This window comes from Eubacterium barkeri, from assembly GCF_900107125.1.
GTDB classification, from domain to species: domain Bacteria; phylum Bacillota; class Clostridia; order Eubacteriales; family Eubacteriaceae; genus Eubacterium_O; species Eubacterium_O barkeri.
The window spans coordinates 1-230,686 of the sequence record NZ_FNOU01000002.1; the positions used below are offsets into that span (position 1 = coordinate 1).

At 46.1% G+C, this 230,686-nt stretch carries 238 protein-coding genes, 6 tRNA genes, 1 other RNA gene, 2 pseudogenes, 2 riboswitches and 1 other annotated feature (1 of these 250 cut by a window edge); of the genes and pseudogenes, 184 read left to right on the forward strand and 63 right to left on the reverse strand.

Annotation, left to right across the window (positions count from 1 at the left end; all coding sequences use genetic code 11):
• The first annotated feature begins 459 nt into the window (after positions 1–459).
• Complete coding sequence (pckA, locus tag BLU30_RS01165) at positions 460–2,025, forward strand: phosphoenolpyruvate carboxykinase (ATP) (RefSeq protein ID WP_090242637.1); 1,566 nt, start codon at positions 460–462, stop codon at positions 2,023–2,025.
• Positions 2,026–2,105: 80 nt separating this feature from the next.
• On the opposite strand, the gene BLU30_RS01170 is transcribed toward pckA, so the two are convergent.
• Genes BLU30_RS01170 through BLU30_RS01185 form a run of 4 tightly spaced genes read right to left on the reverse strand, consistent with a single transcriptional unit; the run spans position 2,106 to position 5,469 of the window.
• Positions 2,106–3,326, reverse strand: coding sequence for a phosphotransferase (locus BLU30_RS01170; protein WP_090242640.1), 1,221 nt, complete (start codon positions 3,324–3,326; stop codon positions 2,106–2,108).
• Between the two features lie 4 nt (positions 3,327–3,330).
• Positions 3,331–4,620 carry a phosphotransferase gene (locus BLU30_RS01175; protein WP_090242642.1) on the reverse strand — a complete coding sequence of 430 codons (1,290 nt, stop codon included), beginning with the start codon at positions 4,618–4,620 and terminating at the stop codon, positions 3,331–3,333.
• 21 nt (positions 4,621–4,641) lie between these two features.
• Positions 4,642–5,106 (reverse strand): EutP/PduV family microcompartment system protein, encoded by a 465-nt coding sequence (locus BLU30_RS01180; RefSeq protein WP_090242646.1) that lies wholly within the window; start codon positions 5,104–5,106, stop codon positions 4,642–4,644.
• Positions 5,107–5,109: 3 nt separating this feature from the next.
• Positions 5,110–5,469, reverse strand: coding sequence for a BMC domain-containing protein (locus tag BLU30_RS01185; protein ID WP_090242649.1), 360 nt, complete (start codon positions 5,467–5,469; stop codon positions 5,110–5,112).
• Positions 5,470–5,665: 196 nt separating this feature from the next.
• Between BLU30_RS01185 and prmA the strand changes: the two genes are divergently transcribed.
• From prmA to BLU30_RS01215, 6 genes are all read left to right on the forward strand, one after another.
• Entirely contained in the window at positions 5,666–6,616 is a 951-nt protein-coding gene (gene prmA, locus BLU30_RS01190; RefSeq protein ID WP_090242651.1) for a 50S ribosomal protein L11 methyltransferase, read from the forward strand.
• On the forward strand, positions 6,616–7,377 hold the full coding sequence (locus tag BLU30_RS01195) for an RsmE family RNA methyltransferase (protein WP_090242653.1): 762 nt from the start codon (positions 6,616–6,618) through the stop codon (positions 7,375–7,377). Before prmA ends, BLU30_RS01195 begins: the two co-directional genes overlap by 1 nt.
• On the forward strand, positions 7,359–8,666 hold the full coding sequence (mtaB, locus tag BLU30_RS01200) for a tRNA (N(6)-L-threonylcarbamoyladenosine(37)-C(2))-methylthiotransferase MtaB (RefSeq protein WP_090242655.1): 1,308 nt from the start codon (positions 7,359–7,361) through the stop codon (positions 8,664–8,666). Before BLU30_RS01195 ends, mtaB begins: the two co-directional genes overlap by 19 nt.
• A 19-nt stretch (positions 8,667–8,685) precedes the next feature.
• On the forward strand, positions 8,686–9,030 hold the full coding sequence (locus BLU30_RS01205; RefSeq protein ID WP_090242658.1) for a histidine triad nucleotide-binding protein: 345 nt from the start codon (positions 8,686–8,688) through the stop codon (positions 9,028–9,030).
• A 158-nt stretch (positions 9,031–9,188) separates the two neighbouring features.
• A complete protein-coding gene (rpsU, locus tag BLU30_RS01210; RefSeq protein ID WP_090242660.1) occupies positions 9,189–9,371 on the forward strand; it encodes a 30S ribosomal protein S21 in 183 nt (60 codons plus the stop codon).
• Positions 9,372–9,384: 13 nt separating this feature from the next.
• On the forward strand, positions 9,385–9,831 hold the full coding sequence (locus tag BLU30_RS01215) for a GatB/YqeY domain-containing protein (protein ID WP_090242662.1): 447 nt from the start codon (positions 9,385–9,387) through the stop codon (positions 9,829–9,831).
• Positions 9,832–10,107: 276 nt separating this feature from the next.
• On the opposite strand, the gene BLU30_RS01220 is transcribed toward BLU30_RS01215, so the two are convergent.
• Together BLU30_RS01220 and BLU30_RS01225 are read right to left on the reverse strand one after the other, a co-directional pair.
• The gene (locus BLU30_RS01220) at positions 10,108–10,695 is read right to left on the reverse strand and encodes an SOS response-associated peptidase (protein WP_090242664.1); all 588 of its coding nucleotides are present in this window, start codon (positions 10,693–10,695) and stop codon (positions 10,108–10,110) included.
• 75 nt (positions 10,696–10,770) lie between these two features.
• Positions 10,771–10,855, reverse strand: a tRNA-Leu gene (locus BLU30_RS01225).
• A gap of 797 nt (positions 10,856–11,652) precedes the next feature.
• Here BLU30_RS01225 and groES point away from each other — a divergent pair.
• From groES to BLU30_RS01315, 18 genes are all read left to right on the forward strand, one after another.
• Positions 11,653–11,937 carry a co-chaperone GroES gene (gene groES / locus BLU30_RS01230; RefSeq protein ID WP_090242666.1) on the forward strand — a complete coding sequence of 95 codons (285 nt, stop codon included), beginning with the start codon at positions 11,653–11,655 and terminating at the stop codon, positions 11,935–11,937.
• A gap of 33 nt (positions 11,938–11,970) precedes the next feature.
• Positions 11,971–13,599 carry a chaperonin GroEL gene (gene groL / locus BLU30_RS01235; protein WP_090242668.1) on the forward strand — a complete coding sequence of 543 codons (1,629 nt, stop codon included), beginning with the start codon at positions 11,971–11,973 and terminating at the stop codon, positions 13,597–13,599.
• Positions 13,600–13,912: 313 nt separating this feature from the next.
• Complete coding sequence (locus BLU30_RS01240) at positions 13,913–16,150, forward strand: hypothetical protein (protein WP_090242670.1); 2,238 nt, start codon at positions 13,913–13,915, stop codon at positions 16,148–16,150.
• A complete protein-coding gene (locus BLU30_RS01245; RefSeq protein ID WP_090242672.1) occupies positions 16,150–16,836 on the forward strand; it encodes a response regulator transcription factor in 687 nt (228 codons plus the stop codon). Before BLU30_RS01240 ends, BLU30_RS01245 begins: the two co-directional genes overlap by 1 nt.
• Complete coding sequence (locus BLU30_RS01250) at positions 16,820–18,166, forward strand: sensor histidine kinase (RefSeq protein ID WP_090242674.1); 1,347 nt, start codon at positions 16,820–16,822, stop codon at positions 18,164–18,166. Before BLU30_RS01245 ends, BLU30_RS01250 begins: the two co-directional genes overlap by 17 nt.
• Complete coding sequence (locus tag BLU30_RS01255; protein ID WP_090242677.1) at positions 18,147–19,295, forward strand: iron-containing alcohol dehydrogenase; 1,149 nt, start codon at positions 18,147–18,149, stop codon at positions 19,293–19,295. Before BLU30_RS01250 ends, BLU30_RS01255 begins: the two co-directional genes overlap by 20 nt.
• Positions 19,292–21,499, forward strand: a complete 2,208-nt coding sequence (gene pcrA / locus BLU30_RS01260; protein ID WP_090242679.1) for a DNA helicase PcrA — start codon at positions 19,292–19,294, stop codon at positions 21,497–21,499. The genes BLU30_RS01255 and pcrA overlap by 4 nt, the downstream gene beginning before the upstream one ends.
• 1 nt (position 21,500) lies before the next feature.
• Complete coding sequence (gene ligA / locus BLU30_RS01265; RefSeq protein WP_090242681.1) at positions 21,501–23,498, forward strand: NAD-dependent DNA ligase LigA; 1,998 nt, start codon at positions 21,501–21,503, stop codon at positions 23,496–23,498.
• A gap of 41 nt (positions 23,499–23,539) precedes the next feature.
• Positions 23,540–25,225, forward strand: coding sequence for an adenine deaminase (gene ade, locus BLU30_RS01270; protein ID WP_090242683.1), 1,686 nt, complete (start codon positions 23,540–23,542; stop codon positions 25,223–25,225).
• Between the two features lie 115 nt (positions 25,226–25,340).
• A complete protein-coding gene (gene gatC, locus BLU30_RS01275) occupies positions 25,341–25,628 on the forward strand; it encodes an Asp-tRNA(Asn)/Glu-tRNA(Gln) amidotransferase subunit GatC (RefSeq protein ID WP_090242685.1) in 288 nt (95 codons plus the stop codon).
• Positions 25,629–25,637: 9 nt separating this feature from the next.
• A complete protein-coding gene (gene gatA / locus BLU30_RS01280; protein ID WP_090242687.1) occupies positions 25,638–27,086 on the forward strand; it encodes an Asp-tRNA(Asn)/Glu-tRNA(Gln) amidotransferase subunit GatA in 1,449 nt (482 codons plus the stop codon).
• Between the two features lie 11 nt (positions 27,087–27,097).
• On the forward strand, positions 27,098–28,537 hold the full coding sequence (gene gatB / locus BLU30_RS01285; protein WP_090242689.1) for an Asp-tRNA(Asn)/Glu-tRNA(Gln) amidotransferase subunit GatB: 1,440 nt from the start codon (positions 27,098–27,100) through the stop codon (positions 28,535–28,537).
• Entirely contained in the window at positions 28,530–29,270 is a 741-nt protein-coding gene (rph, locus tag BLU30_RS01290) for a ribonuclease PH (protein ID WP_090242690.1), read from the forward strand. Before gatB ends, rph begins: the two co-directional genes overlap by 8 nt.
• Positions 29,267–29,863: an RdgB/HAM1 family non-canonical purine NTP pyrophosphatase gene (rdgB, locus tag BLU30_RS01295; protein WP_090242692.1), complete on the forward strand. Its 597-nt coding sequence runs from the start codon at positions 29,267–29,269 to the stop codon at positions 29,861–29,863. The genes rph and rdgB overlap by 4 nt, the downstream gene beginning before the upstream one ends.
• A gap of 9 nt (positions 29,864–29,872) precedes the next feature.
• On the forward strand, positions 29,873–30,352 hold the full coding sequence (locus BLU30_RS01300; RefSeq protein WP_090242694.1) for a metallophosphoesterase family protein: 480 nt from the start codon (positions 29,873–29,875) through the stop codon (positions 30,350–30,352).
• Between the two features lie 231 nt (positions 30,353–30,583).
• Positions 30,584–31,516 carry a magnesium transporter CorA family protein gene (locus BLU30_RS01305; protein WP_090242696.1) on the forward strand — a complete coding sequence of 311 codons (933 nt, stop codon included), beginning with the start codon at positions 30,584–30,586 and terminating at the stop codon, positions 31,514–31,516.
• Between the two features lie 111 nt (positions 31,517–31,627).
• A complete protein-coding gene (gene lepA, locus BLU30_RS01310; protein WP_090242698.1) occupies positions 31,628–33,436 on the forward strand; it encodes a translation elongation factor 4 in 1,809 nt (602 codons plus the stop codon).
• Between the two features lie 95 nt (positions 33,437–33,531).
• Positions 33,532–34,134, forward strand: coding sequence for a helix-turn-helix domain-containing protein (locus BLU30_RS01315; RefSeq protein ID WP_090242700.1), 603 nt, complete (start codon positions 33,532–33,534; stop codon positions 34,132–34,134).
• A 99-nt stretch (positions 34,135–34,233) separates the two neighbouring features.
• Here BLU30_RS01315 and malQ read toward each other — a convergent pair whose 3' ends face one another.
• The 3 genes from malQ to BLU30_RS01330 form a co-directional block, all read right to left on the reverse strand.
• Complete coding sequence (gene malQ / locus BLU30_RS01320) at positions 34,234–35,784, reverse strand: 4-alpha-glucanotransferase (RefSeq protein ID WP_090242702.1); 1,551 nt, start codon at positions 35,782–35,784, stop codon at positions 34,234–34,236.
• 31 nt (positions 35,785–35,815) lie between these two features.
• Complete coding sequence (locus BLU30_RS01325; RefSeq protein WP_090242704.1) at positions 35,816–36,478, reverse strand: HAD family hydrolase; 663 nt, start codon at positions 36,476–36,478, stop codon at positions 35,816–35,818.
• Positions 36,479–36,606: 128 nt separating this feature from the next.
• Positions 36,607–36,864 (reverse strand): hypothetical protein, encoded by a 258-nt coding sequence (locus BLU30_RS01330; protein WP_090242706.1) that lies wholly within the window; start codon positions 36,862–36,864, stop codon positions 36,607–36,609.
• A gap of 123 nt (positions 36,865–36,987) precedes the next feature.
• Here BLU30_RS01330 and uvrC point away from each other — a divergent pair, with 123 nt between their 5' ends.
• Genes uvrC through prfA form a run of 5 tightly spaced genes read left to right on the forward strand, consistent with a single transcriptional unit; the run spans position 36,988 to position 42,684 of the window.
• Positions 36,988–38,871, forward strand: a complete 1,884-nt coding sequence (gene uvrC, locus BLU30_RS01335) for an excinuclease ABC subunit UvrC (RefSeq protein WP_090242708.1) — start codon at positions 36,988–36,990, stop codon at positions 38,869–38,871.
• Entirely contained in the window at positions 38,864–39,898 is a 1,035-nt protein-coding gene (hprK, locus tag BLU30_RS01340) for an HPr(Ser) kinase/phosphatase (RefSeq protein ID WP_090242710.1), read from the forward strand. Before uvrC ends, hprK begins: the two co-directional genes overlap by 8 nt.
• Entirely contained in the window at positions 39,891–40,664 is a 774-nt protein-coding gene (locus BLU30_RS01345) for a phosphatase (RefSeq protein ID WP_090242712.1), read from the forward strand. Before hprK ends, BLU30_RS01345 begins: the two co-directional genes overlap by 8 nt.
• A 58-nt stretch (positions 40,665–40,722) precedes the next feature.
• Positions 40,723–41,598: a DegV family protein gene (locus BLU30_RS01350; RefSeq protein ID WP_090242716.1), complete on the forward strand. Its 876-nt coding sequence runs from the start codon at positions 40,723–40,725 to the stop codon at positions 41,596–41,598.
• Between the two features lie 15 nt (positions 41,599–41,613).
• Positions 41,614–42,684, forward strand: coding sequence for a peptide chain release factor 1 (gene prfA, locus BLU30_RS01355; RefSeq protein WP_090242718.1), 1,071 nt, complete (start codon positions 41,614–41,616; stop codon positions 42,682–42,684).
• On the opposite strand, the gene BLU30_RS01360 is transcribed toward prfA, so the two are convergent.
• A complete protein-coding gene (locus BLU30_RS01360) occupies positions 42,681–43,259 on the reverse strand; it encodes a CDP-alcohol phosphatidyltransferase family protein (RefSeq protein WP_090242720.1) in 579 nt (192 codons plus the stop codon). The genes prfA and BLU30_RS01360 overlap by 4 nt on opposite strands.
• A gap of 123 nt (positions 43,260–43,382) precedes the next feature.
• Between BLU30_RS01360 and BLU30_RS01365 the strand changes: the two genes are divergently transcribed.
• From BLU30_RS01365 to BLU30_RS01375, 3 genes are all read left to right on the forward strand, one after another.
• Positions 43,383–44,018 carry a lysozyme family protein gene (locus BLU30_RS01365; RefSeq protein WP_090242722.1) on the forward strand — a complete coding sequence of 212 codons (636 nt, stop codon included), beginning with the start codon at positions 43,383–43,385 and terminating at the stop codon, positions 44,016–44,018.
• Positions 44,019–44,182: 164 nt separating this feature from the next.
• Positions 44,183–45,301 (forward strand): aldo/keto reductase, encoded by a 1,119-nt coding sequence (locus tag BLU30_RS01370; protein WP_090243162.1) that lies wholly within the window; start codon positions 44,183–44,185, stop codon positions 45,299–45,301.
• 20 nt (positions 45,302–45,321) lie between these two features.
• Positions 45,322–45,696 (forward strand): MerR family transcriptional regulator, encoded by a 375-nt coding sequence (locus BLU30_RS01375; protein ID WP_090242724.1) that lies wholly within the window; start codon positions 45,322–45,324, stop codon positions 45,694–45,696.
• A 110-nt stretch (positions 45,697–45,806) separates the two neighbouring features.
• On the opposite strand, the gene BLU30_RS01380 is transcribed toward BLU30_RS01375, so the two are convergent.
• From BLU30_RS01380 to pyrE, 6 genes are all read right to left on the reverse strand, one after another.
• Positions 45,807–45,882 (reverse strand) — tRNA-Lys (locus BLU30_RS01380).
• 26 nt (positions 45,883–45,908) lie between these two features.
• Positions 45,909–45,984: transfer RNA gene (locus BLU30_RS01385), tRNA-Gln, on the reverse strand.
• Positions 45,985–45,995: 11 nt separating this feature from the next.
• Positions 45,996–46,071: transfer RNA gene (locus tag BLU30_RS01390), tRNA-His, on the reverse strand.
• A 16-nt stretch (positions 46,072–46,087) separates the two neighbouring features.
• A tRNA-Arg gene (locus tag BLU30_RS01395) sits at positions 46,088–46,164 on the reverse strand.
• A gap of 7 nt (positions 46,165–46,171) precedes the next feature.
• A tRNA-Gly gene (locus BLU30_RS01400) sits at positions 46,172–46,245 on the reverse strand.
• Between the two features lie 110 nt (positions 46,246–46,355).
• Positions 46,356–47,024 carry an orotate phosphoribosyltransferase gene (gene pyrE, locus BLU30_RS01405; RefSeq protein ID WP_340148115.1) on the reverse strand — a complete coding sequence of 223 codons (669 nt, stop codon included), beginning with the start codon at positions 47,022–47,024 and terminating at the stop codon, positions 46,356–46,358.
• A 194-nt stretch (positions 47,025–47,218) separates the two neighbouring features.
• On the opposite strand from pyrE, the gene BLU30_RS01410 reads away from it, so the two are divergent.
• From BLU30_RS01410 to lgt, 10 genes are all read left to right on the forward strand, one after another.
• On the forward strand, positions 47,219–48,244 hold the full coding sequence (locus BLU30_RS01410) for a methionine ABC transporter ATP-binding protein (RefSeq protein WP_176770787.1): 1,026 nt from the start codon (positions 47,219–47,221) through the stop codon (positions 48,242–48,244).
• Positions 48,234–48,896: a methionine ABC transporter permease gene (locus BLU30_RS01415; protein ID WP_090242728.1), complete on the forward strand. Its 663-nt coding sequence runs from the start codon at positions 48,234–48,236 to the stop codon at positions 48,894–48,896. Before BLU30_RS01410 ends, BLU30_RS01415 begins: the two co-directional genes overlap by 11 nt.
• 20 nt (positions 48,897–48,916) lie before the next feature.
• Positions 48,917–49,744 (forward strand): MetQ/NlpA family ABC transporter substrate-binding protein, encoded by an 828-nt coding sequence (locus tag BLU30_RS01420; protein WP_090242730.1) that lies wholly within the window; start codon positions 48,917–48,919, stop codon positions 49,742–49,744.
• Positions 49,745–50,506: 762 nt separating this feature from the next.
• Positions 50,507–51,118 carry a hypothetical protein gene (locus BLU30_RS01425; protein ID WP_090242732.1) on the forward strand — a complete coding sequence of 204 codons (612 nt, stop codon included), beginning with the start codon at positions 50,507–50,509 and terminating at the stop codon, positions 51,116–51,118.
• A gap of 34 nt (positions 51,119–51,152) precedes the next feature.
• Positions 51,153–51,995 (forward strand): TlyA family RNA methyltransferase, encoded by an 843-nt coding sequence (locus BLU30_RS01430; protein WP_090242734.1) that lies wholly within the window; start codon positions 51,153–51,155, stop codon positions 51,993–51,995.
• Entirely contained in the window at positions 51,979–52,866 is an 888-nt protein-coding gene (locus tag BLU30_RS01435) for an NAD(+)/NADH kinase (protein ID WP_242873473.1), read from the forward strand. Before BLU30_RS01430 ends, BLU30_RS01435 begins: the two co-directional genes overlap by 17 nt.
• Complete coding sequence (argR, locus tag BLU30_RS01440) at positions 52,863–53,324, forward strand: arginine repressor (RefSeq protein WP_090242738.1); 462 nt, start codon at positions 52,863–52,865, stop codon at positions 53,322–53,324. The genes BLU30_RS01435 and argR overlap by 4 nt, the downstream gene beginning before the upstream one ends.
• A 15-nt stretch (positions 53,325–53,339) precedes the next feature.
• Positions 53,340–55,040, forward strand: a complete 1,701-nt coding sequence (gene recN / locus BLU30_RS01445; RefSeq protein WP_090242740.1) for a DNA repair protein RecN — start codon at positions 53,340–53,342, stop codon at positions 55,038–55,040.
• A gap of 111 nt (positions 55,041–55,151) precedes the next feature.
• Positions 55,152–55,781, forward strand: a complete 630-nt coding sequence (gene pduL / locus BLU30_RS01450) for a phosphate propanoyltransferase (protein ID WP_090242742.1) — start codon at positions 55,152–55,154, stop codon at positions 55,779–55,781.
• A gap of 21 nt (positions 55,782–55,802) precedes the next feature.
• On the forward strand, positions 55,803–56,567 hold the full coding sequence (gene lgt / locus BLU30_RS01455) for a prolipoprotein diacylglyceryl transferase (RefSeq protein WP_090242744.1): 765 nt from the start codon (positions 55,803–55,805) through the stop codon (positions 56,565–56,567).
• A gap of 54 nt (positions 56,568–56,621) precedes the next feature.
• Here the strand turns inward: lgt and BLU30_RS01460 are convergent, their stop codons facing one another.
• The gene (locus BLU30_RS01460) at positions 56,622–56,936 is read right to left on the reverse strand and encodes a helix-turn-helix domain-containing protein (RefSeq protein WP_090242746.1); all 315 of its coding nucleotides are present in this window, start codon (positions 56,934–56,936) and stop codon (positions 56,622–56,624) included.
• A 224-nt stretch (positions 56,937–57,160) separates the two neighbouring features.
• Here BLU30_RS01460 and BLU30_RS01465 point away from each other — a divergent pair, with 224 nt between their 5' ends.
• Positions 57,161–57,343 (forward strand): hypothetical protein, encoded by a 183-nt coding sequence (locus BLU30_RS01465; RefSeq protein ID WP_090242748.1) that lies wholly within the window; start codon positions 57,161–57,163, stop codon positions 57,341–57,343.
• A 93-nt stretch (positions 57,344–57,436) separates the two neighbouring features.
• Here BLU30_RS01465 and BLU30_RS01470 read toward each other — a convergent pair whose 3' ends face one another.
• Positions 57,437–58,978: a recombinase family protein gene (locus tag BLU30_RS01470; protein WP_090242750.1), complete on the reverse strand. Its 1,542-nt coding sequence runs from the start codon at positions 58,976–58,978 to the stop codon at positions 57,437–57,439.
• A gap of 68 nt (positions 58,979–59,046) precedes the next feature.
• Here BLU30_RS01470 and BLU30_RS14160 point away from each other — a divergent pair, with 68 nt between their 5' ends.
• Complete coding sequence (locus BLU30_RS14160; RefSeq protein WP_176770788.1) at positions 59,047–59,187, forward strand: hypothetical protein; 141 nt, start codon at positions 59,047–59,049, stop codon at positions 59,185–59,187.
• Here BLU30_RS14160 and BLU30_RS01475 read toward each other — a convergent pair.
• The 4 genes from BLU30_RS01475 to BLU30_RS01490 all read right to left on the reverse strand — a co-directional run bounded on the left by BLU30_RS01475 (position 59,184) and on the right by BLU30_RS01490 (position 62,593).
• On the reverse strand, positions 59,184–60,281 hold the full coding sequence (locus BLU30_RS01475; protein WP_090242752.1) for a HigA family addiction module antitoxin: 1,098 nt from the start codon (positions 60,279–60,281) through the stop codon (positions 59,184–59,186). The two genes, BLU30_RS14160 and BLU30_RS01475, sit on opposite strands and share 4 nt — an antisense overlap.
• Positions 60,274–60,627 carry a type II toxin-antitoxin system RelE/ParE family toxin gene (locus BLU30_RS01480; RefSeq protein ID WP_090242754.1) on the reverse strand — a complete coding sequence of 118 codons (354 nt, stop codon included), beginning with the start codon at positions 60,625–60,627 and terminating at the stop codon, positions 60,274–60,276. The genes BLU30_RS01475 and BLU30_RS01480 overlap by 8 nt, the downstream gene beginning before the upstream one ends.
• Before the next feature lie 222 nt (positions 60,628–60,849).
• Entirely contained in the window at positions 60,850–61,998 is a 1,149-nt protein-coding gene (locus BLU30_RS01485; RefSeq protein ID WP_143024186.1) for a hypothetical protein, read from the reverse strand.
• A gap of 106 nt (positions 61,999–62,104) precedes the next feature.
• Complete coding sequence (locus tag BLU30_RS01490) at positions 62,105–62,593, reverse strand: helix-turn-helix domain-containing protein (protein WP_176770789.1); 489 nt, start codon at positions 62,591–62,593, stop codon at positions 62,105–62,107.
• A 131-nt stretch (positions 62,594–62,724) separates the two neighbouring features.
• Here BLU30_RS01490 and BLU30_RS01495 point away from each other — a divergent pair, with 131 nt between their 5' ends.
• Positions 62,725–62,925 (forward strand): hypothetical protein, encoded by a 201-nt coding sequence (locus tag BLU30_RS01495; protein WP_090242760.1) that lies wholly within the window; start codon positions 62,725–62,727, stop codon positions 62,923–62,925.
• On the opposite strand, the gene BLU30_RS01500 is transcribed toward BLU30_RS01495, so the two are convergent.
• A complete protein-coding gene (locus BLU30_RS01500) occupies positions 62,882–63,556 on the reverse strand; it encodes a DUF4145 domain-containing protein (protein ID WP_090242761.1) in 675 nt (224 codons plus the stop codon). The genes BLU30_RS01495 and BLU30_RS01500 overlap by 44 nt on opposite strands.
• 325 nt (positions 63,557–63,881) lie before the next feature.
• Here BLU30_RS01500 and BLU30_RS01510 point away from each other — a divergent pair, with 325 nt between their 5' ends.
• From BLU30_RS01510 to BLU30_RS14165, 3 genes are all read left to right on the forward strand, one after another.
• Positions 63,882–64,091 carry a hypothetical protein gene (locus BLU30_RS01510; protein WP_090242765.1) on the forward strand — a complete coding sequence of 70 codons (210 nt, stop codon included), beginning with the start codon at positions 63,882–63,884 and terminating at the stop codon, positions 64,089–64,091.
• Positions 64,092–64,097: 6 nt separating this feature from the next.
• Positions 64,098–64,361: a hypothetical protein gene (locus tag BLU30_RS01515; RefSeq protein WP_090242767.1), complete on the forward strand. Its 264-nt coding sequence runs from the start codon at positions 64,098–64,100 to the stop codon at positions 64,359–64,361.
• Positions 64,362–64,510: 149 nt separating this feature from the next.
• Entirely contained in the window at positions 64,511–64,651 is a 141-nt protein-coding gene (locus tag BLU30_RS14165; protein WP_176770790.1) for a hypothetical protein, read from the forward strand.
• On the opposite strand, the gene BLU30_RS14170 is transcribed toward BLU30_RS14165, so the two are convergent.
• Complete coding sequence (locus tag BLU30_RS14170; RefSeq protein ID WP_176770791.1) at positions 64,628–64,792, reverse strand: hypothetical protein; 165 nt, start codon at positions 64,790–64,792, stop codon at positions 64,628–64,630. The genes BLU30_RS14165 and BLU30_RS14170 overlap by 24 nt on opposite strands.
• Before the next feature lie 115 nt (positions 64,793–64,907).
• On the opposite strand from BLU30_RS14170, the gene BLU30_RS01520 reads away from it, so the two are divergent.
• From BLU30_RS01520 to BLU30_RS01750, 47 genes are all read left to right on the forward strand, one after another.
• Positions 64,908–65,099 carry a hypothetical protein gene (locus BLU30_RS01520; RefSeq protein ID WP_090242769.1) on the forward strand — a complete coding sequence of 64 codons (192 nt, stop codon included), beginning with the start codon at positions 64,908–64,910 and terminating at the stop codon, positions 65,097–65,099.
• A gap of 38 nt (positions 65,100–65,137) precedes the next feature.
• On the forward strand, positions 65,138–65,329 hold the full coding sequence (locus BLU30_RS01525) for a hypothetical protein (RefSeq protein ID WP_090242771.1): 192 nt from the start codon (positions 65,138–65,140) through the stop codon (positions 65,327–65,329).
• Between the two features lie 45 nt (positions 65,330–65,374).
• Positions 65,375–65,569, forward strand: coding sequence for a hypothetical protein (locus BLU30_RS01530; protein ID WP_090242773.1), 195 nt, complete (start codon positions 65,375–65,377; stop codon positions 65,567–65,569).
• Positions 65,570–65,610: 41 nt separating this feature from the next.
• Entirely contained in the window at positions 65,611–65,808 is a 198-nt protein-coding gene (locus tag BLU30_RS01535; protein ID WP_090242775.1) for a hypothetical protein, read from the forward strand.
• Positions 65,809–65,863: 55 nt separating this feature from the next.
• Positions 65,864–66,493, forward strand: a complete 630-nt coding sequence (locus BLU30_RS01540; protein WP_090242777.1) for a hypothetical protein — start codon at positions 65,864–65,866, stop codon at positions 66,491–66,493.
• Positions 66,494–66,505: 12 nt separating this feature from the next.
• Complete coding sequence (locus BLU30_RS01545; protein ID WP_090242779.1) at positions 66,506–66,826, forward strand: hypothetical protein; 321 nt, start codon at positions 66,506–66,508, stop codon at positions 66,824–66,826.
• On the forward strand, positions 66,819–67,115 hold the full coding sequence (locus tag BLU30_RS01550) for a hypothetical protein (RefSeq protein ID WP_090242781.1): 297 nt from the start codon (positions 66,819–66,821) through the stop codon (positions 67,113–67,115). Before BLU30_RS01545 ends, BLU30_RS01550 begins: the two co-directional genes overlap by 8 nt.
• Before the next feature lie 190 nt (positions 67,116–67,305).
• A complete protein-coding gene (locus BLU30_RS01555) occupies positions 67,306–68,025 on the forward strand; it encodes a rolling circle replication-associated protein (RefSeq protein ID WP_090242783.1) in 720 nt (239 codons plus the stop codon).
• A gap of 8 nt (positions 68,026–68,033) precedes the next feature.
• The gene (locus BLU30_RS01560) at positions 68,034–70,565 is read left to right on the forward strand and encodes a DNA methyltransferase (RefSeq protein WP_090242785.1); all 2,532 of its coding nucleotides are present in this window, start codon (positions 68,034–68,036) and stop codon (positions 70,563–70,565) included.
• The gene (locus tag BLU30_RS01565; protein WP_090242787.1) at positions 70,562–71,566 is read left to right on the forward strand and encodes a hypothetical protein; all 1,005 of its coding nucleotides are present in this window, start codon (positions 70,562–70,564) and stop codon (positions 71,564–71,566) included. The genes BLU30_RS01560 and BLU30_RS01565 overlap by 4 nt, the downstream gene beginning before the upstream one ends.
• Complete coding sequence (locus tag BLU30_RS01570; RefSeq protein ID WP_090242788.1) at positions 71,567–71,785, forward strand: hypothetical protein; 219 nt, start codon at positions 71,567–71,569, stop codon at positions 71,783–71,785.
• A gap of 49 nt (positions 71,786–71,834) precedes the next feature.
• Positions 71,835–72,341 (forward strand): hypothetical protein, encoded by a 507-nt coding sequence (locus BLU30_RS01575; protein WP_090242790.1) that lies wholly within the window; start codon positions 71,835–71,837, stop codon positions 72,339–72,341.
• Positions 72,342–72,385: 44 nt separating this feature from the next.
• Positions 72,386–72,625 carry a hypothetical protein gene (locus BLU30_RS01580; protein WP_090242792.1) on the forward strand — a complete coding sequence of 80 codons (240 nt, stop codon included), beginning with the start codon at positions 72,386–72,388 and terminating at the stop codon, positions 72,623–72,625.
• Positions 72,606–72,863 (forward strand): hypothetical protein, encoded by a 258-nt coding sequence (locus tag BLU30_RS01585; RefSeq protein ID WP_090242794.1) that lies wholly within the window; start codon positions 72,606–72,608, stop codon positions 72,861–72,863. Before BLU30_RS01580 ends, BLU30_RS01585 begins: the two co-directional genes overlap by 20 nt.
• Position 72,864: 1 nt before the next feature.
• Positions 72,865–73,290 carry a nucleoside triphosphate pyrophosphohydrolase family protein gene (locus BLU30_RS01590; RefSeq protein ID WP_090242796.1) on the forward strand — a complete coding sequence of 142 codons (426 nt, stop codon included), beginning with the start codon at positions 72,865–72,867 and terminating at the stop codon, positions 73,288–73,290.
• A gap of 71 nt (positions 73,291–73,361) precedes the next feature.
• Entirely contained in the window at positions 73,362–73,676 is a 315-nt protein-coding gene (locus BLU30_RS14070) for a hypothetical protein (protein WP_143024187.1), read from the forward strand.
• A 216-nt stretch (positions 73,677–73,892) separates the two neighbouring features.
• Positions 73,893–74,300, forward strand: coding sequence for a hypothetical protein (locus tag BLU30_RS01610; protein ID WP_090242804.1), 408 nt, complete (start codon positions 73,893–73,895; stop codon positions 74,298–74,300).
• Between the two features lie 149 nt (positions 74,301–74,449).
• Positions 74,450–74,860 (forward strand): HNH endonuclease, encoded by a 411-nt coding sequence (locus BLU30_RS01615; protein WP_176770792.1) that lies wholly within the window; start codon positions 74,450–74,452, stop codon positions 74,858–74,860.
• An 80-nt stretch (positions 74,861–74,940) separates the two neighbouring features.
• Positions 74,941–75,426, forward strand: a complete 486-nt coding sequence (locus BLU30_RS01620; RefSeq protein ID WP_176770793.1) for a phage terminase small subunit P27 family — start codon at positions 74,941–74,943, stop codon at positions 75,424–75,426.
• The gene (locus tag BLU30_RS01625; protein WP_090242810.1) at positions 75,395–77,104 is read left to right on the forward strand and encodes a terminase large subunit; all 1,710 of its coding nucleotides are present in this window, start codon (positions 75,395–75,397) and stop codon (positions 77,102–77,104) included. Before BLU30_RS01620 ends, BLU30_RS01625 begins: the two co-directional genes overlap by 32 nt.
• Positions 77,104–77,253, forward strand: coding sequence for a hypothetical protein (locus BLU30_RS14175; protein ID WP_176770794.1), 150 nt, complete (start codon positions 77,104–77,106; stop codon positions 77,251–77,253). Before BLU30_RS01625 ends, BLU30_RS14175 begins: the two co-directional genes overlap by 1 nt.
• Positions 77,254–78,504, forward strand: a complete 1,251-nt coding sequence (locus BLU30_RS01630; protein WP_090242811.1) for a phage portal protein — start codon at positions 77,254–77,256, stop codon at positions 78,502–78,504.
• Positions 78,473–79,153, forward strand: coding sequence for a head maturation protease, ClpP-related (locus BLU30_RS01635; RefSeq protein ID WP_090242813.1), 681 nt, complete (start codon positions 78,473–78,475; stop codon positions 79,151–79,153). The genes BLU30_RS01630 and BLU30_RS01635 overlap by 32 nt, the downstream gene beginning before the upstream one ends.
• Complete coding sequence (locus BLU30_RS01640; protein ID WP_090242815.1) at positions 79,150–80,340, forward strand: phage major capsid protein; 1,191 nt, start codon at positions 79,150–79,152, stop codon at positions 80,338–80,340. The genes BLU30_RS01635 and BLU30_RS01640 overlap by 4 nt, the downstream gene beginning before the upstream one ends.
• Positions 80,340–80,600, forward strand: coding sequence for a head-tail connector protein (locus BLU30_RS01645; protein WP_090242816.1), 261 nt, complete (start codon positions 80,340–80,342; stop codon positions 80,598–80,600). Before BLU30_RS01640 ends, BLU30_RS01645 begins: the two co-directional genes overlap by 1 nt.
• Before the next feature lie 6 nt (positions 80,601–80,606).
• On the forward strand, positions 80,607–80,927 hold the full coding sequence (locus BLU30_RS01650) for a phage head closure protein (protein WP_090242818.1): 321 nt from the start codon (positions 80,607–80,609) through the stop codon (positions 80,925–80,927).
• Complete coding sequence (locus tag BLU30_RS01655; RefSeq protein ID WP_090242820.1) at positions 80,927–81,379, forward strand: hypothetical protein; 453 nt, start codon at positions 80,927–80,929, stop codon at positions 81,377–81,379. Before BLU30_RS01650 ends, BLU30_RS01655 begins: the two co-directional genes overlap by 1 nt.
• Positions 81,376–81,720, forward strand: coding sequence for a gp17 family tail completion protein (locus BLU30_RS01660; RefSeq protein WP_090242822.1), 345 nt, complete (start codon positions 81,376–81,378; stop codon positions 81,718–81,720). Before BLU30_RS01655 ends, BLU30_RS01660 begins: the two co-directional genes overlap by 4 nt.
• Positions 81,713–82,351, forward strand: coding sequence for a major tail protein (locus BLU30_RS01665; RefSeq protein WP_090242824.1), 639 nt, complete (start codon positions 81,713–81,715; stop codon positions 82,349–82,351). The genes BLU30_RS01660 and BLU30_RS01665 overlap by 8 nt, the downstream gene beginning before the upstream one ends.
• Before the next feature lie 9 nt (positions 82,352–82,360).
• A complete protein-coding gene (locus BLU30_RS01670; RefSeq protein WP_090242826.1) occupies positions 82,361–82,705 on the forward strand; it encodes a hypothetical protein in 345 nt (114 codons plus the stop codon).
• 35 nt (positions 82,706–82,740) lie between these two features.
• Positions 82,741–83,106, forward strand: coding sequence for a hypothetical protein (locus BLU30_RS01675; protein WP_090242828.1), 366 nt, complete (start codon positions 82,741–82,743; stop codon positions 83,104–83,106).
• A 1-nt stretch (position 83,107) separates the two neighbouring features.
• Complete coding sequence (locus tag BLU30_RS01680) at positions 83,108–87,472, forward strand: phage tail tape measure protein (RefSeq protein ID WP_090242830.1); 4,365 nt, start codon at positions 83,108–83,110, stop codon at positions 87,470–87,472.
• Between the two features lie 11 nt (positions 87,473–87,483).
• Positions 87,484–88,362, forward strand: a complete 879-nt coding sequence (locus BLU30_RS01685; protein ID WP_090242831.1) for a phage distal tail protein — start codon at positions 87,484–87,486, stop codon at positions 88,360–88,362.
• Positions 88,359–89,459 carry a siphovirus ReqiPepy6 Gp37-like family protein gene (locus BLU30_RS01690; RefSeq protein ID WP_090242834.1) on the forward strand — a complete coding sequence of 367 codons (1,101 nt, stop codon included), beginning with the start codon at positions 88,359–88,361 and terminating at the stop codon, positions 89,457–89,459. Before BLU30_RS01685 ends, BLU30_RS01690 begins: the two co-directional genes overlap by 4 nt.
• Positions 89,460–89,462: 3 nt before the next feature.
• Positions 89,463–90,650, forward strand: coding sequence for a hypothetical protein (locus tag BLU30_RS01695; RefSeq protein ID WP_090242837.1), 1,188 nt, complete (start codon positions 89,463–89,465; stop codon positions 90,648–90,650).
• Between the two features lie 13 nt (positions 90,651–90,663).
• Positions 90,664–91,608, forward strand: a complete 945-nt coding sequence (locus BLU30_RS01700; RefSeq protein ID WP_090242839.1) for a hypothetical protein — start codon at positions 90,664–90,666, stop codon at positions 91,606–91,608.
• A gap of 1 nt (position 91,609) precedes the next feature.
• The gene (locus BLU30_RS01705) at positions 91,610–91,927 is read left to right on the forward strand and encodes a hypothetical protein (RefSeq protein WP_090242841.1); all 318 of its coding nucleotides are present in this window, start codon (positions 91,610–91,612) and stop codon (positions 91,925–91,927) included.
• Positions 91,928–91,942: 15 nt separating this feature from the next.
• The gene (locus tag BLU30_RS01710) at positions 91,943–92,356 is read left to right on the forward strand and encodes a hypothetical protein (protein ID WP_090242843.1); all 414 of its coding nucleotides are present in this window, start codon (positions 91,943–91,945) and stop codon (positions 92,354–92,356) included.
• A gap of 2 nt (positions 92,357–92,358) precedes the next feature.
• On the forward strand, positions 92,359–92,526 hold the full coding sequence (locus tag BLU30_RS14180; protein WP_176770795.1) for a hypothetical protein: 168 nt from the start codon (positions 92,359–92,361) through the stop codon (positions 92,524–92,526).
• An 8-nt stretch (positions 92,527–92,534) separates the two neighbouring features.
• A complete protein-coding gene (locus BLU30_RS01715; RefSeq protein WP_143024189.1) occupies positions 92,535–92,855 on the forward strand; it encodes a hypothetical protein in 321 nt (106 codons plus the stop codon).
• Positions 92,855–93,991: a hypothetical protein gene (locus tag BLU30_RS01720; RefSeq protein ID WP_090242847.1), complete on the forward strand. Its 1,137-nt coding sequence runs from the start codon at positions 92,855–92,857 to the stop codon at positions 93,989–93,991. The genes BLU30_RS01715 and BLU30_RS01720 overlap by 1 nt, the downstream gene beginning before the upstream one ends.
• A 64-nt stretch (positions 93,992–94,055) precedes the next feature.
• On the forward strand, positions 94,056–94,403 hold the full coding sequence (locus BLU30_RS01725; RefSeq protein ID WP_090242850.1) for a four helix bundle protein: 348 nt from the start codon (positions 94,056–94,058) through the stop codon (positions 94,401–94,403).
• Positions 94,404–94,691: 288 nt separating this feature from the next.
• Positions 94,692–95,855: a reverse transcriptase domain-containing protein gene (locus BLU30_RS01730; protein ID WP_090242852.1), complete on the forward strand. Its 1,164-nt coding sequence runs from the start codon at positions 94,692–94,694 to the stop codon at positions 95,853–95,855.
• Between the two features lie 19 nt (positions 95,856–95,874).
• On the forward strand, positions 95,875–96,225 hold the full coding sequence (locus BLU30_RS01735) for a hypothetical protein (protein WP_090242853.1): 351 nt from the start codon (positions 95,875–95,877) through the stop codon (positions 96,223–96,225).
• A complete protein-coding gene (locus tag BLU30_RS01740) occupies positions 96,218–96,679 on the forward strand; it encodes a hypothetical protein (protein WP_090242855.1) in 462 nt (153 codons plus the stop codon). Before BLU30_RS01735 ends, BLU30_RS01740 begins: the two co-directional genes overlap by 8 nt.
• Before the next feature lie 12 nt (positions 96,680–96,691).
• The gene (locus tag BLU30_RS01745; protein WP_090242857.1) at positions 96,692–97,057 is read left to right on the forward strand and encodes a hypothetical protein; all 366 of its coding nucleotides are present in this window, start codon (positions 96,692–96,694) and stop codon (positions 97,055–97,057) included.
• On the forward strand, positions 97,050–97,889 hold the full coding sequence (locus BLU30_RS01750; protein ID WP_176770796.1) for a YcbK family protein: 840 nt from the start codon (positions 97,050–97,052) through the stop codon (positions 97,887–97,889). Before BLU30_RS01745 ends, BLU30_RS01750 begins: the two co-directional genes overlap by 8 nt.
• A 128-nt stretch (positions 97,890–98,017) precedes the next feature.
• On the opposite strand, the gene ssrA is transcribed toward BLU30_RS01750, so the two are convergent.
• Positions 98,018–98,412: a transfer-messenger RNA gene (ssrA, locus tag BLU30_RS01755) on the reverse strand.
• A 17-nt stretch (positions 98,413–98,429) separates the two neighbouring features.
• On the reverse strand, positions 98,430–98,888 hold the full coding sequence (gene smpB / locus BLU30_RS01760) for an SsrA-binding protein SmpB (RefSeq protein ID WP_090242862.1): 459 nt from the start codon (positions 98,886–98,888) through the stop codon (positions 98,430–98,432).
• A 187-nt stretch (positions 98,889–99,075) separates the two neighbouring features.
• On the opposite strand from smpB, the gene BLU30_RS01765 reads away from it, so the two are divergent.
• Positions 99,076–99,558 (forward strand): homing endonuclease associated repeat-containing protein, encoded by a 483-nt coding sequence (locus BLU30_RS01765; RefSeq protein WP_090242864.1) that lies wholly within the window; start codon positions 99,076–99,078, stop codon positions 99,556–99,558.
• Positions 99,548–99,853 carry an arsenic metallochaperone ArsD family protein gene (locus BLU30_RS01770; protein WP_090242866.1) on the forward strand — a complete coding sequence of 102 codons (306 nt, stop codon included), beginning with the start codon at positions 99,548–99,550 and terminating at the stop codon, positions 99,851–99,853. The genes BLU30_RS01765 and BLU30_RS01770 overlap by 11 nt, the downstream gene beginning before the upstream one ends.
• Before the next feature lie 72 nt (positions 99,854–99,925).
• Here BLU30_RS01770 and BLU30_RS01775 read toward each other — a convergent pair whose 3' ends face one another.
• Positions 99,926–100,162 carry a hypothetical protein gene (locus BLU30_RS01775; RefSeq protein ID WP_090242868.1) on the reverse strand — a complete coding sequence of 79 codons (237 nt, stop codon included), beginning with the start codon at positions 100,160–100,162 and terminating at the stop codon, positions 99,926–99,928.
• A gap of 54 nt (positions 100,163–100,216) precedes the next feature.
• Positions 100,217–102,145 (reverse strand): ribosomal protection-like ABC-F family protein, encoded by a 1,929-nt coding sequence (gene abc-f / locus BLU30_RS01780; RefSeq protein ID WP_090242869.1) that lies wholly within the window; start codon positions 102,143–102,145, stop codon positions 100,217–100,219.
• A gap of 125 nt (positions 102,146–102,270) precedes the next feature.
• Here abc-f and BLU30_RS01785 point away from each other — a divergent pair, with 125 nt between their 5' ends.
• The gene (locus BLU30_RS01785; protein ID WP_090242871.1) at positions 102,271–102,900 is read left to right on the forward strand and encodes a redox-sensing transcriptional repressor Rex; all 630 of its coding nucleotides are present in this window, start codon (positions 102,271–102,273) and stop codon (positions 102,898–102,900) included.
• 45 nt (positions 102,901–102,945) lie between these two features.
• Here the strand turns inward: BLU30_RS01785 and BLU30_RS01790 are convergent, their stop codons facing one another.
• Positions 102,946–104,100 carry an MGDG synthase family glycosyltransferase gene (locus BLU30_RS01790; RefSeq protein WP_090242872.1) on the reverse strand — a complete coding sequence of 385 codons (1,155 nt, stop codon included), beginning with the start codon at positions 104,098–104,100 and terminating at the stop codon, positions 102,946–102,948.
• Positions 104,101–104,303: 203 nt separating this feature from the next.
• On the opposite strand from BLU30_RS01790, the gene BLU30_RS01795 reads away from it, so the two are divergent.
• The 11 genes from BLU30_RS01795 to hcp all read left to right on the forward strand — a co-directional run bounded on the left by BLU30_RS01795 (position 104,304) and on the right by hcp (position 117,700).
• Positions 104,304–104,717 (forward strand): hypothetical protein, encoded by a 414-nt coding sequence (locus tag BLU30_RS01795; RefSeq protein WP_090242873.1) that lies wholly within the window; start codon positions 104,304–104,306, stop codon positions 104,715–104,717.
• A gap of 72 nt (positions 104,718–104,789) precedes the next feature.
• Positions 104,790–105,761 carry a tRNA modification radical SAM protein MnmL/YtqA gene (mnmL, locus tag BLU30_RS01800; protein WP_242873475.1) on the forward strand — a complete coding sequence of 324 codons (972 nt, stop codon included), beginning with the start codon at positions 104,790–104,792 and terminating at the stop codon, positions 105,759–105,761.
• 19 nt (positions 105,762–105,780) lie between these two features.
• Complete coding sequence (locus BLU30_RS01805; RefSeq protein ID WP_090242875.1) at positions 105,781–106,623, forward strand: GTP pyrophosphokinase; 843 nt, start codon at positions 105,781–105,783, stop codon at positions 106,621–106,623.
• A 14-nt stretch (positions 106,624–106,637) separates the two neighbouring features.
• Positions 106,638–107,171 (forward strand): Uma2 family endonuclease, encoded by a 534-nt coding sequence (locus BLU30_RS01810; RefSeq protein ID WP_090242877.1) that lies wholly within the window; start codon positions 106,638–106,640, stop codon positions 107,169–107,171.
• A 171-nt stretch (positions 107,172–107,342) separates the two neighbouring features.
• On the forward strand, positions 107,343–108,545 hold the full coding sequence (locus tag BLU30_RS01815; RefSeq protein ID WP_090242878.1) for a S41 family peptidase: 1,203 nt from the start codon (positions 107,343–107,345) through the stop codon (positions 108,543–108,545).
• 29 nt (positions 108,546–108,574) lie between these two features.
• Positions 108,575–110,542, forward strand: a complete 1,968-nt coding sequence (gene uvrB, locus BLU30_RS01820) for an excinuclease ABC subunit UvrB (RefSeq protein ID WP_090243168.1) — start codon at positions 108,575–108,577, stop codon at positions 110,540–110,542.
• Between the two features lie 40 nt (positions 110,543–110,582).
• Complete coding sequence (gene uvrA, locus BLU30_RS01825) at positions 110,583–113,387, forward strand: excinuclease ABC subunit UvrA (protein ID WP_090242880.1); 2,805 nt, start codon at positions 110,583–110,585, stop codon at positions 113,385–113,387.
• 116 nt (positions 113,388–113,503) lie between these two features.
• Positions 113,504–113,728 (forward strand): FeoA family protein, encoded by a 225-nt coding sequence (locus BLU30_RS01830; protein ID WP_090242882.1) that lies wholly within the window; start codon positions 113,504–113,506, stop codon positions 113,726–113,728.
• Positions 113,729–113,737: 9 nt separating this feature from the next.
• Complete coding sequence (gene feoB / locus BLU30_RS01835) at positions 113,738–115,762, forward strand: ferrous iron transport protein B (RefSeq protein ID WP_090242884.1); 2,025 nt, start codon at positions 113,738–113,740, stop codon at positions 115,760–115,762.
• Between the two features lie 176 nt (positions 115,763–115,938).
• Complete coding sequence (locus BLU30_RS01840) at positions 115,939–116,130, forward strand: ferredoxin (protein WP_090242886.1); 192 nt, start codon at positions 115,939–115,941, stop codon at positions 116,128–116,130.
• Positions 116,131–116,134: 4 nt separating this feature from the next.
• The gene (gene hcp, locus BLU30_RS01845; RefSeq protein WP_242873476.1) at positions 116,135–117,700 is read left to right on the forward strand and encodes a hydroxylamine reductase; all 1,566 of its coding nucleotides are present in this window, start codon (positions 116,135–116,137) and stop codon (positions 117,698–117,700) included.
• Between the two features lie 10 nt (positions 117,701–117,710).
• Here the strand turns inward: hcp and BLU30_RS01850 are convergent, their stop codons facing one another.
• The 4 genes from BLU30_RS01850 to BLU30_RS01865 all read right to left on the reverse strand — a co-directional run bounded on the left by BLU30_RS01850 (position 117,711) and on the right by BLU30_RS01865 (position 120,800).
• Entirely contained in the window at positions 117,711–118,559 is an 849-nt protein-coding gene (locus tag BLU30_RS01850) for a DUF6179 domain-containing protein (RefSeq protein ID WP_090242888.1), read from the reverse strand.
• Between the two features lie 12 nt (positions 118,560–118,571).
• A complete protein-coding gene (locus BLU30_RS01855) occupies positions 118,572–119,009 on the reverse strand; it encodes a DUF6323 family protein (RefSeq protein ID WP_090242891.1) in 438 nt (145 codons plus the stop codon).
• A gap of 151 nt (positions 119,010–119,160) precedes the next feature.
• Positions 119,161–119,724, reverse strand: a complete 564-nt coding sequence (locus BLU30_RS01860) for a GNAT family N-acetyltransferase (protein WP_090242893.1) — start codon at positions 119,722–119,724, stop codon at positions 119,161–119,163.
• The gene (locus BLU30_RS01865) at positions 119,721–120,800 is read right to left on the reverse strand and encodes an alanine/ornithine racemase family PLP-dependent enzyme (protein ID WP_090242895.1); all 1,080 of its coding nucleotides are present in this window, start codon (positions 120,798–120,800) and stop codon (positions 119,721–119,723) included. Before BLU30_RS01865 ends, BLU30_RS01860 begins: the two co-directional genes overlap by 4 nt.
• Positions 120,801–120,984: 184 nt before the next feature.
• Between BLU30_RS01865 and leuS the strand changes: the two genes are divergently transcribed.
• The 3 genes from leuS (at position 120,985) to gdhA (ending at position 125,399) form a co-directional block, all read left to right on the forward strand.
• The gene (gene leuS, locus BLU30_RS01870) at positions 120,985–123,396 is read left to right on the forward strand and encodes a leucine--tRNA ligase (RefSeq protein WP_090242897.1); all 2,412 of its coding nucleotides are present in this window, start codon (positions 120,985–120,987) and stop codon (positions 123,394–123,396) included.
• A 23-nt stretch (positions 123,397–123,419) separates the two neighbouring features.
• Positions 123,420–123,902, forward strand: coding sequence for a ribonuclease H family protein (locus tag BLU30_RS01875; protein WP_090242899.1), 483 nt, complete (start codon positions 123,420–123,422; stop codon positions 123,900–123,902).
• A gap of 162 nt (positions 123,903–124,064) precedes the next feature.
• Positions 124,065–125,399, forward strand: coding sequence for an NADP-specific glutamate dehydrogenase (gdhA, locus tag BLU30_RS01880; protein WP_090242903.1), 1,335 nt, complete (start codon positions 124,065–124,067; stop codon positions 125,397–125,399).
• 69 nt (positions 125,400–125,468) lie between these two features.
• Here the strand turns inward: gdhA and BLU30_RS01885 are convergent, their stop codons facing one another.
• Positions 125,469–126,824 carry a M20/M25/M40 family metallo-hydrolase gene (locus tag BLU30_RS01885; RefSeq protein ID WP_090242905.1) on the reverse strand — a complete coding sequence of 452 codons (1,356 nt, stop codon included), beginning with the start codon at positions 126,822–126,824 and terminating at the stop codon, positions 125,469–125,471.
• Positions 126,825–126,934: 110 nt separating this feature from the next.
• On the opposite strand from BLU30_RS01885, the gene BLU30_RS01890 reads away from it, so the two are divergent.
• On the forward strand, positions 126,935–129,319 hold the full coding sequence (locus tag BLU30_RS01890; protein WP_090243172.1) for an ATP-dependent DNA helicase: 2,385 nt from the start codon (positions 126,935–126,937) through the stop codon (positions 129,317–129,319).
• Positions 129,320–129,338: 19 nt separating this feature from the next.
• Positions 129,339–129,444: riboswitch (TPP riboswitch) on the forward strand.
• A 54-nt stretch (positions 129,445–129,498) separates the two neighbouring features.
• The gene (thiC, locus tag BLU30_RS01895) at positions 129,499–130,806 is read left to right on the forward strand and encodes a phosphomethylpyrimidine synthase ThiC (protein ID WP_090242907.1); all 1,308 of its coding nucleotides are present in this window, start codon (positions 129,499–129,501) and stop codon (positions 130,804–130,806) included.
• 118 nt (positions 130,807–130,924) lie between these two features.
• Here thiC and BLU30_RS01900 read toward each other — a convergent pair whose 3' ends face one another.
• Together BLU30_RS01900 and BLU30_RS01905 are read right to left on the reverse strand one after the other, a co-directional pair.
• Complete coding sequence (locus tag BLU30_RS01900) at positions 130,925–131,683, reverse strand: peptidylprolyl isomerase (protein ID WP_242873477.1); 759 nt, start codon at positions 131,681–131,683, stop codon at positions 130,925–130,927.
• An 83-nt stretch (positions 131,684–131,766) separates the two neighbouring features.
• Positions 131,767–132,708: a sugar-binding transcriptional regulator gene (locus BLU30_RS01905; RefSeq protein WP_090243176.1), complete on the reverse strand. Its 942-nt coding sequence runs from the start codon at positions 132,706–132,708 to the stop codon at positions 131,767–131,769.
• 259 nt (positions 132,709–132,967) lie between these two features.
• Between BLU30_RS01905 and BLU30_RS01910 the strand changes: the two genes are divergently transcribed.
• From BLU30_RS01910 to BLU30_RS01935, 6 genes are all read left to right on the forward strand, one after another.
• A complete protein-coding gene (locus BLU30_RS01910; protein ID WP_090242909.1) occupies positions 132,968–134,011 on the forward strand; it encodes a glycerol-3-phosphate dehydrogenase in 1,044 nt (347 codons plus the stop codon).
• Positions 134,012–134,119: 108 nt separating this feature from the next.
• The gene (locus tag BLU30_RS01915) at positions 134,120–134,767 is read left to right on the forward strand and encodes an HAD family hydrolase (RefSeq protein ID WP_090242911.1); all 648 of its coding nucleotides are present in this window, start codon (positions 134,120–134,122) and stop codon (positions 134,765–134,767) included.
• 143 nt (positions 134,768–134,910) lie between these two features.
• A complete protein-coding gene (locus tag BLU30_RS01920; RefSeq protein WP_090242913.1) occupies positions 134,911–137,856 on the forward strand; it encodes a vitamin B12-dependent ribonucleotide reductase in 2,946 nt (981 codons plus the stop codon).
• Positions 137,857–138,138: 282 nt separating this feature from the next.
• Positions 138,139–139,575 (forward strand): MocR-like pyridoxine biosynthesis transcription factor PdxR, encoded by a 1,437-nt coding sequence (gene pdxR / locus BLU30_RS01925; protein WP_090242915.1) that lies wholly within the window; start codon positions 138,139–138,141, stop codon positions 139,573–139,575.
• A gap of 65 nt (positions 139,576–139,640) precedes the next feature.
• Positions 139,641–140,015 carry a DUF134 domain-containing protein gene (locus tag BLU30_RS01930; protein WP_090242916.1) on the forward strand — a complete coding sequence of 125 codons (375 nt, stop codon included), beginning with the start codon at positions 139,641–139,643 and terminating at the stop codon, positions 140,013–140,015.
• Positions 140,015–140,410, forward strand: a complete 396-nt coding sequence (locus BLU30_RS01935) for a NifB/NifX family molybdenum-iron cluster-binding protein (RefSeq protein WP_090242918.1) — start codon at positions 140,015–140,017, stop codon at positions 140,408–140,410. Before BLU30_RS01930 ends, BLU30_RS01935 begins: the two co-directional genes overlap by 1 nt.
• A gap of 353 nt (positions 140,411–140,763) precedes the next feature.
• Here the strand turns inward: BLU30_RS01935 and BLU30_RS01940 are convergent, their stop codons facing one another.
• A complete protein-coding gene (locus BLU30_RS01940; RefSeq protein ID WP_090242921.1) occupies positions 140,764–141,549 on the reverse strand; it encodes a DeoR/GlpR family DNA-binding transcription regulator in 786 nt (261 codons plus the stop codon).
• A 231-nt stretch (positions 141,550–141,780) separates the two neighbouring features.
• On the opposite strand from BLU30_RS01940, the gene BLU30_RS01945 reads away from it, so the two are divergent.
• Both BLU30_RS01945 and BLU30_RS01950 read left to right on the forward strand, forming a co-directional pair.
• Complete coding sequence (locus tag BLU30_RS01945) at positions 141,781–143,454, forward strand: ribulokinase (protein WP_090242923.1); 1,674 nt, start codon at positions 141,781–141,783, stop codon at positions 143,452–143,454.
• A 33-nt stretch (positions 143,455–143,487) separates the two neighbouring features.
• A complete protein-coding gene (locus BLU30_RS01950) occupies positions 143,488–144,873 on the forward strand; it encodes a sn-glycerol-1-phosphate dehydrogenase (protein WP_090242925.1) in 1,386 nt (461 codons plus the stop codon).
• Positions 144,874–144,967: 94 nt separating this feature from the next.
• Here the strand turns inward: BLU30_RS01950 and BLU30_RS01955 are convergent, their stop codons facing one another.
• Positions 144,968–146,101 (reverse strand): aminotransferase class III-fold pyridoxal phosphate-dependent enzyme, encoded by a 1,134-nt coding sequence (locus BLU30_RS01955; RefSeq protein WP_090242927.1) that lies wholly within the window; start codon positions 146,099–146,101, stop codon positions 144,968–144,970.
• A gap of 83 nt (positions 146,102–146,184) precedes the next feature.
• Positions 146,185–146,397, reverse strand: coding sequence for a DUF1858 domain-containing protein (locus BLU30_RS01960; protein ID WP_090242929.1), 213 nt, complete (start codon positions 146,395–146,397; stop codon positions 146,185–146,187).
• Between the two features lie 154 nt (positions 146,398–146,551).
• Between BLU30_RS01960 and BLU30_RS01965 the strand changes: the two genes are divergently transcribed.
• The 8 genes and pseudogenes from BLU30_RS01965 to BLU30_RS02000 all read left to right on the forward strand — a co-directional run bounded on the left by BLU30_RS01965 (position 146,552) and on the right by BLU30_RS02000 (position 153,409).
• Complete coding sequence (locus tag BLU30_RS01965) at positions 146,552–146,824, forward strand: HPr family phosphocarrier protein (RefSeq protein WP_090242931.1); 273 nt, start codon at positions 146,552–146,554, stop codon at positions 146,822–146,824.
• Between the two features lie 115 nt (positions 146,825–146,939).
• The gene (gene cobS, locus BLU30_RS01970) at positions 146,940–147,707 is read left to right on the forward strand and encodes an adenosylcobinamide-GDP ribazoletransferase (protein ID WP_090242933.1); all 768 of its coding nucleotides are present in this window, start codon (positions 146,940–146,942) and stop codon (positions 147,705–147,707) included.
• On the forward strand, positions 147,704–149,548 hold the full coding sequence (locus BLU30_RS01975) for a YgiQ family radical SAM protein (protein WP_242873478.1): 1,845 nt from the start codon (positions 147,704–147,706) through the stop codon (positions 149,546–149,548). Before cobS ends, BLU30_RS01975 begins: the two co-directional genes overlap by 4 nt.
• A gap of 4 nt (positions 149,549–149,552) precedes the next feature.
• A complete protein-coding gene (locus BLU30_RS01980; protein ID WP_090242937.1) occupies positions 149,553–149,930 on the forward strand; it encodes a metal-dependent transcriptional regulator in 378 nt (125 codons plus the stop codon).
• A complete protein-coding gene (gene rlmD, locus BLU30_RS01985; protein ID WP_242873479.1) occupies positions 149,920–151,284 on the forward strand; it encodes a 23S rRNA (uracil(1939)-C(5))-methyltransferase RlmD in 1,365 nt (454 codons plus the stop codon). The genes BLU30_RS01980 and rlmD overlap by 11 nt, the downstream gene beginning before the upstream one ends.
• Positions 151,285–151,605: 321 nt before the next feature.
• Positions 151,606–152,220, forward strand: a pseudogene (locus tag BLU30_RS01990) (recombinase family protein).
• 125 nt (positions 152,221–152,345) lie between these two features.
• A complete protein-coding gene (locus BLU30_RS01995) occupies positions 152,346–152,981 on the forward strand; it encodes a hypothetical protein (protein WP_090242940.1) in 636 nt (211 codons plus the stop codon).
• Between the two features lie 5 nt (positions 152,982–152,986).
• On the forward strand, positions 152,987–153,409 hold the full coding sequence (locus BLU30_RS02000; RefSeq protein WP_143024191.1) for a hypothetical protein: 423 nt from the start codon (positions 152,987–152,989) through the stop codon (positions 153,407–153,409).
• Positions 153,410–153,807: 398 nt separating this feature from the next.
• Here the strand turns inward: BLU30_RS02000 and BLU30_RS02005 are convergent, their stop codons facing one another.
• Positions 153,808–154,686, reverse strand: coding sequence for a LysR family transcriptional regulator (locus BLU30_RS02005; RefSeq protein WP_090242943.1), 879 nt, complete (start codon positions 154,684–154,686; stop codon positions 153,808–153,810).
• A gap of 145 nt (positions 154,687–154,831) precedes the next feature.
• Between BLU30_RS02005 and BLU30_RS02010 the strand changes: the two genes are divergently transcribed.
• The 30 genes and pseudogenes from BLU30_RS02010 to BLU30_RS02160 all read left to right on the forward strand — a co-directional run bounded on the left by BLU30_RS02010 (position 154,832) and on the right by BLU30_RS02160 (position 179,812).
• Positions 154,832–155,602: an SDR family NAD(P)-dependent oxidoreductase gene (locus BLU30_RS02010; RefSeq protein ID WP_090242945.1), complete on the forward strand. Its 771-nt coding sequence runs from the start codon at positions 154,832–154,834 to the stop codon at positions 155,600–155,602.
• Between the two features lie 222 nt (positions 155,603–155,824).
• Positions 155,825–156,319 carry a cyclophilin-like fold protein gene (locus BLU30_RS02020; RefSeq protein ID WP_207647981.1) on the forward strand — a complete coding sequence of 165 codons (495 nt, stop codon included), beginning with the start codon at positions 155,825–155,827 and terminating at the stop codon, positions 156,317–156,319.
• Between the two features lie 28 nt (positions 156,320–156,347).
• Positions 156,348–157,340 carry an alpha/beta hydrolase gene (locus BLU30_RS02025; protein ID WP_340148116.1) on the forward strand — a complete coding sequence of 331 codons (993 nt, stop codon included), beginning with the start codon at positions 156,348–156,350 and terminating at the stop codon, positions 157,338–157,340.
• Between the two features lie 20 nt (positions 157,341–157,360).
• Positions 157,361–157,906, forward strand: coding sequence for a flavodoxin family protein (locus tag BLU30_RS02030; RefSeq protein ID WP_340148114.1), 546 nt, complete (start codon positions 157,361–157,363; stop codon positions 157,904–157,906).
• A 190-nt stretch (positions 157,907–158,096) separates the two neighbouring features.
• Positions 158,097–158,774, forward strand: a complete 678-nt coding sequence (locus BLU30_RS02035; protein WP_090242950.1) for a helix-turn-helix domain-containing protein — start codon at positions 158,097–158,099, stop codon at positions 158,772–158,774.
• Positions 158,775–158,895: 121 nt separating this feature from the next.
• The gene (locus tag BLU30_RS02040; protein WP_090242952.1) at positions 158,896–159,540 is read left to right on the forward strand and encodes an IS3 family transposase; all 645 of its coding nucleotides are present in this window, start codon (positions 158,896–158,898) and stop codon (positions 159,538–159,540) included.
• Positions 159,541–159,754: 214 nt separating this feature from the next.
• A pseudogene (locus tag BLU30_RS02045) lies at positions 159,755–160,627 on the forward strand (AraC family transcriptional regulator).
• A 113-nt stretch (positions 160,628–160,740) separates the two neighbouring features.
• The gene (locus tag BLU30_RS02050; RefSeq protein ID WP_090242954.1) at positions 160,741–161,502 is read left to right on the forward strand and encodes an EFR1 family ferrodoxin; all 762 of its coding nucleotides are present in this window, start codon (positions 160,741–160,743) and stop codon (positions 161,500–161,502) included.
• Positions 161,503–161,618: 116 nt separating this feature from the next.
• The gene (locus tag BLU30_RS02055; RefSeq protein ID WP_090242956.1) at positions 161,619–162,035 is read left to right on the forward strand and encodes a DUF3788 domain-containing protein; all 417 of its coding nucleotides are present in this window, start codon (positions 161,619–161,621) and stop codon (positions 162,033–162,035) included.
• Between the two features lie 145 nt (positions 162,036–162,180).
• Positions 162,181–162,651, forward strand: a complete 471-nt coding sequence (locus BLU30_RS02060) for a GNAT family N-acetyltransferase (RefSeq protein WP_242873480.1) — start codon at positions 162,181–162,183, stop codon at positions 162,649–162,651.
• Between the two features lie 226 nt (positions 162,652–162,877).
• On the forward strand, positions 162,878–163,987 hold the full coding sequence (locus BLU30_RS02065; RefSeq protein ID WP_090242960.1) for a C45 family autoproteolytic acyltransferase/hydrolase: 1,110 nt from the start codon (positions 162,878–162,880) through the stop codon (positions 163,985–163,987).
• An 11-nt stretch (positions 163,988–163,998) separates the two neighbouring features.
• Positions 163,999–164,862, forward strand: coding sequence for an AraC family transcriptional regulator (locus tag BLU30_RS02070; protein WP_090242962.1), 864 nt, complete (start codon positions 163,999–164,001; stop codon positions 164,860–164,862).
• A 304-nt stretch (positions 164,863–165,166) separates the two neighbouring features.
• A complete protein-coding gene (locus BLU30_RS02075; protein ID WP_090242964.1) occupies positions 165,167–166,054 on the forward strand; it encodes a DegV family protein in 888 nt (295 codons plus the stop codon).
• Positions 166,055–166,244: 190 nt separating this feature from the next.
• Positions 166,245–167,540, forward strand: a complete 1,296-nt coding sequence (gene eno / locus BLU30_RS02080) for a phosphopyruvate hydratase (RefSeq protein ID WP_090242966.1) — start codon at positions 166,245–166,247, stop codon at positions 167,538–167,540.
• A gap of 149 nt (positions 167,541–167,689) precedes the next feature.
• Entirely contained in the window at positions 167,690–167,887 is a 198-nt protein-coding gene (thiS, locus tag BLU30_RS02085) for a sulfur carrier protein ThiS (RefSeq protein WP_090242968.1), read from the forward strand.
• A 13-nt stretch (positions 167,888–167,900) separates the two neighbouring features.
• Positions 167,901–168,530, forward strand: coding sequence for a sulfur carrier protein ThiS adenylyltransferase ThiF (gene thiF / locus BLU30_RS02090; protein WP_242873481.1), 630 nt, complete (start codon positions 167,901–167,903; stop codon positions 168,528–168,530).
• A gap of 16 nt (positions 168,531–168,546) precedes the next feature.
• A complete protein-coding gene (locus BLU30_RS02095; protein WP_090242972.1) occupies positions 168,547–169,338 on the forward strand; it encodes a thiazole synthase in 792 nt (263 codons plus the stop codon).
• 73 nt (positions 169,339–169,411) lie between these two features.
• Positions 169,412–170,548: a 2-iminoacetate synthase ThiH gene (gene thiH, locus BLU30_RS02100; RefSeq protein ID WP_340148117.1), complete on the forward strand. Its 1,137-nt coding sequence runs from the start codon at positions 169,412–169,414 to the stop codon at positions 170,546–170,548.
• Positions 170,541–171,131: a thiamine phosphate synthase gene (locus BLU30_RS02105; protein ID WP_176770797.1), complete on the forward strand. Its 591-nt coding sequence runs from the start codon at positions 170,541–170,543 to the stop codon at positions 171,129–171,131. Before thiH ends, BLU30_RS02105 begins: the two co-directional genes overlap by 8 nt.
• Positions 171,132–171,259: 128 nt before the next feature.
• Positions 171,260–172,642 (forward strand): alanine/glycine:cation symporter family protein, encoded by a 1,383-nt coding sequence (locus BLU30_RS02110; protein ID WP_176770798.1) that lies wholly within the window; start codon positions 171,260–171,262, stop codon positions 172,640–172,642.
• A gap of 141 nt (positions 172,643–172,783) precedes the next feature.
• Positions 172,784–173,092 (forward strand): 50S ribosomal protein L21, encoded by a 309-nt coding sequence (gene rplU, locus BLU30_RS02115; RefSeq protein ID WP_090242978.1) that lies wholly within the window; start codon positions 172,784–172,786, stop codon positions 173,090–173,092.
• A complete protein-coding gene (locus tag BLU30_RS02120; protein ID WP_090242980.1) occupies positions 173,092–173,442 on the forward strand; it encodes a ribosomal-processing cysteine protease Prp in 351 nt (116 codons plus the stop codon). The genes rplU and BLU30_RS02120 overlap by 1 nt, the downstream gene beginning before the upstream one ends.
• Entirely contained in the window at positions 173,435–173,722 is a 288-nt protein-coding gene (gene rpmA, locus BLU30_RS02125) for a 50S ribosomal protein L27 (RefSeq protein WP_090242982.1), read from the forward strand. Before BLU30_RS02120 ends, rpmA begins: the two co-directional genes overlap by 8 nt.
• 76 nt (positions 173,723–173,798) lie before the next feature.
• Positions 173,799–175,082, forward strand: coding sequence for a GTPase ObgE (gene obgE, locus BLU30_RS02130; protein ID WP_090242984.1), 1,284 nt, complete (start codon positions 173,799–173,801; stop codon positions 175,080–175,082).
• Between the two features lie 20 nt (positions 175,083–175,102).
• Positions 175,103–175,417: a YhbY family RNA-binding protein gene (locus BLU30_RS02135; RefSeq protein ID WP_090242986.1), complete on the forward strand. Its 315-nt coding sequence runs from the start codon at positions 175,103–175,105 to the stop codon at positions 175,415–175,417.
• A gap of 16 nt (positions 175,418–175,433) precedes the next feature.
• Positions 175,434–176,054, forward strand: a complete 621-nt coding sequence (gene nadD / locus BLU30_RS02140; RefSeq protein ID WP_090242988.1) for a nicotinate-nucleotide adenylyltransferase — start codon at positions 175,434–175,436, stop codon at positions 176,052–176,054.
• Positions 176,047–176,628, forward strand: a complete 582-nt coding sequence (yqeK, locus tag BLU30_RS02145; RefSeq protein WP_090242990.1) for a bis(5'-nucleosyl)-tetraphosphatase (symmetrical) YqeK — start codon at positions 176,047–176,049, stop codon at positions 176,626–176,628. Before nadD ends, yqeK begins: the two co-directional genes overlap by 8 nt.
• A gap of 13 nt (positions 176,629–176,641) precedes the next feature.
• Positions 176,642–176,989, forward strand: a complete 348-nt coding sequence (gene rsfS / locus BLU30_RS02150; protein ID WP_090242992.1) for a ribosome silencing factor — start codon at positions 176,642–176,644, stop codon at positions 176,987–176,989.
• Positions 176,990–177,001: 12 nt separating this feature from the next.
• Positions 177,002–178,081, forward strand: a complete 1,080-nt coding sequence (gene ychF, locus BLU30_RS02155) for a redox-regulated ATPase YchF (protein ID WP_090242994.1) — start codon at positions 177,002–177,004, stop codon at positions 178,079–178,081.
• 60 nt (positions 178,082–178,141) lie between these two features.
• Positions 178,142–179,812: a B12-binding domain-containing radical SAM protein gene (locus BLU30_RS02160; protein ID WP_090242997.1), complete on the forward strand. Its 1,671-nt coding sequence runs from the start codon at positions 178,142–178,144 to the stop codon at positions 179,810–179,812.
• Here BLU30_RS02160 and BLU30_RS02165 read toward each other — a convergent pair.
• Both BLU30_RS02165 and BLU30_RS02170 read right to left on the reverse strand, forming a co-directional pair.
• Complete coding sequence (locus BLU30_RS02165; RefSeq protein ID WP_090242999.1) at positions 179,809–181,281, reverse strand: HAMP domain-containing sensor histidine kinase; 1,473 nt, start codon at positions 181,279–181,281, stop codon at positions 179,809–179,811. The two genes, BLU30_RS02160 and BLU30_RS02165, sit on opposite strands and share 4 nt — an antisense overlap.
• On the reverse strand, positions 181,268–181,945 hold the full coding sequence (locus BLU30_RS02170) for a response regulator transcription factor (RefSeq protein WP_090243001.1): 678 nt from the start codon (positions 181,943–181,945) through the stop codon (positions 181,268–181,270). Before BLU30_RS02170 ends, BLU30_RS02165 begins: the two co-directional genes overlap by 14 nt.
• Positions 181,946–182,101: 156 nt before the next feature.
• Here BLU30_RS02170 and BLU30_RS02175 point away from each other — a divergent pair, with 156 nt between their 5' ends.
• The 15 genes from BLU30_RS02175 (at position 182,102) to ppdK (ending at position 197,499) form a co-directional block, all read left to right on the forward strand.
• Positions 182,102–182,770 (forward strand): response regulator transcription factor, encoded by a 669-nt coding sequence (locus BLU30_RS02175; protein ID WP_090243003.1) that lies wholly within the window; start codon positions 182,102–182,104, stop codon positions 182,768–182,770.
• 1 nt (position 182,771) lies between these two features.
• Positions 182,772–184,028, forward strand: a complete 1,257-nt coding sequence (locus tag BLU30_RS02180) for a sensor histidine kinase (RefSeq protein ID WP_090243006.1) — start codon at positions 182,772–182,774, stop codon at positions 184,026–184,028.
• Positions 184,029–184,127: 99 nt separating this feature from the next.
• Positions 184,128–184,595 (forward strand): tRNA (uridine(34)/cytosine(34)/5-carboxymethylaminomethyluridine(34)-2'-O)-methyltransferase TrmL, encoded by a 468-nt coding sequence (gene trmL / locus BLU30_RS02185; protein ID WP_207647982.1) that lies wholly within the window; start codon positions 184,128–184,130, stop codon positions 184,593–184,595.
• 130 nt (positions 184,596–184,725) lie between these two features.
• Positions 184,726–185,835 carry a lysylphosphatidylglycerol synthase transmembrane domain-containing protein gene (locus BLU30_RS02190; RefSeq protein ID WP_090243010.1) on the forward strand — a complete coding sequence of 370 codons (1,110 nt, stop codon included), beginning with the start codon at positions 184,726–184,728 and terminating at the stop codon, positions 185,833–185,835.
• Complete coding sequence (locus BLU30_RS02195) at positions 185,804–186,646, forward strand: fumarate hydratase (protein WP_090243011.1); 843 nt, start codon at positions 185,804–185,806, stop codon at positions 186,644–186,646. Before BLU30_RS02190 ends, BLU30_RS02195 begins: the two co-directional genes overlap by 32 nt.
• Positions 186,647–186,655: 9 nt before the next feature.
• The gene (locus tag BLU30_RS02200) at positions 186,656–187,216 is read left to right on the forward strand and encodes a Fe-S-containing hydro-lyase (RefSeq protein WP_422717888.1); all 561 of its coding nucleotides are present in this window, start codon (positions 186,656–186,658) and stop codon (positions 187,214–187,216) included.
• Positions 187,217–187,228: 12 nt separating this feature from the next.
• Positions 187,229–188,479, forward strand: coding sequence for a pyridoxal phosphate-dependent aminotransferase (locus tag BLU30_RS02205; protein WP_090243015.1), 1,251 nt, complete (start codon positions 187,229–187,231; stop codon positions 188,477–188,479).
• Between the two features lie 20 nt (positions 188,480–188,499).
• Positions 188,500–189,507: a LacI family DNA-binding transcriptional regulator gene (locus BLU30_RS02210; RefSeq protein ID WP_090243018.1), complete on the forward strand. Its 1,008-nt coding sequence runs from the start codon at positions 188,500–188,502 to the stop codon at positions 189,505–189,507.
• A gap of 5 nt (positions 189,508–189,512) precedes the next feature.
• Positions 189,513–190,688: a TraB/GumN family protein gene (locus BLU30_RS02215; protein ID WP_090243020.1), complete on the forward strand. Its 1,176-nt coding sequence runs from the start codon at positions 189,513–189,515 to the stop codon at positions 190,686–190,688.
• Between the two features lie 94 nt (positions 190,689–190,782).
• Positions 190,783–191,610 carry a substrate-binding periplasmic protein gene (locus tag BLU30_RS02220; protein WP_090243022.1) on the forward strand — a complete coding sequence of 276 codons (828 nt, stop codon included), beginning with the start codon at positions 190,783–190,785 and terminating at the stop codon, positions 191,608–191,610.
• Positions 191,611–191,679: 69 nt separating this feature from the next.
• On the forward strand, positions 191,680–192,345 hold the full coding sequence (locus BLU30_RS02225; RefSeq protein ID WP_090243024.1) for an amino acid ABC transporter permease: 666 nt from the start codon (positions 191,680–191,682) through the stop codon (positions 192,343–192,345).
• A gap of 9 nt (positions 192,346–192,354) precedes the next feature.
• Positions 192,355–193,113 carry an amino acid ABC transporter ATP-binding protein gene (locus BLU30_RS02230; protein WP_090243187.1) on the forward strand — a complete coding sequence of 253 codons (759 nt, stop codon included), beginning with the start codon at positions 192,355–192,357 and terminating at the stop codon, positions 193,111–193,113.
• A gap of 123 nt (positions 193,114–193,236) precedes the next feature.
• The gene (locus tag BLU30_RS02235) at positions 193,237–194,085 is read left to right on the forward strand and encodes a histidinol-phosphatase (RefSeq protein ID WP_090243026.1); all 849 of its coding nucleotides are present in this window, start codon (positions 193,237–193,239) and stop codon (positions 194,083–194,085) included.
• A gap of 81 nt (positions 194,086–194,166) precedes the next feature.
• Positions 194,167–194,805, forward strand: a complete 639-nt coding sequence (locus BLU30_RS02240; RefSeq protein WP_090243027.1) for a helix-turn-helix transcriptional regulator — start codon at positions 194,167–194,169, stop codon at positions 194,803–194,805.
• Positions 194,806–194,874: 69 nt separating this feature from the next.
• A complete protein-coding gene (gene ppdK / locus BLU30_RS02245; RefSeq protein ID WP_479691027.1) occupies positions 194,875–197,499 on the forward strand; it encodes a pyruvate, phosphate dikinase in 2,625 nt (874 codons plus the stop codon).
• A gap of 82 nt (positions 197,500–197,581) precedes the next feature.
• Here the strand turns inward: ppdK and BLU30_RS02250 are convergent, their stop codons facing one another.
• The 3 genes from BLU30_RS02250 to BLU30_RS02260 are packed head-to-tail and all read right to left on the reverse strand — an operon-like array spanning position 197,582 to position 201,030.
• On the reverse strand, positions 197,582–198,010 hold the full coding sequence (locus BLU30_RS02250; protein WP_090243030.1) for an ACT domain-containing protein: 429 nt from the start codon (positions 198,008–198,010) through the stop codon (positions 197,582–197,584).
• A gap of 14 nt (positions 198,011–198,024) precedes the next feature.
• Entirely contained in the window at positions 198,025–199,323 is a 1,299-nt protein-coding gene (locus BLU30_RS02255) for a phenylacetate--CoA ligase family protein (RefSeq protein WP_090243031.1), read from the reverse strand.
• 33 nt (positions 199,324–199,356) lie between these two features.
• Positions 199,357–201,030, reverse strand: a complete 1,674-nt coding sequence (locus BLU30_RS02260; RefSeq protein ID WP_090243032.1) for a glutamine--tRNA ligase/YqeY domain fusion protein — start codon at positions 201,028–201,030, stop codon at positions 199,357–199,359.
• A gap of 196 nt (positions 201,031–201,226) precedes the next feature.
• Here BLU30_RS02260 and BLU30_RS02265 point away from each other — a divergent pair, with 196 nt between their 5' ends.
• The 6 genes from BLU30_RS02265 (at position 201,227) to BLU30_RS02290 (ending at position 208,601) form a co-directional block, all read left to right on the forward strand.
• Positions 201,227–202,579, forward strand: coding sequence for a MurT ligase domain-containing protein (locus tag BLU30_RS02265; protein ID WP_090243034.1), 1,353 nt, complete (start codon positions 201,227–201,229; stop codon positions 202,577–202,579).
• Positions 202,579–203,382, forward strand: coding sequence for a type 1 glutamine amidotransferase (locus BLU30_RS02270; RefSeq protein WP_090243037.1), 804 nt, complete (start codon positions 202,579–202,581; stop codon positions 203,380–203,382). The genes BLU30_RS02265 and BLU30_RS02270 overlap by 1 nt, the downstream gene beginning before the upstream one ends.
• A gap of 3 nt (positions 203,383–203,385) precedes the next feature.
• Positions 203,386–204,723, forward strand: a complete 1,338-nt coding sequence (gene glmM / locus BLU30_RS02275) for a phosphoglucosamine mutase (RefSeq protein ID WP_090243039.1) — start codon at positions 203,386–203,388, stop codon at positions 204,721–204,723.
• A gap of 298 nt (positions 204,724–205,021) precedes the next feature.
• Entirely contained in the window at positions 205,022–206,848 is a 1,827-nt protein-coding gene (glmS, locus tag BLU30_RS02280; RefSeq protein WP_090243041.1) for a glutamine--fructose-6-phosphate transaminase (isomerizing), read from the forward strand.
• A 50-nt stretch (positions 206,849–206,898) separates the two neighbouring features.
• A riboswitch (PreQ1 riboswitch) is annotated at positions 206,899–206,943 on the forward strand.
• 98 nt (positions 206,944–207,041) lie between these two features.
• Positions 207,042–208,013 carry a nucleoside hydrolase gene (locus BLU30_RS02285; protein ID WP_090243043.1) on the forward strand — a complete coding sequence of 324 codons (972 nt, stop codon included), beginning with the start codon at positions 207,042–207,044 and terminating at the stop codon, positions 208,011–208,013.
• Positions 208,014–208,028: 15 nt separating this feature from the next.
• On the forward strand, positions 208,029–208,601 hold the full coding sequence (locus BLU30_RS02290) for an ECF transporter S component (protein ID WP_090243045.1): 573 nt from the start codon (positions 208,029–208,031) through the stop codon (positions 208,599–208,601).
• A gap of 46 nt (positions 208,602–208,647) precedes the next feature.
• Here the strand turns inward: BLU30_RS02290 and BLU30_RS02295 are convergent, their stop codons facing one another.
• The 12 genes from BLU30_RS02295 to thrS form a co-directional block, all read right to left on the reverse strand.
• Positions 208,648–209,649: a tyrosine-type recombinase/integrase gene (locus tag BLU30_RS02295; protein WP_090243046.1), complete on the reverse strand. Its 1,002-nt coding sequence runs from the start codon at positions 209,647–209,649 to the stop codon at positions 208,648–208,650.
• Positions 209,650–209,756: 107 nt separating this feature from the next.
• Positions 209,757–210,269, reverse strand: a complete 513-nt coding sequence (locus BLU30_RS02300; RefSeq protein WP_090243048.1) for a cell division protein ZapA — start codon at positions 210,267–210,269, stop codon at positions 209,757–209,759.
• Positions 210,270–210,348: 79 nt separating this feature from the next.
• Positions 210,349–211,233, reverse strand: coding sequence for a DNA-processing protein DprA (locus BLU30_RS02305; protein ID WP_090243050.1), 885 nt, complete (start codon positions 211,231–211,233; stop codon positions 210,349–210,351).
• A gap of 42 nt (positions 211,234–211,275) precedes the next feature.
• Positions 211,276–213,666: a phenylalanine--tRNA ligase subunit beta gene (gene pheT, locus BLU30_RS02310; RefSeq protein WP_090243051.1), complete on the reverse strand. Its 2,391-nt coding sequence runs from the start codon at positions 213,664–213,666 to the stop codon at positions 211,276–211,278.
• A 12-nt stretch (positions 213,667–213,678) separates the two neighbouring features.
• Positions 213,679–214,701 (reverse strand): phenylalanine--tRNA ligase subunit alpha, encoded by a 1,023-nt coding sequence (gene pheS, locus BLU30_RS02315; RefSeq protein WP_090243053.1) that lies wholly within the window; start codon positions 214,699–214,701, stop codon positions 213,679–213,681.
• Positions 214,702–214,738: 37 nt separating this feature from the next.
• Positions 214,739–214,963 (reverse strand) — a binding site (T-box leader).
• Positions 214,954–215,748 carry a TrmH family RNA methyltransferase gene (locus tag BLU30_RS02320; RefSeq protein ID WP_090243057.1) on the reverse strand — a complete coding sequence of 265 codons (795 nt, stop codon included), beginning with the start codon at positions 215,746–215,748 and terminating at the stop codon, positions 214,954–214,956. (Overlaps the previous feature by 10 nt.)
• Positions 215,748–216,416 carry a potassium channel family protein gene (locus BLU30_RS02325; protein WP_090243059.1) on the reverse strand — a complete coding sequence of 223 codons (669 nt, stop codon included), beginning with the start codon at positions 216,414–216,416 and terminating at the stop codon, positions 215,748–215,750. Before BLU30_RS02325 ends, BLU30_RS02320 begins: the two co-directional genes overlap by 1 nt.
• Before the next feature lie 7 nt (positions 216,417–216,423).
• The gene (locus BLU30_RS02330) at positions 216,424–217,806 is read right to left on the reverse strand and encodes a TrkH family potassium uptake protein (protein ID WP_090243061.1); all 1,383 of its coding nucleotides are present in this window, start codon (positions 217,804–217,806) and stop codon (positions 216,424–216,426) included.
• Positions 217,807–217,951: 145 nt separating this feature from the next.
• Positions 217,952–218,308 carry a 50S ribosomal protein L20 gene (gene rplT, locus BLU30_RS02335; protein ID WP_090243063.1) on the reverse strand — a complete coding sequence of 119 codons (357 nt, stop codon included), beginning with the start codon at positions 218,306–218,308 and terminating at the stop codon, positions 217,952–217,954.
• A gap of 24 nt (positions 218,309–218,332) precedes the next feature.
• Positions 218,333–218,527: a 50S ribosomal protein L35 gene (rpmI, locus tag BLU30_RS02340; RefSeq protein WP_090243065.1), complete on the reverse strand. Its 195-nt coding sequence runs from the start codon at positions 218,525–218,527 to the stop codon at positions 218,333–218,335.
• A gap of 82 nt (positions 218,528–218,609) precedes the next feature.
• Positions 218,610–219,194 carry a translation initiation factor IF-3 gene (gene infC / locus BLU30_RS02345; protein ID WP_090243067.1) on the reverse strand — a complete coding sequence of 195 codons (585 nt, stop codon included), beginning with the start codon at positions 219,192–219,194 and terminating at the stop codon, positions 218,610–218,612.
• 108 nt (positions 219,195–219,302) lie between these two features.
• Positions 219,303–221,216 (reverse strand): threonine--tRNA ligase, encoded by a 1,914-nt coding sequence (gene thrS, locus BLU30_RS02350; RefSeq protein WP_090243069.1) that lies wholly within the window; start codon positions 221,214–221,216, stop codon positions 219,303–219,305.
• 357 nt (positions 221,217–221,573) lie between these two features.
• Between thrS and BLU30_RS02355 the strand changes: the two genes are divergently transcribed.
• Together BLU30_RS02355 and BLU30_RS02360 are read left to right on the forward strand one after the other, a co-directional pair.
• Positions 221,574–222,476 (forward strand): DUF445 domain-containing protein, encoded by a 903-nt coding sequence (locus BLU30_RS02355; RefSeq protein ID WP_176770799.1) that lies wholly within the window; start codon positions 221,574–221,576, stop codon positions 222,474–222,476.
• Between the two features lie 65 nt (positions 222,477–222,541).
• Positions 222,542–222,853, forward strand: a complete 312-nt coding sequence (locus tag BLU30_RS02360; protein ID WP_090243072.1) for a hypothetical protein — start codon at positions 222,542–222,544, stop codon at positions 222,851–222,853.
• Between the two features lie 60 nt (positions 222,854–222,913).
• Here BLU30_RS02360 and BLU30_RS02365 read toward each other — a convergent pair whose 3' ends face one another.
• The 6 genes from BLU30_RS02365 to BLU30_RS02390 all read right to left on the reverse strand — a co-directional run.
• Positions 222,914–224,149 carry a murein hydrolase activator EnvC family protein gene (locus BLU30_RS02365; protein ID WP_176770800.1) on the reverse strand — a complete coding sequence of 412 codons (1,236 nt, stop codon included), beginning with the start codon at positions 224,147–224,149 and terminating at the stop codon, positions 222,914–222,916.
• Positions 224,150–224,194: 45 nt separating this feature from the next.
• The gene (locus BLU30_RS02370) at positions 224,195–225,202 is read right to left on the reverse strand and encodes a coiled-coil domain-containing protein (RefSeq protein WP_090243081.1); all 1,008 of its coding nucleotides are present in this window, start codon (positions 225,200–225,202) and stop codon (positions 224,195–224,197) included.
• Positions 225,203–225,366: 164 nt separating this feature from the next.
• Positions 225,367–226,770: a G5 domain-containing protein gene (locus tag BLU30_RS02375; RefSeq protein ID WP_090243084.1), complete on the reverse strand. Its 1,404-nt coding sequence runs from the start codon at positions 226,768–226,770 to the stop codon at positions 225,367–225,369.
• Positions 226,771–226,932: 162 nt separating this feature from the next.
• Complete coding sequence (locus BLU30_RS02380; RefSeq protein ID WP_090243086.1) at positions 226,933–227,559, reverse strand: V-type ATP synthase subunit D; 627 nt, start codon at positions 227,557–227,559, stop codon at positions 226,933–226,935.
• A gap of 13 nt (positions 227,560–227,572) precedes the next feature.
• Positions 227,573–228,973: a V-type ATP synthase subunit B gene (locus BLU30_RS02385; RefSeq protein WP_090243088.1), complete on the reverse strand. Its 1,401-nt coding sequence runs from the start codon at positions 228,971–228,973 to the stop codon at positions 227,573–227,575.
• A 14-nt stretch (positions 228,974–228,987) separates the two neighbouring features.
• Positions 228,988–230,686, reverse strand: the 3' portion of a protein-coding gene (locus BLU30_RS02390; RefSeq protein ID WP_090243091.1) for a V-type ATP synthase subunit A. The gene runs 74 nt beyond the window's last position; the window shows 1,699 of its 1,773 coding nt (coding positions 75–1,773); its start codon lies off the right edge, out of view — the gene reads right to left on this strand; it ends in the stop codon at positions 228,988–228,990.

Genomic DNA, 230,686 nt, shown 5'->3' on the forward strand with positions numbered 1-230,686 from the left:
CCCAGCAGTCGCTTGTTGCCAATCGCCTTTGGCTCTTGGACAAGCGTTGCATGGGTGCTATATCCCAAATCAAAGATTTGGATAGCACCGCAAGGCGCTGACGAACAAAGGGAAAGTTCTCAGTCGTCAGTGCGCAAAACCTTCGGTTTTGATCGGGTTTAAGGCAGGTTAACTTTCTTAATTTGATGAAAGCCCAAAACGCCAGCCCGCAGGGGCGCCAGGGTTCTCGTATTTTTATCATCACCCTGACCTGGGTTTGTCGACAGTCTGAGCCCTTGTGAGGGCTTTTTTTATGTGGATTTGAGAGAGATTATTTTTTGATATACCCTTTTCATTTAAATTATGGTATAATTAAATTGCTTTTGTAAAGGTGGGACAAAATAACACTGTAATGTATAAAAGCAACATGGAGAGATTATAGAGAAAGGGGTTGTATGATTGCATCATACAGATTTTAGAATGAAAAAAGTCGACTTAAACTATTTAGGAATTAAGAGTGAAGGCCTGTTGAATTTGGGAAAAGCAGAGCTGATTACACGGGCAGTAGAAAAAGAGGAAGGGCAGCTGGTTAACTCAGGGGCATTAGCCACCTACACGGGGAAATACACCGGCCGTTCTCCTGACGACCGCTTTGTGGTGGATGATGAAGTCAGTCACCATACCGTTGAGTGGGGAAAGACCAATGTACCATTTTCAGAAGAAAAATTTGAAGCATTATATGAAAAATTAACGGCCTATGCCTCGAACGCCAATGAGCTCCTGGTTTTTGATGGCTTTGCCGGTGCCGATATGGATTATCGACTCCCTATCCGTGTGGTGGATGAATATGCCAGTCACAGCCTGTTCGCGCGAAATTTATTTATTAATGCGGCAGAAGGGGAAGTCGTTACACCCGAATTCACGGTGATTTCCATGCCCGGATTCCTTTGTGATCCGGAGATTGACGGGACCCATAGTGAAGCGGCCATTATTTTGAGCTTTAAGAAAAAGGTCGTCCTCATTGCGGGGACAAAATATTGTGGGGAAACCAAGAAATCTATTTTCTCGGTGATGAATTATCTCTTACCCCAGAGAAATGTGTTCCCCATGCACTGCTCAGCAAATATGGGGAAGGATGGGGATACCGCCTTATTCTTTGGTCTTTCCGGGACAGGGAAAACAACCCTTTCCGCTGACCCTGAACGCTTCCTCATTGGAGATGATGAACATGGCTGGAGCAACAATGGCATCTTCAATTTTGAAGGAGGCTGTTACGCCAAATGTATCGATTTGACGGAGGAACGGGAACCAGAAATTTTCAGAGCCATCCGCTTTGGATCTGTGGTTGAGAATGTGGTTTACGATGAAAATGGCGATCCGGATTTTACGGATAAAAAATACACCGAAAATACCCGGGTGGGGTATCCACTGGAATACATTCCCAATTGCGTGATCCCCAGTGTGGGCAGCCACCCCAAGACGGTAATTTTCCTGGCTGCCGATGCCTTCGGAACCCTGCCACCAGTGGCAAAGCTTAATCGGAGTCAGGCCATGTATCACTTTGTCAGTGGCTATACGAGTAAGCTTGCCGGGACAGAACGGGGGATTACAGAGCCTCAAACAACCTTCAGCACCTGTTTTGGTGCACCCTTTTTACCCTTACCGGCAGCGCGTTATGCAGAGCTTTTAGGGGAACGGATTGATGCCTATGACTGTAATGTCTACCTGGTTAATACGGGGTGGTCTGGTGGGGCCTATGGCGTGGGTGAACGGATGAAGCTATCCTATACCCGGGCCATTATTACCGCAGCCATTAATGGAGATTTAGCCAAGGCGGATTACATCCACGATGATATTTTCAACATGGAAGTTCCCACCAGCTGTCCAGGGGTGCCTGGGGATGTTTTAATTGCCAGAAATACCTGGGAAGATAAAGCTGCCTACGATCAAACAGCCAGACATTTAGCCGAGCAATTTGAAAAGAATTTTGCAAAATATGAGAACATGCCCCAAGAAGTGGTGGACGCTGGTCCAAAGGCAAAATAGTTAATGGAAAAAAGATATTAAAAAGGAGGTCTTCGCCGCTGGGGCGAAGGCCTCCTTTTTATCGGTCATTATAAATGGCTTTATTGTACCGCGATATCACAGCAGCAGCGCAGAAAATCACAATAATCCTCAATCTCATGGAATTGGTCCTGATGCAGTAAGGTATATTCGGCCACTTCCAGAACCCGCCTTTGGATGTGGGCTAAATCCTCACGCTTTTTAATGCGCTTGATTTCACAGCTTTGGGCAAAATCCGAGGTGATTCGAATGGTGGCACTGACAGTGGCGTAGTTCAGGGCATCCCGGAGGATGGCATCCACGGTGGCTGTACAATTGCCAGCTAGACGGTGCTTCCACCAAAGCTTTTCAAACATCCGGTTAAAGGCGTGGTATAAATCAGCAATGACCCTCAGGTTATAGGCCTGCATCCGGGTACGGGTCGCCATGGGAATTTCCGGGGTGCCCAGCCAGGAGACGTAGTTTAAAATGAAGCTGCTGGTCAGACGGCCCATATCCATAAAGCCGGCAGAAAAGCCGGAAAACTCCGTATCCAAAATCTTAAGCTCCGAGGCGTTTAACATGATGTTAGAGGTATGGAGGTCGTTGTGGCTTAAGCATTGATGGGAATGCTCGAAGCGTTCAGACAAATGGGCAACCACCCTCAGAATATCTGGATTATTGGCAATACGCTCCCGCAGGGGGCCGTTTTCCGGCTCCATGGGCTTTGCCAGATTAATCAGGGGACAATCTGTGGTGAGAAAGGTGTTCAGCCGATTGCTCTCTTCACTTTGGAAGTAGGCTTCCATTTTCTTTTGAGCCGAGGGACTTAAATAATCGGGGGAGGTGTAAAAACACAGTCCGGCTAAAAAGGCCCCCATGCGTTTACCAAAATCCGGATATTCCACTCCCGCAGTAATTTGGAAGCGCATCAAATCCAGATGGCTTAAATCTTCCATAACAAAAATACCGGCTTGATAATCCGCCAGATAAACATCCGGAACGATGCCCGCACACAGCTTGTTCAAAAAAGCCAGAGTCCGAATTTCAGTCCGCATACGGTCCATGGAAAAGGGGTGCTCCTCACCCGTGGCCTTGACCATAGCCAGCATATAAGGCATCACCTGCTTGACCACCACGGATTTTTGGGTGACCAGGTCCTTCACCTGGAAGATATGATTGACGTATCCCTCTGCAGTGTCGGTTTCCTCTAAAATATCAACGGTATGGAAATGAACCTCCGGGGTAAAAACTCCTTTTTCAACCAGGTAGTTTTGGACATCTGCCTTGGTCATTGGCTTCATAATGTCATCCTTTCGTCAGAAATTCAGAATTCCGGGGGTATTGCTCCGGTAACTTACGCAGTAATGCGGTTAGCTCGGTAATGTGGCCAAAACGTCCATCACTGGTGAGCAGTGTCTGGCAGAGGATGAGAATCAGCTGCTGGGGATAGATGCGTTCTGTCTCCGGTAAACGGGCCAAATCATAGCATAATCCCCGGTCGGCGATACGGGAGCCGGCGTTGAGGGCCGTGTAGCTCAGGGCATCGACAAAATGACTTCGGAGATACCCTTCCACATCTAAACTTTTAAGAACATAACTATCTGCCTGGTTTTCCTGGCAGAGGGACTGGAAGGTGGATTCAAACCGGGTATACATGGTCTCTAAAATATCCAGGACGCTTTCCTGGTAGGCCAGACGGGCCTCTGGGGTATAGCTGCCATCATCCCCAAGCCAGGACAAATAATTGAGACAAAAGCTGGCGGTTAGGCGCCCAAAATCCTGGGCGATGGGACCAAAGCCGGCGAATTCTGTATCAATGATTTTAACGGTGCCTTCATCCACCATGATATTGGAGGAATGGAGATCGGTGTGGATCAGGCATTCTCTGGAAGTATTGAAGAGCTGGCGCAGCCGTTTAATTTCAGTTTGGCAGGCTGAATTGGTTAGAATGCTTTGACGCAGTGGCCAGGTCCCTTCAGGCATGACGCGGTGATCTGAAACAATGGCACAATCCTCAAAGAGAAAGGGCTCCAGGGCCGTATATTCGGGATTTTCAAAGAAATCTTGCATGGTTTTGCGCCGAAAGCGCGTCATGTGAAGGTCTGAGGAATAAAAGAGGTTATGGGCGAAAAAATCCCCCAGCCGCTCCCCTAAAAGGGGGAAGGGCTTCATTCTGGAAAATTCATAACGCAGCAGACTGAGGTGGGATAAATCCTCCATAACGATAATGCCCCGGGGCTCGTCAAAAAGATAGATTTCAGGGCAGATGCCAGGGAGTACAGAATTCCAAAAAATCAATACGGAAATTTCGTTACGCAGGCGCCCTGGGTCCAGGGTCCAGTCCTGAAGGTGAGCATCAGGCTGGCCGTCTCCCTGTTCCTCCGCCCGACTGATGGGCAGGGCGGCCACTTGTTTCATAACGGCGGAGTGGCCATTATCACCACGAATTCGGTAGATGGTGTTGACAAAGCCCTCCACGCTTTCCTTAATGGCCCGAAGGTCTTCAACAATAAGGACGGTGTCCTGGGGGAAAATCCCTTTATCTTTTAAATATGCTTCTACTTGGGCATTGGTTGATAGGATGGTTTCGGGCATGCTGTCTCCTTTTCTGTAATACTACTTTTTCTTTAATTCCACATAATGATGGATAACTTCGGTTAACGCTTCAATGCCTTCGCCAGTGATGGTACTGACATCATAAATTTTATTTTTATGGATTCCGGCAAAATTGAGGAATCGATGGCTTCGTTCGATATTGGCCTTGGGGGAGTCGATTTTAGTCACCACCCCAATGGCGGGAATATTAAAGGTATGAACGAAGTTAGGGGATACCTTGTTTTGTGAATCAATGGCCGAATTTAATAGAATGAGCAACCCAGCATCGCAGGAAACGTTGATGGCCTGGCGACAAAAGATGGGTAATTCAATAAATTCACCAGGGGTATCGATGAAATTATCCATATAAGTAACTGTTTGGGTTTTTGAATAGTGGATTTCCATATCCGTCAGGCGCTGTACGAGGGTCGTTTTACCGCACCCAATCTTTCCGATGAGGGCGACACGGTTTCGGTTACTGGCCATTGATTAGGAATGGGTGATACGGTCTGGAATGTCAAAGCCAAGGGTGTTTTTAAGGAAGTTGATGATTTCCTTGATGGATGAGTTGACATCGCTCACCCGACCTGTGATAATAAGGGAACCGCTGAAACGGTCTAAAAATCCGATTTCTACCGGGGCGGCTTTTGTTCCGACATCCGCAGAAATAATGGCAGCCTCACTGGGGGTAATGGTTAGGATGCCAATGGCATCGTTGTTTTCTTCATCCAGTCCCAGCTTGATGTAGACATCCTGCTTTGGATTGGCAATGACATGGGCCAGGGTGACCTGTTTCCCAGGGACGTATTCCTGTATGGAACGGGTTAGTTCTTTACGATCGTCAGACATGTCGTTTAACTCCTTTTTGCGCATAATGATTAAATATATTGTAACATAAATCTGAATACCGTTTCACGCCCGGCGAAAATTTGCTGGAATAGGGCAAAAAAATTGTGGGGTGAATTTGTTTGCATTCATTTTATAGGTGGTAATACTCGGAAAGGCGTATTATAATAAGGATTAGTATAGGGACGGAGGTATTTTCATGATATGGTATGAAGTTCAAATTAAGACGACTCTGGAAGCGGAAGAAGCTATTGCAGAGCTGTTTTATGAAGCGGGGGCAAAGGGTGTCGTCATCGAGTCTGCGGAGAACCTGCTGCTGGTGCAGGAGGACCCTACGGTGAATTATATTGACGAACGGCTCCTCACCATGGATCCGGATACCTCGATTATCAGCGGATATTTTAGCGAGGAGCTCAATTTAGATGAATGTACCCATCAGCTGTTTACAGGGATTAAGAAACTGCCGGAGTACGGATTAGATCCTGGGGCCTGTGAGGTATCCATTACAGAGCTTTTGGAGGAAGATTGGGCCAATTCCTGGAAGAAATACTACAAGCCCACCAAGGTGGGAAAAAATATCGTGATTAAGCCCACCTGGGAACCCTACGAGCCCGGCGAGGATGATATTGTGGTCAATATGGACCCTGGCATGGCCTTTGGCACCGGAACCCATGAGACTACCCAACTCTGTGTGGCAGCCATGGAACAGGTTATAAAACCGGAGAATATCGTCTTTGATATTGGCTGTGGTACTGGGATTTTGTCCATCGTCGCGGCAGAGCTGGGCTGTAAACATATCATCGGGATCGACTTAGATCCGGTGGCAGTAAAGGTCGCCCGGGAAAACCTCGCCTTAAATAAGGTGGACGATGCCATTGAAATCCGTGAAGGAAATCTGGTGGAGGTCCTGGAGCCTGATGAAAGGGCTGATGTCATTGTGGCAAATATTTTGGCAGAGGCCATCGTTGAGCTGTCCGCCGCTATTACCCCCTTTCTCAAGCCCGGGGGAGCCTTCGTTTCCTCTGGTATCATTGCTGATCGTCTGGAAATGGTACTGGAGGCCCTAAAGGATAACGCCTTCGAGGTAGAATCCATCGATACCATGGGTGAGTGGAATAGTATCATTGCCAGGAAACAGGTGGTGCAGTAATGCACCGCTTTTTCGTGGCACCAGAAAGCGTGGGGGAAGGTACCCTGCGCATTGCAGGCGAGGATTATAGGCACCTATCCAAGGTGCTGCGTATTGGTCCGGGTGAAGCCTTTGAGGTTTGTGATGGCCAGGGAACCGAGCATATCTGTACCATTGACCAGGACGATGGTGGCGGGGTGAATTGCCGGATTATTGAAACGAAACCCTGTTCCAGTGAAAATACCCTCCGGATCACCCTCTTTCAGGGGCTGCCAAAAGGGCAGAAGATGGATGAAATCATCCAGAAATCTGTGGAGCTGGGGGTGGATGGGGTAATCCCTTTTTCATCAAAACGAACGGTGGTGGATCTCCGGGATAAGGGGAAGAAAAAGGCCGAACGCTGGAACAAAATAGCCTATGCTGCGGCCAAGCAATCCAAACGGGGAATCATTCCGGCGGTCCATGAACCCCTAACGATGGGGGCCGTTTTAGAACAAATATCCAGGTATGATTTATTCCTGGTGGCCTATGAGGATGAACGGGGCCAGGGCCTGGCCCAGGTGCTTACCTCCGGTGAAAAAAAGCCCATGACCATGGGTATCCTCGTCGGACCTGAGGGTGGCTTGGCCGAGGAAGAGGTCGCTGCCATGACCGCTTCAGGGGCCAATTCCATTTCCCTGGGAAGACGTATTTTAAGGACCGAAACGGCTGGCCCCGCAGTCCTGGCCAGCTTGAATTTATTTTATGAATTAGTGGAGTTTGGATGTATAAAGGAACAGTAGCATTTTACACCTTGGGGTGCAAGGTCAATAGCTTTGATACCGAGGCAATGGCAGAGCTTTTTGAAAAGGCAGGATATGACGTCGTCTCCTTTGACGGGGTCGCGGACGTTTATGTGGTGAATACCTGTACCGTCACCCATTTAGGGGATCGAAAATCCCGGAATATGCTCAGGCGTGCCAGGCGCCACAACCCAGGGGCGACCATTGTAGCAGCGGGCTGTTACGCCCAGGTGGCACCGGAGGAGGTGGCGGCCATACCCGAGGTCGATCTGATTATTGGAACCCAGGATCGCCTGGGCATTGTAGAGATGGTGGAGGGCTTTTGCCGGGAAGAGGGTCAGTATAGTGCTGTCCACGATAATAGCCGAAATCGGAATTTTGAAGAACTTACCGTATCGGAAAACCGTTCCCATACCCGGGCCTTCTTAAAGGTTCAGGAAGGCTGCGACCAGTTTTGTACTTATTGTATTGTGCCCTATGCCAGGGGACGGGTACGCAGCAGAAGTCTGGATTCCGTTGTAGCGGAAGTTTCCCGGCTGGTAGAAGCCGGATTTTTGGAAATGGTGCTGACAGGCATTCACATTGCCTCCTACGGGAAGGATATGGATGGAGATATGGATCTGCTTAAGCTCATTCAGGCCGTAGCAACAGTGCCGGGGGTGCGCCGGATTCGCTTGGGTTCCCTGGAGCCCCTGATTTTAAGTGAGAACTTTGTACAGGAGCTTTCAAAAATTGAGTCCTTTTGTCCCCATTTTCACCTATCCCTCCAAAGTGGAAGCGATACCGTCCTTGGTCGGATGCATCGGCGTTACACCACCACGGAGTACAAAGAAATTGTGGAACGGATTCGCCGGTTTTTTGATTACCCGGCCATTACCACGGATATTATGGTGGGCTTTCCCGGAGAAACTGAGGCTGAGTTTGAGGAAACTTTGACCTTTGTGAAAGCCATTGAGTTTTATCAGGTCCATGTCTTTAAATATTCCAGGCGCCAGGGGACCCCGGCGGCGGATATGACGGATCAGATCCCTGAGGATGTAAAAACAAGGCGTAGCCAGGGTCTGATTGCTCTCGCTAAGGTCCTGGAGGACGACTTTTTAAAGGCCAATCACGGCCGACAGTTAGAGGTGCTCTTTGAACGTCTGACGGAGGATGGCGTAATGGAAGGACATACCGACAACTATCTTCCAGTTAAAATGATGGGTTCCCAAAATAATTGTGGAAAAATTGTGCCAGTTGAAGTATCATATACAGATAAAGTGCTGTTTATGGGTGCAAACCCAGTTTAAAAATTGAGAGGTGAATGAAGTGGCAGAGGATTGTTTGTTCTGCAAAATCGCAACCGGTGAAATTCCAGCGACAGTGGTCTACGAGGATAATGCGGTTTTGGCTTTTAAGGATATCGCACCACAGGCTCCGGTCCATGTTGTCATCATCCCAAAAGAGCATTATGATTCCATTCTTTCGGTTCCGGCAGGGGATGATATTATTAGTCATATTCATACGGTAGCCAATCGCATCGTGTTAAAGCTTGGAATTGCTGACGATGGTTTTCGGCTGGTGAATAATTGTGGTGAAGCAGGAGGTCAGACTGTGCCCCATCTCCATTATCATCTCCTTGGTGGACGAAAGATGGAATGGCCTCCCGGTTGATTGACTCATCAGTAAAGGATATCTGTATTTTTTACATATATCCGGGCTATCTGGAATATTTTATTGACTTTTAATAGAAAATAAAATATAATGATTGTTGCTCAAACTAGATATGCAGGTTTCCAAACTAAGTTTTGCATAAGAGAGGGGGGTTGAAGATGTCTGAAGTAAGAATTAAAGAAAATGAAACACTTGAAAGCGCATTGCGTCGTTTTAAAAGAAAAACTGCCATGGCAGGGGTTATGTCTGAAATTCGCAAAAGAGAGCACTACGAAAAGCCGAGTGTGAAGCGTAAGAAAAAATCAGAAGCTGCCAGAAAAAGAAAAATGAAAAAAAGATAGGAAGTGTCAGTAGTTGACATTAAAGGAACAATTACAAGCTGATTTAAAAACAGCGATGAAGGAAAAGGATAAGGTGCGTAAAGCAACCATTACCATGATCCGTGCCGCTATTTTACAAGTGGAAAAGGATCAAAAGGTTGTCCTGGATGATTCCGCAGTTCTGGATATCATTAGCAAGCAGCGCAAACAACGCAGAGATGCTTTGGAGGATTTTGAAAAGGCCGAAAGAGACGACCTGATTGAGCAGACAAAAGCAGAGATGGCAGTCATCGATGCTTACCTTCCTAAACAATTGTCCCGGGAAGAAATCGAGGCAATCGTGGACGAAACCATTACGGAAACCGGAGTCCAAAGCGCGAAAGATATGGGAAAAATCATGGGTGCACTGATGCCCAAGGTTAAAGGTTTGGCAGACGGCAAGCTCGTCAACCAAATCGTGCGGGAAAAACTACAAGCCTAATCATACATGAGCACCATCCTGAGGGATGGTGCTTTTTTGTGCTCTGCAGTCGCTTGTTGCCAATTGCCTTTGGCTCTTGGACAAGCGTTGCATGGGTGCTATGTCCCAAATCAAAGATTTGGATAGCACCGCAAGGCGCTGATGAACAAAGGGACAACCCTCAGTCGTCAGTGCGCAAAACTTTCGGTTTTGATAAGGTTTAGTGCGGTTTTCCTTTCTTAATTTGATGAAAGCTCAAAATGCCAGCCCGCAGGGGCGCCGGGGATTCCAATTGCGTTAAGATAAAAAATCGAGTTGTTCGTGTTTTTCAAGGCATTTTTTTTCCAAAAGATATGGTTCCCCATACAGTAATTTATGAGCAACGTTAAGATTAGAGAGCCATTGATCAGTCTGTGCATTAGAAAGGATAATGGGCATACGATGATGAACTGAAGCTGGTGTTCCTGCTGCAGGTCGGGTTAAAACGACAAAATGAAAAAAGTCATTATCTGCAGGATGGAAAATGCCACAAAGATAGGCATCAGCAACTTTGGGTGAAAATAAATAAAGATTTTTCTTGAAATCCCACTCATAAAAGCCAGCCATCGGTAGAAGACATCGTCGATATTTAAAATCTGATGAAAAAATTGGCTTATTTTGGATTGTCTCGCTTCTTGCATTAATGATTAATCCAGAGTGTGTGGTTGATGGATATCCCCAGCGCATTAGGACGGTTTTTTTGACACCCCCTTGTAGAATCAAACCCAGAGTAAGGTCATTGGGATGAATATCTCCTTCATGGATTGGGATATTGTGCCGCTGTGCATCATCGAAAAGGGTCTTTAATTCAGGAATTGTCGCTCTGAAGGTATATCGGCTACACATATTGACATCCTTTCTGTATAAAAATATCCATGTAAAAAAGCCTCTACCATGTGGTAGAGGCCCATATGTTCAAAATGGTGCGGATGAAGGGATTCGAACCCCCACATCGAAAGATACTAGATCCTAAATCTAGCGCGTCTGCCAGTTCCGCCACATCCGCAGGTGAGTGTCTGAAAATCACTGTATTAAGGCGTTTCAGAGTAAAGATCAAAAAAGAAAATACTCGATAATTCCAAATCAAAATACTGGATTCTTGTTTTTTTTCTTAATAGTGTCTATTGTATAGTGGGTTAAAAAAAAAGTCAAGAAAAAAATAAACACTTTTTTACGAATGTTTTCATGCTTTTCTATTATCCTTAGCCTGGGCACCGTGACCGTGGCCAGCAGTGCACCTGTTTGTACATTTATTATAGCACGGCTTGGTTTACAGGTCAAATTACAAAGTGTTCTGGTAACCATTGGCTAAAGCCCAGGCAATGAATACATTTGAATTTCTGAAAAAAGAAAAAAGCCTGATTTTCTATAGGTCAAGTTTGAAACTGTAATCAACTTAAAATTATTTAGGAAATGAAAAAACAGTGAGTGGTTTAAGATTTAATGGGCATTATATGAAAAATAGAGAAAGTTGATTTAAATGGTGCCCTTGAATAAGCGTTGCATAGTTACAATGACCCAAATCAGAGATTTGGATCGCAACAGAAGGTGCTAATGAACAAAGGAAACCGCTTAGTGGTCAGTGCGCAAAACCTTCGATTGTGTTTTTATCCGTTCCCTTTCCTGGTTTTGTCAACGGTCTAAAATGTAGATCGTGTATATTTAAAACTTAAAAAAAAATAAAATAGTTCTTAAAAATATATAAAAACACTTGCAAAAATGATGGGTATCAGCTAATATTATGTTAGCACTCGGAGATAATGAGTGCTAATAATAACTCAAAATATAATGGAGGCGTTGATAATGAGTCTTAAACCATTGGGAGACAAAGTTGTTATTAAAGTGAAAGAAGAAGAAGTGACAACCGCCAGCGGTATTGTGCTGCCGGGTACAGCAAAGGAAAAACCCCAGCAGGGAACTGTTGTGGCTGTTGGCTCTGGTGAAGTTGTGGATGGCAAAAAAATTCCTCTGGATGTTGCCGTTGGGGATGAAGTTATCTACTCAAAATACTCGGGTTCTGAAGTCAAAGTTGGCGAAGAAGAGTTTTTGATCATCAAACAGAATGATATTCTGGCAATTGTAGAATAATAAAAAAGATCGCGTTACAAGGAGGCAATAAGAATGGCAAAAGATATCAAATTCCACATGGAAGCCCGCGAATCATTAATCGCTGGTGTTGATCAATTGGCAGATGCAGTAAAAGTGACCCTTGGACCTAAGGGGAGAAATGTTATTTTAGCAAAAAGCTATGGGGCACCCACCATCACCAATGATGGTGTAACCATTGCGAAAGAAATTGAATTAGAAGATGCTTTTGAAAATATGGGCGCTCAGCTGGTAAAAGAAGTTGCAACGAAAACCAACGATGTCGCTGGTGATGGAACAACCACTGCAACCCTGTTGGCCCAGGCTATCGTTCGTGAAGGAAACCGCAATGTTGTTGCTGGTGCCAATCCCATGGTGTTGAAAAAAGGAATCGAAAAAGCAGTCGATGTTGTTGTTGAAGGCCTGAAGGAACTGAGCCAGCCGGTTGAATCTGCAGAATCAAAGGCACAGGTTGCTTCAATTTCTGCTGCCGATGCTGAAATCGGACAACTTATTGCAGAAGCCATGACAAAGGTTGGAGACGACGGTGTCATCACTGTTGAAGAAGGCAAGGGCATGGGCACCGAGCTGGAATTTACAGAAGGGATGCAGTTTGACAGAGGATACCTCTCAGGTTACATGGTAACGGATACTGAAAAAATGGTTGCTGAAATGGATAGCCCATACATCCTGATCACTGATAAAAAAATTAGTAATATTCAGGAAATCCTGCCCGTACTGGAACAAATTGTACAGCAGGGTGCGAAGCTCTTAATCATTGCCGAAGATGTTGAAGGGGAAGCCTTAACGACTTTGGTACTCAATAAATTAAGAGGAACCTTTAACTGTGTTGCTGTTAAGGCACCTGGTTTTGGTGATCGCCGTAAAGAAATGCTCCAGGATATCGCAATCCTGACTGGTGGTCAGGTAATCTCTGAAGAAGTTGGTTTGGAACTTAAAGAAGCCACCATTGATCAGTTAGGCCGTGCCCGTCAGGTCAAGGTTGACAAGGAAAACACCATCATCGTCGATGGACAGGGAGATCGAGCTGCTGTAGAAGAACGGATTGGACAAATCAAAGCTCAGATTCCTGAAACCTCTTCGGATTATGATAAAGAAAAATTACAGGAACGTTTAGCAAAACTTTCCGGTGGTGTCGCTGTTATCCAGGTTGGTGCTGCGACTGAAGTTGAGCTGAAGGAACGGAAATACCGGATCGAAGATGCTTTAAATGCCACTCGTGCCGCCGTTGAAGAAGGCGTTGTCCCTGGTGGTGGAACCGCATTAATTAACACCTTAGACAAAGTGGAAGCCTTAGTCGACACCTTAGATGGCGATGAAAAAATCGGTGCATCCATCATCCGCCGTGCTATCGAAGATCCAGTGCGTCAGATTGCTGAAAATGCAGGTTATGAAGGATCGGTCATTGTTAGCGAACTCCGCAAAAAAGACAAAGGCATCGGCTTCAATGTTCTCACTGGCGACTATGTTAATATGGTGGATTCTGGAATCATTGATCCTACCAAAGTTACCCGTACAGCCATTCAGAATGCAGCCAGCATTACCGCAATGCTTTTAACCACAGAAGTAGCTGTTGCAGATCAGCCTGAAGAAAACGCTCCCGCTATGCCCGCCGGCATGGGTGGCGGAATGCCGATGATGTAACGTATACTAAAGACGTGCAAAGCTAAAAAACATGCAGTTCTGACAGAAAGTTCGCTTTCTGTCAGGGCTGTATTTTTTTTGCTTTATAAGGCGTGGCCCGATATGAGCGTAGGGCGCAAAGCAAAAAAAGGCAGCGAGGACCAGGTGCAACACACCGAGGTCCAGCATACCTCCCCCTCATCCCGCACAATTTCCCAACCGCCAAAAGAAAACACTAAACTCTTAAAGGACTTTGTGTTAAAATAAACCATGAATAACTAAAGATAACCGAATTAATTAATTTCCATAAGCATATAAAGGAAAGGAGCATCTGATGAAGAAGAATTGTTGTGAAAAATGTGGTAAAGAATTGGGGTTTTTAGGGCGAAAACACACCATCAATAATGACCGCATCGAGATTCATTACGATTCCCTTTGCAGTGATTGTTATCAGGTCATCAAAGGTGGCATCAATCAAATTGAGACGATGTACCAACGCATGATTCAGAAGCTGAAGAAGGATTATGGCTTTGATAACATGGCATCGGTGGATATTGATACCTTGATCTTTTTGGCCGTTGAAGCTGTGATGGCGGTTGAGCCAAATTACGATGATGTGGGGACGCATTTAAATCAGACCATCATCAATCGGACCAGTCGGTCCGCCAACCCCATGGAAGATATGGCAAAGATTGTGGAACGCATTATTGATTATGGCTTTTCCCTTAACAAGAAAAATGCTCAGGTTGTCGATTTTCATGGCTATTTCATGCGGACGACCACCTATTTAGAGCAAATCGGGATGAACAGCAGTGATGATATTCCAAGATCCTATCATTACCTTTTTTTAAGTTGTCGGGGAATGATCGCAAAAAATATGGAAACCGGGCGGGTTTTACCTATTCCTGTCGAAGAGGACATGGAAGTGGAATACACCTTGCGTCAAGAAAATGGGGTATTAGAAATCTTCCTGCGCAATGTCTTTTACACGGAGGATGCCAATAAAAATCTGGTGCTTTCAGCAGTGGATGAGGAACAGGTTAAAACGATCCGGCGCATTTTAGATCAGTTTAATGAAGTGGCCAACCGACGGAAGGATCGGCGGAAGCGGGACACCATGACCATTATTAAGCGTAATGTTTTCCGGGATTTAAGCAAGGTTCAGCCAGAAACTAAAACCGAGGATATTGCCCTCGATTGTATTCTGCTTTGCATCGTCAAAAATCTGATGAACGATCCAGAAGGACGTAAGTCGGAACTCTACGACAGTCAGGGCCTGGCGATTGAATTGCTGGAAGAAAACTTTGAAATCAATCTTAAGCTTTTGGGTCTGAACACCCGTGAGGATATCCTGGATTTCCTCACAAAAAATACCCTGTTAGCTGAGGGCTTTAATGTCCGATATGAGGATGCCAATGAAAAGGCCTGGGCTTTTTTCACGACAAAGGGTTATATCCTGTGTTTCACAAAGACACGAAAATTTATTTATATCTTTGAGGATCAATTTCCCAACGATATTTACTATCCCTGTAATGATCTCATTTATAAGGGGTACCGTTTCCTTCAGTTGGCGGAAAACCAGGAATCTGCTGAAGGCTCCGGTGATTACCGGACCTTTGACGGTATGATTTTCTACAGTGAAAATATCGAGTTGATGGGAAAAATGAATCGCTTCTTCAGCTTGAACAATATCTTTTATGTGATGGACAAATACATTGAAGCGGAAACCCAGGTTTATCGGGATCGGGATAGCCTCATGGAAGTCAAGCGGGTGACGGACCGCCTCTTTGGTGATTTCAGTTATCTGCCCTTCTGCCAATACGATGAATGGGCAGCCATCCGTGAGAAAATGAAAGAGGATGATTTCCTCCTGTCCCAGCTCATTGATGAAAAAACAGGCGGAAGGGATCGTCACCCTACGGGGGATACCACCTATACCATCCGGATTATGGATGCCTTTAACCGAGGGGCCCGGGAACTTAACAACGCCTTGAAATTTGGGGACTTAAGTGTGGCCAAGGGAATCCTTTGGGGATATTTCAATGAATCCCTGGTTGACACCCTATCAAGAGAATGGGTCCGTGTGGCAGGGGATATTGTCAGAGAAGGGGACTCCTTGGAGGATGCCTTTTCAAAGTACTTTAACATGGCCGACATTGAGTCAGACAAGGCCTACTATTTGGGATTATTCATTTATTACCTGATGGATAAGATGGTCTTACCAGCAGATGATTTCCTGGAAAATTACGAACGCTGTGTTCCGGTTTATAAGAATTTAGGCAAACGCATTCTGGAGGAGGAAGAAGAATCAGCACCAGATTTGGAGTTTATCAAAAAAGAGGATCAAGCTCTTGGAACAGCCTCAGAGGGTCCGAAGGAAGTGGTGACACAGGAAGCATCCTCTGATATGGGTGAGGATAAAACAGCCTCGGACATCGCTTTGGAAGAAGATGAGGGGTTGAAGGACCCTGCTGAAATTCTGGCTGAAAAAGCAGCGGCCGAGGCCCGGGTAGAAAAGCCCATCCGGCGTGTCATTGATGACGCCGCATCCCAGGAAAGTGAAGAATCCTGATGCGGGTACTATTGGTAGAAGATGAAGTATCCCTGGCCTCAGCCATTGGAAAAATCTTTGAAAAAAATAAGATCCTTGTGGATGTGGTTAATGATGGCATTGAGGGCAAGCTCTTGTCTGATAATGACGTCTATGATGTAATTATTTTAGATATCATGCTCCCGGGGATGAGTGGATTAGAAATCTTGAAGCATATTCGTTCCCAAGGGAAAAATGTCCCTGTTTTGCTGTTAACCGCAAAGGATAGTACGGCGGATAAGGTGGCTGGCCTTAATATGGGGGCAGACGATTATCTGGTAAAGCCCTTTGTGACCGAGGAGCTCATTGCCAGGGTACGCGCCCTGGGACGACGGCCCTGGGATGTTTACTCAGACAGTGTGCTGACCTATGCGGATCTGGCCTTGAATATCAACAATGGGGAGCTGACCATTGGGACCAAGCCAGTGCGTCTGACCTCCAAGGAGGCCCAGCTGATGGAGATGTTCATCCGAAATCCAGGTATAACGATTTCCAAGGAACAAATCCTCGACCGGATATGGGGGATTGAAAGCAATGCCATGGATAATTCTGTGGAAATCTATGTCCATTATCTGCGAAAGAAAATTAAGGATTCCCGGACCATCATCAAAACCATCCGAGGTTTGGGATACGTATTAAAGGAACCGGACAATGACCGGCCTCAATAAACTGCGCATGAATCTGACGGTGATGAATACCATAGTCCTATTGGGATTATCGGTGTTCATCGCTGTCGTGCTTTATGCCACCATCAGCCTGAATCGGGATTCGGATATCAATAACAGTTTGGAAATTTACTGTGCCCAGCTGGCTGGAAACCTCGATTATTTAGAATCGGAGGATCCGGAGTCACCAGAGCTGGAAGAGGATCGGGTGAACTTTCAGGCCTTTTTAGAAGGCTTGAATAAAAATAACGTCACCTACATGGTCTGGAATGAGAATTTTGAGGCAGTTTCAGCATCGACTAATTTGAACATTGATTCCCAGGAGCTTAAAAATTTGATACTCCGGTACGTGGCGGAGAAGCAAAGCAAATATTGGGTAGTAAATTACCGTACGGATACCCAAAATCTAAAGGTCTGTACCTATACCATTATTGGCAAAGACGGTGGTTTAAAAACCTTTCAGGTGATTAAAGATATGTCCAGTGAATCCAGCGTGCTGGCCAATGCCGTCAATATCATGTCTATTGTGGTCATCATTGGAGCGGTGGCCTCCGGGTTGTGTGGCTATTTCTTGTCGGGACGATCCCTTGTCCCCATTAAAAAAGGGATGGAGCACCAGCAAGAGTTCCTGGCGGATGCCTCCCATGAGCTGAGAACCCCCATCGCCGTCATCCAAACGAATTTAGAGGTTGTACGGGGGGACGGTGAGGAAAGCGTTAATAGCCAGATGGAATGGCTGAATAATGCCTACAACGAGACTAAACGAATGCACCGTATCGTAGAGGATTTGATGTTTTTGGCACGGGCAGATGCAGGGGAGGTCCATATTGAGGATTCAGAGGTTGATCTTGGATTTTTGTGCTGTGAGGTCGCAGAACGAATGCTGACGGTAGCCGCAGGAAAGCAGATCAATCTTTTAGTGGACGTGCCCGATACCCCATTAATAGTCTTTGGTGACGAAAGCCAGCTCACCCAGCTGTTAGTTATTTTAATGGATAATGCCATCAAATATAGCGAATCTGGTACGTATATTACAGTGAGTGCTGAAAAAGCTGGAACCATGGTGGTGATGAAGGTGGCGGATCAGGGAATTGGTATTCCAGAAGCCGATTTGAAAAAGGTATTCCAACGGTTTTACCGTGTGGATAAAGCCCGTTCCCGGGAAGAAGGTGGAACGGGACTGGGCTTGTCTATCGCCCAATGGATTGTAGAGCGACATCGGGGTGTCATTGATGCCAATAGTGAAGATGGTCGGGGAACGACGATGGTGGTGAAGTTTACCGCTTATTCTTCAACAGATAAGGAGGCTAGTTGTGAAAGAACTGAAGTTTAATGGAAATAAAATGATTGTTGGACCAGGATCAATCCAGGCCATTGAAGGTATTAAAGGACAGCGCTTTTCTATTATTACCGGAAAGAGAGCCATGTTCGACAACGGAACCATTGACGGAATTGTAGGGATTTTAAAGGCCCAGGGTAAGGCCTACGATGTTTATTCGGGCATTGGGGCAAACCCCACGGTGGCCGAGGTCGAAGAGGGAGCAAAGCGTCTGAAAGCCTTTGATCCGGATGTGGTGCTGGCAGTAGGTGGTGGCTCAGCCATTGATGCTGCCAAGGTGATGACCCTTCTGTGTGAGTATAAAACATTAACTATTGAGGAAATTCGAAATGGCCAGGCCCCAGAGACCCGCCAAAAGATAACGCTCGTGGCTGCACCCTCAACATCGGGGACAGCCAGCGAGGTAACCCGGGCGGCAGTTGTGACCTTTGAAGATGAAAACATTAAGGTGGGATTAAAAACCCTGGCTTTCATTCCGGATATTGCCATCCTGGATGGCAATCTGACACTATCCATGCCGGGGAGCGTCGTTGCAGAAACGGGGATGGATGCCCTGACCCACGCGCTGGAAAGCTACATTAACCCCAACGCCGATGATTTTTGCAAGCCCATTAGCCGGGCGGCAGCAGAAGGCTTGTTTGTGTGGCTGCCCCGTTCCTTCAAGAATGGGGATATTGAAAGCCGTCAAAAGGTCCACGATTTCCAAAGTCTGGCGGGAATGTCCTTTCAAAATGCTGGCCTGGGGATGAGCCATGGGATTGCCCATGCCTTTGGAGGAACCTTTGGTACCGGGCATGGTTTGCTGAATGCCATTGCTTTACCTATCGTCTTAGCCTATAACGCCCAGGACCCCCAGGTCAAAGCGGATCTTGATGCATTGGGACAAATCATTGGTGGGGATGTGATCCAGGAGATCCATCGCTTAAACACCATTTTTGAAATACCCCAAACTTTTAAGGAAGCGGGAATCACAGAAGAAGAATTTCTTAAACATTATGACGGCTTGCTGGCGGGGTCCCTTAAGGGCTCCACGGCCAGAAATCCCATTTCTATGGATGAAAAGTCTATGGATGGTGTGTTAAAACAATTGTATTACGGAACAGAAAGAACAGAGGCAGAATGAGTTTATTAGACGGACTGAATGAGAAGCAACGGGAGGCTGCAGCGACCACAGAAGGCCCATTACTGATTTTAGCAGGGGCAGGATCGGGGAAAACCCGAACCATCATTCATCGCATTGCCCATATTATCGAAGAGGGGATGGCCTGGCCATCCCAAATCCTCGCCATTACCTTCACCAATAAGGCAGCCGGTGAAATGCGGGAACGGATTGCGGCCATGAATATTGAAGAGAGTAATCGTATCTGGATTCATACCTTCCATGCCATGTGTGCCCGGATTATGCGGCAGCACAGTGCCTGGTTGGGATACAGCGATAATTTTGTTATCTATGATACGGACGATCAGAAACGGCTGTATAAAACCCTGGCTAAAGAGATGGACCTCAATGATAAAATGTATCCTTTCAATTATATGGCTGGGGAAATTTCCAATGCTAAAAACGCCTTCCAGTCACCCAAGCAGTACGCCAAGGAAGTTCAGGGTGATTTTAGGAAGGAAAAGGTCGCTGAATATTATAATCTTTACGAAGCACGGATGAAGAGTAATAACGCCATGGATTTTGACGATCTGATTTTCAATACCCTGGTGCTCTTTGAGGGCTATCCTGAGATTTTAGAACAGTATCAAAAACGGTTTAAGTATATTTTGGTGGATGAATATCAGGATACCAACCACAGCCAGTATCAATTGGTTAATTTATTGGCAGCAGGACATCACAACCTGTGTGTCTGCGGGGATGATGACCAGAGTATCTATATGTGGCGTGGTGCGGATATCAGCAATATTTTGGATTTTGAGAAGGATTATCCCGATGCTAAGGTCGTTAAGCTGGAGCAAAATTATCGCTCCACCAGCGTCATTTTAGATGCAGCCAACGGCGTTATTGCCCATAATATCGGCCGCAAGGAAAAAAATCTATGGACGGATAATCCGGGGGAGGACAAACTGGTGTTATCCTCCTATGACCAGGGCTACGATGAGGCCCGTTCCGTGGCAGATACCATTTCGAAGCTGCGTCGGGAGAAGCATTATAAATTTGGGGATTTTGCGGTCTTATACCGGACCAATGCCCAGTCCAGGCTTTTTGAAGAGGCCTTGCTGCGCAGTGGCATGCCCTATCAGCTCATCGGCGGTACGGGATTCTACTCCCGGTTGGAAATCAAGGATATCATTACCTATCTTCATGTGTTGGTGAATCCAGCGGATGATTTGGGCTGTGTACGGATTATTAATACTCCCAAGAGGGGAATCGGTGGGGTTACCATTGAAAAGGTCATGGAGTTTGCCCAGTTTAAGGGATGGAGCCTCATGGAAACCATCTACCATTATCGTGAAATTCCAACCCTTGGGGCTGGTGTTTTAAATAAGATCAAAGATTTTGCAGAAACCATGACCGAACTCAAGGAATGGGCGGAAACCGAAGGGGTTGCAGACCTCATCCAGCGTGTTATCGACCGCACCGGTTATATGGAAATGCTGAAACTGGGTAAAATGGAAAACTCAGAAAGCCGCATTGAGAATTTGGAGGAATTGGTTTCCTCGGCGGTGGAATTTGAACGGACCAGTGATGACCAGAGTGTAACAGCCTTCCTGGAAACCGTAGCCTTAGCCTCGGAGACGGACAAATACGATGGGGATGAAGGAAAGGTTTTGCTGATGACCCTTCACAACGCCAAGGGTCTGGAATTCCCCGTGGTATTCCTTCCCGGGATGGAGGATGGCATCTTCCCTCATATGCGCTCCCTGAATTCTGGGGACGATGAGCAGCTTGAGGAAGAACGACGCATCTGTTACGTGGGGATTACCCGTGCCAAGGAACGGTTATATTTATCCTGGGCAGGGGAACGAACGGTGTTCGGCCAACGGCGGCCCCAAATCCAGTCCCGGTTTTTAAAGGAAATCCCCAGGGACTGCCTGGAAGTCAATGAGGCCCAGACCCGAAGTACCACCGTGCGTGACGCCGGAGTAAAGGAAAAACAGCGTCAAAGCTTTGAACAGAATGTCAACCTCGGGAAGAAGGCCTATCAATCAGCCATCCCGGTGCGACCGGCCAGTGCGGCTGGCTTTGCCCCGTCGGATAAGGTCAAGCATAAAAAATTTGGGATTGGGACCATCGTTGAAGTCAAGACGAACCAGCTCTCCATCGCTTTTCCAGGGGTAGGGATTAAAAAATTGGACCCGGGATTCGTAACGAAGGTAGATTAAAATGGATACACCAAAGCAGGCAAAACAGCGTATTGCAGAATTAACAAAATACCTGGAAACCCAGAATCGTCATTATTACGAGGAGGATGCCCCCCAGGTGTCGGATTTTGATTATGATCAGGCCATGGGGGAGCTTCTTTCTTTGGAAGCAGCCTATCCAGAGTGGGCGGCAGTGGATTCCCCCACAAAGCGTGTGGGGGGGCGCCCTCTGGAAGCCTTTCAAAAGGTGGTGTACACGACCCCGAAGCTCAGTCTGTCCAATGCCTTTAACGCCGGGGAGCTCATTGAGTTTGATCAACGGGTCCGAAAAATCTGCCCGGATGTGGTGTATTGCCTCGAACAGAAATTTGATGGCCTGACCGTTGTTTTAAATTATGAAGAAGGGCTTTTCGTTCGGGGTTCCACCCGGGGAGACGGTCAGATTGGAGAGGACGTCACCGAAAACTTGCGGACGATTCCTTCCATTCCATTAAGGCTGACAGAGCCCGTTACCCTGGAGGTTCGGGGAGAAGTGTTAATGGATAAGGCTGGCTTTGAAAAGCTTAATGAAGCCCGTGCCCTGGCCGATGAGCCCCTTTTTGCAAATCCACGAAACGCCGCAGCTGGATCGATTCGTCAGCTGGATTCGAAGCTGGCCGCTTCCCGTCCCCTAAGAATCTTTGTTTTTAATTTGGAGCGGATTGAAAACCGACAGTTTGAAACCCATGAAGAGGCTTTTTCCTTTTTAAGTCATTGGGGCTTTCACACCAGTCCCATTACACTATGCAGTACCATGGATGCGGTGATTACACACATCGAAGAAATGGAAGCCGGGGGACGCAATGCCCTTCCCTATGAAATTGACGGAATGGTGATTAAAGTGGATGACCTTCGGGATCGGGAAGAATTGGGAGATACCTCAAAAAGCCCAAGATGGGCCATTGCCTATAAGTTTCCACCGGAGCAGACGGCGACAAAGCTGCGGGATATTACGGTTCAGGTTGGACGCACCGGGGCATTAACCCCAGTGGCGGAGCTCACCCCGGTTCCTTTAGCGGGGTCTGTTATTGCAAGGGCGACACTGCATAATGCGGATTACATCACTGAAAAGGATATTCGAATCGGAGATGAGGTCATCATTCAAAAGGCTGGAGACGTCATTCCAGAGGTGGTGCGCTCCGTTGCCGGCAAACGCAATGGAACAGAGAAAATTTTTGAGATGCCGGCTCATTGTCCGGTTTGTGGATCCCCCACCTTTCGGTTACCCGAAGAGGCCGTGACCAAATGTGTGAATTTTGATTGTCCGGCCCAGGTGTTTCGGCGGATGACACATTTTGTATCCCGGGATGCCATGAATATTGACGGTATGGGGCCGGCCATCATCCGTCAAATGATGGATGCAGAACTTTTAACCAATGTAGTGGATATTTATCATTTGAAAGAGCATCAGACAGAGCTGGTAGCATTGGAAAAAATGGGTGAAAAATCCGTTGATAACCTTTTGGAAGCTATCGAAGCTTCCAAGGACCAGCCCCTTTCTAAATTAATTTTCGCCCTGGGGATTCCCCTGGTGGGAGCCAATGGTGCCAAGCTTTTGGCCCGGGCCTTTGGCAGTATGGAGGCCTTTATGGCAGCAGACGAAGAAGCCCTGCTTTCAGTGGAGGATGTTGGGACGAAGATGGCGGCCGAGATTCAGGATTTTTTTGCAACGGAAGCCAACCGGGAAATGATTTTGGCATTAAAAGCGGCCAGGGTCAATATGACAGAAAAAAGTGAAAGCAGCTCCAGTATTTTGGAGGGCCGGACCTTCGTTCTGACAGGCACACTGCCGACCATGGGACGGCGGGAGGCAAAGGCCTTGTTGGAGGCCAATGGCGCCAAGGTTTCGGGCTCAGTTTCGAAGAAAACGGATTTTGTGCTGGCGGGCGGTAAACCAGGTTCAAAGGAGGCGAAAGCCCAGGAACTTGGTATTCCAATTATTGATGAGGAAGCATTGCTGGCGATGCTTGCACAGCCTTAAGCCCAGGGCCTTGACCTGGGCTGAGAGAGGAGGATGACAGGATGAACAGAACACGAATGATTCGTGGGGCAAAACATGAGATACCCGCAGATTTAGTTATTAAAAATGGCCGAATTGTCAATGTGTTTACCAAAGAAATTCTAGAGGGTGATGTGGCCATTGTGGATGGGAGCATCGTCGGTATTGGAGCCTATGAAGGCCTTGAAACCATTGATGCCGTGGGACAATACCTGATTCCAGGGTTGATCAATGCCCATGTCCATATCGAATCGAGCATGATGACCCCCTCGGGTTATGCGGGCTTGATTGCACCCCGGGGAACAACAACCATCATTGCAGATCCCCATGAAATTGTCAATGTTGCAGGGGCAACCGGGCTGTCTTTTATGTTGGAGGACAGTGCAGATTTAGCGGTGGATATGTTTTTCATGATCCCCTCCTCGGTACCGGCTACGGCCCAGGAAACCAACGGTGCTGGTGAATTTTTGTCCAAGGATATGGCACCTTTTTTAGGCCATTCCCGGATTCTTGGCCTTGGCGAGGTGATGTGCATCGATGATGTTCTCCAGGCAAGGGCCCATATTCTCGATAAAATTCAAAGCTGTGAGGGGCGGGTAATCGACGGTCATGCCCCGGGTTTATCCGGCGCTTCCCTCCAGGCTTATCGGGCTGCTGGGATTGAAACGGACCACGAAGCAGTCAGTGGCGAGGAAGCTGTGGAACGCCTGCGGGCAGGCTTTTATCTACAGGTTCGGGAGGGATCAGCGGCCCATGATTTGGTCCCAATCCTAAAAGCCGTGAAAGGTCAAAATCTTCCCACCGAGCGCATCCTTCTGTGTACTGACGACCGCCACAGCAGTGATATTCGAACCCAGGGCGATATTGATCATTGCGTCCGTTTGGCCATGGCAGTGGGCTACGATGCCATCACGGCAATCCAGATGGCCACCATCAATACTGCCCAGGCCTATGGATTAAGGCAGTATGGCGCCATTGCACCCGGCTATCAGGCCGATATTCTTTTTTGTGACAACCTAGAGTCCTTCCACATCACGGCGGTGTACAAAAAAGGAAAAAACATTCAGCCCCTCTTATCGGATACCAAGGCTCTGGCGACTTGTCCGACTTTGTTAAATAGTGTTGTGCTGGATGGGATTAAGCCTTCTGACTTTGCCTTTCCTTTGGAAGCTGGAAAAAAGAGTGCTGGCATTGAAATCATTCCGGGAGATATTCGGACCCTTGCCTTTGAAGCCGAGTTACCAGAAGAGGGCGGCTTTTTCAAAGCCTCTAAGCTTTATTCCAAGCTGGCGGTTGTCGAGCGTTATGGCAAAAATGGCAATCGGGCGGTTGCCCCCATTAGAGGGTATGGTATCGAGGGGGGCGCTGTGGCCATGACCATTGCCCACGATTCCCACAATATCATTGTCTGTGGCGATAACGACGGGGATATGGCTGTGGCCGTGGAAAAGATCCATGAGATACAAGGCGGAATTGTGGTGGTATCACAAGGATCTGTTTTGGGCAGCTTGGCCCTTCCCGTAGGGGGGCTGATGTCCACTGCCTCCTGGCCAGAGATGGAGAGAGGGCTGACAAAGCTCCTGACATTGGCCCATGGTCTGGGGGTATCGGAGACCATTGATCCTTTCATCACCCTGAGCTTTATGGCGTTGCCGGTTATTCCGGAAATCCGGCTGACAGATCGGGGATTGGTGCGGGTCCAGGCATAAATAGTCGCCTGAATTGCCGGATTGTAATTTACATTACAATCCCTTTCCATTATAATAAAAGAATCAACGATAAAATCATAACATGAATGTAATTTTTCAGGATTGGAGATAGAGCATGAGTATTTCGAGAGAAGAAGTCACCTATGTGGCTGACCTCGCGCGGATTGAGTTTGATGGAGCGGAAACTGATCGCCTGGCCGATGAGCTGGGTGCCATCCTCAATTATATGGAAACATTAGATCAATTGGATACATCCGGAGTAAAACCCACGGAGCATATCCTCCCGGTACAGAATGTATTTCGCAAGGATGAGGTTAAACCCTCCCTTCCAATTGAAGAGGTCCTTGCCAATGCACCAGTGGTTGAAGCGGGATGCTTCAAGGTTCCCCGGGTTGTGGAATAGGAGGGGATTATGGAATTGACACATTTAACGATACATGAAACAAAGGATGCCATTGCAAAAGGGGACACCACCGCCTTTGAGGTGACCAAAGCTTATGCAGAACGGATCAATTCGGTGGAAAAGAAAGTAGATGCCTTCCTCCAGATCAATACGGAAGCAGCATTAGAACAGGCGAAAGCCATGGATTCTACTGCTGGCCCTCTGGCTGGAATCCCATATGCCCTGAAGGATAATCTCTGTACACGGGGGATCCGCACGACCTGTGCGTCTAAGATTCTCGATAATTTTGTACCACCTTACAATGCCGATGTGTACGATCGGCTCCAGGCCCAGGGCGGTATTTTGTTGGGTAAGGTCAATATGGATGAATTCGCCATGGGTTCCTCCACGGAGAATTCAGCCTATCAGCAGACGAAGAATCCCTGGGACTTAAACAAGGTCCCCGGTGGCTCCAGTGGTGGCTCTGCAGTTGCAGTGGCCGCTGATATGGCATGCTACGCTCTGGGATCGGATACGGGCGGTTCTATCCGTCAGCCAGCCTCCCACTGCGGGGTGGTTGGGATGAAGCCCACCTACGGACTGGTTTCCCGTTACGGCCTGGTGGCCTATGCCTCCTCCCTGGATCAGATTGGTCCGGTAACGAAGGATGTGGAGGATGCTGCCATTGTCTTAAACGCTATCGCTGGCCATGACGCCAAGGATAGCACCTCCCTTACTGTTCCCCAGGTGGATTACACCCGTGGCTTGAAGGATGGCATAAAGGGCATGAAAATTGGTGTAGCACCTGCTTTTGCCGGTGAAGGAATCCAACCTGAGGTTCAGGCTGCCATGGACGATGCCCTCAAAGCCTTGAAGGACGCCGGTGCTGAAATTGTCAATGTCGAGTTTTCCCTGTTGGATTATGCTTTAGCCGCTTACTATGTTATTGCCTCTGCAGAAGCCAGCTCAAACCTGGCCCGTTACGACGGCATCCGTTATGGTATTCGAGCGGAAGAATACGAAGGCTTAGTGGATATGTACCGGAAAACCCGGACCCAGGGATTTGGGGACGAAGTCAAACGGCGTATTATGCTGGGAACCTATGCCCTAAGCTCTGGATATTACGATGCTTATTACAAGAAAGCCATGCAGGTACGGACCTTGGTCATGGAAGAATACGCCACGGTGTTTAAATCCTGCGATGTCATGCTGACACCCACCAGTGCGAGCACAGCCTTTGGCCTGGGTGAAAAAATAGGAAATCCCCTGGATATGTATTTGTCCGATTTATTTACAGTTCCTGTGAATATTGCAGGGATTCCCGGAATCTCGGTTCCCGTAGCCCTGGACCAGAGTGGTATGCCCATTGGAGCACAGCTGATTGGCCCGGTACTCAGTGAAAGCCGGCTGCTTCAGGCTGCCTATGCTTTAGAGCAGCAGGTTAGCTTCAGAAGTCAGCACGCACCACAATTCAAATAGGAGGAGGAAGAATGGAATACGATATCGTCATCGGGATGGAAATCCATGCCGAGCTTGCTACAAAATCTAAAATTTTCTGCTCCTGTTCCACAGAATTTGGAGCGGATGAAAATACCCATGCCTGTCCGGTGTGCTTAGGGATGCCAGGTGTTCTGCCCGTCCTGAATGAGCGGGTGGTGGAATTTGCTACAAAGGCAGGGTTAGCCTTGAATTGTCATATTGCAAATTTCAGCAAAATGGATCGTAAGAATTATTTTTACCCTGACCTACCCAAGGCCTACCAGACCTCCCAATTCGACTTGCCCATCTGTACCGGTGGGACGGTGGAAATCGAGGTTAATGGGGAAACTAAGCCCATCGGCATTACACGAATCCATATTGAAGAGGACGCTGGAAAGCTACTCCACGAATCTGCCGATGGCACTTTGGTGGATGTCAATCGATGTGGCGTACCTCTTATCGAAATTGTCACGGAGCCAGATATTCGTGGGGCAGAAGAGGCCCGGGTCTTTGCGGAGAAGGTTCGAAATATCCTGGAATATGTTGGGGTTTCTGACTGTAAGATGCAGGAAGGCTCCATCCGTTTCGACGTCAATCTTTCCATTAAGGAAAAGGGGGCCGAGGTACTGGGCACCCGGACAGAGATGAAAAACCTCAACTCCTTCCGGGCATTGCAGCGGGCGGTACAATATGAAAGCAAGCGGCAGATTATCGAGCTCAAGAAGGGACATCGCATCATCCAGGAAACCCGTAAATGGGATGATGCCAAAGGCGCGAGTGCCTCCATGCGTTCCAAGGAAGAAGCCCAGGATTATCGCTATTTCCCAGAGCCGGATCTGGTTCCCATTGTCATTTCGGACGAACAGATCAAACGGACAAAATCGGAGCTGCCGGAGCTGCCGGAAGCTAAGCGTAACCGTTATGTGTCGGAGTTTGGCCTGCCGGAATACGATGCCGCTGTTTTGACGACCTCTAAATTTACCTCTAAATATTTTGAAGATACTGTTGCCCTCTTTAATGAGCCGAAGTTAATTTCCAATTGGCTGATGGTGGATATTCCAGCCCTTTTGAAGGAAAATGAATTAACCATGGAAACCATCTCCTTTGGACCTGAAAAATTAGCCGAGCTATTGACCCTGATCAAAGAGGGGACCATTAGCGGTAAAATTGGTAAAAGTGTCCTGGAAGAAATGTTTAAAACCACTGCATCACCCAAAGAGATTGTTGAAAAGAACAACTGGGGACAGATGAGCGATACCAGTGAGCTCCAAGGGATTATTGAGAAAATCGTTGAAGAAAATCCCAAATCCCTGGAGGATATTGCCGCTGGGAATAAAAAGGCCTATGGTTTCTTAACCGGACAGGTCATGAAAGCCACCAAGGGACAAGCCAATCCCCAGGTTGCCAACGGCATTATCCGTCAGGTGGTCGAAGGGAAGCTCAATGGATAAGCCTGGTATTGAACGCATTGATGGGCGGCTTTATAATGAAGGCCGCCCTGTAACGGTCACCCGGCATTTCACCAAGCACGCCCAGGGCTCTGTTTTAATGGAGGTGGGTGAGACCAAGGTGATCTGTACAGCGATGGTCGAGGAAAAGGTTCCCTCCTTCATGCGGGGAGAGGGCCGGGGCTGGGTCACAGCAGAATATGAGATGCTGCCAAGCTCCACGGGCTCCCGGAAAAGTCGGGACCGGAACCGGGGGAAGGTGGATGGCCGAACGGTGGAAATCCAGCGTTTAATCGGCCGAAGCCTGCGGTCAATTGTCGACCTTAAGGCTTTAGGGGAACGGACCCTATGGATTGACTGTGATGTTATCCAGGCCGATGGTGGGACACGAACCACTTCAATCACCGGGGCTTTTATCGCACTATATGATGCGCTACTTGACCTCAAGGACCAGGAAATGATTACCACCATGCCCCTTACCGGCTTTGTCGCGGCAACCAGTGTCGGTATTTGGCAGGACCATCCGATACTTGATTTATGCTATCATGAGGATTCAGCGGCCGCAGTAGATATGAACGTCGTTATGACCAGCTCTGGTGAAATCATTGAAATCCAGGGGACTGGTGAGGATCGGCCCTTTACACGCAGTGAATTTAATGATCTGATGGCCCTGGGAGAACAGGGAATCCAGGATCTCATCCGTATCCAAAAGAAAGCATTGGGGATAGAAGTATGAAAACCATCATATTGGCCACGGGAAATCCCAATAAAGCCATTGAATTGAAAGAAATGCTGGATAACGCCTATGAGGTTAAAACCATGGGTGAGGTGGGCATTCATATTGATATTATTGAAGATGGGGAAACCTTTGAAGATAACGCCCTCATTAAAGTGCGGGCTATTGCGCCCTATGTCAGTGATCAGGACATTATTATGGCCGATGACTCTGGACTGTCGGTGGATGCTTTAAAGGGTGCACCGGGTGTTTATTCTGCCCGTTATGCCGGTGAACATGTCACCTATGCCGATAATAATGCCAAACTGTTGAAGGAAATGGCCGCTGTACCGGACGGTGAACGAGGGGCAGAATTTATTTGCTGTGTTGCACTTATTCTCCCGGGTGGAGAGGAATGGACCGGCCGGGGAACCGTTCGTGGAACCATTGCCCATGGACTTCGCGGTGTTGAGGGCTTTGGTTATGACCCCTTATTCATTGAAGAAACCACCGGCCAAAGCTATGCTGAAATGGGTGATGCGGCAAAAAATAAAATCAGCCATCGCGGCCAGGCCATCGCCCTGGCCAAAGCAAAGCTGGATAGCTTAGTTTAGGAGGTGCTCATGCGTATAGGCGTTGTAAGTGATAGTCATGGCAATAGCCGGACCTTAAAGCAAGCCATTGATGCCATGGGGGCGGTGGCGGTTATTTTCCATCTGGGTGATTATGTATCGGATGGTGAATCCATCAAAAAGATGGTGGATATCCCGGTTATTACCCTGAGGGGAAATATGGATATTGGCTACGAAGAAGGGGAGGATTTTGTAAAAACCCAATTTGAGGGGAAGACAATCATCGCCTGTCATGGCCATGAATTTGGAGTAAAAGGGTCGTTAAACACCCTTTTTTATAAGGCAAAAAGTGAAGGGGCGGATATTGTCCTCTACGGACACACCCATATGCCCTTGGTTGAAAAAGAAGAGGGCATCCTGTTTATGAACCCAGGAGCCCTAACCTATAGCCATCCTGGCGTCGATAAATCCTATGGAATCATTACCATCATAGATGATATGGTGAATGGCGAGATTCATTCCGTTAGATAGGAAAACCATAATTGAGGGTTTCAGTGTTAATTCGTGATAAAACAATTGACAAAGCCCATGAAAAAAGGCTATAGTAAGACTATAAGATTAAAAATTGCCAAATTGTAGATTTGGACGAGGAGGTTGGATTAATGGACGCGGACCCTGGAGAGAAAAGCATAAAAATGAACACAAAATATAAATTCAGGCGGTCATAGTTCAATCTCTGGCCGCCTTTTAGAGGAGGTCAGAATGCTAAATATCTACAAAAATATCGACGGACTGATTACAGAGGTGGATACCATTGAAAAGGACACCTGGATCAGTTTGGTGGCACCCACAGAGGAAGAATTACAAATTGTTGGAGAAACCCTCCACGTTGACGATGATTTTCTGAAAGCAGCATTGGATGAAGAAGAAGTATCCCGTGTGGAGCTGGATGATGAAACCGGCCAATCCCTGATAACGGTGGATGTTCCCCTGGTTGACAAACATGAAGACTTGCTGCTGTACAGCACCCTTCCTGTGGGGATTATTGAAACCCAGGATAATATCATCACTGTTTGTTTGCAAAATAATACCGTACTGGATGATTTCGCCAGGGGACGGGTCAAGCATGTCTTTGTCAATTTAAAAAGTCGATTCATCTTCCAGTTTTTATACCTGGTGGCCAGCCGCTTCCTAATCTATTTGCGGCATATTAATCGCATCAGTAATCGGATTGAAAAAGAATTACATCGGTCCATGAAGAATAAAGAGCTGTTTCAATTACTGGATTTGGAAAAGAGCTTGGTATACTTTTCCACTTCCCTTAAGTCCAATCAGCTGGTGGTGGAAAAGCTCCAGCGTGGTCGGGTGGTTCAGCTTTATGAGGATGATCGGGATCTTCTGGACGATGTCCTCATCGAAATGGAACAGGCCATTGAGATGTCCAATATTTATGGCAATATCTTAAGTGGAACCATGGATGCCTTTGCGTCGATTATCTCCAATAATCTGAATATCGTAATGAAGATTTTAACGGCGATTACGATTTTAATGGCCATCCCCACAATGATTTCAAGTTTTTATGGTATGAATGTTACAGGGCTGCCCATGGCGAGCTTCACCCCCGTCATTATCATGATTTTAGGGGCGACTGCTGTTTGCGCCTTCGTCCTGTACAAATTTAATATGTTTAATTAATAAAAAGGATAGAAAGCGGACCGATGGAAGTGCCGAGACCTTTTCAAAGGGACTCAGTACTTCCATCGGTTCGCTTCATAATCGTTATAATTTTGCTTTGGAGGTAAGAATTTGGCATTAACTAAACAAGAACGCACACGGAATTTTTCCATTATTGCGCATATCGACCATGGCAAATCAACTCTGGCAGACCGTCTCATTGAAAAAACAGGACTACTGAGCAAGCGGGATATGTCAGAGCAGATTTTGGATAATATGGATATCGAACGGGAACGGGGAATCACCATCAAGCTCCAGGCGGTACGTCTGTTGTATAAAGCCCAGGACGGCGAAGAGTATATTTTAAACCTCATCGATACACCGGGCCACGTGGACTTTACCTACGAGGTGTCCAGGAGTCTGGCCGCCTGTGAAGGGGCTATTTTAGTGGTGGATGGTTCCCAGGGGATTGAAGCCCAAACCATTGCCAATGTTTATTTGGCCCTGGACAACGATTTAGAGGTTTTACCGGTTATCAATAAAATCGATCTGGCCAGTGCCCGTCCTGATCTGGTTAAGGAAGAGATTGAAAATATCATCGGACTGGATGCAGAGAATGCTCCTTTAATCTCAGCAAAGGCGGGCATTGGCATTGAGGATGTGTTAGAGGATATTGTAAGGCATGTACCAGCACCAAAGGGAGACACGGAGGCGCCTCTTCAGGCTTTAATCTTTGACTCCTACTACGACCAATACCGGGGTGTCATCGCCTCGGTCCGTGTGGTACAGGGGACCATTCGGGCGGGAATGAAAATTCACCTAATGGCAGTTGGCAAGGATTTTGAAGTGGACGAAGTGGGCTTTTTTGAAAATGCCTTAATCCCTGGGAAAGAGCTGACGGCTGGAGATGTTGGCTATGTGAGTGCTGGGGTTAAAAACGTTCGGGACACACGGGTGGGGGATACCATAACCGGAGTGGAAAATCCGGCGGCCTCGCCCTTACCAGGGTATAAGAAGGTTACCTCCATGGTATTCTGTGGGATTTACCCCGCAGATGGCGCACGATACGAGGATTTAAAGGAAGCTTTGGCCAAGCTGCAGCTCAACGATGCTTCCTTGCTTTATGAGCCGGAAACCTCTGTAGCCTTAGGCTTTGGCTTCCGATGCGGATTTTTGGGACTTCTTCATATGGAAATCATCCAGGAGCGGCTGGAACGGGAATTCAATCTCGATTTAGTCACGACAGCTCCCAGTGTTATTTATAAGGTTATAAAAAACGATGGAACGGAAATGTGGGTTGATAACCCGACGAATCTGCCGGATCCTACGGAAATCGATGTGATGGAGGAGCCCATCGTCGATGCAAATATTATGGTGCCTTCTGAATATTTGGGCTCGGTTATGGAGCTTTGCCAGGAGCGGCGGGGTATTTACATGAACATGGATTATATTGAGGAGAATCGGGTCAATCTTCATTATGAGCTGCCCCTCAATGAGATTATCTATGATTTCTTCGATGCCTTAAAATCCCGAACCCGGGGCTACGCATCTTTGGATTATGAAATTAAAGAATATCGCCCCTCGGATTTGGTGAAAATGGATATTCTTTTAAATAGTGAGATGGTGGATGCCCTTTCCTTTATCCTTCATCGGGATAAGGCCGCCGCCAGAGGGCGGGCTATTGCGAAAAAGCTAAAGGAAAGCATCCCCAGACAGATGTTTGAAATTCCAATCCAGGCCGCCATCGGTTCAAAAATCATTGCCAGACAAACCTTATCCGCCCTTAGAAAGGACGTTTTAGCCAAGTGCTATGGAGGGGATATCTCCCGGAAGCGTAAACTCCTTGAAAAGCAAAAGGAAGGGAAGAAACGGATGCGCCAGGTCGGTAATGTGGAAGTGCCCCAAGAGGCCTTTATGGCAGTGCTTAAGCTGGATAGCTAACCTGCGGACTCTACGCTGGGTGGGTTGCAGGATGAAAGGTCTCAGGTTATCCTTTTAGTATCAAAAGAAATTTGAAAAATGAAGGGAGATAACCAATGAGAGAGTATGTCACTGGAAAGACAATACGGCAGTTAAGGGAGGACAAGCACCTTACCCAAAAGGAATTGGCAGACCAAATTGCTGTCAGCGATAAAGCAGTGTCCAAATGGGAGACCGGGAGGGGATTGCCGGATATTACCCTCCTTGAACCCTTGGCTTCAGCCCTGGAGATCTCTGTGGCGGAGCTACTATCCGGAGAGTGTATGGTGAATCGTAATAAGCACTCCAATATACGCCATAGCGGCTTTTATGTTTGTCCGGTTTGTGGCAATATCATCCATGCCATGGGTGAAGGGGCTTATTCCTGCTGTGGCATCAGTCTGCCGAAGCTTGAAGCTGAGGTGGCAGATGATTGCCATGAAATCCAGGTGAAGGCCATGGACGGTGATTGGGTGATTACCATGGAGCATCCCATGAAAAAGGATCATTATATTTCCTTTTTTGCCCTGCTGACCACCGATGGTCTCCAGATGGTTAAGCTTTACCCGGAACAGGAATCCCAGATTCGTTTCTCAGACACACGTCCTGGGACGGTCTATGCGTATTGTAATCGCCATGGATTATTTAAATGGGATTTAAAGCGACAGAAAAGCCTTTAAATAGGAAAAGAAAATAGAAAAATTGCCGTGATGGAGGAGGTAAACGCCCCATCACGGCAATTTTTTTACAGATTATAGATGCATCGACAAATCTGTTTTTTAACGCTTATACAATTGATTTAAGGTTTTGATAAAGGGTACATCAATGCCCTTAAGGGCGTCCGCAGCGATTCGGAAGGCCCAATTGCCATCGGCCTGTCCTGGCTTGTTCATCTTGGTGTCGCCACCGAAGCCACAGAGGTCCTGGATGGGGACGATGGCGATACTGGCACCGCTTTGCCACAGGGCTCGGATGAAAGCCTGGCAGGATCGGCTTTGGGGTCCTCCCACTTGCCAATCATCCCCCTGGCCAATGTAGCCCACATAAGCCAGGGCGTTTTCCCGTTGATGGGGGAGAAGCTCCCACAGCCAGCCCAGAAGTGTATTATTGTCATGGGTGCCGGTGTAAGCAACGGTCTTTTTATCATAATTATGGGGAAGGTGCTGATTATCTCCATCCTCAATAAAGCCAAACTGAAGAACTCCCATACCGGGCAGCCCGGATTCTGATAATAGGGAGATGACACCCTCATCCATGACGCCTAAATCCTCGGCAATAATCCGGGGGGCTGAAAAGTCAATGGCATCGGCAAGGGCGTCAAAAAGCTTCATGCCTGGCCCAGGCAGCCATTTTCCCTCTCGGGCGGTTCGTGCATCCCCAGGGACAGCCCAATAGGCAGAAAAGGCCCGGAAGTGGTCAATTCGAACCGCATCAAAAAGGGTTAAAGTATGTTCAAGTCGCTGAATCCACCAGGCATAGCCTTCTTTTTCCATGTTTGGCCAACGGTACAGGGGGTTCCCCCAGAGCTGTCCATCCTCACAAAAATAATCCGGAGGAACCCCCGCAACGCTGATGGGATGGCCCTCTGCATCGATTTCGAAAAGCTGGGGATGGACCCAGACATCTGCGCTCTCAATATCCACGTAGATGGGCATGTCCCCCATGATTTGGATACCCTTTTCCTTGGCGTATTCCTTGACGGATTGCCACTGGTCAAAGAAAGTATATTGGAGAAAATATTGAAAATGTATCTCGTCCTCCAGGCGTTTTGCGGCCGCGTCCAGGGCCTTGGGATTACGATGCTTTAAAAAATCATCGGTCCACTTCGTCCAGGGGCGTCCGCTTTGTTCCTGTTGGATGGCCTGATAAAGGGCATAATCGGTTAGCCAGTGGTCATTGGCCTGGACAAAATGGGCAATTGTCTCTTTAAGTTCTCCAGTCAGGCGGGTGTAGGCCAACCGAAAAAGGGATAGCCGGGTTTCTTTGACGGCGGTGTAGTCGGCAATGTAAGGATTGCGATTGATTTTGGCCCCTTCAATTTCTGTGGCAGTGAGTAAACCGGCCTTTCCCAGTTCCTCGGGGTCGATAAAATAAATGTTTCCGGCGAAGGCAGACAGACTTTTATAGGGAGAGTTAAAGACGTCTATGGGTCCAAAGGGGAGGACCTGCCACCAGGTACAGCCCATTTCAGACAATTGATCGACAAATGCCCGGGCTTCCTTGCCAAAGGTGCCGATTCCAAAGTCTCCAGGGAGGGAAGAGACATGGAGGAGAACACCTGAGGATCTGGGAAATAATGTTGTTTTTAAAGATTCCTGTTTTCTTTTCATCCTTTCAAATCCTTTCCGTAGTTATGGGTTTTTATTCGTTGTCAGCAGCAAAGAAGGTCAGCAGATCATGGATGTCACCAGCGGTAAAGAGGGGATGATAGGCCTTGGTATCCTCAGGGGTTTTAAAACCGTATCCGTAGGTGACGGCGATAAAGGGGATACCAGCGGACCAGGCGCCCTGGGCATCGTACTCGCTGTCTCCAATTAAAACAGCATCCCAGGGGGTGCGGCCTAAAGTGGTGAGGGCATCGGAGATGATATCGGCCTTTGTTTTCGATTCAGCCTGATCGATACCGCAGATGGTGTCGAAATAATGGGCGATACCGGCGGCTTCAAGGGTTCGAATGGCAATATCCTCCCGCTTCAAGGTAGCCACTGCCAGCTGGTGTCCAGTTGACTTAAGGTATTTTAATAAATCCACTAACTGTATATAGGCCACAGCCTCTTTAAAGCCATATTCATTCTGGTACCAGCGATGGTGAACGACGCAGGCCCTGGCAGCTTCTTCATCAAGGCCGTAATGGGTTTTATAAGATTTTAGGCTGGGGGGACCACAGAAGGCCGCCAGGGTGGAATCTGGCAATTGGGGCAGCCCCATGGTATCGGCGGTATAGCGAACAGCACTGATAATGCCTGGGGCTGTATCCAATAGGGTGCCGTCTAAATCAAAAATAATGACACGGTATTTATTCATCCTTCACTCCATCTCATAAAAAAAGGAAAATCCCAAATGGGTATTCCCAGGATTTTCCATTTTGGCCGTATTGGTGTTTGTGCGACTATGTGCTATAATGTAAACTGTCATTCATTATGAAAATTACATTATGCCTGCGATAGGGTAAAATGTCCAAGATCCACAGATTCATAGATTTGTTTCAATAGCTTCTTTGCTTCCTTGAGGATCTCACTTTCAGATAATGGCAACCGGATGTCGCGAACTTCGACGATTTCAAGGGGCTTGTCCTTGACAACCTTCGTCAGGGTGTAGCCATCATCGTATATTTTAGGAATAATCCGGACTTCAAAGGTTCCATTGCTTATGATGGTATCATTGCCGTTCTGAGACAGTGTTTCAAACATCGAATCACATCCTTTCTGTAGTACTTTCGTTATCTGATAGTATTATAGCAAATGTGAGGAGAATGAAAAAGGTTAAAGCGGTTAAAAAAACGAATTCATATAGAAATATTTCAGGAAAGCACTATGTTTGATCGAGATTCTTTAAAAAACATTCCCCATCAGCCGGGGATTTATATGTACCATAACCACGCCGGGGATATTATCTACGTGGGAAAAGCCAAGGATTTAAATAATCGGGTACGTCAGTATTTTCAAAACTCCAAAAATCTTACACCTAAGACTGTAACTCTGGTTTCCCACATTGAATGGGTTGAGACCATTGTGGTGGACAGTGAGATGGAGGCTTTGATCCTTGAGTGCAACCTGATTAAGGAGCACCACCCAAAGTATAATATTATGCTGAAGGATGATAAAAGCTATCCATATATCAAGGTGACCCTTCAGGATGAGTATCCCCGGATTCTCATGACCCGTAAGCATAAAAAGGATGGGGCCCGTTATTTTGGCCCCTTTACCAGCAGCATGGCGGTGAAGCAGACCATTGAAGCCATTGGCAGGGTATACCCCCTGAGACGCTGTAATCGCCACGTGGCCTTTGGAAAACGCATTGGCCGTCCGTGTCTGAATTACCATATTGGGCAGTGCTGTGCACCCTGTACCGGGAAGGTGCCAATACAGGAGTATATGGAGAGTATCCATGCTGTGCTGGATTTGCTCAATGGGAAGGATAAGGAAATGATTGGCCGTCTGACCCAGGAAATGGCGGCAGCGGCAGAGAATCTGGACTTTGAAACAGCGGCAAAAAAGCGGGATCAAATCCAGGGGATTCACCATATTGTGGAGCGTCAGAAAATCATTACAAATAATGCCCAGGATCAGGATATTATCGCCCTGGCACGGGAGGAGGATCTGGCCTGTGTTCAGGTTTTCAATGTGCGGGATGGGAAGATGCTGGGCAGAGACCATGTTTTTATGGAGGGTATTTCCGAATCTTCAGAGGAAGAGATTCTCACCCAATTTGTTAAGCAGTATTATTCCGGCAGGCCATTTATACCCAGGGAGATTATTTTAAGTGCCCCCTTACTGGCAGAGGAATCCGAGACCATCACCGCCTGGCTATCGGATATCCGTGGGGCGAAGGTACACATTTTACTGCCCCAGAAGGGGCAGAAGTCTAAAATGGCCAAAATGGTTGAGGAAAACGCCCGGCTGACCTTAGGCCAATACTTATTGGAACAGCGCCATAAGCAGGAGAAGAAAAAGAGCCGCCTGGACTCCCTTCGGGATTTGCTCCACATGGATGATCTGCCTAAACGGATTGAGGCTTATGATATATCCAATATCAGCGGAACGGATAATGTGGGCGGAATGGTCGTTTTTTCAGATGGACGCCCTGATCGAAAGGCCTATCGGCGTTTTAAGATTAAATCCGTTGAGGGCCAGAATGATTATGGCAGCATGCAGGAGGTGTTATTCCGGCGCATTGAGCGGGGATTAAAGGAGCAGGCTGAGGGGGTTGAACCTGGGAAAAGCAGCTTTTTACCCTTTCCTGAGATATTTTGTATCGATGGTGGGAAAACCCACGTTGATGCCGTGGGGAGTATTCTTGGGATGTACCCGGAGCTGGATATTGCGGTTACAGGGTTGGTCAAGGATGACCACCATCACCTGAGGGGGCTCATTTATAAGAATGAGGAATATCCCCTTCAGCATGGGACTCCCCTGTGTACCTTCCTTAGTGAAATATCCGAAGAGGTTCACCGTTATGCCCTGGGGTATCACCATCAATTGCGCAAGAAGGGGATGATGGCTTCGGAGCTGGAGGGAATCCCCGGTATTGGGAAAAAACGTCGGGAGGCCTTGATGCGGCATTTTGGACGGATTGAAAATATAAAAACTGCGACGGCAGAGGAGCTTTTAGCTATCCCGGGAATGGATGCACGGGCGGCGAAGGCAGTGGTGGCATGGTCTACAGAAAACAACCAGACAGGAGAAAATCATGAATAGTAGAGAGAATCGGACAGAGCCCTTGTGTGTGATTAACATTAAAGACTTTTGTAAAGAAATGGATTTGGAAATCGTCCATTGTGAGTTTGAAACCTTCGAGCTTTACGATGGTGGGATTAACCGCCCAGGCCTCCAGCTCCATGGTTATTACGAGTATTTTGATGCCAGCCGAATCCAAATTATCGGTAAGGTGGAAATGTCCTATTTGATGAGTCTGGATGAGCGCCTACGGGAAAAACGGATCAACGACTTCTTCTCCTATAATTTCCCCTGTTTTATTGTGTGCTGGGATTTGCCCCAGGTGCAGCTTTTTGAAGAAGCAGCAGAGAAGCACAACCGCATCCTGTTAAAGAGCAAGGAAAAAACCACCTCCCTGACTTACCGTCTGGTGGATTATGTGGATACCCTGACTGCACCTAGAACCGGCATCCATGGCGTATTGGTCGAGGTCCATGGGGTTGGGGTTGTCATTACCGGAGCCAGTGGAATTGGGAAGAGCGAAACCGCTCTGGAGCTTATTAAACGCGGGAATAGCTTTATTGCAGATGATGTGGTGGAGATTACCTGCCATCACAGCCATACCCTCATGGGGGAGGCCCCTGAGATGCTGCGGTATTACATGGAGGTTCGGGGAATCGGCATTATCGATGTACGAATGCTCTACGGGGCAAAGTCTGTTAAACGATCTGTGGAAATCGACATGGTTATTCGTCTGGAAAATTGGAATGACCGGTCGCCCTATGACCGATTGGGATTGGATGAAGAAACCACGGATATCCTTGGTGTCGAGGTTCCCCTGGTTACTATTCCCGTTTCTGGCGGGCGTAATTTGGCAGCGATTATTGAGACGGCGGCCATCAATAACCGGATGAAAGCAGCGGGCTTCCGCTCCGCCCAGATTTTTTGTGATAATATTGCACGACATAATGAGGAGGTTGCAGAGGAACGGCGTCGCAAGCAAGGGGACAAAAGTGAAACTGAAGTCCCGGATGCATTACAAGAAGAGAAAGAGGACAAAAATGCGTGATTATTTAATGGATGGCCACGCTCACACCGTGGTCAGTGGCCATGCCTATAATACGGTACAAGAGCTGGTGGATGTGGCCAATATCCGTGGTCTGGAGCTGATTTGTTTAACCGAGCACGGACCAGAGCTGCCAGGGGCACCTCATCCCATTTATTTTGCCAATTACCGGATTATTCCATCGGTTATTGACAATGTGCGGGTTTTAAAGGGAATCGAGGCAAACATCATGGATTTTGAGGGAACCCTGGATATTCCCGAAAGGTGCGTGCCCAATTTGGAGGTCATTTCAGCATCCCTTCACGATATTTGCCTGACACCTGGCAGCCAGTCAGAAAACACCTCAGCAGTGCTGGGAGCCATCGAAAACCCCTTGGTGGACTTTCTATGCCATTTAGGAAACCCCACCTTCCCCCTGGATTACGAGGCGATTTTACAAAGTGCGAAAAAGCACGATAAAATGATTGAAATTAACAATGGGTCCTTCTTCATACGCAAGGGCTGTGCGCCCAATTGCGTGGCTATAGCAAAACGTTGTGCGGAACTGGATATCCCCATCGTGGTGGGAAGTGATACCCATTACCGGTGTGATTTAGGACATTTCCCATATGCCGATCGGGCCTTGGAGCTGGCTGGGGTCCCAGATGAATTAATTGTTAATCTGGAGCCGTGGAAATTTATGGATATTTTAAAGCATCATGGAAAAGTGATTGGAAGGGAGGCCCGGATACCCCTGGAGGACGTGTTCAATTTTAATTGCGAAAGCTGAGATGCTTATGATATGATATAAATTCAAAGATAAATTGCTAGGATTGGAGAATAGTTCCATGACAATAAAGATTATAACAGATTCTGCCTGTGATATGCCAAAGGCACTAATAGAGGAGTATGGTGTTGAAATCATGCCGCTCTACATCATGCAGGGGAACACGTCCTTTAGGGACGGAATTGATATAACACCAGATCGGCTATATTCTGAAATGCGGAAGGGGGAGCACTTCAGCACTTCCCAGATTCCATATTCCGATTTTGTTTCGACCTTTACGAGACACGCTGAGGCAGGTGAAGCTTTTATTAATCTGAGCTTTTCCAGTGGATTATCAGGCACATATCAAACGGCGATGCTTGCTTTACGGGATGTGAAGGAAAAATATCCAGAGGTTCCTATGGCGGTTCTGGATACCAAGGCCGTTACTGGTGGCCTTGGTATGATTGTTACGAAGGTGGCAGAAGCTGCGTCCAAAGGGGCGGATTTTGAGTCCCTGGTGGCCTATAGTGAGAAATTATCCACCCAGATCCGTCATGTTTTTACAGTGACCAACTTGGAGTATTTGTATCGCGGCGGGCGGTTAAATAAGGGCACGGCCATGGTCGGAAATTTACTGAATATTTACCCTTTGTTGGAGGTGGATGAAAGCGGTGAGCTTCAGAACATCGATAAGGCCAGGGGCGAAAAGAAACTGATTAAAAAAATGGTGGATTATGTGGCTAAAAATATGCAAAATCCTGAAAAGCAGGAGATGTATATTGCCCACGCGGATAATATGGCCTTAGTGGAAATGTTTATCAAAATTGCCCATAAGCACCATATCGATCCTAAGATGATTGAAATTATGACATTAGCTCCCATTATTGGGACCCACACAGGGCCAGGGAGTTTGACGGTATTCTTTTTTGAAAATGAAATTATAGAGATGAGTTAAGAGGTTAGAAACAGGATGTTAGAAAAACTGGATTTTTTATCAGAAAAATACGATGATTTAAATCAGAAGATTTCCGATCCGGAAGTCATTGCAGACCAGGCGAAGTGGCAGAAGCTTATGAAAGAGCATGCCCATTTGGAGCCGATCATTGCCCATTATATGGCCTATAAAAAAGCCTCGGAGGGCATTGAAGAGAGCAAGGAAATGCTGTTGGATAAAGCATTGGACAAAGAGTTTAAAGAGCTTTGTGAAATGGAATTATCGGAGTTGACAGAAGAAAAGGAACGCTTAGAGGAAGAACTGAAGGTCCTTCTGCTTCCCAAGGACCCCAACGATGACAAAAACGTCATTGTGGAAATTCGGGCTGGTGCCGGTGGTAGTGAAGCCGCTCTTTTTGCAGGGGATTTATTCCGGATGTTTACCCGTTATGCTGAGCGTCATCGCTGGAAAAGTGAAATTATGAATTCCAATATTCCGGATATTGGTGGGATTAAGGAAATCACCTTTGCCATTGAAGGGCAGGGTGCCTATAGTCGGTTAAAATATGAAAGTGGCGTCCATCGTGTTCAGCGGATTCCGTCAACGGAGTCTGGCGGCCGGATCCATACATCCACAGCAACGGTTGCTGTATTGCCAGAGGTAGATGATGTTGAGGTTGAAATTAATCCCAACGATATCCGGGTGGATGTCTATCGTTCCTCTGGGAATGGGGGACAGTGCGTTAACACCACCGACTCGGCAGTTCGTTTAACCCATGAGCCCACGGGACTAGTGGTAACTTGCCAGGATGAAAAATCCCAGCTTAAAAACAAAGAAAAGGCCATGAAGGTTTTAAAAGCCCGGTTGTATGAAATCGAAATGCAGAAACAGCAGAGTGAAATCGCCAAGGATCGGAAAAGTCAGGTTGGGACAGGGGATCGAAGCGAACGGATTCGGACCTATAATTTCCCCCAGGGCCGGGTAACCGATCACCGCATCGGGATGACCGTCCATCAGCTGGATGCCTTTTTAGATGGAGAAATTGACGAAATGGTGGATGCGCTCATCACCTCAGACCAGGCGGAGAAAATGAAAGCGGGGCTTTAAGACCGGCTTTCCTCCCGGAGCTCTGCGTACATTTGCTTAAAGGCCTGACTGTACTGATAAAAGGAAATACTGAGCATAACGCCGGTAATAATCATCAGCAGGTTGGCATAAAGTGCTCCCATTTGTGGGAAGGAAACCAATAAAAAAGCCGTGATAAAAAATGTAGCAGTGGAGACCTTACCGGCCCAAAGGGATCCACTAAAGCGTTTTCCTTTTTTGAGGAGTTTAATGTCGTTAACCAGCATATAAATCTCCTTTACCATAAATAGGGCAACCAGCCACAGGATGCCAGGGAAACGCAGAATCAGCATCAGTATGACGGCAAATTGTGTCAGTTTATCTGCCACAGGGTCTAAGATAATCCCTAACTCTGTTATCATATTAAAGCGTCGGGCGATAAATCCATCCAATAAATCGGTGAGTCCAGAGCCCAGAATAATCAGACCAACGGTTAAAAAATCCATGGGTGATTTAGCTTTAAGGTAAAGATAGAGAAACACAGGAATTAAAAGTAAACGGATAATACTCAGGATATTGGGAATGCTCAAAATTTGCTTCGCTTCAATTTTCTTCATGATGCTTCCTTTCATATTGCAGATCAATACGATTGTAATTCTAAACATTCACTTAAACAATGTCAATTGATAAAATCGGATGAGATTAAGCTGGTCTAAAGGCTGTCGGGTTAGGATGAATCAATGAGTAAAAAAAGAAAAAAAAGACATCGTATAAAAACCCTGGGTTGTTTGTCCATTTTAGCTGTTTTAGCCATTATCATTCTCATTGCATCAGGATGCCGTTATCTGACCTCTTATGCCCAAACATTATGGGAAAGCAATGTGTCTGGCGTGCTCACTTCAGCTGTGATGGATTATGAGCCGACAGTAAGGCAATACGCCAGAGAAAATGATATTGAGCCCTATACGGACATTCTTCTGGCTATGATGATGCAGGAATCTAAGGGTATTGGCAGTGACCCTATGCAAAGCAGTGAAAGTACCCACAACACGGTATATGAAAAGGAGCCAGGAGCCATCGAGGATCCAGACTATTCCATTATGGTGGGAGTTCGCTATTTTAGCGATGCTTTAGACTTAGCCGAGTGTAAGGGTCCTGAGGATTTAAGTCGCCTGGAATTGGCCATTCAGGGCTATAATTTCGGTAATGGCTACATTAGCTGGGCCAGGGAACGGAATGAGGGGTATACCGAAGAAAATGCGCGAATTTTCAGCAATGCTATGAAGGCAGAACTGGGATGGGATGTTTATGGGGATCCCGAATATGCCAATAAGGTGATGCGTTATTATGAACAGATTCAGAGCAATGAGGATTAAGATCAATAAATGTAGTCAGGATGGAAATTCTGGCTATTTTTATTGGTTGAAAAAATAAGAAAATTCACTTGACTTGGAGTTGACTCCAAGTGTTATGCTAGAAGAAAGTCATCCAGTCAATGGAAAAGGATTGGGTAACGGATTATAAAAAACAGGAGATTGTAATGACACAGAAAAAATTAGGTTTTGGTTTTATGCGTCTGCCTTTAATGCGTTTGGAAGATCCGGCCAGTGTCAATATCCCAGTATTGGAAAAAATGGTGGATACTTTTTTAGCCCGGGGATTTACATATTTTGATACGGCCTATATGTATCATGATTTTAAAAGTGAAATGTTTTTGCGGGAGGTTCTGGTGAAACGCCATTCCAGAGATACCTTTACAGTGGCAAGTAAAATGCCCACCATGCTTCTGAAATCACAGAATCAGGTGGCTGAGATTTTCGATGAGCAGCTTGAAAAGTGCGGGGTGGATTATTTCGATTATTACCTACTGCACAATCTTGGTGTCAATAATTATGCCGCGGCAGAAAAATATGGGTGCTTTGGATTTATACAGGAAAAGAAGGCGGCTGGGAAAATTAAGCATATTGGTTTTTCATACCACGATTCTGCGGATCTATTAGAAGAAATTTTATCGGCTCATCCGGAAGTCGAATTTGTGCAGCTCCAGCTCAATTATCTGGATTGGGAAAGTGAGAGTATTCAATCCCGTCGGTGCTATGAGGTTGCCACAAATCATGGCGTCCCGGTCATTGTAATGGAGCCAATCAAGGGTGGAACCCTCGCGGAGGTACCAAAGGCGGCTGAATTATTGCTGAAAGCCCAAAATCCCAATGGATCAATGGCATCCTGGGCCCTTCGATTTGCGGCCAGCCTTGATAATGTCATGATGGTCCTCAGTGGAATGTCTGATATGGATCAGCTCCTGGATAATATCAGCGCCATGGAAAATTTTATACCTCTATCCGCGGAAGAAGGGGCTACTCTCTGGGAGGCCATTGATATGATCAATGCATCAATCGCCATCCCCTGTACGGCCTGTGGCTATTGTGTGGAAGGTTGTCCCCAAAAGATTGCCATTCCTAAACATTTTAGTCTGTACAATGCTGAAATCCAGTCTGACAATAAGGGCTTTTCGACCCATAGCGTTTATTTTAACAATTTGATTATGGGCTCTGGAAAACCTTCGGATTGTATTGAATGTGGGCAGTGTGAAAAAGCTTGTCCCCAGCATCTCTCCATTATGGAGGCGTTAAAACAAGTGGCCGAAACCTTTGAGTGAGGCACAATAGGGAGGGCATCATGACGATTACTGAGGTTTCTGAAAGATACGGGCTTTCAGCCGACACCATAAGGTATTATGAGCGCATCGGTTTAATTCCACCCATTCATCGTAGGAATAATGGGATCCGGGATTTTACCGAGGAGGATTGTAATTGGGTCAGTTTTGCCAAATGTATGCGCAGTGCAGGCCTGTCCATTGAGACGTTGATTGAATACGTCGGGATGTTTAGGCAGGGTGATGCGACCACTGGCGCCCGAAAGGATTTGCTCATTGAACAGCGTGTCCAGCTGGCCCATCGGATTCAGGAAATGCAGGAAACGCTTCAGCGCCTTGATTATAAAATTGAGCGGTACGAAGAAATTATCCTTGGATTTGAGGAAAAGATGCGATAATAAAAAGAGTGATTTGAAAAGTGGCCCATACAGGCTATTTTTCATGGATAGGGGATGTGAAAAGGTGAAAAGCATAAAAAAAAGCCTTTCGGCTTTCATTAATGTTTAGATGGTGACCCATGGGCGACTTGAACGCCCGACACCCTGATTAAAAGTCAGATGCTCTACCAACTGAGCTAATGGGTCATAATATAATAGGACAATAATAAAAATGGCAGGGGTAGCAGGACTCGAACCTACGCATGCCAGAGTCAAAGTCTGGTGCCTTACCGACTTGGCTATACCCCTAAATAAAAAAATGGGGTGGACGAAGGGACTCGAACCCTCGACAACCAGAACCACAATCTGGCGCTCTACCAACTGAACTACGTCCACCACAAATTATAAATAATGGCGCGCCAACAGGGATTCGAACCCCGGGCACACGGCTTAGAAGGCCGTTGCTCTATCCGACTGAGCTATTGGCGCGTATTGATGGAGCGGGTGAAGGGAATCGGACCCTCGCGACTGGCTTGGAAGGCCAGGGCTCTACCACTGAGCTACACCCGCAACCTCGCTCCCAACGACTCGGTCGAGAACGAGATTTAGTATACTTGAAATCTGGGGTGTTGTCAACAATAATTTCATAAAAAACATAAAAAACTTAGATTTCTATGAAATTAAACACCAAATTGATCCAAATGGGCCTCCATTCGGTCCTTCATTGCATCATCGATGATGATTTTCCCATCGACCTCATGGTTATGGAGATGGGCGATGATTTCCCGGACCGTCACAATGGGATAGGTCGTGATGCCAAATTCTTCAGCTACCTCTTGAATGGCGGTCTTGCCGCCAGTTCCCTTTTCCATTCGGTCCACAGAAATAATGAGGGAATTCACTTTAACATCGGCGATGCCCTTGAGCAGGGGAACACTTTCACGAACCGATGAACCGGCCGTGATGACATCCTCTATAATCATGGCGATATCGCCGACCTGGGGCTTATAGCCGATAATGTTCCCCCCTTCACCATGATCCTTGGCCTCTTTGCGGTTGAAGCAATAGGGGATGTTGCACTGATGCTCATTATAAAGGGCGACCGAAGCGGTAATCACCAGGGGGATACCTTTATAAGCGGGGCCGTATAGAAAATTGGTATTCCCAAGGTTTTCAGCGATGCAGGCGGCATAATAGCTTCCCAGCTTTGCGATTTGTTCGGATGTTCGATAATTACCAGTGTTGACAAAATAAGGGGTTTTTCGGCCACTCTTAGTCACGAAATCACCAAAGGTGAGAACGCCAGAGCGAACCATAAAATCGATGAATTCTTCTTTATAACCCATGATATTCTCCAATTCTTTTTTCTTTAATTATACAATAGGGCCTTTGGGAGTCAAGTGAAAATGAATATGAAAGGGAAGGATTATTCCGATTATCTGAGCTCCTCCTTGACAAAGGAAATTCGGCTGAATTATAATAAAATGAATATAACCATGTAAACTTGGACATTTAGTCTGAAGGAGGATAACGGTACTATAGAATGGAATCCATAAAAGAACAACCCATTGTTGAGATCCAGGGCTTAGGGAAGACCTTTCACACCAAGTCTGGGGATGTCCGGGCACTGGATGATATCAACATCACCATTAATCGGGGTGATATTTTTGGCATCATTGGCATGAGCGGGGCGGGGAAGAGTACCCTGGTTCGCTGTATGAATTTATTGGAAAAACCCACGGAAGGTCGGGTTTTAGTGGACGGGCAGGATATTGCAAGCCTGCCCGAAAAAGAGCTGCGCCGGGTGCGCTATTCCATGGGAATGATTTTTCAGCAGTTTAATCTTTTGGAGCAGCGTACAGCCGAAAAGAATATCCTGTTCGCCTTGGAAATAGCTGGTTTTGATAAAGATCGGGCAAAGGATCGGGCAGCAGAATTATTGGAGCTGGTAGGGCTTTCTGATCGTGCACAGTCTTACCCATCCCAGCTTTCTGGTGGTCAGAAGCAGCGGGTTGCCATTGCCCGGGCATTGGCAAACGAACCAAAGGTGCTTTTATGTGATGAGGCAACCTCAGCACTGGACCCTTCAACCACGCGGTCGATTTTAAATCTTCTCAAAGATATTAACCAAAAGCTGGGAATTACCATTATTATCATTACCCATGAGATGAGCGTGGTGGAGGAGATTTGCAGCCACGTGGCCATTATTGATAAGAGCCAGATTGCAGAGCAGGGAAGTGTTGAAAGCATTTTTACAAATCCTAAGACGGCCATTGCTAAAAAGATGATTTTTCCTGAGGGTGAAAGCCTGATGACCAAGGTTGGTCAGAAATGCTGCCGAATTGTTTTTGACGGAAGCTCGTCCTACGATCCTGTCATTTCAAAGATGATTTTGGAATGTAAGGCCCTGGTGAATATCATGTTTGCAGATATGAAGAATATCGATGGGACTGCCCGGGGACAGATGGTCATTCAGCTGCCAGAGGATTCAACCTCGGCGACGAAGGTCCTGAGTTATCTGCGCTCCAATGGACTGAGTGTTGAGGAGGTGGCCGATTATGTGGGATAGTACAATGATCAGTATGATTTGGTGGGGGCTCCTTCAGACCCTGTATATGACCCTGGCCTCCACAATCATCGCCTACGCTCTGGGGATTCCCATGGGGGTCATCCTGGTGGTGTGCGATAAAAATGGCATTAAACCCCTTCCTGGCCTCCACAAGGTACTGGATGTTTTTGTGAATATTACACGGTCCATTCCTTTTTTAATCCTGTTGATTGCTGTTATTCCCCTGACACGCCTTATTACCGGGACGACCATTGGCTCCAATGCCACCATTGTTCCTTTGGTTATTGCGGCGGCACCCTTTGTGGCCCGGATGGTGGAATCGTCTCTCAGAGAGGTGGATCAGGGCATTATTGAGGCCTCCCTTTCCATGGGTGCAAGCCCAATGCAAATTATTGTGAAGGTGCTATTGCCAGAGGCAAAGCCTTCACTCATCGTGGGGGCGGCCATTGCAACCACGACGATTTTGGGATATTCTGCCATGGCTGGTATTGTTGGCGGCGGTGGTTTAGGGGATATTGCCATTCGCTACGGCTATTATCGTTATGAAAATGGTGTGATGATTGTGACGGTTGTCTTGCTGGTGCTCGTTGTGCAGATTTTCCAGGAAGTGGGAATGAAGCTGGCCCAGAAGCAGGATAAGCGGAAGTCATAAAAAGTTAAGAGGAGGAAATTATGAAGCGTTTTACAAAAGTGTGTGCAGTTGTCCTTGCGGCAGGGTTGCTCATGACATCCCTGGCCGGGTGTGGGGGAGGCTCATCCAGTTCGACAGACGATAAAACCATTGTGGTGGGAGCATCACCTACCCCCCATTCTGAAATTCTCAAAGCGGCGGAAGACGCTTTGAAGGAAAAGGGATATACCCTTGAAATCAAAGAATTTACCGATTATGTCCAGCCCAACCAGGCATTGTCCAACGGTGAGCTGGATGCTAATTATTTTCAGCATGCCCCCTATTTAACCGATTATAACGAAAAAAATGGAACGGACCTGGTGTCTGCAGCTTCAATCCATTATGAACCATTGGGTCTTTATGCGGGAAAAACAAAGGCTGTGGCTGAACTTTCAGATGGTGCGACCATCGCTGTTCCCAACGATACCACCAATGAAGCCCGGGCACTGTTGTTATTGGAAAACCAGGGCCTGATCAAATTAAAAGAAGGGGTCGGATTGGCGGCAACACCAAAGGATATTGCTGAAAATCCTAAGAATTTAAAGATCCAGGAATTGGAAGCAGCTCAGCTTGCCAGATCCCTGGGGGACGTGGACATGGCTGTCATCAATGGGAACTATGCCCTGGATGCCGATTTAAAGGTGAGTGATGCCCTGGCGAAGGAAGAAAAGGATTCTGAAGCAGCTAAAACCTATGCGAACATTATAGCGGTTCGAAAGGGTGAAGAAAATTCCGATAAGACGAAAGCCTTAATCGATGCCCTAAAAAGCGAATCGGTTCAGAATTATATTTTAAATACCTATGGCGGCGCAGTGGTCCCCATGGATTAACCCAATGAGCTGGAGTTTTAACTCCGGCTTTTTTCGTTTTTGATTGTTTAACTCTTTATTAAACCCGCTGCTAAATCCACTTGTGAATCCTTGATGGCAATGATATAATACAAACAAAGGTGGTGCAGTATTCTAGTCGGCACTATCGATCACCAGGGCGGGCCTAAAAATCCGTCGAAGGGCATATCGATGAAGTCCCTTGTTCCTGCTTTCGACGCCCAGTCGAGGGTTCTTTCAGGGGGTTAAGGAGGATGGGGCGATCTGCAATGGCATGCAGGCGTAGACCCTGCCTCCGTGGAGACCGGCTTTTGCCGGGAAAACCTGCCAACGTGCCCCAGGCTGTAGTGGCCTGAAGGTTCTGACGCAGTGTAGCCTGCCTTGAGTGGCTTGGGTGGATGGTCTGACAGTTTCATACGGTTCAGGGCCCGAACGTTATGAAATAATGCGGCCGAAACCCAATCTGCAAAAGAGGCTAAGGGTCGATGGGTGCCGCCGGGGAAAACCCCTAGGCTGCTCAATCGTGTCATTCGTATAAGAGGCACAGTGGGGATTATAGTGCACACTTAGTGGTAATTCAGTCCCACGCTTGGTGACAACGTGGACTACATGTAAAGGGAAACCGCTGGAATGGCGACGTTCCAGTCATGTTTTGGGAAATCCTACTGAACCTATGTTGCAAAGTTTACTCATTGTGCTACCACCTGTTTTGAGGAATTATGCCCTGCATAGTTCCTTTCTTTTTGATTATAGGAAAGTGAAAAAATGGGAGAAAATAGTAAAGATTGCGCTTCGAGTAAAGAAGCAAAAAAAAAGAAATCAAAAAAAGAAATTAAAGAGCATAAGCAAAGAATGTGGGTTTTCTGGGTTTCATTGGGAACCTTTATTTCTACGATGATTATTAGCTATATTTCGGATGTACTCTTGTCCAATACCGCACTCGCTGTATCTTTCATCATTCTTCTGGTGATTGTTTTAATTGGTATTTTAGCGGATGTTTTGGGAATTGCGGTGGCATCTGTTAATCTGGACCCCTTTAATGCCATGGCGGCAAAAAAAATAAAAGGGGCAAAGACTTGTGTAAACATGGTGAAGAATGCACCCCAGGTCTCCAATGTGTGCAATGATGTCATCGGTGATATTTGTGGGATTGTCAGTGGGGCGACCAGTGTGAGCATTGTTGCTCAGTTATTAAACTACTTCCCCGTGCTCAATGCTACGGTGGTGGGATTATTAGCCAGTGCTGCAGTTGCTTGCATCACCGTGGGCGGAAAAGCCGTTGGCAAAGGGATTGCTATGAAAAATGGAACAGCGATTATTCATGGAATCGCAGTTCCCATCGCCAGTGTTAAAATATTAGTTAAGGGTCACGAATAATCTAGAGGACAGGCAGAAGAGAAGAAGGCAGAGCATGAAAAAAATACGTTTAGATAAATGTCTTTGGGATTTGGGTTTATTTGATTCCAGAGAACAAGCTAAAAAAGCCATTATGGCTGGATTAGTGGCAATTGATGGACAAGTCCATACCAAGGCCGGGGATCAGGTTCCTGAGGATATTACCATGGATCAGGTGGTTATTAAAGGAAATCTCTTTCCTTATGTTAGCCGTGGCGGATTGAAACTCGAAAAGGGGATTGCTATATTTCCTTTTCCGATCCAAGGGCGGGTTTTTCTGGATATTGGGTCCTCCACCGGGGGCTTTACCGATTGTCTCCTTCAGAATGGAGCACAGCGGGTTTATGCCATTGATGTGGGATATGGTCAGCTGGATTGGAAGCTACGAAATGATGACCGCGTGGTCTGTATGGAACGAACGAATTTCAGATATCTAACACCAGAGGATATTGGGGAAATAGCCGATGCGACGGTAATGGATGTTTCCTTTATTTCCATCCTAAAGCTTATTCCGGCCATTGCGGGGCTGACGAAGGAAGGCAGCCTGGGAATTTGGCTGATCAAGCCCCAGTTTGAAGTCGGTAAGGAAAAAATTGGAAAGAATGGTGTTGTGCGGGAGGTAAAGCTTCATGAGGAGGTTTTGCAGACGACATTGTCTGGGATTATGAATGCGGGGTATACCATCAGGGGATTGGACTTTTCTCCCATTCGTGGACCCAAGGGGAATATTGAATTCTTATGCTTTACCCAGAAGGGGATGGCTGAAGATGGCATTTTGAATTGGGATGAGGTCATTAAAACCGTTGTTGCAGATGCCCATGCAGCAGGAAGGGAGACGGATCATGGCAGTCATGAATGAAATTGGCATTTATCTCAACTGTGATAAACGCAATAGCATCGAAATGGCCACTCGGTGCGCGGCGTACTTGAGCGCACAGAATGTAAAAGTCGTGATGCTTAGTAAACAGCTGCAAGAAACGGAAATCCCTGGGGTTACGGGGTATTTAAAAGATGAATTTTTTAGCAAGCCCCAGTGTATCGTCACCCTTGGCGGTGATGGAACCCTTTTGGGAGCTGCCCGTCATGCCAGCACCAATGGTGTTCCTCTTTGCGGGATTAATCTGGGAAAGCTTGGATTTTTGACAGAGGGAGAAGCGGCTGATTTAGAGCCCGTGTTAGAACGTCTATGTGCAGGGCAGTTTACCCTGGAGCCGCGGATGATGCTTCAATGTCGGATTACTTTTGAGAACGGTCTGGTGGAAGAGCATGTAGCACTAAATGATGTCTTAGTTAAAAATGCAGGATTTCGGATGATGGAGCTTCGGGCCTTTATTGATGATGAAGAAGTGGATGCCTTTCGGGCAGATGGTCTGATTATTGCCAGCCCCACAGGGTCCACGGCTTACTCCTTGGCAGCAGGTGGACCTGTGGTAGTTCCGGGAACTCAGGTCATGCTTTTAAACCCCATATGCCCCCATCGTCTTCATGACCGGGCCTATGTGGTTTCCCATAAAAGTATCATTCGTTTGGAGTTTAATCAAAGTGCCCGGGATCTGGTGGTCTGTGCAGATGGACAGATCAGTGTTCCCATTGGTGGGCGGGATCGGGTAGAGGTCACCACGGCAAAGCGATCAGCTAATTTAATTCGGATCAGTGATATTGGATTTTTTGACCGTCTTCGACGAAAGCTTTCAAATGATTCACAGGTATTTACAGGAGCAAAGAGATGAAGGTATCACGACAGGCAAGAATATTAGAAATTATTGAAAATAAAAATATTGAGACCCAGGAAGAACTTTTAAGGGAGTTAAATGCAGCGGGTTATAAGGTGACACAGGCAACGGTTTCCCGGGATATTAAGGAGTTAAAGCTCATTAAGGTAACGGGAAAGGGGGGACGACAATCCTATGCGACCATGAAAAACATCGGGACTATTTTTGACGAGCGGGTAGCTACCGTTTTTCGGGAATCTGTACTGACTGTAGATACCACCGCATTTTTGATCGTCCTAAGGACCTTGCCGGCTATGGCTCAGGCAGCAGCTTTAGCCATCGATGCTATGGAATGGACAGAAATTGTGGGGACCATTGCTGGGGATGATACGATTTTTGTCGCTGTGCGGGAAGAGAAAGATGTCACCATCATTGCCAATAAATTTAGGCGCTTGATGAAAGAAAACCAGTCTTAAAATGGGGGAAGGCCAATGCTGCAACGTATTAATATCAAAAACTATGCTCTGATTGAAAATCTTGATATCGAATTTGATGAAGGGCTGAATGTCATCACAGGCGAAACCGGTGCAGGAAAATCCATTATTATTGACGCCATTACGCTTTTATTGGGGCAGCGTGGCAATCGGGATAACATTCGAAAAGGTGCGAGAAAGATGGTGGTCCAGGGCGTGTTTGATGTTTTGGGCAATGATCCGATGTTAAAGCACCTGGAGGAGCTGGAAATTGAAATTGAAAACGGAGAGTTACTTTTATCCCGCTCCATTGATGAACGGGGAAAGAATATTTGTCGGGCAAACGGGGTGCTGGTGACCGTTACTCAGCTAAAAAGCATTGGAGAGAACCTCATTGATATTCATAGTCAGCATGAGCATAACAGCCTTTTTAGGACAGAAAGTCATCGCATTTTATTGGATACCTTTGGAGGAGCGCCCATTGCAAAGCTCTTAGAAAAAACAACCCAAATGGCTGGAGAATTGAAGATGCTCCGGACAAACATTCTGGAAACAGAACGGGATCAGCGGGAGATTGAACGTCAAAAGGAAAATTATCAATTTGAGCTTAAAGAAATCAGTGAAGCCCATTTAGAGCCAGGAGAAGATGAGTATCTGATCCAGGAAAAAAACATTCTTGAAAATAGCGAAAAGCTCTTCACTAATGCCAATGAGGCCTACCAAATCCTCAATGGAGGAGAGGAGATGGATGCCACCACCATTCTTTCAGAGCTTTCGCGGATGGGGGAATACCTCGCTGTACTGAGCACCATCGATCCTATTTTTAAAAGTTTTGAAAAGACAGTCGAGGAAGCCTACAGTGATCTGGAAAATCTTTCAGGTGAGCTGTACACCTATATCGATCATATTGATTTTGATATGGACACTTTAGATGAGGTTGAAAAACGTCTGATCGTTATTGCTGGATTAAAGCGTAAGTATGGTGAAACAGTCGATGAAATCATTGCCTATGGCGAAGAGGCTGCCCGGGCCCTTTCCCAAATCACCAATCAGGATGAGTATAAAGATCAACTCAAGCAAAAATATCTGGAAGTTTGGGATGCTTATAAAATGGTTGCCATGGAGTTGAATATACAGCGTCATGCCATTGCAGAACAGCTGGCCGATATCATGGTTCAGGAGCTTAGGGACCTGGCAATGGAAAAGGCAGTCATCAAGGTTGATATTCAACAGGATGATAAACGTATTTCCCCTACAGGGCAGGACCATGTGGAGTTTTTAATTTCAGTGAATCCCGGGATTGCGCCCAAGCCCATTCGCAAGGTGGCATCTGGGGGAGAAATCTCTCGAATAATGTTAGCGCTCAAGGGCGTCTTTGGTGGGATGGATACCATTATTACCATGATTTTTGATGAAATTGATACCGGCATCAGTGGCCGGACTGCCCAAGCCGTTGCGGAGAAAATACTAAAGCTGAGCCGAAATCGGCAGATTATCTGTATCACCCATTTACCCCAAATTGCAGCAATGGCCGATCGACATTTTCGGGTGGAAAAGGATTTGGATGAGAATTCTGTGGAGGTCCATTTTGAGGAACTGACCGATAAAGAACGAACAGAAGAATTAGCCCGGATGCTGAGTGGTGCTGAAATCACACAAAGGACTTATGACCATGCCAAGGAAATGCTTGAAATGACAAAAAATCTTAAGCATTCATAAAAATATTCAATGTTCACCTCGAATTAAATATGATACCATAGCCCTACTGTTTGAAACAGTTTGAATTTACAACTGAATAACTCAGGAGAATTGGAGATCAGAGGAGGAATTATGAACAAAAAAACAGTTAAATTGGGATTATCCAGCAAGCATATTCATATTACCAAAGAAGATTGTGATACTTTATTTGGTGTGGGGTATGAGTTGAACCGTTTTAAATGGATGGGGCAGCCCGGACAATTTGCGACTGTGGAAAAGGTGGATATCATCGGACCCAAGGGAGCCTTAAAGGGCGTCCGTATCATCGGACCAGTACGTCCAGAATGTCAATTGGAGATTAGCATTTCGGATACCTATAAATTGGGTATTGATGCCGTCGTTAAAGACTCTGGTGATATTGACGGGACACCAGGCTTTACCATTGTGGGCCCAAAGGGTGAGGTGGTTAAAGAAAAGGGGGCCATTGTCGCAGCGCGTCATGTCCATCTATCGACTGAAGAAGGTAGGGAATATGGCCTTTCAGATGGAGAGATCGTGTCCGTTTTAATTCCAGGAAAGCGCAGCATCATTCTTAATAATTGTACAGTTCGTGTCGGGGATTCCCATAAAAAAGAAATGCACATTGATGTTGAAGAAGGCAACGCAGCAGGTGCAAAGAATGACCAGCTCGGCATTATTCTTTCCCAGGAAGATGTGATGAACGGCGATATGGTTGAGGTATTCTTTAAATCCTTCGAATAAAATGTAGAACAGGAGATTTTTATGCAGGCACCGGACCCCATTGCCTTTACCCTCTTTGGTTTAGAGGTGCGTTGGTATGGTATTTTGATCGCGGCAGCACTGGTTATTGCTCTTTTAATGGCGCTGCGACGGAGCAAACGCTACGCCATTAACCAGGACGATATCCTTGATTTTTTTCTATTTCTGACACCGGCCATCATTATTGGTGCCCGGGCCTATTATGTTCTCTTTGAATGGCGTTATTACGCTGTTCACCCGGATCAAATCTTTGCCATTTGGAATGGTGGCCTGGCGATTCATGGTGGGATCATAGCAGGTCTTATTGTCGGGGCTATATTGTGCCGTATCAAGAAGATTCAGTTTTTTACATTGGCGGACACGGTGATCCCGGGCTTACCCCTGGGGCAGGCTATCGGCCGTTGGGGAAACTTTTTTAATCAGGAGGCCTATGGGACCCAGACGAATTTACCTTGGGCGATCACGGTGCGTGACCCGCAGATGGGGTATATTAAAGTGCACCCGACGTTTTTATATGAATCCATCTGGGATTTATGTATTTTCGTATTTCTTTTAATCTATGAGCGTCGCTGGAAGAAGAATAATGGAGAGCTTTTGTTCCTTTATTTCATGCTCTATTCTGTGGGACGCTTCTTTATCGAAGGGCTGCGGACAGACAGTCTGATGTTCCTGGGGCTGCGAACTGCTCAAATTGTCAGCCTTATTTCCATTCTTATTGGAGGGCTGGGGCTGTGGTGGCTAAGACATCGTAAAGTTAACGTATCATAACAAATACCGATTGAAGCTATTTTCACTTCAATCGGTATTTTTTTATAAGTAAAATTAATAATCCTGTTTTAAACGATCAATGAGTCCAATAAGCATCAGTAAATCTTTATCCGATAGTTTAAGCATGCCATCCAGGGCTTTCTGAACAAGAATCGGTTCTTGGGTTGAGTCATCAAAAAAAGCGGAAGGTGTAATATTAAAATAATCGCATATGTAGAGAAATTCAGTGAGGGAGGGAAGCGCCCGACCAGATGAAATGCTTTGAATATAGCTGCGGCTATGGCCGAGATCTAAGCTCATTTTATATTCTGATATCCCATGTTTAATGCGTAAATCGGTGATACGTTTTCGAATAAATTCAATATCCATAAAACCACCTTTCCATCGATATCATAATTGTAAATCGTTCATATCGAAAATATTAACGATTAAAACGGGATTTTATATTGAATTAGCATATATATAACGGTATAATGCTTATATGTTAGGCGATTATGCTAAAGTACCTTCTTTCCGGAGCAAAGCGATGAGGTTTGATACAATAATAGAATGGTCTGGATAAAATTGGCTTAAGAAACGGATGTGATTAAAATATGGATAAGAAATCAGAATATTTAAAGGAAATTTCCAAGCGCGGGGATCATTATGGCTATCAAGGTGGTATTTATGATTTATTGACCTGGTGTGAAAAAATGTCTGTCCTGGAAGTGACGGAAGAGGAAGCCCGGAGATTTCTGGAAAATCCCAACGCCCCCTATCATTCTAAAGGAATATAGACCTCTTAAAGATGAAAATAAAAGAAGCTCTGCAAAGTTTGCAAGGCTTCTTATTTTTAATTGTACCCCATAAGTCCGCTGAAAATTGTATAGTCATCTTTTTGTTAATGCAGCGGCAGGTGGTGTGGATGAGGTTGGTGGAGCCGGTCCATCACAAGCTAGACGAACAAAGTCGAACTCAAAGGACACAAAGTCCCTAAATACGGTCACTTCAGGCACACAGCGCTGTATGATTTCGAACTGTCGCTGCCGTGGATAATTGCAAATATCCCGCCGAGTCTTTAAATATTCAACGATATTTTGACGATTAAAATCAGATGGTACGTCCTTTTCCTGGGTGGCGAGCTCAGCGGAAAGGGCGTTTTTTTCATTTTCAAGCTGTTCGAGTTTTTCACCAAGCATGGACGAATAAGCCCCTTCAGTAATAGCTGAAACTATATTTTCAATTTTCGTATCAATGCCAAGGAGTTTCTTTTTGATGGTGCCGGCCTGGGCACCACGTCCACCTAGGTATTGCCCAATGGAATCCATAACGATATCTGCGATGGAGTCGATAGCATCAGAAGCATAGACGATGTCATATATTTTATTGAGAATGATGGGTTCCAGGAAATCCGCATTGATACGAGGGGATTCACAGGATTTGTTATAACGGCGGTTGTTACAGCCATAGTAATAATATTTCGTTTTATTTCGTCCACCGGTGCTGGAAGCCCCGGACATGGTACCGCCACAGTATCCACACTTTACCAAGCCGCTGAGCAGGTAGAGGCGTTTGGCGTTTATACGGCCGCCTTTGTGCTTATTTTTCTGCATACGCTCTTTGACCAAAAGGAAAGTCGCTTCATCCACAATGGCTGGGCATCCCCCGGGGATGCGGACCACCTCATCATCTGGCTTATTAAGCCTGGAATTTCGTTTTCCGGCGATTTTACGCTGGGTGCGGTTATACACATAGGTGCCCATGTATTTTTCGTTATGGAGCATATCGTGGATTGTGATTTTTGAGAAGCACCGGCCAGATCTGGCACGATGCCCTCGAATGGACAGCTCATCGATAATTTGGCCATAGCCGCAGCCATTGGCGTGCATGGTGAACATGATGCGCACGGCTTCAGCTTCGGTTTCATCAATGATGAGGTGCCGTTCGGCATCCAGCTTAAAGCCGTAGGGGGTTGGGCCGCCGGTGTGTTTGCACTGATAGGCGGTTTCCAAGGCGCCTTTCATGACCTCCCGGGCCAGGTTCTTACTGTAGTATTCGGCCATGCCCTCCAGGACGCTTTCTAATATGACGGATTCCGGGGAATCGTCCAGGGGCTCAAGAACGGATACCAGGCGGACGCCGTTCATTTTAAGCTGTCTTTTATAGTAGGCGGAATCGTACCGGTCCCGGCTGAAACGGTCGAGCTTATGGACCAGGACGACGCTAAAGGTGCCGCTGGCAGAATCACTGATCATCTGCTGGAAGCCGGGGCGTTTATCCGTGGTGGCAGAACGGGCTTCATCGGAATAGACGTTGATGGGGAGGTATCCATGGTGTGTGGCGTACTCTTTACAGGCACGTACCTGGGCATCGATACTTTCATCCCGCTGGTTGTCCGAGCTGAAGCGGGCATAAATCACACAGTTAATCATATTTTTATCTCTCCTTATGAATTTTGGGTATAAAAATACCCGGGAACCATTGCGAAAACCCAGGGAGGATGGTACAATTATGCTTGGATAAGCGGTACTGCATCGCCCCGGGTTGTAACCGGATTCGCTATGCGTGCCCGTCCTCAGGCACTACCAATGCCGAAGGGGACACCGCCATTCATGTGGGTAGCATGGGTGGCGTTTTTTAATGCATGGAAATTTGATATCGAACTCTTAAATTATTAAACTCGTTATAATCTATTTCTTTATCGTGTTGAAGCCTACCAACGACAATGCCTGGATGCACGTTGATTGATTGCGCAAAAGCAATAATGCTGGTGTCGGTATAATCCTTATTCGCAATGAAAGCAGTGTAGTCTTGAAGCGGGATAATGCGTTCTCTGGCGGAATCATCCGCATCACGTTCCAGGATTTGGTTGATATCTGTTTGTTCATGTGAGTCATAACTTAAAAAAGTATCTTTCGTTTTGTGTTGGAGCACATGCTGAAGTTCATGGAATAATGCAAACCAAAAGATATCAGCATAGGCACCTCTTGTGTTGATTGCAAGCACTGCTTTGTGCGGAGATAGCCATTTAACCGCACCGTTTATTTTAGAATTTTTGAGGTGCGGCAGTACGACTAGGGCGATACCGGAATCGGATAGCATCGTTTTTATTTTTGGGATTGATTCATTAGGCTCATCACAGGTCATATTTCGGATGGTAACCAGATGCTTCTTAAATAATGCTTCATTGTAAGGATCCGTTGGAATGTCCTTTCCCATGTTGATTGCAGTTTGCATCCAAGTATTTACACAAATAATTTCTTTTTTTGTAAAGTCTGTATATGTGGCGTTTTTACAGTTTAACAATATATCTGTGCCTGTGAAAACTTGGAGCGATGCGACATTAAGATATTGTCGCAAAGCTTTTACTTTATCTTCTTTTTTTCTTGCGGAAGGCAAAATATTGTGCTTTGCAAAAAATCCATTGTAATCAATATTGTCGAGTACGTCGAAATCTTCCTCAAGGTTTGCTTCAAGTGATTCTTTAACGCAGTACTCATCGTAACTTGATTGCAGATTGAGCCAGACTCCAATGGATGTCCCAGTCATTGCGGACAACTTTCCCGCAATTTCTTTTGAAAGTGTGGCCTGCCCATTGAGCAGCTTACTTAATGTTTTTCCGGTGATGCCTAATCGATTTGAGAACTCGGTTTGGTTTATTTCCATTTCAACCATAAGGTCGCGAATATACACGCCTGGATGGAAAACGATGGATGGTTTAAATTGGTTATTCATAGTGATTTGTTACCTCCAATAGGATAATGGTAGACGTGGATTTGTAGATAATATCCAACTGGCTAAGATCTGTCCATTTGTTATTATTTTCGTCCACAGGGATTAAAATGAGACGATATCCCAATCGTCTTCCAAGATCCATGGCAAAGTGTCCACCTCGGTCACCGATTAAAGGGTGAAGATGATATGTCGGCATCTGAGCAATATCATTAAGATTTTCAGCATTTGCCATAAAATTCAATGCCATGTGAAGTTTTTCTGCAACACGCTCACCAAGCTGTTTCTTTGACTTTTTATAATCATTGCAGAGTTTTTCAATTTTCTTATCATGGTATTGTATATCCATTATATATGAATACCTCCGTCATGTCCTTAATTTTTTTACCTAAAAGGTAAAAAAATATTTTTGTTTTCTGCTTTTCAGAATGCGTAATACATCAATATGTTCTTTTAAATCGTCTTTTTTCTGTAAATAAACCATATGGAATATGAAGTGAAGACTGTATCATCTGGCCAGGTATATGAGCCGTCTCAGCGTTGATAGCACTGAGGCGGTTTTTTTATTTACTTAAAATTTTTCGTATTTTGTACTTTGACTATTTTCAGATTCGCCCCCGGTAAAAAAGCTTTGGAGGACGCTATCTTTAAAGAAGAAGCCCATATATTCTTTGTCATTATAATAGACATTATAACCATTTGGAGCTTTTTTATAGGGCAACTCGAATTCAGATTGTTTTCCTTGTTCTTCAACCGTCATAGTCACTTTTCCATCCGATTTAAAATCAAATGTCATACTGCTGAAGCCCTCCGCGCCGGTTCCTGGTGATGTCATTTTCCATTTTCCGATAATTGCATCTGTTGAATTGACAGATGATGTTTGCTCTGGGGTAGGTGTTGGCTGAACATTTGCCGTTGTGGGTGTATTGCTTGAAATTGATTCTGAAACAATTTCGCGGTTCGCCTTTACGAAAGAGTCATTATCAAACACAGAAAGGTACATACCGGCCTTGACGTCAATCGTCTTGACGGTTGATAAATTATCACTTTCGAGTACGAGTGTTTGTAAGTCATTCCTTGATTTGCTATTTGGCGAAATGGCATTCGGTCTATTTAATGTGGTTGCCGCTCCGATCATCTTATTGTCGGAGTCAAGCAATCCTGCAATGACTGAATAGTCTGCATCGACATTTAAAGTAGTATCATTTGAGACAGTTGTTTGTATGACGCTTTTATTGACATCCCCAAAAGAGTTATCTTGAACAATTTGAGTATCCGTACAGGATAACAATTTATCAGTTACGCTTGCTTTATATGTATTGATTTTAAAGTCAATACGGGATAATTCTTCTGCTGAATTTACTTTTATTCCATATGCATCATAACGAATTCCATAACCTACTTCATCGGGTTGTAAAATATAACTAGAGAAATTTACAGATCCGTCTCCCAGCGAAATATTACTTTTATCGTAGCCAATTACATTAATACCCGTGATGTAAATTGGATCTTTACTTGTATTTTTATATTCGCAGTAGACATTAACATAATATGATTTAGGAGATACTTCTTCAACATAAAATCCAGATTGTGAAATTGAAACTGGATTTTCATTTTTTGTATTGCCAGCAGATGATTGGCATCCTGAGACTGTTAAAGATAGCACTAAAAATAAAAATAATGACAAGCCAACATAATTTCCTTTCCATTTTCCTTCCATTTTCACATATTCCCTTCTTTTTACGTCGCATGGACATTATTTATTAAACCTGGAAATCTTCCAGTTTTAATCAAATTTTGATGCATCCAATTGAAAAGACAGTGTTTTAACTACTTTTTTCTTTCAAGTTTCCATCGGTGAAAGCTTCGGACATTTGACCAACTTTTTCGGCGTCCAACTCTGCGTCCAGGGCTTTGTGCAGGGCAGCCCGATCATCAGTGGAAGTGGCATCCAAAGGGGTGCTGGCCACGCTGTGGATGTAATCTTTGATGACAGCCCGGGCATCGGCGGGAAGCTCCAGGTAAGCGGTCAGCATCCGGCGGTCCATGTCGTCAAGGTGGTAGCGGCTAGCGATTTCTGCCAGATCATAGGCCTGGGTCTTGATGAACATTTCACCTTCACCGGTGCGCAGCCAGGTTTCGTTGACGTTGAAAGCTGCGACTAAAAGCTTAATGTGTTTTTCGGTAACCGAACGTTGGTTGCTTTCGATGCTAGAAATTCCAGAATTTGATAATCCGATAGCATCTCCAATTTCTCTTTGACTTTTCCCGAGGGAAAGCCTCAACTCTTTAAAACGATCATTTCGATCACTCATGTCATACCTCCTATGCATCAATAATAGCACCATAATCTCTGTTTGTAAAGATTAAAAGAAAAAATGTGTTGCATAATCTCTGTTTGAGTAGTATTATAAACACAAACAGAGATGAAAAGGAGGTGAGGAAGATGGAAGAGAGAAGTTTGGATATCGGCGGATTGAGTGTGGAAATCAAAGCGGTTGGAATTGAAACGATGATGAACGATTTAGAAGCTTTGACCACTAAATTAAAAGAAGCATCCGAGTTGATTGATGAGATATCAAACAAACGGATGCAACTACAGGTTAAGAATTTGTTTGCTGACGTACGGGAACAATCGGATGTCTGATGAGATATTCGTTTTCGATTGATTGAATAAAGATTTTGAGGTAACGCTTTAAAACATCAAAATCAATTGATTCATAGTGTCGTTCGTAATGGGTATGGTCATTACCAAGAACCCGGACGACATCAGCAGACGTGGATAATGTGATATTGGGGAGGTATTGGGAAATGGAGCGGTTTAAATTCTGGTTTACGACATCGCTTTCGTCTTTACCCAATTCCTTTATTGCGAAATCCTTTATCAATACTTCAAGTGCATTTCGGTAACCAGAACCAGCAAGGTCAAGATGGCCAAGTTCTTCGGCGTGGGCACTTTGCTTGTATAATTCACAAAACCTTGGGGAGAGCTCAGCAATGCTATCTGGGAGCTGGATGCCTTTAAATGTTGGCCAGACGTAAAGTAATTGGCCGGCTTCACCTTTTTTAACAGAATGCGTCATTAAAAAAGGTTTGTCACAGCATCGACCGGAAGCAATACTTGCATAAAAAGAAGGAGTAATACCTGTCTTTATTGGGACACAATTAATAAGATCTGCGGTAATGACAGTGCCACAATGTGGGCAGATGTTTGGGATTGGTCCTTTAAAGTATTCCGTATTTCCAGAGATAAACGAAATGGTTCTTGTCTTATTCATGACTATATTCCTTTGCTTAGATTTTGTTTATTTATCAAAACAATTATAGCACGATTACAGGGAATGGGGAAGGTCATTGGAAGTTGATGGGGGTATTTGATGGAAGGGGGTGAGATGTGTGTTTATACCAAGATGGTTGCTTATAAGTTTAATGGAGTCAAAGAGAGATTTAGAAAAGAGAGTGAAAAAGATCGAGAAACAGTTAAAGCAATATGAAAAAATGCGGACCATCAATGAAATTAGGATAAGAAATGGCTTAATGCCTATCGATGATCCGATGGCTGACTGCTATTTTAAGGAGTCCAAAGAATAATGCGGTGAGGAAATGGGAGAAATCGAAAAAACAATTGAAACATTTTTAGAACGCGATCGAGCAGAAAAAGTAGAAGCTTTAAAAAGTGAGAAAAAAGCGGTTCCGGTAAAGGTTGATTGCAAGGTAGCAAAGGAAATCTTTTACCAGACCGCTGTTCTTAAAAACATTCAAAACGAATTAAATGAGATTAAAGAATTACTCGGTAGCAGGAAAATGAGGTGAAAAGAAATGTGGATAAAGAAAAGTGTAATTGAAGAATATCAGAAAAGAATTGAAATATGCGATATGAAAATAGAGAGCTTGGAAAGAGAAGTCCTGGAATTGGATTCAAGGATGAGCAGGAAGGTAAAAGTAAAAAAGTTCCCTTGCGATACTGCAAAAGAACTTCTTTGCGGGGGGTGCAACCAAAAGCGGACCTGCTCAATGTATGGAGAGCCAAAGGATTTGTCACCGCAGGAGTTTATTGAATACATTATTGGGATAGATACTTAGTCCGGGAAGGATTCGATTATGTCTTCTGGTGTCGGGAAAATATCTAAAATTGAAAATTGCAATTTTGAGCATGCGCTTCCAAATTCGTTCCGGTCAAATTCAATGGGTTGAAAATTTGGATCTTTCAAAAGAGAAAGGAGGTGAGGAGGATGGAAGAAAAAAGAAAGTTAGCGAATATTCTAATGAATGAAATAGAAGAATTAGAGAATGAGCCAATTCAGGATAGATGTGACAAAATCGCTCAATTGGCTCATGAGCTAATTGAATTATGGCGTACATTCAGTATTTAGTTCTTTTAGCTTATCGTAGATGACTTGCATAAAATCCGATACGTTTTTGCCGTAATCTTTGCCGATCGGCGGTTTAGAATCAGAGATTGATGCGGCTGTTATTTCAACTACATGTTCGATTAATTTACTGTTTGAAGACATCAGCAATTCCCTCCTTTCCCGATATTTCGCCACTGTGGAATGGCGATGAAATCATTATATCACGATGGGGAGGGACGGTAAAGAAAACAACAAAATCAGAAAGGAGGTAAACAGAATGGAAGCAAGACAGGAAGCTGAAGCACTGGCTATGGATATGGTGAAGCTGAGTGACGACGAGAAGAAGATCGCCATGGGTTTTATCCTCGGGATGCAGGCGGCTATTGACTTGAATGAAGCACGGGTAAAAGAAAAAATCCGCCAACAATTTGAAAAACGGGAAGCGGAGAAATATGGACCGGTGGCGTAGGTCATCCGGATTGATTGAGGACGGAAGGAGGTGAGCGAATGAATAATCTCTACAACATCGAATTTGACGATGAATTTATTTTGATTTCAGAGAGAGTGATTGAAGTTGAGGATGCCATTATTGGCGCAATAAAAAGAACGCTTCCCTTGGAAGAGCAAAGAGTGGATGTTATCAAATATTTACTTAATGATGTGGTTAATAAAATCGATTCTGCCAATGTCGTTTTATAAATGACGTTGTAGGGCCTAATCGATTCATGGAAGGAGGCGAGGAGGATGGAAGAGAGACAACGGACAACACACGAAGTGCGAACTGAAAAAAAGAAAGCCGTTGCTAAACAATTTTTAGAAGTCGGTATTAACAACGGCTTGACCGTTGGAGAGTATGTTTGTGCATTGGAATATGCAAGAAGAGAAATATATCAGTCGTTAGACATATCTTCTTTAGCCCGGTTCGATGCGAATTCATAATCATCCATTATGAGGGGCGTGGAAGTTGATGGTGGAATTTGATGGAACAAAGAGAGAAGGTGAAGCTGATGGCAACCATTAGTATTGACAGGTCTACCGGGGAAGCCACCCCGGTGGAGATTGATTTATCGGTTAAGGATGCCAGAACGGTAATGTGCATGGTGTTAACGGGAATGACACCGGATGAACTGGCAAAGGAGATGGCCACAGGACAGTGGGAATCATGCAAGGAAGCATAGGAAAAAACGGAAGATGGCATGAAACAGTAGAGGACTACGGTGAGCGAGGATTGGAATGACGGAAAATAACGAGAATAGCACGGTAGAGGTGTTATTGCGGCGAATTGAAGAAAATGGAGCGGAAAAGGCTGAATTGCAGAATCAAATCCAAACGTTAATGGGGATCAACATGGAGCTCAACAGAGAATTAGAAAAAGAAAAGGGAATTAAAAAGCGTGAGATCCCAACAACTATTGATGAAAGAAAATGGAAAGAACAGGCAGAAGCATTGATGATTGAATTAACGCAAAAGGATGTGGAGTGCAACGATTTAAAAGCAGTCGTTGAAAAGCAGAAACGGACAATGGAAAGCTGGAAATCAATGGATATGCTTCAAGAGGGTGTAAAGCGAAAACCACCCGATGATTTAGCGAGTGAGCCGCCAAAGGTGACGGTGTTGCCAGATGCCAAGATTAAGGAGGCACCCATTGAGCGGGACCGGTTTGCCAAGGAGACGGAGTTCCTTAAGAAAAAGAAGTATAAGCCGGAGCTTCAGACCCAGAAGCAAATGCGCTATGTTAAAAATGGCTGTACGCCGATTATTTGCCATAAGGAGTCCATTAAATCAATTCCGACATGGTTAGTCCATGGATCACGGGTAGGATCGATTGAAAGTGCTTTGGAAATAAGCAGAACGATTGAATAAAGGAGTAAAAAAATGACTGAGGAACAACAGACGTTGCTTAAAGAAATGGTAGATTGCGCAAAAAAAGTTGTAGAACTAACCGAAACAAACGGAAAAGCAAATGAAGCTCTGGGAGTTTGGTGTGCACGGATAGATTATGAATATGAAACGGATTCGACAAAGCGCATCCCAAAGGTGCGTGTTTACAGAGGAATTAGGAAATTAGCTGAGATGACGGGAACGGCATTGAAAAAAACAATAAATACCATAGGAAAAGAAGAATTAGCGATGGAGATTGATGGTGTTGAGTTTTCTCAGAGAGGAATATTTAAAGAGGGATGGATATATGAATAGTCAGATTAACATCGATTATTACGATGCAGCTATGGCGGTAAAGGAGATTGGGTTTAAATTGGCCGGCTTGGCCAATACTCCGGGTGTTCCAATGGAAATACTGGGAATAAATATTAGAGACAAAAGAGCGGTTGTTGATATCGGAGATGGATTTTATGATTTTGCGGATGCACTGGGGGCGAAAGTGTACCGGGTGAAGCGGACGCTATGCAATGTAGAAGAGTTTCCCTTTTCCTATCAGATTGGAATTGGCGGCGTGGTACTGCAAACACTACTGCCGAGAGAATGACAAAAATAAAAAAGAGCCCGCCGGAATGTGGCCTGGAAGCCCCGGCGGGTTACTGCTAGCACGACTAAATGCTTATTTATATTATAGCAAAGTTGAGCATGCGATGCAAGTAAAATGGCTTAAAATCGGGCTTTTTAGACTTGATTAAGGGATTAACTTTAGGTGTGTTTTGCATAAAGGAGAGAGCAACATGGCATACGTTCAGGAGATTTGCATCGCGGGGAAGGTCATCGAAGTCAGAAAATTCAACGACTGGGGGCACGGGCGCCGGCACCGGGGGCCGAGGGCAGCGAAGAAGAAACGGTCAAGCGAAAAACAGAAGAACGCCAATGAGGTAAAGGCAGAGCGTGATTTGACCCGGATACTTAATGCCGGGCTGAAGGGCGGGGACTACTACTTGACGCTGACATATAACGAAGATGAGCCAAGCCAGGACAAAGCAAAGAAAGAAATCAAGAACTGCATCAATAGGTGGAAGAATCTCTACAAGAAACATGGATTTGATTTGATGTGGCTGGCAGTGACAGAGTACGAGGACAAACGGATCCACCACCACATCGTCATGAATGCCGGGCCGGATATATTGGCGGTCATGGGGAAGTGGAAGCGTGGATTTGTAAAAGCGAGGATCGTTGACGACAGTGGACAATATTGCAAATTGGCACACTACCTTATCAAAGCGACAAGAAAGACATTTGCAAAAGAAGAATCACTCAACAAGAAACGGTGGAGCAGAAGCAGAGGAAATTGGCCGAAGCCAATCATCACAAAGACGGTGATAAAGCGGGAGCGGTGGGCGAAAGAGCCACGACCGCGAAAAGGTTATATCATCGAAAAGAAAAAAACAGTGCATGGCTATGACGATTTGGGATATCCCTATCAATTTTACAGCATGGTCAGACTGAAATAGGAGGATGCATGGATTATCTGGAATTTTTGAAATCTAAGATTGAGCTGGCAACGGATAGTGGGTTTGAGGTGGATCGGGACAAGATCAACCGAATGCTTAAGCCGCACCAGCGGGACGCGGTGGCTTGGGCATTAAAGGGCGGCCGGCGGGCGCTGTTTGAAAGCTTTGGCCTGGGGAAAACTATTCAGGAATTGGAATTCTGCCGACTGGCTGTGGATGAATTTGGAGGAAAAGCGTTAATCGTGCTGCCCCTGGGGGTGAAGCAGGAATTTACAACCGATGCGGTTGAGCTGCTGAGAATGGAGAAACCAGAGTATGTGCGGACCATGGAGGAGGTACATGGTGCATCCGGGAAAATACTATTAACGAATTATGAGCGGGTACGGGATGGTGACATTGATCCGAAGTACTTCACGGCAACATCGCTGGATGAAGCCTCAGTGCTGCGTGGGTTTGGGACAAAGACCTATCAAACATTTTTAGATAAATTTAAGGGGGTGCCCTACAAGCTGGTGGCTACGGCGACGCCAAGTCCGAATAAATATAAAGAGCTGATTCATTATGCCGGGTACCTGGAAATTATGGATACGGGCCAGGCATTAACCCGGTTCTTCCAGAGGGACAGTACGAAGGCAAATAACCTGACGCTGTACCCTAACCAAGAGGATGAGTTTTGGTTGTGGGTATCCAGCTGGGCGCTGTTTATTACAAGACCTTCGGATTTGAATCCAGGTTATTCAGATGTGGGGTATGACCTTCCACCACTGAAGGTCAATTTCCATGAGCTGCCCATTGATTACGGTGGCGTATTCCAGAAGGATGGTCAGTCGGTCATGTTCCGGGATGCCACAGCAGGACTGAGTGATGCGGCGAAAGTAAAACGGGACAGTGTAGATGTCCGAGTAGCGAAGATGAAAGAAATCGTAGAGGAAGAACCAGAAAGTCACTTTATCTTATGGCATGACCTGGAACGGGAGAGAAAGGCCATTGTGGCCGCATTGCCGGAGGCGGTGGATATCTATGGCCAACAGGATTATGACATAAGGGAACAGCGGGTGATTGATTTCTCACAGGGTAGGAACCGGCTGTTTGCAACAAAGAAAGAACTGTCAGGATCAGGATGTAATTTCCAACGGCATTGCCACCGGGCCATCTTCGTGGGGATTGATTATCAGTTTAATGATTTTATCCAGGCAGTGCACCGAATCTATCGATTCTTGCAATCCGAAGAAGTGGTGATTGACATCATCTACATGGAAAATGAGCGGGCCATCAAAGACGCCCTCATGGAAAAGTGGGAAAACCACAACTACATGGTGGATAAAATGATTGCCATCGTGAAGAAATATGGACTGAGCAGCGCGGGTAAAACAGAACGACTAAAACGAAAGATGGGAGTAGAGGAAGTGAAGGTAGAAGGCAAGCGGTATACCGCAGTTTATAACGATTGTGTCGAAGAGGTGCGGAAAATGAAGCGGGACAGCGTGGACTTGATCCACACATCCATTCCATTCTCGAACCACTATGAGTACACGCCAAATTATTCGGATTTTGGACATAATGAGGATACGGTGGCATTTTTTGAGCAGATGGACTATTTAACGCCAAATCTGCTAAAGGTGCTTAAACCGGGACGTGTGGCGGCCATCCATGTAAAAGACCGGGTGTTATTTGGAAACACCACTGGAACGGGGATGCCGACAATGGAGCCGTTCCACGTTTATACCATTAATCATTTTATAAAGCATGGATTTGCTTATTTCGGCATGATTACCGTGGTAACGGATGTGGTACGGGAGAATAACCAAACTTACCGACTGGGGTGGACGGAGCAGTGTAAGGACGGTACGAAGATGGGGGTAGGGTGCCCGGAATACATCCTGCTCTTTAGAAAACTGCCAAGCGATAAATCCACGGCCTACGCCGATGATCCGGTGAGTAAATCGAAGGACGAATATACCAGGGCACAATGGCAGATTGATGCCCATGGATACTGGAGAAGCTCCGGAGACCGACTTTTAACGAAAGATGAAGTTATGGCCATGAGCGTCAAAAACCTGCAGGCAACCTATCGCAAGTATAGTCGGGATACGGTTTACAATTATTGGGACCATGTGGGAATGGCTACCAAGCTGGATGAAAAGGGAAAGCTGCCAGCATCCTTTATGGTGGTAGCCCCGGGGAGCTGGACGGATGAGGTGTGGGATGACATCAACCGGATGCGGACGCTTAACACAACACAAAGCCGGAGAAACCAGCAGATGCATGTTTGCCCGCTTCAATTGGATATTGTGGAGCGGATTATTAACCGATATTCCAACATCGGGGACCTAGTAATGGATCCTTTTGGGGGACTGATGACCGTGCCGATGATGGCGGTAAAGATGGACCGGAGAGGATATGGAATCGAGCTAAACAAAGGGTATTTCAGGGATGGGATTGGCTATCTACAGGAAGCTGAAAATGAGAAGGAAGCACCGACATTGTTTGATTTTTTGGAACCGGACGAACAGCCAGAAGAAATGAAGAAAGCAGAATGATGGAAAGTTATGAATTTAGGCAGAAACAAAGCCTGCCATACAAGGCGAAATTGAGACATGCTGAGGTGAAGGCGTGGGAGTTTTACGACAGGGTGGAAAATTGCCATGTGAGTGTTGGGGGGCTTGACAGTATCACGCTGATTCTGTGGCTTCGTTCCATTGGCATTAATGTGCCGGCCATTAGTGTGAGTCAATTAGAGGACAAGAGTATTCAGAAGATTCATAAAAAATTAGATGTAATTCCACTTAAACCAGCAAAAAATAAGGCGAAGGTTATTGCAGAGGAAGGATTTCCGGTGATTTCAAAGCAGATTGCCGGAAAAATAAGGCTGCTACAAAATCCAACACCAGATAATAAGACTGTAAGAAATGCCATTATGACGGGGGACTGCGGGAAGCAAGGCGGGTATCGAAAAGGAACTCGGATGCGGCTGCCGCAGAAGTGGCTGGATTTATTTGCCGGGATGGAAAATGAGAAGTATGGGACGAATTACAAGGAAGCTCCATTTAAAGTATCAAATACTTGTTGCTATTGGCTGAAAGAGAAACCTTGCAATGACTATGCCAGAAAAAATAGAAGTTATCCATACCTTGGGCTTATGGCATCTGAAGGCGGGCAGCGTGAGATGGCTCTGGTAAAGCATGGGTGCAACTACTACGGGAAAACGGTAACCCGGTCGGCTCCATTCGCAATTTTTAACCGACAGGATATTCTACAGCTGGCCATTGATTTAGAGGTGCCAGTGCCGGAGATTTATGGTGAGATTGTCCGGGAACCCGATGGGACGCTCAGAACGACACGGGCGCAGCGGACAGGATGCAGCATGTGCGGATTCGGAATCCACTTAGAGAAAAGACCACACCGATTCGACATGTTACGTGAGGATAATCCAAAGGAGTGGCATTATTGGATGTACGACGTCGGGTGGGGTGAGGTGTTAGATTACATCGGAGTCGGATGGGAAGATATCCCGCCGGTTCAGCAGAGGATGGTGTTTTAAATGAAAAGATATAGAGTTATAAGAGGATTTAAATTTAGCGCAATTTATGCAGAAATTGAATTTAAAGAAGGACAAATTTGGGAATATACCACTAAATCATTTGGAAAGAATTTGTTGAGGAAAGATTTTGTAATTGCCGAGATTAACGATTTTTTATTAAATAATAATTTTGAGGAGGCGAAGGTGAAACGACTAAATCCGACGAATGGAAAGAGGTGACTAAACTAGACAGTGAAATTGAAAACCTACCACAGGAGAAGATTGGTAAATGAAAAAAAATCGAAAAGATATAACAGCGGGATTGTCTCAACTTTTGGAGCGGAGATTGAGTGGAGAGAGCGTTCGGTTCTGCCGAGAGGTTGAGTTTTTCGAACCGCATTGTCGTGTAGATTTTGTCGGTTTTAAATACATGGTAAATGGTACCGGATCAGTAGGTGGGGCAGAATGCGGTACAGCGTCATTCTATGAGGTAAAGAGCTGCATGAGCGACTTTAAAAGCGGAAACGGATTAACTTTCGACGGTGATGAGAATTGGATTGTTTGTCCTCTTGATTTAGGGATTGAGATCGTACAGACAAAGCCATTTGCGGTTGGAATCTACGTGCCAACACCTGAAGGATGCACGGTAAAACAATTTTTTGAAAGTAAAAATGAGTATCTTGGGGAAGTGGATGGATGGAGTTTGAAAATATATCAACGTGCGATGAAAAGACCTCGAAAACGATCGGTCACTGAAATTCTGGCCCAGATGGTTTACGCCGGATTATGTAATTGACAGAGATATTATGTGAAATATGATTCTGAGAATTGGAGACGAAATTGAAAAAGTATATTGAGATTAGAGGAATAATTGGAATGCCGGAAGGAAAAGACCAAGATGTCTTTGTAGAAGAGTTAGTGGGGTTCTTGAAGAACAAACGCTGTAAAATGGGTGGATACCTTAAAGATATCAGCGATGTTGATGGAAGACATAACGATATTATGTGTAATGATGAGTTTATTACAAAGATGCTGGCGCATTACAGATTTGGAGGGAGAAATGCCAAGAATTACAAGTAAGTGCAAAAATAAAGAATGTGGAAATTATATCAATGATATACCAAACGGATGTAGGGCGTTACGGTCGCTGCCAAAATGTGAATGTAAGTTTGCGGGGACACATCACGATGCTGTGGATGCGGATAAGAAATCATATTTAGAGGATCGAACAAAAAATATGTTGAGTCCGGAAGCATACATTAGATCAAAACAATGGGTCGTAGCAACAGCAGAAGAACTATATGAGGCTTTGAAATAAAATGAACAAAGAAAAAGAGTTAACAATAATCGTAAAATCAGAAAACACCAATATTTCTATTGAAGAGATGGCATCATCGCTAGAACAATGCTGTAAAGAAATAGGGATGAGCTGCCAAGTGATTGAAGAAAGATGCCAGGAAAATAACACTGTTAAAATATTTGGGAATGCCATTGAAAAATATGGAATAGAGGCTCAAAGCGATGTTGCAATAGAAGAGATGGCGGAATTGATTCAAGCCATTGTTAAATTTAGGAGATATGGTAAATCAGAAAATGCAACAGAATATCTGGATGAAGTCATTGAGGAAAAAGAGGATGTTAAGATAATGATGGATCAGCTGGATTTGATCTATGGCGATAGTAGAGAAATGCGAGATTGGAAGGTAAATCGATTGTCACGAAGATTAGAGGACCAGAGTGAATAGGAAAAAGAGGTGGGCCGTTATTATGGTCGCATTGGTACTTATGATGTTGGCATTGGGGGCAATAATAGAGTTTGAATACCAAAGACCAACAATTGAAACAAAGCGGCGGGTTTATGTGGTTCCGTGGCCATGGAAGCTTGAGTGGGATGGGAATGGATTTATCATGCGTTTGGAAGTTAAGGAGTAGAGGAAAAATGAAATATGTGGCATATTTTAATCCAAATGGATTTATGAATATCGAATCGGGCAGTAGCAAAGCAGCGGCAGAGATAGCCTACAAGGAAGCATATAAAGAAGGGAAAAGTATCAAAAGTATTTATCGGGTAATGAATGATGGAAAAGCTATTGCTCAAATAGATTTCTCGGCATTGGAAATTGGAAGCTGACTGGTGGAGAAAAATGAACCCAGTATTTAAACCAATCAAAATAACAGACTTAGAGGAATACAAAATAGCTGAGGGAATAACACACATGGATAAGATCTGCGGAACGTGCCACTATTATAAGAACGGGCACTGCACACGGATGAGGTATGAGTACTATATGAAAGAGGGTTTTGTGGTTTTGCCTGAAAATGAGGCATGTACATCATGGAGACATCGATGACAAAAAAAGAGTTATCTCAACTTTATTGGCTCAACAAAGAAATTAAACAGTACAAAAAAAAGCTGAAGGAACTCGAAGATTCAGCGACTAATGACACGAGCGGAGAAATAACAGGGATGCCGAATGGGCATAGGTGCACAGATAAGATAGGGAATTGCGCGGCTGAGATTGGAGATCTGAAAGCATTAATTAAATTAAGCATGCACAAAAGATTATATGAACTCAATCGGCTAAATCGCTTTATCAATTTGGTTGAGGATTCCGAAATGAGGACTATACTTAATCTCTATTATGTTGACGGAATGAATTGGAGAGAAATAGCGATGGATTTAGGATATGCGGACGAAAGTGTGCCAAGGAAGAGACATGATCGTTTCTTGAAAATGACCGAAAAATCCGGATGAAATTGTGATAATATATAACATGAGAAAAGCGTAAATTGTCATACTCTCCTTCGGGCACTCTGCTGCAACAGAGTGTCCTTTTTTATACAACATCGTAACAGATTCACTACCATCGGTTATGCCGATGTTTTTTTATGGAGAAAATAATAATGATCAGAAGAACATGTCCAAGATGTGGGAATAAAGTGGAGGTTGGAAAGGAGTGCAAGTGCAATGACAGCGCAAGGAAGAAAAGAGATAGAGAATATTATAAACAACGAAAGGATGTAGAGGAACAGAGGATATACACATCATCCAGGTGGAAGAAGGTAAGAGACAAAGCAATGGAGCGTGACGTTGGCATGTGCCGATGCTGCTTTAAAAAAGGGGAAATAAGAGCAGCAGAGGTAATACACCACATAGAACCAATCAAAGAAGGCGGAAGTATTTACGACTTAAACAACCTGATAGCGATGTGTGCAAAATGTCACAATAAAACACATAAAACTTACGAAAGTAACGAAAGAATGGAAGAAATAAAGAGATTGGCGGGGATACCCCCGGTGTCTAAAAACTTTTAAGTGGGTTTAAAAAGTCGCACTCCCAACTTTCCGCACACGATTTTCCCAAAATGAACCAAACTGTCGAAAGGAGGGAGAAAATGGCAAGAAGTCGAAAACCAGCCGAACTAAAATCAAAGCATTTAACCGAAGAAGAACGGCTAAATGACGGGCTTATTCAATCAGAAGATAAGAAAGTATTAAGGGAAAAGTTCAGAAATCCACCAACATGGATGAACAAAGAATCCAAGGCAGAATATCGACGGATCATTAAAGTTCTTGACGGTTTGGATTATATTTCGGATGCGGATATTAATAATTTGGCGGGGTATTGCAATGCATTTGTGGCGTATCGGCGGGTAACAAAAGAACTTGACGATGAGGATTTAACAATTTTACAGATCAATGCAAGAGGGGATGAAAAAGAAGTTAAAAACCCGAAGATATCGATACAAGCGGCATATGCGGAAGAAATGCGAAAGTTCGCCGCCCTTTTGGGATTGACCATCGACTCAAGATTAAAGATAGCATCAATGAAGGTCAAGGAGAAGAAGGATGAAGTTGAAGAGCTCTTTGGAGACATCTAGATACCCAATCCTAAATGAAATTACAAAATACGCAAAAGATTGTATTGAAAGAAAAATACCGTCTGGGCTGTCGCATAAATGGGCATGTCAACGACTGTTGAGGGATATTAAATCCGATAAGTGGGATTGGAGCGAACTGGAAGCTAAGCGCATTGTAGAATGGTTTGCGCTACTTAGGCACAGCAAGGGTGTTTTAGCTGGAATGCCAATCATATTAACAGATTGGCAGAAATTCAGGATTTGCCAGCTGTATGGATGGCGGCGTAAAGATAATGGATTAAGGCGATTTACGAGGTCTTACACACAGGTTGGAAGAAAGAACGCAAAGTCCCAGGAAGAAGCAGGAATCGCACTGTATGAAATATCCTATGGGGCCACTAAAAATAAGGAACATTATGAGTGCTACACTGTTGGCGTCAAGCGGGATCAATCAAAACTGGTGTTTGAAGAAGCGATATTGATGCTGCGGGGGTCAATCCTTCAGAGCAAATTTATCTGCACCAGGGATAAGATTACCCATAAAAAAACGGGAAGCTTTATAAAACCGCTTAGTAAAGAAGATCGAAAATCGGGAGATGGGACAAACCCGGCAGTTTATATTGTCGATGAATACCACCAACACCCAACGGATGAGTTTTATCAGGTTGGTGCCCAGGGCATGAATACGAAAGAAGGGCTGTTGATGATTATCACAACAGCTGGAATTGATTTGACGTATCCGTGCTATGTGCAGGAATACAAATACTGCAAACGCATTTTGAATCCAGATTTGGAGGATGAGAATGAACAATACTTCGTGGATATTTGTGAGATGGATGAAGGGGACGACATCAGTGACAAAAAGAACTGGTTTAAAGCAAATCCGATTCGCATGAGCTACCCAAAAGGGGTAGAGCTCATTGAACAAAATTATAAAGAAGCCTGTGGGATGCCTGAGAAGATGCCGCTTTTTTTAACAAAATCGCTCAATAAATGGGTGATGGCCAAAGAATCGGGATATATGGACCTGAAAAAATGGAATGAATGCATTGTTGATACTATTCAGATTCCATTAACGGGAAGGAAAGTATATGTGGGCGTCGATATGTCTTCCAAAATCGACATGACATCAGTGGCCTTCATCTTCCCAATAGATCTAGATGGCGTCAGGAAATATGCCGTGAAAGTACACAGTTTTGCACCCAATGAAGAGAAGATATTAGAGCGGCAGATAAAAGATCGAAAGCCTTATATCAGTTGGTTTAAAAGAGGGTTCATTACATCGACAGAATCACCGGTTGTTGACCAGCGGGTGGTGATTGATTATGTGATCAATGCGTGTAAAAGCAATAACTGGGAGATTGAATGTTTTGCGGTTGACCCGAATAATGCAACGATGTTTGAGACGACGGTTTCGGATATGGGGTATGAGGTAGAGGAAGTCTATCAATCCCATAAAAGCTTAAATGATTCTACGAAGGGATTTAGAGATGAAGTATACCAGGGGAATGTCATTGTGGAGGATAACCCGGTCCTTAATTTTTCAATAAGCAATGCCGTGATCAGAGTTTCTAATGGGTTTATAAAGATTGATAAAGACGCAACAGAAAAAAAGATCGACCCGGTAGATGCCATATTGTGTGGTTTTAAACTGGCAATGAGTTATAAAGAATACGATTGGAATGATTGGACGATGTGATGAATGATGTATTAATTATTATTGGGTTCGTGCTGCTGGTTGTTGGACTTTACTTGTTTGTATCGGTAGCGGCGGCGGTATTTGGTTTATCGGTAATATGCATAGCGGCAGGGGTGATCCTGTCTTATATCAAGGGAAGGGGGAATTAGGTGTTTGAAAAGTTATTTCTAAAGAATAGCGCACCGGTTGAACAGGTTCTATCAAGACTGGAAACACCGGAACAGTGGCTTATTGAAGCAATTGGGCGGCCAAAGGCAGCAGATAATTTGGCGTCGAATATTTCAGCGGTGCAGCGTTGCCTGGCGGTGCGGGCCAATACGGTCTCCAAACTGCCGATTCAGGTGTTTAGAAGGGCCGGTGGTGGAAGGGAGAGGATACGGGATCCGTCCGTTGTTGATTTGCTGGAGAAAAGGCCAAATAAAACAACGACACCATCCCAACTTAAGAAAATGATTTCGGTGGATATTGATACTTGGGGGAATGCCTACGTCCTTATCGAAGGAAACAGAGAGGCCCTTAGGCGGCTTGAACCGTGGCTTGTCGATGTGACGTTGATGGACGACCGCTCATTGACCTACACCTACGCTGATCCAGTATCGGGAGGAAGAGTAACCTACACTTATTTGCAGATCATGCATTTTAAGGAGCTGGGGAATAACTCGTACAAGGGCAGGTCCAAGATTGAAAATGCAAGATTGACGATCAGTAATGATTATAATGCCAATGCTTTGCTTGAAAAGTACTACGAACGCGGAACACTGAGCAATGCCATTTTAATGAGTCCGAATGATTTAAATGGAGAAGTGAAAAATAAAATCCGTGAAGAGTGGATAAAGCATAACAGCGGTGTACAAAAAGCATTCGACATTCCAGTGCTGGACAGAAGTCTGGAATACAAAGAAATATCAATGAGCTTTGCGGATGCCCAGTTCCTGGCTATGCGGAAGTTTTCGGTGGAGGAAATCGGACGCTTTTTCAACATCCCACCACATAAGCTTGGGATTATGGATGGTGCAAAATTTAATAATGTCCAGTCTCAAAACGAAGATTTCATTGGGAATGAGATTCAACCACTGCTGACTGATATTGAAGAAGAAATGGATTTTAAATATTTCTATATCCGAGAGAAGCGGGAGGGTCTATTCACAAGGTTTAATATGGAGGCGGCCTTAAGGGCTGCACCAGAAGCTAGATCGAACTACTATGAAAAAATGCGGAACCTCGGAGCTATCAATGTCAATGAAATCAGAGGGAAAGAGGATATGGATGGAATCGGAGAGGATGGTGATATTTATTGGGGGAATTTGAACTTCGTTCCTATGGATATTATCAGAGAATATCAGCTTAAAAATAAAAGAGGTGAACAGAATGGAAAGAATGCTGAACCTGAAGATGAATAATGAAACCGGAGAGGCATCGATTTATCTTTACGGGGAGATCCTCGGGAATCGGAAAGATTGGAAGTGGTGCGAAGATGACATGGCACCAAAAGAGATTATTGACGCATTGCGGCCAATTGATGATGCGTCCGCTGTTGACATTTATTTTAATTCACCCGGTGGAGATTGCTGGGGCGGAATGGCCATCGCCAATGAGCTTGAACGGAAAAAGTGCAAGAAAACAGCCCATATTGATGGAGTGTGTGCTTCCATTGCATCGGTGATTGCCATGTATTGCGATGAAATCATTATGCCGAAGAATGCGCAGCTTATGATTCATAAGCCGACGGTGAGCGGATGGTTAAATGCGAATGCGGATGGACTTAGAAAAATGGCAGACCGGATGGATGCGACGCAGAATCAGATTGTTGATGCGTACATGCGAAAAGCCATTAAGGGTAAAGATGAGATTGAAAAACTGGTTAATGAGGAAACGTGGTTTTATGGGTCCGAGGCGGCAGATGTCTTTAATGTGACGGTAGTGGATGAGGTCAATATCCAAAATTGTTATTCGCCATTGTTTGATAGCTATAAGCGACGTCCAGAAGAAATCGCGATAGAGCACGAACGAGCAAAATTAAATTTATTAAAGGAGATTTATCAAAAATGACAAAATTACAAGAATTAGAAAATGAACGCCAGGGGCTGCTAAATAAGGTTGATGTCGTTACTCAATCCGGGTCAGTCAAAGACATGCAAGAGTTGACGGCCGAACTGGAACGGGTCAACGCTCAGATTGAATTGGAAAGAATTACCCCAGCGGCAAAGCCAGTAGATCCGATTGCTGAACCAATGGAGGATACCGTTGAACTGTTTATGGGGGCTATTCGGGGAACCATTGATTTAAATCCGAAAACAAATCCACAAATTAAAAATGTCATGGTCGAGGGGACCGATAGTGCCGGGGGATATACAGTGCCGGAAGATGTTCAAACAAGAATCATCGAATTCCAGCGGAAAAAGTTTGATATCCGTCCATACCTCAACATTGAGACGGTGAGTACGGAAAGCGGAAAACGAACCGTAAGGACGAATAAACCACAAGCCTCTGGGTTTGCGTCTGTGGCTGAAAATGCGCAAATTCAGGCACACCACGAACCGACATTTGGACAGATAAGTTACAAAATTCAAAAATATGCGGGGTATATTCCGGTGACCAACGAGCTTATTGACGATTCCACGGAAAACTTTGTGTCTTACCTATCCAAATGGATGGGCGAAGGTGAAGTCAATACATACAACTACAGGGTTTTTAATGGGACGGGAAGCAATGATGCTGAAGGTATCTTAACCGAAATGACGACAACTGGGAAATTAAAAGATGTTTTCGAAAAGAAAACAGATGCCCCAACCATTGAAGACTTCAAGAAGGTTTTCAATACAAAGCTTAACACGATCGTTGAGGATGATCTGAAGATTTTCACAACGCCTACTGGATATAACTTCCTGGATAATTTGAAGAACGACGGGAAGCCAGCGTTACAACCAGATCCAACAAAGAAATCGGGATACGTGTTTTTAGGATATGAAATTGTTTGTGTGCCGGGTGAGTTTCTGAAGGAAGTAGAAGTAACAGCATCATCAACAACGACAAAATACACACCATTTATTATGGGGGATTTAAGCCAACTTTACACGTTGTTTGACCGGAAAATGATGTCCGTTGAAACGACGCGGATCGGTGGGGATGCGTGGCGGAAAGACCTTACAGAAATTAAGGGCGTTTTCCGGTTTGATGGAAAGCTGATCGACTGTGAATCCGTTTATGCGCTGCTGGTTGATACCACGAAACTCTAATGAATCGGGAAGATGTAAAAAAATATCTCCGGGTTGACTATAACGATGATGATGAACTGATTGAGAAGTTTATGAATGCGGCTAATGAGGAATTGGCCGCATCAATTGATGGATATGACAAAAACGTACGGTCAGCTTCCCAGGAAATTATTATTTGCGCCATGGTGATGGAGATGTATGACAACAGAGGACTAAATGGATCCAACAAAGGATATTCGAGGATGGTTCGGTCGATGATTGACCATGAAAAATATAAGTAGGTGCCTATGGATGCCGTTATCAAAATCATAAAAGAGCCGGAGGTAATCCGTGTGAACGGGAAACCGGTTGAACAAGACCCAATAAAAGTGCGGGAATGTTGGGCGGCAATCAATACCCTTAAAAAAAATGAGCTCTATAATGCCATGCAGCTGCAAATGAACACGGCCATGACCTTTGACATTCGATATTGTAAAGCAATGGATGAGGTGTTTTCCGGAAAAGGATATGAGGTCATCTGGAACGGCCGACGGTTTAAGATCTATGACATTGATTTTCTGGACAAGCAAAAGCGAACACTCCGAATCCGGGCTGAGGCGGTGTCTTAATGCAGATTACGATTAATAGTAATGAATTTGAAAAACTACAGAACCGACTCATCACAATCGGGTCTGAAACGCTGGTTGGAAAGATCAATCGAAGGATTGTTTTATCTGGGCAGGAGTATGGTGCAAAGCTGACAGAGAAAAAAGCCCCACGTTCAAAGGACCATAGTAAATCGGGGCCGCAGCGTGGTAGTGGACGGCAAACGCCACCGGGCCATGCGGCGGACAATGTGGCGATTGGGAAGGTATCAAAGAAGGGGTACCGGTACAGCGGAAATATTGGGTGGGAACCAGAGGATGACAGCCCGCATTTTTATGAAAGATTTCCGATTTATGGGGCGGAAAACTTACGGGAGCAGAAAACATTTGAACCCATTAAAGCGGATGTTGAGCAATATATCAAACGAATGACAGAAGCTGAATATGAGGCGGCAATAAAGGAGGCGATTGGGTGACGCTGAGTGATTTGATTTACAAATTAACGGAGGATATCCCGAACATCTTTGAAAGTTGGTACAGGCAGGAACTGGATAAAACCCATGGAGTGTTCCAGCAGATCAGCGAGGAGCCACAGGTATATGCCGATGGGTATTATGATTCCGTGGAGCACACATACCGGTTCGACGTGTTTTCATCGTCCATCGATGAGGCGGACGCTGTTATGAAAAAAATAAGGGCAGCTCTTGAATCTGGGGGATTTATCTGGCAGGGGACGCAATTTGAGTATTTAAGTGAGATTGACTATTACCATAATAGTCAGAAATTTTTAATTTTAACGGAGGAAAACAATGGCTGAGGTAAAAATAATCACAAAATCAAGAACCAGAAACTTATATGGGTTGCAATATGCAAAGGTAACAGCAGATACAGAGGATACATATACTGCCGGAGATAAGATTGATCTGAAAGGGGCAATTAAAGCGAAGCTTTCAGATAAGTATGAGAGCGAAATGGTTTATTCTGACGGAACGGTTGAAGAAGTTTTAGGGGAATTCACTGAAGGTGATATCGAGCTTGAAATCAGCCGGTTGATTCCACAGGAAAGAGAAGCTCTTCTGAATCAGCTGTACAAAGAAGGATTCTTAATCAAATCAGAAGACGATAACCCTGGAAAGGTTGCGATATCCTTTATTTCTGAGATGAAGGATGGAAAGCAGGAATTTACTCAACTGTATTGTGTGACTTTTAACCAGGGCGATGAGGTCGAATATAACACAAAAGAGGATAAAATCCAGACAAAAACAAACACATTAAAAGGGAAATACTATGCTAGAAAGAAACCTATTGTGATTGATGGCGAAAGTCGGAATCCTTACGCTGTTGTTTTGGATGAAGAACAAATGGAGGCGACGTATACTAATGCGGCAGATGCTATTACAGCGTGGAGGACGAAAGTTGTTGAGCCTAAATTTGGAGCAACGGTATAGGAGGCAATGATGAAATTAGAAATCTGCAAAAAAGAATATGAGTCGGTTGGGTTGAGCACTCAAAAGTACAAAAAACTAATATCGGCCATGGAAGAAATTGGAAATAAAAATTTTTTTGAAAGCCCTTTTGAAGAAAAAGAATTAAGAAAAATGGCGGAAATTATATCGGATGCTACAGATGGGAAAGCCGATGTGGAAAAAATCATGGATGAAGGGGATGTTGTAGAGATTGTAATTGCTTTTAATAGGATTCAAGCCGATGTAAATATCCGTTGGGGAAAAGCCATTGAAGCGATGAAATCTGATTTTTTTACTGGAGCCGAAGGGCAGGAATCGTCAGCGCAAACAAGCTAAGACAATATTTCAAATCGGATGGCAGAGAAGATTTGATGATTTTCTTTGGAGAAATGCCAGAAGATCTTTATACATACTTCTGTGAGAAACTATTTATCCAGGAAATATTAAAACAAATTTATGCATTGAACTATGAGTATTCTTTGATATTTGAAGAAAAAGTAGAAAAGAAAGAAAGTAAGTTTAAAAAGATTCTACAGGATATGGGGATTTACCCAGAAAAACAGGAAGAAGAGCCGAAAAATATACAGGTTAGCAATATCGACGCTTTTGTCTCGCTATCAATCCGGTTACTAAATAATAGCTACGCGGATGCGATGCGGTGTGATTATCTGAATATGGTTGAAGCCGTCATTTTTGACGCAAAACAACGGAAAAATAACGAATGGGGAGGTGATTGATTTGGCCAGTGCTGTTTTGAAAATTGGAATGGACATTAAGGATTATAATCAGGCAGCGAAAGAATTGCTGGCCGAACAACGCCTCATCAATTCGGAACTAAAAGCCAGTGAGACAGTGGCAAAGGCCAGCGGGAACGCCTTTGATTCCTTAAAGGCAAAACAAGATGCCCTAACCAAGAAGGTACAGGTTGGGAACCAGCAGGTCACAAATCAAAAGAATTTGATGGCCACGCTAAACCAGACGCTGGAAAAGCAAAAACAAAGGCAAACGGATCTTGCTCAGTCGGTACAAGCGGCGACGATGGCCCACACGGCGGCGGTGAATGCCTATGGTGCGGACAGCAAAGCGGCAAAAGAGCTGGAAGAGAATCTGATAAAGCTTGAAAAGCAGCAAAAGTCCAATGCAAATGCCATTGAAACAACCAATAATAAGCTGACAACGGCCACAACGAATCTAAACAAGTATACGGCTGAGGTAACCGAAAACGAAACGGCCCTGAAGAATTTCAAGGTTGATGCCATGGCAAATGGATTAGATACCATTGGACAGAAGGCACAGAGTGTTGGAAATACGCTGACAACGCATTTAACGGTTCCGATTGTAGCTGCCGGGGCGGCGGCTGGGAAAGCAGCCATTGATTATGAGGATGCCTTCGCCGGGGTGCGAAAGACGGTAGGTGGCACAGAAGAGCAGCTTAAGAAGCTTTCTGATGGAATTCTGGCACTGTCGGAGCGGATGCCAGAGTCTGCAACTGAAATAGCGGGTGTTGCTGAGGCTGCCGGACAGCTCGGAATTAAGACAGAAAGTATCCTCAGTTTTACCGAAACAATGGTGAAGCTTGGAGATACAACGAATCTAACCAGCGAAGAAGCAGCAACGGCCCTCGCCAGGGTAGCAAATGTCACGCAAATGAGCCAGGATAATTTTGACAGACTTGGATCATCTGTCGTTGCCTTGGGGAATAATTACGCAACGACAGAAGCTGAGATTGTCAATATGGGTCAAAATCTGGCGGCTGCAGGATACCAGGTGGGAATGTCGGAGGCTGATATCATGGCCCTGGCGGCAGCCATGTCCAGTGTTGGGATTGAGGCTGAAGCCGGCGGAACGGCCATGTCTAAGTTGATGATCGAGATTCAGCTGGCAACAGAACAGGGCGGAGAAAGCCTGAATCAGTTTGCAACGGTAGCTGGCATGAGTGCCGATGATTTTAGCACAGCATTTAAAGATAATGCGGCAAAGGCAATCACGGCATTTGTCACCGGACTGAACGATACAGAGCGCACCGGGAAATCTGCCATTGCTACACTAGATGAGATGGGAATCAGCGAAGTACGGATGCGCAATGCTATTTTGAGTCTTTCAAGCAGTGGCGATTTGCTAAACAATACGCTGGCAACATCTGAAGGTGCCTGGGAAAGCAATACGGCCCTACAAGACGAAGCAGCGAAACGATACGAAACGACAGCGTCTAAACTAAAGATACTTTGGAATCAAGCAGTGGAGGTTGCCATTAAATTGGGCGATGAAATGCTGCCAGTTTTCGAAGATGCTATCGATGCGGCTGAGGGTATTATTGAATGGTTCGGAAGCCTGACCGATGAGCAAAAGAAGGCGGTTGTCCAATTTGGAGCTACCGCTGCCGCAGCTGGGCCTGTGATTTCTGCATTTGGGAAGATGTCATCTGGGATCGGTGGGATTGTAAAGCAATTTGGTAGTGGTGGGATTGTTACTAAGATTGGTAGCTTTACAACAAAATTAACAGGAATGGGAACAGCCGCGACTGGAAGCGGAACCGCTTTGGCGTCCACGTCGGCAGGATTAGCTGGAATGGCCGCAGCCGCAATACCAGTAACAATCGGAGTGGGAACGCTTATAGCCTTATTTGCTACACAAAAACAAATCAACGATGAAGCGACGCAAGCGGTAAAAGCAACAACTGACAAAATAACAGAATTAAAAAAAGCAAATGATGATGTTTCTTCGGCGATAACAAATTCAAACACCGCGGCATCAACACAGGTTTCGAGCATCGCGGGGAGCGCACAAGCCGCAAGAGATATGGTTGGAGAATTATCCAATCTAATAACAGCAGAAGGTGAAACTGAGACGGGCAAAGGGAAAATTCTTGCGCTTGTTGAAAAATTAAATGAGACAATACCAGGACTAAATCTAAATTATGATAACACAACGAATTCCCTGAGTAATACCAATGATGAGATATTGGAAAACATCGGTAATCTCACTAAACAAGCAACAACGGCAGCTTATACGAAAATGCTCAATGAGGCATATTCTGGTCAAGCTGACGTTATCCGACAATTAAGCGAAACAGGAACAGAACTAACAAGTGTTCAAGGTCAAATCACGCAGAAACAGAAAGAGTTAACGGAATATGGTGTCAATGAAGGGCATCAATACATGGTAACTAAAGGCGAGATTGACAAATTAAAAGAAAAAGAAAAAGAGCTTGCTGGTTCAAAGGATGAGCTAAAACAAAAGTATGAAGAATCCAATAAATCCATTGAATATGCACAAGGCGTAATCGACGGAACAATCGATCCGTTAAAAGAGCTTGAACAAGCAAACAAAAATGCTGCAGATGCTGTTGATGCAACTGGAACGGCGACCGATTCTGCGGCTCAGAAGCTTGAAACAAACGGAAAGAATGGGGCAGATGCCTATAAAGCGCCGTTCTTAGACACACAGTCATTCTTGACAGCAGGAACTGGAGCTGCTTTAGCAACAATTGATGGTGTATCGACAAAATCCGAGGAATACAACACTTCCGGTGTAAAGCATGCCGGTGAGTACATAAGCGGGTTTTTTAAAAATCTTTTCCCCGCGTTTGAAAGCGGATCTAAAATAGCTGGAATGGGAAATGCTGGAATTCAAAGTCAGAGTGGAGAATTTGAAAAAAGTGGAGCGAGTGAGGGTGTATCATACTCAATGTCACTTGGGAATCAATCCGGAACAGCTGGTGCGGCCGGCCAATCAATTGGCGGAGCAGCAAACAACGGGTTACTTGCATGGATGCAATCTTTTGGAAACGTTGGGAATCAATCCGCGAGTGGTTATGTTGGTGGTGTAGCAAATCAAGGAAGCAACGCAAATGTAGCGGGTAATCAAATTGGGTCACGAGCAACAAGCGGGGCTGCATCATGGCAGGGTTCGTTGCTTAATGCCGGAACAACTGGTGGCATTAAATTCGCAGATGGCATTGGAGGAACAGCCGGGGAAAGTCAAAGACAGGCAAGCTATGCGGCGAGCATGGGAAACCAGGGATTTATTGATGGAATTGGCGCATGGACAATTGTTGATAACATCAAAGCGGCAGCAGAAGCAATCTGGAAAGGATTTTGCGAAAAACTCGGGATCAATTCGCCGTCAACACTATTTTATGACGCCGCTGGATATTGTTTACAAGGTTTTGCCAATAATTTTACAGCAGATAACTGGATGTCTATTGCAAAAGCGGGTGCCCAAGCTGTCTATAATGCGTTTTCTGGTGGCGGATTGTCCGTCCAGGGGCTCTTCGAGGCTCTTGGGAGCAACATGGCTGGGGTCGGTGCATTTGGAGATTTTCTGAGAGATAAACTGGGGTTAGACCCATCAGGACTGATGGGGACAATCAATCAAATCCTGTTCCCGTCGAGCGGTTCATCCGGATCTGGGACCTATATTGGGTCCGGAGGATTGCAATGGCCATCCGACACATCCGCAATTACGGATTACTTCGGAGGTCGTGAATCACCTGGAGGAATCGGCAGTACTTGGCATGAGGGCGTGGATATCGGAGCACCATACGGTAGCCCGATTTATGCCGCCGGATCTGGAGGCGTGACAACGGCCGGATGGTATGGTGGATACGGAAATGCCGTTAAGATTGACCACGGAAATGGACTGGCCACGCTATATGGCCATATGTCTGAGGTGTTGACATCTGTTGGATCTACCGTAAGAACAGGTGAAACTGTAGGGCTTGTGGGGAGCACAGGAAACAGTACCGGGCCACATATCCATTTTTCAGTTTTGGTCAACGGTGATCAGGTCGATCCGATGAGTTACTTTGGGTTTGCTGTTGGCACACGATCTCTTCCTTACACTATGCCAATTCTGGCACACCAGAATGAGCTGATTGTGCCAGCATATGAAAACCCATACAGAAACTCAGGTGGGTCTATTATTGAGCCTATCCGGGAACGGATGGAGGCTGAGGTTATGCAGATTGTGGCTAATGCACTTGGTGGTGCAGGGAATGGAAAGTATGAAATCCATAATCATTTTGGAGCGAACATGAACGAGTATGAAACAACGAGACAGCAAGAAAACATGCTGAGAAGGTTGTGGAATCAAAGAAGTTAAAGGAGGTGCTCATGCAAAAGGTTATGTTTAAAAATACAAAAGGGCATAGCGTTATATTTGATCGAACGCCGCCTTTCAAATTTGGATATATAAACGGTATTGCACGAACAGGAGCAACGGCAGTAACATCCAGTGTCTATGATGGGGATGGAGAAGAGTATGACCATTCTGAGCTTGAAAAGAAGCAGATCGAGCTTGGGGTTATTATTTCAACGGAAACCATGGAACAGCTACTCCGAGCGAGAGAAGAGTTGATTGAACTAATCAATCCATCAAATGGTGAAGGGGAATTGACCTATTGGTTAGATGGTGAATGGGTGAAAGCCAGGGTGGTTGCCGATGGGATACCCGACATGCCAGTTAAACGGAAACGAACCGTTTATGAAGCGGAAATTATATTTCTCATGCATGACCCTAAGTTTTACAAGGAATCACAAAGCAAGGGATTCTCGACAACGCAGGGAGGTCTGCACTTTCCACTTGTGATTCCGTCGGAAGTAGGTGTTGATTTGGGATATCGCGTTATCAATGTAGTGCAGACAATAAACAATGAAGGTCATAAACCGTGCGGAATCCAAATAAAAATAAAAGCAGCTGGAATCGTGATTAATCCGACAATCACCAATATAACGAACAACCAAGTGTTCCGTTTTTCCTCTTATACGATGTCGGCCGGAGAGACAATCATCATCAATAATACAACAGAGATGGATTGTAGGATAAATTCTATAAAGGGGGATGTGGAAGAAGATATCATTAACGATTTTGATATCACATCTAAATTTATAAAACTGGATGTCGGAGAAAACACTTTAAAATATAGTGCAGATGTAGGGGAGGAACAAATGGAGGTATCGATTGATTTTACACCGAGGTATTTAGGAATATGATGCTTACAATTTTCAACGAAGAAATGCAGATAATCGGGATGATTGGCCAATTTAAATCATTGACACGGACAAAACGTTTCTATGCTCCAGGAGACATTAAACTTTATGTACAGGCAACAAAAAAAAACAGTGATCTACTTAAATCAAAGAAAAGGATCCATGTAGAGGGTACGAACGAGATTTACATCATAGAAACAGCCAGAATGGAAAAGCAAGAGAAGGGATTGGAATATATCCAGGTCAATGGCCGAAGCGCGGAATGCTTAATTGAGCGAAGAATTTGCTGGGAACGAATCAAAGAAACAAAAATCACCTATGAAGATTTAATGCGAAAAATCGTTAACGATAATTGCGTTAATCCGGCAGACAGCAAAAGAAAGATACCCGGATTATACATGGGAGAACGAAAGGGGTATTCAGAAATACTGGATATCCAGAAAAGCTTTGGTAATGCCTTGAATGCCATTATGGAAAATGCAGAAGAAGGAGAACTAGGATTTCGGTGTCGATTTGATCCGAAAACAAGAATGCTTTATTTTGAAGTGTTAAGGGGTATTGACCGAACAGATTCACAGAGCACTAATAAAAAAGCGGTTTTTTCCAGAGACTTGATGAATGTCGTTGAGCAAAATTATACAGATACAATCAGAGATTATGCAAACTGTGCGTTAATCGGTGGTCAAGGCCAGGACGATGAAAGAATTATGACAGAAATAGGAACAGAACTCAGCGGATTACAACGGTTTGAAATATTCGTAGATGCCAACGACATATCCAAGAAAAAAGATGATAATACCGAAATGAGCGATGCAGACTATAAGAAATTATTAAAACAGCGGGGAATGGCAAAGTTATCAGAAAAAAAACGGGTACAAACTTTGGATGGAACATATCGGGTAAACGGTAAAGTTTACGATGTGGATTGCGGAGACATTGTGACAGTATACGATGAGAAATGGTCGGTGTATATGGACACGCAAATAACAGAGATTGCAACGACATGTGAAAAAGGAGCACCGATTAAGAAAAGTATCACATTCGGAAAAAAGGCAGCACAGCCACTGGATGAACTGGAAAAACTGAAGAAAGGACGGTAATAAATGGCTGAGAACAGTTTTATATTTACGAGCAATGCAATACAGAAAGATGACGGTACAATCCAATATGACCGAGCTGTTAATGCTGAAGAAATCAGGATGATGGTTGGGAGTATTATAGGAAATGGCGTTCTGGCATCGTCTAGTAGCAATCTCAAGGTGCACAAATCCAATGGTTCGAATATGAAGGTGGCGGTAAAACCTGGATTGGCCTGGATTAATGGTGCGTTTTATTATAATGAAGCATCGAAGGAATTTACACTGGATACCGGAGATGGTGTTAACCCAAGGATTGATACTGTGGTGCTGAGATTATCTCTCACAAACAGAGCTATTAATGTGTTGATAACAAAAGGAACACCGTCGGAATCTCCGAGCGCGGAAACACCGACGCGAAATACAGATACGCATGATTTGGTATTGGCACAGATCTATATACCAAAAGGCGCAACAAGTATATCTGAATCAAATATTACAGATATGCGATTTGACAAGAATCAATGTGGAATTGTGACGGGCGCTATTGATCAAATCGATACCACTGATTTATTTACACAATTCAATGCAGCATTCAATGTATGGTTCAACCAAGCCAAAGGAACACTAACGGAAGACGCCGCAGGAAATCTTCTGAATTTATACAATGCATTAAAAGAAAGTACGGATAACATCATTGCGGAACTGGACCAAAAAATCGACTTACACGTCCAATCTGTTGTCAACGAAAAGGATATGCTTAAACAAATCATCCGCGTGCGAATGTCCGGAGATATTGTCAGGGGATGGAACAAAGACGGAATTATTGATAGCATTCCATTCAGGGATACACATCGCGGAGGCATGAAAAAAACAGATTGGGGTGAACTGCTGAGCGATGGGAAGGTGAGAATCGATAAAGATGGTGAATATTTTGTTGGATTGATCGCCCATATATCCGATTGTCCAGGATCCCAAGGGACCTTCCACGTGGGTGTGACGGAGACAAAATCAAGCCTGATCGTTGCTGAGAATTATGTTCATACCTCAACGTATAATTCCATGCATATTTGTAGCGGTACCCCGTCAAATCGGTTCAGGTTCTATGCTGGAGATGTTATTAAAGCATTTATCGTTCCACCAAATGGTAGTGGGGGATATCGACTAGATAAAAAACAAACAACGTTAACGGTTGAACCGCTTTGGTTCGACTAGAAAGGAGGTACCCATGGAACTCATTGACAGCGGCCCATACATCAACGTCAGAAAGCGCACCATTTGCGGATTGTCCGAAATGCGGGAAATCGTGGTTGAGGGGGATAACCTGTCCCAGATGATCACCTTTACCATGCCGGATGATTTTGACGGAGAGGACGTTTTACAGAAAAATGTCTGGGTTAAATATATTAATGCGGACAACTTTGGGGACAAGGTAGCTGCGGAAGAAAAAAGGCGGGATACCGTGACAGAAGAAATTATAGGAGAGGATGGCGAAGTCCTCTTTCGTCCAGGGGATAAGGTTGTCCGCTTCGGCTGGGTGGTGGATAGCCAAGTAACGCAAAAGGCTGGGAAAGTCCAAATTGCCGTGGAGATAACGGGACTAAACTATAAATGGTCCACCATGCCAGCGACGCTAACGGTAGAGGAAACAGTAGATATTTCAGACACCATCATGGTTCCGGAAATTAAATGGCTTGAAGCCTACGAAAAGCAGCTGGAATACTTGGTGGATGTTTATCGGCAGCAACTCCGGTTGGATTATCTGGGGTACATCGCTGCTATTGGCGAAAAATGTGCCGGATGCCGTATCACAGAAGATGGCATTGTCACCGGATCATTCCCGGCGGCGGCCACTGCGGCGATGCCGATGATGGCCACCTTCAGCCTGTCAGCTGATGGCGATGGCGAAAGCATGGAAGCGGATGCCACTGGTACATTGCCGGATATTGCAACTATTGTAGGAACCGGGGCATCCTCCATGGTTAACCGGAACGAAGCCTACGTGGCAGCTATGGAAGGTATCTTGACGGCTGAAAACCAAATGACGGGAACCTACCCCGATGCCGCCACGGTCAGCGCAGCAGTAGAAGCCGCCCTGGTAAGCAGTGGAACCGCAAAAACAGAAGCCGCAACAGCGGACCCGACATCTGAAGAAAACCCAACGGAGGAATAGAATGGCAGATTTTACAATGACCCTGGCTGATGCTGGGAAAACATCCTTGGCCGCCTATCTGGCGAAGAAAATAAAGAAGGTGGAGTATCAGGCCGGCGGAACGTGGAGAACGGCGCAAAAGCCGGAAATCACCGTATCCGGGTCGACGGTGATGGTGAAGTGTGACACGGATATCACCGGTGCCTATCCGTCGGGGACGACGGTTACAGCGGTTCGTTTATCGGACAAATCCGGGAACATATTCGTGACCGGAACGGGAAGCGTGGTGGTGGACAAGGCCAGGACCAATCTGTACCTGTCCGTTACCATGCAGTGGTAGGAAAAGGAGGTTAATATGGATTTAAATTATCTTATTTTTAAGAATCAAATTAAAGATTCCGGCGGGGTGATTGTCGAAGCGGGTACGCCGCAAAATGCCCAGAATTTTAATCATGGACGCCAGGAAACCCTGGCGGCGGCCATCCTTGCGGCCAGCAATGCCGTGTATGCGCATTGGCGGCAGCAGGACGCGGAAAACAGCGAGGTGGTGGAGTGCACATCCAGCACCGCCTTAACGGCCGGGACGGCAGCAACCATCGCCATCCCGAAGGTGCGTAACCACACCGGATATCTGCCAGTCATCGCCATCACGACGGCATCCGCGGCCGTCGCCATCAAAATAAGCGATAAGCAGCTCAACGGATTTAAATTAACAGCTGTTGGTGGTGATGCTACGGTATCCGTTGGCGTGCGCGGAGGGATGTGGTAGCCATGGCCAACGTGATTATAAAATCAGAGGACCGGAAGGCCAGAGAATCCGCAACGCTCAGCCAGTTCGGAGTCAACCCTGGACGGGCCACAGCCCAGCAGCGGGAATGGGCTGACAGCATCAATGGGCGCACGGCAGAATTTGAGCGCAAGATAAAAGCGCAGAAATAGGGGGAATAATGATGATTGTAAATGAAAAAAATACCGGAACCAAGATTGATTATGCAACTAACGGGAATTACCTGGTATTGGGTGCGGACGATGACCTGATGCTGAATCTATCGAAGTATGAGCGGGAGACGGAAAAGCAGATTGACATCACCCGGGATATGGATGGAATGCTGCTCATCGGTACCGGGCAGACCAGCTACTTTGTGGCCCAGGTCACCATCCCAGCAAAGGACGGGACCTTTAATATCGACCGCTGCACCCTGGACCTGTGGAGTATCGAGGTTCCCATCAATGAGGAACAAGCCGCGCCTGAAAATGAGGTGGCCTAATGGGCGCTTTTGACGAACTAAGCATTGCGGTAGACAGCCTGTCTAAAGGCAGGAATAAGGTTATCCTGGTGGATGATGCCATGGGCATCCAATACCCGTCCATCTTTGTCCGGTTCGACAAGGGGAAAATCAAAGACGTGGTCAATGGCAGCACTAACGAAGCCATCCACCCCGCCTTTTTAGTGGGAAGTGCCGAAAAAGACGCCTTTTGGATGGGGAAATACCTTGGGAAGGTAGTCAATGGCCATATGCTGTCCCTGCCACTCCAGGATCCATCTACCGGACAAAATGTATCTGGCGGGTTGAACTTTAATCAAGCGTTGCAATACTGTGTTAACAACGGCGATGGCCATCACCTGGCCACACAGGCCGAATATGCCTGGATGGCCTTGCAGTGCCGCGAAAGCGGATTTATGCCCCGGGGGAATAACTCCTACGGAAAAGACTATTCGAAGCAATATGAAAAAGGCGCGGTAACGTATAAATACACGTCTGGAGAAACACTCTATGATGGCCGAACCGCTACCGGATCCGGGCCAATCAGCTGGAACCACGACAACACCGAAGCTGGCGTGTGTGATCTTAACGGAAATGTCTATGAATGGCAGGCAGGATACCGCACAATGGACGGAGAAATCCAGGTGCTGACAAATAACAACGCCGCCATCAACGCGGATGGCCTGGTGGCTGATGTGAGCCCAACCAGTGCGGAATGGAAGGCTATCCTGCCGGATGGAAGCTTAGTAACGCCGGGGACAGCCGGGACACTGAAATTTGATTACCTGGCAGACCCAGGAACGGCAAGTGCATCCAAAACATTCCAGCTGGTATCCACACTGGCATACCAGCAAACAGTGGAAGCACCATACGGTTCCATGAGCTTTGCATCTCTGGCTGCAGCGTCTGGGGTAACTGTCCCGGAAATCTTAAAGGCCCTGGCCATTATGCCAGCTCAAAACAGCGGATACGGAGACGATTATGTCTATGTGCGCAATATCGGTGAACGCGTCCCGTTCCGCGGCGGCCACTGGAACTACGCTTCCAACGCCGGGGTGTTCAACGCGGATGGCTACTACCCGCGGTCTAATTCGAGCAGCAGCGTCGGGGCCCGTCCGGCTTTTATTGAACAAGGCTGACCAGGGTCAGCCGCAGTGATGGAACCATGAGGGGTGCGCGGTAGCGCATCCCCAAGGAGTGACGATGACTGAATCACGGACATTACAAAAGATAAAGGACATGATCGCCTACGCCAACAAGGCACTGCTCCACTTTCCGAAGATTGAGCGTGGCGGGATGGTGCAGGAAATCAAACAATCGATGTACCACCTACTGAGACTGTGCATCCAGTGCGACCAGAAATTTTACAAAAAGAATACCCTGCAAGAAATGAGCACAGAAAAAGAGTATATCCAATCGCTCATCGGCATTGCGGCAAATCGTGATCACAAATACCTGGATATGAAAAAGTATGAAATCTGGTCCAACTATTTGGTAGAAATCGGAAAATTAATTGGCGCGCGGATGAGGGCAGAATCAAAGAAATCCTGAATCATGGAATGCGCCAAAGGTCAGGCTGCCATTAAAGATTGGCGTCCCGTTCCGCGGCGGCAACTGGAACAACACTTCCAACGCCGGGGTGTTCAACGCGAATGGCAACAACCCGCGGTCTAATTCGAACAACAACATCGGGGCCCGTCCGGCTCTACCCTCAATTTTTTTGCCAAAAGCCTGCCGGTTACGGCTTGCAGGATAGTACGAGAGGGCAAAGGGGCAGCATGACCTGCCGGCGGCGTATACCACGCGCCGCCGCAAATATTATTGGCACAAGGAGGTGTCATGGAAAAAATAAAAGAAATCTATCCGGCCATTGTTGATTTTGAGAATCTATACCTGTCCAGCCAATCGGCACAAAAGGATAAACGATATCGCAAGGATGTGTTGGAGTTTAACGCGCATTTAGAAGAAAATCTGATTCAAATCCAAAACGAGCTCATTTGGAAAGAGTACAAGGTGGGGGCGTACCGGGAACGCTATATTTACGAGCCTAAAAAGCGGCTGATTATGGCGCTGCCCTATCGGGACAGAGTGGTCCAATGGGCTATATATCGCCAGGTCATGCCAATTGTGGACAAGACGTTTTATCGGCATTCCTACGCCTGCAGGCCAAACAAAGGGAGCTATGCGGCCATTGACACCATGGCGCAGTGGATAAGGGCGGTTAAGGGGAAAGGCTGGTACTACGGAAAATTTGATATTAGCAAATTTTTCCACCGAGTAGACCACACGGTAATGATGTGGGACCTCGCAAACCGCATCGAGGACAAAGACCTCCTTTGGCTGTACGACTGTATCATCAATAGCAGGGACACACCATTTGGATTGCCAGAGGGTATGAGCGCCGATGGGTGTGCCGCCACCGATCGTTTATTTGACGTTGGCATGCCAATTGGAAACCTCAGCAGCCAAACGGGAGGAAATATGTACCTGGATAACCTGGATGGTTACATCACCGGGGAGCTGGGATACACAGATGACGAGGCCCTGAGCATGGCGGCAGAAGCAAAGGCAAAGGAGGCCGCCGGCATTGACCGGATGCAATCCCGGCTGGATGCCAATATCCTGTTGGGGATGTGCGACGGCGCTTATATCCGGTACATGGACGACGGCGTCATCATTGGAAAAAGCAAGAAAGACATTTGGCGGGATTTAGAAGCCATAAGGGTATACAGCAAGGAAGTGCTACGCCTGGACCTTAACAGTAAAACAATGGTCGGTCGATGCGATAACGGCGTCGATTGGCTAGGCTGCCATGTGGATGCCGAGGAAGTCCGAATCAAACGACAAGGCAGAAATCGGATGATTAAAAAGCTCAATTTCCGACGGCAGCAATTTGCAGATGGAAAAATATCAAAAGACAAATTGGATGAAACGGAGAATAGCTATCGGGCCAGACTTAAAAAGCTGGGATGCGATGGGCTGCTCAAAAGACTTAATTTGTAAAGCAGAAAGGACTTGGTGAATGAATGACCTTATTATTTTTGACCAAATTGTAAAAATTGCTGGGAGCATCGTAACTATATCGGCGGCGCTGGCTATCTGCGTAAAGCCGATTAGAGTGAAAGTAATCAACAAGCTAACCAGGGATGATGCCGCCCGGGCAGGGATATGCGCATTGCTCAGAAAGCAGATTATCGACGCCTGTGACAAGGCGAGAGAGCAAAATGGCCTGATCCTGTACGAGCGAGAAAACATCCATGATATGTTTGACCAGTATGAATCTTTGGGTGGAAACCATGGGATTAAGGATATTGTAGAAGAAGCTACAGAGCTTCCAACGATTGTTATAGGGAAGGAGAGGAAACGTGAATAAGAAAGTAGAATTTAAGCGGGAAGGTCTGTTGTTTTCCAAGGCATTGGTGGTTATATCCTTTGGGTTTTTCCTCTGGGTGATTTGGACGCTTTTATCCATCCCGCTGGAATCAACCATTACCGGAAGTGTGGTTACGATGTACGCCACGATGATTACGGCGTCAGGTGCCATGTGCGTCACGTCGATGGTGTGGTATTTAAAAAAGACACACTTGTCCTATACCTCAAAGGTCCAGGCTGATTGCTATAAGCTCATAACATGGTACGACTACTGCTACAGCAAAGCAATGATGCAGCTGAAGCATGACCTCAAATTGACGGATGTAGAGGTGGCAAGTGTTACAAATAATGCCAGATCTAAAACATTGGCAAACGGTGGATTCAACGCCATCAATGATACACTGAAAACAGCCATGTCCGAAGGGACGGCCAGTATCAAAAAAGAAACCTTATAGGAGGAACTCAAAATGAAAATGATGTATTTTACCTTTGACCAAATGACCGGGACAATCTCTACAATCCTAGCCATAATTGCGGTGCTGGTGGTGCTTACCAATATTATCGCCCAGGTCATCAAGCAAATTTATACGGCAGAGGGTGTACCGGCTCAGATTGTCGTCGCCGTGGTGGCCATTATTTTAACCATTGTAGCGATGGTAGTTACACTGATCACGCTTAAGCAGGTCATTTATTGGTACTACTGGCCAGTTTCGATTATTGCTGGATTAATTGTGGCATACGGCGCAATGTTTGGATATGACAACCTGTATCATGAGATTATGCAGGCATTTAAGCCTGTTGAAAAGAATAAGGAGGATAATAAAAATGAGTGATTTGGTATTGCTAGGACAGCAACACAGCAACAATTTTATTGACAGAAAAACCGTAGAGGATGGCGTTCCAGGCGACGACACCAGAGCGCAGGGAATTGCGTGCGTACAGCATGCATGCAATTTAGATTATAACCTGAGCATTCCAGTTGATGGAGACTGGCAAGGACTATCGGAAGGGGCTTTTGCAGGACACTACGTCTGTGAAGGTGAAACCCAATATTTGGTTACGGCTCTGGAAATCTTGATGTTCCTCAATGATATCGATCCGGGCGGAGTAGAGTGCCCTGGGCAGTTTGGACAAGGTCTTGGCAACGCAACAGAGCTGTGGCAATCGAGCCGAGGTCTGACGGTTGATCGCATTGCCGGCCGGCAGGTGTTTTACACGCTCATGGGACTGGACCCAAATATTTATTATGGTGGGGGGGGATCTTCTGGCGGAGGTAGCTGTGAGGGATATGATGCAAACAACCTGCCAAACTTTGGACCGGATGAATTTAAGTGCACCTGTGGGTGCGGTGGCGATATCAAAGATGAGCTCAAATGTAAGATCCAAGCAGTGCGTGATGAGCTGTCAGCGTACCTTGGACGTGATGCTCAGATCGTGGTGACCAGCGGATTTAGGTGCCCGCCAGAAAATGCGCGCCAGGGTGGCGTACCTGATAGTCTCCACCAATATGGTGAGGCCTGCGATGTCTATACACCGGGAATGAGCGATGCCATGGTGGACACAATCGTTCAGGTGGCACACAATCATGATCTCAAGTGTGGCACATACTATGCCAGTCAATTTGTTCACCTGCAACTTGGCGGGTCTGATTTTAGTGGAGATTAATTAAAGAAAAAAATAAAGCCCAAGGCAATAAAGCAAAGGACTTTTCATTGTAAAAATATTTAATTTGGCCATTTCAAAGACTTGCGATAATCTGAAATATCAATACAAAATGTTTTTTTGTGACTGAATGGTGGAGCCGGTGGGAGTCGAACCCACGTCCGAAAACAAATTCACTGAAGCTTCTCCGAGCGCAGCCATCGGATTAATCTTACTCCATGCACCTTCCGATGACCGAGGTGTTTGGAGCCAGCCTCTTAGTCGCTAAAGGGACGAGGCAATGCCCAATAGCGGTTCCCTGCTAGTTATGAACGCCAAGCTTACCAGCGCAGGTCTTGGTAAGGGGCGTGCGGCAATTAGGTGCCGCGGTTGAGTTCAGTTTGACTTAACTGCAATTAAGCAGCTAAAGCCATTCCGTAACTTCTGTTTTCTTTTGCGTTTATATTTAGTTGCCGTTTTTTACGATGTCCGACACATCGGCTCGCTACTCCAGCTTCACTATCCCCGTCGAAACCTTTACGGCCCCAGGAAATAATCATTGTTCTAGTAATGGTCGCGTATGCTGCGCTGCATACGGCGCTTGGCATCTTTTTCGGCTATGGTATGGCGCTTATCGTATAATTTTTTACCCTTTGCTAAAGCAAGCTCCAGCTTGACCTTACCTCTGGAAAAATATAAGGATAAGGGGACCAAGGTATAACCATCCCGTTGTTTTAAGCCAATCAGCTTGCGAATTTCAGATTTATGCAATAGCAGCTTTCTGGGACGCAGGGGGTCCTTATTGTAAATGTTTCCCTGTTCATATGGCGAAATATTCATTTGAAATACAAAAACCTCACCATCCCGAATATCAGCATAACTTTCCTTAAGGCTGACCTTACCCTGGCGCAGAGACTTAACCTCAGTACCAAATAGTGCGATACCACACTCATAGGTTTCTTCGATAAAGTAATCATGCCTCGCTTTTTTATTATTTGCAATATTTTTCTTTAACTCAGCCATCGGGACACCTCTACTAGAATGTTTTCAATTGTAACACACTTACCTTAAGGGTTCAAGACGTAAAAAAGGAATTCACATTCTGATTTATTGGCATTGAATTGCTTATTTTGGGGATGAATGCTTGTCTGTGCTGAGATTTGTGCTATAATATTAAAGTTAAATCAATCGTTAGTGTTGGGGAGGAATTATGGCGAAGTATTACAACAAAAGTGTATTAGTTTCAATTTTAAAGGAGAAGGCAGCCGTCCTGGGGCGGACTCCGATGCCAGAGGATATGGTAGATCCGGGGGCACAGGTTTTTCTGAATTACTTTAAGAAGTGGGATAAGGCGATTAAGGCAGCTGGGTTGAAGCAAAAAATGACAGTGGATAGAATCACTCCTCTCAATGATAAAGTCGAACCCGCTATTGAAGAAGTTGTGGCACCAAAAACCGCAGCCGTGGAAGTGGAAGATGTGACTCCCCAAAAGGATGCACCCAGTCAGCGGCGCTATTCAAAGTCCATTATCAGTAAAATGTTGGTGGAAGAGTTTAACCGCTTAGGGAAAAAACCAACGCGAAAAGAGATCGACGCCAATAAGGAACTACCCACTGTGGCAACTTGTTTGAAATATTTCGATACGACACGTATTGGTGATGTGTGGGAAGAAGTATTAAAGGATGAAGCATAAAAATCAGATTACAATTTTTGCGCCCATCGGGGCAGTGAAGGAGACACCAGAAGCACTGCAAATCGCGGTGACCATTCACGCCTTGAAGGGGGCTGGTGTCAATATCCGTTTGGTCAATTTTACCGATTCACCACAGGATTATTCAGAGAATATCGCTGTTGAGGAAGTTTTGCTTCGGGATGGCCCGGATGTTTTTCCGCTAACCATTGTTGATGGTGAAGTGTTTCAAAAGAAGGAATATCCTCATTATGGAGAACTCCTTGCATGGAGTGCCGGTGTTCCCCAAGTTTTATAAGTGAAGCTTACACAAGAAAGGGGCTGTCACATAGAGAAAAAACTATGTGACAGCCCCTTTTCATCATCCATATTAGTCTTCGAATTGAAAGGGAATCTGTGCAAAAACAGCCTCCATTTCGGGTTGCTCGGCGTGGAAAATCTTTAAAATTAAGCCATTTATACTTCCAATAATGGCTTGGCTGTCCACCGTTCCGTCGTTTGCGGGTTTGGCAGCGTAGAGCATACATAGCATTTCGTTTCGGGTGGTGCCTTTAATGTCTTTAAACAGGGTGTTGAGTATTTGCTTTTCTTCGGTACTTAAGTCCATGGATTGGTCCCTCTCTTTCATGTAGTGCCATTATACCGGAAGGGGTGGTTAAATTCAATCCTCTTCGAGCTGAAGTGCTAAATCTTCCCATTGTTGTATAATATTTTCGTTATCGGCCTTGAGTGCATGGTAATCATCGGTTATCTTTTGGGCATAAACCATATCATCGTAGAATGAAGGCTGACACATATCCGCTTCGTATGCTGCAATCCGTTGGTCGTTGGACTCCATCTGTTCTTCCAGCTGTGCCAGGGCCTTCTTTTGTCGGCGCCTTTCAGATTCGAGGGCCTTGGCCTGTTGACGTTCCTGCTTTCGACGGGTTTTATTTATCTGTGGGGCATGATTTTGTGCCAAGAGGGCCTCACGGTCGCTTTGGTTTTGCTTTGTCCTGGCGTAGTCATCGTAGTTACCGATGGTTTCCTCAATACCCTCGGGGGTGAGCTCGAAAATCCGATTGGCCACGCGGTTTAAAAAATAACGGTCGTGGGAGATAAAGAGCAAGGTTCCCTCATAGCCACAGAGAGCATCTTCCAGAATTTCCCGGGTGGACATATCAATATGATTGGTGGGCTCATCCATCAACAGAAAATTGGATTCAGAGACCATGAGTCGTGCCATGTTAAGCCGTGCTTTTTCACCACCGGATAAATCTCCGGAATGTTTAAAAACGGATTCTCCTGTGAAGAGGAAGGAGGCCAGGATATTGCGAATGTCTCCATCGGTTAAGTGGCTGTCAATGTCTCGGATGGCATCAATGAGGGTTTCATTGGGCGCCAGGAGGGCCTCGTCAGGCTCCTGGGCGTAGTATCCAGGATAAACCTTTCGTCCAAAAACAATCCGCCCGGAATCGGATTTGATTTGCTTCATGAGGATTTGGAACAAAGTTGTTTTACCAATGCCGTTTCTGCCGATGATGCCAATCCGATCACCTCGGTGGATTTCAAAACCAACATTCTTAAAGAGCTGGCGATCCCCAAAGGATTTTTCAAGACCCTCTACCATGAGGACATCATTGCCGCTGAGGACCTTAGGACTGAAGGAAAAATGGAGGCTGCGCCGGTCCTGTCGGCGCTCAATGGGGGTTATGCGCTCAATGGCTTTTTCCCGGCTGGCGGCACGGCGGCTGCTTTGGACCGAATTATAGTCCCTCAGGCGATCGACGATTTTTTGTTGGCGGGTAAGTTCCTTCATTTGTTTATTGTAGGCGGCATCCAGGGCACGGTCCCGTTTTGCCTTTTTATCAAGGTACTGGGTGTAGTTACCGGTATAGCTGACCATATGGGTGTTCTCGATTTCACAAATGCGTTTACAGACACGGTCCAGGAAAAAGCGATCATGGGAGACGATGATAAAGGCGTTTTTATAGTTATTCAGGAAGGACTCCAGCCAGTTAAGGGATTCAAAATCCAGGTAGTTCGTTGGTTCATCCAGAAGGAGAAGGTCCGGGGATTGAAGTAAAAGACATCCTAAAGCGATTCGGGTCTTTTCACCACCACTGAATGTTCCAAAGGCCTTTTCTAGATCCTTTAATTGAAAGCCAAGGCCGATGGTAACGCCACGGATACGGCTGTGGTATTCAAAGCCACCACGGTCGGCATATTGCTCCTGGAGCTCTGCCAGTTGGTGGACCAGTCGCTGCTGTTCTGTGGCCTGGGCGGTATCAATGCGTTGCTGGAGGCTTTGGATTTGGCCTTCCATTTCGATGAGGTCCTGAAAGGCTGCGGTAAAGATGGCTCCGACAGTCTCATGCTCAGATGCCTTGAATTCCTGGCTAAGGAGTCCAAGGGTCAGACCATTTTTTTTGTCAAGGGTCCCGGTATCATGATGACATTCGCCGGTGAGAAGCTTGAAGAAAGTGGATTTCCCACAGCCATTTCGGCCAATCAGGCCTAAATGCTCGGCATCATCGATTCGAAAGTCTAAGTTGTTAAAAATGCTATGGACACCATAGCTGAAAGATAATTCATTGATATTAATTAGCATAGTATTCCTCGTTTCGTATAAAACAATGATACCAAAAATAACCACAGATTTGAATAGAAATTAGTTTGATTTATTTTTCACAAACTGTTATAATTTAACAATACTATGAGGGAGATGGAGGCGTCATGCAAAAGTTTTCGAAAAAAGTCTCAATGACAGTAGTGAAGCGTTTGCCGAAGTACTACCAATATTTGAGTGACTTACAAGATAAAAACATTGAAAAAATTTCGTCAAAGGAGCTGGCGGATATGATGGGCCTGACGGCATCTCAAATTCGCCAGGATCTTAATTCCTTTGGCGCTTATGGCCAACAAGGGTATGGCTATAAGGTCCAGGAGTTGCGGGAAGCGATTAAAAATATTTTGGGGCTTAACAATACCTATAACTGTATCATCATCGGGTCCGGGAATCTGGGCCGTGCCATTTCGAACTATGAACGTTTTAAACGGGAAGGTATTCATATCAAAGCGATGTTTGATGCAGATAAAGGAAAGGTTGGAAGCCTGGTTGGTGACTTGGCCATCCACGATATGGACGATTTAGAGGATTTCGTCCGGGATCATGACATCAATATTTGTATTTTATCCGTTCCCCGGGAGGTTGGGCAGCCGACGGCTGACCGTGTTTGCCAATTAGGGATAAAAGCTATTTTGAATTTTGTCCCCCTGGATTTGACGGTGCCCGAGGATGTCGTCGTTGAAAATGTGAATATTACCGACAGCTTATTTACCTTGACTTATTTGTTAAGCGAATAACAAAAAAAGGCTCAAAGCGCGTTGCTTTGGGCCTTTTGCTATTCTTTAAAGGGTTTGGATACAGGGAGATGATAGGCTGGGGATTGGGGTATCCTCTGGAAGAATATTAAGATCAGTGAGCACATCTTCTGAAATGCGTGAGGCCGCTTCACCATAGTACATTTTTTTGAGGGCGGCTTTCATGGTATATTGCTTAAATTCATTGCCCTTAAGGTGCTCGATAGCAAGACGAAGCTCCAATGGATTTTCCGCAATGATGGCAGCACCCTGGTTTTTAAACCACTGGGCGTTTTCACCTTCCTGGCCGGGAGTGGGTTTATAGAGAATGGTCGGTAAGCCGGTGACCACAACCTCACTTAAGGTGATGCCGCCGGGCTTTGTCACCATCATATCCGCTAAATAATACAGTTCGTGGATATCGGAAACAAATCCAAGGATGGTTGTATTTTGTAAGCGTTGGGCGGAAAGCTCGTTGTAGAGATGTTTATTGCGTCCACAGATCACAATGGTTTGCAAATCATCATGGCGCTGTATATCCGAACAAATGGAGCCCAAATCCTTTAGAACACCGTGGGTTCCTGCGCAAATCAGAAGGGTCTGACGCTTCGGGTCCAGGTTGTATTTTCTGGCAATCTCGGCTTTATCACACGAATGATAAAATGCGGAACGGACAGGAATGCCGGTTTTGACAATACAATCAGCGGGGGTGCCGTGGGACACCAGGGTATCCTCCACGTTTTGACAGGCCACATAATACTTCGTTGTAGCGGGATGCATCCAGGCCGCAGGAATACAGAAGTCGGTGACGACGGTATAAATTGGCAATTTCAAATAATCCTGTTCCTTCAGGATCGTCGTGATGGTGTACATGTAGGTATTGATAATACAGTCAGGCTGCACCTCGTTGACGATTCGGATAAGGGCACGTTGGGTTACCTTCCAAAGCTTTTTCAAAGAATTTTGGGAGGCTTGCTTTTCAAAATCGTAATAGATCCATTTATAAAAACCACGACCAATGTTATAGGATAAGAGATAGGATTTCTCAAGAAATACATTGATAGGGTGGCTCATCTCGTTGAATAAATCCCGAACGAAAACATTGCAGCCTCTGGATTCAAAGCAGTCTTTCAAGGTTTCAGCGACCATTCGATGACCAGATCCGTGGGAGCAGGTCAGGATTAAAATACGCTTTTTTTCCATGGCAGAATCCCTCCTTCGTTTTAATGATTTAAGTTTATCCCTTGTGGATTAGAGTTCCATTAGAAGAGAATGGAAGAATTTTTCTTTAAGGTATTTGTGGGATTATAATAAAAATCCTGTAAAAAATAATCAAAAAAAGGGATTGTGCTTTATCGTTTGCACCTGTATAATAAAGGTAACAACGTAGAAAGAGGTGTCTTATAATGATTGAATTTGTATATGGAGCTAAAGGTAGCGGCAAGACCAAGAAAATGATTGAAATGGCCAATGCTGAGGTCGCAGGGGCTAAAGGTGAAATTCTATTCATTAATGACAGAGATAAGTATCGCGTAACAGTGGACACTAAGATTCGATTTGTGAATTCCGATGATTTTGATGTAAAGGGCATTCAAGAGCTTTACGGCTTCGTGTGTGGCGTTATCGCTGGTAACTACGATGTTGATGTCGTTTATATTGATAATTTATTAAGAATTATTGATGCCGATGGACCGGCGGATATCGAACCGTTATTGGAAAAATTAGATTTGGTACAAAAGGGTCAGAATATTAAATTCGTCCTCAGCTTAAGCTGTGACGAGGATGCTATACCGGATTGCGTGAAAAAATATCTCAACTAAAGATGACGACTAAGACGTCTTTCTGGCCGATTGCCATGGCAATCGGCTTTCTTACGTATTATGGAGCTTACAATGTCTGAACCGATGAACACCCAACCCCTTTACCAAGTCTATTCCCAGTGGCTGAAAGCACATTATGGCGAAAAGGTTTATAAACTTCCGGTAAATATTCCTTTGACCTGTCCCAATCGGGATGGTACCGTGGGTCAGGGAGGATGCATTTATTGTGGTGCTAAGGGGGGCGGCCTGGAGACGTTGTCCGATACCCTTTCCATTACGAAACAGCTGGAGCATAACCGCACCTATATAGAGAAGCGCTATAAAGCCCATAAGTTCATTCCTTTTTTTCAGAGCTTCTCCAATACTTATATGCCCATGGAGCAGTTCAAAGCTGCGGTTCGGGAGGCCTGTGGGCAGAAGGATGTTGTTGCCCTTTCCATTGCAACCCGGCCGGATTGTATTTTCCAGGAGCATTTAGACTTTTTAAAGAGAGTACAAAGGGATGCTGGTATTGATATCGTCATTGAGCTTGGCTTGCAAACAGCCAATGATCATACCTTGAAAATAATTAATAGAGGTCATGATCTGGCAGACTATATTGCAGCAGCCCATGGGGTTAAAAGCCATGGACTTCAGCTTTGTACCCACGTTATCCTTGATCTGCCCTGGGATGACCATCAGGATGTCAAAACAACGGCGGGGATCCTTTCTGCTGTTGGTTCAGATTTTGTCAAATGCCATGCGTTATATATTGAGCGTGGGACGGCCCTGGCACAGATGTACGCATCGGGGGCGATGGCCCTTCTTGACCAGGATGAGTATATCCAGCGCTGTATCCTCTTTTTAGAACATTTGGACCCGGTGATGGTGGTTCAGAGAATCATCGGAAGGGCACCAGCAGAGGATAGCATTACCACCAATTGGAACACCAGCTGGTGGAAGGTTCGGGATTTGTTGGAAGAGCGGATGCGTTCGGGCGGGCATTATCAGGGACGGCTTTACGGATTACGCCAGCAAGAAATCAGACGTAAAATCATTCAGTAGAAGTAAGGAGGGGTGAGAAATGACCATTGAAAATTGGCAGGAATTTCTTTTCCCATATGAGCAGGCAGTGGATGAACTGCTTTTAAAGTTCAAGAGTATTAAAAAACAGACGACGGATCGAGGAGAAATCAGCCCCATCGAATCCATTTCAGGTAGGGTAAAATCCATATCCAGTATCCTTGAAAAAATCGATAAATACGGTATTCGTACCCGTGACCTGGAGGATGAAATTCTGGATATTGCCGGAATCCGCATTATTTGTCAATTCGTAGAGGATATCTATGAGGTGGTGAATATGGTCTGTGAACGGGATGGCAAGGATTTGACCATCGTGAAGGTTAAAAACTATATGGCCGGAGAGGACTTATCGGTCCTTAAATCCGGGGCTGGGCAGCCTAAAGAGAGTGGCTATCAAAGCTATCATATCATCATCAAATACCCTGTCATTACATCCCTGGGATATAAAGAGCTTAATGTAGAAATCCAAATTCGGACCCTTGCCATGAACTTTTGGGCGATTATTGAACATTCCTTAAAATATAAATACAAAGAGGGTTTACCTGGTGAGCTGCAAAATCGCTTGGTTTCAATGGCTGAGGCGGTAACGGATCTCGATCAGGAGATGTCAGTGATTCGAGATGAAATTTTAAATGCTCAGCAACTCTTTAGGATGAAATCTGGTACGATTAATGATATACTGGATAATATAAAAATTCTGAAAAAGCTAAACCACGAAGAGAAGGCTTCTGAATACGAAAATCTTTTTAATGCACTTTCAGATGATCAGGAAAGCATCGTACGGCTATTCCTTTTGAATCGTGAGATTCAGACCGAAATTGGCCGCATCAAGGGTGAAGCTTAGAAAGGAGACAAAGAATGACTCAAGTAATCCGTTTGGAGCAGGGAGAATACACTCAATGCCCCGAAGGTAATTGTGAATTGATTAATGGGGTGGTTTATGAAAAAGCCGCTTTGGATGATAAAGGAGTAGGTGCCGTACGCTATTTGCACGCTGCATACAGCAAATTCAGATTAGCACACCGTCCACTGGATAAGGTGGCAGATCCACAGGCGGAGTTGGTCTTTCCTCAGCTGGAAAACACTATCCTCAAACCTGAAATTGCGGTAACTGTCAATGGTATGGAATTTCCCCAGTGGGTTGTTGAATTTGCAGATGATAATAATGAAGAGATTTCATATCTTCTAAAACCAGCCCTTTATCGGGATGCGGGTGTGGCGGAATACTGGGTCATTGATCCCGATCGAGAAGTCATCCTTATTTATTCCTTTGAGAGAAGTGGCCTGGTGCCATTGATTATTGAGGGACCCCAACGCATCCGGGTATCCATTTATAAAAATTTCTTTTTATCTTTTTCGGATTTCTTTAAATATCGTGGAGAACGGAAATAATATGAAAGTCTCTGGGAAGCAGGCCGACATCACCAATGGTGGTCGACCTGCTTTTTCAATGAAATGCATCATTTTCACCACATTATGTAAATAGTGCTTTCTTTGGGATGATTTTAAGATATAATAGTTATGCTACTAAGGCAACGAGTGCCTTTGAAAGGATAAGAATCGATGAAGAAACGAAAGATAAACCTGACGGTTGTTTTTGTGTTGGTGCTGATTTTAAGTAATCTGGGGACCTATTTTTTAGCAGTGAATGGAGTTTTTAATGGGAAAAACAGTGTAACGATTAAAACCGATAGCCAGACAATTTCCAGTGGATTGCAAAAAATCGCTTCCCTGGAGAAAAAAATCCAATCAGACTATTATAAAGACGTCGATGAACAGGCCCTGATGGATGGTGCCATTAAAGGGATGTTTGATGCCATCGGGGATGAGTATAGTGCCTACTATACCAAGGATGAGTACACTAAGCTTATGGAAAGCACCACCGGGAGCTTTGAAGGAATCGGTGTCGTTGTGACGGAGGACGGAAATAAAAATACCATCGTCGTAACGCCCTATAAAGACACACCGGCGGGTAATGCCGGAATCCAGACTGGAGACACTATCATCAAAGTGGATGGTGAGGATGTGACGGGGAAGGGCATGGATTATGCGGTATCTAAAATGCGTGGGACAGCGGGAACGCCGGTTAAAGTAACGGTGTCCAGGGATGGCCAGGAAATTGATTTTAATTTGACCCGGGATACCATCGATACCAAAACCGTGGATTCCAAGGTGTTGGGCAATAATATTGGATACATTGAAATATCCCAGTTCACAGAGACTACGGGGGAAGAATTCAAACAACAAATGGATGACTTAATGGCCCAGGGTATTCAGGGGCTGGTCATTGATTTACGCTATAATGGCGGCGGACTGGTGGATCAGTCTGTAGAAGTGGCGGATCGCCTTTTGGGTCAGACGGAAGTGGTATACACCGTGGATAAGCAAGGGAACCGAAAGGATTATCGGGCGACCAGCGAGGATCAGGTCACCGTACCCATCACCGTTTTAGTCAATGAAGGGACGGCCAGTGCGTCGGAAATCTTAGCAGGTGCCATCCAGGATACCCAGGCGGGGACCTTAATTGGAACAAAAACCTTTGGGAAGGGAATCGTTCAGGAAGTGATCTCATTAATGGATGGAACGGGGTACAAGCTAACCAATGCGGAATACTTTACCCCCAATGGTCGCAATATCCACGGTGTGGGATTGACACCAGATGTTGAAATCAATCAAAATGAAAGTTATAAGGATACCCTGGTGGTTCCAGAGGACCAGGATACCCAATTGCAAAAAGCCTTGGAAGTGCTGCAGTCGAAGATGTAATGTTTGAGAAAATCAGAAAGGAGCCGATTATGATACCATTTGAAGTCGTCTCAGAATATGAACCGAAGGGAGACCAGGGGAAGGCCATTGCTGAACTGACCAGGGGCATCGAGGATGGCCTGAAATACCAGACCCTCCTCGGGGTAACCGGGTCAGGAAAAACATACACCATGGCAAAACTCATTGAGGCCGTACAGAAGCCGACCCTGGTCATTGCCCATAATAAAACCCTGGCTGCCCAGCTTGCTGATGAGTTTCGTAGCTTTTTTCCAAATAATGCAGTAGAATACTTCGTTTCGTACTATGATTACTACCAGCCAGAGGCTTACGTCCCCCATTCTGATTTGTTTATTGAGAAGGATTCCTCCATTAATGATGAGATTGATAAGCTGAGGCATTCTGCCACAGCAGCCTTGTTTGAGCGCCAGGATGTTATTATCGTCGCCTCGGTTTCCTGTATTTATGGCTTGGGGAGCCCCATCGATTATGAAAATTTGGTGCTTTCCCTGCGGCCAGGGATGGAAAAGGATCGGGATGACATCATCCGTAAATTAGTGGACATCCAATACACACGAAATGATATTGCCTTTGAACGGAATAATTTTCGGGTACGGGGGGATGTTTTGGAAATCTACCCGGCGGCTTCCACGGATAAAGCCGTTCGTGTGGAGTTTTTTGGCGATGAGATTGATCGCCTCACGGAGATTCACACCATTACCGGAGAAATTACCGGGGAGCTTTCCCACGTGAGTATTTTTCCTGCGTCTCACTATACCACCACTCCAGAGAAGCTGGAGGATGCTATTGTTGGTATTCGAAGGGAGCTTTCGGAGCAGTACCAATTCTTTACGGACCATAACCAATTAGTAGAAGCCCAGCGTATTCTCCAACGGACGAATTACGATTTGGAAATGCTCCAGGAGATGGGGTATTGTACCGGGATTGAGAATTATACCCGTTATATTAATGGGCTGCCGGCGGGGAGTCCGCCCTATACCCTCATTGATTATTTTCCCAAGGACTTTTTAATCATTGCCGATGAGTCCCACGTGTCCATTCCCCAAATTGGGGGAATGAGTGCCGGGGATCGGGCCAGAAAGAAAAACCTGGTGGACTATGGCTTTCGACTGCCCTCTGCCTACGATAACCGCCCCCTGACCTTCGATGAATTTGAGGGGAAAATTAATCAAATTATTTTTACCACGGCGACACCCAGCAAATATGAAAAAGCCCATACCCAAAAGGTGGTGGAGCAAATCATCCGGCCGACAGGCTTAGTGGACCCCGAAATCTTCGTGCGTCCCATTAAGGGGCAGATTGACGATTTAACCGGAGAGATTAACGCGACTGTGGCCAAGGGAAACCGCGTATTAGTAACGACGTTGACCAAGAAGATGGCTGAGGATTTAACGGATTATTTTAAAGAAAATGGCGTGAGCGTTCGTTATTTGCATTCAGATATTGACACCATCGAGCGAATGGAGATCCTCCGGGATTTACGATTGGGAGAATTTGATGTGCTGGTGGGGATCAACCTCCTAAGGGAGGGGCTGGACCTCCCAGAGGTTGGCCTGGTTGCCATTTTAGATGCCGACAAGGAAGGGTATCTTCGTTCGGAAACCTCCTTAGTCCAAACCATTGGCCGGGCGGCGAGAAATGTTGACGGCAAGGTCATCATGTACGCGGATAAGATTACAAAATCCATGAATTACGCCATTACGGAAACCTATAGACGGCGTGAGATCCAACAGGCTTATAATACAGAGCACGGCATTATCCCCCAGTCCGTTAAAAAGGAGATTCGGAATGTTATCGAGGTCACCAAGGTGGCCGAGGATGGCCTTCCTTATGAAGTGGCTGATCTGGAAATGGAAGAAGAAATCCTTGATATTGGGGAGTTGGAGGCTCAAATGAAGCAGGCTGCCTCGGATTTGGATTTCGAACGTGCAGCACAGCTGAGGGATAAAATAAAAGCATTAAAAATACAGAGCGAATAATGAATTGAGGGTGGAAACCCTTGATATAGAAAGGATAAACATGAAATATATTGACATCAAGGGAGCCCGGGAACATAATCTCAAGGGCGTAAATGTCAAAATTCCCCGGGACCAAATGGTGGTCCTGACCGGTGTTTCCGGATCAGGTAAGACGAGTCTGGCCTTTGACACCATTTATGCAGAGGGCCAGCGCCGGTATGTGGAGTCCCTGTCAGCCTATGCAAGGCAATTTCTAGGCCAATCCCAAAAACCGGATGTGGACAGTATTGAGGGGTTAAGTCCAGCCATCTCCATCGACCAAAAAACGACAAACCGAAATCCCAGATCAACGGTTGGGACGGTAACGGAGATTTACGATTATTTCCGTTTGCTTTACGCGCGGATTGGCATTCCCCATTGTCCTAAATGTGGGAAGGTCATTTCCTCCCAAAGCGTGGATCAAATCGTGGATAAGGTCATGAATTTGCCCGAGGGGACGAAGTTTTTAATTGTGGCCCCCATTGTCCGGGGGGAAAAGGGACAGCATAAAAAGCTCCTTGCTCATTTACGAAAAGAAGGTTATGTCCGACTCATGGTGGATGGTGAGGAAAGGGAGTCCAGCGAAGAAATCGAGCTGGATAAGAATAAAAAGCATACCATCGACGTCGTGATTGACCGGCTGAAACGCAAGGATGGTATGGAGAAACGGCTGACGGATTCCCTGGAGACAGCACTGCATCTGGCTCATGGCATGGCGGTGTGCGAGGTTGTCGGTGGGGAACGGCATCTCTTTAGTGAGAAGCTGTCCTGTCCGGATTGTGGCATTTCCATGGATGTTTTAGAACCACGGACCTTTTCCTTCAACAATCCTTTTGGGATGTGCCCGGCCTGTAATGGATTGGGATTTCATAAGGAAATCGACCCGGATCTGCTGATACCGGATCGGTCCCTCTCCATTGGGGATGGGGCCATTAAATTTTTTGGTCTGAAGAACGACTCTAAAATCCTGGTGAATATGATCCGTGCGCTCCTTTCAAAGCATGGTTTTGATATGGATACCCCCGTGGAGGATTTATCCGAGGTTTGCCTGGATGAGCTGCTTTATGGCTCGGATGATGCCATGGAAATCGAGTATGAGGGTAAATTCTCCGGCACTTATTCCACGACCTTCGAAGGGCTCATCAATAATATGGAACGGCGATTCAAGGATACTAAATCTGAAACGATGCGTGGCTTTATTGAACGCTATATGTCGGATATTCCATGTCCGGTGTGCCACGGAAAGCGTTTGAATCCCACCAGCCTGGCGGTAACCGTCGGGGAGAGCAATATTATCGATTTAACGGATCGGTCGGTTAAAAGCTTGATTGGTTTTTTTAAAAACCTTCAGCTGACCGAAACCGAGGCCATGATTGCTAAGCTTATTTTAGTGGAAATCAATGCACGCCTTAAATTCCTCCGGGATGTAGGACTGGAATACCTCACCCTTTCCCGGAGTGCAGGAACCTTATCCGGAGGGGAATCCCAGCGGATCAGGCTGGCCACGCAAATTGGATCAGGGCTAACCGGGGTACTTTATGTTCTGGACGAGCCCAGCATTGGCCTGCATCAAAGGGATAATCGGAAGCTTTTAACAGCCCTGCGCAATCTGACGGCCCTGGGGAATACCCTGGTGGTGGTTGAGCATGATGACGATACAATGATGGAAGCCGATTGGATTGTGGATATTGGCCCGGGGGCAGGGGTTCACGGGGGAGAGCTGGTGGCGGAGGGCGATGCCCAGGCCATTATGGATAATCCCCGGTCTATCACTGGACAGTACCTGAGTGGGGCTAAAAAAATTCCGGTTCCCCAGGAACGCCGAACTCCCCGTGGTGAATATATCCGGGTGGTTGGGGCCAAGCAAAATAATCTTAAAAATATCACGGTGGATTTTCCCCTTGGAGAGTTCATCTGTGTCACCGGAGTGTCGGGTTCTGGGAAAAGTACCCTGGTTAACGAGATTTTATATAAGGGGGCCGCACAAAAACTTTATAATAGTACGCGAAAACCAGGAAAACACCGAAAAATTGAAGGCCTGGATCAAATTGATAAGGTCATTGCCATTGATCAAAGCCCCATTGGGAGGACGCCACGTTCAAACCCGGCCACCTATACTGGTGTTTTTGATATGATTCGGGACCTCTTTGCAAAAACAAACGAGGCGAAGACCCGGGGATATCAAAAGGGGCGCTTCAGCTTCAATGTGAAGGGGGGGCGTTGCGAAACCTGTTCTGGGGATGGGATATTAAAGATCGAGATGCATTTTCTGCCGGATGTTTATGTTCCCTGTGAGGTATGTCATGGGAAACGCTATAACCGGGAAACCCTGGAGGTTAAATACAAGGGCAAAAACATTGCCGACGTATTGGACATGACTGTCGAAGAATCCCTTGGTTTTTTTGAGCACCTTCCGTCCATTAAAAATAAGCTGCAAACTTTGCACGATGTGGGTTTGGGGTATGTTAAGCTAGGACAGCCATCCACCCAGCTTTCGGGAGGGGAAGCCCAGCGGATCAAGCTGGCCACTGAGCTGAGTAAACGGAATACCGGACGCACACTCTATATTCTGGATGAACCGACCACAGGCCTTCACATGGCGGATGTGGACCGCCTCATTGAGGTCCTCCAGCGGCTGGTGGATACTGGCAGCACCGTGGTGGTCATTGAGCATCAGCTGGATGTCATTAAAGTGGCGGACCACGTCATCGATTTAGGCCCCGAGGGCGGAGATGGCGGCGGAGAAGTGGTGGCCATTGGAACGCCGGAGGCCATTGCAAAAATTGAAGACAGCTATACCGGAAATTTTCTAAAACCATTGCTGTAAACACTTCTGTTAGCATGAAAAATGAAGAATACTTTGGAATCGAGACGTTGTCCCATTGACAGGGATTCGATGCTTAAGTATAATTGAACTAACATAAAAGAGGGAGTGACGGGCACATGGCAAAAAATCTGAGTGAACTCAAACCGGGACAACGGGGCGTAGTATCCTCCATTGATTTAAAGGGATTGATGCGGCGAAAACTGTTGGATATGGGGGTAACCCCTGGGGTGGAGGTTTATGTGGATAAGGTGGCGCCCTTCGGTGACCCCATTGAAATACATTTAAGAGGTTATGCCCTTAGCCTTCGAAAAAAAGATGCCGAAAAAATTCGTATCGTTTAAGGGGGCTTTATGACATATCGAGTAGCTTTAGTGGGGAATCCCAATTGCGGGAAAACGACATTGTTTAATTGCCTGACGGGCAGTAATCTTTACGTTGGGAACTGGCCAGGTGTGACCATTGAAAAAAAAGAAGGGTTAATGAAGGGAACTGGGGATGAGATTATTCTCATCGATCTTCCGGGGATTTACTCTCTGGCACCCTACTCCATGGATGAAATTGTCAGCCGTGATTTTTTAATTAACGAAGCCCCGGATCTCATGATTAATATTATCGATGCTTCGAATATTGAGCGTAATCTCTATTTGACCACTCAGCTCATGGAAATGGGGATTCCCATGATTGGGGCCCTTAACATGATGGATGTTTTGGAGCGAAAGGGGATTCTTATTGATTGTGAAGCCCTTTCGAAGGCCTTTGGCTTTCCCTTTATCCAAATTTCTGCTCAGCAGGAATTGGGGATTCAGGAGCTTATTGCCCTGACCGATGCAAATTTAGGGCGGACCCAGGGGAAGTGGACGTATCCAAGGGTTTTCCCATCTAAGATTCAGGATGTGTTTGACGCCTTTGGAAAGAAAATCGAAGGGCAGTATTCAGATATCCTGCCCAACTACCCTGGGATATTTCGCAGCATCAAGCTCATTGAACAGGATGAGGTCCTTGCTAAACAGGAGCAGCACGATATTGTTCGCCTGGATGCTGAAATTAGTGAAGCCCGGCGGGAAATCCGGGAAATTAGTGGTCAGGATGTGGATGGTGCCATTGCCGATTATCGGTATCGTTTTATTACCGCAGGGGTAGAGGGAGCAAGGCGCCAGGATGGTAAGGATACCCTGGCCATTGAGGACCGGATCGATAAGGTGCTGATGAATCGTTTTGCAGCACTGCCCATTTTTTTCGTGTTCATGTTCATTATTTATTTTATCTCCATCAATGTGGTGGGGAATTTGACATCCAGCTGGATCGATGGATTTATTGCCGACGGGCTGATTCCCTGGGTAAGCACTGTCCTTAGTGCCATTGGAACGGCACAGTGGCTCATTGCCCTCATTACCAACGGTGCCATTACCGGGGTTGGTGCAGTGCTGACCTTTATCCCGCAAATTACGGTGCTTTTCATCTTTATTTCAGTTCTGGAGGATAGTGGCTACATGGCCCGGGTAGCGTTTATGATGGATCGAGCCTTTAGACGCTTTGGGCTTTCCGGAAAAAGCTTTATTCCCATGGTCGTTGGATTGGGCTGCTCGGTTCCGGCCATTATGGCAACCCGGACCTTGGAAAATGAGCGGGACCGCAAGCTGACCATTATCCTAACGCCTTTTATTTCCTGTGGCGCAAAAATGCCCTTGTATGTCCTGCTGGCTTCGGCCTTTTTTGCAGAGCAGCAGAGTATTATGGTCTTTAGCCTGTATCTGGTGAGCCTTTTGGTGGTGTTTTTATCGGGAATTTTACTAAGCAAGACAAAATTCAGGGGAGCCAGCTCAGACTATTTGCTGGAACTTCCACCTTACCGGGTCCCCAGCCTTAAAAATACCATGTCTCAGGTGTGGCTGCGGGTTAAAGAGTTTATTGTCCGGGCGGGAACGATTATCTTTTTAGCCTCGGTGGTGCTCTGGTTCCTCCAGGCCTTTGGAACGAATTTTCAAATGACGACGGACCCGGATAGTAGTATATTGGCTGCTTTTGGAAAAATCATTGCTCCAGCTTTCATTCCCTTGGGTTTTGGAAACTGGGTGGCCAGTGTATCCTTGCTTTCAGGAATTGCCGCTAAGGAAATGATTATTTCTACCATGAGCGTTCTGCTTTCGGGTGTAGATGGGGGCTTTACCATGGCTTTAAGCCAGATATTCACCCCCCTTTCGGCCTATGCGTATATTTTGTTTGTCCTGCTCTGTTCACCCTGTATCGCAGCGTTAGCGACCATGAAGCGGGAGCTTGGCAGCTGGCGGGACTTTCTCTTTGCCATCGTCTACCAGGTGGGGACGGCTTATTTGGTCTCCATGGCCGTCTTCCAAATCGGGTCATTCATTTTCTGAGGTTAATAAAAAGCCTTCACCACATGTCTGCGGGTGGAGGTTTTTTTTCGTGGAAGAAGCAGGCTTTATCCTTTCAAGTTTTCATAAGGATTGCTTAAATCCATTTGGAATGTTGTCGATACAACAGACGAATTAAGGAAAACCCTCTACAATGGTTGGAAAAGGAGGTAGTTTCCATGAGAGTGACCATTAATGATGAATGTATCGGGTGTGGCTTATGTGTCGCTGAATGCCCAGAGGTTTTTGATATGGGGGATGAAGGCGTAGCCTGTGTGTTAACGGATGACATTGCCCCGGATTTAGAAGAAAAGGTTTGTGAGGCAGTCGAAGGGTGCCCTGTGGCCGCTATTGAAATAGAGGAGGATTAAAAGAATGGCAAATCAAATGTTTTGTTTCCAATGTGAACAGACAGCGAAAAGTATGGGATGTACCGGTGGAGCAGGTGTCTGTGGTAAAAAGGCAGAAACGGCAAATCGACAGGATGAATTGACGGATGCCCTGATTGCCCTGGCTCGCACCATGGACGGAAAAGAGCGCCCGGAAAAAGCTGATCAGCTGATGGTGGATGGCTTATTTACCACCGTGACGAATGTCAGCTTTGATAATGAATCTTTAAAGGGGTTAGTCGAAGAGGTCCTTAAGCTGGTGGATACATCCAATCCAGTGGTTGAATCCTTTGATGTCCATGGGATGTGGTTGACAGAGCAAGAAGATATCCGCTCCTTAAAATCACTGATTCTGTTTGGCCTGCGTGGAATGGCGGCCTATGCCCATCATGCCAGGGTTTTAGGTTATATAGACCCGAAGGTCAATGATTTCTTCTTTGAAGGTATGCGTGCTGTGGGGAGTGAGCTTGATGCTGATGCATTGTTGGCCTTGGTTCTAAAGCTTGGAGAAATCAATCTGGCTTGTATGGCTCTCTTGGACCAGGCCAATACTGAAACCTACGGAACCCCTGTCCCAACAACCGTGGATTTAACCATTGAAAAGGGCCCCTTTATTGTGATTACAGGCCATGACCTCCACGATCTTAAGCTTCTGTTGGAACAAACTCAAGGAAAGGGCATTAATATTTATACCCACGGGGAAATGTTGCCGGCTCATGCTTATCCGCAGCTGAAGGCTTATCCCCACTTAAAGGGCAACTTTGGGACGGCCTGGCAAAATCAGCAGAAGGAATTTGCCGATATTCCAGGGCCCGTTTTGTTTACCACCAACTGCCTGATGCCAGTACGACCTTCTTATGCAGACCGGATTTTCACAACCTCGGTGGTGGCATATCCAGAAATGGTCCATATAGGCGAAGCCAAAGATTTCACTCCGGTTATTGAAAAAGCCCTGGAGTTGGGTGGTTATTCTGAGGATCAGCCTTTGACCGGTATTAATGGTGGGACCCAGGTTACCACTGGCTTTGGCCATGGGACGGTTCTTTCCGTTGCCGACACGGTGATTGATGCCGTAAAGGGTGGGGATATCAGCCACTTCTTCCTGGTTGGCGGCTGCGATGGTGCGCGTCCGGGTCGGAATTATTACACAGATTTTGTGAAGCAAACACCTGGAGATTCCGTTATCCTGACCCTGGCTTGTGGGAAATATCGCTTTAATGACCTGGATCTGGGGACCATCGGTGGTCTGCCCCGGATGATGGATATGGGCCAGTGTAACGATGCCTATAGTGCCATTCAGGTAGCGGTGGCCCTGGCGGATGCCTTTGGCTGTGGGGTTAATGAACTCCCCCTTTCCATGGTACTATCCTGGTATGAGCAAAAGGCAGTTTGCATTCTCTTGACCCTGCTTTATTTAGGGATCAAAAACATCTATTTGGGACCAACACTTCCTGCTTTTATTTCTCCAGGAGTTCTGGATCTTTTAGTTAAAAATTACAATATCCATCCGACGACGACCCCGGAAGCGGATTTACAGGCTATTCTGGGTTAATCTACAGGTTTTACCCTAAATCATTAAATCGATAAAACACGCCTTCCAGGGAATGGGAAATCACACCCTGGTGGAGTCGTGCCGCAAAAGAAGGTAGAATCGAAAAAAGATAGGGTGGTAAATCCTGTACCCTTGGGAAGACCTGAAGGCAAAGAACCTCTGTCAAATGATGGAGGTTCTTTTCAATCTCGCTTTGACTCAGGGGGGAGAGGATTTCTGTTAAATCATGGATCTGCCTTGCGTTCAGGGAAAGGGATGCCCCGTCCTCTCCAATGAGCAGGCAGCCAAGGACGGTTAAAAGGACGGTTTCACAGATATTACCTAAAAACAGGTTTTGATAATCCCTGGTGGTTCGGGATAAAAGGCGGCAAACCCCATGGGAATCAAAGGCACTTAGAAATTGCCATTCCAGATTCAAATGGGTCAGATATTGATGGATGGCATCGACCCCCACAAGGGCATTGGGATGGATGAGGGCCGGATAATCCAGGGTGAGACGGTGGTCCTGGGGATTGAATAAAGGATCGTAGGTATTAAAAAAAGCCGGAATACCTTCCTTTACCGTACTGCCACAATTAAGACACCTAAAATCATCAAAAATGATTAAAAGCTTTTCGTATAGTCTTTTACACTGATGGGTTTTGGAGAGGATCAGAGCATAGCCCCGTTCATAGGCTAAGGCTGGATCCAGGATGGGTGTGGGGAATGAGGGATCACCATGACCCTGGTACGCTTTTATACAATAGAGGACAGCTTCCATGAGCTGATTGGCCATCTCGTAGGAAAGGGAGGTGCTTCTTCCCTTGGTATACCGGTTGGCTAAGCTGGAAACAATGGGGATAAGGGATTCTGGGTTCATGGGATGGCTCCTTTAATGGGATGGATGGGAATTGAGCTGCTTTTCAAGAAGGCGTGATGCTAAGTCACCAAGATACTGAAGGTCCCCGCCGCAACGGCCGTTGTACAGGGTTTTCATAAAATCGAGTAGGGATTTGTCAGAAATAAAACCATTGCCAATACCCTTTAAGGAATAGAACAAGGTGGTGAGTCCATGGAGGGTGTCCAAAAAATTGCGATGGTCCAGATAAGGTGAATCCAAAAAGGTGTCAATAAGGGAATTCAAGATGCTATCCCCAAATTCAATGCGCTGATTGTCGGCCAGGCATTGGTTTTTATGGTCAATCAAGGCCTGGGCATCCCCTGGGGTCAGGGCGTATCCGTAAAGGGAGAGCCCATCATTGCAGGCTAAAAGATGGGACAGCTCATCACGGGAGGCTTTTGTTAAAACGGAAAAGGGGATAATTATCATGGGTGGAGAACCGCCTTTCATGGGAATTAATCCCATTATAGAACGGTGCTAGGAAAAGGTCTAGTCTTGAAAAAAGATGTGTTTTATGGTAATATAAGGACAGAAAATATTGAGGGAAAGGGGGTCGCGTTTCGCGATCCCCTTTTACCTTTTAGAGGGATGGTGAATCAAAAACATGGGGCAGGAAATAGGAAGGCAGTGGAATTGTGGTGAGCATGGTCAGGACTGCAGCGGCCTCTGCCTTGGTGATTTGGCACCTATAGGACAGGAGGTCATAGCAATGTCCTCGTTCCTCGTAGCTTACGCCGGCGGGGGTCAGGTCGTTACGGAGATAAAACGCCAAGCGCTTGTGGCGCTGCCCTGGGTTATAGGCACCCGGCTGCCAGGGTGCCTCAATGTATAAAAACAGCCGCTTGTGGGGATGGACCACCTTTAAATGATCCAGGATTTTGGACCCATATCCCTGGCCATGAAAGGCCTCATCGGTGGCGAAGTAGTGAATATACAATAGGTCCTTATGGTAAATGAGGAAGGTAAAGCCCACCAATTGGTTTCCATCCATGTATGCGACCCATTTGCCTCTGCCCAGGCGGATTAATTGGTCAAACAAAAAAGCCGGCATCCGTTCAACAGGGGGGAATCCTTGGTGATAAAGGGCTTTGACCTGCTTGTAAAGGTGGGACCCCTTGGGGACGGGAACCGCATGGATGCTCATATGCCCTCCGATCCGTCGACGATTATTTTTTCAATATAGGGTGAGGTGTTGGCGTGGAGGCCGGCACCATAATTACATCGGAATGGGATGATGCTGCCTGGTGACACCTTCCGGGGGCAATCTGTTATATCAAGGATGAGGTGGTCCGAGCTGGCAGCAATGATTTCGATGCCCGAATCCAGAGGCGTGAGTCCGTCGGGGGCTGTATCCTGTTGCCCCAGGGCACAGATAGCCCGGTGGCGAATGCCCTTGTCTTCAAAAACCGGTTCATTCCCAAAGGCATCCTTTCCCACCTTCCCAATGGGGACGGAGGGCTTGTCCTTCACCTCAATGACTTCTGTTTCTAAAATAAAGGTATGGTGATGGAGCTCGGGGTACCAAAGGTGGTTGGAGACATCGGTCCCGTAGAGGATCAGCTCGCCCACCCGTAAGTTATTAATACACTGGGGGAGAATACCATCCTTAATCATATAAAAGGTGCTGCTGGCACCACCGGAGGTAATGGCACAGCTTACTCCAAAGCGTTCTTTCAGGGCCTGCTGCATTAAAGCGAATTTCTCATAGGTTTCTACCGTGGGGACGATGGCACCAGTACAGGAAAGATTGACCCCAATCCCCATGAATGTAATATGCTCAAGGGTGAGGATGGCCGCCATGGACTGACAGAAATCCTCGATATCAAAATAACCCTCCCGTAAATCACCAAGATCGACCATCAGGATAATTTGATGGCTTTTTTGACGCTTGGCTGCGGCAGCATCCAGGGCTTGAATGACTGAGACCTCAGAATTAACGGAAAGATCTGCATATTTTACCACATCCTCTACTTCGGAGAGCATGGGAATGCGAATGAGCCATTTTTCGCATTCCAGGGTTTGAATTTTTTTTAGATTCTCAATGCGGGCATCCCCGATGGCATCGACACCTCCATGGAGCAGGGCCTGGGCTACATCCGGGTTTTGACAAGTGTTTTTATTAATACCGGTTATAGTGAGTCCGAGGGCCCTGGCCTGACGGACTACCCACTGGGCATTTTCTTCAATTTTTTTTGTATGGATTAAAAGTCTGGGATACATAACTACCTCTTTTTTAATGATCATGGAGCCTAGTATACCAAAGGACTGGGGAAAGGTAAAGTGGAAGCGGGGGAAACAAGGAAAAGACAAGCAAAATGGCGAAACGATTGACAGTTAATCACCCCTTGTTTATAATAAAAGATATGTCTAAAACACAATCGAGAGATTACTTTGGGAGGAACCAATGAAAAGATATAATCATACCGCAATTGAAAAGAAATGGCAGAAGGAGTGGGAAGAAGACCGCGTTTTCGCCATTGAAGAAAAAAGTGACAAGCCAAAATTTTATGGCCTTGTAGAATATCCCTATCCTTCAGGGGTTGGGCTGCATGTCGGACACGTCCGGGCATATACTTCCTTAGAGGTTATTTCCAGAAAAAGACGGATGCAGGGCTATAATGTTTTGTTTCCCATCGGCTGGGATGCCTTTGGTTTGCCTACAGAAAATTACGCCATTAAGACAGGGCGCCATCCCCGGGATGTAACGGATGAAAATATCAAGGTTTTTACTCAACAGCTCAAGGCCATCGGCTACTCCTTCGACTGGGATTGTGAAATTGATACCACAGACCCCAATTATTACAAATGGACCCAATGGATTTTTCTCCAGTTATTTAAACATGGCTTAGCCTATCGGGACCGGACCTATGTTAATTTTTGCAGTGGCTGTAAAGTTGTTCTGGCCAACGAAGATTTTAGAGATGGTAAATGTGATCGCTGTGGCAGTGAAGTGGTCCAGCTGGAAAAGGATGTCTGGTTCCTTAAAATTCGGGAATATGCAGAAAAACTGTTAAAGGGGTTGGACGATGTTGATTATTTACCCCGTATCCGATCAGAACAGGAAAACTGGATTGGCAAATCAACAGGGGCGGAGGTCGACTTTGATATTGCAGGGTACGATGAAAAGCTGAAGGTCTTTACCACCCGGCCGGACACCCTCTTTGGGGCAACCTTCATGGTTATTGCCCCGGAACATCCCCTCATTGAGGCATTGGCCGACAAGATTACCAATATGGATGCGGTAAGGGATTATCAGGAGGCTGCCAAACGGAAAACCGAGTTCGAACGGGTGCAGCTGGCCAAGGATAAAACCGGGGTCCGCATTGAAGGCATTACGGCCATTAATCCAGCCACGGAAAAGGAAATCCCCATTTTCATTGCCGATTATGTGATGATGGGCTATGGTACCGGGGCTATTATGGCGGTTCCAGCCCACGATACCCGGGACTGGGATTTTGCAAAGAAATTCAATCTCCCCATTATCGAAGTCATCCGGGGAGGGAATGTTGAGGAAGCGGCTTATACCGATACCAGCAGCGGGGAAATGGTTCATTCCGGATTTTTAGATGGAATGGAGGTTAAAGCCGCCATTACCGCAATGATCTCTCATCTTGAAAAAGAAGGACGCGGCAAAAAGACCATCAACTATAAAATGAAGGATTGGGCCTTTAACCGCCAGCGCTATTGGGGAGAACCCATTCCCATTATCCACTGCCCCCACTGCGGCATGGTGCCGGTACCGGAAGAGGAACTGCCCTTAGAACTCCCCATGGTGGAAAGCTACGAGCCCACAGACACCGGGGAATCGCCCCTGGCCGCCATGACAGACTGGGTAAACACCACCTGTCCGGTTTGTGGCGGACCTGCAAAGCGCGAAACAGATACCATGCCCCAATGGGCGGGATCCAGCTGGTATTTCCTGCGCTATTTTGATAACAAGAATGCCGATGCTCTGGCCGATCCTGAAAAGATGAAGTATTGGCTGCCGGTGGATTGGTACAACGGTGGGATGGAGCACGTCACCAGACATTTGCTCTATTCACGGTTTTGGCATCAATTCCTCTACGATATTGGCATCGTCCCCACTAAGGAGCCTTATAAAAAACGGACAGCCCAGGGTCTCATCCTTGGCAGCGACGGCGAAAAGATGTCGAAGTCCAAGGGAAATGTGGTGAATCCCAATGAGATCATTGATGAATTTGGGGCGGATACCCTGAGGACTTACGTTATGTTCATCGGGGACTATGAAAAGGCCGCGCCCTGGTCCGAAAATGGCACCAAGGGCTGTCGACGTTTTCTGGAACGGGTCTGGAAGCTCCAGGAAAGCCTGGTGGATGGTGAGGAATACAGCCCCGCATTAGAAACAGCCATGCATAAAACCATCAAAAAAGTCGATGGCGATTATGAAGAAATGAAGTACAACACGGCCATTGCTGCTCTAATGTCCCTGCTCAATGATTTTAATAAGGAAGGCCAGGTCACCAAGGCTGAATTTAGAACCTATCTTCAGCTGCTCTACCCGGTGGCTCCCCATATGACGGAAGAGCTGTGGGAAATGGCTGGATTTGAAGGCTATCTCCATGCCTCACAATGGCCAGTCTACGACGAGGCTAAAACCGTGGATGCGGTCATCGAGATGGCAGTACAGATTAATGGGAAGGTCCGGGGGAAGATTACCCTCCCCGTGGCCGCTGATGCCCAAGAGGCAAAAGCCATTGCCCTGGCCAATGAAAATATCCAGAACTATGTTGAGGGTAAGACTATTGTCAAGGAAATCTATATTCCAGGAAAGATTTTCAATATCGTTGTCAAATAGTGATTGAAAATGAGGGTGTATTCATGAAACACATTGAACTCTACACCGATGGCGGATGCCGGGGGAATGGAAAATCCGATCAAAATATCGGTGCCATCGGCGGGATACTCCTATATCCGGAAAAAAACGCCAGAAAGGAGTATAACCGCGCCTATCCAAACACCACCAATAATCAGATGGAGTTGTTGGCCGTCATCGAAGGGCTGAAACTGTTAAAGGAACCCTGTGAAGTGGTCATCCACAGTGATTCGGCCTATGTGGTCAACGCCTATTTACAGAATTGGGTAGGGGGCTGGAAGGCTAAGGGATGGAGCCGTGGTAAGGCCGGGTCCCTTAAGAATCGAGAGCTTTGGATAGCGTTAGATTCCCTGGTGGAACGCCACAAAACCACCTTTAAAAAGGTCAAGGGTCATGCCGATAACCCCCTGAATAATCGGGCAGACGAATTAGTTAATACGGCCATGGACGCCTATTTAAAAGCAAAAAAAGAGAGCGGGTTTCTCTAGAAAGGTGCATTAAAATTCACAATAGTTGGATTTTAATGCACCTTTTGTTTTTGAAAAAATACACAGTCAGGTCATTTTTTTCTGGTAATCCAGAGGGTGTCGTGATAAAATTACCGATGGATAATGTATACAGATTTGTGGAAAACAGGAGGAAGCAGTTTTATGTCATATGTTAATGAGATTTATGAAAAAGTTGTCGCTAAAAATCCCAGCGAACCAGAGTTTCACCAAGCCATCAAGGAAGTGTTAGACTCCATCGCTGTTGTTATTGAAGCCAATGAAGAAGAATATCGGAAGCTCGGTTTACTCGAACGGTTGGTTGAACCAGAAAGATTGATCGCTTTCCGTGTGCCATGGGTTGATGATAATGGCCAGGTACAGGTCAACAAGGGTTTCCGGGTGCAATTTAACAGCGCCATTGGACCCTATAAGGGAGGCCTTCGTTTCCACCCCTCGGTAAATCAGGGGATTCTTAAATTCTTGGGATTTGAGCAGATTTTTAAAAACAGTCTGACCGGCTTACCCATTGGTGGGGGCAAGGGTGGTTCTGATTTTGACCCTAAGGGTAAATCTGAAATGGAAGTGATGCGCTTCTGCCAAAGCTTCATGACAGAACTGTATAAATATATCGGTGCAGATCAGGATGTCCCCGCAGGCGACATCGGTGTCGGCGGACGTGAAATCGGGTATTTGTTTGGTCAGTACAAGCGGCTCACTGGCTTATACGAAGGGGTTCTCACCGGCAAGGGCTTAACCTGGGGTGGGTCTTTAGTTCGTACCCAGGCAACCGGCTATGGCGCCATTTATATTTTAGATGAAATGTTAAAGCAGAATGGAAAAGACATTGTCGGGAAGACCGTCTTGATTTCCGGTTCTGGGAATGTGGCCATCTACGCCACTGAAAAATGCCAGCAGCTGGGAGCCAAGGTTGTAGCCATGAACGATTCCAACGGCTATATTTACGATCCCGATGGCATTCAGCTGGATCTCATCAAAGAGATTAAGGAAGTCCGCCGTGGACGGATTAAGGAATATGTGGAAGCTGTTCCCACCGCCACTTATACTGAAGGTAAAGGCATCTGGACCATTCCTTGCGATATTGCCGTGCCCTGCGCGACCCAGAATGAAATCGATCTGGACGATGCCAAGGCCCTTGTGGCTGGTGGTGTCATGGCGGTGGTGGAAGGCTCCAATATGCCGACGACCTTGGAAGCCACTGAATATTTCCAGGAAAAGGGAATTCTCTTTATGCCAGGGAAGGCAGCGAATGCCGGTGGGGTTGCGACCTCTGCTTTGGAAATGTCCCAGAATAGTCAACGCCTGAGCTGGACATTTGAAGAAGTGGATGAAATGCTCCAAAATATCATGGTTGATATCTATCGGAAAACGGCTGATGCAGCAGAACGCTATGATTTGGCGGGGAATTTTGTTGCTGGTGCCAATATCGCCGGCTTTGAAAAAGTGGTCGATGCGATGATGAGCCAGGGTATCGTATAATACGTACCATAAAATAATTCAAAACCACCTTCCAAGTGTGATGATTACGCTGGGAAGGTGGTTTTTAGTTTAATCAATGGTTCCAAAATCGATGATGAAGTCTGTTAAAAAGTCGATGGCCTGTCCCAGGCTGGTGATGGAAAGACGTTCGTCAATTCCGTGGATGCCCGCTCTCTCGGCGGGGTTGGTGAGGACAGGAACAAAGCGGAATATAGCGTCACTGAGGTCCTGGTAATGCCGGGCATCGGTTCCACCGAGGGTGAGGTAGGGGACAACGACGGTATCGGGGAAGTCCATTTCAATACAGGTGGCCAAATAGTCGAAAGTTTTAGAAGAATAGTCTGAAAGGGGGGTGGCAAGCTGCTCCAGAAGGACTTCGAATTCTAAAGTGTATTCCCCGGAAAACTCCTGGAGGTACCCAATGATGTCCTCTGAAGTGTCCCCCGGCAGGGTCCGGCAATTGAAGATGACACTGGCAGCGTTTGGAAGAGCCCCCACTGTTTGTCCGCATTCTAAAATAGTGGGGACCACCGTTGTTCGGACCATGGCGGACGTAAAGGGGTTTTTACTGAAGGCACGATGGATTAAAGGGGCTGCCAGTTCAGGACGACTGAATAGTTGAGCCTTTCCCATTTTGTAAAATGGGGCAATGGTTTGTAACAAATCTCCAATGGGCGGGGCAATCCGTGGGGGCATGGGATGTTCCGCCAAACGGGCGAGGACCTTCGCAAGACCGTTCACCGCCGTTTGCTTTGGGGGAACGGCGGCATGGCCCCCGGGGCAGCGAAGGGTCATCTTTAGATTGATATGCCCCTTTTCCCCAACGCCCACAAAGGCAATGGGGTTGTGGCATTCCGGGAAGAAGCCTTCAAGGCACATGCCCCCTTCGTCCAGGATACACTCAAACCTGAGATTCTGATCCTTAAAAAACCGGGCGATGCGGGGTGCACCCAGATGACCGCCAAGCTCTTCATCGAATCCAATGGCCACATAAACATCCCGTTCCGGCTGTTGCCCTTTTTCAAGAATACCCTCCAGGGTTTCATACAGGGCGATGACCATGGATTTATCATCATAAGCACCACGTCCCCAAATGTACCCATCGGCAACAGTTCCAGAGAAGGGGGGATACCGCCACGCCTCCATGGACTGAGCTTCCACAGGAACGACATCGTAATGGGCAAGGAAAAGAAGGGGAAGGGCGTCCCGGTTCATGCCCTTCATATGAAGGACTAAGCCATAGCCGTTAATCCGGGTGTGCTCTAACGCGGAATGGCATAGAGGATAAGTCCGGGGTAGAAATTCAATAAATCCATCAAAGGGTGCAAAATCCCAGGTGGTGGATTGATGGGTTGATATGGTTTTATAGGTAATGGCTTCGGCTAAATGGGCCGTTGCCTGTTCAAGTTGCCTTTTTCGAATCATAGATGCTCCTAAAAAGTTGTTCTGTTTTCTTAAGAATACTGCATTCGCCCTGTAATTGCAAGATTTACAGGATGGTTTATGCTAGAATATTAAGGATTATGAAAGGTGGTATGGGTGTGGATGATGTTGTATTATCGGTTCGGGATTTAGTGGAATTCATCCTGCGTTCGGGAAGCATTGATAACCGATTTTCAGGATTTGACCGTGCGCAAATGGGGGCCCGAATCCACAGGCAACTGCAAAAAAATGCAGGACCCGATTATTCAGCTGAGGTTACGCTGAAGGATACCACCACGACAAAAGGGATTACTTTTTTCGTCCAGGGCCGGGCCGATGGCATTATCCGAAATGCCCTGGGGGTCACCATTGATGAAATCAAAACCACGGCCATGGACTTGGCGCTTTTAGAGGAAGAGGACCGCCCTGTCCATTGGGCCCAAGCCAAGTGCTATGCCTGGTTTGTGGCGAAAGAGGAGGGTCTGTCATCCATCTCAGTGCGGCTCACTTACTGTCAAATTGAAACCCGGGAGACCCGTTTTTTTACGAAGGTCTTTCGGTATGAAGCCCTCGAAGCCTTTTATTTAGAGCTTTTAGAGGAATACCTGTGCTGGGCCCGGATGAAAGAGGCCTGGGGGAAGATGCGGGACCAAAGTGCTGGGGACCTGGAATTTCCATACCCAGAGTACCGCAGGGGGCAGCGGGAGATGGCGGTAGCCGTCTATAACACCATTCGCCGTCAGGAGCGGTTGTTTTGCCAGGCCCCAACGGGGATCGGAAAGACCCTTTCGGTGCTCTTTCCCTCTATTAAAGCCCTGGCCCAGGGATTTGGCCATCGGGTTTTCTACTTAACAGCGAAAACCATCACCCGTCAGGTTGCCGAGGAGACGGTGGCCCTTTTACGGCAAAAGGGGCTGAGGATTAAATGTGTGACCTTGACGGCCAAGGATAAAATTTGTTTTTTAGAGGAACGCAGCTGCAATCCTGAGGATTGTCCCTACGCCCGGGATTATTTTTCAAAGGTCAATGAGGTGGTCTATGCTATGCTGGCCAAAGAAGAGGCCTTTACCCGGCCGGTTATCGAGAAATGGGCCAGGGACGCCATGCTCTGCCCCTTTGAACTATCCCTTGACCTTGCGGGATGGGTGGATATTATCATCGGGGACTACAATTATCTCTTTGATCCTGTGGTGTCACTGCAGCGCTTGTTTAATACGGGAGAAAGGGATTCGTTGTTTCTGGTGGATGAGGGGCATAATCTGGTGGATCGGGCCCGGGGAATGTACTCTGCCAGTCTGGGGAAGTCAAGCTTTTTAGCGTTAAAGCGCAGCCTGAATGGGAAGAAGGATAGCTTTTATAAAGCCGTGGATAAGGCAAACCAGGCATTTATTCTTTTGCGTAAGCAAAATGAGGGGTGTCGGGACAAGACCTATAAGGAATCACTGGCCCCCTTTAACGAAGCTATGATGACCTTTGGCTTTGCCTATGAAGCCTTTTCCAAAAAGCATCCCGAGCATCCAGCCCTCCAGGACAGCCTGGAGCTTTACTTTGCCGTCCGGAATTACCTTATGGTTTCGGAGTATTACGATGAGGCCTATATCACGAGTGTCACCTGCTTCGGCAGCGAGGTCATTGTCACCCAGCATTGCCTTGACCCGTCTAAAATCCTCTCGGAAACCATGGCGTTCGGGCGGTCGACCATTCTTTTTTCAGCGACCCTGACCCCCATGGATTATTATATGCAGGTCCTTGGTGGGGGAGAGGAGGCCCGGAAATACGCCTTGTCATCACCCTTTAGTCCAGAGCATCTCGGCATCCTCCTGGCGGATGAAATCAGTACCCGATATACCATGAGGGAGGCCAGTTACACTCCCATTGCAGAAATGATTGCTGCTTTTATTAGTGGGCGCTGTGGTAACTATATGGTATTCTTTCCATCCTATGCCTATTTGGAGGCGGTTGCCTCCGATTTTAAGGGGATGGCTGGGGAGGCGGTCCAAATCCTTTGTCAGCATCGGGAGATGGATGAGTCTGAGCGGGAGGCCTTTCTGGCGCGGTTTGAGGAGTCCGCAGATGTCACTCAGGTGGCCTTCTGCGTCATGGGGGGAATCTTCAGTGAAGGCATTGATTTAAAGGGAGACTGCCTTATTGGTGCGGTTATCGTTGGGGTTGGCCTGCCCCAGGTGGGCATGGAGCGGAATATCCTTAAAACCTATTATGATGAAAAAATGAATTGTGGTTTTGATTATGCCTATAAGAATCCTGGGATGAATAAGGTCCTTCAATCCCTGGGACGGGTGATCCGGGATGAGGAGGACTTCGGGATGGTCCTTTTAATCGATGAGCGTTTTAGCCGCTATGAATACCGACGGCTGTTGCCAAGCCATTTACAGCACCTTATCACGGTATCGACCCCCGATGCGGTTAAAGCCGAGGTTCAGGCCTTTTGGCAGCGGGAAAAGAATTCCTGGAATGCAATTGACAAGAAAGCAAAATAGTGATAGTATGATACAATAATTTATCATACAGGGGAGCTCGTGTGCGGGCTGAGAGGAAGTGATCAACTTCGACCCTTAAACCTGATGTGGGTAATGCCAACGTAGGAAGGACGAAGGATGCGAAGGATACCCATGGGTATCCTTTTTTAATGGATTCAAATTGAGAAAGTAGGGTGTAAATGACTTATACGACACAGATGGATGCGGCCCGTCAAGGGATTATCACAGAAGAAATGAAAAGGGTAGCAAAGAAGGAGGGGATTCGAACAGAGGATCTGATGGCCTTAATGGCCCAGGGAAAGGCTATTATTCCCTGTAATAAGAATCATGTGGCCCTGGACCCCGCGGGACTGGGGTCCATGTTAAAAACAAAAATTAATGTCAATCTGGGAACCTCCCGGGATATGACGGATCTCTCCATGGAGCTTGAGAAGGTACAGAGCGCCGTGGATTTAGGGGCGGAGGCCATTATGGATTTAAGCTCCTATGGAGACACCCAAAAATTCAGACGGATGCTGACGAAGGAATGCCCGGCGATGATTGGGACCGTTCCGATTTATGATGCGGTGGTGTACTACCATAAACCCCTGATTGAGATTACCACCGAGGAATGGCTGGATATTGTCCGGATGCACGCCGAGGATGGGGTGGATTTTATGACCATCCATTGTGGCATCAATAAGGAAACTGCCGTTAAATTTAAACGAAATAAACGATTGATGAATATTGTTTCCCGGGGGGGCTCCATTATTTTTGCCTGGATGGAAATGACGGGGAAGGAGAATCCCTTTTTTGAGCACTATGATGCGATTTTAGAGATCTGCCGTCAGTACGATGTCACCATGAGCCTGGGGGATGCCTGTCGGCCAGGCTGCCTTCAGGACGCCACGGATGCCTCCCAGATTGAAGAGCTGATGACCCTGGGCGAGCTTACTAAACGGGCCTGGGAAAAGGATGTCCAGGTGATGATTGAGGGACCGGGGCATATGCCCATTAACCAGATTGCCGCTAATATGGAAATTCAAAAGACCCTGTGTCACGGGGCGCCCTTTTACGTTTTGGGACCCCTGGTGACTGATGTGGCCCCGGGCTACGACCATATCACCTCGGCCATTGGCGGGGCCATTGCTGCCAGTAATGGTGCGGCATTTTTGTGCTATGTGACCCCGGCAGAGCATTTGCGCCTCCCGGATGTGGCAGATGTCAAGGAGGGGATTATTGCGGCCCGTATTGCTGCGCACTCGGCGGATATTGCCAAGGGTATCCCCGGGGCCATGGACTGGGATAACGCCATGAGTGCTGCCCGGAAAAAGCTGGATTGGAAGGGGATGTTCGATTTGGCCATCGATCCGGAAAAGGCTCGGGCTTACCGGGAGTCCAGTCAGCCGGAGAAGGAAGATACCTGTAGCATGTGCGGTAATTTCTGCGCCGTTAAAAACATGAACCGCATCCTCGAAGGAGAGATTGTCTCGATTTTTGATGAATGAGTGAGAGGGTGAACCTTTCGTTCACCATCAACCCGAATGGCAATGCTCTACTTTGTCTTCAATCCAAAAACCACCGCCCTGTTTTAGAGCGGTGGTTTTGCTGAAAAGAATATGGCTTTTATAATCCGAGTTTGACATCCACGGGATATTCTTTTTTGAGCTCGTCCACTTTGTTGAGATACTGACGGTTTTGCTTTTGGCCCAGAAGGAAGCGGTGGAGGCTTTCTTTGACGGCGTCAAAGGGAATGGTTTCACCGGTTTTTTCATCGGTCACCTTGATGATGTGCCAGCCGAATTCTGTTTGTACCGGTTCCTCACTCATTTCACCAACCTTTAAGGCAAAAGCAGCGGTTTCAAAGCCCGGGACCATTTTTCCCCTGGAGAAGTAGCTTAAATCGCCACCCACTTCCTTGGAGGGGCAGATGGAGTATTCCTTCGCGGCCTCTTCGAAGACCTTGCCCCCTTTGATTTCTTCGATGATATCAATGGCCTGCTGTTTGGCCGGTAGAAGGATATGGCTGGCACGGATGGAATCCGGCGCAATGAATTCCTGGGGATGTTCGTCGTAATAAGCCCGGACTTCCGGATCGTCCACGGTAAACTGGGACATGAACTGTGTGATCATGTGGGATTTAAGCAGCTTTTCCTTGGCCTCTTCCAATTCCTTTAAAAAGGCTTCAGATTCATCCACTTTTTCATCCTTACCTTCTAAATAGAACAACTCCTGGGCAATCATTTCTTCTAAAAGGCGTCGTCTGCCTTCCTTGGAGTTAAACTGGGCCTGCTGATCCTGGGGGGCCTGGGCGACTAACATGTCGAGCTGGGACTGCCGAATTTCTTTGTCGCCGACGGTTGCCAATACTTTATCTTCAATCATTAGTGTAATATCTCCTTTTAAATCGTAATGCAATGCTAAAATAGTATCCTTTAACAGGTTGTTTGTCAAGGAAAACACCCATATCAAAGGGAAAGCAAGGTGCGGACCGTGGGCTCATCAATATACAGGACATCTACTAAACCACCCAGGAGGCAGGCACGAATGGCTGCTGCCTTTTCCTGGCCCACTGCAATCAGGAGCTTGTTGGGGATGGCCTGAATATCGGCAAGGGGTGTGGCCAGGACGCGTTGATCTAATTCCGGATCAGCCAAATGGCCCCTGGCGTCGATAAAGTGGGAGCATACATCTCCTGTGGCACCCCGTTTCTCAATGGCGTGGTACTCTTCATCTGAAAAGCAGCCCATTTCAAAAAGCTGGGATTTTCTGGAGATATTTCCCACAGAATAAATGGCGATTTGACAGTCCTTGGCCATTTTGAATATTTTGTCAATCTGACTATCGGTGCGGATGGCGGCAGCAATGTCCTTATTGTCCACGACGGCTGGAGCAGGAAGGAGGTGTCCCGTTGAGCCAAAGCAGCGGACGAAGCCCTTGATGATTTCCATGGCACCACTTTCGTAGAGGACCCGGGAAAAACCGCCGTTGAGCTGGATGACTGAAACCCCGCTACGCTTGATGGGCCTAAGCTGTGGCAGAAGGGCGGAGAGGGTCCGGCCCCAGGCGACCCCCACAATGCTGTCATTTTCGATGTACCGGGGCAAATCCTCGGCCAGGGCGGTGCAGACGTCCTGAAGGAGGATCTCATCATTCTTTACAATATCCGGTACGATGACCGCCTTGCGCAGGGGATATCGTGAAATAAGCTCTGCTTCTAAATCTGAGAAGGAGTGGAGTGGCTCGATGACACGGACTTCCACAAAGCCAAGGTCCATGGCATTTTTTAGAATTCGGCTCACCGTGGATTTAGAGAGGTTTTCCGCAGCGGCAATATCAACCTGGCTCATTTTTAATTCAAAATGCATTTTTGCAATCCGTAAAATCTGATTCACCTTGTTTTGATCCATGGCCACCTCCGAAAAATATTTCATCCTCTAGATTTTGTTTCAATTTTATCAGGATAGAACAGGGAGTGTCAAGGGGAATTGTAGAAAGATAGGCGTAAATTAACTGATGAAAAGAATTGATAATGATAAATGGGATTAATTTCAAATATTGAAATATATCCCGAAATCCCTTGACAAAGGAAGGGGAAGGGTTTAAACTATAGTCATTGAATTAAACGGTACCTGCTGCAAATTTGAATGAATCAATAAGGAGTTTAAAATGAGTATTATTACCTTTATCGGCGCCGGACAAATGGCATCAGCATTAACCTTACCTGCTTTTGAAAATGGCCATGAGGTCCGTCTGGTGGGAACCCCCCTGGATGGTCAGATTATTGATCGGTTGAGGTCGGATGATTTTCATCTGAATTTAAAGCGTACCCTCCATCATGGGATTCAGTACTACCAGATTGATGAAGTGGGCGACGCGCTAAAGGGTGCCGATGTTGTGTTAGGTGGTGTTTCCAGTTTTGGGGTCGATTGGTTTGCCGAGGAAATTTTACCCATCATTCCAGAAAGCGTTCCCCTGTTGTCGGTGACAAAGGGAATGATCGATGGGGAAGATGGTTCGATGATGACCTACCCTGCCTATTGGGAAAGCCGTTTACCGGAGGGAAGCCAGCTATCCATCAATGCTATCGGTGGCCCCTGCACGAGCTATGAATTGGCGGACAAGGATCATTCAGCCGTTGCTTTCTGTGGCCATGACATGGAAACCCTAAAATTTTTAAAGGGACTTTTTACAACGGATTATTACCATATTAGCTTATCCACTGATGTGGTTGGAGTGGAATGTGCGGTGGCCTTGAAGAATGCCTATGCCCTGGGGGTATCCCTGGCTGTGGGTCTGGCTGAACGGCGGGAAGGTATTGGGGTCCAGCATTACAATTCCCAGGCGGCTTTGTTCGGACAATCCGTTAAGGAAATGAAGGCCCTGCTGAACATTGTGGATGGTTTAGAGGAGAACATCGTTTATGGTGCCGGGGATCTTTACGTGACCATCTTTGGTGGTCGGACCCGAAAAATTGGAACATTGTTGGGCCGGGGAATGACCTTTGAAGCGGCCATGGAGGAGTTGTCCGGTGTGACCTTAGAATCCATTGTCATCGCAACCCGTACCGCCCGGGCGGTGAAGGCCCTGGCGAAGAAGGGTCAGGTTTCCCTTGATGATTTTCCGCTGCTGATGCACGTGGATGCGATTATTAATGGGGGGGCTGAGGTGGATATTCCCTGGAAGGCCTTTGAGACGGAAAAGGTTCGGTAGGGGAGTGAAGCCCACTTTGTCGACAGTCTGAAGCCGTGGTTTGATGACCGCGGCTTTTTAATGTATAATAATTTAATTGAGATTGTATGAAAGCAGGAGGAAGATAAAATGATTAAGGCCATTATTTTTGATATGGATGGAGTGATTATTGATTCTGAAGGAGTTTATAAGAAAATCGAAGGGGAGATGTACCGGGATTTGGGGATTGAGATGAGCCAGGAGGAAGCCTTGATGAATATGGGCATGGGGATTCACAATTGGTGGAAAAAGCTCCAGATCAAGTATCAGTTAAAGGAAGACCCCAAGGCCCTGGCAGATCAGGAGGTCCAGGCCTATTTAGACTATCTTTTCGACGATGAACAGGAAAAGCGGTTTATGGATGGGATTGGAGAATCCCTGGCGGCCTTGTCCGAACGGGGATACCGGCTGGGGGTGGCATCGGGCTCTGATGCTGCAGCCGTCGACCGGGTTTTGGCGATTTCTGGTCTCCAGGAGTATTTTACTGCCCGGATTACCGCTTCAGATGTAGAAGTCTGTAAACCTGACCCTGAAATCTTTTTAAAGGCGGCGGAGGCCCTGGAGGTTACACCCGGGGAATGTCTGGTCATTGAAGATTCCTATAATGGCATCCTGGCGGCTAAAGCTGCGGGGATGGGGTGTCTGGCCTATACCAGTGCACCCGAGGGGATGGTGGACTATTCCCTGGCTGATGGACGCCTCCATCATCATGGTGAGTTAATTAAGAATTTTTTATAAAGCGTATAATGACGGAGCCTGGGGCCTTGGAAGAATGCTTCTGCTTTACATATAAAAAAGTCAAGATATGGTGTCTAAAGTGTGGTATAATTGCAGAGAACCTATATATAGTAGGTCAGCAATAACAAGAATTGGAGAACGAAGTGAAGAGCATCAAAGATCTTTTTATGCGTCATTTTACGGCAGAAATTGCCGATGGGTCTAAAACAGTATACGATCTTTTTGAGTGGCAGGAGGTTGATGTTACCCTGATGAACTATCAAACAGGGGACATTCTTCTGGAAATGGCGGGTCTGGAATTTCCCGTCAACTATTCCCAGAATGCCTGCAACATCATTGCCAGCAAATATTTCCGCCGAAATGGGATTCCCAATGGACGGGGTTATGAATACAGCATGCGGGAAGTGGCCGATCGGATGGTTGGCTTTTGGGCAGATGCCCTAAGGGATGAAGGGATTATAACAACCCAGGAAGAGTGGCAGATTTTCTACGACGAATTGGTTTTTGCCCTGCTTTCCCAAATGTGGGCACCAAATTCACCCCAGTGGTTCAACACCGGGATCAAAAGAAGCTATGGCATTGCCGGGGATTCAGATAGCCTGTACTATTTTGATGAAAAACTGGGGAAGGTGGTGGAATCACCGGATCGCTTCTCCAGAACCCAGTCCTCGGCGTGCTTTATTTTATCCATTGAAGATAAGCTGCTGGGGGAACACTCCATCTCCGATCATTATGTGAGCGAAACCAAACTCTTTAAGGGCGGATCTGGTGTGGGGACCAATTTTTCATCCCTTCGGGGTGAAAATGAAGCGTTAACCAGTGGCGGACATTCCTCCGGGATGATGAGCTTTCTGTTGGGACTGGACCGGAATGCCGGTGCCATTAAGTCTGGAGGAACCACAAGGCGCGCCGCTAAAATGGTTATTGTCGACGTTGACCATCCTGAAATTGAAACCTTTATCGATTGGAAGGTTCGGGAGGAAGAAAAGGTGCGCGCCCTGGGGAAGATGGGCTACGATACCACCATGGACGGTGAAGCCTATCGAACCGTAGCAGGGCAGAATTCCAATAATTCCGTTCGGCTGAACCGAACCTTTATGGAGGCGGTGAAGGATCTCCAGAATAATCCAGAACGGACCATGACCCTTAAGGGACGGGTGGATCACCAGGTGGACCACGAGGTTTCTGTTGCTAAAATCTGGAATAAAATCAATACGGCGGCCTGGAAATGTGCGGACCCTGGCCTGCAATTTGACGATATTTTTAACGCCTGGCACACCTGCCCCGGTGGTGAGGATGGGGATACCACCCAGAAAAAAAATCGGATCAATGCCACCAATCCGTGTTCAGAGTATGCTTTTTTAGATGATACGGCCTGTAATCTGGCGTCCATCAATACTTATCGTTTCTTCAATGCCAAGACGAAGAAAATCGATATTGAGCTCTTTGCCCATCTGGCGGGACTCATCCAATTGGTTTTAGAAGCCTCCATCCATTGGGGACAGTTCCCCACGGTGGATGTGGCAAGGAAGAGCGATTTGTTCCGAACGACGGGTTTAGGCCTGGCCAATACGGCCTCTGTCATCCTGGCCCTGGGTTATCCCTATGATTCCGAGGAGGCCAGAAGCCTCACCGCAGCCCTGGCAGGGATTATGACTGGGCATTCCTATTACGTTTCGGCGCTCATGGCCAGTGCTGTGGGTCCCTTTAAAAAGTACGAGGTGAACAAAGCGTATATGCATCGGGTCATCCGTAACCACAGCCGGGTAGCGGGGACACTGACGGATGCCCTTGAAGAAATTCCCTATAAGCCGGTATTCATTGACCACTCCATCCTGTTAAACATGGGATTTGAGAATATCAGCAGCCGGGTGAAGGATGCTTGGCAGGATGCTATGGAATATGGCGAAGCCTTTGGCTACCGGAACGCCCAGGTGAGTGTCATTGCTCCAACGGGAACTATTTCCTTTGCCATGGATTGTGGGGCAACCTCGGTTGAGCCCTTCTACAACCACGTGGTCTTTAAAAAGCTGGTGGGTGGCGGTTCAATGGAAATTGTTAACCCGGTGATCGAAACGGCGCTGAATACCTTAGGATACAATAAAGAGGAAATCCAGGACATTGTAGAATATATGATGGATAAGGATGAATCCGGTTATATGGTTCACGATACCCTAGAGGGGGCACCCCATTTAAAAACCGAGCATCTGCCAGTCTTTGATACGGCCAATACCATCCGTCCAGAGGGCCATGTGCTCATGGTGGCGGCCATTACCCCCATGATCAGCGGGTCGGTGTCTAAAACCGTCAACCTGCCATCGGATGCCACGGTGGATGAGGTACGAAAGATCCATCTCCTGGCCTATGAGACCGGGACAAAGGCCATCGCCATTTATCGGGATGGCTGTAAGGCATCCCAGCCCTTATCTTCTGGAAAATCCATTTCCTCGGATGAAGAGCTGGAGGATTGTACCTATAAGGATTTGTTGGCCTTTGCCAAGAAGTGTAACAAAGGGGTACCCACACGGAAGAAGCCAAAGGGGGTTCGAAATAGCCGTACCCACTCGGCCAAAATGGGGGATATCGAATTGTATATCACCATTGGCTTTTATGAAGATGATCGGATTTCAGAACTTTTTGTTTCCACGGATCGGGATGGGACTGTGGTGAAGGGGCTGCTGGCCTCCTTGTCTAAAACCATTTCCCATATGCTCCAATACAATATCCCTCCGGTGGATATCTCGTCCATTTTAAGGGGACAAAAGTATGAGCCCTCGGGATTTGTGTCACGGCATCCTTACATTAAGTATGCTTCTTCGATTTCGGATTTAATTTCCAAGGTTATCGATATTGAGTGCGGGGATTACAGCCGCTGTCAGGTAAAACCAGCCCATCATCATTATCGTTCGGAGCGGGAGCCTAAACAGATGACCATGGTGGATTCGGAATCCCTGGGGACTGACATCGACCTGGCCCAAAGTGAAAAGATCTATGGTGAGGTGTGTTCCAATTGTGGGAGTGACCGTTTAGTGCGGAATGGAACCTGCAAGGTGTGTCTGGACTGCGGAACGACGACGGGCTGCTCCTAGTAGTCTGGGAAGGGAGCGGATAAAAAAGATTCACCCCGGACCCCAAGCGCTGACGAACAAAGGGAAGCCGTGCATTTGTCAGTGCGCAAAACCTTCGGTTTTGATAAGGTTTAAGGCGGGTTTACTTTCTTAATTTGATGAAAGTTGAAAGTTTCAGTCCGCAGGGGCACCGGGGTTCTCGTATTTTTATCCGCTCCCTTCCCTGGGTTTGTCAACAGTCTGAGGCTGCGTATCAATGGTATGCAGCCTTTTTCGTATTTTGAGAGAAATGGGGAGGAGACCATGCTGACCTTTGTACTAAAAAATGACCATTACGAGCCCTTGTATCGACAACTATACCAACAGATCCGACGAGAAATTATGGCAGGGAATTTGAAAACAGGCGAAAAGCTGGCCTCCAAACGGCAGATGGCCGAGCACCTTAAAATCAGCCAGAATACCGTAGCTGCTGCCTATGACCAGTTGGTGGCCGAGGGATATATTGAAGCACGGCCACGCAGTGGCTTTTATGTGTCCCCCTTAGAGGATGTGCTGCCGGATACTCCGTTATCATCGCCACCTTCTTTGGACGGGGATTATATGCCAGATAAAAAGGAGCAGTGGGAGTATGACTTTGTGACCAACACCGTTGATGCGTCCTGTTTTCCCTTTCCCACCTGGGCAAAAATATCACGTCAGGTGCTCAGTGAAGAGGATGGCGCCTTATTAAAGGCTGTGGACCCCAGGGGATACTATCCCTTAAGAAAAGCCATTGTCGATTATGTCCATCAGTATCGCGGGGTACGGTGTACCCCGGAGCAGGTCATTGTGGGGGCGGGCTCTGAATATTTGCTGGGATTGGCCGTCCAGCTTATTGGGCGGGACCAGCTGTATGCCATGGAGAATCCCAATTATGAAAAAGTATACCGTGTACTGCAGTCTGCCGGGGTATCCGTTTCGCCCATTTCTTTGGATCAGGAGGGGTTATCCATTACGCACTTAAGGGAATCCGGAGCATCGGTGGTCCATACGACCCCCTCCCATCAGTTTCCCCTGGGGATTGTCATGCCCCTTCGGCGAAGGATGGCGCTTCTCAAGTGGGCGGCTGAGGAAAGGGGCCGGTATATTTTAGAGGATGACTACGATAGTGAGTTCCGATTCAAGGGTCGGCCCATACCCGCACTCCAGGGCCTGGATTCATCGGATTGTGTCATCTATTTCAACACCTTTACCCGGAGCCTGGCACCATCCATGCGTATCTCTTATATGATTCTGCCACCGCCGCTGCTAAAGCGTTACGGCCAGTTTTTTTCCTTTTACTCCTCCACGGTTTCCCGATTTGAACAACACACCCTCCATCGCTTTATGATGGATGGGCATTTTGAGCGGCATCTCCATCGGATGCATAAAATTTATGGCCGCCGTCGGGATGCCATGGTTTCCGCCCTTGGCGGCAATGATCCCAAAGGGGAAAATCCAATAAGCATTTTGGGGGACAGTGCCGGGCTGCATCTTCTGTTGACCGTTGAGAACGGCATGACGGAAGCAGAGCTGGTGGCCAGGGCTAAGGAAAAGGGAATTCGTGTTTATGGGTTATCTGAGTACTATATGCTTTCAGAAGAACAGATGCCCCGGAATATGGTGGTCCTGGGATATGCTGAATTTACGGAATCCGCCATTTATAATGCCATCGGGCGCTTGAAAACAGCTTGGGGAGTTCTGGGTGAAAAGAATTATTGACATATGCCGGAAATGGGTGTATGATTAAGTTACTGGCATATGTCAGAAAGAAAGGATGTGAGGACATGCCAAGACCTTGCAAAAAGCGGCGTATTTGTGCAAAACCCAGGAATACAGGTTTAATCCCTGTCCCCATGGGTGATGAGGACCAGACAGTGATTATGGCCATGGATGAATTTGAAACCATTCGACTCATCGATTTGGAGGGACTGAACCAGGAGGAATGTGCAAAGAATATGGATATTGCCCGGACGACGGCACAGGCGATTTATAATAGTGCCCGGAAAAAACTGGCAGTATGTCTGGTGGAGGGGAAGCGCCTTAAGATTGAAGGCGGGAATGTCATTTTGTGTGACCACCCTGCCCGAGGCTGCCACGGCCATTGTCCCCACCGCTGCGCAAAGATGACGGTTTATTGTCCCCACGAAGGAGGAATTTGATGAGAATCGCAGTAACAGTTGAAGATGGTTGGATTTTTCAGCATTTTGGTCACACCGAGCGTTTTAAGGTGTATGATGTCCAGGATGGACGGGTGGTGAGTGCGACCACGGTCAATACCAATGGCTCTGGTCACGGTGCCTTGGCAGATATCCTCCATAAGCTGGATGTGGACACCCTGATTTGTGGCGGGATCGGCGGTGGTGCCCAGCGGGCATTATCCGAAGTGGGAATTGATTTATTCGCCGGGGTTAAGGGATCCGCAGATGATGCGGTGGAGGCGCTGCTGGCGGGGTCCCTTCAGCAAAATACACAGGCCAATTGTGACCACCATGGCCACGGGGAAGGGCACCAATGCGGTAGCCAGGGCTGTGGCTCCGGGCATTGTGGACATTAGAGGGTTAAAGTAAAGGGGGGCGTTCATCCGCAGAGGCTCTCGGCAAGTATGATGCCATTTCAGACTGTCGATAAACCCAGGTTTGGGAGCGGATAAAAATACGAGAACTCTGGCGCCCCTGCGGGCTGGAGTTCTCGGTTTGTGTCAAGTTAAGAAAGTAAACCTGCCAACAACTCGATCAAAACCGAAGGTTTTGTGTACTGACGATTGAGAGGTTTCCCTTTGTTCATCAGCGCTTGGGGTCCGGGGTGAATCTTTTTTATCCTCTCCCGGACCGTGCTGCACCACTTTGTTAACACTCTGATGGCATCTGATGCCATTTTTTTTTCGCATGAGCTAACAGAAGGAACGCGTTATCCTTCGTCTTCGTCCGCCTGGATGCAGAGGATGCGGATGCCCTTTTCTTCAAAATGGGCTTTTAAATCCCCTGGAATACCGGTATCGGTGATAAGGGTATCGCCAGCTTCCAGTTGACCCACTTTGACAAAATCGCACTGCCCCAGCTTACTGGAATCTGCCAACAGGATGATTTGATCGGTTAGGGTGCGCAGGCGGTCGAAGATATCCTTCTCCACCAGGCTGTGGTGGTAAAAAACACCATGGGCATCCAGGGCTGTCGCCCCAACGAAGCAGGCATCAAAATGAAATTGCTCCAGCATGGTACAGGCGAAATTTCCAGTGGTGGTCAGGGTATTGCTGCGCAGGGTGCCCCCCAGTTGGAGAATGGAAATGCTGTTTCGGGTGCTGAGCTCAGTGGCGACGTTTAAGCTGTTGGTGACCACCATGAGCCGCCTTGAATTATCGATCATCCGGGCAAAGTGATAGATGGTGGAGCCCGATGCAATGAGGACCCGCTCACCGTCGTATAAAAGTTTAGATGCGGCGTGGCCAATGGCTTCTTTGAGGGGAATGTCGGAATGCAGCCTTAAATGGATGGGTTTCTCCAAAAGAAGATCTTCGTTGTTAATGATGGCACCACCATGGGTTCGTATGATCTTCCCCTGCTCTTCTAAGGTATCCAAATCTCGTCGAATGGTCATTGGGGTGACGTTGTAGACCGCGCAGAGTTGGGATACTTCAACCGTTCCTCGTTTTTCAATCATCTTCCATATTTCTTCAAGTCGTTGTTTTTTTGCCACGTCGGAATCTCCTTAGTCCCATGTTAGAAATTTTGTAAAAGAAAAGCACCAATGCAAAAATTCTGGATAGAATGAATTGACCCTTCCTTTGGAATGTGCTATTATATGAACAAATATAACATATTTCGAACATTTAATCAATTTCTTTCTGGAAGTTCTCGATTCGTCCGTCGGGGGGAGTCCGTTGGACCACGAATCGGATTTAAAGTGTTCGAAAAAAAGGAGAGTAAGATGGCGAAATATTCGATTGGTATTGATTTTGGGACATTATCAGGCCGTGCGGTTTTGGTCAATGTTCAAACCGGCAAAGAAATGGGCTCCAGCGTCTATGAGTATCCCCATGCCGTGATGGAAGAAGCCCTTCCAAGCGGTAAAAAGCTGCCAGTGGACTATGCCCTGCAATATCCCCAGGATTATTTGGATGTGCTCACCCACACGATCCCGGAGGTTCTTAAAAAAACCGATGTCAGCGCCGAGGATGTCATTGGTGTGGGGGTTGACTTTACAGCTTGCACGGTATTTCCAGTGGATGCCCAGGGTAATCCCCTGTGCTTTACTGAAAAGTACCGGGAAGATCCCATGGCCTATGTCCAGTTATGGAAGCACCACGCCGCCCAGGATTATGCCAACCGATTAACGGAGATTGCCGAGCAGCGGGGGGAAACCTTCCTGGCCCGTTACGGGGGGAAGGCCTCTTCGGAGTCCCTTTTCCCACGGCTCTGGAAGATTGCCGCAGAAAACCCCGAGCTCTACGATGATATGGACCAATATGTGGAAGCTGGGGACTGGATCATCTGGCAGATGACCGGGGTGAATGTCCGAAATTCCTGTGCAGCTGGGTATAAGGCGCTGTGGCATAAGACTGAGGGCTACCCCTCCAAGACATTCTTTAAGGCGCTGCATCCAAAACTGGAAAATGTCATTGAAGAAAAGCTCAAGGCACCGGTTCAGGCCATTGGCACCAAGGCTGGGGAGATTAACGAAGCCGGGGCGAAGCTAACGGGTCTTAAGGTGGGGACGGCGGTTTCCACGGCGAATATCGACGCCCACTCCGGGGTGCCGGGCGCCCTGAAGGAAGTGGCTGAAAACCAGATGCTCATCATCATGGGAACCTCCAGCTGTCATATGTTAGTGAGCAAGCAGGAACGCATCGTCCCCGGGGCATTCGGGGTGGTGGAAGACGGCATGCTGCCAGGATTTATTGGGTATGAAGCTGGCCAGAGCTGCGTGGGGGACCACTTCGCGTGGTTTGTGGATAATTGTGTGCCCCAGTCCTACGCCCAGGCCGCTGCAGAAGCGGGAATGAATCTTCATCAATACCTGACGGAGAAGGCTTCTAAGCTTACCCCTGGGGAAAGTGGCCTGGTGGCTTTAGACTGGTGGAATGGCAACCGCTCCATTCTCCTGGATAACGACCTTGTGGGGCTGATGATGGGTATGCGCTTAACCACCAAGCCCGAAGAGATGTATCGTGCCTTAATCGAAGCCACAGCCTTTGGCACCCGGGTCATTGTTGAAAACTTTGCAAAGCACGGTGTGGATACGGATAAGATTTTTGCAACGGGTGGAATTTCCCAGAAAAACCCCATGATGATGCAGATCTACGCCGATGTCACCCGACGCCCCATCCGCATTGCAGGCTCAGAATATGGTCCGGCCCTGGGTGCCGCCGTATTCGGTGCTTTGGCTGCCGGAACAGACCGGGGCGGGTACGATTCTGTCTTCGATGCCACCAAGGTGATGGCCAATTTAACGGATATCGAGTATATCCCCAATGAGGACAACGCCAAGGTTTATGATCAATTGTACGCTGAGTTTTTAGAACTCCATAACCTTTTTGGCCGGGGTCAAAACGATATGATGAAACGCCTTAAGAAAATCAGGGAAGCCGCCATCGATCGTTAATCCCCCAATTCATGTCAGGAGAGCAAAATTAAAATGAGTTTTTTAGATAAAACAATTAACGAATTAATTAATACCGAATTCAAATGCAGCTGTGGGAAGACCCATTTGGCCAATATCCAGAATATTGCCATTGGGAAGGGTGTAATCAGCCAGTTGAGCGCCATGATTGACAAGCAAGTCATCAAGGACGACCGGGTCTTCGATAAAGCCGTGGATAAGATTTTCGTGGTCAGCGATGTCAATACCGAGGGGGTGGCAGGGAAGGATGTCAAGGAACGGCTGGCAGCAGCGGGCTATTCCACGACGGATTATGTATTCCCCCATGCCTCTATGCACGCCGAAGAGCGGTATGTGGACGAGATGCGTGCCCAGCTTCCCGAGGATATTTCCCTGATCATCGCTGTGGGTTCGGGCTCTCTCAATGATATTACCCGATATGTGGCTTTTCATGCCGGGGTACCTTACTACATTGTGGCCACGGCGCCCTCCATGGATGGCTATGCCTCCAATGTTTCGCCCCTGGTCCACAATCATTTGAAAATTACCTATACGGCGGAATGTGCCGCTGCCATCATCGGTGATACGGATTATCTGGCCACGGCACCCATGCATATGATTGCCGCTGGTTTAGGGGATGTCCTTGGGAAATATCTGGCCATCAGTGATTGGCGAATCTCCCAGGTCATTAATGGGGAATACTACTGTCCTGAAGTTGGGGAGCTGGTCCTGTATTCCGTTAAGAAGTGCGTGGATACGGTGCCGGGGCTCGAAAAACGAGACCCCATCGCCCTTCAGTATCTCATGGAATCCCTGGTGCTCATTGGCATCGCCATGAGCTATATCGGTTTCTCCCGGCCGGCTTCCTCTTCGGAGCATCATATTGCCCACTTCCTGGAAATGAAGTCGATCTTCGCCGGGGAATACGGTGAGCTCCATGGCACCAATGTGGGGATGGCGACCTGTCTCATTGGGGAGATGTACAAAAGCTTTTTATCCAAGCCCCTGGATTACCAGAAGGCCCGGGCCCATGCAGTAGCCTTTGATCACGATGCCTGGGTGGCTGAAATTAAACGTTCCTTTGGATTAGGGGCGGATGAGGTGATTAAGCTGTACGAGACGGCCCGGCAAAATGATGGGGATGCGGTACTGAAGCGCATCGATGCCATTGAGGCCCATGAGGATGAGATTTTGGGGATGGTGCGGGACGTGAGTGAGAAGCTGGCGGCCTGTCCGAAGCTTTTAGGCTGTCTGGGGGGCTTGACCGATCCCTCTGGTTATCCCTTGACCCAAGGGGATTTGGTGGATATTATCACCTACGCCAAGGAACTGCGTAACCGTTATGGCACCCTGCAGCTCTTCTATGATTTGGGGATGTTAGAGGACATTGCCCAGGAGATGGCAACGCGGTACATGAAATAATAAAGGGGGTCGCGTTTTGCGCCCCCCTTAGACTGCGACAAACCCATTTGTCACATTCTGAGACGGTGAACCTTTCGTTCACCGTCTCATTCTTTTATTTCAGAAAAAACTGCATCATTCCTTCGATGAAGGTATCCACATCGGCATCCTCTAAAATAAAGGGTGGGAAGAGGCAGACCACGGATGGACGCCACGGTGAGAGATGGACGAGGATTCCCCTGGCGGCCATAAAGTTTTGGAAATCTTTGGCCCTTCCCGGCTTTTGAAAATCCAGGAAGAGGCATAGCCCAACCCCACGGAATAAAAAGGTTTCTGTGGTGTTGGCGTCCAGGGCCCGAACCTTTCCGAGAAAGCGGTGCCCCAGGGACTGTATACGGCCCAGCATGTCATCCTGTATTAGAGATTCTAAAAGCACATTAAACATGAGCAGGCTTCCGGCGTCCCCTGGACGGAGTGTCGGTGCCTGGGCGGCGATGGCCTTTTTATACTTTCTGGTGGTGGCTAAGAGGTGGATTTGGCGGTCCCCCAAGAGATCGCCACTATAGACCAGTAGATCAGGCTTGACATTGTAGTAAGCAGCGGTAAACAGCTGCCCCGTTCGCCCCAGTCCGATGCTGCTTTCGATCCAGATGAGGGGAATGCCGGATTGAGTGATAAATTGAAGCAGAGAGGCCATTTCCTCTGGGGTGGCCAGACGGCCCTTCTCCTTGATATAGGGGTCAATGAGGAACGCTGCGGTATTTTTTTTCTGATCCTTTAAAAAGCGCTCCAAATCTCCAAAATCTTCGAGGTTATGGCAATCGTTGATGGCGGTAATCCGTTCTCCAGAAAGATGAAGGGGGAGTCCTGTGGACTCCAGGGTCAGAAAGTTTGTTTTCTTTGTCGTTAAAAAAGTTTGGCTTAGGATGTCACCGAAATCGGTTTGGTTAAAATAAAGGGACTTAAAGCCCTTGGGGAGATGGGGAATGAGAAGTCCCTGGATTTCAGCGATGAGCACATCGATATTAATGGGGGAATCCGAGGCCCGTTGGGTCATTACCGCAGCGTTAATGCGGTGATTAATGGTGGAATTCAGGTATCCAAAGTCCCAGAGCAGGCAGTCAGAATAATACCCGATGTATTCCCTGCTGTTGGAATCCCTAAGGTACTGCATATGGGGGGAGGTGATGGTAAACTGGTCATTAAATAAATGACTCAATTGCTGTGCGATGTGGTTTTCTTTTCCCATGGCGTGTCTCCTTATCAATAATTAATAGATATGATTTCCGGCTGGTTATAAAAAACGGCGCCGGGAAGGCGCCGCTTTCATCATTACTTGACTGCACTTAAGGCGTTGTTAATGGCCTGAACCATTTCGTCGGCATCGATCCCGTGGGCAGCACACCCTTGTTCGATGTTTTCAAAACGGGCGGCCATACAGCCGAAACAATGCATTCCAAAAGCCTGGAATACCGGAACGGAGTCCGGATATTGTTCGACGGCTTCTAAAATACCCATATCTTTTGTCACTTTTGCTTCTGACATAATATCCTCCTATAATGATTTTTTGAACATGTCTATTATATAATTAAAAAAAGATAAAGGCAAGTCATGAATTTCCAAGTAAAGCTCTTGCTAATTTATGAAATCCATTGTATAATGTAATCGATAGAAAATTCCGATAGAAGGGGTGTGTGACGTGATAACGAAAAATGTGGTGATTAAAAACCGCGCGGGTTTACACTCGAAACCAGCATCTGTATTTGTACAAAATACAAATCGGTTTGCCAGTGAAATCTATATCAGCAAAGGGTCTACCCGTGTGAATGCCAAAAGCATCATGGGAGTCATGATTCTATCTGTGCAACAAGGGGACGAAATTACCCTTGAGATTGCCGGAGATGATGAAGCCGCCGCAATGACAAAACTCGAGAGTCTGATCGACAGCAAATTTGGAATGAAGGACGAATAAATCTTTGGGAAGGCTTGGTAAACGCCCCAAGGTCATGATATGATAAAGAAGGTGGATTTCCATTAGGATGTTCATCTTCTTTGTTTTTTTAGTCTATTGAAATTAAGGAGTATGTATGCGTCAATTATTAATCGCTATTTCGTTTTTTACCCGTATTAAAATTAATGTGGCGGATGTGACAGAGGATGAGTTTTATCAGTCCATGACCGTCATGCCCATTGTCGGGCTGCTCATTGGGCTGTGGCTGTATCTGGTGGCCTGGCTGGTGGGCTTTCTTCACGTTCCGGCCATTGGCGGGGTTATCCTCATCCTGGCCTACCTTTTTATTTCCGGGGGACTTCATTTAGATGGGGTGGCGGATACCACCGATGGACTGATGAGCGCCAGGGACCGGGACCGGGTGATGGAAATCATGAAGGACAGCCGACTGGGCTCCTTTGGGGCCATTGCCTTAATCATCCTTTTCCTGGGTAGCTTTGCCGGTTATCAGACCATCCTGCCCCTGTACCCGGTGGCCATCGTCCTGGCACCAGTGGTGGGCCGCTTCTGCGGCATCCAGAACTGCTGCTTCTCCACCTATGCCGAGGGGGGTGGGGGACTGGGAAAACGCATTGTCGAGATCACCCGTTTTTGGCATGTGGCCTTGTATTTTATCCTGATTATGGCCCTGGGATACCTATTCATTGGCTGGGTCGCCGGTGTGGCAACCCTGGGGGCTATGGTCATGGCTGCCTATTTATGCCACCTTTTTAAAAAGAGTATTGGGGGGATGACGGGTGATACCATCGGTATGACCATCGAGCTGTGTCAACTCACCTACCTGTTAATCGCCGCTGTGGTGGCGGTGAATTGGCCCCTTTTATGTGTGGGTGTGCTACCATGAGGAATGAACCCTTACCCTTTCCTAAGAATAAGGGGGAGATGGCGGCCCTGGAATGGGCACAGCCGGATTTCATCCTGGTGACGGGTGATGCCTTCGTGGATCATTCCAGTTGTGGGGCGGCTATCATCGCCCGGGTCTTAAATGCCTACGGCTACCGTGTGGCTGTCATCAGCCAGCCCCGGTGGCAGGGATCTAAGGATATTCAGGCCATGGGCTCACCACGCCTTGGATTTCTGGTGACTGCCGGGAATCTGGATTCCATGGTGAACCACTACACCGTCAATAAAAAAAAGCGTCATGATGATGCTTATTCCCCTGGGGGTGTCCCGGGAAAACGTCCCAATCGGGCCATCATCACCTATTGCAGCCTCATCCGACACGCCTTTCCAGGGAGCCCCATCATCATCGGAGGGATTGAGGCCAGCCTAAGGCGGTTTGCCCATTACGATTATTGGCAGGATGGGGTGAGGCGGCCTATCCTCTACGATTGCCAGGGAGACCTAGTGGTTTACGGCATGGGGGAGAAGGCTATCCTGGAAGTGGCTGAGGCCCTGAATGCCGGACTACCCGTGGACGCCCTGACCTATATCCGGGGAACGGGCTGTCTGGTGACAGAAAAACCCCAGGAGGGGATTTTCCTGCCCAGCTTTGTGGAAATGGCCGGGGATAAACAGGCCTTTGCCCAGGGGGCAGCCCTCATTCAGGGGTCGGGTGATCCCTTTTGTGAGGAGCCCTATATCCAGGAAGTTGACGGCGTCTATTTCCTCCAGAATCCCCCCCAGATGCCCCTGACGGAGCTGGAGATGGATGATATTTACGATCTGCCCTATACCGGCAGGCTCCTCGGGGGCGGAGCGCCGGTCCCCAGCTTTGAAGAGATGAAATTCAGCGTCACCGCCAACCGCGGATGCTTTGGCAGCTGTGCCTTCTGTGCCCTGGCCATCCACCAGGGGCGGTATATGCAGCGTCGGAGTAAGGCGTCTATTTTAGGGGAAGTCAAGAAAATGACACAGATGTCAGATTTCAAGGGGTATATCCACGATATCGGGGGACCGACGGCTAATTTTAGAAATCCTGCCTGTGAAAAACAGACAACCTCCGGGGTCTGCCGCCATCGGGAGTGCTTATTTCCAACCCCCTGTAAAAATCTGGATTGCGATGAGAGTGCCTATTGTGATATTCTAAAGGAAGCCCGACAGATCCCCGGGGTTAAGAAGGTCTTTGTGCGCTCCGGTATCCGTTACGATTATCTCCTAAAGGATAAGGACAGCGGTCTCCTCAAGGAATTGGTGAAATACCATATCAGCGGCCAACTCCGGGTAGCCCCGGAACATTTGGGAAAATCTGTGCTGTCGGCCATGGGCAAGCCGGCCTTTGAGGTTTACGAGGCCTTTGTAGCCCGTTTTGAGGCCATGAACCGGAAACTGGGCAAGAAGCAGTACATCGTCCCTTATTTCATCAGCAGCCACCCGGGGAGCACCTTACAGGATGCGGTGGCGCTGAGTGTCTATTTCAAGACCCATGGCATGATCCCCGAGCAGGTCCAGGATTTTTACCCCACTCCGGGAAGCTTGGCCACGGCCATGTATTATACCGGGATCGATCCCCGAACCATGGCCCCAATTTATGTGCCCAAGGGGCGTGAAAAAACCCTCCAGCGGGCACTGCTGCAGTTTAATAATCCGAAGAATAAAGCCCTGGTCCGGGAAGCCTTAATCAAGGCCGGACGCCAGGATTTAATAGGACCGGGGAAGGATGCCCTCATCTGGGCACCCCCATCCAAAGGATCAAAGAACCCACAAAAAGGAAGGAAGACGCCCCCCCGGGGCAAGAGAAGGTGATGTGATGAATGAAAAATTAACCCAGTCCATTGAAGATTATATTGAAACCATCTACCTGGATTATTCAAAGGAAGGGAAGGGCGTTCGGGTGACGGATTTGGCCACGGCCATGAAGGTGACTAAGGCCAGCGCCAACGATGCCGTTCGAAAATTGAAGGAGATGGGCTATGTGGAGCACGAGCGCTATGGCCAGATCTACCTGACCGAGGCTGGAAAGACCAAGGGCATGGCCATCTATGAAAAGCACTGCCTGATTATGCGCTTTTTAACGGATGTCCTGAAGGTCAGTGCCCCGGTGGCTGAGGCGGATGCCTGTAATATCGAGCATATCATCAGTGACGAAACCTTTGAAAAATTGAAAGGATTTTTAAATGCAGACTAACCCCCTGGTGGTGGGTGAGCACCTCACCCTCACCATTACAGATTTTACCCAGAAGGGCCAGGGCATCGGTCGGTACGATGGCTTGACAATCTTTGTGGATGATGGGGTGCCGGGAGACCAGGTACGGGTGGCCATTACGGCGATTAAGCCCCGCTACGGTGTGGGGCAAATCATCGCCATTGAGACGCCTTCTCCGGATCGGATTACCCCGGATTGCCCTTATTTTGGGGAGTGTGGTGGATGCCAGACCCAGCAGATGACCTACGGGGCAGAGCTTCGGCTCAAGCGCAAATTTGTGGTGGATGCCCTGTCCCGGATTGGCGGGGTGGCCGACGCCGAGGACCGGGTGGCCGAAACCCTGGGAATGGAAAATCCCTGTCGTTACCGGAATAAAGCCCAGTTCAAGGTGGATGCCTCGGGGATTGGCTTTTATAAACGTCAGAGCCATGGTCTCATTCCCATTGGGGACTGCTTAAACCAACAGGAGAGCTGCCGGGCGGTCATTGCCGCCGGGGAAGCCCTGGTGGCCGGGGGCTATCTGACCCCCTACGATGAGCCCCGGCACCGGGGGGAACTCCGGGGGATTGTCCAGCGGACGAGTGCCCAGGGGGATGAGATGCTGACCCTGGTGGTGTCCGCCTGGGACGAGGCCAAGGCAAAGGGAATCATCGACTTCCTGATACCGAAAATTCCGGGCCTTAAGAGCCTGAATGTGAATATCAATGCCCGGCCGGGCAATACGATTTTGGGGAAGGAGACCCGGTGCCTCTGGGGGGAACCCCGGATTGAGGAGACCTTGGTGCATCTGGCTTTTTCCATTTCTCCCCGGTCCTTTTTCCAGGTCAATACCCAGCAGACCCTGGTGCTGTACCAGGAGGTCTTAAGGGCTGCTGCCCTGGATGGGCATGAGGTGGTCTACGATTTGTTTTGCGGGACGGGGACCATCGGTATTTTTTTAGCTGCCCAGGCCAGGTTGGTGGTGGGCATTGAGGTGATTGCCGATGCGGTGGCGGATGCCCGGGAGAATGCGGCCCGTAATGGGGTGGATAATGCGGTTTTCTACTGCGGCAAGGCGGAAGCCCTGATGGCCCAGTGCATTGCCAGCGAGGGTCCCCCGGATCTGGTGGTGCTGGACCCGCCCCGGAAGGGGGTAGATGCCCATATCATCGAGCTGATTCACCATCACCGGGTCCCCCAGGTGGTGTATGTCTCCTGCAATCCGGCGACCCTGGCCCGGGATGTGAAGGCCTTTGGGGCCTTGGGATATGCCCTGGAGGGGGCCCGGCCGGTGGATGTTTTTTGTCGGACGGGGCATGTTGAGAGTGTTTGTTTGCTTACCCGTACAGATGGTTAATAGTGCTGATAAACCCCGTAAATACGGCATTTATGAAAAAATAGATGAGTGGCTGACTTTTCTCTATGATCTGAATCAAGTCAAAAACAACAATGGAATGCACTCAAATTGAGTGTTTACAGGGGTTGACCGATTATTCGGATATGGCTTGGTGAGTGCATATAATTGCTGACATAGTCCGAGTGTGTAGTGTTGTTTACAGCAGTTTTAAGCATTACAAAGGGCATTTAAGGTTGAGTGTTCGATGTTGATTTTAAAGAAATTAAAATAGGCTAATCAACATAATAACCAATTTTTGATTATGATGATTAGTCTATAAGTATTAGTCGCTTTGGCAGAGATTCACTTGAGATTTTGTCCGCTTTGGAACAGCTTCGAGAAACCAACACCCGTGTCATATTTGAAACCGAAGAAATAGATACTGAAAAGACGGACAGTCATTTAATGATTTCAATTATCGAGTCTTTTGCACAGGCAGAAAATGAATCCAGAAGTGATAACATAAAATGGGGAAATAAACAACGTGCTGCAAACGGCACATCAAAACTTTATGATAGAAAATGCTACGGCTCCACGAAAGATGAAAATAGTAAGTTGGTGATTCTTGACGAGGAAGCCAATGTTGTCAAAATGATTTTTGATTGGTATCTTCAAGGTGATAGTGAAGGGGTCATTATAAAGAAGCTACAACAACAGAATGTCAAGACTTCAACTGGAAAAGATAAATAGTCAAAGAGAGCCATCAATGAAATGCTTAGTAACGAGAAATACACAGGCAATGTTATTCTGCTAAAGAAAACTTTGAACAGTGAACGATTCTTATCAAAGAAAAATCACCCTGCTATTATTTCAGAGGAAACCTTTAAAGCTGTGCAACTTGAAAAAGGACGCAGGAGCAATATTGTTGTGAGCGAAGATGGGATTAAGTCCTATTGAATACAGAAAGAGCTTGGGGTTAATTGTGGCATTAAGGTCCAAGAAAATATCCGCACCCCCTTCTATGATGAAATTAAAATATAGGTTATCGTATACGCAAAAGCATTCCATAGGAGGAGGTAAATATGGACGATTTTTTCATGCACTTAGATTTGAGTGACTTTCCAGAAGTAGATGTAGAAGCTCGTAAAGATGACATTATAAAAGCCAGCAAAGCAATAAATAATCTAATCAAAGAAAGTAGAGCAATGTCGAAGCTAAGCAATTGCTATTATTGTGGTGAACCATGTGATGGTTTTTGTAATTCTCATACATTGCCTGCATTTTGTTTGAGAAATATTGCTCAAAAAGGAAAGTTTTTTTATTCAAATAGCATTCTTGATTTACCTTCACTCAAGGACGATAAAGGCGTTAATGAGTCTGGGACTTTTCACTTGATTTGTAGAGAGTGCGATAGTAAAATCTTTCAAGAGTATGAGAATCCAGATAATTACGAAAATATTCCCACAGTCAAAATGCTTGCCCAAATTGATATGAAAAACAATTTGAAGAACATAAGCAAGAGGTTAATGGAAATTGAAATGTATAGCTTAATGAGTAAGCAAATTGGCATGAGCGAGCATTGGGTAGATGCAAAAAATTCCATGAATAAAATGGATTTAGAAGAATATAAGGAGTCATTTTCTCGTGCAAAAAAGAGAGATGTCAAACCATTTTCAGGTGATTATTATGTTGGATTTTTGAAAAACTGCCATATGTAGTTCCTGTGGCATTTCAAGGTACAGTTGCAATGATTTTTGATTTAGAGGGCAATGTGATTAACAACATTTATAACCCTGACCCTAAATATAAAATTAAAAATGTAGTCATTTGTATTTTTCCGCTGAAAGAAAGCAGTATTGTTATGCTATTTGTAGATAAAGGAAACACAAGATACAGCAATTTCTTTCGCCAGTTAAAAAAACTTGATTTAGAAGATCAACTTAGTGTCATCAACTACATTGTATTCTCTTATTCGGAGGATTATTTTTTATCACCAACCTTAGATAAAAAAGTCTTGGATAAACTCACTCTGTTATCGGGTAAAACTCCAGAAATGGCAGGATTTTATCCAACAACAACATCGCAACAGATTGAAGGTGTAAGAAAGATTTTTGATTATAGTAAACGATTTTCTACGCCGATATAACTGTCTAACAAATTTGCATTGTCTCAAGAAAGTCAATAATTAAAAATATGATTATATAAATATCTTTTTGTTTAAATAGCCTACTTAAAATCAAATTATCAAAATCGCTTCTCTAAGCAGTAAAGCTAGTAATATAGCGGATTTTATAATGATGAAAATACCAGTTGTAAATAGCCTAACTATTTCATGTGGAGAGTGTAGTATTGAGATAAGTAGAGTTCATTGAAAACAAAGTAAATAAAAGCCTTTCTGGAGGTCATCGTTAGTGAGTAGTGATAATTCTGGGAAGGCTTCTTTTAATTGCTTGAAAATCTGCTAACCATGTAATCTGAGCAATACCATGATGCTTATAGCGTAACTGCTTTTGGTAATAACTAGACACTGTAGTCATACTAAAATCATAATAGGTGTTTTCGTAATTCATTCAAAAATAATTCTTGAGGTTTTGAAAAATACTGATATTTTTTCCAAGCAATACTCATTTCTGCATGTAGTGCAGGCGTAAACGGGCGGAAACAGAATTCACTATCCATTCCTGTATTAATAATTCCGTCAATGCATAATGCATACCCGATGCCATCTTTTACCATGATAGATGCGTTATATGCAAGGCTATAGGTTCCGACAACCTGTAAAGAATCATTTTCTGTACTAAGATATTTTGAAAAGAGTTTTGTTTGTTGAACACCACGCTGAATAATTAAGGGATAATCTTTCAAATCCGCTGGAGAAATAGATTCCTTCTCAGCAAGTGGACTTGTTTTTAGCATAAGAACGCCCCAAGTATCTTTTGATGGAATTTTAATTGAATCATATCTTGTCCCATCAATGGAATCAAAGAGTAGACCAAAATCAATCATCCCCTTATCTAGCTGGTCCGTGATATCGTTAGTATCTCCAGAAGAAATGTGAATGGAAATACCGAGATACATGGTTCTAAGAGATTTTGCAGCTTTTGTAAGATAATGAACATGTTGTGTTTCGCCTGCACCAATGTAGATATCACCTTGTATCAAATCATTGGATTCCATAATTTCACGTTTTGTTTTTCTGGCAAGTTCAGTCAATTCTTCTGCACGTTTACGAAGCAACAACCCCTCTTCCGTAAGTATGATCTTTCTCTTTCCTCGAACAAATAAAGACTTTCCCAATTCTTCTTCCAAATCCTTTAGCTGTCTGGAAAGTGTTGGCTGTGTGAGATGTAGTGTTTCTGCTGCACTTGTGATATTTCCTTCTCTTGCTACCGCCAAAAAATAGGTCAACACTCTTAAATCCATATTAAGCACCTTCTTCCAAAAACTATAATGATTATACCATAGAAAAAAAGCATGGTAAAGAATAATGAATAGGTATTTGCTATTAAAACGATGCGGATTTATAATATGGACATCAATAAAGGATTTAAAAACTGGAGGTTTTCATATGGATCAGCAGATGTTAAACGGAAAAGTTGCAATTATTACAGGAGCAAGTTACGGAATGGGACAAACGATGGCAGAATTGTTTTCCGAGGAAGGCGCATCTGTCGTTTTGACAGCCAGACATGAAGAAAAGCTGAATGAGGTTATTGAAGGAATCAGCAGTCGAGGTGGAAAAGCAATCGGGATTGTTGCAGATACTACTTCTTCAGAGGATACCAAGAGAGTATTTGAGGAGACAATAAAAGCATTTGGAGATTTGGATATTCTGATCAATAATGCCGGAATTGGAGAGCAGAAGATTATTGATGAGACAGATGATGAATGGATGATGCACGTTATGAATACAAACTTGGGCGGTCCAATGCGCTATATTCGTGAGGCATTAAAGATTTTTCTTCCAAAGGATAATGGCGTTATCATCAACATTTCATCAGTAAATGGTACTCGTCCTTTCTGTGGAGCTACTTATACCGCTACAAAAGGAGCATTAAATACGTTGACTAAAAATGTGGCAATGCGACTCATTGATACGAATATCAGATGTAATGCTGTTGCACCGGGAGCAACAAAGACACCGGCACATCTTGCAAATAAAAAGGGAGAGCAGCCTGGAGGGGCTAAGATGCTGGAATACAGTGGACATTATGTTTATTTCCCAGGCCCAGAATGTGAATGTATTGATCAGGCGTATGCGTGTCTTTTCCTTGCAAGTAAGATGGGGCGTGCAGTTAAAGGACAGGTTCTTCAGGTTTGCAATGGAGCATTCCTATAATTATACAAAGTGACAAAGAAATCAGACTAAATTTACAATCAGCCGGTTTTCAAGAGAAAATAACAGAGTTTATTGATTGCTATAAGCAATCCGAGAAAGAATGTGAAATCAAATTGCTCAGTCAGCAAAGAAATTTACTTTTGGATGAGATTCACGACAGACAGGTCCGTATTGATCGTCTAGATTATATGTTGTATCAAATCAAAAAGGATAAAAAATGAGATGAAGAAAATTGCAGTTACTTTATTATTAGGACTTATTTTAGCAACAGTGCTGACAGGATGCGGGAAACAGGAGAGTATCTCCAACCAAACGGAGCCAGAAAATAAGCAAATTGCTGAGGAAACGATTAGTGAACAAGAGGATGTGAAATTAAATATTCAAATTGGTGACACAAAGCTTACAGCTACACCCGAAGACAATGAATCAGTGGATGCTTTTAAAGAATTACTAAAAAACGGTGGTTTGTCTATTCAGTTTTTGGAATATGGTGGATTTGAACAGGTTGGCTCTATTGGCATAAGTTTGCCACGAAATGATGTACAAACAACAACATCAGCCGGAGATATTGTTCTGTATTCAGGAAATCAGTTAGTTATGTTTTACGGTTCGAATTCGTGGGCATATACAAGAATTGGAAAAATAGATTCGATAGAGGATTTACAGAATATTTTAGGTAAGGGAGATATTACAGCGACCTTCACATTGGCAGAATAAGGAGCAGAAAAGGAGAGAACAAATCATGATGAAAATAGCAGAATTACAATTAGCACAGGAATGGGATAAAACATTCGAAAAAAGCGATAAGGTAAACCACAGGAAAGTAGTTTTTGTAAATCGTTATGGTATTACGCTTGTGGCGGATTTATATGAGCCTAAGAACATATCCGGAAAATTACCGGCAATTGCAGTAAGTGGGCCATTTGGAGCAGTAAAAGAACAGTGTTCTGGTTTGTATGCACAGAAAATGGCGGAGAGTGGTTTTTTGACAATTGCTTTTGATCCATCCTTTACAGGTGAAAGTGGCGGCAATGTTAGATACATGGCATCCCCGGATATCAATACAGAAGACTTTCAGGCTGCAGTAGATTTTTTGTCTGTCCAGGACAATGTGGATCTGGAAAAGATTGGAATGATTGGAATCTGTGGGTGGGGTGGAATGGCACTAAATACCGCAGCAATTGATACCAGAGTGAAGGCAACCGTAACATCTACCATGTATGATATGGCTCGTGTGAATGCCAATGGATATTTTGATTCGGAAGATAGTGTCGATGCAAGATATGAAAAGAAAGTAGCCATGAATACTATAAGAACAGAGAATTATAAAAATAGTGAATATACTCGTGCTGGAGGATGCTTACCATTCCCAGTGGATGAAAGTCTGCCATTCTTTGTGAAGGATTATAGTTCATATTATAAGGGACGTGCCTATCATGAGCGCTCCTTAAATTCCAATGAAGGCTGGAATACGATTGGTTGTATGTCCTTTATGAATCAGCCGATTTTGACTTTTACCAATGAGATTCGCAGTGCAGTACTCATGATTCATGGTGAGAAAGCACATTCCTGTTATTTCAGTAAAGATGCTTATGAGAACATGACAAAGAACAGTCCTTATGCGGAAAATAAAGAACTGATGATTATTCCGGATGCAGTTCATACGGATTTGTATGATAATATAGATGTAATTCCTTTTGGGAAAATAGTGGAATTCTTTCAAGAAAATTTGAAATAAATAGAAATCGGAGAATTATTATGATGGTAAAGAAAGTACTTATTATTTCCACCAGTTTAAGAGGTGGAAGTAATTCAGAAATTTTGGCTCGTGAATGTGAACGAGGAGCAAAAGAGGCAGGACTTGATGTGGAATATATCAGCCTGAAGGAAAAAAATATTCAATACTGTATTGGCTGTCTTGCTTGTCAGAGTAAAGGAAACTGTGTAATCAAAGATGACGTTGCAGAAATCATAGAGAAAGTAAAAGAAGCGGAATCAATTGTGTTTGCAACACCAATTTACTATTATGAAATGAGTGGTCAGATGAAGACTTTATTGGATCGCTTAAATCCACTATATCCTACAGATTATGCCTTTCGAAATATTTATATGATTGCCACAGCTGCAGAAGGTGAAGAAGATACATTTACAAAGGCATATAATGGTTTGCAAGGCTGGGTTGATTGCTTTGGAAAGGCTGCTTTATCTGGAATCCTTGAAGGTGGAGGAATTGGAGATGCCAATGACGCAAGTAAACACAAAGAGATTATGAAAAAAGCTTATGAATTAGGGAAAATGTTATAAAATGTTGTGGGTGAGCACGAAGATGCTAAACCCTTTAAATTAAAAGTTGAGTTTAATCATTAGTGAAGATCAGTGAGTAAAATCACTGGTCTCAGAGCGTAGACAAACCGGCTAACCGAAGCAAAGCAATGATATGATACCTCTTAAGTAGACAAGGTAAATAACCAAAATCTACTTAGGAGGTATTTCCATGTCTAAATCACCACATACGCCAGAGTTCAGAGAAATGGTTTCTCAAGAGTATCTTGACGGTTTAGGCTCATATGAATATCTGGCAACTAAATATCAAATCGGCAGCACACAATTAAGAGAATGGGTTGCCAAATATAGGCAGCATGGTTTGCCTGCCTTTCACAGTAAAAAAGGTAACGCTCCCTATTCATCAGAGTTCAAAACCTTGTGTGCTGAAGCCGTTTTGTCCGGAGAAGGAAGTATTGATGACATCGTTGCAAAATATAATATTTCGAGCCGTAAGGTTTTGCGAGACTGGATTTCCATGTATAATGCCAATAGAGAACTTAAGGATTATAATCCAAAACGGGAGGTCTATATGAAAGAGGCACGCAGGAAAACAACGATAGATGAGCGCATGGAAATCGTTCAATACTGTATTGAGCATAATCGCAATTACAAGGATACAGCCAGTTTATATGATGTTTCATACAGCCAGGTCTATTCCTGGGTAAAGAAATATGAGGCTGAGGGGGAAGATGGACTGTCAGACAAGCGTGGTCATCACAAAACAGACGGTGAAGTCGATGAGTTAGAGCGTTTATGGCGTGAAAATCTACGTCTGAAACGCCAGCTTGAAGAAAAAGATATGGTGGTCGAATTGTTAAAAAAAGTGAAGGACTTCGAAAGGATGTGAGGATTGGAAAGGTACGTTATGAATCAAAATATCTGGCAGTAAAGCACTTCTACGAAGCTAAGGGGTGGAGTATAAACTGGATGTGTAGGCAGCTTAGAATTTCCAGAGCAGGATACTATAAATGGCTGATCCGGGACATTCCTGTGCAGGAGCAGAAAATCAGGAACTGGCTGTGCTAATCAAAGAGTATGATGAACGGTTCTGCCACATCCTTGGTTACCGCAGAATGACATCATGGATCAATCATTTCAACCATACTTGTTATAGTCCCAAGCGAGTGCACAGGATTATGAAAAAGCTGAATATCCATGCTATCATCCGAAAGAAAAAGAAGAAATATAAATCATCCACTCCGGAAACAACAGCGGAAAATAAGTTAAAGAGAGAGTTCTGTACAGATGCCCCAAACCAGAAATGGGTAACAGATGTTACGGAGTTCAAAGTTCCAGGAGAGAAAAAGAAACTGTATTTAAGTGCGATTCTGAATCTATATGACCGATATCCAGTTTCCTATGTAATCAGCTGCAGAAATGACAATCAACTGGTATTTAAAACATTTGATAAAGCAATTGCTGCCAATCCAGATGCAAAGCCGCTCTTTCACAGCGATAGAGGATTCCAATATACGAGCAGGATATTTCAAAGGAAACTGAAAGAACAGAAAATGGAACAGTCAATGTCAAGAGTAGGCTATTGCATTGATAATGGGCCAACAGAGGGATTCTGGGGTATCCTCAAGGCGAGATGTATCAAATGTATGAGATAACAGATGAAGCGTCCTTACGCTTTGCAATTAAGGACTATATACGATTTTACAGTAAAGAACGTCCCCAAGAAAGATATCAGTGCAAGTCACCTCTGGAAGTACGGATTGAAGCATTAACTTCGGATAAACCAACAGAAGCTCTCTTATTTGTGCAGAAAAAGAGAGGAGAATAGCGTTTATTTGATGTACAATAAAATAAAAGGAGCTGACTAAAATGGATTGGATTACACGATTAAACTGTGCAATGAACTATATTGAGGAACATTTGACTGAACCGATTGATTACGAGGAACTGGCAAAGGTGGCCTGCTGCTCGGCGTATCATTTTCAGCGGATGTTTGCGTATATGGCGGACGTTCCGCTTTCAGAATATATTCGCCGTAGGCGTATGTCAAGCGCAGCGGTGGACTTGTAAAGCGGTGCGGACAAAATTATTGATATTGCGTTGAAGTATGGCTACAATTCACCGACGGCGTTTAATCGTGCCTTTCAAAGCGTACATGGGATTGCGCCATCGCTGATTAAAAATGACGGTGTTCCTCTAAAAGCATTTCCACCAATCAGCTTTAAAATTACAATTAAAGGAGCAGAAGAAATGGAATACAGAATTGAAAAGCACGGCGAAATCCGAATTGTTGGTGTGAGCGCACCATTGCAACACAAAATTGAGAAAAATTTTGAGATTGTGCCGCAGATGTGGCAAAAGGCAGTGATGGATGGAACCATTCCCCAGCTTTCAACCATGATGAACAGCGTTCCGATGGGTCTGCTCGGTGTGAGCGTCTGTAATGATGAAAGCAACTGGAAATATTACATTGCAGTTGCAAGCGACCAGCCAATCAATGGGACAAAGAGCGATGCTAATACCATTGCTCTGGAGGAATACATCATCCCTGCTGCCACATGGGCAATTTTCTCCGGCAGCGGAGTGAGTCAGTCTATGCAGGAACTGGAAAAACGTATTGTCACCGAATGGTTGCCCACGTCCGGCTATGAGTACGCAAACGCTCCTGACATTGAAGTTTATCTGAGCGCTGACCCTCAAAACGCCAAATATGAGGTTTGGATTCCGGTTATTAAAAAGTAAATGAAGAAAAGCGCAGGATCAGAAGATGATGTGCAAAAATACTCAAAACAGCTTATGATGCTTTTTTGAGTATTGTAAGAAAAGATAGCTAATAACGGCAAGGAGGAAAATTTGTGGTAGGAATTTATTTTAGTGGAACAGGCAACACAAAGCACTGCTTAGAGCTGTTTACAAAGCAGGTTGACCCGTCTGCATCTTGTATTTCCATTGAGGATAAAACAGTTGTAGAGAACATCAAACAGCACGATTTGATTGTTTTAGCGTATCCCATTTATTTCAGCAATCTGCCAAAAATCGTCCGTGATTTCATCGTGGATAACCGTACCCTATTTGCAGGAAAAAGCGTATTTATTATTGCAACCATGGGACTGTTCAGTGGTGACGGGGCAGGCTGTTCGGCAAGGCTTTTGCAGAGCTATGGTGCAAAAACAGTCGGCGGATTGCATCTAAAAATGCCCGACTGCATCGGGGACGCAAAGGCGTTGAAAAAGTCTTTGGAGCAGAACAAGCACCTTGTGAAATCGGCAGAGGAAAAAATCAAAGATGCTGCGCTGAAGTTCAAAAACAACACTCCCACGCAGGAGGGTATCGGCTTTTTCTATCATATGGCTGGGCTTTTCGGGCAAAGACTGTGGTTTTACAACAAGACAAATCAGTATTCAGACAAGCTTAAAATCAATGCAGACAAATGCGTTGGCTGTGGGGCTTGCATGAACCTCTGTCCTATGAAGAATTTGCAGATTATAGATAAAAAGGCACAAGCAAGCGGCAAATGCACCATGTGCTACCGCTGTGTCAATCGCTGTCCGAAGCAGGCAATTACGCTCTTAGGTCACACCCTGCACGAACAATGTGGGATTGAAAAGTATCTTTAAAGGTGCAAAGCAAGGTTAATCTTTATAATCCCGCAGTTGTCGAGAGCTTTGTGGGGATAAAGAAATTTTATATTTTGTGATTAATGAAGAAATCAGAATTTAAAAGGAGTATTACTATGCTTGATAAGATACCTAATGCAGAAGAAATGACAACTTTAGTTGGACAATCTTTATATGATGTCTGGAATAAATTATGTGCTTTGATTGATGAAAAGTATGATATGGAATGCTTGTGGAATAATGGCGGTAAATCTTGGGATTATGAATACAAATACCGCCGAGGCGGTAAAACGCTTTGTGCATTATATGCCAGAGATACTTGTGTAGGTTTCATGATTATCTTTGGAAAAGATGAACGGGCAAAGTTTGAAGCAGAGCGGAAAAATTATTCAGAACCAGTCCAAAAGATTTATAATGAAGCGAAAATCTACCATGACGGAAAATGGGTACTGTTTGAGCCAGTTGATACTTCTATGTTTGATGATTTTATCAAATTGTTAAGTATAAAAAGAAAATCAAATAGAAAATGTTAAATATCCGTTTATGGAGGAGATTATGAGCAATATCCACGAGTGCGAACCCATGGCTTTGCATAGGAAGGTATCTCGATAATTCCGAAGTTGTCGGTAGCTAGGTTGAAATAAAGAAATTTTTATACAATAAGGAGAGATTTCAATTTTGAGTATTAGACCAATTAAAAATAATGAAATACCTTTACTTACTGAATTTCTGTACGAAGCAATTTTCCAGAGAGATACCAAAAACTTAGCTCCAAGAATTATTATACAAGAACCATCATTGTGGATTTATGTTGATGAGTTCGGAACAAAAAAGGATGACCACTGCCTTGTAGCAGAAATAGATAATAAAATTGTTGGTGCTGCATGGGTTCGTTGTATAAAAGCATTTGGGCATATTAGCGAAACAATTCCAGAGTTCGCTATTTCTGTGTATCCTCAATTCCGTGGGAAGGGTTTAGGAAAGAGCCTTATGGAAGCAATGCTGAAACTTCTAAAATCCAAAGGCTATACACTAACCTCACTCGCTGTGCAAAAGGATAACTATGCTGTGAATATGTATAAACAAGTTGGATTTGAAATTATTGATGAAAATAACGAGGAATATATTATGACCTGTCAGCTTGATTGATACCCAAGCGAATGTGCAATACCCGCCAGAACAAACCCATCGCTTTGCTATAGGAGTGTATCTCGATAATCTCGAAGTTGTCGGCAGTTATGTGGAAACAAAGCGTTTTTATATAACACAAACCGCAAGACCACTCTTATCTCAACTTAGCACGAAATATCATGCCTACTTATTTCTAATTTGGTAGTATAAAGTTAAACTATAATTAGAAATGAGGTACAATGAAATGGAAAACGCAACAGTTAATCTCTATGAGCTGACAGGAAGCAGTTACGAAATTGGCTATCAGCTTGGCAAAAAAACGATGGCAAACCCACAGCTCACACAAATACAAAAAAGTGATACCGAGATATTTACCGATGGACAGCTTGCACAAATGAATGAAATGTTTGACCGTTATTGTCCTGGGCTTAGCGATGAGCTGCGGGGATTCGCTAAAGCAGTGGGTGCAAGCGAAAAACAAATGTATTATTACGCAGGAACTTGTCTTACTCCGGGCTGCTCTCTCATTGCTGCACTCCCCAGCCTTACGAAAGACGGCCGTGTGCTGGTTGCTCGAAATTATGAGTTCTCTCATAAGATGGAAGACTTCTCCTTTGGCAAGACCAAGGTAAACGGCAAATATGCACATATCGGAAGCAGCTCCATGCTATTTGGGCGTAGCGAGGGAATAAACGAATGCGGACTTATGGTTGGGTCGACCTCTTGCGGATTGCCTGTCGGTAATTTTGAGCCAATGCGCAAGCCTGCAATTAACGGCTTACAATTTTGGGCGGTTATTCGTTCCCTGCTTGAAAATTGTAAAGACGTTGACGAAGCACTGAAAACTGCTTTAGATATACCTATCGCTTACAACATCAACTTAATGCTTGCTGACAAGACAGGGAAAGCCGTTTTGCTTGAAACCTTTGACGGTGAAAAGGAATGGAAGCTCATAGACTCCACCACTGCCGAACAGTATCTGCATTCCACCAACCATGCACATCTGCCCAAAATGAAACAGCTTTGCCCGATAGTCATGGAACATTCAACTTGCCGCTACGATTACATCAGCAAATATATGGTACAGGCAGAGAAGCTTACGCCCGATGATTTAAAGAGCCTATTACTCTCGGAATATCCAAGTGGATTATGCTGCCACTGGTATGATGAATTTTTTGGCACGATCAGAAGTATGGTTTTTGATGTAACTGCTGGAACAGTGGAGGTTTGCTTTGGCGGGCTTGCAGAAAATGGCTGGACATCTTATTCATTAAGTGAAGACTTCAAGACGCACAGCCAGACTGTACATATTCAGTCAGAGCACCCGACCTTTGATTTTTGCAAATTGCTATAAGGAGAAAAGCTATGGAGTATCTAGAAGCATTTGAGCGAGCAATCATTTATATGGAAGCCCATCTGGACGAAGGGATTTCGGTCCACGAAGTGGCAAAAGCTTCGGGGTACTCCTATTACCATTTTACCCGCATTTTCCAGTCGGTGCTTGGGGAAAGTGTTGGAAACTATCTTCAAAAGCGAAGATTATCAAGTGCTGCGCAGAAACTGCTGTACAGCGATTGCAAAATTATTGACATTGCTGTGGATAGTGGGTTTGATTCCTCGGAATCTTTTAGTCGTGCATTTAAAAGCAACTATCAAGTTAGTCCATCAGCATATCGCAGCAATCGCCTTGATGTCTTTCGTGGCAATAAAAAGGAGATTGACCGTGATTTTCTCCACCACATTTCTTCCAAGATTACGGTTCAGCCGCAAATTAGGAAAATAGATGACATTTATGTTGCTGGTATTCGTGGAATGGCAGTACTTGATCATATTTTTGCTCTGTGGCAACAGTTTGGCGAAAAGCAAGGCAGCATTTTAAATAAGCATCCATCTGGCAGAACTTTTGGAATCTGCGAATATCAAGAGGATGTGGATGCCGCAAACTACGGTATGGAGTTTACCGAGGTGATTGGAATGGAGGTAACATGCTATGACAATCTACCGCCCGACATTGTTACTAAAACAATTCCTTCGGGGAAATTTGCCGTATTTACTCATAAAGGTTCACTCGAAAGCATTTTGAAAACATATCAGTATATTTGGGGTACATGGGCTATGGTGACAACTGAAACGATTGATGAAAGAGATGATTTTGAGCTTTATGATGCGCGATTCGCAGGGCGTGAAAATGAGAATTCGGAGATTGATATTTATATCCCGATAAAATAGACTTGCGATGAAATGAACGAACCATCAGCGTAGATTATGAGCAATACCTACGAGTGCGAACCCACGGCTTTGCATTGGAGGGTATCTCGATAATCCCGCAGTTATGGTGGCTATGTAGAAACAAAGAGATTTTATATAATAGGAGGGCAAAAAAGTGAAGCTCTGCATTGCAATAGCCGAAATAGAAACCAATTAAATTCAAACTTTCAGCCCTACCATCTAACGCACAATAATATGTGCACAAAACCGTGAAAAATGATATACTAAAACACACCATCTTTGAAGGAACTGAAAGGAGAACATTATGCAGGACTATATCTTAAGCTGCTGCTCCACTGCTGACTTATCAGAAGCGCATTTTAAAGCCCGGGATATTCATTATATTTGCTTCCACTACGAACTCGATGGGGTGGAGTACGCCGACGATTTAGGGGCCAGCGTGCCCTTTGAAACCTTTTATCAGGCCATGGCTGACGGTGCGCAAACCAAAACCTCCCAGGTTAATGCCGAGGAATTTGAAGCCTATTTTGAAGGTTTTTTAAAACAGGGGAAGGATATTCTCCACGTCTCACTGTCCTCGGGGCTGTCCGGAGCCATTAATTCCGCCACCATCGCCAAGGGAAACCTGGAAAAGAAGTATCCCGATGCCCGGATTCTCCTGGTGGATTCCCTGGGGGCCTCCTCGGGTTATGGCCTGCTTATGGACCGCCTGGCGGATCTCCGGGATGAGGGCATGGCCATGACCGACGTGTACGACTGGGCAGAGGCCCATAAGCTTGATGTCCACCACTGGTTCTTCTCCACGGACCTCACCTTTTACATTAAGGGGGGGCGGATCTCCAAAACCGCTGGCTTCATCGGGGGGATGTTAAGCATCTGCCCTCTCCTCAATATGGATCATCTCGGCCATCTGATCCCAAGGCAGAAAATCCGGACCAAGCGCAAGGTCATTAAAGCCATCGTCGAATGCATGGAGGAACATGCCCAGGATGGTCTGGGTTATGGGGGGAAATGCTATATTTCCCAATCTGCCTGTTATGAGGATGCACGGTCCGTGGCGGATTTAATCGAAGCCCGTTTCCCCCAATTGGAGGGCCAGGTCGAAATCAATAACATCGGGACCACCATCGGCAGCCACACCGGCCCCGGCACCGTTGCCCTCTTCTTCTTTGGGGACCCCCGCATGGATTAGCAGGGGCCCCTTAGGCAAAACCTAAGAATTATTCAGCAATTATTAAGCCCAAAACCCTTTAAATACGGGGGGTTGGGCTTAATTTGAATTTAGGGTCAAAAAAAGGCGGAACACCCTTGACAATGCAGTTAGATGTTGCTAACATGAAGATAGTTTTACTGAAATCTGTTCGAAGAAAGGAGCTACAATAATGAATGCTCAATCGATTGAAAAAATAATTGGCCGTGAGATTTTAGATTCCAGGGGGAACCCCACCGTGGAGGCCGTGGTTTATCTGGAGGACGGCACCGAAGGTCGGGGAAGCGTGCCCAGCGGCGCCTCTACTGGCGAATTTGAAGCCCTGGAACTGCGGGATGGTGATCCCAGCCGCTACGGCGGGAAGGGTGTCACCGAAGCGGTGGCACACATCAATAAAAAGATTAATGACCAGCTCATGGGAATGGATGCCTCAGACATTTACGCCATTGACCGGGCCATGATCGCGGCAGATGGTACTCCGGATAAGTCCAAGTTTGGGGCTAATGCCATTCTGGCCGTATCCATCGCCTGTGCCCGGGCGGCAGCCGAATCCCTCTGGATTCCCCTTTACCGCTTCCTGGGCGGCATTAATGGCAATACCCTGCCCGTCCCCATGATGAATATCTTAAACGGGGGTGCCCACGCTGATAATAATGTGGACATTCAGGAATTTATGATCATGCCCGTGGGGGCCCCTGATTTTTCAGAAGGCCTGCGTCAGTGTACAGAGGTTTTCCATACCCTGGCATCCATCCTCAAGGCCAAGGGCCTGGCCACCGCCGTGGGTGATGAAGGCGGCTTCGCCCCCAACCTGGCCAGTGATGAGGAGGCCATCGAGCTGATTTTACAGGCCATCACCCAGGCGGGATACACCCCTGGGACGGACTTCGTGCTGGCAATGGATGCCGCTGCCAGCGAATGGAAGGGGGATGCCCCTGGAGAATACCGGATGCCCAAATCTGGAAAGCATTTTACCTCGGAAAAGCTGGTGGATTACTGGAAGGAGCTCAGTGATCAATACCCCATCGCCTCCATTGAGGATGGTCTGGATGAAGAGGATTGGGAGGGCTGGCGTTTGCTGACCCGTAAGCTGGGGGACACCATCCAGCTGGTGGGGGATGACCTCTTCGTAACCAATACGGAGCGCTTATCCCGGGGGATTACCCTGGGCTGTGGGAATTCAATCCTCATCAAGTTAAATCAGATCGGCTCGGTTTCTGAGACTTTGGATGCTATTAAAATGGCCCACAAGGCGGGCTATACCGCCATTGTTTCCCACCGCTCCGGGGAAACCGAGGATACCACCATCGCCGATTTAGCCGTGGCCCTGAATACCGGACAAATCAAGACTGGTGCCCCCAGCCGCAGTGAACGGGTGGCCAAGTACAACCAACTCCTGCGCATTGAAAAGGAACTGGGTGAGGGCAGCACCTATCCGGGGATGGATACTTTTAATATTAAGGGATAGGCGGCGGGGGTTGACAACCCTGCCATTTTTCGTTACACTAAGTGAGAATTAAATCAACGCAGAATATTGTGCAGCGAGGGCTCACAAAGGGGGACACCACCACGGGTGTCGTTCTTTGTGAGCCCTTGTTGCATTTTAAGGAGGATTTTATGATTGACGTGAATGGCATCCCCCGGGAGGGCTGTGAGGGCCTTTCCCTGGTGGCGCTGCTAACTAAACTCGGCTATGCTGAAGGACGGATTGCAGTGGAATTAAACGGCCAGATCATCCCCAGACGAAAATACCCGGAGCAGCGGGTTTCGGAGGGGGACCATCTGGAAGTGGTGACCTTTGTGGGGGGTGGCTGAGATGGGCATTCCCATGAAACAGGAAATGGATGAGGTGTTGGCGGCCCGGCACGGAAGGGCCGTCCAGGAGAAGCTGGCCCGAGGCCGGGTGGCCATCGCCGGTCTGGGGGGCCTGGGCTCCACCATTGCCATTGCCCTGGCCCGGGCCGGTGTGGGGCATCTCCACCTCATGGATTTTGACCGGGTGGATTTAACTAACTTAAACCGCCAGCAGTACGGCATCGCCGATTTAGGGCTTCTAAAAACCGAGGCCCTCAGGGCCCATATACAGGCCATCAACCCCTACCTCCACATCAAAAGTCACAGCCTGCGCATTACCGATGAGGCCATCCCCGAACTCTTTGCTGAGGATGAAATCATCTGCGAGGCCTTTGACCGCCCCGAGGAAAAAGCCATGCTGGTGAACGGTCTCTTTGATTATTATCCCGAAAAATGGCTGGTGGGGGCATCGGGGATGGCGGGATATGGCAGCAGCAACGCCATTGTCACAAGGCAGGTTGCCAGTCACTATTATCTCTGTGGCGATGGTCACACTGATCTTGGGACCCCCGGTGGCCTCATGGCCCCCCGGGTGGGGATCTGTGCCGCCCATCAGGCCAATATGGTCATTCGGTTATTACTGGATGAACCCAGCGTTTATTAAAAGAAAGAGGACAACAATGCACACGAATAATGATGATGTACTCATGCTCGGCGGGGAAACCTTCGACTCCCGCTTTATTTTAGGCTCCGGGAAATTTTCCCTGGACTTAATCCAGGCCGCTACCCAGAGGGGTGGGGTCCAGATGGTCACCCTGGCCCTCAGACGGGCTAACCAAGGGGGACTGGCCAACATCCTGGACTACATCCCCCAGGGGATCACTCTGCTGCCCAACACCTCCGGTGCCCGAAACGCCGAGGAGGCCATTCGCATTGCCAGGCTTTGCCGGGAGCTTGGCTGTGGGGATTTTGTGAAGCTGGAAATTATCCGGGACAGCCGGTACCTGCTGCCGGACAATGCGGCCACCGTCACAGCCACCGCCGCCTTATCCCAGGAAGGGTTTAAGGTCATGCCCTACATGTACCCGGATTTGAACACCGCCCGGGATTTAGCCGCCGCAGGGGCCGTGGCCATCATGCCCCTGGGGGCACCCATCGGTTCCAACCAGGGCCTCCTCACCAAGGCCTTCATCCAGATTCTGGTGGATGAAATGGATTTACCGGTGATCGTGGATGCCGGCATTGGCCGCCCCTCTCAGGCCTGTGAAGCCATGGAAATGGGCTGTGCTGCGGTGATGGCCAACACCGCCATCGCCACCGCCGGGGATATTCCCCAGATGGCCGCTGCCTTTAAAGGGGCCATTCAGGCTGGTCGGGCTGCTTTCTTATCCCGACCCGGCCGGGTGAAAACCCATGGGGGGGAAGCATCCTCACCCCTCACCGGCTTTTTAGGGGAAAGCTTGGAGGGGTAAAATGGAAAAGATTAATATCAGCATTGTGGATAATCAGGCAAAACGCTTCCACGACCAGGTCAAAACGGATCACATGGCCTACCTGGAGGGCATGGAGGCCATTGACTCCACTATTATGGATGCAGTCATTGCGGCCATGGAGGGCTATGATTACGATGCCTATACCCGGGGCGATGTCCTCCGGGCCATTGGCCATACCCGGCGAAGCCTGGAGGATTTTAAGGCCCTTCTGTCTCCGGCAGCGGCCCCCCTTCTGGAGGAAATGGCACAGGCTGCCCAAAGGGAAACCAGGCGCTACTTTGGAAATTCGGTCAATCTTTTCACCCCCCTTTACATCGCTAATTATTGTGAAAATTATTGCATCTATTGCGGGTTTAACTGCCATAACGCCATTACCCGGGCATGCCTGAGTGCGGATCAGATCCGGACTGAGATGGCGGCCATTGCCCAGACGGGCCTCCAGGAGATTCTGCTTCTCACCGGGGAGAGTCGGAAGAAATCCGATGTCCACTATATCGGAGAGGCTTGTAAAATCGCCCGGGAGTATTTTAAGGTGGTGGGCCTGGAGGTATACCCTATGAATTCTGAGGAATACGCCTACCTCCACACCTGCGGGGCGGATTATGTGACGGTTTTCCAGGAAACCTACAATTCGGATAAATATGAGACTTTGCACCTGGCGGGGCATAAGCGGATTTTCCCCTATCGCTTCAATGCCCAGGAGCGGGCCCTCATGGGGGGCATCCGGGGTGTGGGCTTCGCCGCCTTGCTGGGGCTGGATGATTTTCGGAAGGATGCGCTGGCTACGGGGTACCATGCTGCCCTTATCCAACGCAAGTATCCCCAGGCAGAGATTGCCATTTCCTGCCCCCGGCTCCGACCAATTATTAACAACGATCAGATCAATCCTATGGATGTCCACCAGCGGGAGCTGGTTCAGGTCATGACGGCCTACCGATTGTTTTTGCCCTTTGCCAGTATGACGATCTCCACCCGGGAAAGTGCGGATTTCAGGGATCATATCATTGGTGTGGGGGCGACGAAGATCTCTGCCGGGGTTTCGGTGGGCATCGGCGCCCACCAGGAAGAGGACTTCGAGCCGGGGGATGCGCAATTTGAAATTTCTGATGGGCGGTCGGTGGATGAGGTGTACCAGGCGATCCTGAACCAGAATCTCCAGCCCGTCATGAGTGATTATGTTTATGTCTAGGTGTGTAGCCATCACCAATCGCCATCTGGTGACGGGTCCTCTCAGGGACCAGATTGGCCTATTGGTCGCCGGGGGCATCCGCCCCATTGTGCTCCGGGAGAAGGATCTGCCCCAGGGGGAATACGCAGCCCTGGCGAGGGCTGTGATCTCCCTGGTGAAGACCCCTGGTGACTGTATCCTCCACCACCATATCGATGTAGCCCGGGATCTGCACCATCCGGCCATCCACCTGCCCTTGCCGGACCTGCGGTGCATCCGGGGGGACTGGCTGGATTTTGAGATTCGGGGGGCCTCGGTCCACTCGGTTTCGGAAGCCCTGGAGGCCCAGGCCCTGGGGGCCACCTATTTGATGGCCAGCCCCATCTTTAAGACGGCGTGTAAACCCGGGGTGTCCCCCAAGGGCCCTGGCTTTATCCGGGAGCTGGTCTGGCTGACGGGCCTGCCCATCTACGCCCTGGGGGGCATTGATCCCCACAATGCCCAGGAGGTTCTGGAGGCTGGGGCCGCAGGGGTCTGCCTGATGTCTGCTGCTATGGGGGCAGATGAGGATGGGGTGCGGCGGTTGGGACAGATTATCCGCTAGAGGTTGTGGCGAACCAACCTCCCCGTTTCCCCGCACTGTCCATAGAACAAAGACCTTTGTGTTTTTTAATAGACAAAACCGTCAATGTATGGTAAACTGGTACCAATTTACAGGGGGAGGTTTTTTTTATGTCATTTTCATCCATCATCGCATCTGTCAATGATTTCGTCTGGGGCCCCATCATGCTGGCCCTTTTGGTGGGGACGGGCGTGTTCCTGACCATTCGTTTGAAATTCTTACCCTGGCGAAATCTGGGGTATGCTCTGAAATCCGTTTTCGCTAAACAGGATAAAGCCGCAGAGGCCAGGGATCAGGGGGATATTTCGCCCTTTCAATCCCTGATGACGGCCCTGGCAGCCACCATTGGTACCGGGAATATCGTCGGGGTGGCCACCGCTATGGTCCTCGGGGGTCCCGGGGCCCTTGTCTGGATGTGGATTTCCGCGCTCTTTGGCCTGTCTACCAAATACGGCGAGAGCGTTTTAGCCGTTAAGTATCGGGAAACCAACGAAAAAGGTGAGATGTGCGGCGGCCCTATGTACGCCCTTAAGAATGGTTTTAAAAACAAAACCATCGGGAAAATACTGGCCTTCCTCTTTTCCCTCTTTGCGGTCATTGCCTCCTTTGGCATTGGCAACATGACCCAGGCCAATTCCATTTCCGGTGCCATGAACAGCACCTTTGGCGTGCCAACCTGGGTGACGGGGATCGTCATCACCGTATTGGCCATCGTTGTTCTCCTGGGCGGGATTAAAAGCATCGGGAAGGTGTGTGCCACCCTGGTTCCTTTCATGGCTGTTTTCTATTTCCTTGGCGGCATCATCGTCATTGCCATCAATTTCCAGAATGTCCCCGATGGCTTAGCACAAATCTTCTCCATGGCCTTCTCGGCCCAAGCCATGGCCGGTGGAGTAGGGGGAACGGTTATTGCCAGCGCCCTGCGTTATGGAGTTGCCCGGGGGGTCTTTTCCAATGAAGCCGGCCTGGGATCGGCGCCTATTGCCGCCGCCGCCGCCAAAACCGACCATCCCTCCCGACAAGGCTACATCAACATGACTGGGACCTTCTTCGATACCATCATTGTCTGTAGCGTGACGGGTTTGGTTATTGCCTCCTCCGGGGCCTTGGGAACCACCGATGCCAGCGGGGCAGTGCTAACCGGGGTGAACCTGACCATTGCCGCCTTCTCCAGCGGGCTTGGCGTAGCCGGTTCCTGGCTGGTGACCATCGGCATCGCCCTCTTTGCCTTTTCCACTATTTTGGGCTGGGAGTACTATGGCGAAAAATCCCTGGAATACCTGGTAAACCATCAGGTCGTCACGAAGATCTACCGATTTGTCTTTGCCCTCATTGCCTTTGTGGGGGCGACCATGACCCTTCAGACCGTCTGGGATTTCTCGGATACCATGAACGGCTTAATGGCCATTCCGAATCTGATCTGCCTCCTGGTTTTAAACAAGGTCATCGCAGAAGAGTGCTTCGATTATCAGAAGAATGTCTTGTTAAAATAGGGGTACCTTAAATTAATTTGCAAAAGGCCTTGCAGTTTTGAGAAACTTGTGCTAACATAAACAAGTTGTAAGCCGCTCACTAAGGGTTATAAGTCCGAAGGGCACCCGACGTGGCGAGACTGGTATGAGGAGGTGTCGAAAATGTACGCAATTATTAAAACTGGTGGCAAGCAATATCGTGTTGCCCAGGATGATGTCATCGAAATCGAAAAAGTCAAAGGCGCGGATACTGAAGTGGTATTCGATCAGGTTTTGGCCATTAAAACGGACGATGGTTTAACCCTTGGTGAACCCATTGTAGCCGGTGCGACCGTCAAGGCTGAAGTCTTAGAAGTTGCAAAAGCCGACAAGGTCATCGTGTATAAGTATAAGTCCAAAAAGGACTACCGACGTAAACAAGGCCATAGACAGCCGTTTATGAAAGTTAAAATTACTTCAATTAATGCATAATGATTAAGGTAACGTTCCGAAAAGATGCTGATGACAGCATTCGAAAAGTGATAGTCGAAGGTCATGCCAGTTATGGCGATGATGGTGACGATATCGTCTGTTCCGGTATTTCCATCCTGACGATTTCCATCCTTAATGGACTGGAGGAAATCGTAGGGATTGAAGGCATCCTCCGGGAGGTCAAGGCAGGGTATACCGCCTTCTGGCTCCCTCGGGTGGAGGACTTCGTCAAAAACGTCCAGATGACGGCTTTGATGGATACCTTTGAACTGGGTGTCCGGGCCACAGAAAGCGCCTATGGCGACTATATCACGGTAAAAGATGAAATTGGAGGTGAACTCGATGATTAAAATGGACCTGCAATTATTTGCCCATAAGAAAGGGGTAGGTAGTTCTCGAAATGGTCGTGACTCCGAATCCAAGAGATTGGGTGTCAAACGTGCGGATGGTCAGTTTGTTTTAGCCGGAAATATTCTGGTAAGACAAAGAGGTACAAAGATTCATCCTGGCGTGAATGTCGGTCGTGGTGGTGATGATACCCTCTTTGCGATGTGTGACGGCGTGGTCGCTTTTGAACGCAAAGGCCGGGATCATAAACAATGTAGTGTTTATCCCCGTCAAACCGTATAGTAAATCAGACCATAAAGCCCCTTATTCGCTTTCTTGAATAAGGGGCTTTTTTTAGAAATACAATAGGAGGTATGGGATGTTTATTGATTGTGCCCAAGTCTATGTGACGGCTGGAAACGGCGGTCACGGCGGGATGAGTTTTCGTCGGGAAAAATATGTCCCCAATGGCGGACCCGACGGAGGTAATGGCGGAAGGGGTGGCAATGTCGTGTTTATGGCAGATGCCGGCCTTCGAACCCTGCTTCCCTTTAAATATAAGAAAAAATACAAAGCCGATAGTGGTAAAAATGGGACCGGTGGACGCTCCAGCGGTAAATCCGGTGAGGATTTAATCATCAAGGTTCCCCTGGGGACGGTCATTAAGGACAAAGAAACCGGAAACATCCTCTTTGATTTAAACGAGGACGGGGAATCGGCCATCGTCGCCCGGGGTGGACGGGGTGGACTGGGGAACATGAACTTTTCAAGTGCCACCCGCCAGGCCCCACGCTTTGCCCAGGGGGGCGTCCGGGGAGAAGAACGGACCCTGATGCTGGAATTAAAGCTCATTGCCGATGTGGGGCTGGTAGGTTTTCCCAACGTGGGGAAATCCACCTTCTTATCCAGCGTCACCGCCGCCAGACCGAAGATTGCCAACTATCATTTTACCACCTTATCCCCGAACTTAGGGGTGGTCCAGTGGAAAAACAGCGAGCCCTTCGTCATCTCCGATATTCCGGGGATTATTGAAGGCGCCCATCAGGGGGTGGGGCTGGGCATCCAGTTCCTGCGCCATGTGGAGCGGAACCGGCTGCTGCTGCACATCATCGATATTTCCGGTTCTGAGGGCCGGGACCCGTTAAAGGATTTCCAGGATATCCAGTCGGAGATGCGCCACTACAACCCCCGATTTTCCGAGCGTAAGCAGATCATCGCCCTCAATAAGATCGATTTGCTGCCGGATCCTGGGGAGCGGGCCCGGATTCAATCCGAATTTGAGGCTGAGGGCTACGAGGTCTTTTTGATTTCTGCCGCCACTGGGGAAGGCATTGATGCCCTCCTGGACCGAATGATTACCCTTCTGGCCGAAATTGGTGAGGTGGAACCCATCTTCGACGTGGAAACCGATTTGGACGTCATTTATCGGCCCACCATGGATGAGGATACCTTTACCATTACCCGGGATGAAGGGGTCTATGTCGTCCAGGGGGATTTCCTGGAACGGCTCATTAATTCCGTCAATTTCGACGACCTGGACTCCGTGGGGTATTTCCAGAAAATACTCACGGATAAGGGCGTCTTTAAGGAACTGGAAGCCATGGGGATTCAGGATGAGGACCTGGTCCGCCTGGATACCGTTGAATTTGAATATTATCAATAAGAAACACAGAAAGAGAGATTATGCTAACCAGTAAACAAATCAGTTATCTACGAAAGCTTTCGGTGAATGAACCGGATATCGTCTTCGTGGGAAAGGATGGCCTCACCGAAGAGGTCATCACCCAGGCCCGGGAGGCCATCGCCGCCCGGGAGCTTATTAAGGGCAAGGTCCAGAAGAATTCCATGGAAGAGCCCAGCGCCGTGGCCCAGGCTTTATCCGAAGCCATCAAGTGTGATGTGGTCTGTACCATGGGCAGTAAATTTGTGCTGTACAAGCACCACAATCTTAAGCCCAAAATTGAGCTGCCCAAAAAGTCAGATAGAAAGAAAAAATAACAGGACGGGGAATAAGATGGAGAAAATCGGGCTTTTGGGTGGGAGCTTCAACCCCATTCATACAGGGCATCTGCTCTTGGCAGAATCTGCCCGATGGGAATATCAGCTTGATAAGGTGCTTTTCATTCCCACCGGAAACAACCCCTTTAAGCGCAGCAATCAGGAAATCAGCCGCCAGGCCCGAATGGACATGGTGGCTCTTGCCATTGCCAGCAATCCTTATTTTGAGGTATCGGATATCGAGATAAACCGTGAGGGGAAAAGCTACACCATCGACACCATTAACGCCCTTGAGGCCATTTATGGGAATGTGGAATTTTACTTCATCACCGGGGCGGATATCATGTTTGAAATCACCAGGTGGCGGGAAGCGGAAGCCCTTTTGCGCCGGGTGACCTTTGTGACCAGCTGCCGGCCGGGGTACTCCCATAAAAAGCTTGATCGCCGGATTGCCCAGCTGACGGCCGATTATAACACACGGATTCTGAAGCTGCTTTCCTCGGAGATGGATATCGCATCCTCTAATATCCGCTGCCGGATCAAAAAAGGGCAGTCCATCAAATATTTGATTCCCGAGGCGGTGGAGCATTATATTATAAACCACCGCTTGTACCAGGAGGAGGTCCCCATTGACTGAAAAGCAAATGAAAAAAAAGCTGAAGGGGGAGCTGAAGCCTAAGCGCTATGAGCATACCTTAAACGTGGTTAAAAGTGCCGAGCTGCTGGCCGCCCGGTATCCCTGTGATTTAGACCAGGCACGATTAGCCGCCTTGCTCCACGATTGCGCAAAAAATTATTCAGGGGAAAAGCTCCTTTCAGTGGCGGCGGCGGCCCATATGGAAGTGGACGCAATCACAAGGATGGAACCCCAGCTGCTCCACGGTCCCGTTGGGGCGGTGGTGGCCCAACGGGACTACGGCATCACCGAGACCGCTGTGCTGTCTGCCATCCATTATCACACCACCGGACGGGTGGGGATGTCAACCCTGGAAAAAATCATCTACCTGGCGGATTTCATTGAAGAGGACCGGAATTATCCCGGGGTGGAGAAGCTGCGGGTCTGTGCCATGGAGGACCTGGATCGCGCCATGATCCTTGCTTTTTCCAATACCATTCGCTACATTGCTTCCATTGGTGGACTGATTCATCCCAGTACGGTGGATGCCCGAAACAGCCTGGTTTTAGAACAGATGCAAGAAGAAATTGAATAAAGTGGAGGACAAAATGGAACCAAAAGAACTCGTTTCATCCATCAAGGAATGGATGGACGCTAAAAACGCAACGGATATTGAAATCATCGATATCCAGGGAATATCCTCATTGGCCGATTATTTTATTATCGCCAGTGGGAATTCAGAACGGCAGGTCCAGGCCATTGCTGATAATGTGGCCTTTGAAGCTAAAAAATGTGGTCTAACCCCTAAGAATATTGAAGGGGAACGGGAAGCCCGCTGGATCTTAATGGATTATTACGACGTCATCGTCCATATTTTCCATGCCAGGGAACGGGAGTTCTACGACTTGGAACGCCTTTGGAAGGATGGAATCCGGCCAAATCAGAAAACGGATTAAGGAGGGTGCCCTTTGAAAATCGGAATTGTCGGTTTACCAAATGTGGGAAAATCCACAATCTTTAATGCCTTGACCAAGGCCGGTGCGGAATCGGCCAATTATCCTTTTTGCACCATCGATCCCAATATCGGCATCGTTACCGTGCCGGACACCCGACTGGATGTCCTGGGTCAAATGTACACCACCAAAAAAGTGGTGCCCACTACCATCGAATTTGTGGATATCGCCGGGCTGGTCAAGGGGGCCAGCAAGGGAGAGGGCCTGGGAAATAAGTTCCTGGCCAATATCCGGGAGGTGGACGCCATCGCCCATGTGGTCCGGTGCTTCTCGGATGATAATGTGGTTCATGTCAGTGGGAAAATCGATCCCCTGGATGATCTGGAAATCATCAATATGGAACTCATTTTTGCAGATCTGGAAATGGTGGAACGCCGAGTTGAAAAAACCCGAAAAGCAGCCAAGGCCAATAAGGAAGAACGGGCAAACCTGGAAGTGCTCCTGACCCTGCAGCAGACCCTGGAGGCGGGGCAGATGCCAAGGAAGGATGCCTTTACCAAGGATGGCTGGGCCTTTATTTCGAGCCTGCAACTTATTTGCACCAAGCCTACCTTGTACATTGCCAACGTGGCTGAGGATGAAATCGCCGAGGATAACCCGGCAGTAGTGGCCCTGAAGACGGCGGTGGCCCCTGCTGAGGTCATTAAGATTTCCGCTAAAATCGAAGAAGAAATCGCTACCCTGGATGAAGAAGAAAAGTCCCTTTTCTTAGAAGAGCTGGGACTGCCTTCCTCGGGCCTGGATTTGGTGATTCACGCCTCCTACAGGCTCCTTGGCCTGATTTCCTTCCTGACAGCTGGACCAGACGAATGCCGGGCCTGGACGGTGAAGGTGGGGACCAAAGCCCCCCAGGCGGCTGGAAAGATTCACACCGATATCGAACGGGGATTCATCCGCGCCGAAATCACCACCTACGACCAGCTCATCGCTGCTGGCTCCGACGTCAAAGCCAAGGAACAAGGGGTCACCCGGATTGAGGGCAAGGACTACGTCATGCAAGATGGCGACGTCACCTTCTTCCGGTTTAACGTCTAAGGAGGGCTACCCCCACCGCTCAACCGCCCCGTAAGGGGCTTTTTTAAAGGAGGAAAATCCATGACATCTGTTACCCTGGTGGGCATCAACGCCAAATATATCCACTCGAATTTAGCCATTCGATGTCTGCGCCAGGCTGTCGTCCCTCGCCCTGTAGGACTGGTGGAGCTTACCATTAACGACACCATCACCCACTGTGTGGACCGTCTCTTATCCCAGGGGCCCATGGTTTATGGGTTCTCCTGTTATATCTGGAATATCCGGTACGTTTTAGAGCTGGCAGAAATCCTGAAAGTCGGCAATCCCCAGTGCCAGATCATCCTCGGGGGACCGGAAGTCTCCTACGATGCCGGCCAAATCCTTGGGGCACATCCCTTTATCGACGCCATCGTCTGTGGGGAAGGGGAGGAGGCCTTCGCCCAAATCATCCAGGCCATTGATGTGGGTATCGATTATAAAAAAATGGCCATCCCCGGCCTGGTGATGGAAAACAGCCCCCATTCCGGGACCCTGGAAAGCCTTCTGGATCTGGAGGCTGTCCCCTTTGCCTACACCCCTGGGGATCTGGACGCCCTTAAAGGACGGATCATCTATTATGAAACCATGCGAGGATGCCCCTTCCGCTGCGCCTATTGTTTGTCTTCCACCCTCTCCGGGGTTCGTACCCAATCCCTGGAGCGGGTATTCAAGGAGCTGGCCTTCTTTATTAAACACCAGGTGCACCAGGTCAAATTTGTGGATCGAACCTTCAATGTCAACCCCTCCCGGGCCAACCAAATTTTAGCCTTTCTGGCGGAACAGCCAGGGGACACCAACTTTCATTTTGAAATTGCCGCAGATTTAATGGATGAAGCGATGTTCCAGACCATTGCATCCGCCCCGGTCGGTCGGTTCCAGTTTGAAATCGGCGTCCAAAGCACCCATGATCCAGCCCTGAAGGCCATCACCCGGAAAACAGACCTCTCCCAGGTCAAGACCAATATCCGCAGGCTGGTCGCCCTGGGGAACTGCCATATCCATGCAGACCTCATTGCAGGATTACCCCATGAGGATTATCACACCTTTGGCCGCTCCTTCGATGCCGTCATTGCCCTAAGGCCCCAGATGCTCCAGGTTGGCTTTTTAAAGCTCCTGAAAGGGACCCGGCTCCGGGAGACTGCCGGAGAATTTGGCTGTCGCTATGGCAGCTTTCCACCCTACGAGGTGATTTCAACCCAGGCACTCTCCGCCATGGAACTTCAGGAGTTACGGCACATCGAAGCGATGGTCGATCGGTACTATAATTCCGGTCGGTTCATCCATACCCTGGGGTATGTGCTGGGGTCTTCGCCCTTTGCCTTTTTTGAGGCACTCGCCCGGTACTGGTACACCGCCGGATACGACCGTGGTGCCCAGTCCAGGGATCAACTATACGTCATTCTCTTTGAGTACTTAAAGGAGAAGGGGGCCGAGGCTTTGGCCTTTGAGCTGCTAGACCTGGATGCGCGGTTACAGGGTATCCGAAAACTGCCCCATGGGCTGCTTAAAGGCCAGGTGGATTCCCAACAATCCTTTGACATTCTAAAGGACGAGGATTTTGTCGAGGCCTTTCTTCCGGAGTTGGAGGCCTACACACCCAAAAATCGGCATAAGCAGGTGCTGTTTATGCCGGCAAGTCCAGATTTAAGGGGATACTTCGATCAGGAAGGGGAGATCGTGGTCATCTACAAGGACCGGTTTACCCTGGTTTAAGGGAAGGGCAGGCACAAGGAGACCGTGGTGCCCTGGCCCAGGGTGCTTTCAATGCGGAGGGTCCCGTGGTGAAGCGCCAGGATATTATCAATAATCGAGAGCCCTAAACCGCTGCCGCCGGTCATCCGGGAACGGTCACTATCCACCCGGAAAAAGCGCTTTCGGAGGTTTGGAATGGCCTCTGGGGGGATGCCGATGCCCGTATCGGAAATTTTAATGATACATTCCTCTGGGGTGGTGGTGCAGGAGAGGGTAATGATCCCACCAACTGGGGTGTACTTTACGCTGTTGTCGATGACACCCCGGATGGCCTGAATCATGAGCCCCTTATTACAACGCAACTTGCAGGGAGCAATGTCGCCTAAACGGATCTCGTGGTCGGCATCAATCATTTGCCACTCCTCGATTTGCTTCATCAAAAGAGAGGACATATCCAGGCATTCGAATCCCTCGCAGTAATAGCGGTTTTCCAGGCGGCTCAGGGTGAGGAGATCCTCCACTAAAACCTTCATGCCTGTGACTTCACTGCTAATGGAATGAATGGCTTCGGCGGTTACCTCGGGATCATCCTGCCCCCAGGTCTTCAAAATATCCGTATAGCCCTGGATAACGGTGAGGGGTACCCGCAGCTCGTGGGACGCGTCGGAAACAAAGCGTTTCTGCATTTCGAAGGCGCTCTCGAGCTGGCTGATCATCTGATTCAGGGAGATGATCATTTGGTCCAGCTCATCCCTATTCCCCGTCTCCTTGATCCGGATATTCAAATTATTCTCTGTAATCTTCTTCGCCGTATCGGCAATGTCAATGAGGGGCTTGAGGGAACGCTTCGTCCCGTAAATTCCCAGAAGAATAATTCCCCCCACAGAGACGCACATCAAAATCACCTGGATAACGTACAATATGGTCATAAACATCATGCTGTCGTCCAGATTTTTAACCACCTGGATATAAATGGTATAGTCATCCGACACCGTATAGGAGGAGCCCAGATAGTAGTACTCGGACCCATCCAGAGAAAAGGAGTCCACCTTGACATCCTCAGGAAGATCCACGGCATTGGTTACCTTGAGCTTAAAAAGATCGATATTGAAGCGGCGGATATTATCCTCAGAAAAAACAGAATCAAAGGCATCGGTGGAGGCGTATAATTGCCCATTGCTGTCCATGAGCTGATAGGCCATCAGGCCATTATCCTTCATATAGGGGTACACCTTTTGGGCCACAAAATCAAGACGCTTCTCCTCGGATAATCCCATGAGCTCCTGCTTATTCTCATCAATTACATTGATGATATAATTACTGAACTTAATAAGGTTGGCCCTGTTTTCATTAAAAATAATTTGTTGGGAAAAATAAAAAACCAATAAATAGGAAATGACCAGCAAAACCGTAAAGGCAATGGTAAAGGTCAGAGCAATACGGGTGTACAGCTTCATGGGCTGCTTTTCTTTTTTTTTATTTAATGACATAGCCGCGTCCCCGAACGGTTTGAATGAGCTTTCTCTCAAAGGGTTTATCAATTTTATCCCTTAAATATTTGATGTAGACATCGATGATATTCTCATTTCCGTCATAATCATAGCCCCAGACATGATTAAGGATTTGCTCCCGGGTCTGGACAAGGTGGTGATTTAGCATCAAATAATAGAGTAAATCAAACTCTGTCCGGGAGAGGTGGATCTCCAAATCCGAGCGACGGACCGTAAAATCCGTCAAATCCATGGTGAGATCGACATAGGTCAAGGAATCTTCCTTAGAGCCGTCTGCCTTTTTCCGAATATTTGCATTAATTCGTGCCAATAATTCCTCGAAATCAAAGGGTTTTTTGATATAATCATTGGCACCATTATTTAACCCCCGAACCACATCCTCAGTGGCATCCTTGGCCGTCAGAAAAATAATGGGTTGGGTCGGTTCTTTTTTTCGAATGGCCAAAAGCACCTCAAAGCCATCTTTAATGGGTAGCATGACATCCAGAAGGACTAAGTCAATGGCCTCGGAATGGGCATAAAAAACCTGCTGCGCTTCCAGGCCATCATAGGCCTTTAGGGTGTTAAATCCGGCGTGATGGAGTTGAAGCTCGATAATACGGGATATCTGGCGATCATCCTCCACGATGAGAATTGTTTTCATAGGGACTCCAATTTTAGTGAATTTGTGGTATAATTATATAAGAAGCAAGCGGGTTTATCAACACGAGAGGTTGGCAGGATTTATACAGACTTAAGAAAGAATCGATATACTCAGGTCTGAAATTGTATCATACGAACGAAAGAGGAGAATGCCAAAATGCGTATATTATTTATCGAAGACGAAGTTAAAATTACGGACGCACTTCAAGAACTCTGTAAAATACAAAATATAGATTGCGATGTCGCCAACGATGGAGAGGAAGGTCTTCTCTTCGCATTGAATCCAATTTATGATGTGATTGTCCTGGATATTATGCTGCCTTTAAAAAGCGGCCTGGAAATCCTAAAAGAAATACGGGACCGCGAAATCACCACACCCGTGCTGATGCTCACAGCGAAGGGCACCGTGGACGATAAGGTCAAAGGTCTTGACCTGGGGGCGGATGATTACCTCATCAAACCCTTTTCCGCCAAGGAACTATTTGCAAGGATTCGGGCGCTGAGCCGTCGTCCGGATAATGAAATCAAAGGGGAAACCATTGATTTCGAAGATGTCAGCTTCAACACCCAAAAGAATACTTTGGCCACTAAAGATGAAGAATTTAAGCTTTCGGTCAAAGAAGCGAAGATTTTAGAAATGCTTTTAAAACGCCCCAATCAGGTCTTTACCCGGGAACAGATTTTAGACCGGGTATGGGGATTTGACAAAGAAGTGAATGAAAACAATATCGAAATCTATGTGCATAATTTAAGAAAAAAATTGAAAGAGACTGATGTGAAAATCGATACGATCCGAGGGGTTGGTTACACATTAGGCAAACGTTAGAATGTTCAAAGAGATCAAACGTCAAATTACATTATTTAATACGTTGATCCTCATTGCATTTCTCTTCATCTTTATTTTTCTTCTTGGGTTTCTCGTCCAATGGAGCCTTGGGCTTTCTGGAGAAGTATACATCCAGAAAATTGCAGAGGAAATTGAAAACAGGGAACAAAATGGTGCCATTAAGGAAGAATCCTCAGCCAGTACTGCGGTTCATGAAAAACTAGGCTATGACTATATTATCTGGGATTCGGAGCATAATGTATCGGATATGAAGGTTGAAAATAACAGTCTGATTATGCATGGCTATGAAATGGACTTGGATGCAGGCAACAACGGGGAATTTCGTATTTTTGATGTGGATACCGATCAATACCGTGTCTATAGCTCAATTTACAACAAGGAGGGGAAGGACTACACGGTTCAGGTTTTTCAGATCATCAACACTGAGCAATCGGTAATCCGGTATATTATTTCCTTCCTGCTTTTTATTGGCTGTGGCAGTATTCTGGTTTTGATTCCCATTAGCTATTTTTTGGCAGGAAAATCCCTGCAGCCCATCAAAGAAACCTTTGAAAATCAAAAAAAATTCATCGCAGATGCCTCTCATGAATTGCGGACACCTCTAACGGTGATCCAAACCAATGTTGAGGTCCTTAAGATGAAGGAAGATGAAATCCTTAACGAGAATATCCGCTGGCTCAATAATATTAGCCTTGAAACAGAGACTATGGCTAAATTAATTTCAGAATTACTCCTCATTGCCCAGGCGGACAATAAAAAAATCGCCATGAAAAAAGAGGTCTTTGATCTGAGCGCTCTGTGTGCTGAAATTCAAGATTTAATGTACGATGTTGCCGCCGATCACCAAATCCACCTCAAGGGAAACCTTCAGGAGGGAATTTGTTATAAGGGCGATGAAGAACGGCTAAAGCAGGCCATTCGGATTCTGGTGGATAATGCCATTAAATATACGCCGGGGGAAGGGTCTGTGACCATTGGCCTATCTGAAGGGGTACGTAATGTCAGTATTTCCGTACACGACACGGGAGTTGGCTTATCGGAGGAAGATCAAAAGAAAATTTTCAGTCGCTTTTATCGGGTCGATAATGCTCGCCACCGGGAATCCGGCGGTGTTGGCTTGGGCCTTAACATTGCGGCGGTCATCGTCAAGCAGCACAATGGTAAGATTAAAATTGACTCCACCATCGATGTTGGAAGCACTTTTACCATCGTACTTCCAAAAGTTTCCCTGAAATAGTGTAAATTAATGTAAAAGATGAATTCCTGATGAAATTCATCTTTTTTTTTACATGAAAATCGTTTATAATAGATAAACAGAAAGAGGCGAGGAGAGATTATGATTAACATTGTTTTATTCCAACCAGAAATTCCGCAAAACACGGGTAATATCGCAAGAACCTGTGCATTGACAGAAACAAAACTCCATTTAATTAAACCCCTGGGTTTTTCCATTTCGGACAAAGCCGTCAAACGTGCCGGCCTTGACTATTGGGACCTCGTGGACTTGGCCGTGTATGACAATTTTGAGGATTTCATTAGGACCAACAGCCAGGCTGAACTGTATCTCATGACGACCCATGGGGATAAGCACTATGCAGACATTGACTATCCGGACAATGCCTTCATTATGTTTGGCCGAGAGACCGCCGGTTTACCCGAATCCATCCATAGCCGTTACCCCAAACATCGTTTCAGAATTCCCATGAAAAACCACCCCCATGCACGCTCCCTTAACCTGGCAAATTCCGTAAACATCGTCTTGTATGAGGCTCTAAGGCAGCATCATTATTATGATCTGGTATAGGGCATTGAACCGTTTACTGAAAAACTTAAGCAGTGTGTAAATAAATGAAAAAGAATGATGAATACCTTTAAACTTATGTTATAATGGCATTGTAAACAAATCCATGACGCTAAACGCATCGGAGGTTTTAATGAAAGGCCAAATCGGCGTTTTTATAAAAAAACATGCAAATTTCATCTTTTTCATCGTCCTCATCACCATTACGGTCGCAGTTATTGCTGCCCAGGTCGATGGAAAGGAATTTGTCAGTACACTCATGCAGACCAATGGCTGGTTTTTGGCCGTTGGACTGTGCTGTGTCGGCATCTATTGGGTACTTGAAGCCTATATGCTCCTTAAGATGATGCGCCGGAAGTTTCCGGAAGAAGGTTTTCGCTTTGCCATGGTCGTCACCATTATCGGGCAATATTATAATCTCGTGACCCCCGGGGCATCCGGCGGGCAGCCCCTCCAGTTATTTGAAATGAGTCGCAGGGGATATCCCATAGGTACCGGGACCGCCATTCTGGTCCAAAAGTATGCCTTGTATCAAATTACGGTAACCCTGTTAGCACTTTTGGCCCTGATCATTAACTTTGGGACAGTGACAACCAGCCTGGTGGCGGCAAAGTGGTTTATCACCATTGGGCTTGTGGTTAATGTTGCAGGGGTTGTCCTGGTGTTAATCCTGGCCTTCAGCCCTAAAACTGCCCGGGGAATCATGACCGGCGGCGTTAATTTTCTTTTGTTTTGCCGGATTTTAAAGGACAAAGAGAAATATTATGGGAAAATTGATCATTTTGTTGCAGAATATAGTCAAGCCATCGACGATATACGAATTTATAAATGGGAATCCTTAAAATTATTGGGTGTCTCCGTCCTTCAAATCCTGATTTTTTACAGCATTAATTATTGGGTCTATCGTGCCCTGGGTCTTCATGATTCCTCGGCCTTTGCCGTCATTACTATGCAGGCCATTCTTTATGTTGCCATGGCCTTCGTCCCCACCCCCGGGGCAGCAGGTGGTGCCGAAGCGGGATTCGCCCTTATTTTTGGGCCCATTTACGGAAGCGTCTACACCTCGGTGGCCCTCATTCTGTGGCGAATCATCACCTTTTACTTCATCATTGCCTTTGGTGGAATTTTCTTATCCCTGCGGGCAATACTGCTTGAGCGCTTCCCCTTGAAAAAAATCAGTGAGGGTTCACTAAAGGAGAAAGAAAAAATTGATGAAAGAAATTACAGTCAGTCAAATCACTAATACCGTTGCCCGACTTTGCATCGAGGCCAACACCCATCTCACCGAAGATGTCCTCAAAGGCATTGGGGCCGCTGACGCATCTGAAGTCTCACCCAATGGCCGAATGATTCTCAAAACCATCCGGGCCAACTTAAAATTAGCGGATACCGAAGCCCTGCCCATTTGTCAGGATACGGGTATGGCGGTGGTCTTCATCACCCTGGGTCAGGATGTCCACATTGTAGGGGGGACCTTGTCCGATGCCATTCATGCCGGAGTCCGAAAGGGGTACACCGAGGGCTACCTGAGGAAATCTGTTGTGGCAGACCCCCTGGACCGCAGGAATACGGAGGACAATACCCCCGCGGTTATTCACTACAACATCATTCCCGGAGATGCCCTCACTATCAAGGTGATGCCAAAGGGCTTTGGGTCTGAAAATACAAGTGCCATTAAAATGCTCAAGCCATCGGATGGCAAAAAAGGGGTGATGGATTTCGTTTTGGAGGTCATCGAAAAAGGGGCCCCCAATGCCTGTGCCCCCATCATCGTTGGTGTGGGCATCGGCGGAACCTTTGAAAAAGCAGCCCTTATGGCCAAGGAAGCCCTCTCCCGGCCCCTGGAGGCGCACCATCCCGATCCAGAATACGCCGGGATGGAGGAACAGCTTTTAATGGCGGCGAATCAAACCGGCATTGGGCCAATGGGCCTCGGGGGCTTGTCCACGGTATTGGGTGTTGCCATCAATACCTATCCGACGCACATTGCAGGGTTACCTGTTGCGGTCAATATCTGTTGTTATGTCAACCGCCATGCTGAGGCAGAATTGTGAGGGATGACGATGATTAAAGCCATAAAAGCACCACTGACCCCCAGTATGGCCAAATCCCTGGTTGCCGGGGACCATGTCCGTATTTCGGGGACCATTTACACCGCCCGGGATGCAGCCCATCAGCGGATGGTCGATGAATTAGAAAAAAAAGGGACCCTGCCCTTTGAGATCACCAATGAAATTATTTTTTATATGGGACCCTGCCCCGCTAAGCCCGGAAAGATCATCGGACCTGCAGGTCCGACAACCAGCCACCGGATGGACGCTTATACACCGCGGCTCTTGGAGGAAGGACTCCTGGGGATGATTGGTAAGGGGAACCGCTCCAAGGAAGTGATGGCATCCATTGTTCAAAAGGGAGCTGTGTATTTTGGCTGTGTGGGAGGGACCGGTGCTCTGTGTGCCCAGGCTGTCAAGTCTGTTGAAATCATAGCCTATGAGGATTTAGGTACAGAAGCCATCCGGCGGCTGGTGGTTGAGGATTTTCCGGCTATTGTTGTCATTGATAGCCAGGGGCAGAACCTTTATGAAACAGAACAATTAAAATATAGAAATTATTCTTTTAAATAGGAGGAAGATTTAATGAGTAGAATGGTAATTGAAACATCTGTACGTGAGGCGGGGACTGATCCAATCTTCAGAGTAGCCGGTGCTGCAGCAAAACGCGCTGCAGAAATCGGCAAGGAATCGATCGTCAACTCAACTATCGGTGCGTTAATGGATGATGAGGGGGATTTGGTATGCTTCAAATCGGTTTACGATACATTAAAAGCACTGCCAAATCATGAGATTGCGAATTATGCCCCCATGCCAGGTACCCCACAGTTTCGGGAAAAGGTGGTGGAAGCCTGCTTTAAGTCCCATAAGCCAGAAGGACATATCCGTGCCGTTGCCACACCCGGTGGAACTGGTGCGATTCGCCATGCCATTGCAAATTACACGGAGTATGGTGACAAGGTCTTAGTCCCCAATTGGTTCTGGGCACCCTATCGCACCATTGCCAATGAAAATCGTCGTGACATCCAGGAATTCGAAATGTTTGATGAAAAAGGGAGCTTCAATATTCCATCCTATAAAGAAAACATCTTAGACCTTCTGGAAAAGCAGGGGCGTGTCCTTTCCATTATGAACACCCCTGCCCATAATCCGACAGGGTATAGCATTTCAGATACGCAGTGGAAAGAATTGGTAGCTTTTTACAGCGAAACAGCCAGCGCAAACCCAGACAAGCGCCTCATCATTGTTTGTGATATTGCCTATATTGATTTCGCCGGTCAGGGGGATGATGCCCGGGCATTTATGGAATTGCTCACTGGGCTCCCGGAAAATGTACTTATCCTCTATGCCTTTAGCGCATCCAAGAGCTTTACCATGTACGGATTGCGTAATGGGGCGCTGATTTGTGTGGCTCCGACTGAAGAAATTGCGGCTGAATTTGAAGCTTCCTGTGCCTACTCCACCCGGGGAACCTGGTCTAATGGAACCCGAGGTGCCATGCAGACCCTGGCCACGATTTTTTCTGATGATGATTTGCAAAATACTTTTTTTGCAGAACAGACCTTCCATCGCGGCATTCTGCAGCATCGTGCCAAGGCTTTTGTTGAAAATGCAGAAAAGATCGGATTGGAAATCTGTGCATATCATGATGGGTTTTTCCTGAGTATTCCCTGCGACAATCCGGTTGCGGTTTCTGATCGTTTAATGGACGAAAACTTCTTTATTGTTGCTTTAAAGAAGGGGTTGCGCTTTGCACCTTGTGCTGTATCGGAAGAAAAATGTGCCAAAGCTCCAAAAATGATTTTAGAAGCAATCAAAGAAGTAAATGGTAAGTAAGAGTTTAAAGGAGATTTGTTATGAAGGTTAAAATTGTTGATGTCGCTCGGGAAGCGAATGTTTCAGTTGCGACGGTTTCCCGTGTTGTCAATAATATTCCATTGGTCAATGAAGAGACACGGGAACGTGTTCTTGCCGCCATTAAAAAAACGGGCTACAAGCCAAATGCCATCGCCCGGAGCTTAAAAATTCAAAAAACAAACACCTTGGGCATTATGATTCCAGATATTTCCAATCCATTTTATACAGAAATTGTACGTGGAGCTGAAGATGTCTGTGGCATCTATAACTACAATATCATTCTGAGTAACACAGATTTTGACCTTGAAAAAGAGAAAAAAAGTCTGGATGTTTTAGTTGAAAAGCAATGCGATGGGATAATCTACGTTGGAAAGCATCTTTCGGAAGAAATGCGTAAGGAGCTCATCGATGCGCCCTCAGAAATCGTGTTGGGATGTGTTCCTGATGAATCCGGCAAGCTATCCGGGGTGCTCATTGATAACGAAACCGCCGCCTATGACCTGGCGAAAAAATGTATCGAAATGGGCCACACCAGAAATGCCCTGTTCTGCGACGAGTTCCAGGACGGTTATATCAACGTTAAGCGGATGGAAGGCATTAAACGCGCCTATAACGATTCCGGCATTCCCTTTGATGAATCATTAGTCTTTTATGGCAATGCCAGTGTACTGGGGGGCTACCACATGATGGAAGACGCCTTGGATTCTGGTAAAGACTTCACCAACGTATTTTGCTATAACGACCAAATCGCTTTGGGTGCTATTCGGGCAGCCGAGGACAAGGGGAAATCTGTACCGGAAGAAATCAGTGTTTGTGGCTTTAATGATTTCTGGATTTCCGAATGGACACGCCCAGAAATAACTACCATTGGACAACCCATGTACGATATTGGGGCAGTGGCTACTCGGATGCTCATTAAAATGTGTGAAAAAGAAGAGTCTGAAACCAAAACTCTCAATGTTCCCTACGAGCTGGTTATCCGAAAATCTGTGGCTGACCGCCGCTAATTTCCATGGGGGAGTGTAATAATATACAGCGTCTCCACAGGGATGGTAAGGAAATTATCCTTGTGGGAACAGCCCATGTATCGCCATCCAGTGTAGCAGAGGTTAAAGCGGTTATTGAGGCGGAGCAGCCCGATTCTGTTTGTGTTGAACTTGATCCTGGGCGATATAAAGCCCTGGAAGAAAAAGATCAATGGAAAAATGCCGATATTGTCAAAATAATCAAATCCGGGAAAGCTGGATTCCTCTTTGCAAATATTATTTTATCAAACTATCAAAGAAAACTCGCTGATCAATTTGGCATCCAATCTGGTCAGGAGATGCTTCAGGCCATTGCATCGGCTAAAGATTGCCATGCTGAGCTGGTCTTAGCCGACCGTGATATTCAAACAACCTTTATCCGGATTTGGCGTGGCTGCAGCCTGTGGGAAAAATGCAAGTTGATGGTCACCATTATGATGAGCATCATCGATAATGAAGCAATTACCGAGGAAGAGCTGGAAACCCTTAAGGGTGAGGACATGCTCACCGCAGCACTGTCCGAACTGGGGGATTCCTTTCATGGTGTTAAAACCTACTTAGTGGATGAACGAGATGCATATCTGGCGGATCAAATTGATCATGCTCTGGGATCGAAAATCATTGCGGTTGTCGGTGCCGCACATATTCCAGGGATTTGTGAAAAAATTGGAACCGATGTGAATATTAATGCATTATCAGAGACCCCGCCAAAATCAGTGGCTGGAAAATTGATTGGGTGGAGCATTCCCTTTCTTTTAGTGGCCTTAGTCATTTTGACCTTTACCGTGAATCCGGATTCAGGCTGGAGCCAAACCGTCAATTGGTTGGTTCTGACCATGGGCGGGGCAGGCTTAGGTGCCTTAATTTCCCTGCCACACCCCTTAACCGTCTTAACAGCTATTGTGATGGCCCCTATATCCGCTTTAAGCCCTGTATTGGCGGCGGGATGGTTTTCCGGGCTCATGGAAGCCCATTTGAGAAAGCCCAAGGTGGAGGATTTTGAACACCTTGCAACGGATCTGACCTCTCCAAAGGGCTTTTGGAAGAATAAGGTGACTAAGATCCTATTAGTCGTCATCACAACCAATTTGGGGTGCGCTCTTGGTAACATCATTGGCAGTCTGCATGTCATTCAAGTGTTTTTCAGCACTTTTTTAAACTGAAATATTATAACATGATATAGAAAAAATATACTTGTTATTGTATACAACGTGCGGTATAATTCCCTTAAACTTTATTTAATTTAGGAGGAAACCAATGAAGAAGAAAATAATGGCCCTGGGTCTGGTTGTCATGCTGTCGGCCATGATATTCGCAGGATGTGGTTCAACCAGCAAAGAATCCAATGCGAATCCCATTGCGGACGGGAAACTGACCATTGCAGTGGACGACACTTATTTACCCATGGAATTCAGAGATGATCAAAACAATTTAGTGGGCTTTGACATCGACTTTGCCAATGCGTTGTCTAAGGCATTGGGTGTAGAAGTGGAATTCACCACCGTTGCCTGGGATGGAATTTTCAATGGCTTAAACGCCAGTCAGTACGATGCCATTATTTCCAGTACCAGCATTACACCGGAGCGTCAAAATGGATTTAATCAAACCAATCCATATATCTCTAACGGTATCGTCATCGTATCACGGACAGATGCCACACCCATTGCCAGTTTTGAAGCCCTTGACGGAAAAACCTTAGGGGCCCAAATTGAAACATCGGCAGATATTGCCGCTAAAAAATTAAAAGAGGATAAGGGCACCAATGTTGAGATCAAGGAATTTGATGGTATGCTCGATGCCTTTTCTGCCTTAAAGGGAAAACAGATCGATAATATTATCACTGATATTGGCGTTGCAGAGTATTATGCGGCCATCGATCCTGAAACCTTTGTTGTTACCTCGCCAACCTTGACCAACGAGCCCATTGGTATCACCGTTCGTAAGGGAGAGGATGATTTTACAAAGACCTTAAATGATGCGATTAAAAAGCTTCAGGATGACGGAACGATGACAGAAATTTCAATGAAGTGGTTCAAGAAAGATATGACGAAGGACATCGATACCAGTCTGAACGTCATAGAATAATATTAAAGTAATCTGACAAGGAGTATGATACACCATGCTCCTTGTATTACTGAATAAGGAGCGATTATTTTGTTAAACGAGACCCAATTGTGGGCAATTTTTGATGGGACATTAGTGACATTAAAAATTGCCTTAGTTGCCATTATTTTTGGCGCAGTCTTCGGAGTGATTGTTGCCCTGGGACGTATTTCTAAAAATAAAGTTACCAACGGATTATCCTGGTTTTATGTCTGGTTCTTCAGAGGGACACCGCTATTGTTACAGCTTTTCATCATTTTTTATGCTGTGCCGATTATATATTTAGACATCACGGGATTAACCTTTGAAATTGATCCAATGATTTGTGCATATATTACTTTTTCACTCAATTCAACCGCTTATTTGGCGGAAATGATTCGAGCTGCCATCGAATCCATTGATCATGGACAGATGGAGGCAGCTAAAGCACTTGGCATGAGCTATCGCCAGGCGATGACGCGGATCATCATTCCCCAAACCTATAAACGGCTTGTTGCACCAGTCGGGAATGAACTCATCATGCTGTTAAAAGACACATCCCTTGTCTCAACCATCGCATTATTTGATGTTCTAAGAACGGTGAAGACCATGGCGAGTTCAACGGGAAATTGGGTATATTATGTCTATGCAGCTGTAATATATCTTTTCTTAACAACGATTCTACAAGTTATTTTTGATAAAATCGAAAAGAAGCTTGGCGTTTATGAGAAAAGGTAGGTGATTGTCATGAGTATGGTAAAAGTTAAGAATATAAAAAAGCACTTTGGTGATTTGGAAGTGCTCAAAGGCATTGATCTAGAAGTTGTCCAGGGGGAAGTTGTGTGTATCATTGGGCCCAGTGGATCAGGAAAAAGCACAATGCTGCGCTGTTTGAATCGGCTGGAACGTATTTCAGATGGCGAAATCTATATAGAAGATGAACTCATGGAAAAACGTCAAAATGACCATGATATTGAACATATTGATCCCAGCAAGTTACAGAATCTCTGTTGCGATTTAGGGATGGTTTTTCAGAACTTTAATCTCTTTCCCCATTTGACCGTCATCGACAATATTACCATTGCACCACGTATTGTTCGAAAACAAGATGCAAAAGAAATTGAAGCACGGGCTGTGGAGCTGCTGGATATGGTCGGGTTAGCCGATAAAAAGGACGAATATCCCGTTCGCTTATCTGGAGGGCAGCAGCAACGTGTGGCCATTGCAAGGGCCTTAGCCATGAATCCTAAAATCATGCTTTTCGATGAGCCCACGTCAGCACTGGACCCGGAGCTCGTCGGTGAAGTACTCAACACGATGAAGGAACTGGCCAATGATGGGATGACGATGCTAATTGTCACCCATGAAATTGGTTTTGCCCGGGAAGTGGCGGACCGGGTCATCTTTATGGATGATGGGGTGATTTGCGAAGAAGGGACACCAGAGGAAGTCCTTGTAAATCCCAAAGAGGATCGGACCAAAAGCTTTTTAAATAAAATTTTATAAAATAATCCCGAAGGTCTTTGCCAATTGGTGCAAAGGCCTTTTTTAAACTTAAATTTTTTTAAGTTTAAAAAAAGGCTTGATTTCAAAAGGCCTTATGTTACAATACTTTAGGAGGGAACAGAAATGATCCAATCAAATTATCATATTCATTCAACGTATTGCGATGGTGAAGCATCCATTTTAGAAATGGCCCAGGCTGCCCAAAAAGAAGGGTTGAAAAGCATTGGGTTCACCAGCCATCTTCCCCTTAAATATCCCAACGACTGGACAATGTCGCCCGAAGCCATCCCCAATTATTTTTTAGAGATTAAAAACACCCAAGACGCCTATGAGGGTATTATGGCTATTTTTACTGGAATGGAAATAGATTATTATCTCGATTCCAAAGGTTTTTCAAATTTAGCCAAAGAAATGATGCCGAAATTGGATTTTTTTATTGGCAGTATCCATACCATGGGGTGCCTTTCTGATGGAACAGGTGCAGATATTGATTATACCCTGGAAATTTTCACCAAAGGACTTCAGGAGCTTTATGGGGGCGATATCCAAAAACTTGTCAAAGAATATTATGGCGGAATTGCGGATATGGCAATACAGTACAAACCAGACATCATCGGGCATTTTGACTTAATCAAAAAGAACAACGCCCATGGGCGCTTTTTTAATGAGTCTGATTCATGGTATCAAGGGACATGGATGGATACCTTAAAAGTGATTCAGAAGACGGATTGTATGATTGAAGTCAATACCGGAGGGATGATGCGTTATGGCAAAGAGATGCTGTATCCCACAATACCAATGCTGATCGAAATTCTAAAAATGGGAATTCCCATTACCATTAATGCGGATAGCCATCAGGTTGGAGGGATTTGCTATGCATACCCGGAAACCGAAGCATTATTAAAAGAAATTGGTTTTCATGAATATCGTATTTTTGATGGTTTTCAATGGAATGGCAAGATATTATCGTAATTTATTAGTGATAATGGTTTACAAAATAGATAATAGTGTTATACTTTATCTTATAAAAGACACGTGAATGGTGGTGCTGTAATGGAGTTATCCAAAAGACAAAATAGAATAATTGACATTGTGAAGAAACATGAACCAGTGAAGAGTACCGAAATCGCTGAAGAACTTGGGGTAAACCGGGCTACAATTCGCCCGGATTTAAAACTTTTAACCATGGTCGGCATTTTGGAAGCGAAGCGTAAGGTTGGCTATCAATATACCGGAAGAACATTGCTGCATATGACTGGCAGCTACATTAAAACCATTAATATTATGGATATCCAGTCGGAACCCACCACGGTTTCAGAGGAAACAACCATCTATGATGGGATTATCACCATGTTTACTAAAAATGCGGGAACGATCTATGTCGTCGACGGGGAATATCTTTCTGGTATTGTGAGCCGTAAGGATTTCATGAAGAGCATGATTGGACGAAAGGACATTGAGTCCCTGCCGATTCCAATTATCATGACGCGGATGCCAAATATTGTATATCTTGAAGAGGATGAAACGGTGTATGATGCTGCTGTTAAAACCATGAAATATGAGGTGGAGTCCCTGCCCATTGTCCGTAAAGTAACGGATGAAAAAGGTCGGAATCGGCTGCAGCTTATTGGAAAGGTGTCCCGAACCAATATCACACGTTATGTTGTCAATTTAGGGCAAGAAGATGATTAATCATTGGATTGAATAGGCGGTTATGCCTATTGATCATAAAGTTTCTCTCGAACATCCATAGGAGGTAATATTATGTCGAAGAAATGGGTATATTTATTCAGTGAAGGTAATGCAGAACAACGCAATTTGCTGGGAGGCAAGGGTGCAAATCTTGCCGAGATGACACGTATTGGGCTACCGGTTCCACAGGGGTTCACGGTAACGACAGAAGCCTGTATCGAGTACTTAAATGAGAATAAGCTAACCTATGAAATGATTGGCCAAATCAATACCCATATGCAGAAACTTGAAGAAATTGCAGGGAAAAAGTTTGGGGATGAAACCAATCCATTACTGGTTTCCGTGCGCTCAGGTGCCAGAGTTTCCATGCCGGGGATGATGGACACCATTTTGAACCTGGGTTTGAATGATCAGACCGTCCTGGGACTCGCGCAAAATACTGGAAATGAACGGTTTGCCTATGATAGCTATCGCCGATTCATTCAAATGTTTGGAGATGTCGTTCAGGAAATTGATAAGAATAAATTTGAAGCCGTTTTGGATGAAATTAAAGAGCGGGAAGGATTTACCATCGACACTCAGCTCACCACCAAGAATCTTCAGGAAATTGTCAAACGTTACGAGGAAATCGTTTTGATGGAAACCGGGAAGCCCTTCCCTCAGGACCCCAGTGCTCAATTATACATGGCAGTGGAAGCGGTGTTCCGCTCCTGGAATAATCCCCGGGCTTTTGTTTATCGTGATATGAATGACATCCCCCACGATATTGGAACCGCCGTCAACGTCCAATCCATGGTCTTTGGAAATATGGGGGATGACTCTGGTACTGGCGTGGCCTTTACCCGTGATCCTGCAACTGGCGAAAAAAACCTCTTTGGAGAATTTTTAGTGAACGCCCAGGGTGAAGATGTCGTCGCTGGGATCCGAACACCCCGTTCCATTGATCAACTTAAAAATGTCATGCCGACGGTTTACACACAGTTTGCAGAAACCGCTGAATTACTGGAAAAACACTACCATGATATGCAGGACATGGAGTTTACCATCGAAAAAGGTAAACTCTATATGCTCCAAACCCGTAATGGGAAACGAACAGCAGCGGCCGCCGTACGTTGCGCCGTCGAAATGGTTGAAGAAGGTCTCATCGACAAAAAAACAGCCATTAGCCGTGTCGAACCCCAGGCCTTAGATCAACTGCTCCATCCCACCTTTGATGAAGGGGCAGAAAAGAAAGCTGAAGTCCTGACAGAGGGGCTGCCCGCATCACCAGGGGCGGCTACCGGACGGGTGTACTTTACCGCCGAAGAAGCCAAGGCCGCTGCAGACAATGGGGAAGATGTCATTCTTGTCCGTCAGGAAACTTCACCGGAAGATATTGAAGGGATGTACGCCTCTAAAGGCATCTTAACCGCCCGTGGCGGCATGACCTCCCATGCAGCTGTTGTCGCCCGGGGAATGGGGACCTGCTGTGTGGCTGGCTGTGACTTTGTTAAAGTCGATGAAGCACACAAACAATTCCGGGTCGGCACAGACTATATTAAAGAAGGGGATTATATTTCCTTAAACGGGAGTACCGGAAAGGTATACCGTGGTGCCATCAAGACCCAGGACCCTGAGCTTTCCGGTAATTTTGGAACTCTTATGGAGTGGGCCGATGAGTTCAGAACCATGAAAGTTCGGACTAATGCCGATACTCCCAGAGATGCTGAAAAGGCCGTGGAATTTGGCGCTGAAGGTATCGGACTTTGCCGTACTGAGCATATGTTCTTTGATGAAGACCGAATCCCCAGTGTGCGCCGCATGATTTTAAGTAAGAGTGTCGAACAGCGGGAAAAATACCTTGAAGAGCTGTTGCCCATGCAAAAGTCTGACTTCATTGGGATTTATAAAGCCATGAGGGAGCTGCCGGTTACTGTGCGTCTCCTGGATCCGCCTCTTCACGAATTCTTGCCCTCTGAGCCGGAAGATATCAAATCATTGGCTGATGATATGGGGATGAGCATTGAAGAAATGGAAGCGGATATTGAAGGTTTAAAGGAATTCAACCCCATGCTAGGGCACCGTGGTTGTCGCCTTGCCGTAACCTATCCAGAAATTGCTGTTATGCAGACCCGGGCCATTATGGAAGCCGCCATTGAGGTCGCCCAGGAAGAAGACATCACCATTGTACCGGAAATCATGATTCCCCTCGTTGGGATGATGGGTGAAATGTCCTATGTTGAAGGGATTATCCGGGAAACGGCTGAAAAGGTCAAGGCTGAAAAGGGGAGTGATATCACCTATATGGTCGGAACCATGATGGAAATTCCAAGGGCAACCCTAATTGCTGATCAGATTGCAAAGAAGGCTGAATTCTTCAGCTTTGGAACCAATGATCTCACCCAAATGACCTTTGGCTTCAGCCGTGATGATGCCGGGAAGTTCATTCCTGAGTACAAAGAAAAAGGCATTCTTCCAGGGGATCCCTTCGCCTCCATTGATCAGGAAGGTGTTGGACAGCTGGTTTCTAAGGGCGTTGAATTGGGTCGTAAGACAAAAGCTGATTTAAAATGTGGGGTTTGTGGCGAACACGGTGGTGATCCTAAATCCGTTAAGTTTTTCCACAATGTGGGGCTCAGCTATGTCTCCTGCTCACCCTTTAGAGTTCCCATTGCCCGTTTAGCCGCTGCCCAGGCCGCTATTGAACGTCAATAATCAAGTACACGCATCCAAAAAAATCCTAAGGCCGTATCTTGCGACCTTAGGATTTTTTTAGTAAAGCATATGGATTAATGGATTATTGGAGCATTTCCTTGGGAATCACCACGACCCCCGCCGCCTTTAAGACCGATGCGGCACGCTCAAGGTCAGAGGTCTTCATGATCACCTGGGGCATTTCACCCTGCCCCCGCATTACAAAGGAATAGACATATTCAACATTGATATCCGCATCCGCCAGGATACGAAAAATTTCATGCATGGCACCGAGCTTATCCTCGGGTTCCACCGCGAGGACATCCACCACCCGGGTGACATGTCCCGCTTCTTTTAAGAGGTCAACGGCCTTGTAGGGATCGTCAACCACCATTCGGAGGATGCCAAATTCAGAGCTGTCAAAAACTGAAATCGCCCGGATGTTGACCCCGCCCCCGGAAACCACTCCGGTGATCGTTGCCAAATGTCCTTTTTTGTTTTCAATAAAAACGGATATCTGTTTAATTAGCATGGTATTCTCCTTATTTATTCATTTCTCAAATCGACCACACGCTTGGCTTTCCCTTCACTTCGTGCCAGGGTCTTGGGTTCCACCAGATGAATGGTGGGATGAATCCCCAGAATGGTGTGCAGGGCATTTTTAATTCGGGAGTATAGGGCATCAAGCTGGGTTACGGAATCTAACAAGCTGGCATCGATCACCTCAACATCAATTTCAATGCGGTCCAGGTAACCCTTTTTAGAAACGGTGATGAGATAATTACTCCCAATCCCGTCAATGGAAAGGAGGACCTCTTCAATCTGGGAGGGGAAGACATTCACCCCGCTGATAATGAGCATGTCATCGGTACGTCCCCCAATTTTAGCAATTCGGGCGGTGGTCCGTCCGCAGCTGCAGGGCGTGGTATCGATCCGGCTGATATCCTTGGTTCGGTAGCGGATGATGGGAAGGGCTTCCTTAGAAATTGGTGTAATAACCAATTCTCCGGTGGCACCTTCTGGTAAAACCTCACCCGTATCCGGGTTGATGATTTCTGCAATAAAATGATCCTCATTGAGGTGCATTCCCGTGAGCATTTGGCACTCACCAGCTACCCCCGGTCCAATGAGCTCAGACATCCCATAATTTTCAGTGGCAAAGATGCCCCAGGCTTCATTGAGCTTTGTCCGCATGGCCTCCGTGGATCCTTCACCTCCGAAAAGCCCAACCCGCAGTTTAAGGTCCTCTGCGGGATCAAGGCCCATCTCCTGGGCAACCTCTGCCATGTGCAGGGCGTAAGACGGGGTGGCAATTAGTGCAGTGACATCAAAATCCTTCATGATTTTGATTTGTTTTTTGGTATTCCCACTGGACATTGGAACCACGCCGGCGCCCACCTTCTCAAGGCCCTGGTGAAGCCCGAAGGCCCCGGTGAACAAGCCATAACCAAAGCTAATTTGAGCGGTATCCTTAGCGGTTACCCCAGCCATGGTGACCAGCCGGGCAATACATTCCCGCCACATTTTCATATCTTTTTTTGTATAGCCTACCACTGTGGGATTCCCAGTAGTTCCTGAGGACGCATGGTATCGGACGATTTTATCCTTGGGTACGGCAAACATACCAAAGGGATAGTTTTTACGCAAATCTTCCTTTGTGGTTAATGGCAGAAAGCGCAAATCCTCAAGACTACGAATATCCTCAGGTTTAATGCGGTTTGCCTTAAAAAGATCGCGATAATAGGGAACATTTTTATAGGTATGCTTGATGGTTTTTTTTAGACGCTTAAACTGCAGCTCCCGGAGCTGTTCCCGATCCATCGTTTCCTTTAATGACCAAATCATTCTAATTCTCTCTCCTTTATACGAAACATTTGCTTAATTCTTTGGGGGACGCCAGCTGCTCTTTAAAGGCACGACCTGGTTAAACACCGGTGCGCCTGGTTTTGAATATTTGGGGTCCGCGGAAAAGTAACCATTTCTGACAAATTGTACCTTATCAAAGGGCTCTGCCTTCATGGCCTCTGGTTCCACCCAGGCCTTTATAATCTCCAGGGAATTGGGATCAATCTTTTCTAAGAAGTCTTCAGAAGAGAAAGAAACCCCTTCCTCTAATAAGGGCTTGAACTGGTGAATTTCACAGGTTTTGCCCTCCACAGCAGAAACCCAGTGGATGGTCCCCTTAACCTTCCGTCCGGTAAAGCCGGTGCCGGATTTGGTTTCCGGGTCATAGGTACATTTTAATTCGATGACCCGACCGTCGTCATCTTTAATGACTTCGTTACAGGTGATGAAGTATGCTCCCCGCAGCCGAACTTCATTGCCAGGGAATAAGCGGAAATATTTTTTAACGGGAACCTCCATGAAATCCGAGCGTTCAACGTAAATCTCACGACCAAAGGGCATTTTATGGGTTCCCATTTCCGGCACATCCAGATTTGTTTCGATTTCAAGCCATTCGATTGTATCCTCTGGATAGTTGGTAATGGTAACCTTCAGGGGATCAAGAACTGCGTTCATCCGGGGGGCCTTTAGCTTCAAATCATCCCGAATGAAATGCTCCAGCATGGCAAAGTCCACCGTTGAATTCGCCTTGGCCACACCGATTTCTTCACAGAAAGCTTGGATGGCTTCCGGGGTATATCCCCGTCGGCGCATTCCGCAAATGGTGGCCAGACGCGGATCATCCCATCCATCGGCAATCCCACTATCCACCAGCTGCTTAAGATAGCGTTTCCCAACGATGGTTTGGGTCAGGTTCAATTTAGCAAATTCAATCTGCCGGGGCGGGGAGACCTGGAAATCGTCCAGGTGCTCAAGGGTCCAGTTGTAGAAGGGCCGATGATCCTCAAACTCTAAGGTACAGAGGGAATGGGTAATCCCTTCGATGGCATCCTCTACCGGATGGGCGAAATCATACATGGGATAAACATACCATTCCTCGCCGGTATTGGGGTGGGTGGTGTGGAGCACCCGGTAGATTACCGGGTCCCGCATATTCATATTGGGGCTGGCCATATCGATTTTGGCCCGGAGGACCTTCTGGCCCTCACCGACCTCTCCCTTTTTCATGGCCTGGAACAAGGCGTGGTTTTCTTCCACAGAACGGTTGCGATAAGGACTTTCAATGCCAGGCTCAGTCAGTGTCCCCCGGGTTTCACGAATGATATCGGCACTCTGGTCATCCACATAGGCAAGGCCCTTGGCAATCAATTCTTCGGCATAAGCAGCCATTTTCGAGAAATAAGAAGACGCAAAATACAATCGGTCATCCCAGTTGATCCCCAACCATTCTAAATCCTTTTTAATGGCATTAACATATTCAACATCCTCTTTAATGGGGTTCGTATCATCAAAACGAAGATTGAATTCACCATTATAACGCTTTGCAATGCGATAATTTAAAAGGGCGGCCTTAGCATGTCCAATATGCAAGTAGCCATTGGGCTCCGGGGGAAAACGTGTATGAATGGGCGTATCCTCATACACATCATTTCGGAGATCCTCTTCAATGGCATTGATTATAAAATTTGTTTTTTCCTTTTTTTCCATGATCTACTCCTACATTGATAAACTCTTCTCATGATATCATAAAAAATAGACGCTGCCCAGTGTGACTTGCGGTATAATGAAGAAAAAGAAGGACCGATTTTTATTTACGAATTGTTTACTTAATAAAGTAGACATGGTTATATCTATTGTATATAATAACCCGGTATGTAAAAAACGCTGACTGAGGAGGCACACTATGCGCTTTACCTTCGCTTTGTGGTATGCAAAGCTTATAAATAAGTTGATTAATCTGGTGGATAAAAGCAGAGGGTCGAATCTCTCTGGAGAGCAAGCACTGCGGATCGACCCCCAGATGGTTTCTCATTTTAAAGGCATCAATCCGGATAAGGTCCTTTTTATTACGGGGACCAATGGAAAATCGAGCTTAACGAACCTGGTTAGCCATATCCTAACGGAACAGGGAAATGTCGTGATTTCAAATCTGGAAGGGGCGAACCTCCTTGCTGGGATTGCCACAATCCTGGCCAAGGCTTCCAATATGAAAGGGGAGATATCCGCGGATTATTTAGTATTTGAAACGGACGAACGCTATCTTCCAAAGATTTATGCCCAACTACCTGCTAAGCACCTGGCCATCACCAATTTACAGAAGGACCAGGTTCAGCGCAATGGCGATCCTGATTTTATCTATCGTATATTACGTTCCTTCATCAATTCCGATATGACCCTCTATTTAAATAATGATGAACCACGGTCAAAGTCCTTTGAAGATTTGTCCAATAAGGTTGTGTATTATGGGGTGGAAAAGCATGATGAATCCTTTATGAAGGATGACTCTTATCCAACCTTTGCCTGTCCCCATTGTCACCATAAATTAGAATTTGAGTATTATAACACCGATAGTGTTGGTAAATTCTCCTGTTCCCATTGCCATTTTTCCAGTAATGACGATCCGGGATATTTGCTGCAGAAGATTGACACTGCGGCTAAGACCTTTGAGATGGAAGGACAGGCCTTCAACATGCCCTATGATCTTCCCTTCATGCTGTATAACTACAGCGCTGCGGTGGCCATTGCTTCCCATTTTGCTGGACTGCCCACGGAAGACACTGCGTCAACCTTTGAAAGCTTCGTCAATGTTGGCGGGCGGTACGAAGTGTTGGAGTATCATGGAAAAACCATTAAATACCTTCGGATTAAGCAGGAAAATCCTGAAACCCTTCAAAACTCTTTGAATATCATCGCGTCGGATTCCAGTCGGAAGCTGGTATGTTTGGGGTTGTATCCATTAGTGGATATTGTACCGAACTATACCAATACCTTTTATGCCTGGGACTGTGACTTCAAACCACTGGTCCAATCGGATGTCGAAGGATTTTTCTGCTTCTCAAACCCCGTTTGCTACGATACCGCCAATCGACTACTCTACGAAGGGGTTGACCCGAAAAACATTCTGATTGAAGATACCAACGATGTCCAGGCTATTTTCAATACCATTGACCAGGCAGAAACGGACAATATTTATTTAATTACCTGGCTGGAAGATTTTATGAAAATGAAGAAGCATATCATACAGGAGGGTAAATAATGAACGCAGAAGCAGTACGGATTGCCTGGCTCTTTCCAGATACCCTTTATTTACATGGCGAACGCGGCAATATTCTCGCTTTAACGAAAATGTGTCAGCTGGCAGGTATGGATGTTCAGGTCGATAAAATCAATTTTGATTCGGTCGACTTTAATCCCATGGATTATGATTTTATATTCTGCCCACCAGGGGAAATGAGCAGCTTTTCCGAGATCATCGAATTTCTAAAGCCCAAGAAAGATTTGCTTCGGGCTTTTATCGATTTCAGCAATCCCATGTTAGTCACCGGAACCAGCATCGCATTATGGGGAAAGTCCATTTTGCGCTCTGATGGCACGACCATCGAAGGCCTCGAAATCATTAATATCGAGGCCTCTGAAAATGATGTTGTCTATGGGGATGACCTGTACTATGCCTGTAATTTAGAAGGCTGTCAGCATCCTATTTTTGGCAGCCAAATCCAGATGATGGACATTTTACTGGGTAAGGACGTCGATGCCTTTGGGGAGCTTTACTATGGATATGGAAACCATGGCGGTAATACCTTGGAAGGAGCCCTTGTGGACAATGCCGTCTTTACCAACACCCTGGGGCCTGTTCTTGTCCTTAATCCGTGGTTAACCCGGGCCTTTGTGGAGATCATTGCGAAAAAGAAGGGCATAGCACTGGACCCTTCATTTCATCCAACCATGGATATTGAGGAAAAATCATATCGGGCTAAGGTGCGGTTTACCCAGGAAAAACAGACCAATTTAAGTAATTGCCCGATGTTCAATAAAGCGTTTGAAAATGAGGAGGAATAGAAAATGTCACGATTATTTGGAACAGATGGGGTCAGAGGGGTATTTGGGGAAGAACTCACCATTGATCTTGCCTACAACCTTGGACGATATGGCAGTTATCTCTTAGCAGAAGGCAGCCATCACCCTAAAATCGTCATTGGGATGGACACCCGGGAATCCGGAAAACCACTGGAGCAGGCCCTTGTGGAGGGGATTACCTCAGTGGGTGGTGAGGTCATACTTGCTGGCGTTATTCCTACACCAGCTGTTGCCGTCATCACCCGGGAACTTGGTGCCGATGCGGGTATTGTCATCTCTGCATCCCACAACCCCTATCAGTTTAATGGCATTAAATTCTTTGATGCCCAGGGGTACAAGCTGCCAGATGCATTGGAAGACCACATTGAAGCACTCATTAATGAGTGCGCGGACCTGGACGGAATAACCGCCAAGGGGAGTGTCAGCACCATCGACCACCCAGAAACCATTTATTTTGACCATATCACAAAGGGCATTATCAAGGATTTAACGGGGGTTAAGCTGGTACTGGACTGTGCTAACGGTGCTTCTGCACCCATTGCCAAAGGTTTTTTTGAAAGTCTTGGCGCGCAGGTATCCGTTATTGGAGATCAACCCGATGGACAAAACATCAATTGCGGCTGTGGCTCAACCTGTCTTAAGAAACTCCAGAAAATGATGGTAGAGTCTGACGCTGACCTGGGTCTGGCCTTTGACGGTGATGCCGACCGTTGCCTGGCCGTCGATGAAGAGGGACAAATCATTGATGGCGATGCTATTTTAAATCTCATTGGCCGACATATGAAATCCCAGGGGTGCCTAAAGAAGGACACCGTCGTCGTCACGGTTATGAGCAACATTGGATTAGATTTTGCATTAAAGGAAGCCGGATGTAAAAGTATTAAAACTCAGGTTGGTGACCGGTATGTCCTCGAAGAAATGCGGGCAAATGACTACAATATTGGCGGAGAGCAATCCGGACATGTTATCCTTTTGGATCACAATACCACTGGTGACGGAATGTTAACGGCCCTATACCTGGCAACCATTATAAAAGATTCCCCTCAAAAAGCTTCAGAGCTCAATGCTTTGATGACATCGTATCCCCAAGTTTTAGTCAATGCCAAAGTTGCAAATACCAAAAAACATGATTATCTCAGTGATGCGGTTATCCAAAATGAAATCCAAAAAGTGGAATCCCATTTTGCCGGACAAGGTCGAGTCCTCATTCGTCCCTCGGGTACCGAACCATTGGTCCGGGTAATGATTGAAGGAAACAATCAGCAGGAGTTGGAAAAAATTGCCGGAAATTTAGCATCTCTTATTGAAGAACGATTGGTATAACAAGTACGATAACGACCAAGTCCCAGCCAGAGTTTAAGGTTAGGACTTGGTTTTTTTTTGTTTTATGCTATAATTGAGCCATTGTCATCATCATATCATTAAAAACAAGGGAGGTTTGACCAGCATAAATGATATGAGGATTGACTTGAGCGCCAGAACTCATGGTTGGTCACCAGAGATGAGTTGACGAGGACAGGGAGTATCGAAATTTCGGCGGATGCCCTGGATAACATCTTTTAAAACCAAAAAGTGATTCTTGGGACAAAGAAGATGAAATCATATGAAAGAGGTGCAGCCTATGTGTGGTATTGTAGGTTATATTGGAAATAAGCAGGCCCAGTCCATTTTAATTGAAGGATTGTCAAAATTAGAATATCGTGGGTATGACTCTGCGGGGATCGCCGTACGTGATGATAGTGGAGCCATCCATGTTAAGAAGAAAAAAGGCCGACTTAAAAATTTGGAAGAGATTTTAGCCTTAGACGCTTTAACCGGGAATTCTGGTATTGGCCATACCCGGTGGGCAACTCATGGAGAACCATCGGACATCAATTCCCATCCCCATTGTAGTATTGATAATCGGATTGCCATTGTTCATAATGGCATCATCGAAAATTATATTGAATTAAAGGAAGAACTCATTAACCAGGGTCATCTCTTTGTGTCAGATACGGATACAGAAGTTGTCGCCCATCTTCTCAATGCACTGTATGACGGTAATTTAGTGTCGACGCTGCTAAAGGCAACCCAGCGATTGAAGGGGTCCTATGCCCTGGGCATCATGTGTACGGAAGAACCGGACCGCATCGTGGCTGTTCGGAAGGATAGCCCACTCATCGTTGGGGTAGGGGACGGTGAGAACTTTATTGCATCGGATATCCCTGCGATTTTAAGCCATACCCGGGATGTGTATCTTCTTGATAATGATGAAATTGCTGTTTTAACGAAGGACCGTGTTACTGTAATGGATAAATACGGAGATATTGTTGGTAAACAGATTTTCAAAGTGGATTGGGATCCTGGTGATGCTGAAAAGGGTGGCTACGATCATTTTATGCTTAAAGAGATTAATGAGCAGCCCCGGGCCATATCAGATACCCTCACCGGAAGATGTTTTCCTGGAAAAATCGTTCTGGATGATGTCAACCTCGATGAAGAGGCAATGAAAAATATCCATAAAATCCAGATTGTTTCCTGTGGGACGGCCTATCACGCCGGAATGGTGGGAAAAGCTTACCTGGAAAAATACGCCCGTTTGTCTGTTGAAACGGAAGCGGCATCTGAATATCGTTATAAGAATCCCATCGTTGATGCCCACACCCTGCTCATCGTTATCAGCCAATCCGGCGAAACCGCCGATACCTTAGCGGCCATTCGTCTGGCAAAGGAAAATGGTGCGCGTGTATTGGCCATTACCAATGTCGTCGGAAGCTCCATCGCCCGTGAAGCCCATGATGTTTTGTATACCAACGCCGGTCCGGAAATTGCTGTAGCATCTACAAAGGCTTATATTACCCAGGTAGCCTGCATGTTGATGCTTGCTCTGCATTTAGGAAAGCTTAATGGAACCATCGACGATGCCGTCATTGAAGTGGTGACGGATGCCCTTTTGAAAACATCAGATTCAGTTGCCCAGGCCATTGAAAAAAGCCAGATCATCTCTGATATCGCCTATGATCACTTTAAAATGGACGATGCGTATTTCATTGGGCGATGCCTGGATTATTACACTTGTATGGAAGGTTCACTGAAGATGAAGGAAGTTTCCTATGTCCATTCTGAAGCCTTTGCTGCAGGAGAATTAAAGCATGGACCCATTGCACTTGTTGACGAAGGAACGGTCATTATTGCTGTGTGTACCCAGGAAAATGTTTTTGATAAAATGCTTAGTAATATCAAGGAAGTTAAAGCCCGGGGAGCCCATGTCATCGCCATCACCCAAAGCCGGCACACTGAAATTGAATCAGAAGTGGATGAGGTTTTGTATATTCCGGATATGCTTGATGAAATAACGCCCATTTCTGCCATTGTCTATCTCCAATTACTTGGCTATTATTTAGCTGTTGCCCGAGGATGCGATGTTGATAAACCGAAGAATCTGGCAAAATCAGTAACCGTTGAATAAAACCATTGACCTTTATGTCGATTACCGTTAGAATAAAAAAGAACTCAATATTGTGAGAGGTTCGTAACCATCCCTCTATAAAAAACTAGGAAAAACGTACAAAAAAAGGACGGATGGTTACATCGCGTCCTTTTTTGCGCGCAAGGGAACAGAAGCACCACGCCCCAATACATATCACAAAGGAGCCCCAAAAATGAAAACAAAAAACGTCATCATTGACTGTGACCCCGGTATTGACGATGCACTAGCACTTATGCTGGCCTGCCGCTCACCCCAATTAAATATCCTGGGGGTAACCATTGTCTCTGGAAACACCAGGGGAGAGCAGTGCGCAAAAAACGCGGTCCAAATTTTAAAGCTGATGGGGCGGGAAGATATCCCTGTTTATTTAGGGGAAACCACCCCTTTAAAGCAAGCATTAAAAACCGCAGAGGACACCCATGCCGATGACGGTCTAGGGGGGATGGCTGATGGAAACAAGGCGTTTAAGTATCATCTAAACGCCATCGATTTTATTTTAAAAAAACTGCAGTCGGATATACCCATCGATATCATTGCCATCGGTCCTTTGACGAATATCGCCCGCTGCCTAGAGCAGGATGCCAAAACCATGGGAAGGCTCCAGACGCTAACAGTGATGGGGGGGGCCTTTAAAAGTCATGGAAATTGTTCCCCTGTTGCTGAATTTAATTTTTGGGCAGACCCCGATGCTGCGGAATTGGTTTTTGAAAATCTGAATCGTCCCCTCACCATGGTAGGCTTAGACGTTACCCGACAGGTTGTCATGACACCCAATTATACCCAGCTTATTCATTACTTTGGAGGGCCCATTGCAGAATGTATTGAAGGGATGATTCATTTTTATACGGACTTTCACTGGAAGCAGGAGCAAACCCTTGGAAGTGTGGTCAATGATCCACTGGCCCTGGCCTATTATTTAAACCCAGAATTATGTCGGGGAGAGGACTATTATGTCAGCATCGTGACCGAGGGAAAGGCTATTGGAATGAGCATGGTCGATGTTCAGGGTATTGACGGAAGGGCTCCCAATGCCCATGTATTAACGGAAGTTGATGCTGCTGGCTTTTTCAAATACTTTTTAGGTCAACTTTTCCCCGAACAGAAACAAATAATTTGTGAAATAATTGACGATCCAAAATATTAACAGGAGGTTAAATGAATGAACCATTTGAAGTTGAATCCACAAACCCTTTGCTTTGGGGCCCTGATGATTGGCATTAATATTTTAGGTGGATTTTTAGCCTTGATGCTCAAGCTTCCCATTTATCTTGATTCCATGGGTACCATCCTGTCCGCTCTGATTCTTGGTCCCCTTGGTGGTGGCCTGGTTGGCATCTTAACCGCACTGATAAACGGATTAACCTTCGATCCGGTTTCCCTGTATTTTTTACCCGTTCAGCTTTTTATAGGCGTTGCCACGGGCTTGTTATTTAAAAACGGACGCTTTGAAGGGATTAAGTCCCTTTTATCCATTATCCTCATTGCAGTACTGGTTTCTATGATTTCTTCGATTATTGTCGCCCTCGTTTTTGATGGTGTGACCTCTTCGGGATCAAGCCTTATTGTTGCGGTCATGAGAAACGTGGGCATCAATCTCTTTGCCTCAGTTTTTTCAACTCAAATTATTACGGATATCCTGGATAAAGCCATTGCCTTTGCCATTGCTTTTGCCGCCATAAGAGCCATTCCCCAGATATTTCTGGAACGATTAACCCATAGTAGTTTTAAATAATCTCTTTTAGTATCCCTTAAAAATCCTAAAGTCGCAGAACGTGACCTTAGGATTTTTTTCTTCCCTTACTTTTAGAAGTTGAAAAATGGGCCAATGGATTTTTATATAAAGCATCCCGGACCTCATCGTCTTCAATATGGGTATAGATTTCGGTGGTCGAAATATTCTCGTGGCCTAGGACCTTTTGAAGGGTTCGGATATCCACCTGACCATACTTATGCATCAGGGTTGCTGCTGTATGCCTGAGCTTATGTACTGAAAATTTACTCACATCCAGGCCTGCCTTTTGGATATACTTATCCACCATAACCTGAACTGCACGGTTAGAAATAGGCTGCTTCCGGTTACTTAAAAACAAATAATCGGATTCAACCTCCTCCGGGCGGAGCTTGAGATAATTTCCAATAGCTTCAATACAGGCATCATTTAAAAAGATATTTCGCTCTTTGTTGCCTTTTCCGATAATATGGAGGGTCTCATCCTGGATATCTGAAAGCTTAATATGGGTCAGTTCCGAAAGGCGCATTCCACAGTTTAGAAAGAGGGTAATGATTGCCAAATCACGCTCAGCATACCGTCCATCCACGGCCCCGAGGAGGCTTAAGGCCTCATCTAAGGTCATATAAATGGGGTCACGATGCTTCACCTTTGGAATCTCAAGATTCTGGGTAGGGTCCGCCATATCGATATGGCACACAAAGGTTAAATAATGATATAGACTTCGAATGGCAGCCGTTTTTCGTTTTCGCGTGCTGTCCACATTATCCAGTGTGTTGGTTGAAAAGCCTAAAAAGGCATAGATATCCGGTAGGGAAACTTTTTTCAAATAAGGGATATCGATGGTGGTAATTTCGATTTCACCAAAATCAGCAGGGGCATCATCCGTTGAATAGATTTGTCCACGACGCATCACTAAAAAACGGAAAAATTGGATCAGATCATTCTGGTAGGATTTAATGGTATTGTTGGAATAGCCCTTAACGGAGATGAGATAATCTGAAAGCTCCAGAATGAGGGGGTTGGATTGGCGGGGTGTATTTTCCTTCATTTGTCCTCTTGTCCTCTCTAAATTCTAATTTATGCGTATAACTTACGTTATACGCATAAATATTTGTGATGGTAAAAAGCGGATTGGCATCGCCTCTCCGCTTTGGTTTAGTTTTCTTTGGCTTTACTCAATTCGATCTGGCTTTCAAAAAGTTGGTTCTGTAACTCCAGAATTGATTTGCGGTTTGATTCACTTTCCTGTTTTGCTTGTTTTAAATGTTCCCGATATTGGTTTAAAAGTTCTTCTTTTTCAGCGATAACATGGTTTAAGGCTTTTTTATCTTTTTCTAAATCCGATATCGTATCCTTTAAAGTATTCACTTCATTTTGGGTGCCCTGAAGCTTTTCTGCCATTACATCCATGTGTTTGCTTTCTTCACGCTGTTTCTTTTCAATTTCCACGGCTTCCCGTTTTGTTTCAAACAGCATCTCAGCAATATTCATACACCCTAGCAGGGAGATTCGAATTGGATTAGTATGGGGATTTTTATCAAGGATGTCATTGAGTTGATTGTTAACAAAGGATGAAATCTCCCGAATATAGGCTTCATTTTCACCTGCAACAACGGAAAATGTATTGTTCAATAGTCTGAGTTCAATCGATTTATTTGGGTTGCTCACGCTCTATACCTCCAATTCTACTCTATCTACTATTATAGAGAAGTCCATCCACTTTTTCAACCAAATAATGGCAAAGTTTTCAGACTTCATCTAAGTAGTTCATGATTTCTGCTTCAGATAATAGACGGTATGGGATATGTTCTTTCTGTAAAGCACTAAAGCCAGTTATGCCACTCTCTTTGATGCAGTGTGTTGATATAATCGTCTTTTCATATTGGTTCGCAAATTCAAGGGTATGCAGCGTTCCACTATTCTCTTCAAATTCTGACGTAATCACAAAATTAGAAGCTGCCGCCTGGAGGCGGTCCCGTTCGATGAACATTCCTGCATTGGCGATATCATAGGAGGAATATTCGCTGACTAAGCATCCCCCATTTTCAACAATACGCTTTGCTAAACCAATATTTTCCTTGGGTGTGATATTAAGAATACTGGAGGGTAGGAAGGCTACGGTTGTGCCCCCAGCATCTAAACAGCCGAGATGGGCGGCGCGGTCGCAGCCTGAAGCCAAACCACTGATGACGACATAATCCTTTTCTGCCAGTTGCTTTCCCGCCCAATGGGCAAAGGCACTCCCCTTTTCACTGGGCGCCCGCGTTCCAATAACTGCCGCTCGTTTCGGTAAAGATAAAGCGGTGATATCACCTTTGTAATAAATCAGATGGGGGCCATCTTTAAACTTCAATACATCTGGAAAATCCTTGGCATAAATACTGGCAACCTGGATATCATTATGTTCACAAATGGCAAGGATATTATTCGCCGCGATCCTTGCGTTTAAAAATTCACCGATTGGACTCATCTTAGAGAGTAAATTTAAACGAATGCCAATTTCAATTAATTCCATGAAACTAGCATGGTTAAAATCATTGATCTCTTCTAAAATTCTTCCGATCTTTTTCCTTCCCAGCCCCTTTATTTGGGATAGGGCGATGATACTCCTATTAATTTCTAAAGAATTCATAACGCCATCCTCTCACTCCAAAATTATAGTACTATTCTAACATTAATCTCTTAATGCTGCACCAAAGTTTTCTTTAAGTGAGTGAAGAATTTCATTCATAATGGGATTGATATCATCATCCGTCAAGGTTCGGCTATAATCCAGGAAGTGAATGGAGTAGGCCAAACTTTTTTTGCCCGCAGGGATTTGCTTACCTTGGTAAACATCGAAAAGATGGACATCTTCAATGAGTGCTTCCCCCTTTGAGCGAATGCAGGCTTCAATCTCGATTGCCGGCGTTTTTTCATCTAAAACGATGGCCAGATCACGGGTGGATCCCGGGAATTTCGGAAGCTCAGCAAATTTAATGACGGTTTCTCTGGATGTGGTCATCAAGTCGAAATTCATCTCACAAATATAAGTGCGTGGGGGCAGGCCTAGCTTTTTAACAATGGCAGGATGGACTTCACCAATTTGCCCCAGTTCCTGGGAGCCCAGTGTAATAATTGCCTTTCTTCCGGGATGGAAGACCTCGTCTCCACCGGCCTTAACGAAATAATTGGTAATTCCGGATTTTTCCAACAAGGCTTCCACAATCCCCTTTAGTGAAAAATAATCCATGTTTTCCCCGTAAGCAGACAATACCAGATGGGCAATTTCTGTGGGCAAGGTTCCACTATTCTCCGACGCATGGTAGGTCTGGGCGATTTCAAAGAAGCGTCCCTTGGCATTATTCCGGTTGTAATTCAATGCGAGAAGCTCCAGCTGATGGCCCAGAAGATTATTACGCATGACACTGCTATCTTCACCAAAGGGGTTCTTTAGTGCGATAATATCCTTTTGATTATTAAGTCCGATTTCTGAGTAGCGTTTCGCACTGGCAAAGGAGGTCGTAAGGGTTTGGTAAAAGCCATTTCCAATTAAGAAGGCTTCCACCTCGTCCTTATACTTTTGAGAAGGAGTCTTCCCCCCCGCCAGGGTAGCGCCACCCATGATGGTACTGGGAAGCTTATCATAACCGTAAATCCGTGCAACTTCCTCTGCAATATCTTCCTTAATTTCCAAATCTTGACGGTAGTCCGGGACAGTTGCTTTGATCTTTGAGCCATCAATGCACTCCACAGGGATGAATAATCGCTCGAGAATATCCACGATTTCTTCCCGGCTTATCTCAATTCCGATGAAGCGATTAATCCAATCACAGTCCACTTCAATTTTTTTCTGAATCGTTGGCTGTGGATAGACATCAATCATTCCCGGAATGATTTCACAGGCGCCAATTTGATTCAGTAAATAGGTGGCCCGTAATGCCGCAATCTCTGTTAAATTCGGGTAGAGCCCTTTTTCATAACGTCCGGAAGCCTCGGTTCGAAGTCCCAATTTTTTGGAGGTTAAGCGCACACTAGTTTTATCAAAGCAAGCGGATTCTAATATCACATACTCCGTTTTTTCGGTTATCTCGGAATTTGCTCCCCCCATGATGCCGGCAACAGCCACAGGCTTTTTGCCATTGGTGATCATCAGCATGGAGGGATTGATGGCCCGTTCTTTGTCATCCAAAGTGACCACACTGGGATCCATGGTTGTTTTAACCACAATCTCCGTCGTGTTTAGACTCTTATAATCAAAGGCATGGAGGGGCTGCCCCAGCTCGAGCATGACATAGTTTGTCACATCGACGATGTTATTAATGGGACGGACGCCGCTGTTTAAAAGCTTTAGCTGCATCCATAAGGGTGATGGTTTGATTTCCTTTACCTTGAACATTTTGGCGGTGTAACGCGAGCAAAGGCTACTTTCAACCTTGACGGTTAACCAGTCCTGGATTTTTGAAGTGCTTTCTTTTTTGGGATCGTACAGCGTAATACTTGCCAAATCCTCATTTAACGTGGCGGCCGCTTCCCGGGCAATGCCGTAAATGGATTGGCAGTCACTGCGGTTGGCTGTTATTTCCAAATCAAAAATCTGGTCATCCACCCACATTAATTCCCGGATGTCACAACCGGGCTGGACTCCTTGGGGCATAATATAGATACCCTCTGTGATTTCTTTGGCAAAAAGCCCGGTATCCATGCCCATCTCTTCCACAGAGCACATCATACCATAGGATGAAATCCCCCGAAATTCGGTGGCTCCCATTTTAGTACCATCGGCAATGGTCGCGCCTTCCAGGGCAACGGGTACCACCGCGCCTTCAAACACATTCGTCGCGCTGGTAATGATTGTTTTTTCGCCAATGGTATCCCCCATCTCCAGGGTACAGACCTGGAGCTTATCGGCATTGGGGTGCTTCTCAATTTTCGTGATCTTCCCGGTGTAAATGCCAGAGACAACATCGGAAATGGATGTGATGGTTTCAACCTTTGTTCCGGACATCGTCAGAAGGTCACCAAATTTCACGGGATCAATATCGATATTTACAAATTCTTTAAGCCATTTTAGTGATACTAACATCAGTGATTCCTCCTATTTAAATTGAGACAAGAAACGCACGTCATTTTCGAAGAGCAGCCGCAAATCGTTAATGCCATACTTGGTCAAGGCGATTCGATCCAGGCCCATTCCAAAGGCAAACCCACTATAGACATCGGGATCAATGCCGCAGTGGCGGAGCACATTGGGATGAACCATCCCGCAGCCAAGGAGCTCGACCCATCCGGTATCACTACAGACGCGACAGCCCGTTCCCCCGCATTTAAAGCAGGTGACGTCCATTTCTGCGCTGGGCTCAGTAAAATAGAATTGATGGGGCCGAAGTTTCGTTTTGACGCTGTTTCCGAAGAGACGTTTGGCAAAAAGATCCAGGGTTCCCTTTAAATCCGCCATGGTGATTCCCTTATCGATGACCAGTCCTTCCATTTGATGGAAGATTGGCGAATGCGTTGCATCAATTTCATCCCGGCGATACACACGACCAGGGGAAATAATCCGTAAAGGCGGGGCGTTGTCACTCATAACCCGGACCTGGACTGGTGAGGTCTGGGTTCTTAATACAATATCATCCTCAACATAAAAGGATTCCTGGATATCCCGGCTGGAATGATCCTGGGGCATGTTTAAATAATCAAAGTTATATTTCACCCATTCAATTTCGGGCCCCTCTGCAATGGAAAAACCCATCCCCAGAAAAATATCTTCTAATTCTTTGACAATGCTGTTTAAAGGATGATACCCCCCGATTTCCGGCTGTTTCCCAGGTAAGGTAACATCAATACGCTCTTGCTGTATTGTGGCCTCAATCAATGCGGATTCGAGCAAGGCCTTCTTAGACGCTAAACCTTGTTCGATTTCCTCCCGGACCTCATTGGCCATCTTTCCAATAACAGGGCGCATTTCCTTAGAAAGCTTCCCCATTCCCTTCATGGCAGCCGTGAGCTGTCCCTTCTTCCCTAAAAATTTAACCCGTGCGTCATCTAATGCCTTCAAATCCACAACGTCTACTAAATAATCCTGAAAATCTTTTTTAATTTGATTCAGTTGATCCTGCATGTGTTTGTCCTTTCATATAAAATAAAAAAACGCCCTTATAAAGGACGAATATTTCCGCGGTACCACCTTTGTTACCATCACCACTGATGGTCACTTCCATTTAACGCTATGTTGGCGGTAAGGGCTACTTCCAGGATAATACCTGTTTCACCCCTACGGCTCCGGAACGAACTTCAGCTCGATTTTCATGGGAGGTCTTCCAGCCAAGGACCTCTTCTCTGGCATGAACATGCGCACCTACTCTTTCCTTCATCACCTTTTATTTACTTTTCTTGCAATATCGTATAATACAATGCCGCCTGCGACGCTCACATTGAGGGACTCAGCATGTCCATATATTGGTAACCGAAGCAAGTAATCACATTGTGCTTTCGTGTCATCCTTCATTCCCTTAGATTCATTTCCCAGAATGATAACAGGTTTAAATGTCTGATCATCCTTTATATCAAAATTTTCATTTCCTTCTAAAGCAGTCCCAATAATTGTATATCCAGACTGTTTTAATGTCAAGAGAATGTTGTCTAAAGAGACATTTTGAATGACTGAAAGATGAAAAATAGATCCCATTGAGCTGCGGATCACCTTATCGTTATAAATATCCGCCGTGGATTCTGTTGTGATGATCCCGCCGACACCCGCAGCATCTGCCGTGCGTATTAAAGTCCCCACATTTCCAGGGTCCTGAATATCTTCTAATATAACATAAGAAGGCAAATCCTGTTCCCTGTTTTTCATTTTTTGACAGCGACACAAAACACCTTCTGGGTTCTTTTGAAGGGATATCTTTTGCATAACGGCATCGTCGACCACCCAGGTTTCCACTCCCTTTGACTGAAGGTTGAGGTTTAATCCATCCGCCTCCAGGTTCTGGAGGCATGATGGCGTTATAAAAACATCTGTAATGGGAACCTCCCAGGCCAGGGCCTCACGAAAAAGCTTGATTCCCTCAAAGATAAAGGCATTCTCGGTATCCCGAATTTTTTTTCTTTGAAGGGCACAAATGGATTTAACCCTGGAGTTATTACAGGATGTAATGCTGCCTGGCATCAGCGTCCACTTTGGGCCAAACGGGTGACCTCGTTGATGCTTGCGTTATCTCCAATGACGACCAGCTTGTCCCCAGGCACGATGATATCAGTTGCCACTGGGGAAACATTCAGATGATCCTGGGAGCGAATGGCTATGACATTCAGGCCATAGCGAGTCCGCATATCCAGAGATTCCAAAGCCTTATTTTCCCAATTGTGGAGGCTGTCGATTTCGACAATGGAATTATCCGTATCCAGCTCTAAAACATCGATAAAATCCCCAGAGAAGAGGTTATGCGCCACACGTTCACCCATATCCCGTTCCGGGGAAAAGACTTTTTTAACCCCAAGCTTTAATAATACCTTTTCATGCTGGGCATTATTTGCCTTCCCATAAATCTCCGGAATCCCCAGCTCCTGAGCATTGACAACGCCCATGATGCTGCTATTGATATCAGAAGTGATGGATACAATGACGACATCAACATTTTTTAGGCCAATGGATTTTAAGGCGTTAATATCTGAGACATCAGCCTGAACCGCATAGGTTACATAATTCGCGATATTTTGAACTTTCTCTTCATCACGGTCAACAACGACGACATTTGATCCCAGCTCACTCAGGGTAATGGCCAAGGCTTCACCAAAACGGCCCAGGCCTAAGATTGCAAATTGTTTATCTCTCATTTTACTCCTATCCAATCATAATATTGCCTTCAGGCAGTTTAAATTGTCCTTTGTTTTCCAATTCTTTTCGTTCTTTTCGGGTAATGACATAGGCAATTGTCAAAGGGCCAACCCGTCCGATGAACATGGTAATGATAATTCCTATGCGACTAACGGCAGACAAGGAGGTGGTAACATCACAGGTCAGGCCAACGGTTGAATAGGCAGAAAAAACTTCAAAAAGCAAGTCCTGGGTATTCGTGTAGGGTTCTGCTATACATAACACCATGAAAACAAAAGTGACAATGAGCACACCGATAAAGAATACACAGGCTGCACGTGTTAGTGCACTTGATGGGATGGTCCGTTTAAAGCAGACCACATCCTTCTTCCCTGTAAGCATCCGAATCAACATAATAAACATAATGGCGACGGAGGTCGTTTTTACCCCACCGGCGGTTGAACCGGGGGACCCTCCAATAAACATGAGGAGCATGGTTACTGTCTTAGCGCCAGACGTCATTCCCACCTGGGAGATGGTATTAGAGCCAGCCGTTCTTGGGGTAACAGACTGATAAAATGCCGCCATAATTTTACCGTACCACGGCAGTCCCGCTAAAGTTTCCGGATTAGAGTACTCCAGGCAATAAATAGCGACTGCCCCGCCAATCAGGAGGATCCCAGTAATACTCAGAACGATTTTGGTGTGCAAGCTTAAACGCCGGGTGTTGTGGAAATTAATGATCTCACTTGTAACGGCAAACCCCAAACCACCGATGACAATAAGGGCACAGGTCGTAAAATTAATAATAGGGTTATTAACATAGGCTGTATAGCTCTTGAAATTTCCAAATAAATCAAAACCTGCATTACAAAAAGAGGAGATTGAATGGAATATCCCAAAATAGATACCTTTTCCCCACCCGTATTCTGGGATAAAGACAAGAGCAAAGAGTATCGCTCCAGCAAGTTCAATGACTAAGGAGGAGCAAACAATATATTTTGTAAACTTAACCACGCCCTGGACCCGATCAGAATTGACTGAAGATTGAAGGAGCAAACGATTCTTTATTGTGATTTTCTTTCCAGCTAAAACAAATAAAATAGTCATTAAAGACATAAAGCCTAATCCACCAATTTGAATCATGATGATAATGACAAGTTGTCCGAAGAGGGACCAATAGGTTCCGGTATCGACGACGACAAGGCCAGTCACGCACACTGCTGAGGTGGCCGTGAATAGACAATTTAAAAAGCCTGGACTTCGCCCGGTAGTGCTGGCCATGGGTAGGCTCAAAAGCAAAGCGCCGATTAGGATAACGGCTGCGAATCCAAACATTAAAATTTCCGCCGGTGATCGGCGGCGCAAATACGTCATAAAGGAATTTTCACCTTTAATTACTCTTACCATAGTACTCCCCGCAGGATATTGATTTGTTGAGACTCATTGTAACACTAATCCAATAAATTGCAAGGGATTCGTGTTCAGGACCGAAAAAACCATCCTACCCGTTGGGAAAGGATGGTTTGGTTATTATTCATCTGCTAAAACAGAACTAAGCCTGATGGGCCTTGGAGACTTCTGCTAATTGAACAAAAGCATCCATATCGTTCATTGCCAAATCAGCCAGGATTTTACGGTCGATATCAACATTTGCCTGCTTTAAGCCAAACATGAATTTGCTGTAGCTCATGCCCTGCATTCTGGCAGCCGCATTGATACGGGTAATCCATAAACGTCTGTAATTCCGTTTCTTTTCCTTACGTCCTCTGTAGGATGAACGCAGCGCACGCATGACGGCTTCGTTCGCGGGACGGTAAAGCTTGCTTTTGGCACCATAATAGCCTTTTGCAAGTTTCAGTATCTTTTTATGTTTCTTTTTGGCATTAACGCCTTTTTTAATTCTTGCCATTAAAATGTTCCTCCTTGCTCGCTATTATTTCAATAACATTTTCTTAACAACTTTAGCATTGCTCGGTACTAAGTAGCTTGCTTTTCTTAAATTTCTTTTTCTCTTAGGGCTCTTTTTATTCAGGATGTGGCTCTTAAATGCCTGTTTACGTTTGACAACACCCGACTTCTTTACTTTAAAACGTTTTGCAGAACCACGGTGTGATTTCATCTTTGGCATGATTCTTCCTCCTCTCTGCACTTTTATTTTGAGTTTTAGTTTTTTTATAATAAAGTATATTCAAGAATATACGATATAACGCTTACTTATCTTTCTTCTTCGGAGATAAAAAGATCGACATATTCCGGCCTTCCAGCTTTGGATTCTTTTCAACGGTACCATACTCATCTAACCGTTTCGCAAATTCCAGCAGCACGCCTTTTCCCTGTTCAGTATAGGCCATTTCACGCCCTCTGAATCGAATGGTTAATTTGACCCGATTCCCCTGTTCCAGGAATTTAATGGCATTCTTTGCCTTAACCTGAATGTCATGCTCCTCAACACGGACAGACATACGGATTTCTTTAATGACCACTGCTTTCTGATTTTTCTTTGCTTCTTTGAGACGTCGCATCTCTTCGTAGCGGAATTTACCATAGTCCAAAATCTTACAGACTGGTGGCTTGGCATTGGGTGACACTTTGACGAGATCAAGATTCTTTTCATCAGCGATACGCTGGGCTTCTTTTGACGACATGACCCCGAGCATATTCCCATCGGAATCGATGACCCGGATTTCCCGGTCACGGATGCGTTCGTTGATTTCGTGTTGAATGTCTTTAGCTATTGTAATACACCTCCCATTGGGTAAAATATAAAAGCAGATGGACGTAGTCCACCTGCTCATTCAATCATTAAATGATATAACCTCAATGCCTGTGGCATGGGGTGAGAAGTGGACACTTCTACTTCGTTACTTGATTAGTATACCCGTTCATGCCCTACTTGTCAAGGATTATTTTAAGGTTAATCCCTTGGACCCAATTCCTTCTTTAAGCTTTGCCTTGAAATCTTCTAATGTTAACTGTTCCTGCTCTCCCGTATCCCGGTTTCGGATGGTTAAAATATCACTGTCCATTTCCTTGTCGCCAATCACCAGCATATAGGGTACCTTTTGCATCTGGGCTTCCCGGATACGATAACCAATTTTTTCGTCCCGGAAATCGATATCGACGCGGATATCATTTTCCTGGAGCTCTGCAGCGATTTTTCGTGCAAAGGCATCGTGCTTATCGGATACAGGGATCAGCTCGACTTGAACAGGTGCCAGCCATAATGGGAATTTCCCAGCAAAATGCTCAATCAGGATACCGAAGAAACGTTCGATGCTACCAAAGATGGTTCGGTGGATAATAACCGGGCGATGCTTTTCCCCATCACTTCCGACATAGGTTAAATCAAAGCGTTCGGGCATTTGGAAATCCAATTGAATCGTCCCACACTGCCAGGTCCGCCCAATACTGTCTTCCAGATGGAAATCAATTTTAGGACCGTAGAAAGCGCCGTCACCTGGATTAATCACATAGTTAATCCCTTTGGCGTCCAATGCCTCCCGGAGGGCTTCCGTCGCTGTTTCCCAATCTTCATCATTCCCCATGGAATCTTCCGGACGGGTGGACAACTCAACCTTGTATTTAAAGCCAAAGATGTTATAAACATCATCGGCTAATTCAATAACAGATGTTACTTCTTCTTTGATCTGGGACTGCATCATAAAGATATGGGCATCGTCTTGGGTAAAGGTTCGGACACGCATAAGCCCATGGAGGGCACCGCTGAGTTCATGGCGGTGGACCTGGCCTAATTCCCCGGCCCGAATCGGTAATTCCCGATAGCTATGCTGTGTACTATTATAAACCAGCATCCCTCCAGGACAGTTCATGGGCTTAACCGCAAACTCCTGGCCATCAATTTCAGTAAAGTACATATTCTCTTTATAGTGGTCCCAGTGGCCAGAGCGCTTCCATAAATCAGCATTGAGCATAATCGGTGTTTTTATTTCCACATAACCCCGGCGGCGGTGTTCCTGGCGCCAGTAATTTTCCAGCTCGTTTCGTACGACCATTCCCTTGGGATGGAAAAATGGGAAACCCGGGCCTTCTTCATGAAGGGAGAAAAGCCCCAATTCCTTACCAAGCTTTCGATGATCGCGTTTTTTTGCTTCTTCAAGACGTTCTAAATGCTCATCAAGCATTGATTTTTTAGGAAAAGCAACCCCATAAATCCGTTGGAGCATCTTATTGTTGGAATCGCCATGCCAATAAGCTCCTGCTAAACTGAGGATTTTAAATGCCTTAATCTGAGAAGCATTTAAAAGATGGGGACCGGCACAGAGATCTGCCCATTCTCCTTGTCCATAAAATGAAATAACGGCATCCTCAGGCAAATTGTTAATCAATTCCGTTTTGTAGGTTTCCCCTTCCTTTTCTGCCCATTCCAAGGCTTCCTTTCGGGACATTTCATAATAGTTGATATCCGGAGCTTCCTTAACAATTTTCTTCATTTCAGACTCAATGGTTTTGAAATCCTCGGGAGTCAGGACATGCTCCATATCAATATCGTAGTAAAAGCCATTATCAATGGCAGGTCCGATGGTTAGTTGGGCATCGGGCCAAATCCGTTTGATGGCCTGGGCCATTAAATGGGATGCGGAATGCCAAAATGCATGCTTTCCACCAGCATCTTCAAAGGTTAATAAATTCAGTTGACAATCTTCTGTGATGGGCCGACGTACATCAATGACCTTTCCGTCGACCTCACCAGCCATAAGGTTCCTGGCTAATCCTGGGCTGATGTCCTTGGCAATATCATATACTGTTGTGCCAGAGGCATATTCACGAATACTTCCATCTTTTAAAGTAATATTCATTGTGTTAAGTTCTCCTTCTTCATTATAATACAAAAAATCCCTTTGTGACTTCACAATCACAAAGGGACGCAATTAACGTGGTTCCACCCTTTTTGGCATTTCTGCCCACTTCATTCCCGGGATAACGGAGATCCTCCGGGCCAGTATTTCCCCTGGCCAACTCCTGGGCTGGTCATCATTAGTCCTTTTCCCAATACTTCCAGCATATGTATCCGGTCTCTGTAAAAAAGATGCTAATGAACGTCCCAATCATCATTTTAAATCATTATAGACAAAATGATGCAATTAATCAATTGTTTTTTGAAAGAAAAAGGCATAAAATATGAAATAAAGATTGTTTTGAGAGGAGTCGATTTATTGAACGTTGATTTTTCGTATATTATTGGACCGTTGATTGGTGGTATCATTGGGCTCATTACCAATGGTATTGCCATCCGCATGCTTTTTAGGCCCTTACATCCGATTAAAATTTTTAATCACACCTTGCCTTTTACACCAGGAATCATCCCTAAGGAAAAGGCCCGTATTGCAAAATCCTGTGGGGATGTTGTGGGTGAGATTTTAATTAATGAAAGTGTCCTGTCTGAAAATCTGCTGTCTGTGGAAATGGATAATAAAATTTCCGGATTTTTAGATCATCTCGTTGATGATTATAAGGAGAGTACGCTCACTGTCCAGGACGTATTATGTAAGGCCTTTGATACTGATCGAACAGATGCTTATATTGAAAAAGCACAAACGGGTTTGATTGAACTTATCTATAAAAAAGCCTGCTCTTTGGATCTAGGGGCCTCTGTTGCCGAGGCCGCTATTGCAGAAGTCCAAAAAAATCCCCTGTACAGCACCTTTTCATTTCTCATCAGTGAAGACGCAGTGGTTGGAATGAAAGAAAAAATCCGGGTCATGGTCGATGATATGGTTTTTGACCAAGGGAAGGATTTAATTTCGGAAGCGGTCGTCCGTGAGAGTGACGGACTGCTCCACGTTCGCTTAGTGGATCTCTATGAGGACTATGGGCATAAAGTTCCAATCGTTAAGGAAAGGATACTTGGCCTTTATCATACCATCGTTCAAAATTCTTTAGCGAAGATTCTGCAAGCTGTGGATCTCTCTAAATTAGTGGAAGATCGTATTAATGGCTTTGATGTTTTAGAACTAGAACATATCCTTTTGGGGATTATGAAAAAAGAGCTCAATGCCATTGTGTGGCTCGGAGGGCTTTTAGGCTTGATTATGGGATTCATTATGAATTTCTTTTAAAGGCAATGTTTCCAAACCACTGAAATTACGTTATAATAAAGGAAAACTTTGGAAAGGAGATTTACATGGAAGAACAAAAGTTTGATGAAATGATTCGTGAGACTGAGGCAGAGAATGCTCAAAAGACACCACAGAAATACACTGACCCAGAAAAGAATAAAGGTGCGTGGAAGGCAAAAATCATCGCGGGGTTGATCTTTGCCGTTGCACTCTTTGGATTTGGCTTCTATTTTGGGGTTAAGTATGGCATCCAGATGTACCGTATGAGCTACCAGATTTCCCTCTTTTTAGCTTGGTTCCTCCCCTTGCTCATCATTCTTCTCATTGTTGCCGCCGTGATTTATTTCAAGGTTCGCAAGAAATTAAAAAACGATTAAAGACAAAACCTCAATCATCCTTTTCTAAAATATTCTGGGATGATTGAGGTTTTTCATTTTTTATAAGAAGTTCAATGGATTCACAAAATCCCCATTTGAATTCATAAAACTTAAATGAAGATGGGCACCAAAAGAAGCCCCTGTATTTCCCACATAACCAATGACTTGTCCCTGGGTGACATATTCCCCTGCAGATACTGCAAGTTCATTTTGATGGGCATACAGCGTGGAATAACCATCATCATGGGCAATGATGACACAATTACCATATCCTCCAGCATATCGTGCTAAAGTAACACGACCACTTGCCGCCGCATAAATAGGCGAACCAAAAGCGGCACCAATATCGATTCCCATATGATTGGTACTCGCCCCTTCTCCAGGGGATTCCCGGGGGCCAAAGTAATCTGTGATGGTATAATAATCCGATGGCCATCGATACCCCGTCGTCGCGGCGCCACCGCCGGAACCACTGCCTCCGGTTCCGCCAGTATCTCCAGAGGTGCTACCCCCTCCGGACGGGCCACCATCACTTCCCCCCTCTGATGGGCCGGGTGATGTATCGACCGAACCGGCGGTATCTCGCACAATAGCGGAGAGCTCCGCTTCTGCCGCTGCAATTTCAGCATTTCTTGTGGCCAGCTCTTCCCTGGCGGCTTCCAAAACCCCTCCATTTTGAGCCAACAATGTTTGTTGTTGAGCCTTGATATTTTCCTGTCCGACTAAAAGCGCCTGCTGTTCACTTTTGGCTAATTCCACAGCGGCACGCTGGGATACCAACTCTTTATTTTTTGTGTCTATGGTAGATAATGTGTTCTTGACTTGATTCACCGATTTTTGGTCTGCCGTCATGATTGAGGCAATCATATCAATTTTTGTCAGGAAATCCGTCATCCCCGTTGAGGAAAAAAGAATTTCCAGGTAAGATTCATTACCATACATATACATGACCCGCAGGCGCTCCTCTAGTCCAAGCTGCTGTTGTCCTAGGGTTACATTCAAAGTATCTAATTCCCCCTGCGTCGACTGCATGCTTTGGTTAAGGGTGTTAATTTGGCCGTTGAGTGTGTCCATTTGGGCCTGTAAATTTGAAATGGCAGAATTTGATTTTTCTAATTCAGAGTTGATTCCCTCTATTGTGGTTTGGGTCATATCAATTTGATATTGAGCTGCTGCGGCCTTATCCTGGGCCTCTTTCTTTTGTTGTTCTAACTCTGCCTGTGAAGCTGCAAGGACTCCTGGCGCCAGAATAGAAAAAGAAAGAATCAGCATGACTAAGAGACTAAATTTTTTCATCATACACCTTTTTTTATTATGCTATTATCAATCATTCATTCTTTCCTAAAAATACCAATTTCCACCGATATTAACAGAGCCACTGGTTTGATAGCTTCTGAAACTCATATATGGATGGCTTCTGACGCCACCTTCCATACAATCCCGTACGGCCTGTCTTACTTCAGGGATTTCTGCTCCGAGATATTGTGTGTAATAACCATCCAGGTAAGAAGCAAACTGTCCTGGTGCCGTTAAAACACCTAAAGCCGTTGAACCACCCCAGGCCCCGGAATCCACCCGGTTCATTACACAGCTGATAACCGCCAAGGATCCCTCATAGGAGGTACCGCCTTCATGGGCAACAATGGCACAGATTGTATCAAAATCCGATGCACTTGCACTCTGAGTACCATTTCCAGCTGTAACTGATGAGCTACCACCTGCGGCTGAAGTCACATTTTTACTATTCTCATAAGTTGCCTGTGCTTCTGTATTTGAGGCTAAAAGCTGCTCTTTTTGCTGTGACAGATTGTCGAGTGTTGCTTGATTGCTTTGCTGTGATTGAGATGCCATAATCAACATGGCATGTTTGGTATTGAGAAGCTGCGTTTTTTCCTCTATTTGAGCACGTAGAGTCTTTAAGTTGTCCATTACCTGGCGATCCGCCTTTAAAATAGAGGCAACCATATCGGCCCGGGTAAAGAAGTCCGTTAAATCTTCAGAGGTGAAAAGCACTTCCAAATAACTGTCACCACCAAACATATACATGACACGCATCCGTTCTTCTAGCTCTGCCCTGGATTGATCCATAATGGTGTTCATCGTATCAATTTCCGATTGTGTGGCATTAACTTCGTCGGTCAGGGTGATAACCTGTGAATTGAGAGCTTCTTGCTGTCCCTGAAGAGTGGCGATGGAAGTATCTGCTTTTTTTAACTCAGCAACAATACCGTCAATGGTACTCTGGCTCATGTCTAACTGTGTGGTGATCTCCCCTTCTGCACACACAGGATGGCATACTGCTAAGAAACAGAGTATCATCATGATTATAAATTGTGATTTTCTTTTCATAGGCAACCCTTTCAAAAAAACCCATTAAGGGTCGTTGTCCATAGACAACGGCCCTTGCTTCGTTATTGTTTTTCTAAACTGCTGTGTGGCCTCCAGCGAAAAATTACCATGGCGGCAATTAGTGATGAAATCATATGTAACATCTTCTTCCCTCCATTACGTTATTAGAAATACCAGTTTCCACAAATGTTAACAGAGCCGCTGGTTTGATAGCTTCTAAAGCTGGTGTAAGAGTGACTGCGGACACCGTTTTCCATACAGTCTTTGACGGCCTGTCTTACCTCGGGAATATCCGCACCTAAATATTGCCTATAATATCCATCGAGATAGGAAGCAAATTGTCCTGGTGCCGTTAATACGCTTACAGCATCACGACCGCCCCAGGCACCAGAGTCGACGCGATTCATCACGCAGCTGATAACACCCATAGCACCCTCATAGGAAGTGCCGCCTTCGTGGGCAACAATGGCACAAATTAAATCAAAATCAGACGGATTAATGGATTCAGTGGCATTCCCAGTGCTATTTCCGCTATTGCCAGTGTTATCCTCTGGCGTTTCTGTTGGCGTTTCCGTATCAGGAGTTGGGGTTGGTTCTGGCTCACTTGGTTTACTTTCCTCAACAACTGCTTTTTTAGTTCCTACTTCGATCACTTCGTTAACGGGATTGGTTGTTTCATCAGAAATCGTTTCCCGAGAAACTTCAACACCATCCTCATAGGTAACACGGATGACCAATTTACGGGAACCATTAACACCCTTAGTGAGGACATTTTTAACACCTTCATCTAGATCGGTATTTTCTTTTATTTCTGTACTAAATGGAATACTTGTTTCCGTTACAAGATCTTCACTGGTTGTTGTTACCTTGGTTCCAATTTGTACGATTTGGTTTACGGGTTCCTTTGTGACCACATTTGAGACGTTCACCCGATCCGTTTCATTGCCATCTTTGTAGGTTACCCGATCCGTGATGGTGCTGACGCCATTTTCTCCCAACGTCGTTACTTCACTACTTCCCTTGGCTAAGTCAGCATTTTGGACTTCCTGGGTTGCAAAGGCAATGCTTTCTGTCCGGGTTTCATCCTTGGTCATCACGCGCGTAACTTTGATGTTTGAAACATCCGTGGTTAATGCAGCAGTCGTAGAGGGGGTTACCAAATCCTCTGTCCCTAGGGAAATGTTATTCTCATTTAAGACATCTCCTACTGTTCCCGAAGATGAGGTAAAAGCAATTTTTTGCCCATCTACTTCGATATTTCCACTAACCTTCTGCTTGATGCTGACCTCAGATACATTTCGTACCTTTGCATCTAAATCAACACTATAGCTATAATGATTTTCATCAACAGTATATCCTTCTTTCGTCAGAAGGTCACGCACCGTTAGTTGAGTTTTCCCTGTAACAGCCTTAGTTTGAACGCTTCCATTGGCTCCAGAATTCGTGTCATAGCTGATATCCACACGTTTGTTCATGTTAGCAAAGCAGGTCATTCCGGTGAGTACAGCCAGAATCGCGATGACTATAAATGCGATGATCTTCTTCTTGTTCTTTGCGATAAATTCCATGAGTCTTCCTTTCTTAATCGTTCGTGTATACGAACAGTCAACTTGATATGTCTAAATGGTAACAGGATTGTATCACTTCGGCAAGAAGGTCTTTCGGGAAATAATTTTGGAAATAATTCTATAAAAAAAACGCTGTTTCACCAGCGTTTTTAGTGCGTATCGTTACTTTTGATTGTGTTTCTTTACCTTTTTGATTCTAAAGTTTTCTTCTCGATCCTTTTCTTCGATGCTTTCTTCGATATATTTAATTGTCGTTTTAAGCTTTGGAATCTGAATTTTATCCAGTGCATTGGCACTTTTCTGTGTTTTTTTAATTTCCACACTGAGTCTAAAGGCCGTTCCTTCAATTTCTGCAAGTCGGTAAGAAAGCTCTTTGACCTCGTTAAACTTGGCTATTGCAACATCTAATGCTGGATTGTTTTCATAAAATCCATAGGGCAGGTTCAGCGCTTCTTTGTCGGACTCTGGAATAACCAACTCTGGAATATCGACCCCCATGACACTACGGGTCCGTGTATCAAAGGGGACTTCAGGAGGAATAGATAGAGCGAACTCATCAAGATGATTCAGTCCCATGCTTATGGTCACCTGTTGGAGTGCAATATAAGCCTCTTTAAACGTCTCCCCTATTTTAGCTTCAATTTCTTCAGACTGCTGTACCAACTTCATAATTTCCTGAATCAAGACAGTTCTTTTTTTATCTAAAAGATTATATCCTTTGGTTGAAAAAGAAAGACGTGCCTTGCTCTTGATCAAGTTGGCTTTTGTGGGTGTTATTTTTAAAGCCATAGGAATCGCCTCCCTATTTAGCTTCTAAAGAATATTTTTTCTTAGGCAGATATTTTTCAATCAGTTTTGGACTAAGGCGATTGAGTTCTGTTTCTGGGAGAATGGTTAATAGTTTCCATCCCAAATCTAAGCTTTCATAAATCGTCCGATTTTCGTCAAATCCCTGGGTCAAGAATTCTGCTTCAAAAGCACGGCCAAACTCCATATATGTCTTGTCTGTAGCGCTTAAATCATCTTCACCCATGATTTGAGATAAGTCCCGAACTTCTTGTACTCGGGAGTAGGCGGCAAATAACTGATTCGCTAAATCCTGATGATCTTCACGGGTATACCCCTCACCAATACCATCCTTCATCAAACGGGACAGCGATGGTAAAATATCAATGGGTGGATAAATGCTACGCTGGAATAAATCACGGCTTAAAACAATCTGTCCTTCTGTGATAAAGCCTGTAAGGTCAGGAATAGGATGGGTGATATCATCATTAGGCATAGTCAGAATTGGCAGGAAGGTAATACTCCCACTGCTGCTTTTAAGCATGCCGGCACGTTCATATAGGCTGGCCAAGTCAGAATACATATACCCAGGGTACCCTTTACGGCTTGGCACTTCTTCCCGGGCCGACGAAATCTCGCGCAACGCTTCACAATATGCCGTAATATCACTCATAACCACCAAAATCTGCATATCTTTTTGGAATGCCAGATATTCTGCCACTGTTAAAGCACATCGCGGCGCTGTGATACGCTCAGCCACAGGGTCGTCCGCATAATTAACGAACATGACAACACGGTCCATGACATTGGCTTCTTCAAAGGTTTTCCGGAAGAATTTTTCATCATCATGTTTTACCCCAATAGCCGCAAAAATAACCGCAAATTCCTCTTTGTAATCATCTGAAATTTTAGCTTGACGAACGATTTGGGCCGCTAATTCATTGTGGCTTAAGCCATTTCCTGAAAAAATCGGAAGCTTTTGACCACGGATCAAGGTCATCAAAATATCGATGGAGCTAATCCCGGTTTGTATAAAATTTCGAGGGTATTTCCGACTCATGGGGTTAATGGGAGCCCCATTGATATTCGCCTCTTCGTCCGAAAAAATATCCGCCCCATGGTCAATAGGTTCCCCAATCCCATTAAAGACACGCCCTAATAAATCAATGGAAAGGGGAATGTTAAAGGATTCACCGGTAAAACGGGTAATGGCATTTTCAGCAGCCAGGCCTGAGGTCGACTGGAAAACCTGAATGGTTGCCGTCTGACCATCGATTTTAATGACCTTTCCCTTTTTCATCTCCCCGGTGGAGCGATCCTGGATATTAACAACTTCACCGTAAAAAACATCGGTTACTTCTGATACTTCAATGAGTGGGCCGTTAATGTTATCAATGACTAAATATTCTCTTCTCATATTAACAGCCTCCTTTACGCTTCATATTTTTTGAATAGCTCATCATAAAATGTATCGATGTGCTGACGAATATCCTCAATACCGGATAAATCCTCGTTGGGAATATTATATTTCATTTTAACAATACGATCAAATATGGCCTCATTATATAATACAGAGGTCGGAATTCCCTCTTTTAAACCGACTAATCCTTTTTCATACAGATAGTCGATGATTTTAAGCATTTGATATTGTTTTTCCAGGGGAACATAAGTGTCTGTATCATCAAAGGCGTTCTGCTGGAGGAATCCCAATCGAAGTAATCGGGATATCTGAAGAATCCAACGCTGATCATCAGGGAGGGCATCTTCGCCAACAAGCATAACCATTTCCTGAAGCTTGTTTTCCTGGAAAAGAATATCCAGCATTTTATTCCGCAAAAGAATGGCATCTTCTGCTACATGATCTTCATACCAGTCCGTTAAAAGCTTGACATAACCCGAATAGCTTTCCATCCAGTTGATGGCCGGATAGTGTCTGGCGTAAGCTAAATTTTTATCCAAGGCTAAAAATGTATTCACAAAACGCTTTGTGTTTTCTGTAACGGGTTCTGAGAAATCCCCACCAGCTGGAGAAACAGCTCCAACGATGCTGATGGAGCCCAATCGGCCTCCGATAGTATCAACGGAACCTGCCCGTTCATAGAATTCTGCGATACGGGAGCTCAAATAGGCAGGATATCCTTCCTCTGCGGGCATTTCTTCCAGACGGCCAGAGATTTCACGAAGAGCCTCGGCCCAACGGGATGTTGAGTCAGCCATCATGGCGACATCGTACCCCATATCTCTAAAGTACTCTGCCATGGTAATCCCAGTGTAAATACTAGCTTCACGGGCAGCAACCGGCATGTTCGATGTATTGGCGATCATAACGGTCCGCTCCATAATGGATTGTCCTGACTTAGGGTCTATGAGTCCAGGGAAGTCTTCAATAACCTCGGTCATTTCGTTACCGCGTTCCCCGCAACCAATGTAAATGATAATATCTGCATCTGACCATTTTGCCAATTGATGTTGGGTCATGGTCTTTCCGGTACCAAAGCCTCCAGGAATGGCTGCCGTACCACCCTTTGCAATGGGAAAGAAGAAATCAATGATACGTTGGCCGGTAATCAGGGGTTTTTCTGGTTCCCGACGGAAGGCCGATGGACGGGGCTTACGGATTGGCCATTCCTGATACATCTTTAAGAGGTGCTTTTCACCTTCTGCATCCTTTATGGTACAAATAGGTGTTTCGATATTATAACTGCCATCCACTACGATATCCACCACTTCACCTGAAAGGTTTGGAGGGATCATCAAGCGATGCTCAATCATCAGGGTTTCCTGGATGGTGGCAAAAATTTGACCCGGTTCCACCTGATCTCCCAGCTTGACGTTGAGGGTCACATTCCAAAGCTTATCTTCATCAATGGACATCAAGCCAATGCCATCTGGAATAAATACAGGAGATAACTCCTGTATTTTTTCAAGGGGGCGCTGAATACCATCAAACATATTTTTCAACATTCCAGGACCGAGTTTAACACTAAGGGGCAGCCCTGTAGGATGGATTTCTTCCCCAGGCATGAGCCCTTCCGTTTCCTCGTATACCTGGATGGTTCCGATATCACCATCTAATACGATCACTTCACCAATTAACTTTTTATCACCAACCATGACCATTTCACGCATG

Bases quoted from the DNA above. Each gene is read 5' to 3' on its own strand.
- pckA (WP_090242637.1), top strand. From the start codon at position 460: ATGAAAAAAGTCGACTTAAACTATTTAGGAATTAAGAGTGAAGGCCTG.
- BLU30_RS01170 (WP_090242640.1), bottom strand. From the start codon at position 3,326: ATGAAGCCAATGACCAAGGCAGATGTCCAAAACTACCTGGTTGAAAAA.
- BLU30_RS01175 (WP_090242642.1), bottom strand. From the start codon at position 4,620: ATGCCCGAAACCATCCTATCAACCAATGCCCAAGTAGAAGCATATTTA.
- BLU30_RS01180 (WP_090242646.1), bottom strand. From the start codon at position 5,106: ATGGCCAGTAACCGAAACCGTGTCGCCCTCATCGGAAAGATTGGGTGC.
- BLU30_RS01185 (WP_090242649.1), bottom strand. From the start codon at position 5,469: ATGTCTGACGATCGTAAAGAACTAACCCGTTCCATACAGGAATACGTC.
- prmA (WP_090242651.1), top strand. From the start codon at position 5,666: ATGATATGGTATGAAGTTCAAATTAAGACGACTCTGGAAGCGGAAGAA.
- BLU30_RS01195 (WP_090242653.1), top strand. From the start codon at position 6,616: ATGCACCGCTTTTTCGTGGCACCAGAAAGCGTGGGGGAAGGTACCCTG.
- mtaB (WP_090242655.1), top strand. From the start codon at position 7,359: ATGTATAAAGGAACAGTAGCATTTTACACCTTGGGGTGCAAGGTCAAT.
- rpsU (WP_090242660.1), top strand. From the start codon at position 9,189: ATGTCTGAAGTAAGAATTAAAGAAAATGAAACACTTGAAAGCGCATTG.
- BLU30_RS01220 (WP_090242664.1), bottom strand. From the start codon at position 10,695: ATGTGTAGCCGATATACCTTCAGAGCGACAATTCCTGAATTAAAGACC.
- groES (WP_090242666.1), top strand. From the start codon at position 11,653: ATGAGTCTTAAACCATTGGGAGACAAAGTTGTTATTAAAGTGAAAGAA.
- groL (WP_090242668.1), top strand. From the start codon at position 11,971: ATGGCAAAAGATATCAAATTCCACATGGAAGCCCGCGAATCATTAATC.
- BLU30_RS01240 (WP_090242670.1), top strand. From the start codon at position 13,913: ATGAAGAAGAATTGTTGTGAAAAATGTGGTAAAGAATTGGGGTTTTTA.
- BLU30_RS01245 (WP_090242672.1), top strand. From the start codon at position 16,150: ATGCGGGTACTATTGGTAGAAGATGAAGTATCCCTGGCCTCAGCCATT.
- BLU30_RS01250 (WP_090242674.1), top strand. From the start codon at position 16,820: ATGACCGGCCTCAATAAACTGCGCATGAATCTGACGGTGATGAATACC.
- pcrA (WP_090242679.1), top strand. From the start codon at position 19,292: ATGAGTTTATTAGACGGACTGAATGAGAAGCAACGGGAGGCTGCAGCG.
- ligA (WP_090242681.1), top strand. From the start codon at position 21,501: ATGGATACACCAAAGCAGGCAAAACAGCGTATTGCAGAATTAACAAAA.
- ade (WP_090242683.1), top strand. From the start codon at position 23,540: ATGAACAGAACACGAATGATTCGTGGGGCAAAACATGAGATACCCGCA.
- gatC (WP_090242685.1), top strand. From the start codon at position 25,341: ATGAGTATTTCGAGAGAAGAAGTCACCTATGTGGCTGACCTCGCGCGG.
- gatA (WP_090242687.1), top strand. From the start codon at position 25,638: ATGGAATTGACACATTTAACGATACATGAAACAAAGGATGCCATTGCA.
- gatB (WP_090242689.1), top strand. From the start codon at position 27,098: ATGGAATACGATATCGTCATCGGGATGGAAATCCATGCCGAGCTTGCT.
- rph (WP_090242690.1), top strand. From the start codon at position 28,530: ATGGATAAGCCTGGTATTGAACGCATTGATGGGCGGCTTTATAATGAA.
- rdgB (WP_090242692.1), top strand. From the start codon at position 29,267: ATGAAAACCATCATATTGGCCACGGGAAATCCCAATAAAGCCATTGAA.
- BLU30_RS01300 (WP_090242694.1), top strand. From the start codon at position 29,873: ATGCGTATAGGCGTTGTAAGTGATAGTCATGGCAATAGCCGGACCTTA.
- BLU30_RS01305 (WP_090242696.1), top strand. From the start codon at position 30,584: ATGCTAAATATCTACAAAAATATCGACGGACTGATTACAGAGGTGGAT.
- BLU30_RS01315 (WP_090242700.1), top strand. From the start codon at position 33,532: ATGAGAGAGTATGTCACTGGAAAGACAATACGGCAGTTAAGGGAGGAC.
- malQ (WP_090242702.1), bottom strand. From the start codon at position 35,784: ATGAAAAGAAAACAGGAATCTTTAAAAACAACATTATTTCCCAGATCC.
- BLU30_RS01325 (WP_090242704.1), bottom strand. From the start codon at position 36,478: ATGAATAAATACCGTGTCATTATTTTTGATTTAGACGGCACCCTATTG.
- BLU30_RS01330 (WP_090242706.1), bottom strand. From the start codon at position 36,864: ATGTTTGAAACACTGTCTCAGAACGGCAATGATACCATCATAAGCAAT.
- uvrC (WP_090242708.1), top strand. From the start codon at position 36,988: ATGTTTGATCGAGATTCTTTAAAAAACATTCCCCATCAGCCGGGGATT.
- hprK (WP_090242710.1), top strand. From the start codon at position 38,864: ATGAATAGTAGAGAGAATCGGACAGAGCCCTTGTGTGTGATTAACATT.
- BLU30_RS01345 (WP_090242712.1), top strand. From the start codon at position 39,891: ATGCGTGATTATTTAATGGATGGCCACGCTCACACCGTGGTCAGTGGC.
- BLU30_RS01350 (WP_090242716.1), top strand. From the start codon at position 40,723: ATGACAATAAAGATTATAACAGATTCTGCCTGTGATATGCCAAAGGCA.
- prfA (WP_090242718.1), top strand. From the start codon at position 41,614: ATGTTAGAAAAACTGGATTTTTTATCAGAAAAATACGATGATTTAAAT.
- BLU30_RS01360 (WP_090242720.1), bottom strand. From the start codon at position 43,259: ATGAAGAAAATTGAAGCGAAGCAAATTTTGAGCATTCCCAATATCCTG.
- BLU30_RS01365 (WP_090242722.1), top strand. From the start codon at position 43,383: ATGAGTAAAAAAAGAAAAAAAAGACATCGTATAAAAACCCTGGGTTGT.
- BLU30_RS01370 (WP_090243162.1), top strand. From the start codon at position 44,183: ATGACACAGAAAAAATTAGGTTTTGGTTTTATGCGTCTGCCTTTAATG.
- BLU30_RS01375 (WP_090242724.1), top strand. From the start codon at position 45,322: ATGACGATTACTGAGGTTTCTGAAAGATACGGGCTTTCAGCCGACACC.
- BLU30_RS01410 (WP_176770787.1), top strand. From the start codon at position 47,219: ATGGAATCCATAAAAGAACAACCCATTGTTGAGATCCAGGGCTTAGGG.
- BLU30_RS01415 (WP_090242728.1), top strand. From the start codon at position 48,234: ATGTGGGATAGTACAATGATCAGTATGATTTGGTGGGGGCTCCTTCAG.
- BLU30_RS01420 (WP_090242730.1), top strand. From the start codon at position 48,917: ATGAAGCGTTTTACAAAAGTGTGTGCAGTTGTCCTTGCGGCAGGGTTG.
- BLU30_RS01425 (WP_090242732.1), top strand. From the start codon at position 50,507: ATGGGAGAAAATAGTAAAGATTGCGCTTCGAGTAAAGAAGCAAAAAAA.
- BLU30_RS01430 (WP_090242734.1), top strand. From the start codon at position 51,153: ATGAAAAAAATACGTTTAGATAAATGTCTTTGGGATTTGGGTTTATTT.
- BLU30_RS01435 (WP_242873473.1), top strand. From the start codon at position 51,979: ATGGCAGTCATGAATGAAATTGGCATTTATCTCAACTGTGATAAACGC.
- argR (WP_090242738.1), top strand. From the start codon at position 52,863: ATGAAGGTATCACGACAGGCAAGAATATTAGAAATTATTGAAAATAAA.
- recN (WP_090242740.1), top strand. From the start codon at position 53,340: ATGCTGCAACGTATTAATATCAAAAACTATGCTCTGATTGAAAATCTT.
- pduL (WP_090242742.1), top strand. From the start codon at position 55,152: ATGAACAAAAAAACAGTTAAATTGGGATTATCCAGCAAGCATATTCAT.
- lgt (WP_090242744.1), top strand. From the start codon at position 55,803: ATGCAGGCACCGGACCCCATTGCCTTTACCCTCTTTGGTTTAGAGGTG.
- BLU30_RS01460 (WP_090242746.1), bottom strand. From the start codon at position 56,936: ATGGATATTGAATTTATTCGAAAACGTATCACCGATTTACGCATTAAA.
- BLU30_RS01465 (WP_090242748.1), top strand. From the start codon at position 57,161: ATGGATAAGAAATCAGAATATTTAAAGGAAATTTCCAAGCGCGGGGAT.
- BLU30_RS01470 (WP_090242750.1), bottom strand. From the start codon at position 58,978: ATGATTAACTGTGTGATTTATGCCCGCTTCAGCTCGGACAACCAGCGG.
- BLU30_RS14160 (WP_176770788.1), top strand. From the start codon at position 59,047: ATGGTACAATTATGCTTGGATAAGCGGTACTGCATCGCCCCGGGTTGT.
- BLU30_RS01475 (WP_090242752.1), bottom strand. From the start codon at position 60,281: ATGAATAACCAATTTAAACCATCCATCGTTTTCCATCCAGGCGTGTAT.
- BLU30_RS01480 (WP_090242754.1), bottom strand. From the start codon at position 60,627: ATGGATATACAATACCATGATAAGAAAATTGAAAAACTCTGCAATGAT.
- BLU30_RS01485 (WP_143024186.1), bottom strand. From the start codon at position 61,998: ATGGAAGGAAAATGGAAAGGAAATTATGTTGGCTTGTCATTATTTTTA.
- BLU30_RS01490 (WP_176770789.1), bottom strand. From the start codon at position 62,593: ATGAGTGATCGAAATGATCGTTTTAAAGAGTTGAGGCTTTCCCTCGGG.
- BLU30_RS01495 (WP_090242760.1), top strand. From the start codon at position 62,725: ATGGAAGAGAGAAGTTTGGATATCGGCGGATTGAGTGTGGAAATCAAA.
- BLU30_RS01500 (WP_090242761.1), bottom strand. From the start codon at position 63,556: ATGAATAAGACAAGAACCATTTCGTTTATCTCTGGAAATACGGAATAC.
- BLU30_RS01510 (WP_090242765.1), top strand. From the start codon at position 63,882: ATGGGAGAAATCGAAAAAACAATTGAAACATTTTTAGAACGCGATCGA.
- BLU30_RS01515 (WP_090242767.1), top strand. From the start codon at position 64,098: ATGTGGATAAAGAAAAGTGTAATTGAAGAATATCAGAAAAGAATTGAA.
- BLU30_RS14165 (WP_176770790.1), top strand. From the start codon at position 64,511: ATGGAAGAAAAAAGAAAGTTAGCGAATATTCTAATGAATGAAATAGAA.
- BLU30_RS14170 (WP_176770791.1), bottom strand. From the start codon at position 64,792: ATGTCTTCAAACAGTAAATTAATCGAACATGTAGTTGAAATAACAGCC.
- BLU30_RS01520 (WP_090242769.1), top strand. From the start codon at position 64,908: ATGGAAGCAAGACAGGAAGCTGAAGCACTGGCTATGGATATGGTGAAG.
- BLU30_RS01525 (WP_090242771.1), top strand. From the start codon at position 65,138: ATGAATAATCTCTACAACATCGAATTTGACGATGAATTTATTTTGATT.
- BLU30_RS01530 (WP_090242773.1), top strand. From the start codon at position 65,375: ATGGAAGAGAGACAACGGACAACACACGAAGTGCGAACTGAAAAAAAG.
- BLU30_RS01535 (WP_090242775.1), top strand. From the start codon at position 65,611: ATGGAACAAAGAGAGAAGGTGAAGCTGATGGCAACCATTAGTATTGAC.
- BLU30_RS01540 (WP_090242777.1), top strand. From the start codon at position 65,864: ATGACGGAAAATAACGAGAATAGCACGGTAGAGGTGTTATTGCGGCGA.
- BLU30_RS01545 (WP_090242779.1), top strand. From the start codon at position 66,506: ATGACTGAGGAACAACAGACGTTGCTTAAAGAAATGGTAGATTGCGCA.
- BLU30_RS01550 (WP_090242781.1), top strand. From the start codon at position 66,819: ATGAATAGTCAGATTAACATCGATTATTACGATGCAGCTATGGCGGTA.
- BLU30_RS01555 (WP_090242783.1), top strand. From the start codon at position 67,306: ATGGCATACGTTCAGGAGATTTGCATCGCGGGGAAGGTCATCGAAGTC.
- BLU30_RS01560 (WP_090242785.1), top strand. From the start codon at position 68,034: ATGGATTATCTGGAATTTTTGAAATCTAAGATTGAGCTGGCAACGGAT.
- BLU30_RS01565 (WP_090242787.1), top strand. From the start codon at position 70,562: ATGATGGAAAGTTATGAATTTAGGCAGAAACAAAGCCTGCCATACAAG.
- BLU30_RS01570 (WP_090242788.1), top strand. From the start codon at position 71,567: ATGAAAAGATATAGAGTTATAAGAGGATTTAAATTTAGCGCAATTTAT.
- BLU30_RS01575 (WP_090242790.1), top strand. From the start codon at position 71,835: ATGAAAAAAAATCGAAAAGATATAACAGCGGGATTGTCTCAACTTTTG.
- BLU30_RS01585 (WP_090242794.1), top strand. From the start codon at position 72,606: ATGCCAAGAATTACAAGTAAGTGCAAAAATAAAGAATGTGGAAATTAT.
- BLU30_RS01590 (WP_090242796.1), top strand. From the start codon at position 72,865: ATGAACAAAGAAAAAGAGTTAACAATAATCGTAAAATCAGAAAACACC.
- BLU30_RS01610 (WP_090242804.1), top strand. From the start codon at position 73,893: ATGACAAAAAAAGAGTTATCTCAACTTTATTGGCTCAACAAAGAAATT.
- BLU30_RS01615 (WP_176770792.1), top strand. From the start codon at position 74,450: ATGATCAGAAGAACATGTCCAAGATGTGGGAATAAAGTGGAGGTTGGA.
- BLU30_RS01620 (WP_176770793.1), top strand. From the start codon at position 74,941: ATGGCAAGAAGTCGAAAACCAGCCGAACTAAAATCAAAGCATTTAACC.
- BLU30_RS01625 (WP_090242810.1), top strand. From the start codon at position 75,395: ATGAAGTTGAAGAGCTCTTTGGAGACATCTAGATACCCAATCCTAAAT.
- BLU30_RS14175 (WP_176770794.1), top strand. From the start codon at position 77,104: ATGAATGATGTATTAATTATTATTGGGTTCGTGCTGCTGGTTGTTGGA.
- BLU30_RS01635 (WP_090242813.1), top strand. From the start codon at position 78,473: ATGGAAAGAATGCTGAACCTGAAGATGAATAATGAAACCGGAGAGGCA.
- BLU30_RS01640 (WP_090242815.1), top strand. From the start codon at position 79,150: ATGACAAAATTACAAGAATTAGAAAATGAACGCCAGGGGCTGCTAAAT.
- BLU30_RS01645 (WP_090242816.1), top strand. From the start codon at position 80,340: ATGAATCGGGAAGATGTAAAAAAATATCTCCGGGTTGACTATAACGAT.
- BLU30_RS01650 (WP_090242818.1), top strand. From the start codon at position 80,607: ATGGATGCCGTTATCAAAATCATAAAAGAGCCGGAGGTAATCCGTGTG.
- BLU30_RS01655 (WP_090242820.1), top strand. From the start codon at position 80,927: ATGCAGATTACGATTAATAGTAATGAATTTGAAAAACTACAGAACCGA.
- BLU30_RS01665 (WP_090242824.1), top strand. From the start codon at position 81,713: ATGGCTGAGGTAAAAATAATCACAAAATCAAGAACCAGAAACTTATAT.
- BLU30_RS01670 (WP_090242826.1), top strand. From the start codon at position 82,361: ATGAAATTAGAAATCTGCAAAAAAGAATATGAGTCGGTTGGGTTGAGC.
- BLU30_RS01675 (WP_090242828.1), top strand. From the start codon at position 82,741: ATGATTTTCTTTGGAGAAATGCCAGAAGATCTTTATACATACTTCTGT.
- BLU30_RS01685 (WP_090242831.1), top strand. From the start codon at position 87,484: ATGCAAAAGGTTATGTTTAAAAATACAAAAGGGCATAGCGTTATATTT.
- BLU30_RS01690 (WP_090242834.1), top strand. From the start codon at position 88,359: ATGATGCTTACAATTTTCAACGAAGAAATGCAGATAATCGGGATGATT.
- BLU30_RS01695 (WP_090242837.1), top strand. From the start codon at position 89,463: ATGGCTGAGAACAGTTTTATATTTACGAGCAATGCAATACAGAAAGAT.
- BLU30_RS01700 (WP_090242839.1), top strand. From the start codon at position 90,664: ATGGAACTCATTGACAGCGGCCCATACATCAACGTCAGAAAGCGCACC.
- BLU30_RS01705 (WP_090242841.1), top strand. From the start codon at position 91,610: ATGGCAGATTTTACAATGACCCTGGCTGATGCTGGGAAAACATCCTTG.
- BLU30_RS01710 (WP_090242843.1), top strand. From the start codon at position 91,943: ATGGATTTAAATTATCTTATTTTTAAGAATCAAATTAAAGATTCCGGC.
- BLU30_RS14180 (WP_176770795.1), top strand. From the start codon at position 92,359: ATGGCCAACGTGATTATAAAATCAGAGGACCGGAAGGCCAGAGAATCC.
- BLU30_RS01715 (WP_143024189.1), top strand. From the start codon at position 92,535: ATGATGATTGTAAATGAAAAAAATACCGGAACCAAGATTGATTATGCA.
- BLU30_RS01720 (WP_090242847.1), top strand. From the start codon at position 92,855: ATGGGCGCTTTTGACGAACTAAGCATTGCGGTAGACAGCCTGTCTAAA.
- BLU30_RS01725 (WP_090242850.1), top strand. From the start codon at position 94,056: ATGACTGAATCACGGACATTACAAAAGATAAAGGACATGATCGCCTAC.
- BLU30_RS01730 (WP_090242852.1), top strand. From the start codon at position 94,692: ATGGAAAAAATAAAAGAAATCTATCCGGCCATTGTTGATTTTGAGAAT.
- BLU30_RS01735 (WP_090242853.1), top strand. From the start codon at position 95,875: ATGAATGACCTTATTATTTTTGACCAAATTGTAAAAATTGCTGGGAGC.
- BLU30_RS01745 (WP_090242857.1), top strand. From the start codon at position 96,692: ATGAAAATGATGTATTTTACCTTTGACCAAATGACCGGGACAATCTCT.
- BLU30_RS01750 (WP_176770796.1), top strand. From the start codon at position 97,050: ATGAGTGATTTGGTATTGCTAGGACAGCAACACAGCAACAATTTTATT.
- smpB (WP_090242862.1), bottom strand. From the start codon at position 98,888: ATGGCTGAGTTAAAGAAAAATATTGCAAATAATAAAAAAGCGAGGCAT.
- BLU30_RS01765 (WP_090242864.1), top strand. From the start codon at position 99,076: ATGGCGAAGTATTACAACAAAAGTGTATTAGTTTCAATTTTAAAGGAG.
- BLU30_RS01770 (WP_090242866.1), top strand. From the start codon at position 99,548: ATGAAGCATAAAAATCAGATTACAATTTTTGCGCCCATCGGGGCAGTG.
- BLU30_RS01775 (WP_090242868.1), bottom strand. From the start codon at position 100,162: ATGGACTTAAGTACCGAAGAAAAGCAAATACTCAACACCCTGTTTAAA.
- abc-f (WP_090242869.1), bottom strand. From the start codon at position 102,145: ATGCTAATTAATATCAATGAATTATCTTTCAGCTATGGTGTCCATAGC.
- BLU30_RS01785 (WP_090242871.1), top strand. From the start codon at position 102,271: ATGCAAAAGTTTTCGAAAAAAGTCTCAATGACAGTAGTGAAGCGTTTG.
- BLU30_RS01790 (WP_090242872.1), bottom strand. From the start codon at position 104,100: ATGGAAAAAAAGCGTATTTTAATCCTGACCTGCTCCCACGGATCTGGT.
- BLU30_RS01795 (WP_090242873.1), top strand. From the start codon at position 104,304: ATGATTGAATTTGTATATGGAGCTAAAGGTAGCGGCAAGACCAAGAAA.
- mnmL (WP_242873475.1), top strand. From the start codon at position 104,790: ATGTCTGAACCGATGAACACCCAACCCCTTTACCAAGTCTATTCCCAG.
- BLU30_RS01805 (WP_090242875.1), top strand. From the start codon at position 105,781: ATGACCATTGAAAATTGGCAGGAATTTCTTTTCCCATATGAGCAGGCA.
- BLU30_RS01810 (WP_090242877.1), top strand. From the start codon at position 106,638: ATGACTCAAGTAATCCGTTTGGAGCAGGGAGAATACACTCAATGCCCC.
- BLU30_RS01815 (WP_090242878.1), top strand. From the start codon at position 107,343: ATGAAGAAACGAAAGATAAACCTGACGGTTGTTTTTGTGTTGGTGCTG.
- uvrB (WP_090243168.1), top strand. From the start codon at position 108,575: ATGATACCATTTGAAGTCGTCTCAGAATATGAACCGAAGGGAGACCAG.
- uvrA (WP_090242880.1), top strand. From the start codon at position 110,583: ATGAAATATATTGACATCAAGGGAGCCCGGGAACATAATCTCAAGGGC.
- BLU30_RS01830 (WP_090242882.1), top strand. From the start codon at position 113,504: ATGGCAAAAAATCTGAGTGAACTCAAACCGGGACAACGGGGCGTAGTA.
- feoB (WP_090242884.1), top strand. From the start codon at position 113,738: ATGACATATCGAGTAGCTTTAGTGGGGAATCCCAATTGCGGGAAAACG.
- BLU30_RS01840 (WP_090242886.1), top strand. From the start codon at position 115,939: ATGAGAGTGACCATTAATGATGAATGTATCGGGTGTGGCTTATGTGTC.
- hcp (WP_242873476.1), top strand. From the start codon at position 116,135: ATGGCAAATCAAATGTTTTGTTTCCAATGTGAACAGACAGCGAAAAGT.
- BLU30_RS01850 (WP_090242888.1), bottom strand. From the start codon at position 118,559: ATGAACCCAGAATCCCTTATCCCCATTGTTTCCAGCTTAGCCAACCGG.
- BLU30_RS01855 (WP_090242891.1), bottom strand. From the start codon at position 119,009: ATGATAATTATCCCCTTTTCCGTTTTAACAAAAGCCTCCCGTGATGAG.
- BLU30_RS01860 (WP_090242893.1), bottom strand. From the start codon at position 119,724: ATGAGCATCCATGCGGTTCCCGTCCCCAAGGGGTCCCACCTTTACAAG.
- BLU30_RS01865 (WP_090242895.1), bottom strand. From the start codon at position 120,800: ATGTATCCCAGACTTTTAATCCATACAAAAAAAATTGAAGAAAATGCC.
- leuS (WP_090242897.1), top strand. From the start codon at position 120,985: ATGAAAAGATATAATCATACCGCAATTGAAAAGAAATGGCAGAAGGAG.
- BLU30_RS01875 (WP_090242899.1), top strand. From the start codon at position 123,420: ATGAAACACATTGAACTCTACACCGATGGCGGATGCCGGGGGAATGGA.
- gdhA (WP_090242903.1), top strand. From the start codon at position 124,065: ATGTCATATGTTAATGAGATTTATGAAAAAGTTGTCGCTAAAAATCCC.
- BLU30_RS01885 (WP_090242905.1), bottom strand. From the start codon at position 126,824: ATGATTCGAAAAAGGCAACTTGAACAGGCAACGGCCCATTTAGCCGAA.
- BLU30_RS01890 (WP_090243172.1), top strand. From the start codon at position 126,935: ATGGGTGTGGATGATGTTGTATTATCGGTTCGGGATTTAGTGGAATTC.
- thiC (WP_090242907.1), top strand. From the start codon at position 129,499: ATGACTTATACGACACAGATGGATGCGGCCCGTCAAGGGATTATCACA.
- BLU30_RS01900 (WP_242873477.1), bottom strand. From the start codon at position 131,683: ATGATTGAAGATAAAGTATTGGCAACCGTCGGCGACAAAGAAATTCGG.
- BLU30_RS01905 (WP_090243176.1), bottom strand. From the start codon at position 132,708: ATGGATCAAAACAAGGTGAATCAGATTTTACGGATTGCAAAAATGCAT.
- BLU30_RS01910 (WP_090242909.1), top strand. From the start codon at position 132,968: ATGAGTATTATTACCTTTATCGGCGCCGGACAAATGGCATCAGCATTA.
- BLU30_RS01915 (WP_090242911.1), top strand. From the start codon at position 134,120: ATGATTAAGGCCATTATTTTTGATATGGATGGAGTGATTATTGATTCT.
- pdxR (WP_090242915.1), top strand. From the start codon at position 138,139: ATGCTGACCTTTGTACTAAAAAATGACCATTACGAGCCCTTGTATCGA.
- BLU30_RS01930 (WP_090242916.1), top strand. From the start codon at position 139,641: ATGCCAAGACCTTGCAAAAAGCGGCGTATTTGTGCAAAACCCAGGAAT.
- BLU30_RS01935 (WP_090242918.1), top strand. From the start codon at position 140,015: ATGAGAATCGCAGTAACAGTTGAAGATGGTTGGATTTTTCAGCATTTT.
- BLU30_RS01945 (WP_090242923.1), top strand. From the start codon at position 141,781: ATGGCGAAATATTCGATTGGTATTGATTTTGGGACATTATCAGGCCGT.
- BLU30_RS01950 (WP_090242925.1), top strand. From the start codon at position 143,488: ATGAGTTTTTTAGATAAAACAATTAACGAATTAATTAATACCGAATTC.
- BLU30_RS01955 (WP_090242927.1), bottom strand. From the start codon at position 146,101: ATGGGAAAAGAAAACCACATCGCACAGCAATTGAGTCATTTATTTAAT.
- BLU30_RS01960 (WP_090242929.1), bottom strand. From the start codon at position 146,397: ATGTCAGAAGCAAAAGTGACAAAAGATATGGGTATTTTAGAAGCCGTC.
- cobS (WP_090242933.1), top strand. From the start codon at position 146,940: ATGCGTCAATTATTAATCGCTATTTCGTTTTTTACCCGTATTAAAATT.
- BLU30_RS01975 (WP_242873478.1), top strand. From the start codon at position 147,704: ATGAGGAATGAACCCTTACCCTTTCCTAAGAATAAGGGGGAGATGGCG.
- BLU30_RS01980 (WP_090242937.1), top strand. From the start codon at position 149,553: ATGAATGAAAAATTAACCCAGTCCATTGAAGATTATATTGAAACCATC.
- rlmD (WP_242873479.1), top strand. From the start codon at position 149,920: ATGCAGACTAACCCCCTGGTGGTGGGTGAGCACCTCACCCTCACCATT.
- BLU30_RS01995 (WP_090242940.1), top strand. From the start codon at position 152,346: ATGGACGATTTTTTCATGCACTTAGATTTGAGTGACTTTCCAGAAGTA.
- BLU30_RS02005 (WP_090242943.1), bottom strand. From the start codon at position 154,686: ATGGATTTAAGAGTGTTGACCTATTTTTTGGCGGTAGCAAGAGAAGGA.
- BLU30_RS02010 (WP_090242945.1), top strand. From the start codon at position 154,832: ATGGATCAGCAGATGTTAAACGGAAAAGTTGCAATTATTACAGGAGCA.
- BLU30_RS02020 (WP_207647981.1), top strand. From the start codon at position 155,825: ATGAAGAAAATTGCAGTTACTTTATTATTAGGACTTATTTTAGCAACA.
- BLU30_RS02025 (WP_340148116.1), top strand. From the start codon at position 156,348: ATGAAAATAGCAGAATTACAATTAGCACAGGAATGGGATAAAACATTC.
- BLU30_RS02030 (WP_340148114.1), top strand. From the start codon at position 157,361: ATGATGGTAAAGAAAGTACTTATTATTTCCACCAGTTTAAGAGGTGGA.
- BLU30_RS02035 (WP_090242950.1), top strand. From the start codon at position 158,097: ATGTCTAAATCACCACATACGCCAGAGTTCAGAGAAATGGTTTCTCAA.
- BLU30_RS02040 (WP_090242952.1), top strand. From the start codon at position 158,896: ATGGCTGATCCGGGACATTCCTGTGCAGGAGCAGAAAATCAGGAACTG.
- BLU30_RS02055 (WP_090242956.1), top strand. From the start codon at position 161,619: ATGCTTGATAAGATACCTAATGCAGAAGAAATGACAACTTTAGTTGGA.
- BLU30_RS02065 (WP_090242960.1), top strand. From the start codon at position 162,878: ATGGAAAACGCAACAGTTAATCTCTATGAGCTGACAGGAAGCAGTTAC.
- BLU30_RS02070 (WP_090242962.1), top strand. From the start codon at position 163,999: ATGGAGTATCTAGAAGCATTTGAGCGAGCAATCATTTATATGGAAGCC.
- BLU30_RS02075 (WP_090242964.1), top strand. From the start codon at position 165,167: ATGCAGGACTATATCTTAAGCTGCTGCTCCACTGCTGACTTATCAGAA.
- eno (WP_090242966.1), top strand. From the start codon at position 166,245: ATGAATGCTCAATCGATTGAAAAAATAATTGGCCGTGAGATTTTAGAT.
- thiS (WP_090242968.1), top strand. From the start codon at position 167,690: ATGATTGACGTGAATGGCATCCCCCGGGAGGGCTGTGAGGGCCTTTCC.
- thiF (WP_242873481.1), top strand. From the start codon at position 167,901: ATGAAACAGGAAATGGATGAGGTGTTGGCGGCCCGGCACGGAAGGGCC.
- BLU30_RS02095 (WP_090242972.1), top strand. From the start codon at position 168,547: ATGCACACGAATAATGATGATGTACTCATGCTCGGCGGGGAAACCTTC.
- thiH (WP_340148117.1), top strand. From the start codon at position 169,412: ATGGCCTACCTGGAGGGCATGGAGGCCATTGACTCCACTATTATGGAT.
- BLU30_RS02105 (WP_176770797.1), top strand. From the start codon at position 170,541: ATGTCTAGGTGTGTAGCCATCACCAATCGCCATCTGGTGACGGGTCCT.
- BLU30_RS02110 (WP_176770798.1), top strand. From the start codon at position 171,260: ATGTCATTTTCATCCATCATCGCATCTGTCAATGATTTCGTCTGGGGC.
- rplU (WP_090242978.1), top strand. From the start codon at position 172,784: ATGTACGCAATTATTAAAACTGGTGGCAAGCAATATCGTGTTGCCCAG.
- BLU30_RS02120 (WP_090242980.1), top strand. From the start codon at position 173,092: ATGATTAAGGTAACGTTCCGAAAAGATGCTGATGACAGCATTCGAAAA.
- rpmA (WP_090242982.1), top strand. From the start codon at position 173,435: ATGATTAAAATGGACCTGCAATTATTTGCCCATAAGAAAGGGGTAGGT.
- obgE (WP_090242984.1), top strand. From the start codon at position 173,799: ATGTTTATTGATTGTGCCCAAGTCTATGTGACGGCTGGAAACGGCGGT.
- BLU30_RS02135 (WP_090242986.1), top strand. From the start codon at position 175,103: ATGCTAACCAGTAAACAAATCAGTTATCTACGAAAGCTTTCGGTGAAT.
- nadD (WP_090242988.1), top strand. From the start codon at position 175,434: ATGGAGAAAATCGGGCTTTTGGGTGGGAGCTTCAACCCCATTCATACA.
- rsfS (WP_090242992.1), top strand. From the start codon at position 176,642: ATGGAACCAAAAGAACTCGTTTCATCCATCAAGGAATGGATGGACGCT.
- BLU30_RS02160 (WP_090242997.1), top strand. From the start codon at position 178,142: ATGACATCTGTTACCCTGGTGGGCATCAACGCCAAATATATCCACTCG.
- BLU30_RS02165 (WP_090242999.1), bottom strand. From the start codon at position 181,281: ATGTCATTAAATAAAAAAAAAGAAAAGCAGCCCATGAAGCTGTACACC.
- BLU30_RS02170 (WP_090243001.1), bottom strand. From the start codon at position 181,945: ATGAAAACAATTCTCATCGTGGAGGATGATCGCCAGATATCCCGTATT.
- BLU30_RS02175 (WP_090243003.1), top strand. From the start codon at position 182,102: ATGCGTATATTATTTATCGAAGACGAAGTTAAAATTACGGACGCACTT.
- BLU30_RS02180 (WP_090243006.1), top strand. From the start codon at position 182,772: ATGTTCAAAGAGATCAAACGTCAAATTACATTATTTAATACGTTGATC.
- trmL (WP_207647982.1), top strand. From the start codon at position 184,128: ATGATTAACATTGTTTTATTCCAACCAGAAATTCCGCAAAACACGGGT.
- BLU30_RS02190 (WP_090243010.1), top strand. From the start codon at position 184,726: ATGAAAGGCCAAATCGGCGTTTTTATAAAAAAACATGCAAATTTCATC.
- BLU30_RS02195 (WP_090243011.1), top strand. From the start codon at position 185,804: ATGAAAGAAATTACAGTCAGTCAAATCACTAATACCGTTGCCCGACTT.
- BLU30_RS02200 (WP_422717888.1), top strand. From the start codon at position 186,656: ATGATTAAAGCCATAAAAGCACCACTGACCCCCAGTATGGCCAAATCC.
- BLU30_RS02205 (WP_090243015.1), top strand. From the start codon at position 187,229: ATGAGTAGAATGGTAATTGAAACATCTGTACGTGAGGCGGGGACTGAT.
- BLU30_RS02210 (WP_090243018.1), top strand. From the start codon at position 188,500: ATGAAGGTTAAAATTGTTGATGTCGCTCGGGAAGCGAATGTTTCAGTT.
- BLU30_RS02215 (WP_090243020.1), top strand. From the start codon at position 189,513: ATGGGGGAGTGTAATAATATACAGCGTCTCCACAGGGATGGTAAGGAA.
- BLU30_RS02220 (WP_090243022.1), top strand. From the start codon at position 190,783: ATGAAGAAGAAAATAATGGCCCTGGGTCTGGTTGTCATGCTGTCGGCC.
- BLU30_RS02230 (WP_090243187.1), top strand. From the start codon at position 192,355: ATGAGTATGGTAAAAGTTAAGAATATAAAAAAGCACTTTGGTGATTTG.
- BLU30_RS02235 (WP_090243026.1), top strand. From the start codon at position 193,237: ATGATCCAATCAAATTATCATATTCATTCAACGTATTGCGATGGTGAA.
- BLU30_RS02240 (WP_090243027.1), top strand. From the start codon at position 194,167: ATGGAGTTATCCAAAAGACAAAATAGAATAATTGACATTGTGAAGAAA.
- BLU30_RS02250 (WP_090243030.1), bottom strand. From the start codon at position 198,010: ATGCTAATTAAACAGATATCCGTTTTTATTGAAAACAAAAAAGGACAT.
- BLU30_RS02255 (WP_090243031.1), bottom strand. From the start codon at position 199,323: ATGATTTGGTCATTAAAGGAAACGATGGATCGGGAACAGCTCCGGGAG.
- BLU30_RS02260 (WP_090243032.1), bottom strand. From the start codon at position 201,030: ATGGAAAAAAAGGAAAAAACAAATTTTATAATCAATGCCATTGAAGAG.
- BLU30_RS02265 (WP_090243034.1), top strand. From the start codon at position 201,227: ATGCGCTTTACCTTCGCTTTGTGGTATGCAAAGCTTATAAATAAGTTG.
- BLU30_RS02270 (WP_090243037.1), top strand. From the start codon at position 202,579: ATGAACGCAGAAGCAGTACGGATTGCCTGGCTCTTTCCAGATACCCTT.
- glmM (WP_090243039.1), top strand. From the start codon at position 203,386: ATGTCACGATTATTTGGAACAGATGGGGTCAGAGGGGTATTTGGGGAA.
- glmS (WP_090243041.1), top strand. From the start codon at position 205,022: ATGTGTGGTATTGTAGGTTATATTGGAAATAAGCAGGCCCAGTCCATT.
- BLU30_RS02285 (WP_090243043.1), top strand. From the start codon at position 207,042: ATGAAAACAAAAAACGTCATCATTGACTGTGACCCCGGTATTGACGAT.
- BLU30_RS02290 (WP_090243045.1), top strand. From the start codon at position 208,029: ATGAACCATTTGAAGTTGAATCCACAAACCCTTTGCTTTGGGGCCCTG.
- BLU30_RS02295 (WP_090243046.1), bottom strand. From the start codon at position 209,649: ATGAAGGAAAATACACCCCGCCAATCCAACCCCCTCATTCTGGAGCTT.
- BLU30_RS02305 (WP_090243050.1), bottom strand. From the start codon at position 211,233: ATGAATTCTTTAGAAATTAATAGGAGTATCATCGCCCTATCCCAAATA.
- pheT (WP_090243051.1), bottom strand. From the start codon at position 213,666: ATGTTAGTATCACTAAAATGGCTTAAAGAATTTGTAAATATCGATATT.
- pheS (WP_090243053.1), bottom strand. From the start codon at position 214,701: ATGCAGGATCAACTGAATCAAATTAAAAAAGATTTTCAGGATTATTTA.
- BLU30_RS02320 (WP_090243057.1), bottom strand. From the start codon at position 215,748: ATGCCAGGCAGCATTACATCCTGTAATAACTCCAGGGTTAAATCCATT.
- BLU30_RS02325 (WP_090243059.1), bottom strand. From the start codon at position 216,416: ATGAGAGATAAACAATTTGCAATCTTAGGCCTGGGCCGTTTTGGTGAA.
- BLU30_RS02330 (WP_090243061.1), bottom strand. From the start codon at position 217,806: ATGGTAAGAGTAATTAAAGGTGAAAATTCCTTTATGACGTATTTGCGC.
- rplT (WP_090243063.1), bottom strand. From the start codon at position 218,308: ATGGCAAGAATTAAAAAAGGCGTTAATGCCAAAAAGAAACATAAAAAG.
- rpmI (WP_090243065.1), bottom strand. From the start codon at position 218,527: ATGCCAAAGATGAAATCACACCGTGGTTCTGCAAAACGTTTTAAAGTA.
- infC (WP_090243067.1), bottom strand. From the start codon at position 219,194: ATGAGCAGGTGGACTACGTCCATCTGCTTTTATATTTTACCCAATGGG.
- thrS (WP_090243069.1), bottom strand. From the start codon at position 221,216: ATGAATATTACTTTAAAAGATGGAAGTATTCGTGAATATGCCTCTGGC.
- BLU30_RS02360 (WP_090243072.1), top strand. From the start codon at position 222,542: ATGGAAGAACAAAAGTTTGATGAAATGATTCGTGAGACTGAGGCAGAG.
- BLU30_RS02365 (WP_176770800.1), bottom strand. From the start codon at position 224,149: ATGAAAAAATTTAGTCTCTTAGTCATGCTGATTCTTTCTTTTTCTATT.
- BLU30_RS02370 (WP_090243081.1), bottom strand. From the start codon at position 225,202: ATGAAAAGAAAATCACAATTTATAATCATGATGATACTCTGTTTCTTA.
- BLU30_RS02375 (WP_090243084.1), bottom strand. From the start codon at position 226,770: ATGGAATTTATCGCAAAGAACAAGAAGAAGATCATCGCATTTATAGTC.
- BLU30_RS02380 (WP_090243086.1), bottom strand. From the start codon at position 227,559: ATGGCTTTAAAAATAACACCCACAAAAGCCAACTTGATCAAGAGCAAG.
- BLU30_RS02385 (WP_090243088.1), bottom strand. From the start codon at position 228,973: ATGAGAAGAGAATATTTAGTCATTGATAACATTAACGGCCCACTCATT.